We start from the raw sequence: 210,000 nt of genomic DNA on the forward strand, positions 1-210,000 counted from the left end.
TTTGCCGGGCTCTCCAAACATCAGGATAGCCATGAACATGGTGACCTTGCCGCCGGGGACGACCATGACGTTGTCAGGGGAGACGCTTGTACCGGTTTCCGCATGAAGGCTTGAGGCGATGATTTCGCGTAGTGGGAGAATACCTGTGGCGCCGGTGTAGCCGTGGTGTTCGTCGCGCAGGGCTTTGACGGCTGCTTCCACGATGTGTTCTGGAGTTTGGAAATCAGGCTGACCGATGCCGAGATTGATGATGTCGCGGCCTTGTTGGGCAAGCTCTGTTGCACGTGCCAAAACGGCGAATGCGTTTTCATCTCCGATGCGATCAAACGCTTCTACGGTTTTCAGCATGATGGTTGGCCTCCCAGTCCCCCAAAACAATCGGCTGGATGGTAGGGGATGGAAGCGATTGAATGCAAACAGAAAATAGTAGAGTGGGTTGAGCCGCTTGCGATTGCTTGTGCCCGCTTCGCTCATCAATGTTGGCTTCTTGCTTCTGTCAAATAACGGGCCTAGGATCTCCATGTATTTTGATTGGAGATTTTTATGAGTAGCCTTCGTGTGCCTGAGGCAATCAGGTCTATGGGTGTTTTCCAGTTTGTGACAAGAAGCCCAGCGCGCACATTTGTGACAATGGCGATCCTGATTTCGATTTATCTGTTTTTCTTCTCACCTTTGCTGAACAGCAGCATGCCCATTGCAATTAGCCTTGTGGTGTTTTTTATCGTCTTCTGCATTGTTTTCCTGCTTGTTCTGGAGCTTCGGTACAAGCTGGGGCTGTGATCCCCATCAAGAGGTATTGGCCAATTCCTGGGGGACAGGAACCCGGATATCAAACAATCAGCAGCTAGGGTCTTTTGCTGGCAGATCAACTGTCTATATTGAGGGCACGAAATTATCGTGCCAGCTGATTGCGAGCGCACGCCCATCCAAGGAGACGTAAATGTCCGAGGCTGCTGATAGCCGTATTCCTGTTACCGTGCTGACCGGGTATCTGGGCGCAGGTAAAACCACCTTGTTGAACCGTATTCTGAGCGAAAACCACGGCACGCGTTATGCTGTGATCGTCAATGAATTTGGTGAAATCGGTATCGACAATGACCTTCTCGTTGAGTCTGACGAGGAAGTCTATGAAATGAACAATGGCTGCATCTGCTGTACCGTTCGTGGCGATCTGATCCGTACCGTTGAAAACCTGATGAAGCGTAAGGGTGCGTTTGACGCGATCATCGTGGAGACCACTGGCGTGGCCGACCCAGCTCCTGTGGCGCAGACGTTCTTCATGGATGATGATGTGCGTGAAGCGGCGAAGCTGGATGCTGTGGTCGCTGTTGTTGATGCACGCCACGTTCAGCAGCGCCTGAAAGACACCAAGGAAGCTGAAGACCAGATCGCGTTTTCTGACGTGATTTTGCTGAACAAGACCGACCTTGTTTCTGCTGAGGAACTGGTTGGTGTTGAAGCGGCGATCCGCAAAATCAATCCATATGCGAAGATCCATCACACAGAGCGTTGCCAGATTGAGATCGGTGATGTTCTGGATCGTGGCGCATTCGAGCTAGACCGTATTCTGGATCTGGACCCAGAATTCCTGAAGAAGGCCGAGCATGCGCATGATCATGAGTGTGGTCCGGATTGCGATCACGATCATCACCATCATGGGCATGACCACGGCCACGCACATGATCACGACCATCCTGACCATGAATGCGGCCCGGACTGCGATCATGACCATGAAGACACGCACTCCGTGAAGTCCTTTTCCTTCACTGCTGGTGATCTGGAGCCGAAGGTGTTCTTTGACTGGATCAATCAGGTAACCCAGATTCAAGGTCCGAACATTCTGCGCATGAAAGGTATTCTGGCCTTTAAAGATGATCCGCAGCGTTATGTGGTGCAGGGCATCCATATGATTGTGGAAGGCAACCATCAGCGTGACTGGAAAGACGATGAGAAGCGTGAGAGCCGCATCGTGTTCATCGGTCGTGAGCTGGATGGTGCAGCGCTGAAGACTGCGTTTGAAGCTTGTGTTGCGGAGTAAGTTCTGGTGCCTGTAACTGCTCCTCTTGATACCGACGGTTATGTTGTTTCGGCAACCTTCCTCGGTGACGTAGCAGCCTTTGCCAGTGGCGAAGGTTCTGTCTTTTTTGCTGGTGGACCGGAGACGCAAACTCCGGTTCACAAAAACGGTTTGCTCTGTGCAACGCCTTCACTGGATGGCAAGTCTCTGATCACCGGTGGTGGTGATGGGAAGATCTGCAAGGTCAGTGCAGATGGCAGTGTTGAAGAGCTTGCTGAGCAGCCTCGCAAGTGGATCGACATCATTGCTGCTGGTCCGCAAGACAGTGTGGCGTTTGCCTCTGGTCGTACAGCTTGGGTTCGCCTGAAGACAGGTGAGATCAAAGAGTTTCAGCTGCCACGTGCGTTTGCAGGTTTGGCTTTTGCGCCAAAGGGTATGCGCCTTGCTGCATCGCGTTATGACGGGGTGACGCTGTTTTGGGTGAATGCTGCTGGTGATCCGCAGGAGCTGAGCTGGAAGGGGGCACATGGTCATGTGACTTACTCTCCAGATGGCAAGTACCTTGTGACCACCATGCAGGAGAACGCTCTGCACGGATGGCGCCTGGCGGATAGTCAGGACATGCGGATGACGGGCTATCCGGCCAAGGTGAAGTCTGTGAGCTGGTCTGCAAAGGGCAAGTATCTGGCGACATCCGGCGCGCAGGCTGCGATCCTGTGGCCATTCATGGGTAAGTCTGGTCCAATGGGACAGGCGCCTCTGGAGCTGGGTGTGCGTGGTGACAGTATGGTGACGACTGTTTGCTGCCATCCACAGGAAGAGATGCTGGCGATTGGCTATCAGGATGGCATGGTGATGGCTGTGCGGTTCTCTGACAATGCCGAGGTTCTGCTGCGCCGTCCGGGTGCTGGTCCTGTTTCTGCGCTTGCATGGGACAAGAAGGGCGACCGTCTGGCGTTTGGTACAGAAGAAGGTGCTGCTGGAGTGATCACTCTGCTGGATTAATTTGGGTGTGGGAGGTTTGCGATGATGTTTGCAAGAGTACTGACGCTTGGCGTTGCGCTTGTAAGCGGCACTGTGACCTCTCAGCTTCCTGAGTTTGCGCAGCAATACCGACAGCGCATGGGTGGTGCCATTGATGCGTTGGAGGAAGTGAAAGCCGATTTTGTTGCGGATGCAGCTGCCACCAACCGGAGCATTTCAGAAGCTCTGGCTCATATGGCGCAGAGCGCGGATGAGTTTGTGCAGTTGCGTGGAACAAGCATCGAACGATCTCTGGATCGGCTTGAGGTGTTGAAAGACCAGCAACTGGCGATGGCAACCGCCGCTGCATTTGAGCGTGTCTGGATCTTCATGAAGGAACCGGACACCAAACTTTCCAAAGCAACCTGGGAAGACTTTGAGCCAGCCGTGCCAGTGACCGTTGAAGGCGGTGTGTTGGCCGGGCTTGGCTTTGCCACGGGTTTGTTTATGTTGCGTCTGGCTGGACTTGGTGGGCGTATTCGCCGCCGCAGAAAGCGCCGTGAGAAGCAGCAGACTGAGGCTCGTTCGCTTTGATTTTGCGTGTCTCTGTTCGCAAACTGGTTTTGCGTTTCAAAGATATGCTGTGAGAGGTTTGACCGATGGATTCCATCACACGAATTAGATGTTTTTTGCAGGTGGTCGAAAGCGGTGGCTTTTCAGCAGCGGCGCGAGACATGGGGCGCTCCAAAGCCCTGATCTCCAAATATGTGAGCGAGCTGGAAGATGAGCTGGGTGTGCGCCTGCTTAACAGAACCACACGCCAGATTTCTCTGACGCAGGTTGGGGAAGCTTACTTCCGTGAAGCGGGTGAGTTGTTGCAGCGCTTTGATGATCTGAAAGACGCTGTGCAGCAGGATCACCGGGAGGTGCGCGGCAGGTTGCGGTTGAGTGCGCCACGGTCTTTCTCTGAAGCAACGCTGGGCAGGGTGCTGGCTTCCTTCCTGCAGGAGCATCCGCGGGTAGAGCTGGATATTGAGATGGAAGATCGCTTCGTCGACATTGTCGAGGAAGGGTATGACGTTGCCATCCGCGTGGCTGAGCTTGAAGATTCCAGCCTGATTGCCCGCAAGATCCGTGATGTGCGTGTGGTGGTTTGTGCTTCTCCTGCTTACTGGGAAGCGCATGGGATGCCGGAGAAGCCGGGTGATCTGGCCAACATGCCGTGCATCATTGATACCAACTACAAGCACAAGACCAACTGGATGTTCCTTGAGAACGGGGAGCGGTTTTCCGTTCCTGTCAAAGGCCCCATGCATGTGAATAGTGCGAAGACAGCCGTTGCAGCTGCCTTGGCCGGTCTGGGCGTTGTTCGGTTGCCGATCTTTTATGTGCTGGAAGAGTTGATGTCAGGTCAGTTGATACCGGCATTAGAAGACTGCGAAGTACCGGGGCCTGCAATGTATGCTGTTTACCCGCATCGCCGCCATCTTTCCGCGAAAGTGCGTGCGTTTGTTGACTACATGGTCAACTGGCATAAGCAACTGGAGCAGCATGGTGACTGCCCCAAGATGCTTGATGGGCCTGTTCCCAAAGAGGGCTGAGTTCGCTCTCTTAGTTAAGCCGGGTTGTGGTGGTGCTGGAAGCGCTCTTCTGCCAACTCATCGGCGATGATGTTGGTTGGGCGTTTCTCTGCGTCTGCTCTCTCGAAAATCTGAGTGAGCGTGTTGCCGATGGCGAACGTTTTCTGGCGGACGATTGTGTCTGATGCGCCAGGCTCTCCCAATGCAACGGAGATCACGCCGCCTGCGTTGATGGCGTAGTCCGGTGCGTAGAGGATGCCACGCTTCATGAGAGCTGCACCGTCTTCCGGAGTTTCCAGCTGGTTGTTTGCGGCGCCTGCGACGACAGCTGCTTTCAGCTGAGGAATGGTGTCAGCGTTCAAGCCACCACCCAGAGCACATGGAGCGAAGATGTCCGCTTCTACGAGGTGTGCGTCATCCGGAGATACGCTGGAAGCTCCGAGTTCTTCAATTGCGCGCTGAACAGCCGGGTCGTAGATGTCGGAGACGATAAGGCGTGCGCCTGCTTCGTGGAGCTGGCGGGCAACGTCATAGCCCACATGACCGAGGCCCTTCAGGGATACGGTGAGGCCGGTGAGATCTTCAGAACCGAACTTGTGTTTGGCAGCGGCTTGGATGCCGACGAAGGTGCCGAGTGCGGTGTAAGGAGACGGGTCACCGAAGCCGGTTGCCTCTGTACCGCGTGCGAACTGGGTCTGGCTGCCGATGATTTCCATATCGTCAGAGCTGATGCCCACGTCTTCTGCGGTGATGTAGCTGCCGGAAAGGCGGTTGATGTGCCTGCCGAATGCTCTGAGTAGCTCGGGGGTCTTGTCAGTGCGCGGGTTCGCGATGATGACTGACTTTCCTCCTCCCAAAGCAAGGTCAGCCAACGCGTTTTTGTAGGTCATGCCTTTGGAAAGGCGGAGAACATCAGTCAGTGCTTCATTTGCGCTTGCATAGTTCCACATGCGGCAGCCGCCCAGACCAGGACCGCGATTGGTGTTGTGAACCGCGATAATTGCTTTCAGCCCTGTTTCGTTGTCTGTTGCAAATACGATTTGCTCGTGGCCAGCGAACTCTGGATGATCCAATGGGGTCATGTAGGTATCGATCGTTATTTTATTATGCAATGGCACGTTCATTCAGCCCTCCCAAACGAAATTGAACAAGAAGCGTTGCGGGGATATTGGTTTATTCTTAAAGCAATATCCGGTTTATTTCGTAGGTGATGAGCATCAAATTCGGAAGAATTATCCGAATGGTTCTAAATTGCGGGAAAATCGTATCTCAGGATCTTCAATAATTGGGTCTTGAATTTGCCGTTATTTTATTACACTTGTCGTGTCGGGTTCTCATATATTGTTAAGGCGCCATGTCTGATAAGCTTCTACGGTTTTTGACCGCATTTTGCATGCTGTTGGTATTTCTGTTGCCTTCTCAACAGGTTGCCGCTCATCCGCACATGTTTGTGCAAGCGCGTGCCGAACTGGTTTTCGATGATGATGGGTATTTGACTCACATTCGGCACAAGTGGCTGTTCGATGATCTGTACACGGCTTATGCGGTGCAGGGGCTGGATGAGAACCAGAATGGATTTTTCGAAAAAGACGAATTAGCGGAACTGGCCAAGATCAATATTCAGGGTCTGGGCGAATACGGCTACTTCACCTTTGGCGATGACAGTCAAACGGAGATAGATTTTACCGAGCCGTTTGAGCCTTCCATGAAGATGATCAAGGTGGCTTTTGATGACTACTGGCTGATCAGTGATGAAGACAAAGCGGCGATTGCTGAAGATATTGCCAGCGGGCGCAGTCAGCCGGATACAAGCCCTGTTTCGCTGGTGGAGCTGAGCTTTACGCTTCCTTTGAAAAAGAAGGTCAAAGCGGATAAGCCGATTACGCTCGATGTGTATGACCCAACCTATTACATCGATTTCAAGTGGCCGAAGTCCGGTCTGGCTGTGACGCTGAGCAATGCTCCAGGCAAATGTTCTGTTGAGCTTGTGCACCCGCCGGAACTGGATGGGCAGATTGCTGCACAGTTGGCGACGATTGGTGCCGACCAGCGGAATGTGCCTGAGGAGCTGCAGAGTTATACGCAGGCGCTGGTCAATCAGGTGATTGTGTCCTGTGATGGCGCGGCTGTGGCTGCTGCCTCTGACGGTGGCAACACCAAGTTTATCTCTGAGATCACTCCTGAACCGGCTGAAAGTGCACCAGAGACCGCTGCGGACGCTGTTGCTGCGTTGGCGCAGGGCGGTGAGCCAATGGCTCTGTCGACTACTTCTGAGCGTCTGAGCGCTGATGAGGCTGCTGCTGAGGTGCGTGGTCCTGACATGAACATCTTCCAGCAGGGCATGGCGACCATCACTCGACTGCAGAATGAGTTCTATCTGAAGCTGACAAGTGCGCTCAGAAACTTCCGCAGCAATCCGTCTGCTGGCTGGCTGCTGATGTTGATCAGCTTTGCTTATGGTGTGTTCCATGCAGCAGGACCGGGTCACGGTAAGGCGGTTATCTCCTCTTATGTGATTGCGGATGAGCAGACCCTGAAGAAAGGGATCGCTCTGTCCTTCGCTTCTGCCTTTGCGCAGGCTGTAACTGCGATTGCTCTGGTTGGCGGGGCAGGGGTGCTGTTGCATCTGACGAGCACGGCGATCAACTCAACAGCGCGCTGGTTTGAGCTGGGGTCTTATGTGCTGGTCTTCCTGCTTGGTCTCTACCTTGTCTGGCAGCGTGTTCTGAAGCCTTGGTTTGGTAAGAAGCCGGCTTCCAGTTGTGGGCACTCGCATGATCACGACCACGGCCATGATAACCATGACCACGATCATCATCACGACCATGCGCACGAAGGTCATGGAGAGGTTTGCTCCAGTTGTGGGCACGCGCATGCACCAGACCCGAAACTGGTCCAAAACTCAACAATGACGCTGACCAGTATCTGGTCCATTATTCTGGCTGTTGGCCTGCGTCCATGTACCGGAGCGCTGATCGTTCTGGCCTTTGCCTTCTCGCAGGGCATGATCTGGGCTGGTGTGGCTTCTACGCTCGTGATGGCTCTTGGAACGGGGATTACCGTTTCCATTCTGGCGAGCCTTGCGGTGCTTTCCCGTGATGTTGCTCTGCGCATCTGGGGCGCTGATAGTCAGGCTGGCACGGTCATCCTGCGCGGCTTTGAAGTGGTTGGTGCGCTGACCATTCTGCTGATGGGAACGCTGATGCTGATTGCTGGCCTCAATGGTGGCGCAACGGCAGGTCTGTTCTAGAATAAGGCGATTTTTGGAAGAATCGCTCTCGAAATGCCCTTGAAAACTGCTTCGAGGCAATTTCGTAGCGAAGATTTCGAAGAAATTCGCGCTATCGTTAATGCGCGAAGGTGTGAATTTTTACACCTTCGCGATCTACCTAAATCTCACTCTTCGATCCTCTAGCTTTTCTTAGCTGTCTTTGTTCCACAAAAAGAGGCTGGGCAGAGCCTGATTCCGTGGTTTTGACGTGTGGTGATGAGTTTGGGTGGTTCAGTGTAGATTTTGCGCATTCTAAAGATTAGTTTCATCTAAATTATTGTATTTTAAAGCATCTGCAGGCTGGCTTGCTAAAATGCCCAGAAAAACTGCAGGAAATTCATTGTTGAGAATTAGGTCAAGTCCACTGACTTATTAACATTGAAATAAAAGGCTATGAATTTCGAATTACGAGGTCGATTATTAGTCCTTTAGGGCGGGATTTCCTAAAAATGTTTCGATAGTTACGTTGCGGTTGGTTTCGGTTGAAAACGTATTGATGAGGTACGCTCAGTTGATCCAAGAATAATTAATTTGTCCAATACGATGCAGATTTCCTTGTATTTTCACGTAGTTTTAGGGTTATAAGAAGTTGGTCATGTTGTCGCAGAGATCTCAGAGGACGAGTTTCGTTTCTGCGGAGGCATAAAGAGATTTGATTTAAGAAGCTCTTGGGAGGAGTTTTTATGGACCGCCGTAGTTTTCTGAAAAATGCTGGTTTGGCAGGCGCAACCGCTGGCGCAGCTACTCTTGCAGCTCCTGCGCTCGCATCTGGCAAGCGCGAACTGAAAATGGTCACCACCTGGCCAAAGAACTTCCCGGGTCTTGGTACCGGCGCACAGCGCATCGCTGACCGCATCACTGCTGCAAGTGAAGGTCAGCTGACTGTTAAGCTGTTCGCTGCTGGTGAACTTGTTCCTGCATTTGAGAGCTTCGATGCTGTTTCCAACGGTACAGCTGACATGTACCACGCTGCTGACTACTACTGGCTCGGCAAGCACAAAGCATTCGGCTTCTTCACTGCAGTTCCAATGGGTATGACTGCTGCTGAGCTGGAAGCATGGATGCACTTCGGTGGCGGTCAGGAGCTCTGGGATGAGCTGGCTGGTCAGTTCAACGTTAAGTCCTTCCTGGCAGGTAACACCGGTCTTCAGGCAGGTGGCTGGTTCAACAAAGAGATCAACTCTCTTGAAGACCTCAAAGGCCTGAAAATGCGTATGCCTGGTCTGGGTGGTGAAGTTCTTCGCCGTCTTGGTGCATCTGCTGTTGCACTGCCTGGTTCCGAAATCTTCCCAGCACTGCAGTCTGGCGCGATCGACGCGACCGAGTGGGTTGGTGCATGGAACGACATGGCATTCGGCTTCTACAAAGTTGCTAAGTACTACTACACCAAAGGCTTCCATGAGCCAGGTGCTGGTCTGTCCTTCGGCATGAACAAAGGTGTTTGGGAAAGCTTCACACCTGGTCAGCAGGAGCTGATCCGTTCTGCATGTATGGCAGAGAACAACTACATGTTCGCTGAGTACAACCACAACAACGGTGCTGCTCTGGAAACTCTCCTGACCAAGCACAACGTTCAGGTTCGTGACTTCTCCGACGACGTGTTCGATGCAATCGGTCGTAAAGCTGAAGAAGTTGTTGCGGAAGTGGCTGAAACAGATGACATCTCCAAGCGCATCTACGAAAGCTACGTTAAGTCTCGTAAGGAAACCTCTGCATGGTCCAGCCTTGCTGAGCGTAACTACCTGACTGCTCGCGATCGTATCCTGGGCTAATTTTTCTTAATGCTGCACGAGCTCTCCGCAATCCTTGCGGGGAGCTTTTCTTTCAAAAATTCTATCCTGGCCTTTGGGGCCCAATAATAATCCTAGAGGCTTGGTTTAGACCAAGACGAAGAGGCGGGCATGCGCGCCCTAATGAACCTGATTACCTCAGTCAATGGCGGCATCGGCAAGACCTGCGCCTGGCTGTCTCTGGGCATTGTGCTTGTCCAGTTTACAGTGGTGGTGATGAGATACGTTTTTGGTATCGGCTCCATCTGGATGCAAGAATCCATCACCTACATGCACGGTTTCCTATTCATGTTGGCTGCTGCTTATACGCTTAGCGTTGATGGGCACGTGCGCGTTGATATCTTCTATCGAGATGCTCGCCCACGCATCAAAGCAGTGATTGATCTGATCGGTTCGGTCTTCTTCCTGCTGCCGATGTGTGCAGTGATTGTCTACTGGTCATGGGGGTATGTGGCCAGCTCATGGGCAATCTGGGAAGGCTCTCAGGAAGCCTCCGGTATTCAGGGGCGTTATCTTCTGAAGAGTGCGATCATCGCCTTTGCCGTTCTCGTCTCCCTACAGGGTGTTGCTATTATTATTCGAAGTGTTCTTGCCCTTGGTGGTGACAAGAAGGCGCTCGACTCATTCCGTCAGATTCAGGAGTAAACGGAGATGGATGGATTTCTTCATACTCTTGATATTTTGATGTTTGCGGTTGCCTGTATTTGTTTGCTTGCGGGCTTCCCTGTTGCATTTACGCTTGCTGGTGTCGCACTTATCTTCGCTCTGATCGCGTCGTTCTTTGGCGGTAGCGTGACACTTGGTGCGATCCCAAGCCGAATTTTCGGCACCATGTCCAACGAGACCTTGATTGCCGTTCCACTCTTCATCTTTATGGGTGTGATGCTGGAACGCTCCAAAGTGGCTGAAGAGCTGCTGGAGACCATGGGTCGTCTGTTCGGTCGTATGCCGGGTGGTCTGGGCATCTCCGTGACAATCGTGGGTGCGCTGCTTGCCGCTTCTACCGGTATCGTGGGCGCGACTGTTGTGACCATGGGTCTGCTTTCTCTGCCAACAATGCTGCGTAACGGCTACAGCCCGCGCATCGCATGTGGTTCGATTGCTGCATCCGGTACACTGGGACAGATCATCCCACCATCTATCGTGCTTGTGTTCCTGGCTGACCAGCTGTCTAACGGCTATCAGATCGCACAGCGTGAGATGGGCAACTTTGCTCCGGAACCATTCTCTGTTGGTGACCTGTTCGCAGGTGCGCTTATTCCTGGCATGGTGTTGGTTGGTCTGTATCTCTGCTACCAGCTGTTTGTTGCGTTTACGCAGCCGCATAAGTCTCCACCAATGCGTGATGATGGAACTGACGGACCAACTCTCAGTCAGGTTCTTCATGCTCTTGTTCCGCCAATTGCGCTTATTATTGCGGTGCTTGGCTCTATTTTGGCTGGTATTGCAACCCCAACTGAAGCAGCTGCTGTAGGTGCTGTTGGTGCGTTGTTGCTGGCTGGTTATCGCATGAACGAAGAGAAGCCTTGGCCGGTTTATCTGGCGGTTCTTTCTCTGATCGTGATGCTGGGTCTGACAAGCTTCATGGATCTGCGTGTTGCGCGTAACGAGATCCCAACTGGCGATATGGTTGGTATTTGGGTTGCGAGCGCTGCTTGTGCGATTCTTGCTTACGGCCTTTTGGTTTCGCTGTACCGCGTGATGGCGAAAAAGGTTCTGGTTCCAGTGATGCAGTCCACCACACAGATTACCTGTATGGTGTTCGTGATCCTGATCGGTGCAACCTTCTTCTCCCTGATCTTCCGTGATCTGGGTGGTGAAGAGCTGGTGAAGGAAGCGCTGACTGGTCTACCGGGTGGTGCACTGGGCGCTATCATCGCTGTTATGCTGGTGATGTTCGTCCTCGGCTTCTTCCTGGACTTCCTGGAAATCGTGTTCGTTGTGGTTCCACTCGTTGCGCCAATTCTGCTGCAGCTTGAGATGCCTAACGGTGAACCGATGCACCCTGCATGGCTTGGTGTGATGATGGCTGTGAACCTGCAGACATCGTTCCTGACGCCGCCGTTCGGCTTTGCGCTGTTCTATCTGCGTGGCGTGGCTCCACCGTCCGTGAAGACCACGGATATCTACTTCGGTATCATCCCGTTTGTGCTCATCCAGATCCTGATGCTGGTGATCCTGTGGTACCTGCCAGAACTTGCAACCTGGCTGCCTAAAGTTATCTACGGCTGATAGTAGTAATAGATTAGTATATGTAAGGGGCGCGAGTATTCGTGCCCCTTTTTTGTTGCAGTGCGGATAACCAAAAGTAGTGATTCTTTTTTGACTTAGCCCAATGTTCTACAAAAAGGAATTGAAACTTAATCGAAAGTATTGGCTATTGATTTACCTAGCGTATTTCGCTTATGCGTGACCAATATATTGCATGTATACCTTAGTATAGATATTTTCTAATGTAACTCGTTGAAATATCACAGTTTTGCATTGCACAAGTGCCGCAGGTTGCAATGCGCAACGAATAAAACCAATTAAAAAAGTTTTCGTATCTTGCTAAGACTTAGCTCAGGGAGGAACTCGCAGGTGGAGGACTTGCGAGGCGGGGCTATTAGTCTTTCGTATTTCCTCAGAGTAAACAGGCAGACCAAAGGCACAAGTGTGTGGCCTTTGGCGAGAGGTGATTCAAAGATGCAGGTGCCTCCGTCAGCGGGTATGGATACATTTCCGCAGTTGCTTATTCGGAATGCGCGGGATTGGGGGGATCGCCCCGCGTATCGCGAGAAGGACCTCGGGATCTGGCAGAGCTGGACCTGGCTTGAAGTCCTTGAGGAAGTTCGCAAGCTCTCATTGGGGCTGAAAAGCCTTGGATGTAAAGAGGGCGACAAAGTTGCGGTGATTGGTGCAAACCGTCCGCATCTTTATTGGGTTTTTGCAGCAGTGCAGGCGTTGGGTGGTATTCCGATCCCAGTTTATGCCGACTCCGTGGCTGAAGAGATTGCTTATGTTCTCGGTCACGCTGAAGTGCGTTTTGCAGTTGCTGAAGATCAGGAGCAGGTTGATAAGCTGATCGATATGTCCGAGAAGCTGCCGCTGCTCGAGCACATCATTTACGAAGATCCAAAGGGTCTTCGCGATTACGATCACACTCGCCTGCACCGTTACAAGACAGTTCAGGATGCTGGTCAGGCTCTGCTCGACAATGACGAGAAGCTGGCTGAGGAGTGGTTTGAAGCGGTTAAAGGTGGCAAGCGTGAAGACGTTGCCGTGATCCTTTACACCTCTGGTACGACTGGTCGTCCTAAAGGTGTGATGCTGACCTTCAATAACCTGATGGTTTCCGTTCAGAACGCGAACAAATTCGACAATCTGGATGAGAATGCAGACACCGTTGCTTACCTGCCTATGGCATGGGTTGGTGACCACGTGTTCTCGTATGCCCAGTGTATTACGGCTGGTTACTGCGTGAACTGTCCTGAAGGTCCTGAAACAGTTTCCATCGACCGTAAGGAAATTGCTCCGACCTACATGTTCGCACCGCCGCGCGTGTTTGAGGGTATGCTGACACACATCATGGTTCGCATGGAAGATGCGGGCACGATGAAGAAGAAGCTGTTCGACTACTTCCTTGACTACGCGAACAAGGTTGGCGAGCGCATTCTGAACGGTGAGAGTGTCTCTCTGTTCGAGCGCATGAAGTATGCTGTTGGTGAGTTCTGCGTTTATGGACCTTTGAAGAACGAGATGGGTTTCTCCCGCGTTCGTGTTGCTTACACCGCTGGTGAAGCGATTGGTCCTGAGATCTTCAAGTTCTACCGTTCCATCGGTCTGAACCTGAAGCAGCTTTATGGTCAGACGGAATCTTCCGTGTTCATCACCTCGCAGCCTGACGGTCAGATTTATGCTGATACCGTTGGTGTGCCTATGCAGGATGTTGAGGTGCGGATCGCTGATAGTGGTGAGGTCATGTACCGTTCACCAGGCGCGTTCCTTGGCTATTACAAGAACGATGACGCGACCAAAGACACCAAGACCGAAGACGGCTGGGTGCACACTGGTGATGCGGGCATGTTCCTTGAGAATGGCCACCTGAAGATCATCGACCGTGCGAAGGACGTAGGCAAGCTGAACGACGGTTCCATGTTCGCGCCGAAGTACATCGAGAACAAGCTGAAGTTCTTCCCGAACATCAAAGAGGCTGTGACCTTTGGCAATGAGCGGGATTACGTTTGTGCCTTCGTGAACATCGATCTTGTTGCGGTTGGTAACTGGGCGGAGCGTAACAACATTGCTTACGCGTCCTATCAGGAACTGGCGGCGCATCCTGAGGTTTACAAGACCATTCAGAGCCATGTGGATCAGGTGAACAAGGATCTTGCCGAAGAACCAATGATGGCTGGTGCTCAGATCAAGCGCTTCCTGGTTCTGCATAAGGAACTGGATCCGGATGATGGCGAACTGACACGTACTCAGAAGGTCCGTCGTAACTTTGTTGCTGACCGTTATGCGCCGCTGATTGAAGCGTTCTATGCCGGTGAGACCTCCAAACATGTGGTGACTGAAGTGACCTTCGAAGATGGTCGTCAGGGTACGATCGAAGCCACCGTCGAGATCCGTGACATGGAAACTTATAATAGTAAGGCAATGTCCGCGATTGGGGAGGCGGCAGAATGACTGTAATGGATCCAACGCTCGAAGAGGTCAAAAGAAAGGCCGAGGAGCGCGAGGTTCTGCTGGATCTTGAGAACGTTTCTCTCTCCTTTGGCGGTGTTAAAGCAATCACGAATATCTCCTTCAACATCAAGAAGGGGGAAATTCGCGCAATCATTGGTCCTAACGGCGCGGGCAAGACGTCCATGCTCAACGTGATCAATGGTTTCTATCAGCCACAGGAAGGTGTGATCACCTTCAATGGCGAAAAGCGTAAGTCCATGAAGCCGCACCTTGCGGTTAGTCAGGGCATCGCTCGAACCTTCCAGAACGTTGCTTTGTTTAAGGGCATGTCCACGCTGGATAACATCATGGCCGGACGTGCAACGCGGATGAAGCAGAACATGTTCTGGCAGATGCTCTACTGGGGCCCTGCGCAGCGGGAAGAAATTGAGCACCGTAAGAAGGTCGAGGAAATCATCGACTTTCTCGAAATCCAGCATATCCGTCGCACACCTGTGGGGACGCTTCCATACGGCTTGCAAAAGCGCGTTGAGCTTGCCCGTGCGTTGGCGATGGAGCCTGAACTGCTGCTGCTCGATGAGCCGATGGCAGGGATGAACCTGGAAGAGAAAGAGGACATGAGCCGCTTCATTCTGGATGTGAATGATCAGCTCGGCACCACGATTGCTCTGATTGAGCATGACATGGGTGTTGTGATGGACCTTTCCGACCGTGTCGTTGTTCTGGACTATGGCCGCAAGATTGCTGATGGCGTGCCGGATGAAGTGCAGAGCAACCAGGAAGTTATTGATGCCTATCTTGGCGTGTCACACTAGGGGGCTCTCGTGGAAACGCTTTACACTGTTTTAATCGACCCGTTTGTTCAGATGGTCGAAGTCCCGGACTTCTTTCTGCAGGTGTTGTGGGAAGGCCTTGTTTCAGGTGTCCTTTACTCTCTGATCGCGCTTGGCTTTGTTCTTATCTTTAAGTCCTCGCGTATCTTCAACTTTGCGCAGGGCATCATGGTGGTGTTTGCGGCGCTGTCACTTGTCGGCCTGCATTCCTTCCTCGTGCCTTATGTTGGCAATGAGTTTGTTGCTGCGGCGATCGCGATGCCGCTCACTCTGGGCATCATGTATGCGCTTGCAATGGGCGTTGAGCGTATGGTGCTGCGTCCGCTTGTTGGTCAGCCAGACATCATCCTGTTCATGGCGACGATCGGTATCACCATGTTCCTCATCGGCTTTGGTGAGTTCGTGTTTGGTGGTGAGAACAAGGTGATGATCACCGAAGCTCTCGGCATTCCAACCGGTGCTATCGAGTTTGAACCGTTCGGCGGCTTCCTGCTTATGGAAGAGAAAGATGTGTTCGCGGTTGTTATGGCGATCATTCTGGTGATCAGCCTGCTGGTGTTCCTGAACAAGTCTGCGATGGGCCGCGCGATCCGTGCGCTGGGTGATGATCACACAGCAGCTCTGTCCGTGGGCATTTCCCTGAGCACGATCTGGGTTCTGGTGTGGTTCATTGCCGGTGTGATTGCTCTTGCGACAGGTATTGTCTGGGGCGCTCGTGCAGGTGTGTCCTTCGCGCTTGAAGTGATTGCCTACAAAGCGCTGCCGGTGCTGATGCTTGGTGGTCTGGAGTCTGTCTCCGGTGCGATCATCGGCGGTATCGCTATCGGTCTTCTTGAAAAAGTCTTTGAAATCTACTGGGGCCAGCCTCTGTTCGGTGGCAACACTGAAACCTGGTTCGCCTTCATCTTTGCTTTGATTGTTCTGCTGTTCCGTCCGCAAGGGCTGTTCGGTGAGAAAATCATCGAGCGCGTGTAAGGGAGGCCTGGCGTGTTTTACAGAACTTCTGGTCAGTTCAAAACAAGTTACGAAAGCGATCAGGCGCTCTTCCCAATCAAACAGGATATGGTCCTGCTGGTTGTGATCCTTGCCACCATGTATGTGATCTTTCCGATGTTCGCATCGGAGTTCACCTACAAGGCTCTGCTGGTGCCGGTGCTGATTTACTCCCTTGCTTCGCTCGGGCTGAATATTCTGACGGGGTATGCAGGACAGCTGTCGCTGGGTACCGCGGGCTTCATGGGTGTTGGTGCCTATGCCTGCTACAAGATCACCACGATCTTCCCTGAAATGAACATTGTAATTGCTCTGTTCCTTTCCGGCTTCTTCTCAGCAGCTGTTGGTGTGGCGTTTGGTTTGCCGTCGCTGCGTATTAAGGGCTTCTACCTCGCGATTGCGACGCTTGCTTCGCAGTTCTTCCTGGTGTGGCTCTTTGAGAAGTGGGCGTGGCTTTACAACTACAACGCATCCGGCGCGATTGAAGTGCGCACCATGGACATCTTCGGTCTTGTTGTGACCGGGCCAAATGCGTCGCCGATGGTTCAGTACTACTTCGTTCTTGGCATCGTTTCTGTGGTGACCTTTGCCATGATCAACCTGACACGTGGCCGTTACGGTCGTACCTGGAAGGCTGTTCGTGACATGGACATTGCTGCGGAACTGGTGGGCATCAACCTGATGCGTGCGAAGCTTTCTGCCTTCGCTGTGAGCTCCTACATCGTTGGTATTGCCGGCGCACTGATGGTGTTCTTCTGGAAAGGTGCTGCTGAGCCGAACCTCTTTGATATTCCAATGAGTTTCCAGATCGTCTTTATCGCGATCATCGGTGGTCTTGGCAGTGTGATGGGCAACTTCCTGGGTGCGATCCTGATTGTGGCGCTGCCAGTTGTGCTGAACCTGTTGCCTGAAATTCTCGGAATTAGCATCGGGTCTGCCACCATGGAACACGTCAACGTTATGGTGGTTGGTTCCCTCATCATCATGTTCTTGATTGTCGAGCCTCACGGTCTTGCGCGGTTCTGGGCGCTTATTCGTGAAAAGCTCATCATTTGGCCATTCCCTCACTAATAAAGAACTGCGTTTTAGCAGCTGGGGAATAGAGGAAGTGGCCCGCGGCATTAGCCGCAAACGCGGAGGAAAATATGAAACACTTTACGAATTTCGGTAAGGCTGTTGCAGCAGGTGCTCTTGCAGTCGCTATGAGCACAGCTGCGATGGCAGCGGATGGTCTTAACTTTCCTAACCTGACATATCGTACAGGCCCATTTGCGGGCACTGGTACTCCGATCATGAACGGTCAGCGTGACTACATGCTTATGCTGAACGAGCGTGATGGCGGTATCGGCGGTGTGCCAATCGACTACATTGAGTGTGAAACCGGCTACAACACCAACAAAGGCGTTGAGTGTTACGAGAAGACAAAGGGAGATGCTCTCGTAACTCAGCCATGGTCCACCGGTATCACTCTGCAGGTTATGCCACGCACCAATGTTGATCGTATTCCAATTCTGGCACCGGGCTATGGTTTCTCGCCAATGTCAGACGGTAATACATTCGCTTGGGCGTTTAACCCACCAGTGTCTTACTGGGACGGCGCGTACATGATCCTCGACTACATTGCTGGTGGTGATATGTCTTCGCTGAAGGGTAAGAAGATTGTTCTTCTTCACCTTGACCACCCGTTTGGTAAAGAGCCAATTCCGCTTCTGGAAAAGCTTGCTGAAATGCATGACTTCAAGCTGGTTCCGATCCCTGTTGGTCTGAAAGAAATGCAGAACCAGTCTGCTCAGTGGCTGCAGATCCGTCGTGAGCGTCCAGACAACGTCGTTATGTGGGGTTGGGGTGCTATGAACGCCGGTGCGATCACCGAAGCGGTTAAGACCCGTTACCCAATGGAAAACTTCATCGGTATCTGGTGGTCCGGCTCTGATGCTGACCTGCAGAACGTTGGTGCAAAAGCAAAGGGCTACAAGTCTGTCAGCTTCAACGCTCCAGGCAACTTCCCAGTGCTTGATGATATCCGTACGCATGTTGTTTCCAAAGGCAACTCAGAGATCAAATCTGAAGCTGACATGGACACCATCTTCTATCAGCGCGGTATCATCATCTCCATGATCCTGGCGGAAGCAGCGAAAACTGCTCAGGACAATTTTGGTGAGAAGAACATCAATGCAGAACAGCTGCGTTGGGGGCTTGAGAACCTGGACATCACTGAAGCTCGCCTTGAAGAGCTGGGTATGAAGGGCATGACACCACCACTGAAGATGGCTTGTGACAACCACACTGGTCACTCTGGTGCATGGATGCTTGAGTGGAACGGCGAAGAGTTCGTACAGGCAAGTGACCTGCTGACTCCAAACCGTGAGCTGATCAAGCCGCTTGAGTTGGAAAAAGCTGCTGACTACGCGAAGAACAACGCTCCATGGCCAGGTCGTGGCGACCTCGCTTGTAACTAAGCATTGTTTGTTTTGGTCGGGCGCATTGGTGCCCGACCAACTCTACCCAAGTCAAATAATCGGAATGTTCGCAGGCTAAGGCTGATCTCATGAACGCAATTGCAGAACAGACATCAAATTCCAAGGCACCAGCCGCTAACCTGCAGGTTGCCGAAGACATTTTGTCTATTAACAACATCGAAGTCATCTACGACCACGTGGTGCTGGTTCTCAAAGGGGTGTCTTTGACCGTGCCTAGAGGTGGTATTGTTGCTCTGCTGGGTGCGAACGGTGCCGGTAAGACAACGACCCTGAAAGCTATTTCCAACCTGCTGCAGGCAGAGCGTGGAGAAGTGACAAAGGGCAACATTGAATTTCAAGGAAAGCAGGTTCAGGCGCTTTCTCCGAACGAACTGGTGCGCCGCGGCTGTATTCAGGTGATGGAAGGCCGTCGTTGTTTTGGCCACCTTTCCATTGAAGATAACCTGATGACCGGTGCTTACACCCGTACAGATGGCAATGCTGAGATCAAGCGCGATCTGGAGATGGTGTACGACTATTTCCCGCGTCTGCGTGAGCGTCGTGGTTCTCAGGCGGGTTACACCTCAGGTGGTGAGCAGCAGATGTGTGCGGTGGGCCGTGCCCTGATGAGCCGCCCTGACATGATCCTGCTGGATGAGCCAAGCATGGGTCTTGCGCCGCAGTTGCAGGAAGAGATCTTCGAGATCGTGAAGAAGCTGAACAAGAACGAAGGCGTTTCATTCCTGCTGGCTGAGCAGAACACCAACGTTGCGCTGAAGTATGCGACCTACGGGTACATCATGGAAGCAGGCCGTATCGTGCTGGATGGTGATGCTGAGTCTCTGCGTGAAAACGAAGACGTGAAAGAGTTCTATCTTGGTGTTGGCGGCGAGGGACGTAAGTCGTTCCGTGATGGCAAGCACTATAAGCGTCGTAAGCGCTGGTTGGCATAATCTGCGCCAATTGAGAGGATAACCCCAAAAAGATGGGGGTGAACTGTCACAGGAAGTCAATGTATCTGGTTTTGAATAATCTGCATGCTGCTTATTGCTGCAAAAGGTATTTTGGAGGACCACATGCATTTTCTTTCTAAGGTCATTGTCGGGGCTGCGCTTTTGGGCGTGGCCTCAGTTGTGCCGGCTTCCTCTCAAGTGAAACTGGATGGTTATTTCCTCGCTGAAGAAGCCTGTCCGGCGTTCAAGTCTTTTCGGAAGCAGACCAATCCGGGCAGCGTCCATGTGGAATGGATGCGGGCTTATGAGCTGCTTGGAAAGAACAAAGCGCAGGCTTCGCATTACTTTATCCGAATGAATGGTGTGAACCCGGCAGAGCGCTGGGTGGATGCTTCCTGCGGTCTTCATCTGGTTGAGGCTGAGGGCAGTGGGCAGACGGCTGGCAATGGTTCCGGTGGATCGGCTGGATCAAAGGTGGTTCGTCCTGCTGTGAAAGGCCCATCGGCTGATGCGGAGTTTTTGCTGGCGGCGAGCTGGCAACCGGCCTTTTGCCAAACTCACCAAGAGATCCCCGAGTGTTCTTCTCAGGTGGAAGGGCGGTTTGATGCGAGCCACTTTGCGTTGCATGGTTTGTGGCCTCAGCCGCGTGGGAATTTCTGGTGCGGCGTGACACGTGCAGAGAAACGTCTTGCTGAAGAACGCTCTACACGCGGGCAGCTGCCTCCTGTTGAGTTGGAAGAGGCAACACGGGAAGAGCTGGATAAGGTGATGCCGGGTGCTCAATCCCATTTGGACCGTTATGAATGGGTGAAGCACGGCACTTGTTACAGTGACAGCGCTGAAGAGTATTACGCGGAATCTCTTGATCTTATGGAGCAATTGAACGGCTCAGCTGTCCGTGATCTGTTTGCTTCCAATATTGGTGAGGTTCTGACGACTGCGCAGGTTCGTGCGGCGTTTGATGAGTCTTTTGGGGCCGGTGCGGGGAACCGTGTTGAGGTGCGTTGTAAGGGTGGTTTGATCACTGAGCTCTTTATCAATCTGAAGGGTCAGATTGAGCCAGATACCCCAATGAGTGAGTTACTGCTGGCGGCGAAGCCAGTGCAATCTGATTGTCAGGGCCGGGTTGATCCAGTCGGGTTCAACTGAGGCCTCTATTCGTATGATTTGCAGGAGGCTTTGCCTTCTGCCCAAGAGAAGTTTGAGGCCATGGGAGGGCTTCTATGGGAACCGAATATTTTGACGAGTTGGAAATCCGTTCGCCAGAGGAGCGTGAAGCTGATCTGATGGCGCGTCTGCCGGGCCAGATTGCCATGGCGAAGGCTGAGGCTTCTGGTTGGGCAAAGCATCTGGCTGATATTGATCCTGCTGAGATCACAAGCCGTGAAGCTCTGGCCAAGTTGCCTGTGCTGCGTAAGTCAGACTTGCTTGCAGCACAAGCAGAGGAGCCACCGCTGGGCGGCTTTGCTGCGGGTGACTTCTCTACCTACAAGCGCATCTTCATGTCTCCGGGCCCAATCTGGGAGCCGCAGGGGCCAGAGGCTGATCCTTGGAAGTCTGCGCGTGCGTTCCATGCGACAGGTATTCGTCCGGGTGACATCGTTCACAATGCGTTGTCCTATCATATGACGCCGGGTGGGTTCATTCTGGATCAGGGCGCGCGCGCTTATGGTTGCGTTGTCTTCCCAGCTGGTATCGGTAATACGGATATGCAGGTTTCTGCGATCTCCAGCCTGCGCCCGACGGCATATGCCGGTACGCCGGATTACCTGAAGGTTATTCTGGATCGCGCTGCTGAGATGGGTGCAGATGTCAGCTCAATCACTCGCGGTCTTGTTTCCGGTGGAGCGCTCTATCCGAGCTTGCGTGAGGAATACGCAAATCGCGGTGTGAAGGTGTTGCAGGCCTATGCGACGGCTGACCTTGGTATCGTGGCTTATGAGAGTGAAGCCATGGAAGGCATGATCGCCAACGAAGATTTCATCATCGAAATCGTTCGTCCGGGGACTGGTGAGCCTGTTGCACCGGGTGAGGTTGGCGAGTTGGTGGTAACCACATTCTCACCGACCTATCCGCTCATTCGCTTTGCTACAGGTGACCTTTCTGCCGTGATGCCGGGTATCTCACCTTGTGGCCGTACCAACATGCGTCTGAAGGGCTGGATGGGCCGTGCTGACCAGCGCACCAAGGTGAAGGGCATGTTTGTTGACCCTGCTCAGATCGAACGTCTGCGCAAACAGGCTGGCGATGATATTGGACGTGCGCGTCTTTCCGTGGTTCGTCAGGGAGAGCAGGATCACATGATCCTGAAGGTGGAGACGGAAGCGGCAAGCGATGACTTTATCGCTGCGCTGAAGAAGTCCCTGAAAGAACACACTGGTCTGAATGGTGATGTGGAACTGGTGGCGCCAGACACACTGCCGAACGATGGCAAGGTGATCTCTGATGAGCGTGAAGTGACTGCATAAACGCCGTTGAACCTAATCGATTTTTGAGGTGCCAGCCTGCACATGTAGGCTGGCATTTTTCTATTCTGGGTAGTTTCACCGTATTATTCAGAAAATCGTTGGGTTTGACCTTGGCGCGGGCAACGGGAAACTCTATTTAGCAAAGGGATTGGATCTGATGCGCATAGGGGTCTCATGAACCAGAGCACAAGCGGCAACGCCACAACGCCGGGAAATCACCCTCCGGTCTCATTCGGGAAAGTGGGTGTTCTTCTCGTAAATCTCGGGACACCTGATGGGACCGATTATTGGTCCATGCGCCGCTATCTGGCGGAGTTCCTCTCAGATCGACGGGTTATCGAATGGTCACGCTTCCTATGGCTACCAATTCTCCACGGTATCGTTTTGAGTAAGCGCCCGCAGAAGTCCGGTGCAGCTTACAAAGAGATCTGGAACAACGAGCTTGATGAGAGCCCGCTGCGTACCATCACACGAAGCCAGTCAGATAAGCTGAGCGAGGTTCTTGCTGATCTGGGCGAGAACGTGGTTGTTGACTGGGCAATGCGTTATGGCAACCCATCCATCGCGAGCCGTCTTGATGCGCTGAAGGCAAAAGGGTGCGATCGTATCCTCGTCTTCCCACTGTATCCGCAGTACTCGGCCTCTACGACTGCTACTGTGAATGATGAAGTGTTCCGCGCCTTGTTGAAGATGCGCTGGCAGCCGACCATTCGCATTGTGCCGCCTTATCATGATGATGAGACCTACATCGACTCATTGGCGACTTCGATCAAGAACAAGCTGAGTGAGCTGGATGAAGAGCCGGAAGTGGTCCTGGCGTCCTTCCACGGTATTCCGCAGAGCTATTTCGACAAGGGCGACCCTTATCACTGCCATTGTCAGAAAACGACTCGGCTGATGCGTGAGAAGCTGGGTTGGGATGACAAGAAGCTACAGATCACATTCCAGTCGCGTTTCGGGCCGGAAGAATGGCTGCAGCCTTATACGGACAAGACTGTCGAGAAGCTGGCAAAAGAAGGCGTAAAGCGGATTGCCGTTTTGAATCCGGGGTTTGTGGCAGACTGTCTTGAAACCCTGGAAGAGATCGCCGGTGAAGCCGCGGAGATCTTTGAGGAGCATGGCGGGGAGCAGTTTACGCATATCCCATGCCTCAACGATGCACCGGAAGGTATGGCTGTGCTGGAGAACGTGGTGCGCCGCGAGCTTCAGGGCTGGATCTAGGAATTTAAGTTTTAGTTTACTATGTGAAGAAGAGCACTCGTTTCTTTTGGGAAGCGGTGCTCTTTGGCATTTATTTGAGCAGTTTTCTCTGGTCTTAATGGGACAAAGCTAGGATAGTTTAGGCAAATTACTCCAAAGGACTAATAGATATGGATATTTTGACAGGTAGTTCGATTACCGTCCTCATACTGGTCGCTGTGATCATTTTTGTTGTATTTGCTGGCGCGAAAATGGTCCCTCAGGGTTACAACTATACGGTTGAGCGCTTTGGTAAGTACCGGAAAACATTGCATCCGGGTCTGAACATCATCATCCCGTTTATTGATCAGATCGGTCATCGCGTGAACATGATGGAGCAGGTGCTTGAAGTTCCGGCTCAGGAAGTTATCACCAAAGACAACGCTACTGTGACCGGTAATGGCGTGGCCTTCTATCAGGTCCTGAATGCGTCTCAGGCTTCCTACGAAGTGCAGGGCCTTCAGAATGCTATCCTGAACCTGACCATGACCAACATCCGTAGTGTTATGGGTTCCATGGTGCTCGATGAGTTGCTTTCTAACCGTGATGAGATCAACTCCCGCTTGCTTCGCGTGGTTGATGCGGCCTGTGAGCCTTGGGGCGTGAAGATTACCCGTATTGAAATAAAAGACATAAACCCGCCGGATGATCTGGTGGATGCGATGGCCCGCCAGATGAAAGCGGAACGTGAGAAGCGTGCGGCAATTCTGGAAGCTGAGGGTGACCGTCAGTCTGAAATTGCGAAGGCAGAAGGTGTTAAGCAGTCCCTGATCCTGGAAGCGGAAGGCCGTAAGGAAGCTGCGTTCAGAGATGCGGAAGCACGTGAGCGTATGGCTGCAGCTGAAGCGAAGGCGACCGAAGTTGTATCCAAGGCGATTGCTGAGGGTGATATGGGCGCGATCAACTACTTTGTTGCCAACAAGTATGTTGAAGCGTTTGGCGAGCTTGCTAAATCTCCAAACCAGAAAACACTCATTCTGCCAATGGAAGCGACTGGCATGATTGGCAGCCTTGCTGGCATTGCTGAGATTGGTAAGGAAGCGCTGAAAGAGTCGCAGCAGCGTAGCTCCAGCCGTATCCCAAATACAGGTAGTTCAGAGGGCTAATCACCATGCTTATTGAGCTGTTCCAAAACAGTATTGAACCCTGGGTCTGGTTTGCGTCCGGGCTGCTTCTTGTAGGGCTGGAGTTGGCTGTGCCGGGCTCTTTCTTGATCTGGTTTGGGGCAGCGGCTCTCGTTGTTGGGGCTGTTGTCGCGTACTTTGATATCGACTGGCGCTGGCAGCTGGTGCTGTGGGGTGTGCTTTCCCTCGGTTTCCTTCTTGTTGGACGACGTCTGACCTCGAGAAATAACGATGGTGAGGGAGACCCCTATCTCAATAAGCGAGGTAGCCGGTATCAAGGGCGTGTGTTCGTGTTGAAGAAAGCACTGGCCCACGGCAAGGGTACGCTTGAAATTGGCGATTCTGTCTGGCGTGTGAACGGTCCGGATCTACCAGCAGGTGCGCATGTGAAGGTTGTTGGCCAGGAAGGCACCACGCTGATCGTGGAAGCTGCACCTGAAAGTGATGCAGCCTGATCCTTACTGATATGGATTGAAATCTGGTGGCAGCGGAGGTTCTTCTGCCATCAGCAAAATAGAGATGCGGCGGTTCGCTGCAAGATACGGGTCATTCGGGAAGAGAGGCTCCGTATCAGCTTTTCCCACCACAGAATGAATATTGTTGGACGGAAGGCCGTACTCGGAGAGGATCTGGCGGGCGGTGTTGGCACGATCTGCTGAAAGCTCCCAACCGGTTTCACTCGGTGAGGTGATCAGCTGCCCCGTGGTGGTATGGCCTGTGATACGGACACGGTTTGGCAGTTTGGCCAGAACAGGTGCCATTTTAGCTAGCAGGCGTCTAGTGATCTCATAGGGATACTTGGACCCCTCCGGATACATGGAGCGGCCTTCCTGATCGACGATCAGGATGTTGAGACCTTCATCAGTTTCTTCAAGAATGATGTTGTTTGAGATCTCGGTGATCTCTGGCATTTCCTGAAATGCCTGGCGCAGGGAAACCGCCGCCGTTGCAAACTGACGTGGCTTTTCGATATCAGCTTTCTTGGTGGTATGGGTGTTTGCTTCTGGGCCTTGCTTGCGTTTTTCAGGGTGGCTTTCTGTTGCAAAGTCGGCGTCGGTGATCTGCTTTTCGTAGGTGATGTCTTTCATGAAGTCACGCAGAGGCACGCCTTCAATTTCCAGAACACCAGCGCGTTTCGTCACCTGCTTAATGCCGAATGCGTCTTTGATGGAGCCAGCAACAACCTGAAGCTTCTGTTTATCCTGTACCGAGAATGAGATGATCAGAACGAAGAAACACACGAGCAGGGACATCAAGTCCGCAAAGGTCACCATCCATCCCGGAGCGCCTGCGGGTGCTTGTTTTTTTCTGCCTGCCATGGTGTTCCCCCCTTACCGGAGCGCTTAAGCCGCTGCTTCAATCATGTCGCTGCGCCCCTTCTCAGGGATGTACGCCAGCAGCATTTCGCGGATGAGGGATGGGCTTTTGCTCTCACGGATCTGTAGCACGCCATCGATCACGAGTGTCTGGTTGAGTTCTTCCTGCTCAAACTTGGAATCAAGTTTGTCAGCAACCGGAATACACACCACGTTTGCGATGAGAGAGCCGTAAAGCGTCGTCAGAAGTGCAATCGCCATGGACGGGCCGATGGTCGATGGATCATCCATGGTCGCAAGCATCTGCACCAGACCGACAAGCGTTCCGATCATGCCGAAGGCCGGGGCGGAATCACCGAGCGCGCGATACACACGTGCGCCTTCGTTCAGGCGGGTCAGGTAGAGGTCGCGTTCTTTCTCCATGGAATCGCGAATGAGATTGTAGTCGTAGCCATCAGCTACATACTGCATGCCTTTTGCGAGGGTTGGCTCTTCAATCTCAACGTTTTCGAGACCGAGTGGGCCTTCCTTACGAGCGGTTTCTGCGAGATGAGCGATGTTCTCAACCAACTCACGTGGCTCGATCTTCTTGTGGGTGAAGGCGAGTTTTGCGCCCATACCAAAGGCACTCAGCAATCCATTTAAGGGAAACCTGACAAGCGTGGCTGCAAGTCCGCCGCCGACAACAATCAGAATGGAAGGAAGGTCAACGAACTGGCTGAAGCTTCCGCCCAGAAAAATAGCTATCAGCACGGTTACGCAAGCAGCAATAACGCCGATGATCGTGGCTAGATCCATTTAGCTTACCCGAATGCACGCCTTTGATGAGGCAATTTAACTAGTATTAATTTGGGGTATTATGGCTAACCAAATCCTAATAAATGGGAAAAATCCGTTTGGGCAGAATAACGGATGTATTTCGGTGAGTGATGGCAGGAATCAAAAATGCCCGTAGATGAGGTCATCCCGGGCATTTGTCTGTTTCATTCGTGCCAGCGTTTAGGCCGCACCGATCTTCAGAAGATCCAGTGTACGGATGATTCCAACCGGCTTGCCATCTTCCACGATGAACAGCGAGCTGATTTTCAGAGAGTTCATCATCTCAAGAGCAGAAGGTGCCAGCAGAGTTTCCTCGATGGTCTTCGGATTATGGGTCATCACATCTTCGACGGCCTTTTCAAGGAAGTCCGGGCTGATGTGGCGGCGCAAATCACCATCGGTGATGATGCCGATCAGCTTGCCAGCTGCATCTGTAATGCCAAGAACACCAAAGCCCTTTTGCGTCATCAGGACGAGGGCTTCCTTCATAAGCATGCCAGACTGAGCCACAGGCAAATGATCGCCGGTGTGCATGATGTCTTTTACATGCATCAGGCTCGCACCAAGTTTGCCGCCCGGGTGATAGACCTTAAAGTCCTGAGCCGTGAAACCTTTTGCTTCCAGAAGAGCAATTGCCAGCGCGTCACCCAGTGCCAGCTGAATCAAGGTGCTGGATGTTGGTGCCAGACCGTGTGGGCAGGCTTCCGGAACCTGTGGCAGGGTCAGGCAGATGTCAGAGGAAGACCCAAGTGCGCTGGATGCGTTGCGTGTCAGTGCAATCAGCGGCACCTTAAAGCGACGCGTGAAGCCCAAAAGACTTGCAAGCTCCTGAGTCTCACCTGACCAGGACAATGCGATTACCACATCATCTTCGGTGATCATGCCCAGATCGCCGTGACTTGCTTCGCTTGCGTGTACGAAGAAGGCTGGCGTGCCGGTGGATGCGAGTGTTGCTGCCAGCTTGGTGCCAATAATGCCGCTCTTGCCGATGCCGGACACAATAACGCGGCCCTTGGAATGAGCGATGGTTTCTACCGCTTTGGTGAAAGGTTCTGCCAAACCGTTCGCCAAGCTCGCCTGAAGCGCGTCAAGCGCGGCAACTTCAGTTTCGATTGTCCTTGCAGCAGACTGGATCCACTCCTCTGCCGGGCGCAGTGGACGGTCTTCATGCGTTAGAAAAGATGGCATATGCATTGGGCATTACTTCTTAGCTTGGCTCTGATGAGCACTATGACGCTTTTGCAGCAAGATTCCTGCACTAGATAAGAGTGCATTGTGAACACTCTGGGGCAAGACTTGGTTTACCCTCTAGCAAATTTAAATTGAGAAAACAATCAAGGGTAGAGCGTCCTGTAGCAAGGAAACGTTAACCATGTTCGGCGAGTGTGGGGCTGGTTGAATTTCCTTCATTTGAAGGTGGATTGCTGGAATATTTTATGCGGTTGCGCCCTGAGGTTTTGAGAGCTCTTCGAGCCAGGTCATGTCTGACCTGTGTTTTGATGCTGGGCGCTTTTTCTCTCCAAGATGCAGTTGCACAAACCAGCAATTTTGAGTTCCGCGAAAGCCTGTCCTTTGAAGATGATCCGAGTTCTAGTTTTGAGCTTCCCTCTGAAACTGATGCTCAGCCATTTGAGCAGGAAGTCGAAGAAGGGCTCCAGCGGCCAAGCGCACGCCCTCCTGTTTCGACTGTTGGGCAGCAGCTGACCGGAACAAGCCGGAGCAGTCGGGCGCCCAAGTTTTCTGAAAGAGTGAAAGCCGTTTCGCGTTTGTCACGTCCTGTTGGTGGGGGCGGGATTGATGATGAAGGGGTCTTTGATGGAGAGACCGTTCAGGATCGGCCTGTTGGCATCCAACTGGATTCTCTGCGTTTAACACCTTCATTTGATGCTGGTTTGGGCTGGACTGACAATGCCGAGCAAGCAAATGGCGGTACGCCTGATGGGTTCTATGAGGTTGATGCTGCTGTTGGTGTGGTTTCTGACTGGGAGCGCCATGAGCTTGGTTTGGAACTGCGCGGCAGCCTGCGGGCTTTCTTTAATGAACCTGACAACAACCAGCCTGTCATCACCGGACGCGGTAATGTTCGGCTTGATCTGAGTGATCTGACAGTTGCTGATGTTGAGGGTGTTTACTCCTTCTCTCGCGAAGAGCGGTCTTCTGCTGAAAATGAAGCGACAACCGGACGGACCAACTCTGTTCAGGAGATCGGCGGGCGGTTTTCCTTAAGCCGGCAGGTTTCTGTTGTGCAGTTGCGTGGTGGCATTGGGGTCGACCGAACGGTTTATGGCGGGCAGATGAGCAGCTCACAGCCGCGCGATAACACGGTGTTTGATGCAACCCTGCGCACTTCGTTTGATAATGGCGCGACGTTTGAACCGTATCTGGAAGGTGGCTTTCTGGTTCGGAAATACGATGAAGATTGCAGCGGTGATCCATCCTGTTTTGACAGAACTTCGCGCGGATACCTTGCCAAGGTTGGTATGAGCATTGACCGCGGGCCGAAGCTGCGTGGTGAGTTTGGTGTTGGCTATCGGGCCGAGTATCTGGATGATGATCGGTTGGATGCACTGCAGGGCTTCATTTTTGATGGTGCCTTTGTTTGGTCCCCGACACGCCGTGATACTGTGACTGTCAGTGGCGCGACCAGCTTTGCTGGCACAAACATCAGCGGAGCATCAGGTTCCATCCTTTATGCGGGGGATGTGCGGTATGCGCATCAGTTCACGCAGGATCTGGTTGGAGATGTTCAGCTTGGCTACACCTACAGAACGTATCAAGGGGTGGATATTGTTGAGCAGGAAGGAACCGGGTCATTCGGTTTGGTGTGGGCGTTCTCCAAGGATGCAGCGTTGCTTTCCCGCTATACATTCCGTGCGTTTGAGAGTTCCACTGCTGGTAGCAATTACACCAGCAGCCTCATAGAAGCGGGCCTTCGGATAAGACGCTGATTTTATGCGTTATTTAGAGTGCGTTAATTTTCAACGGACGCATCTAGTAAGAATTGACAAGCTTAAAAAGGGGTTTTGATTAAAAACGGCCTTTTTTTTACCATGGTTGACAGTCATGGCAGTAATGCCTCCGAGGGCTAAGCAAAAAGACTGCGCGGCATGCGCTCAATAAACTCCCAATCGGGTGACTGGAGAAAGCTTCATGCGATTTTCTTCTTTGCCAGCTGTCCTGTGCGCTGGGTTTCTACTTTTCAGTAGCTCCTACGGCTTTGCTCAAGGGAGTGATTTTCAAAAATGGATTGCAGGCTTCAAGCGGACTGCGGTTGCGCAGGGCGTGAGCCCTCAGCTCTATGATCGTGTGTTTAAGGGCATGACTCCTGATCCGCGGATCAAGAAGAGTGCTGAGAACCAGCCTGAGTTTACCCGTGCAATCTGGCAGTATCTGGATAGCGCGGTCTCGCAGGATCGGGTGCTGCATGGCCGCCGGATGGTCGATGAGTGGGCTGGCTGGCTCGACAAGATCGAGAGCAAGTACGGCGTGAACCGCCATGTGGTGCTGGCGATCTGGGGCATGGAGAGCTCCTACGGGCGTATTCTCGACAACAAAGCGATTGTACGGTCTACACCACGGGCATTGGCGACACTGGCCTACAATGGTGGGCGTCGTGGGAAATATGCGCGCAAGCAGTTGGTTGCAGCGCTGAAGATTTTGCAGAACGGCGATGTTTCTCCGCAGCAGATGCAGGGTTCCTGGGCTGGTGCGATGGGGCATACACAGTTTATTCCGACCACCTACCAAGCCTATGCGGTTGATATTACAGGTGATGGCAAGCGCGATATCTGGAACAGCATTCCGGATGCGTTGGCGTCGACAGCGGCTTATCTCAACAAGATGGGCTGGCAGTCCGGCCAGACCTGGGGCTATGAAGTCACCTTGCCGAAGAACTTCAATTATCGCCTGAGCAACCAGCGCAAGCAGCAGTCGCTTGCGAGCTGGAGCAAGCTGGGTGTGAAGCGGGCGAGTGGTTCGGACTTCCCTCGAGGCGGAGACATGGCGCGGCTTTATACGCCTGCCGGGGCAAATGGCCCTGCGTTTCTGCTGCTCAAGAATTTTTACGTGATCAAACGCTACAACAACTCCAATGCCTATGCGCTTGGTGTTGGACATCTTTCTGATCGTTTGCTCGGGCTTTCCGGTTTTGTTGCGGACTGGCCGCGTGGAGATCGTCCTCTGACATTCAGTGAGAAGAAAGCACTACAGAAGCGTCTGAGTGAAATGGGGTATAAGCCGGGTGCCGTTGACGGTAAGATTGGCCAGAGGACTCGTCAGGCGATTCAGGCTTATCAAAAAGCCTCAGGACTTGTTCCAGATGGTCACGATTCAATAAAGCTTCTTAATAGGTTGCAAGGTAGAACATAATCGGGTTTCCTAATTGCAGGAAGCCAATGGTGGTGGTTGGTTCCTGCTGGAGACTCGCGGATATGCAACGATCCTTTTTGTCACTTGTGTTTGTAGCGCTGGTAAGCCTTTGCTTTGTCAGCGTTTCTGTTGTGCCTATAGACGTTGCAGCTCAGGTGCGCAGCAACAGTGCAAACGCGCCTAAGAAGGGCAACAAGTCGTTTTTCGGCTGGTTGTTCGGTGGCAGCAATAAGCGGATTGAGCAGGCGAATCCCTCCAAAAAGAAGCGCCGCAGAAGCAATACCCGCAAAAACCGTAGTGGTGGCGTTGCTGTCGTGAACGCGCCGAAGATCGTCGAGAAAGAGAAGAGCAAGGACGCAAAAGTTCTGCTGGTTGTTGGTGATGATCTGGCGATGGGGCTGGCGGACGGTCTGAAGGCTGTTTATGCCGAGACACCCTCCATCAAAGTGAAGAAGCTGGTTTATCCTCAAACCGGGCTGGTGGCGGTCAAAAAACCGGATTGGCCGGAAGATGTGGCTGCTTCGCTGAAGAATGAGGATGTTGGCCTTGTTGTTGTTGCCCTTGGTGCACGCGACAATCGGAATATCAGTGTTGTCGAGCAAGGGGTGATTGATGGTCAGCCCGCGACCTATGCTGAGGAGCTGCAGTTTCAGGGGGAGGAGTGGAAGAAGGAATATCGCTTCCGGACCGCCTCCCTGGTTGCAGCTATTCGCAATGAACAGTTGCCGCTGATCTGGGTTGGCCTTGCGCCTGCTGAGGAGTACCTGACGAGTGCGAACTTCAGCTATCTGAATGACTTGTTCAAAGAGCAAGTGGAACCGGCAGGTGGTATCTTCGTTGATATCTGGGCCGCTTTTCAGGATGACAATGGCGAGTACACCACGCATGGTCCGGATGTGACCGGTAAGAGCAGGCGTTTGCGCTCGAAAGACGGTGTCTACTTCACGTGGGCCGGGTATCGGAAAGTGGCCTACTTTGTTGAGCGTGAGATTGCCCGCATTTTTGGTAGTGCGACCGCCTTCATCTTTGAAGGTGTGAAAGATGATCCTAACTTCATTGTTCTGACAGGTCGTTTGACGTCCCCTGAAACCAAGCTGATCGGGCCGGATGACAAGGGCGGGAAAGCAGCGGCAGGGAGTGATCTGTTTAAGCTGACTGTATCTGGTGAAGCTTTGCCAGAAGTTTCCGGACGGGCTGATGATACGCGCTGGACCGGATTTTAATATCTGAAGTATTTTTTAGCGTGTAAGCGGTTAATATTAGAAGTCACTCAAGAAGAACTGCAAAAAATTAAATTTTATCGCTGTTTTTTTGAAAATACATGCAATTCACACCCTGCTGGTAGTGTTCTGTTTACATACATGGGTAACATTACTCACATTCAACTTATGGGTGAAGTGGGGCTTTTGATGGTTACCCAACCGCATGTTTTTAAGTTGTCGATGGTGGCGAAGTTTGTGTTGGTCGTGTTTATGGCCATGACAATCATGTCGCTCGGCACGCTATTTTCCTTCGTTACGATTTATAACGCGCTGACGTCTGCGTTGGGGGACGAGACGTTGAGATCTCAGCTTATGTCTGATCATGGGCAGAGTGCGCTGGAAACGCTGCTTGTCGACAATCTGATGTTCATCGTGATGGTCTGTGCGCCTGTTGGTGCGCTGTTCTTTGTTGTTGCGGTTGTGATTGCGCGGGGGATGCGAACGAATATGGCAGCGCTGCAAGGCGGGCTGGATGCGTTGGCGGATGGTGCTTTGGATACAGAGATCAAAGGCACTGAACGGGGTGATGAAATTGGTGCGATTGCACGCTCCATTGCTCAGTTCCGAGTTGCGCTGAAAAAGAAAGCTGAAGCGGATGCTGCTGCGAAGATGCAGCAGGAGCTGGAACTTGCGGATGCGCGCAAGGAAGCTTTAGCCAGTGTTGCGCGTGAGTTTGAAGCCTCCGTCGGCCATGTGGTGCATGATCTTCTGGAGATCAGCCAGGCTGTTGAGACGCGCTCCAGAGAGTTGGACGCAAGCGTTCAGGGCGCGCACAGTGCCATGGCGTCTTCCAGCGATGTGGCGCAGACCACGCAGACCTCGGTTGAAGAGCTAGTTGAAGCTGCGGAAGGCGTTTCACACTCCTCCGGTATGATTGGTGACAACACCACTCAGGCTGCCCAGTTTGCGCAGGATGCTGCGGAGCATGCACACAAGACCAACGAGATTGTGGGGCGCCTTGCAGAGAGCGGTAAAGCAATTGGCGAAGTGATTGAGTTGATCGACCAGATTGCTAATCAGACCAACCTGCTGGCTCTTAACGCGACGATTGAAGCGGCACGGGCAGGGGAGGCTGGCCGGGGTTTTGCCGTTGTGGCAAGTGAGGTGAAGAACCTTGCCGGACAGACGTCGAAAGCAACCGAAGAGATTTCAACTCAGGTTGAGTCGGTGCAGAAGGTGGCTGAGCAGGCGGTGACGGCTATTCGCTCCATTGGGGAGACCATTGAGCGGATCAACTCTCTCTCGACTGGCATCAATGAGGCGGTGAGTGAGCAGAGGCAGGCAACGGATGATATCTCCCGCAATCTGAACAGTGCGCACCAGAATGTTTCTCAGGTCGCCTCAAACATGCAGGATCTGGACAGCGAGTTCCAGGGCACCAAAGATGCCTCAAACGACCTGCATCAGGCCGCCGGCAAACTCGGCCTTCTCTCCGAAAACCTACGCTCCGAAGTCGCCAGCTTCCTGGAAAACGTGAAGGCTGCTTAAAGCTCTTTAAGCAGCCTCTGGGAGATGTGGGGGAGTGATAAAGTGTTGAGCTGAAAGCGGTTTAGTAGAGGATACGGGCGTTCGTTGTAACGCGAAAACTCAGCAAACTAAGAAGCCTTGCCAGCATCGGAGCCATTACCGGACATTAATAATTTCTACTTTGAGTTGATGTGGGCCGATGAGACCCTTGGCCAACATTTGAGTAAGATAATCATTCCGAACCATCATAGTAATAGCTTCACTAATCGCCACGATGTTTTCAACAAGTAGCTGCATGACCAAACCACGTAAGAACATAATGATGCTTATACCGAATAAGCAAATAGAACTACTTATCAATAGAATACTGATAATCGCATAGCTTGAAGGCGAAAGACTGCCTGCTATATGATCACTTTCTAATGAGCCATTTGCGTCTGGTGTTTTCCTGCATTGAATGACACATCTCTTTCAGTCAATTTTACCAATTCAATGACCTCCGAGTAGTGAGTGGCATTACTAGAAATTAGATTGCTGACCTGACGTAATACATCCAGCTTATCTTGTAATATTTGATATGCAGAGTGATCAAAAATTGGGCGGGCCTCAACATCTATCCACCAATTTTTTAACGCATAGCAAGCTTCACGAATATAGTCTAATCGAATGACGCGATTTCTTGTTAGCCTCATAATTCCTGAAAAAACATTAAGTTGATCACCAGGACGATGATACATAGCCTTCAAAATTGATATATAGATTTTGGCAATGTCTTCCTGTGTCTTTCGTAGCGAATTAAAATACTCTGAATTAAGTGTTTGGCCAGATATTTTGATTTCAATTCGCTCTATCGCATTAATTGCTAATTCAGCTTCTCTTTTCGCATCGCCTCTTAATTTAGCTACATCCATTAGTTTTTTGGATGCCAATAAAAAATGGTTTAAGACTTCATCTTTTCGAGAATGATGCGAATGTAGGCTTTGGGAATATTCAAGCAGTCCTTTCCAGTTCTCGGCACCTGCCTTTGCCGACAATAAGCTTGATTGTAATTCTGGGCGACTGCACGAAGCTTGTCGAGCGAAATCAAGAATTTCCTCTGCTTCTTTGTAACGAGGTGGAGTTGATTTTAAGTAAGTCACACCGAGAACGCATGCAACATCTCCATTTTTTGGATTAGCTTTGCGCAAATCCTTAGCGACCACGAGAGCCGAGTCGAAGTCATCTTCCTTCCAAAAGTCAACAATCTTTCGAATTTGAATGCCAATACTCCGCTCGTTATTTTTGTTCTCAGATCGTATCTTAGCACACGCTTTTTCCACGGACCTACCTCCATCCGTGATGTGCTTTTTCAATATGCTTGTGACGGAAATAAGCTCCTTTGAAGCAATAAGGATCGTATCTCCATAACGACTTTCATTTTTTGCAATTAGATGAAATACTTGTAACTCAGAAACTGCATCTCTCAATGTTTTACGGGCAACCTCAAGCACACTTTCGAGGTCTTCTAGCGTGGTTTCTCCTAGCAGTAAAACCGCATACAACGCTTGAGCCGCTCTTTGGTTTAGTCTCTCAAGTTCGCGCCTAAATGCGAACACACGAACGTCTTCACCGTCAGAACCCGACCAAGTAGTGCAAATATCTCTGATGTTTTCACCTAGACTGACTAACCGCATAAGTGAACCTGCAAACAATGGTGACCCCTGCGTAATCGCATGCATTTTTTTTATTTGTCTGTCGGTGACTTTTGGAAGTTCGAATTGATGGCTAAGGTTGTGAATGTGTTTAGAAAAAGCCTCTAGATCCAATCCTGTTATTTTGAGAACAGCTGTGGGTGACAACCCCTGATCTAGCCTAGAAGTCATTAAGAACCTGCTTGGTGCATGGTCTCTATCAACGGTACGAGCTGCAATCTGGGTTAGTTGGGCAGCACATTCACGTTGAATTTCAGGTGATAGACTGTCCAAGTCATCCACTATGATGAGTGATGGATGGTAAGCTAAAATGTCGACAAGTACCTCTGTTAGTTCATCTATGTCGGCATCATGTGGGATTGAGCTGTGCCCTGCTAAATAGATGATAAGCTGTACAAGAAGCTCTGCGAGGTCGGAAAAATCCGAACTACTGGTCTTAACTAGTTTCCCTTGTAGCGCAGAAAAAGTCGTTCGTTTGGCTGTGACCCAAATGACTTTTTCTAATTCGCTGAATCCAGACCTTATAACTTCTTCTGCAAAGGCGTAGGCAATAGTTGTTTTCCCGAGCCCACCAATGCCGGTCAAAAGCCTAGCAGGGCTCCGAGGATAACATAACCAATCACGTAATTTGATTAGTTCTTCATTTCTGCCGACAAACTCGATCAGATCACCGTCTTTGGGCGGGAGTTTTGCTGGGATCCTGTTCTTTTCTGGTTTAAACTCAGATGCAGATAGGCTTCTGTCAGAATACAAAAAACTCCAATCTTCGTGAGTAGCAGCTGCTGGCCTACATTCGTCAAGAACCCGAACGTACACCCCTTGAGAATATGTCTTTTTGCCGTTGCTATGCTTGGGGCCATCTTTCTTGAAGCAAGCTGGTTGCGAATTATTTGGACGTCTTGGAATGAAGAGTAAGCCTAGTGTATTATCTCCGAATGTAATTAATTCAAAAATACACTCAATTTGCACGCCGGTAGAGCTTTGGATCTTCTTATTCAGTTCGTCCGTGTCGACAATTGCATCGCATCCAATAATTCGATCTTTGCCTGAGTCTTTAACCCCAAAGAGAATATAACCGCCCCAAGCGTTGTAGAAGGAAATCGCATCTTTTGTAATTTCCGCGTATGCCGCCTTGTGAGCAATTTTTTCTTCCTTTGTAGGATTTTCGGATAGTTCAGAAATTTCGGCCTTGTAGTCCCAGAGACCAGATTCCGAATTATGAGGCTTTCCATCTGGAAGCAAGTTGGAAAGTACAGTTTCATTCACCACCCCCTTTTCAATCGCGTTCCTCAAATTGAGTTTTAAGTCGGAAAAACCATTTTGTCTCAATTTAATATCTCCGGGGCAGTTACTTAAAGTTGTATTTATTTAATTAGCGTCTTTTGGCTTTAACATCCAGTCTGTGATAACAATATTGTGGACGAAAGCCTTGAGCCGAAAGTAATTTATTCAAAAACTGCGCAATCTTTTGCCCAGTTAGGCTACTACTTTTAATCTGGAACTCTGTTTGACAAGGCAACAACCGGAAACCGCGGCGATGTCACGTTAGGGCTACCTAAGGACAGTTCAAATGGTGGGATTGGTCATTCAGCAACAAGTAGACTAAGTTCGACCTATGGTTGAAGTTACATGCCGGCCAGAAGTGACCAAATTTAGTTTGAATGGCAGCAATTGATCATAAACGACTTGCTCTCCCCGCGAAGACTATTGTCATCGCGTATGACTAGAATGGGCTCAACGTCACGGTTCCTAGTGTTGTTGATGCGCCATTGGGCATGACACTTTACTCCTTTCTCTAGGGGGAGAGTGATTGCTGAAGCGTAGAGAATATCCAAAAAACTTATCCCCCTTGCTTGAAAGTGGTCTCATACTCATTGCATGCCCACGTGACGGGCTGCTGGCGGGCCGTCCGTCGGTGTGTCGTGGGCTGGGTGGGGCTTTTGTGAGGGGTAACGCATCTTGCAGAGGTCCGGTGGCACCGATTTTCAGGCGTGACTGCATGGTCTGAGAGGAAGGGCCCAAGCCTGAAGGGCATCACGCAGTGGCATTTGCTGGTCAGAGCAGTGCATGTCAGGGGTAGCGGACCTGTTTGGATACGGAAACTTATCTGAGCAAAGCCGTTGTCTTTCCGGGAAACCGGCTATCGTGCCTTTCAGGATAAGAGGCGATGTTGGCCATACCAAAATGCCCGGGCAAGGCGCGTAGCCAATGCCGAAGACTCATATCTAACAAGTAGCGCAGGTGTTGCCTGCCGCCTTGCTCCTCCCGATCTTCGGGAAAACTGCTTCACCACTGCATGGATTGCCATGTGGTGCTGTTGGTGCTTGTAGAAGCAAGTCAGAGAACTCGTACATCATGCTATCAAAAAGCCCCGGGAAGCGGGGCTTTCCGGGGCTTTGTTGTTAAATTATCCGCTATGTTTAGCGTGGCAGGTTGGAAGACCCTGTCAGGAACTCATCGATGGACTTCGCTGCCTGACGGCCTTCGCGGATGGCCCAGACCACGAGAGACTGACCTTTGCGAACGTCACCAGCTGCGAAGACCTTTTTGATGGAGGTCTTGTAGTCTTCAGTGTTCGCCTTCACGTTGGTGCGTGGGTCCAGCTCCAGCTCGTCGCCAGCTTCCTTGATGTAGGTCTCCATGTTTGGACCGGAGAAGCCGATGGCTGCCAGCACGAGGTCTGCTTTCAGGATGAACTCGGTGCCTTCAATTGGAACACGCTTTTCATCCACGCGAGCACACTTAACGCCGGTTACAACGCCGTCTTCATCACCAACCACAGCCAGAGTAGCTGCGGAGAACTCACGCTCGGCCCCTTCTGCCTGAGAGGTAGACGTGCGGAACTTGGTTGGCCAGTACGGCCAGAACTGGTTCTTGTCTTCCTTCAGCGGAGGCATAGGACGGATGTCCATCTGGGTTACAGAGAGCGCGCCCTGACGGAAGGAGGTGCCCACACAGTCAGATGCGGTGTCACCGCCGCCAACAACAACAACGTGTTTGCCGCCTGCCCAGTATGGATCTTCCTCGGAAATGTCTTCCCCGCCTACGCGACGGTTCTGCTGTACGAGGAATGGCATTGCGTACATGGCCCCTTTGAGGTCCATGCCCGGGATGCCCGGATCACGCGGACGCTCAGCACCAGTGCACAGCAGTGTTGCATCGTGACGGGTGTAGATTTCCTCAAACTCTACATCCTTGCCGATTTCACAGCCGTAGTGGAAGGTGACGCCTTCTGCTTCCAGCTGCTCGACGCGGCGGTCGATGTAGTGCTTTTCCATCTTGAAGTCAGGAATACCGTAGCGCAGCAGACCGCCAGCCCGTGGCTCACGCTCGTAGATGTGCACGGTGTGACCTGCGCGTGCTAGCTGCTGAGCCGCTGCCAGACCTGCAGGGCCGGAGCCGATGACGGCTACGGTTTTACCGGTCTTGGTTGTTGCTGGCTCAGGTTTGATCCAGCCTTCTTTGAAGGCGCGGTCTACAATTGCCTGCTCAACGGTTTTGATCGCAACCGGAATGTCTTCCAGATTGAGCGTACATGCTTCCTCACATGGCGCAGGACAGATACGTCCTGTGAAATCCGGGAAGTTGTTGGTTGAATGCAGGTTGCGAGATGCTTCTTCCCAGTCGCCGGCAAACACCAGATCATTCCAGTCCGGAATCTGGTTGTTGACCGGACAGCCGGTTGGACCGTGACAGAAAGGAACACCACAATCCATACAACGCGCGGCCTGACGCTCTACGTCTGTTTGTGAGAGCGGAACCGTGAATTCACGGAAGTGGCGAATGCGATCTGATGCCGGCTGGTACTTCTGTTCCTGCCGGTCGATCTCCAAAAAGCCAGTTACCTTACCCATGTCTTCCCCTCTTATTCCGCAGCCGCGAGGCCCATACGCGCAGCTTTCATTTCCTGAAGCGCGCGACGGTATTCAACCGGCATAACTTTCACAAATTTCGGACGCCATTCTTCCCAGTTGGCAAGAATGTCTGCTGCCTTCGTGGACCCAGTATACTTCACGTGGTTTTCAAGAATGAGACGCAGACGTTCGTCGTCGTGACGTGTCATGTCAGCTGACAGGTCCACACGTCCTTTGTGCTCGATGTCGCCGCCATGGTGGTGCAGCTTTTCAAGCAGGTCGTCTTCTTCTTCCACTGGCTGGATTTCAACCATCGCCAGGTTACAGCGAGAGTTGAAGGATCCGTCTTCGTCCAGAACGTAGGCAACACCACCGGACATACCTGCTGCGAAGTTACGGCCCGTCTGGCCGATAACAACAACAACACCGCCGGTCATGTATTCACAGCCGTGATCGCCAACACCTTCGACAACAGCGGTTGCACCGGAGTTACGAACAGCAAAGCGCTCGCCTGCGACACCGCGGAAGTACACTTCACCGCTGGTTGCACCGTAAAGAACGGTGTTGCCGACGATGATGGAGTTTTCCGGCACGATGCGGGTGTTTGCCGGTGGGCGTACGATGATGCGGCCGCCTGCGAGGCCCTTACCAACGTAGTCGTTCGCGTCGCCTTCCAGATCGATGGTCACACCTTTGGCAACGAACGCGCCAAATGCCTGACCTGCAGTACCGGTCATGGCGATGTGAACGGTGTCGTCCTTGAGGCCTTTTGCGCCGTAGCGTTTTGCAATCTCACCGGAGAGCATTGCGCCAACGGAGCGGTCAACAGACTTGATTTGCGCAGGGAAGGAGACCTTCTCTTTGCTTTCAAGTGCTGGTGCTGCATTCCTGATGAGCTCGCGGTCAAGGATGTCATTGATCGGATGCTCTTGCAGCATGGACCAACGGCTTTCTTCCGGAGTTGCATCTGGGCGATAGAAGATCTTGGAGAAATCAAGACCCTGAGATTTCCAGTGGTTGATCGCAGACTCTTTGTCGAGCATGTCGGAGCGACCAATGATGTCGTCCAGCTTCTTGACGCCGAGCTCAGCCAGCAGGCCACGCAGCTCTTCTGCAACGTAGAAGAAGTAGTTGATGACGTGCTCAGGCGTGCCTTTAAAGCGCTTGCGCAGGACAGGATCCTGAGTTGCGATGCCAACCGGGCAGGTGTTCAGGTGACACTTACGCATCATCAAGCAACCTGCTGCAATCAGCGGTGCAGTTGAGAAGCCGTATTCGTCAGCACCCAGCAGAGCACCGATGAGAACATCACGGCCTGTACGCAGACCGCCGTCTACCTGCAGAGCAACACGGGAGCGCAGACCGTTGAGAACGAGGGTTTGCTGGGTTTCAGCAAGGCCCATTTCCCAAGGAGAACCAGCGTGCTTCAGAGAGGTGAGCGGAGATGCACCAGTACCACCATCAAAGCCGGAGACAGTGATGTGGTCTGCACGTGCTTTTGCAACACCTGCTGCAACTGTGCCAACGCCCACTTCTGACACCAACTTAACGGAGATGTCTGCAACTGGGTTCACGTTCTTCAGATCGTAGATCAGCTGTGCCAGATCTTCGATGGAGTAGATGTCGTGGTGTGGTGGCGGCGAAATCAGACCAACACCCGGGGTGGAGTGACGGGTTTTCGCGATCACTGCATCCACTTTGTGGCCTGGCAGCTGTCCGCCTTCACCCGGCTTTGCACCCTGTGCCACTTTAATCTGGATCATGTCGGAGTTGACCAGATATTCGGTGGTTACACCAAAGCGACCGGAAGCAACCTGCTTGATTGCTGAACGCATCGGGTTTGGAGATCCGTCCGGCAGCGGGTTGAAGCGTTCTGCTTCTTCACCACCTTCACCGGTGTTGGACTTGCCGCCGATTTTGTTCATGGCAATCGCAAGCGACGTATGCGCTTCGCGAGAGATGGAACCGAAGGACATCGCGCCGGTTGAGAAGCGCTTGACGATGTCTTCTGCGGATTCCACTTCGTCGATGTTGATCGGGCGACGACCCAGCTCTTCTGCGGATTTCACGCGGAACATGCCACGGATGGTGAAGCGACCAGAGGTCTCGTTCACTTCCTTCGCAAATTCCAGATACTTTTCTGGCAGGTTGTTGCGAACTGCATGCTGCAGAGTTGCGATGCTGTCTGGAGTCCACATGTGGCTTTCACCACGGGAGCGGTAAGCGTACTCACCGCCAACATCCAGAGAGCGGCGCAGGATTGGGATGTCCTCAAAGGCGTCATGATGGCGAACAACAGTTTCTGCAGCCACTTCACCCAGGCCGATGCCTTCGATGGTGGTTGCTGTGCCGAAGAAATATTTTTCGACGAACTGGGAGTTCAGGCCAACTGCATCAAAGATCTGCGCACCACAATAGGACTGGTAGGTGGAGATGCCCATCTTGGACATGACTTTGAGCATGCCTTTGTTGATGGCTTTGATGTAGCGGGAAACAACTTCGTGCTCATCCACTTCCTCAGGGAAGTAGCCCTCAGAGTGCATGGAGCGGATTGTTTCGAACGCGAGGTATGGGTTGATTGCCTCTGCACCGTAACCAGCCAGTACGCAGAAGTGATGTACTTCGCGTGCTTCACCGGTTTCAACCACGAGACCAACGGAGGTACGAAGACCTTTGCGGATCAGGTAGTTGTGGACTGCAGCGGTTGCCAGCAGTGCCGGAATTGCGATGCGGGCACGTGAGATTACGCGGTCAGACAGGATGATGATGTTGTAACCACCATGTACTGCTTTCTCAGCGCGTTCACACAGACGCTCCAGAGCCTCTTCCATACCTTCCGGACCTTTTTCGGCGGAGTAGGTGATGTCGAGGGTCTTGGTTTGGAACTGGTTGTCAGCGATATCACCGATCGCGCGGATCTTTTCCAGATCAGCGTTGGTGAGGATCGGCTGACGTACTTCCAGACGCTTGGAGGTCGAAAGGCCTTTCAGGTCAAACAGATTCGGGCGTGGGCCGATGAAGGACACGAGGCTCATGACCAGCTCTTCACGGATCGGATCGATCGGTGGGTTGGTCACCTGCGCGAAGTTCTGTTTGAAGTAGGTGTACAGCAGCTTGGACTTGTCAGAGAGTACAGACACAGGGGTGTCTGTGCCCATGGAGCCCAGTGCTTCCTGACCAACTGTCGCCATTGGCTGCATGAGAAGCTTGATGTCTTCCTGCGTGTAGCCAAATGCCTGCTGACGGTCGAGGAGAGTTTCACCAGCAACCGGTGCACGTTCACGCACAGGTGGGAGCTCTTCCAGAACCATCTGAGTGCGGTGTAGCCAGTCTTTGTATGGGTGTGCGGTCGAAAGCTGGCGCTTGATTTCCTCGTCGGAAATGATGCGGCCTTCTTCCAGGTCGATCAGCAGCATCTTGCCTGGCTGCAGACGCCATTTCTGAACGATCTTCTCTTCTGGAATGTCCAGAACGCCAACTTCGGAAGACATGATGACAAAGTCATCGTCGGTCACGATGTAGCGGGCAGGGCGCAGACCGTTACGATCCAGCGTTGCGCCGATCTGGCGACCGTCCGTGAACGCAACCGCTGCCGGACCATCCCACGGCTCCATGAGAGCTGCATGGTACTGGTAGAAGGAGCGACGGTTTTCGTCCATCAACGGGTTGCCGGCCCATGCTTCCGGGATCAGCATCATTGCTGCATGTGCGAGGGAATAACCGCCGGTGACGAGGAATTCCAATGCGTTGTCGAAACATGCAGTGTCAGACTGGCCTTCATAGGAAATTGGCCAGAGCTTGTTGATGTCATCGCCAAATGCCGGAGAAGACACAGATGCCTGACGGGCTGCCATCCAGTTTACGTTGCCGCGCAGGGTGTTGATTTCACCGTTGTGCGCAACCATGCGGTATGGGTGAGCCAGATCCCAGGATGGGAAGGTGTTGGTTGAGAAGCGCTGGTGGACCAATGCCAGGGCAGAGACATAGCGCTCATCACGCAGGTCATCGTAGTAGGCGCCAAGCTGGTAGGCGAGGAACATGCCTTTGTAGACGATGGTGCGGCTGGAGAAGGAGACGATGTAGAAGCCTTTATCTACGGCATCGCATTTCTCGCGCACAACGTTGGAGATGACTTTGCGCAGGATAAAGAGACGACGCTCCAGAACATCACCATCAGTATTGTCTGGTAGTGTTACAAACAACTGACGGGAGACCGGTTCAGTCGCAGCAATATCCGGTGCTTTGGACAAAGAAGAATTGTCGACTGGAACATCACGCCAGCCTAGAATCTCAAGTCCTTCTTCAGATACACATTCCGCAACGATGCTTTCGCACTGCTCGCAGAGCTTTTTATCTTGTGGAAGAAAGAGGAATGCTACGCCGTATTCGCCTGCTTCTGGCAGTTCGAAGCCGATCTTCGCGCATTCTTCTTTAAATAACTCGTGTGGGACCTGGGTCAGCATACCTGCACCGTCACCCATCAGAGGGTCAGCACCCACGGCGCCGCGGTGTGTCAGGTTTTCAACGATCTGAAGGCCGCTTTGTACCACATGGTGAGATTTTGCGCCTTTGAGGTTAGCTATAAAGCCGACACCACAGGCGTCGTGCTCCTTGGCTGGATTGTAAAGCCCCTCAGTGGCAGCAGTGCGGAGTTTTTCCGTAACGGTGCCAGTGGTGGTAGCACGGGTTTTCATAGTTTCCCCCCCACTCATATGCATCGTGTTTCCTCCTTTTTCTGCCATTTTTGGCCTCACTTTCGCTCATCTCAATGTGACCGGTTAACGTCACTTCCTCGTTCGGGTCGCGGGGATGTCTTCCTCGCGGCTCGTTCGAAGCCCCGGCACGGCTTGCCCCGGATCTGTCGAATGAAGCACGGCCTCTTTATATGTAGGGCCGCCCATTCGGAGTTTCCTCCGATCTATCTTACCCCTTTGGCGAGTGCATTGCGATATGTCCGCAGGGCACACATTTGGGGGAGAATGTCGCGGCGTTGGGAACGCGCCTACATTCTTCTCTTTAGCGTTGTGTGGATCTCTTAGGCGGATCGCTTGGAAGGTGTCTTCCAAATTGTCATCAACGCATGCGGGATAATAAGGACAGTACTCCTGTCCTTTTCCGCGTCGCGAACATGCCAGATTTCAGAGGGTAGAGCAAGAGTGTTTCAGAAAGACTTTATTTCTATTCTTTTAATTTTATTAGGCCGATTGTCGCATTGGCACCTAAAACTCAAGTTAGATGCAATAATATTTCAACTATTCACGAACCCGTGAGGAGGATGATCTCATTTTATTGGTTTAATCGCGCGAAAATAACATGTGTTTGATTTCCCATTGATCGAGTTTTTTGCAAGAACTGTGTTCAGAGGCGAACCAAACCTGTTGAACACATCGCCGAATTTCAATTGAGGAGTTTTGAAATGTCCAAAAAAACGTTGTCCGCTGCTGTACTCGCAACCGCTGTTACTGCTGCTGTAGCTGGTGCGAACATTACTGTTGCTGAAGCTGCTTCCAAAGAAAAATGTTACGGCGTTTCTCTTGCTGGTGAGAACGACTGTAAAGCTGGCGCAGGCACCACTTGTGCGGGTACTTCCACTGTAGACTATCAGGGCAATGCTTGGACACTCGTACCAGCTGGCACCTGTGAATCCATCGAAGTTCCAGGTGACCGTAAAGGTTCTCTGACTGAACTTTCCCGCGACCTGCCAAAATAATCGCTTTAAATTACAATATACTGCATGGCACCGGGGCGGGTTCTACCCCTCCGGTGTTTCTTTAAGAAGAAGTCATAATATAGAGAACGAGGTGCGATATGAGTGCGCAAAGGGTCAATGCAAAACTGCCTGCACGAGGTGGCGTCGGCTTAAAGGCTGATCACTACCGCACCATTCTCAATGAAAAACCTGATATGGGCTTCTTCGAAATCCACGCGGAAAACTACATGGGTGCTGGTGGTCCTCCACATGGTTACCTTGAAGCGATCCGCCGGGATTATCCTCTTTCCGTTCATGGTGTTGGCCTTTCCATTGGTGGTGCTGACCCTTTGAACAAAGATCACCTTGCTCGTGTGAAAGACGTTGTTGACCGTTATGATCCAGGTCTCTTCAGTGAGCATCTGGCATGGTCAACGCATGACACTGAGTACTTCAATGACCTTCTGCCGCTGCCATACACAGAAGTGACTTTGCAGCAGGTGGTTGATCATATCGATGAGGTGCAGACTTTTCTTGGTCGTCAGATGCTGCTTGAAAATCCAAGTGCGTATGTGATCTTCAAAGAAAGCACCTACGAAGAAACTGATTTTCTTCGTGAAATTGTGAAGCGGACCGGCTGCGGATTGCTGCTGGACGTGAACAATGTGTTTGTTTCTGCGACCAACTCCGGTGGTTCACCTGAGGACTATGTAGACCGGTTCCCGGTTGAACATGTTCAGGAAATCCATCTGGGTGGGCATGCGCCAGAAACAGACGAGCTGGGTTATCCTCTTCTTATCGATGCACACGACCGCAAGGTCGCTGATCCGGTCTGGGCTCTGTATGCCCGCACAATTGATCGGACTGGTCCTCAGTCAACATTGATCGAGTGGGACGCAAACATTCCGACCTGGGAAATTCTGGCTTACGAAGCCGAGCAGGCTGATGTGGTGATCCAATCCCACATTGAAGCACACGCAAAAGCTTCTGAAGAGCGGAGTGACCATGTCTCAGGCGCCTGATAACACGAAGGAAAAGATTGCCTTGAAAGGATTTGGCGTTCCTTTGCAAGACTTGCAGACGAATATGCAAGGCTTTGACATGTTTTCCGACGGGTTGATGAATCCAGCTGTTCCAATTCCCGACGGGGTTGTTGGGCGTGATGGTAATCCATCTGAGAAGCGTTATGGCGTTTATCGCAATAATGTGATGGCGAGCCTGATCGATGCAATGGCTGCCAACTTTCCTGCAGTGCATGAACTGGTTGGACGTGATTACTTTCGGGCACTCGCTGCAGAGTTTATTCGCAAAAGCCCGCCTGAGCAGCCTGTGCTCAGCGAGTTTGGTGGCAAGTTCTCCGAGTTCATTGGCGCGTTTCCTCCGTTGGCGGACTATCCGTATCTGAAGGATGTGGCGGAGATGGAATGGGCTTGGCTGCGTGTTTACCACGGTGCAGATGCGAGCCCTCTGGCGCCGGATGCATTGACCAAGATTGATCCAGCGAAACTAGGGGATGCGGTGTTTACGCCGATCCCTGCACACAAACTGATTTACTCCCGTTTTCCGCTGAGCGAGATCTGGAAGCAGAACCGTTCAGAGAACGTGGAGGGTGTTACTCCAGAAGCTGATCAAGCGATTTTGATTTGCCGTCCAGACATGGACGTGACACTGACCGGATTGGCTCAGGACGTAGCGGCATTCGCTGATTTGCTGTTCTTTGGCAAGACATTGGGAGAGGCCGCTGACGTGGTTTCGTCCTCTTTTAAACTCTTTGATCTGTCGCAGGCATTGGGCTGCCTGTTGAGCGCGCGCGTGTTCGCGAGCGTCCATATCAAAGCTTAGTAATGATTACGCGGGGCCGGGCGGTATGGCCCCCGAGTGGTGGGAAGCACCTGAGGAGGAATCCGATGAGAATGCTTGTAAATTTATATCAGGGCGTATTTGGCTGGCTGGAACGCGTTACTGAAGGTTGGTTCCTTGGTTTGTCTGCGCGGTTTCTGTTCGCTGGCGTCCTGTTCATGTACTTCTGGAACTCTGCACTGACCAAGTTGGGTGATGGTTTCTTCGGATTCCTGTCGCCATCAACGGGTGCTTATGCGCAGATTCTGCCGCATATCACTGAAGCGGCTGGTTATGACATCTCCCAGATCGCGTTCTTTCCGTATGGCTTGATCGTTCTGTTGGGAACATGGGGTGAAATCATCATCCCTGTGCTGATCGTCGTGGGTTTGTTCACCCGCGCTGCGAGCATCGGCTTCATTGGTTTTGTGGTTGTTATGTCCATCGTGGATGTGGTTGGTCACGGTGTAGATCTGCCGACTATTGGTGCGCTGTTCGATCGTCATCCATCTGCACTGATCTTCGACCAACGTGCTCTTTGGATCTTCCTGGCAACCGTGCTGGTGATCCGTGGTCCGGGCGTCTTCTCTCTGGATTGGGTGCTGGGCAAGTGGTTCGGCATTCACCATGAGACTGGTTTGTCTGATACCAAGAGCCACGCATAAAGTTCTGATTTACAGCCTTCCTCTCTTGTAGGCTTAAGTACAGATTATGGGCGCATCACTGTTGAGTTGATGCGCCCTTTTTTGTTTGCGTATAAGACTAGAGCCCACGCGACAAACATGAGGGAGGTGGCGTTGCAGATAATGTCTCTTAACGGTTGGGGCGGAACGCTTTACTCCGACCTGTTGCCTTATCTCTCGCAAGCCCTGCCTGATGTACTGTGTTTGCAGGAAGTAGTGCATACGCCCGAAAGTGACAAGGACTGGCTGGCTTATCGCGACGGTGATCATGTTTTGCCTCAACGCGCCAACTTCTTTCGAGATGTCTGCGAAGCTCTTCCTGAACATGTTGCTGTCTTTTGTCCTGCTGCTCAGGGTGTTCTGTGGGATGATGAAAAGTCAGTCCCTTCTCAATGGGGGCTGGCAACTTTTGTGCATCGTTCGTTTCCCATCATTGGGCAGGTCCAAGGGTTTGTGCATAAGGGCTATTCAGCGGATGGGTACGGGGAGCATCCACGATCCCGAAGTGCGCATGGGGTTCGCGTGTATGACTATGCCAGTGATCGCGTGGTGAGCATCACTCAGATGCATGGGCTGCGTGACTTAAATGGTAAGATGGATACGCCAGATCGTCTTGCGCAAGCTAAGAGGCTTCTCAAGATTTCGCAGGCTGTATCTGAACCAGAAGACCTGCGAGTGATTTGTGGTGACTTTAATGTGGAGCCTGACAGCGAAACAATCAGGTTGCTTGAAGCAGATGGTTTGGTTGAGTTGGTCAAGCACTATGGTTTCGAGACGACCCGGAACTCCTACTACAAGAAGCCGGGAAAGTTTGCTGATTACATGCTGATTGATCAGATCGAGCAGATTTCAACCTTTCAGGTGCTGCAAAAGCCTGAAGTCTCTGACCATTGTCCTCTTGTTTTGACACTGAACTCCGATGTGACTGAGGCAAAACAGCAACGCGCTCATTCTGATATTGAAGCGACTTAAGCTGCTTCTGGTGGAGAGCTTTGCCGTTTAGGTCAATAAATGGCTTGAGTTCCCTTGGTTTGTTGTTATTCAAATCCTATGATTTTTGCGAGTGACAACTGGGCAGGTGCGACGAGTGCAGTAATGACGGCACTCTCGAACCATACAAGCGGCTTTGCCACCGCTTATGGGGTTGATCCATTGAGCCGCTCTATTGAGCAGCAGTTCAATGATCTCTTTGAAAAAGAAGTGGCTGTGTTTCTGGTTTCAACCGGTACAGCAGCCAACTCTCTGGCGCTTGCGACTTATGCGAAGCCGGGTGGAGCAGTGTTCTGCCATGAGGATGCGCACATCAACGTGGATGAGTGTCATGCGCCGGAGTTCTTTACCGCTGGCAACAAGCTGATTGGTATTAGCGGTGAGCACGGCAAACTGACGCCAGATGCATTGCGGATTGCTATGGACAAAGTGCCGGACAACAATCCGATGCACGGACGTCCGGCAGCGGTTTCCATCTCACAAGTGACAGAGTTTGGAACTCTCTATCAGCTGGATGAGATTCAGGCGTTGGCTGACGTTGCTCATTCCCGCAATGTGCCTTTGCATATGGATGGTGCGCGGTTTGCGAATGCGTTAGTCTCTCTGGATGTTTCTCCAGCGGAGATGACATGGAAAGCCGGCGTGGATGTGCTGTCCTTTGGTGGAACCAAGAACGGCTGCTGGTGTGCGGAAGCTGTGGTCTTCTTCAATCCAGAAGATGCTGAAGGCTTTGAATATCTGCGTAAACGTGCTGCTCAGGTCTTCTCCAAGGCACGCTTCATCTCAGCGCAGTTTGAAGGTTACCTGAAAGACGATAGCTGGCTGGCGACGGCTCGTCATGCTAATGCGATGTGTACTCGGCTTGCTGATGGTATGCGTGACATTGAAGGTGTGCGTCTGCCAATCAAGCCTGAGGCAAATGAGCTGTTCCCAGTGTTCACCAAAGAACAAGCGGCCCGTTTGGAAGCTGCTGGCGCGAAGTTCTACGACATCCCGGCGGATTTCACTTCCGAAGACGAAGTGTTCCTCCGCCTGGTCACCTGCTTCGCCACAACGCCAGAAATGGTTGATGAGTTCCTGGCCCATCTGCGCGGCTAACAGTGGCAATATGCTTGCATTGCGGTTGCATCTTATGGTTGCGGTGTGGGTGGTTGAGACGTAGAATGCTGGCCTGCGGAGGGATATAAATCCGCAGACCAGCGGGGCACCTGCAAGGGTATAGCAAGGGTGTTAGAGGCTAACCCTCGCGGTGTCGGTCCAGTGGGTTCAAGGCACTGCCTTAAGCTTTGCACTCTACATATGTTTTTTTGCGTGTAACTTACCACTCAGCTTTTCTTAAGTGGCTGAGTGGGCATAGGAAACGCGGTTATTCCTGAAAATGATGCTGAGTTTGCGTGTGAAAGCGCAGAAGTATGCAGTGGTGAGCGCATAAAAGAACGCCCCGCTGGGGCAAGCGGGGCGTTAATTGTGTCTGGCCCTTTTTGGGGGGGGAGAGGCAGCCAGACAGATCCGCATGGGAAATGTGCGGAGGAGGAACCTGTTGATTTGAATGAGATTGGCTGACTGGAGGCGGGCCAGCCAATCTAAGAGAGACTGCGTACTTCTAAACTCGGTTTCTGCTTCAGAAACACGCCTTGGGTTATTCAGAATGTTACCAGGGTGGCCACTCGCGAGGGTGGGAGTTTGGGAGGAAGGTTCCTCGCGAGGGCTTTGCGGTTTGGGCTGCTTTAGTGAGCTACTGTTTCGCCTTCAATCTGTTTGTGTTCTTTCTTGTCACCAGATGTGATGTTGATTTTGCGCGGTTTCATTGCCTCAGGGATTTCTCTGATGAGGTCAATGTGGAGCAATCCGTGCTCCAGACTTGCGCCAATCACTTTCACATACTCAGCGATCTGGAAGCGGCGTTCAAAAGCGCGGGAGGCGATTCCGCGGTAGAGAACTTCTTTTTCATCGCTTTCAGGCTTTTTCTCGCCGGAAACAGTCAAGACATGTTCTTTAGCTTCAATGGTCAGTTCATCTTCCTTAAAACCGGCGACTGCCATGGAGATGCGGTAGGCGCTCTCTCCTGTGCGCTCAATGTTGTAAGGAGGATATGCTGATCCCTGCTGCTCCGTTCCTGAATCCAACATGGAGAAAAGACGGTCGAAACCAACTGTGGAACGGTAGAGGGGAGTAAGATCGAAATGACGCATTTTTAGTGTCCTCTTTTATGTGGCCAATCGGCCATCTGAGCAACGTTCACCATTCGCCGCAAAGCGCGCGGACGATGAAATTTTCCTTTTGCTTACAGTGCCTTCCCATCATTGGCGAAGGTTCTAAGCGGTGTCAGACCCACTCTGTGGCGCCTGTGATTTTGAGATGGGAACGGGCTGAATAAGTTTCAAGAGCTTTTTTTCAAAATAGGTGTTTTTGCTCGTTTGGAGCCCGGATTTTGCAGATTAACAGAACCTGAACGAGGGCTTCTGATCCCGTACATCTGGTGCTTGCTAGTGTCTTCTTGTGTTGAGGCAATCCCTACTGCCAACAAGGAGAAAACAGATGAATGCTTTGAAGAAAAAAGTTACCGGACTGGCCGCTGCAGCTGTTGTGGCTTTAGGAGTTTCTGGTGCGGTGGCTCCAGCAAATGCTGCAACCAAGTTTAGTTTTGATGGGCCAAATGTAAGCATTCAGGTGACGCAGGCTCATTATAAGAAGCAGCGTCACTGGGGGCATGGACAGCATCATGCGTTGAATAAGAAGCAGATCAAGCGTCGGCTGCGTTCCTGGGGCTATCGTAACTTCAAGAAAGTGAAGCGTAAGGGCGATGTTTACATCGTGAAAGCGAACTGGCAGGGCCATTATCCGGCACGTTTGGTTGTTGACGCTTACAGCGGCTGGATCCTGAAGTACCGCTACCTGGGGTACTAAGCGCGACTGCTGACCTTCTTAATCTGTTTATCCGTCTGACCTGCCTTTTTGCGATCAAGGCAGGTCTTTCGGCGTCTGGGCTTAATAAGCTGTTTCTTTCAGACGAGCTGGGTAAGCTTTGTCGTAGGCTGCGCCATCAAACTCAACCTTTGAGAGAGACTGTGCCATTTGCCCAGCAGATGGGATCGACTTGCGATCAACCTTTGCTTCTTCTGTCCAAAGGCCTGAACGGTAGATGGCTTTTTGACATTGGAAGTAGATGGTGTCGACGGTCACTGTGATGATGGACTTAGGTAATTTGCCTTCCATCATATGTGCTTCCAGACGAGCTGGATCCGTGGAGATGCTGGCCTTACCGTTAATTCTTACAGTTTCGCCAATACCTGGGATCATGAAAAGCAAGGAGACGCGTGGATCTCTTACGATGTTGCGCAGGCTGTCGATGCGGTTGTTGCCGCGGCGGTCCGCAAACTCGATGGTTTTTTCGTCGATGACCTTTACAAAACCAGCTGGGTCACCACGTGGAGAACAGTCTGTACCTTCTTCTGCAACAGTCGACAGTGCGAAGAAGGGAGACGCTTCGATAAATGTTTTATAATGCTCTGAAATGTAGCCAACCTCTTTGTCGATCGAGATTTGCTTGGGGCTGCCATAGAGCTCTTCGAGTTGTTCAATACTTGTGATTTCGTGGGAAACAGATTTCAGGTCTGCGTCTTGCATGAAAAATATCCTTAAGTCCGCGCACTGGAACTGAGAAAACTTCCAGAAATTGCGGTTGCGGCGGGTTACCCGGAGAGGCTATCAAATTGAGTGTGAGAGAACTAGAGGTTACGTGCTGATGCTGCTGGTCGATACGGATTTCAATCGTGTTCCTGAGGGGACCGAGTCTGGCTTTGTGCAGACGGAAGACAATGTGAAAATCCGTTGGGCACGCTGGGCTCCGACAGGGGCTCCCCTGAAGGGAACAGTGACCATTGTTCAGGGCCGGACCGAATTTATTGAGAAATACTTCGAGGTCGTTGAGGAGCTACGCGCACGTGGCTTTTATGTGGTGGCCTTTGATCTGCGCGGGCAGGGTGGTTCAGAGCGGTTGCTGAAGAATGAGCGACGTGGCCACGTTGAAAGCTTTGATGAATTTGCGCTGGATCTGCACGCTGTTCTCGACAATGTGTCTCTCTCTGATTGTCCCGGTCCACACTTCCTGCTTGGGCACTCGACAGGTGGGGCTGTGGTTATGCATGCGAACCGGCGTCTCAAAACAAAGATTGATCGTGCCGTTTTAACTGCACCACTTGTGGGCCTTGCGATGAGCGGACGGATTCGCAAGTTTGCAGGAGCTTTGGCGAAAAGCCTGGTCTGGGTCGGAATGGGGAACGCGTTTGTTCCGGGTGGCAACGACAAGATCCTCGTTGACTATGATGGCAATACGCTCACCTCCGATCCTGATCGGTTCAAGCGCATGAACGATATTCTTGAAGCTGCGCCGCAGTTGGGGCTTGGTTCTCCGACTGTGAGTTGGTTCCGTGCGATGGGTATGGCGACTGAGCGCTTTAAAGAGCCGGAATTTCAGATTGAGTTTGGTGTTCCGTCCTTGGTGATTGGTGCTGGACGGGATGAAATTGTTTCGACAGATGATGCCGAAGAGCTGTGCCGCTCGTGTCCTGGCATGAGCTTTCTGGAAATTCGAGGATCTCGCCATGAGATTTTAATGGAGCGAGATCCTTATCGTGAGCAGTTCTGGGCTGCGTTTGACGCGTTTATTCCCGGAAGTGCTGATTAGACAGCAACGCTTGCCAGTTTGGTGAGGAGTTCGTCGTGCAGGCGTTTGTCGCCTGTTGCGAGAACCTGACCGCCGTCTGCAGCATTGCCGCCTGTCCAGTTGGTGACGAAACCACCAGCGCCTTCGATGATCGGGATAAGAGCCAGAATATCGTAGGTGTTCATGCCTGTTTCGATGACTGCATCAAAGCCAGCTGCTGCCACCATAGCGTAGCCATAGCAATCCGTGCTGTAGCGGGTGAGGCGGGCTTCTGCGCAGATTGCATCCCAGACAGGGCGTTCAGTCTCCGTGAAGAGTGACGGTTCTGTGGTTGTGATGATTGCTTCTGACAGAGAGGCGCAGCTGCGTGTTTTCAGTGCTCGCTCGCCCAGAGGGCCGGTCATGAAGGCTTCTTCGCAATTGCCCCAGAAGCGTTCGCTGTTGTACGGCTGGCTCATAATGCCTTGAGATGCTTTGCCGTTGGTTCTGAGGCCAATCAGTGTGCCCCAGAGCGGTGTGCCACAGATGAAAGAGCGGGTGCCGTCGACAGGGTCAAGAACCCAGACGTTTTCTGCGTCGTCGCGGGTTCTGCCGTACTCCTCACCGATGATGCCATGATCTGGTCGTTCAGCTTCCAGAACAGCGCGGATTGCTTCTTCTGCTGAGCGATCAGCGATGGTGACCGGATCAAAACCTGCGTCCAGCTTGTTATCGACCTCATAGCCGCTGCGGAAATGCTGCATGGTTTTTGCGTCTGCAGCGTCAGCAAGTTTGTGAAGAAAAGCGTAATCAGGATTGGAAGAGGTCATATCAATTCATCCGGTAGGAGCAGTCAATTGCCTGCGCACCATAGTCAGGATTTTCAAAAGTGCAAATGCGTAGGACCAACAGACTCATTTTTAACGTGCTGGGAGCGTCTGCGACTTAGTGCTAGTGCACTGCATGAAACTCATACCAACGTCCATGATCCCTGAAAAATCAGGGTGTTGTCGCAAGGATACAAACTGGCCAATTCGTCTAGGAAAGGTGCGATTCCAGTGTTGAGTGCTTGACGTTTTTGCGATGCGGTGCGAGCCTTGTTGCAGCGCGACATTTGGAGTCTGCGCCGCCCTTCGCGAAAGGGTGTTTCCTCCCTAGACTAGAGGCCGCCTCCCGGATGAGCGCGGCCTTTTTTTTGTTAAGTTGTTAATGCTCCCCATCGTAGGAAGGTTGCAGGGCAGGGGAGGAAAAGGTGCCAAATTATTTTGAAAGTCCGTTTAAGGGCATTCCGCTTCAGGAGCAGGTGACCAATCCCAACATCATCGTTGGAAAGCATTCTTATTATTCCGGTTTTTATCACGCCCACAGTTTTGATGAGTGCGCGCGCTATCTGAGTGCTGAGGAGGATGAGCAAGACAAGCTCATCATCGGCTCGTATTGCTCAATTGGGTCTGGTGCGGTGTTCATGATGGCCGGGAACCAAGGCCATCGGGTAGAGTGGGCTTCGACATTCCCGTTCCATTATTTTGATGAACCTGCGTTTGAGGGGGCATTGGATGGCTATAAACCTTCAGGCTCAACGTGCATCGGCAATGATGTCTGGATTGGATCTGAGGCCATGATTATGCCGGGTGTGCAGATCGGAAATGGTGCCTTGATTGGCAGTCGTGCAGTGGTGACAAAGGATGTTCCTGCTTATGCGGTTGTTGCAGGCAATCCGGCCAAGGTTATCCGTTCCCGCTTTTCAGAGGAGCAGGTGCAGATGCTTCAGGAGATGAAGTGGTGGGACTGGAACGATGACACTTTGAAAGGGGCCATGCCGCTGCTGTGCTCTTCAGACATCGAGCGGCTTTACGATTATTGGCTTGGCTTTTAAGGGATGGGCTGCAGTTTATTCTGCAGCCAATGTTTCTCTGGTGAAGGTTTCTGTCACCATTTCCACCAGTGCAGTCAAAAACTCCATCAAGTCCTTACGCAGGTCATGGAACCCTGAGTGAGGTTGATGGGCGTGCTCATCCATATAGAGTGCGCGATTGATTTCGACTTGTAGGGCGTGAATGCCACGCTCAGGTCTGCCGTAGTTTTCAGTGATGTAGCCGCCAGCGTACGGGCGGTTGAGCGCTACGTTGTAGCCCATGTTTTGCAGCAGGCCGACTGCGCATGATGAGAGCCATGCGGAGCAACTGGTTCCAAAGCGATCTCCAATGACGAAATCGGCTTTGGGGTCGTGGTTTTTGTTGGAGTTGGCGGAGGGCATGGAATGGCAATCCACCAGGACTGCAAGGCCGAACTTGTCCTGCACGTTATTCAGGAGCCCGCGCAAGGTGTTGTGATAGGGCTTATAGACCCTTTCAATACGATCCAGACCTTCTTCTGCAGGAATGCGGGTGCGGTAGATCTCGCGGCGTTCGCCAACGATACGAGCGATGGTGCCGAGGCCGCCTGCAACGCGCAGAGAGCGCGAATTGATGTGCTTTGGGAGTTTGCCTTCGAACATCTTTGGATCGAGCTCATAGGCTTCTCTGTTTACGTCAATATACGCACGCGGGAAGTTTGCCTTGAGGACCGGAGCTCCGAGGTGCTCAACATCTTTGATAAGAAGATCAACAAAGGCGTCTTCGCTCTGGCGGATCTGTGTGGTGTCCAAACGAGAGGATTGCAGGAATGACGAAAGGTACGCCCGCCCGGAGTGGGGGCTGTTAAAGACAAAGGGGACAGAATGTTCATCTGGGGAGAGGACCTCAAAAGCGGGGACCTGATCTCCGGTGCCAAGCGTACTGCTGTAGTTCGCAATGGCTTTAATCTGATGATCTTCCAAAACTGTCACAGAGCTTACATTCCTTAATCGCCGCAATCCCGCCCAGTATAGAGGGAGATCGCTCCATGGGCCAGACATTACAAAGTCTGCTTATGAAATAGGCAAGAGATCTCAGAGATTTTACGCAGTTTGCGGGGGCGGTGTGGCTCTGGACCCTCAGTTAACGCAGAAGTCTCTTCAGAAGTGAACCTGTTTCATTTGTCCCTATTGTTTTGACAGGTATTCCCGAGTAGTTTCCTGAACCTAACAGCGTACGTTATTCGGAATCTGTCGGATTGCGAGGGGTGAGTGCGTCTGACATATTCTAATAATTTACGGGGCGGCTCTGAGAGGGGAACCTCGTCGCTGCACCTGGAGTTTTAAGGTTGTCGAACATGTCTCGAATTCTGCTCGCGGAAGACGATAATGACATGCGCCAGTTCTTGTCCAAGGCACTTGAGAAGGCTGGGCACACTGTTGTTTCCTTTGATAACGGAAAGAGCGCATACGAACGCATCTGTGAAGAGCCTTTTGCGCTTTTGCTGACAGACATTGTGATGCCCGAAATGGACGGGATTGAACTGGCTCGCAAAGCTACTCAGCTTGATCCGGATCTGAAGGTCATGTTCATCACTGGATTTGCTGCTGTTGCGCTTAATCCTGATTCCAAAGCGCCGCAGGATGCAAAGGTTCTTTCCAAGCCTTTTCACCTAAAGGATCTGGTGCGCGAAGTGGAAAAAATGCTCGTTTAGTCAGTTTTTAGGGGCGAATGTGGAAAGAGACAGCAAATTTCCAATTTTGGACTTGCACGTTCTCCAGATTCCTCTTATACGCCTCTCCACCGCAGCGTTGAAGCGCTGACGGACGAGCTTCTTTGAAAGTTTCGGGCGTGTAGCTCAGCGGGAGAGCACTACGTTGACATCGTAGGGGTCACAAGTTCGATCCTTGTCACGCCCACCATTTTTCGTCGGTTAACATCTTGGATGTATATCCGGCGGAGCGGGTCCTGATCTCAGGTCCAGCGCCGCTTCTTTAAGAATGCAGCGCGGCGAGATCAGAGGCTGTACACTGGAGGCGCTTAGCGCCTCTTTTCACTGGCGGATCGTGGTACTTCAGGATCCCTAAGTATTGTCCCTAACCGGGGGTAGGATAATGAAGATTAAGAACTCTCTTAAGGCACTCATGGGCCGCCATCGTGATAACCGCATGGTACGCCGCAAGGGTCGCGTTTACATCATCAACAAAAAGAACCCACGCTTTAAAGCACGTCAGGGTTAAGTTTGTTGCGCTGATTTGAAATAAAACAGCGCGAAAAACCCTTGGTTCTAAGAGTTGCAAGCCGCGTAGCAAAAGTGAGATGCTTTTGCTATGCGGTTTTTTTCGTTTGAACGCCCAAACAGCTTCGCTTCAGGAGCACTCAGGTTTCTGTTCAATAGACTTTCCGGATTTTCTGGAAGGGCCTCTTTCTCTCGACATTCTGACTGGTTAAGGCGCTCTGCCGTGGCAGGTAGTGCAGCAGCACTGGTATGTCTGTTGATCACTGGTGGTTCTGTGGCCTTTGAGCGTGATGGCTCTACAGGGCGCTCAGATCTGCAGGTGGTGCGCGGATTGCCAGATGGGCATCCAAAGCTCAACATGGGGCCGGATGCGGTTCTTGATGGGCCTGCTGGCGGGCCTGCTCAGATTGGGCGGTCGGCGCCTGGTCACGGACATTCTGCGCATTATACGCGTCAGCAATTGTTGGATGCGCTCTTTCTGGAGCTTAGGGATGCTGACACGTTGGGAGACGCTCAGGCGATTTCACGCCGCATCCATAGCCTTTTCATGCAGTCAGGGAGCCATACGCTGGATCTGCTCATGATGCGCTCTGCGCGGGCTATTGAGGGCAAGGAATACGGTTTGGCGTTGGATCTGCTGGATGCGGTGGTTCGTCTTGATCCCGGATATGTAGAGGGATGGAACCGACGGGCGACGGTGCATTTCCTGAAGGAAGATCTGGGACGTTCTCTTGCGGATATTGAACAGGTGCTGCGGATTGAGCCACGGCATTATCCGGCGCTCTCTGGCTTTGCCATGATCCTTAGAAAGACAGGTGAGAATGAGAAGGCGCTGGAGGTGTTCCAGCATGTGCTGAGCATCTATCCGTTGTTGGAGAATGCTCAGGACGCCGTTAAAAGCCTGCGTGAGGAACTGTGGGGGCAGTATCACTAGCAGGTGGGGTTTTAGCCCAGAATGCGATCAGCGGCTCTTGTGATGCCGTCTTTATATTCCGCGTAGCTTGAGACTGTGAGAGACAGCCCTTTGGCGAGGGTGAAGAGGATGAAAGCATCATCTTCCGCTTGATCTTTGGTGCGGTCGTCATAACTCTCAACAATGACATCAGCGATTTTGAGCATGACCTGGGGCATCAGGCCTTTGCCGACGGATGACATGACCTGCTCACCCATCTGAACCAGCTCAGCGCCATGTACAGAGTTTCGCATCAGGTCGACGTGCTGACCAATGATAGTGTCTAATGCGCTCAGGATGCGGGACTTAGTGTCATCTGACTTTTCTTCAAGGATTTCCAGTGCTTGAAGACCGATCTCTTCAGAGTATTCCTCGATTATGGTCTGGAACAGCTCTTCCTTACTTCCAAACTTTTTATAGAGCGATTGGCGTGAGAGGCCGACCGCGTTTGCAACGTCACCGACTGAAGTCTTCCGAAAGCCGTATTGAGCGAAAACACCCAGCGCCTTCTTTTTGTCAAAGTTTGTTTTCATGTTTACCTAGTTGACAATTATAGTTCATATTGTCAACTTTGTTATGCAGCAGAGTGAGTGCTGCGTATTGGAGAATGAAATGAGCACAGCGAACAAGAGCAGCGCAGTTTCCGATTGGACTGCGGACCAACTGCCTTCTCTTGAGGGTAAGACTTATATCATAACAGGCGGTAACTCCGGAATTGGGTTTGAGGCAGCAAGAATGCTCGCGGGAGCGGGCGGTGATGTAGTTATCGCCTGCCGGAATGCTGAAAAAGGTTCAGCTGCCCAACATGCGTTGCAAGCTCAAGCGAAAGGAAAAATTGATCTGGTTCAGTTGGATCTGAGTGATTTGGTGTCCGTTCGCTCTGCAGCAGAAATTGTTGCTTCAAGATACACCAAGATCGATGGGCTCATCAATAACGCTGGTATTATGCAAACGCCTGAGTTGAAGAGTGTTGATGGCTACGAGTTGCAGTTCGCGACCAATCATCTTGGCCATTTTCTCTGGTCCGGCTTGCTGAAGCTTAATGTTGAAGCTGCTCAGGGGCGGTTTGTTGTCGTTGCGAGCCTTGTTCACAAGATGGGCAAGATCAACTTCAACGATCTGATGATGCGTGAAACCTACGCGCCTATGAAAGCCTACTCGCAAAGCAAACTGGCGAATGTGATGTTTGGTTTGGAGCTTCAGCGGCGTCTGTCAGATGCGGGGAGTGCGTCTTTTGTCACGATGGGCCATCCGGGGTGGTCTGCCACCAATCTGCAGAGCACGGGGCCGACTGGTCTGATGAGCAAGACCTATAAATGGATGAACAAGCTGTTTGCTCAATCTGCTGAGAAAGGTGCGTTGCCGACTGTATTGGCAGCAGCTGGCGTAGAAGCTGAGCCGAATGGGTACTACGGCCCTACGAAGCGGATGGAGAGTGTTGGTCCTGTTGGCGTTGCACGCATCGCCAGCCATGCGTTGAACCCTGAAGTTGCGCGGCGACTATGGGATGAAAGTGAATGGCTCACTGATTTTAAGTGGGCGTTTTACTAATGGAAGTTGGCTAAGCCCTCATTAGGCTATCAGCGGTTTAATCGATTGAAAGAAAAAAGCCCGTGATACTGGATCACGGGCTTTTTCAGTAATGTTGGATGTGTTGGTTGACGGCTTATGCGTCTTCGGAACCAACGAACGCGACGCGCAGCATGTTTGTGGAACCTGGGGTGCCGAATGGAACACCAGCAGAAACCAGAACGCGCTGACCTGGCTTTGCAAAACCTTCGTTGTTTGCAAGGCAGCATGCGCGGTTGATGAGGTCTTCCTCAGTTGCTGCATCCTGGTTAGCCACACAGTGCAGACCCCAACCGATGGTCAGGCGGCGAACTGTAGACATTTCAGGAGAGAACGCGATGATTGGAGTTGCAGGACGCTCGCGGGAAGCGCGCAGTGCAGTTCCACCAGATGCGGTGTAGGTCACGATTGCAGCCAGATCCAGAGTTTCAGCGACCTGGTGAGCTGCTGCAGTGATTGCGTCAGCGCCGGTTGCTTCTGGTTCTGTACGCTGAGCGTGGATGATGGAACGGTAGTTCTCGTCCTGCTCAACTTCGGTCGCGATTTTGTCCATGGTCGCAACAGCTTCAAACGGGAAGTCACCAGCAGCAGATTCTGCGGAGAGCATTACTGCGTCTGCACCTTCAAACACTGCGTTTGCCACGTCAGAAACTTCTGCGCGGGTTGGCACTGGGGAGGTGATCATGCTTTCCAGCATCTGTGTTGCAACAACAACTGGCTTACCAGCTTTGCGGCATGCGCGGATCATGCGCTTCTGCAGGCCTGGAACCTTCTCGAGAGGCATTTCAACGCCAAGGTCACCACGAGCAACCATGATTGCGTCGGACAGCTCGATGATCTCGGAGAGACGGTCGATTGCTTGAGGCTTCTCGATTTTAGCCAGAACGCCAACGCGGCCCTGAGTGGTGTTGCGCACTTCGATGAGGTCTTCTGGGCGCTGTACGAAGGACAGTGCAATCCAGTCAACTTTTGCATCGAGAGCTGCCAGCAGGTCTGCGCGGTCTTTTTCGGTCAGGGCGCCAACTGGGATTTCTGTATCTGGAACAGAAACGCCTTTACGGTTGGAGATCTTGCCGCCCACTTCAACAGTGGTCACACAACGCTGCGGAGATGCTTCAGTCACGCGCAGGCAGATCTTGCCATCGTCTACGAGGAGACGGTGACCAACTTCGAGGCTGCCGAGAATTTCCGGGTGTGGGAGGTAAACGCGGGATGCGTCACCAGGGGTTTCGTTTGCGTCTACAACAAAGGTTGCGCCATTTTCGAGAACTGGCTTCGCATCATCTGCAAAAGTGCCAACACGCAGTTTAGGGCCCTGCAGGTCAGCGAGAATGCCGATTGGACGGCCTACTTCTGCTTCAACTTCGCGGATGCGACCAACCAGATTGTTGAGGACTTCGTGGGAGGAGTGGCTCATATTGATGCGGAAAACGTCCGCACCTGCCTGCCATAGCTTTTTGATTGCTTCTTTTTCGGAAGACGCCGGGCCGAGAGTTGCTAGAATTTTGACCCGTCTGTTACGCTTCATCGTCCACCTGTTCCTTGCTCTACCGGCTCCGTCAGCTGGACCGTCCAGCTGCTTTGCTCGCCTGTATCTATTTCAAAGAAACCTGTTCGCTCATAACCACGAGCGACACAGTCTTCTATACCGCGAATGGTGAACTTTTTTTGACGTACACACATATACGCCTTGCCATCCCATTCGCCATTTTGATCCGTTTGTACTGCGTACAAGTAATAGTAACGTGACGCCAAATCGCCGGACACCAACGTGTCACAGGCGTTTTTGTCGATGGTCCACCATCCTTCGGTGATCCAATCGGCGCCATCACGGTAGCCTATTGCGATGTTGACTGTGCTTTCGGTCTTATTACATGCGCGAAAGTCGGCTTTTGCAGAGGGGATCTGCTGAAAGCTCAGAACTCCAAAAGCAACACAGGCAAGAGCCAGTGAATTTTTCCGAAAACGGTTTGTTACAGCAGATGCGAAGTCGTTTCTGGATGTTCTCATAACAGTCATATGTACAGCTACAAACGGCAGTTTAATGCGTTCAGTTGATGCCCTTGTCAACGTGGTTCGGCCCATGGCCGATGCGTTTCAGAGCACGACTAAAGGGTAATACAGGTTGTTCTGAGTAAAGAACGTTGCCCCAGCTCACCATTGGCCACACAAAAACGGCAGGATGATGAATTGATGAAAACCCGACATGTCATGCTTTGGTTGCCCCGCCCTGACTCTGGATGAGTGTGGACGACCCCCGTCAACACTTGAAATATGATCCAAAAGTCGGATCTTACCTCTAGGAATCTAAGTATCTTTATTGGCCTGAGTTCTGCATGGAATCAAGAGGAAAGCCTAAAAAGCTTATCTCCTCCCACAGTTCCTCTTGCTTATTGCGAATATATTTAGAAAGAGAAGACAAAGAGATAAACGCCGTTTCGGACAAATGTCCGGTTTTTGTGGTCAGCTTTGAAGCATCGGTCCGGCCACCTACATGAAAATCCTTAGTGCTGCAGCAAGTTATTTCTTTGTAATGCGACACTTTGTCAGGAAAAGTTTCGTAGCGTTGTTCCATTGAATGGAAATGGAAAAGTTGTCATCTTAAATTTTCAAATGAACACTTCCGCTTAGAGATGAAGCACTCTGATATATTTAGGGTGTGAATTTGTCGCGCAGATTTATCTTTGGACAATTGTGAGTATGTTTTGATCTATGCAGCAGTGCGTACGTAACGGCACCTATCTTTACGGTAGGTGGAAGCCATTGAATGGATTGAGACTATCGGATCGGTGGTGTGAGTTGCAACGCTAAGATGAATTTTGTGACGAGTGTTGCCAGCTGATTGTGCATCAATTGAGGCGAGTGTTTTATATTCCCATTGAAACTTAGTTCTTCCCCCAGATCCTGTGAAGGTTGCTGAAAACACATCGTGAACGGTTGACCCGTCTGCTCAGTTCTGGCAGCAAGACAACAAGGTTAATGGTGTTTCGCACGAACGTAAGGTGGATTTCATATGTCAGATGCCGGTGGTGTAGCAGCAGATCAGCTGCGCGCATTTATTGAGCGTATTGAACGTCTTGAAGAAGAGAAAAAAGTTATCGCGGACGACATCAAGGATGTTTATGCGGAAGCTAAGGGCAACGGCTTTGACGTGAAGGTTATGCGCAAGATCGTTTCCTTGCGTAAGCGTAAGCCACATGAGCGTGAAGAAGAAGAGGCGATCCTCGACCTTTACCTGCATGCGCTTGGCATGGCTGGCCCTGTTGAGGTGGACGCGTAAGCGCTCATCCAGCAAATCGAGAATACTGAAAGAGGCTCCTTACTGCAGTGAGGGGCCTTTTTTGTTGGGAAACATAAACCGGTGCTCTGGAGGGAATGAGCTGAGCCTAGCTGTCTTTGAGATTGGTATAGAAAGCAGTTGTCGCGAGGCTGAGTGCTCTTGCGTTGAAAGGGCTAGGTTCTCAACTGGAAGCGGGGATGCTTACCGAGAAGAGACTTTGACTGAACCTGTGTAGATAGAGTCGAGCCATGCGATTGCTGAGCCGCGGTTGATGCGTTTGCGGATCGGGCGGTATGGCGTTTGGGCCAGAGCATCTTTCAGGACGGAGGTGACCGGTGACATCAGAACTGCCAGTTGGTTCTGGTCAGGATGTTCCATCGTGATGGTGCGGCGGTTTCTGGCGGTCCAGGTTGGGTCTAGCATCAGCACCGCATTTGCTTTTGGTGCAGAATGGAAACCTGTGAGCGGTGCTTTATGGACTGCTTTGGAGATCACAGTCTGCTGCGCCGGTTGTGGCTTTGGCGGCAAGAGGTTTGGCAAGCGCTGCTCAGCAAATGGTGCCTGAGCGGAGAGTGCGGACTTCTTGCTGAACTTGTTCTTAGCCTGCTCGTTTCCAGATGCCGGGGAGGCGTACGCGAGCTGTGAGTTCACGAGCGGGCGAAGGCTATCCGGTGTTTTTTCGCCAGTTGCTGCGATAATTGCCGCGATGCCGTCTTTTGGTGTTTCCACTTTTTGCGGAATAACTGGCGCGCGCTGAGGTGCAGCAGGGGTGGCCGCCGGCAAAGCGGCGACCTGAATGATTTGCTGTGGCTTGATGCGAGGGCGAGCGGAAGCGAACAGATTGAGGTTCTGCTCAGTTGCTTCAGGTGCTGCCTCGGTTTCAGCCTTAGGCTTGGCGTAGGGTGTGATCGACGCCAGAGCGAGTGGTGATGCTGCTCCCGGAACCGGGCTTGCTGCTGGCTGTGTTGCCAGCAGTGCCACTTTTGGCTGCGGAATTGCGTTGAACTCGTTTTCTACACGGCGGCTTGGATCAGGCTCACGCTCACGTGGTGTCTTGGTTGCCGGTGTAGGAGCTGGTTTGCTTGCTTCATTGCTGTCAGAGTTGCTGAACAGGCGAGAGAAGAAGCCGCCACCGCTGTTGGATGACGTTGCTCTGGCGCTTGCTTTAGAAGAAGAACTGGAGCGGCTTGCAACGCTTGTTGAGCGGCCTGAATCTCTGCGCTTCACTTCAGCAAGGGTCTGCTTGTAGCGTGCCAAAGGCTTGCCATCAGACGGCACGTGAATGGTATCGCCTTTTGGGAACACCTTGACCAGCTGAGAGCGTGTCATACGTGGCCAGTGACGCACGGAGCCAGTGTCCATGTGAACGAACGGTGTGTTTGAGCGTGGGTAGTACCCGACGCCGCCAACATGCTGACGCAAACCAAGGGCGCGCAGCTTTGCTGTGCTTACACCTGGAATGAAGAAGTCCATCGCGCGGCCTCTGGTGTGCTGGCTGTTTTTAGCCACACCGCTGGAGCGCTTGCGGAGCATATTGTTGGTTTTGGGAGAGCGGTATGCTGAGACCACATGGATGTACTTGCTTGTACCGGCCTTCTGGTAAACTTCCCAGATGAGGTCAAACAGTTCAGGATCCATTTTGGTTGGCTCATTCTGACGCCAATCCCGAAGGAAGTTGTTGAGCTTGCGAAGGCCTTCTTTGTCATAGCGGCCATTGCGCTTGAAGGTGATTTCCGCCCGCTCTTTTGTGTGGGTGAAGTACAGCTTTAGCGTGCGTGTACTCGCACTAGCCGAAGCAATTGAGGTGAGGAAGAACGCACAAAGAACAGCTGCGACCAGCATTGAAATGCCAGGCAGACGTTTACCAAAGTCCGAGCGCCCGAATGCAATCATGTCACGCAATTGAATCTCGCTTTCGCGTTATCGGCTAAAACCTTACCCCAGAGCCCCACCTCTTTCGTTCTAGTGCGGACAAGGTTAATGAGCCTTTACTTTAGTTACAATTAACGCGAACTAGTGACTTACCGGCAACAATCCAAGTTTTTTGCCAAAAACCGCTATTTACATGCGACAAATGCGCGCGAATCCGCACGCATAAGTCGTCATATCACTGTGGATACATGTGGATTGTGACAATTTTAAAGATTCAGAGCGTCGATCACAGCCTGATTGTGTCCGTAAATATCCGGACGTCTTTGTAGCTTTCCGGCCTCATCCACAAATGCAGTGAAGTAAGAGATGTGGACAGGGATATCTTTTTGCAGATTCACTTGTGTCTGCTTCTTACCTACGAGTGAGCGAATGTAATTGCCGGTGATGGTGTCTTGTGTTGCCATCAAAGCATCTGAGAACTCGAACGGGTTCTGCACACGCACACAGCCATGAGAGAAGGCGCGTTCGGAGCGGTTGAACAGCGACTTGGATGGTGTGTCGTGCAGGTATACGTTGTGTTTGTTCGGGAACATGAACTTGATTTTGCCAAGTGCATTGCCGCGGCCCGGACGCTGACGAATACGGATCTGCTTGAAGGTTACTGCATCCCAGTTCACACGGCGTGGATCAACGATCTTGCCGCCATATACGATCTCGTAGTTGCCCTTTTGCAGGTAGCTTTGCGGGTTGCTTGCGCGCAGTTCCGGCAGAAGCTCCTTGGATGCGATGGAATATGGGACGTTCCAGTATGGGTTCACGACCACATGCTGCATCTTGTCTGAGAATACCGGCGTCTTATTGGAGCGTTTGCCAACGACAACGCGGGTCTCATACAGAACGAAGCCTTCCATGTTCAGGCGAACCATGAACTCTGGAATATTGACGCGCAGGTGGGTTTCACCCAGATCCCGCGGCATCCAGCGCCAGCGCTCCATGTTGGCGATGACGTCCTTGATCGGGTCACCACTCACGCGGCCATTGAGGGCCAGCAGAGTGCGCGGGCCGACAGCGCCGTCTGGATGCAAACCGTTTGCAGCCTGGAATGCCTCAACGGCGTAGGCCAGATCCTGCGTGTAGACATTCATCTGGGATTCAACGGTTGGAACACTCAGGCGCTCACGCAGCAGAGCAACGCGGGAGCTTTTGCTGCCGACTTTCAGGAGCTTACCAGCTGGGATAACGACCTGCTTTTCAAGATCGCCATTGTGGGTCTGCTCGCGCAGTTCAGCGAGTTGTTTTTTCAGGGCTTTGTATTCAGCATGCGGTGGGTTGAATGCTGCCAAAACCTGTGCCGGAGCTGCCGAGCGCGCGACGGAGGTCAGCGCTTCAATCGGGTCCGGGCGTTCTGGGCGAAGGGTGATGTCCTCGGAAATCGCGTAGGGGCTGACGCGGCCAGCCTGTGCGTCCTCTGCGTATTTGAGGATGGAATGGGTCAGTTCCAGTTCAGCTGCAGCGATCTGGTCAGGTGTTGCTTTGCCATCTGCATTGAAGTCAGCTGCCGGAACCGGGTAGTCAGCGGTGTGCAGGCCTTCTTCATCAGCGGATTGCAGAGTTTCAATGGCGGACAGAGCGCCGGATGAGAGCTTGCCTTTGAGGATCCAGGCTGGCTGGAAGCTTCTGTTTTCGTAGAAGAGTTTTGCAGCAGCTGCCTCACGCTTTGCATGGAAGTTCTGGCGGCGATGCTTTTTGCTGAACGCCTTTTGAATTTCCTGCGCAACCGGATTTGACAGAGCAAGGTTTACTTGCTCGAGCTGCGCGTCAAAATTGTCAGGAATTGCGGCTTGCGCAGAGTACAAAGTTGATGAAAGCGCAAAAACTGCCCCTGCGAGCAATACTGATGTGCTCGTTCTACCAAACATTTATGACTACCCACCTGATAACTCTTTGATATTTCAAAGCAGAAGACGAATACCTTGAAATCTAAGAGTGTTGTTTTGCCCAAACTTATATTTATTACGCATATACACTAATGCGTTTTGAGATAGCACGTGTGCGTGATGTTTTAAATTCAAGGTTCAGTGATATGAACTTAAACCCACGGTTTTTTGCCACATATTGTGCTAGAAAATGCCTCAAAGTACGCTCAATCAAAATTGATAAGCGAACTTCGTTCTCCTGGCTTGCGCCACGCTTGCGACTTGCGCTTTAGTGCGCCGCTTTGTTTTCTGGAGTTTCTTCCAGACCGTATTCTTTCAGCTTGCGATAAAGCGTTGAGCGCCCGATGCCCAAACGCTTGGCGACCTCGGTCATGCGGCCTCCGTAATGGGATATGGCTGTCCGGATCATCTCTTCTTCGACGCCGGTCAGGGTGCGTACGTGGCCTTCGCCATCGAGTGAACGCATATATCCAAAGGGAGGTTGCTCCGCATCGAAGGCTGATACGGCTTCGACATGAAGAAATTGTTCGTCCTGCTGTTCCTCCCATTTACTCGCTACACTTAGGGATGAAGAATAGACGTCAGCTTGCGGCTCTTTTTTTCCAACAGACGGCGCTGCCGCGTAACTCATTGGCGTATCAGTCGCTTGAGCTATTTGCGGGAAGTCATCGCATGTCAGGCTTGGACCATCGCACAGGACAACGGCGCGGAATACTGCGTTTTCAAGCTGGCGAATGTTGCCAGGCCAGTCATAACTCTTAAGCATATTGACCGTGTCAGAAGTGATGCCCGTAACTTGAGGCTTGCTTTCTTCTGCAGCAAAACGCGCGAGGAAATGGCGTGTGAGCTCGGGAATATCCTCACTACGATCTCGCAGGGGAGGGATCCAGATTGGGAAGACGTTGAGGCGATAATACAAGTCTTCGCGGAACTTACCTTCCTTCACCTGATCGATCAGGCGGCGGTTGGTTGCGGAGATCAGGCGGAAATCCACTTTGACAGGCTTGCGGGCGCCAACTGGGTCCACTTCACCTTCCTGAAGAGCGCGAAGAAGTTTGACCTGTACTTCCAGAGGCAGTTCGCCGACCTCATCCAGAAACAGCGTGCCGCCGTTTGCTTCCTGAAATTTACCGATGTGCCTGTCTACAGCGCCAGTGAAAGCTCCTTTTTCGTGACCGAAGAGGATGGACTCCACCAGATGATCGGGAATGGCACCGCAGTTCACCGTAACAAACGGCTTGGACCTGCGCTCGCTGGAGCCCTGAATGGCACGTGCGATCAGCTCTTTACCGACACCGGACTCGCCTTCAATCAGGATCGGGATGTTGGAGGATGCTGCCCGTTCGCCCAGCCGCAGCACACGGTCCATTGGCTCTGACCGCGTGACGATGTTGTCAAAGGTGAGCGTGCCTTCTGAATGCTTGCGGATGCGGGTGAGTTCGCCTTCCAGCGTGGCGACTTTCAGCAGGTTGGTGATGGAAACCTGAAGACGTTCTGGACGGCTTGGTTTGACGACAAAATCCTGAGCGCCTGCCCGCATGGCCTCGATGACGGTTTCAATGCTGCCATTGGCGGTCTGCACGATGACCGGGACGGCGTTTTTGGCTTCCCGGGTTTCTTTAAGAACCTGAAATCCATCAACTTCCGGCATCATCAAATCCAGAATGACCAGATCGATTTCGGATTGGGCACTTCCTGTCAGGATTTCCAGCGCTTCACGGCCATCAACACAGCTTTTGGAGCGGTATCCGAACCGCTTCACTGCCTCTTCCAGCAGGCGGCGTTGGACCGGATCGTCATCTACGATCAAAATGCGCTGTGCCATGGGAAATCCCTTCAAATTGATTGGGCAGTAATGCATAGTGTGCCAATTCAGGTCATCCTGCACTCAATTTGGTAAACAAATTGCCCACTTCATTTTGGGGATCTTGTGAAAACACGCCATTGCATGTGCACGGATTGGACGCATATTTAAACAGTGTGCTACGGAACTTGTTCTGCGCACCTCAGATTTCTTTTTTGGTTACATGCCAACCCACAATCGGACGCTCAAATGACACTTAAGCACGCCACTCCTTTCCCTATCGCTTATCAAAGTGCTGAGGCTGCAATGACAGCCGGAAGCCTTGGTGACTTACCGGAGTGGGATCTTTCTGTATTTTACAGCTCTATCGAAGATCCTGCGATTGATCAGGATATGGAGCGTGCGAAAGAACTGGCAGAGCAATTCGAGGCAGATTGCAAAGGCAAACTTGCTGAGATCGCTGCTCGTTCCGGTGACGAGATGGCCGAGATCGTTCGCCGTTATGAAGAGCTGGAAGACCTGATGGGTCGCATTGGCTCTTATGCCGGCCTCTCTTATGCCGGTGACACCACCGATCCGGCGCGCCAGAAGTTTTACGGCGATGTGCAGGAAAAGCTGACAACCGCTAGCCTTCACATGCTGTTCTTCTCTCTGGAGATGAACAAGATTGATGAAGCGGTTCTGGAAGAGGCTCTGAAGTCAGAGAAACTGGCTTACTATCGCCCTTGGCTGGAAGACCTTCGCAAAGAGCGCCCTCATGAACGCAGTGAGGAAATTGAGCAGCTCTTCCATGAAAAGCATGTGACTGGTGCTGCTGCGTGGAACCGTTTGTTTGATGAGACCATTTCCGGGTCCCGTTATGAGATTGATGGCGAAGAGCTCTCCATTGAGCAGACGCTGAACCTGCTGCAGGGTGCTGATGCAGAGCTGCGTAAGAAGGCGGCTGGTGCACTTTCCAAAACCTTTGCCAAGAACCTGAGCATCTTTACGCTGATCACTAACACGCTGGCGAAGGATAAAGACACCTACGATCGCTGGCACAATTTTGAAGACATTGCTGACAGTCGTCACCTTTCCAACCGTGTTGAGCGGGAAGTGGTTGATGCGCTGGTGGATTCTGTTCGTGCTGCTTACCCGCGCCTGTCTCACCGCTACTATGCGATGAAAGCCAAGTGGCTTGGTGTTGAGAAGATGCACTTCTGGGATCGCAATGCGCCACTGCCGCAGGCGGATACTCGTGACATTCCGTGGGATGAGGCGAAGACCACTGTTCTGGACGCTTATTCCAAGTTCTCGCCAGAGCTTTCAAGCATTGCAGAAGAGTTCTTCGACAAAAACTGGATTGATGGCGCGGCTCGTCCGGGTAAGTCTCCGGGGGCGTTTTCTCATCCAACCGTTCCAAGTGCGCACCCGTTTGTGCTGATCAACTATCAGGGCAAAATTCGTGATGTGATGACCTTGGCGCACGAACTTGGCCATGGTGTGCACCAGGTACTGGCGGCTCCTAATGGTGCGTTGATGGCACCAACACCGCTGACGCTGGCTGAGACTGCTTCTGTGTTTGGCGAGATGCTGACCTTCAAGGATCTGCTTGCAAAAGCGGAAACGCCTGAAAAGCGTCAGATCATGCTGGCGGGTAAAGTGGAAGACATGCTGAACACGGTGGTTCGCCAGATCGCGTTCTACACGTTTGAGCGCCAGGTGCATGAGCTGCGTAAAGAAGGTGAGCTGACCTCTGAACAGATCTCGGCGATCTGGATGAGCGTTCAGGAAGAGAGCCTTGGCGAGGCGATTGACCTTGAGGGCGGCTATGAGAACTACTGGACGTACATCCCGCACTTCATCCATTCACCATTCTACGTTTACGCCTATGCCTTTGGTGATTGCCTCGTGAACTCGCTTTATGCGGTTTACGAAGAAGCAGAGGAAGGCTTCCAGCAGAAGTACTTCGACCTGCTGAAAGCAGGCGGTACCAAACACCACAGCGAACTTCTCGCCCCATTCGGCCTAGATGCCACCGACCCAGCCTTCTGGCAAAAAGGTCTGGCCGTGATCGAGCGGTTCATTGATGAACTGGAAGAGATGGATAAGGCGTAAGCCAAACCGAGTTGGATTTCTTCAGGAGGCGAGGGCAATTGCTCTCGCCTTTTTTGCGTATGCCCCTACGAGTTTTCCCACGCTTACTTAAGTTTTCAGTCAGATCTGAAGGGCGCTGGTCCTTGCTGTTTGGTTCTAGACTGATGCTCTAAATCGTATGAGCGGAGCGGGATCATGCGCAATCTTCTGGCGATGTTGGCTATGGCATTTACGATCAGTGCATGTGGGTCGTACAAGCCCACCAGCAATCAATCGCATTTAGCGGTGTTTCCGATAGACAAGACTAAGAATTATCTGATTTGGCGCTATGGAAGCGTTCAGCCAGATCTGTCTTCGATTTTCTGCAAGGTGAATGCTTCGGGTGCAATAGAAGATTGTGAAGACGAAGAAGAAAGCAATAAAAACAAGCTGACCTTCAAAGTGTTTGACGGGCTTTTGGGATCATATCGAGTGACTTTCAAGCACGATGACGACTACTTCCTGATGTCTTATTCGGAGCCTGCGCGGTCTGGCAAATATGCATTTGTTTCTGGAAAATCTGGGCAAGGAAGGCACACTTTCAAGATCGGTGATGCAACATTTGTAAGTGACTTCAAACCGGGAACGGTGACAGTTATTCCCTATGGATGGGAGCACCGGCGCAGTGAAGCAGATCTAAAACGTACCGTTGAAGCAAGTCTGAAACAGGCGTTCGGAGATCGGGCGAACATACTTACTGTGCGGGTTGCCCGTAAAGTTCCAATCGATTGCACCAAAGAAAGTCATGGTTTCTTGAAGGGGACAGAGACCAAGTGCAAGCTGAGATGAAATCTTCCCGTAGATAAATCGTTGCGATAGGAGCTCTCATGAGTGTCAAAAACATACTGTTGCTTTTATCGATGGTTGTTCCTCTAGGTGCATGTGGAGGCGGCCTTCAAACGACTAATGTGCCTTCAGAAACGGACCTCCAGACTTGGGAGGTTTTTGAAAAAGCCTGTATTTCTTCGAGCGCAAAAGCACGAGATAGATATCTTAAATCGGTGGGATGGAAAGTGGCTTCTTCTGCAAGTTATGACCTCCCATTGGTTTCGATCGCAGAGAGCCGAAATTTTGATAGAAAGACGACCAAGGCTTATCGCGCCCCAAACAATGATAGCGTGATTGTTCTGGGTGAGTACAAGTCACCGGATGCGACAGAAGCATCGCCTGCATGCTACCTGGCAACAAGCATGAAGTATGGATCTATCAGGTTCTTCGATGACAAAGTGAAGAGCTATGTCTTTGATGATTATACAAAAGATGCGGGTTCTTTCTCAAAGAATGTGAGGATTTCCGGAGGTGTGAACCGCACGAGTTGGATTAACGAAGTAGAGACTGACACTGGGAGTAAACGCTCGGTTGATGTGGCTGGTGTGAGCTTCATTTCTGGAGAGCACAGCAGATCAACACCTTCGCTAGTTCTACGAGTAAATAAGTAACTCATCACTTTTGAAAGCTGCTCGGCGAGAGATGTTTTCTCTCGCCTTTTACGCCTATTGTTGAATGTCTGCTCTGCCGCGGACGGCCATCATGGTGCCGGAGAGGGTGGCGACTTTTTTCTCGATGCCGTCTTTGATGGCGTAGGCTGCGGCGTTGACGAAGGTGATGGTGCGGCCGGGTTTTTCTACTTTCGCCCGGAACACGAAGTGTTCGCCCGCGGCTGGGTTCATCAGATTGGTTTTCAGCTCGATTGTGAGCACGGCGGCGTCTTCCTCCATAAGGGAGAAGGCAGCGTATCCGGCGGCGCTGTCCAAGGCCGTGGTTACGATGCCAGCGTGAAGGAAGCCGTGTTGCTGGGTGAAATCCTTGTTGTACGGCATGGTCAGCTCGACGATGCCTGGTTCCACTTTGGCGATCTCGATGCCAAGTGAAGTCATAGCTGGTTGGCGGGCAAAGCTGTCTCTTACTTTTTTCTCATAATCTGCAAAGCGCGGCGTGAATTCTGTCATGCTATCTGCGAGCATTCTTAATGTCCTATGGGTTTAATCTATTACTATGCCTAGTCTTAATGCCGGGCTTTCCTGATGGTCTTGAAGAAAACGGACAGAGTTGTCTTCTGACCAGACTTCTCTGAACTGTGCAGGGGAATGGCCGGTTTTCTCTCTGAAATCTCGGCTCATATGCGCCTGATCTGCGAAGGCATGTTCGTAGGCGATGTCGCTGAGCGATGAGTTGCTCTGTGAAATGTCTGATAGTGCGCTCTGAAATCGGTTGAGTGCTGCAAATGGTTTGGGTGAGATACCCATACGCGACTTGAACTGCCGGCGATGTGTGCGTGCTGACTGCGCAGTTACCAGCTGGTGTGAGTTCTCATCGCTCGGTGTGAGAGACATCAGGATTGTACAGGTTTCGATGAGAGCCTGATGGAAGCCTTCCAGCTCTCCAGAGTGTTGCTCACAGTGTGAATGGATTGCGTTGATCTTATCAAGTGCTGCCATGGGCGGCTGTTGGACCGCCAATGGTGGCAGTTGTTTGAACTTTACACCCCAAATCACACCGAAAATCTGGCGGGTCTTAGGAGATATTGTCGGCTTGGGCGGAACGTACTTGAGCTTTGGCGGACCTTCTGTTCGGTCGGTGGAGTACTCAAATCGCAGGGAGGCATAAGGAGAGGCGAAGTTTCCTTTGCTTTGTGCTGAGAGAGTGCCGTTATCGCGGAGATAGAATGTGCTTTCAATGAAATGGGTTTGCCAATCCGGAGCTTCGAACTCCAGATAGCAGGCTTTGGTATCGGCAAATTCAACTGAAGGAACAGTCACTCACGCACCTCATTGGATTTATGAGGGGAGTGTAGAGGGATTTGAGAGGCTTACTAAAGCTCAACGTTTGTCGTAGCTGGCAGGAGAGCTTTCTCTCCGGCTATCTATGCTGATCAATCAGAATTGGGTTTCCATCGGGATCAACCACCGTGAAGCTTGCTGGCCCTGAGGTGGTTTCGTCAGCTTCCGGTCCATGGATTTCGACGCCATCAGCTTTCAGACGCTTCTGAAGCTCTCTCACATCAATGAACTCATCCAGCGCCTGAGCTTCCTGATCCCAACCGGGATTGAAGGTGAGCATGTTCTTTTCAAACATCCCCTGAAACAGCCCGATGATCGTCGCGCCGTTCTTCATGATCGCCCAACCGTTCGAGCCATCGCAACTGGGATCGCAGGTGAAACCGAGCTTCTTGTAGAACGCGATTGATGCGTGGATATCTTTAACTGTGAGGCTGATTGAGAAAGCGCCCAATTGCATGTGATATCCCCCTCCAAGAACCACGATGAAATGTTCAGGTGAGATAGCATAGAGGAAGTTCTGCCGGGCTCAAACTGGATAGATTTTGCGATGTCCTTGTGGCGTGTTTGATTGAGAAAATTTTGATCAAAAACTGTAGGTTCTTTTTTCATGGAATGAAGAAATCTTCACGTACACATAGCAACGCAAAATTCTCCAAAAAAACGCGTTTTTTCGGTCTTCCTGCTGCTTTCTGGCATTGTTCTAGGAAGCCTGTGCTGCTACATCCTGCGACAGAATTGTAACGCATACGAGGACTGGCATGATCCCGCGCTATTCGCGTCCTGACATGGTCGCTATTTGGTCTCCTGAAACAAAGTTCCGCATCTGGTTTGAGATTGAAGCTCATGCTTGTGATGCTTTGGCAGAGCTGGGTGTGATCCCAAAAGAATCTGCTGCAAAGATCTGGGAGAAGGGTGGTCCGGCTACCTTCGACATTGCGCGGATTGATGAGATCGAGCGTGAAACCAAGCACGACGTGATTGCGTTCCTGACGCATCTTGCTGAGATCGTTGGTCCGGATGCGCGCTTCGTGCATCAGGGCATGACCTCTTCTGACGTTCTGGATACGTGCTTCAACGTTCAGCTGGTTCGCGCGGCGGATATTCTTCTGGCCGACATGGACAAGCTGCTGGCAGCTCTCAAGCGCCGCGCGTATGAGCACAAAGACACCGTAACTATCGGTCGTTCCCACGGAATTCATGCTGAGCCAGTGACCTTCGGTCTGAAGATGGCGCAGGCTTATGCTGAGTTTGATCGCTGTAAGAAGCGTTTGGAACTGGCGCGTGAAGAGATTGCGACCTGTGCGATTTCCGGTGCGGTTGGAACCTTCGCGAACATCGACCCTCGCGTTGAAGAGCACGTTGCTGAGAAGCTGGGTCTGGGTGCTGAGCCAGTTTCTACTCAGGTGATCCCACGTGACCGTCATGCTATGTTCTTCGCGGTTCTGGGTGTGATTGCGTCTTCTATCGAGCGTCTGGCGACTGAAGTTCGTCACCTGCAGCGTACCGAAGTTCTGGAAGCTGAGGAGTTCTTCTCCAAAGGCCAGAAGGGTTCTTCTGCGATGCCGCACAAGCGTAACCCAGTGCTGACCGAGAACCTAACCGGTCTGGCGCGTATGGTTCGCTCCTACGCGATGCCTGCAATGGAAAATGTTGCTCTGTGGCACGAGCGTGACATCTCTCATTCTTCCGTTGAGCGTATGATTGGTCCTGATGCGACTGTAACTCTGGACTTTGCGCTGGCTCGTCTGACCAACGTGATGGAAAATCTGGTGGTTTACCCTGAGCGCATGATGGGTAACATGGATCGTCTTGGTGGTCTGGTGCACTCTCAGCGTATTCTGCTTGCTCTGACACAGGCTGGCGCTTCTCGTGAAGACAGCTACCGTCTGGTTCAGCGCAATGCGATGAAGGTTTGGGACAGCTATCAGGTTTCCGGTAGCGCAGACGTGGACTTCCTGAGCGAGCTGCTGAACGATGAAGATGTTCGCAAGCACCTGTCTGAAGAGCAGATCCGCGAGCGCTTTGACCTTGGCTACCACACCAAGAACGTTGACGTGATCTTTAAGCGGGTGTTTGGCGAAGCCTAAGTTGCCCCGTTGATAGCAGTGGAGGGGAAGATGAAGCTTTATGGTCTGCGGATTTTCGTGAATGATATCGGAAAGGCCAAGGAGTTTTATGCTGAGACGCTGGGTCTTCCTCTCAGCTGGGATATGCCTGAGCTTGGCGCGTTTGGTGCCAAGCTCGACAACGCTGAGCTCATTATTGAGCAGGCGCATAATGAAGAAGACCGCGAGTATATTGGTCGCTTCCTTGGTGCTTCTTTGCAGGTGGACGATATTGTCGATACCTATGAACGCCTTTCAGAAAAGGGCGTTGCCTTTTCCAGCCCGCCTGAAAAGCAGGTTTGGGGCGGAGTTCTTGCACATTTTCATGATCCGTTTGGCAATGTTTTGACACTGCTGGGCGAACCTCGCTGACAACTTGGTCTGTTTAAGGTTTTAATCACGCCAGTGCTGGCAAAGCTTGCTGCCTGATGCAGTGGCTTGGCCAACCGTTTTGCCAATGTTGTTGTGCGTATTCTTTTTTCGCAAATGAGTTGCTCGTCTGGAATACGCTTTTGGAGTTTTTGCTATGAGATTTGCGGTTATCTCCGACATTCACGGTAACCTGCCTGCTCTGGAAGCTGTTCATCGTGACATCAAACGGAAGTCGCCGGATCTGGTGTTCAATCTGGGCGATTGTGTCTCCGGGCCGTTGTGGCCAGAAGAGACCGCTCAATATCTCATTGCTGAAAACTGGCTCACGGTGCGTGGCAATCATGACCGGCATCTGGTGGACCATGCCCAGTCCAACATGGGACCAAGCGATGCGCATGCCTACTCTCTGCTTTCTGATGAATCAAAGGCCTGGCTGAAGCAGTTGCCGACGCAGATGGAGCACGTGGAGAATGTGTTTTTGTGTCATGGCACGCCATCGGCGGATAATGTTTATCTGACTGAGGAGCTAAGTGGTGACCGTACTAAGCTTGCGTCTCCTGAGTACGTACTGGAGCATATTGGCAATGTGACTTCCCCGCTGATCGTGTGTGGGCACACCCATATTCCGCGGGTGGTTTGGCTGGAGACCACAGGTCAAATCGTTATGAATGCAGGCAGTGTGGGGCTCCCGGCATATGATGATGACAAGCCGCATTCGCACGTGATGGAAGTTGGAAGTCCGCATGCGCGGTATATGATTGTGACCCGTGTTGGCACGCGTTGGTCCTTTGAAGAGCGCATGGTGAACTATGATTGGGACCATGCGAGCAGAAAAGCTGCGCGTAATCAGCGTGGAGATTGGGCTGGAGCTTTGAAAACCGGCTATTTTCGTCCTATTAAGCTGCCAGACTTTTTAGCACGACCACGTATTGAGGAACCCTATGAAGATTTCTGAGGCGGACATTCTGATTGTCCCCGGCCTGCATGGCTCCGACGCAAATCACTGGCAAAGCCGCTGGCAGGCTAAATTCTCCACTGGTCGGCGCATTGAGCAGAAAGACTGGAGTAAGCCTGATCTTGAAGAGTGGGTGAACAATGTTGTGAAGGCGGTTGAGGAAGCGACACGTCCGGTGGTGCTTGTTGCACACTCCGCTGGTGTTGCGACCGTTGTTCATGCAGCCCCTCGCATCAAGAACTGGGTAAAAGGCGCTTATCTGGTTGCACCGGCAGATGTTGATGACAGCTCCTGTGTGCCAGCTGAACTGCACGACTTTGGTCCGTTCCCAACGTCTCCGTTGCCATTCCATGCGAAGGTTGTTGCCAGCCGGAATGATCCTTACTGCACCTATGAGCGTGCGGAGCAGCTTGCGAAGCTCTGGAACGCGCGTCTCCAGGATGCGGGTGAGAGTGGCCACATCAACTCTGAGAGCGGGCAGGGGCCATGGCCAGAAGGCATCATCTCCTTTGCGCATTTCATGAAAGAGCTCGGGTAATCCGTCTAGGTTGCTGAATGCCCTCCATCCGGTGCATGGTTTGCATGGGGAGGGCGTTTGATGTCGCGATTTGCTCATACACCTTATGATGGCTCCAAGAAGCCGTTTACCGTAGGGCTTGAACCACTTGATTTAAAAGAGTGGATTGAGCCCGATGAGTTTTTGATTGCGCATTTAGATGAAAAAGAGCGGCTCATAGCTGACCCAAGCGCGTTTGTGTTTGCTGCTGAGGCAAATACGGAAACAGCTCAGTGTGAGGTGGCTGAGTTGATCTCATCGCACTTGCTGGTTCAATTTCCAGAGCTTTATACGTGTGATGCTGATGGAGCTCTGGCTTTGCGGGGAAGTGACAAGAGTATCGAGCTCTCTGCTGGTGCTGAAGCCCCGCTTCTGTCGATCTCCCGATTGGTGCAGGAAGATCTGGTGCTGATGCGCAAAGGAGAGGACGGGTATCGGCTTGTGGCGGCGAGCCTGTGCTTTCCCTCCAGCTGGTCTTTGGCAGAGAAGTTCGGTGGTTCAATGACTGCCATCCATGAGGGTGTGCCGGACTTCAATGGCCACCGTATGGGACAGATGGTTCAGCGGATCTTTGAGCGGCTGGAAGCTGACAAGCCCGTCTGGCGCCTGAATTGGTCGCTCTATACGGATGGCGACCTGCATCATCCTGTTTCTCGTTTGCAACCTGAGGCCTTCTCTCAACCAGAGCAGACTCTTGAGCAGCTTTATGTGCGTGTTGAAAAGCAAACACTGCGACGGTTGCCAGAGAGTGGCGACATCCTCTTCACAATCCGTGTGCATCATGATCCCATCAAAAACTTGCTAGAACACCCTGATGGAGATCAGTTGGCGCAAGGCCTGAAAACCCAAGTTCTCGGGCTGACTGAGGATCAACTGGTTTACAAAGGTATCAGAGCGCATGCTCACGTAATCGGGCAAGCGCTTGATGCTGTTGTGAAAGAAACGGCTTAGATCGGTTCGGCTTCCGGCAAGTAATGGCTTGGAGTGTGGCCTGTTAGTTTTTTGAAGGCTTTGCTGAAATGGGCGTGGTCGAAGTAGCCGAGGGAATGAGCGAGGTCGGTCAGGCTCAGGTTCTGGCCTTGATTAATCGCGTCAACCGCAGCCAGCATACGGTATCGTTCAATCACCCACTTGGGGTTTACGCCAACGTGGCTTTGGAACAGACGCTGGATTGTTCTTGGTTGGGTGCCAGAGATCCTGGAAAGGTCTGTCAGGTTGTTGATCTCATCTGATTGAGCAATAAGCTCGACTAGTGCACGGGCATCTTTTGCTTTCGTTGTGAGCGGCTGTTGGAGCTTGAGCAAGTGCTCATCCATCTGTTGGGCAAAGGCCTTCGGGAGATTGGTTTCCCTTAGGTCTGAAATGAGTTGTTGCTCTGGAACTTTGAGGAACGGCTCAATACTCTCGTGGGTGTTGAGCAGCTGTGAAGGATTGTAGTGGAAGAAGTCTGCGAAGGCTCCAGGGCGAAATTTGACGCCAAAGACGCGGCCCGTCTGCTGCAGCGTATAATGAAAGACACCCGTGTTGATGCCAAAAACACCTGTTGTTTGGGTGGTGTCTATGACGATGTGTTGGGACGGGTGCGGAAGGTTGGCTTGCTCGTAAGGTGGCTTATCTCGCAGATCCCATGTGATCAGCCAGTAAAACTCGATCGCTTCCTGTAACGGTTCGGCAGGCTCGAGCCAGTCCAGATTGAAATGCTGGAGGCTGCATTGCTGGTTCAGTAGGCCGCTGATCTGGTTTGAGGTGTCATCCTGATTTGGCATGAGCATAAAAGATAGCAGCTGTCGCGCTTTTACAAGCCCTTCTCTTGGGAGCGCATTAGATCTTCAGTTCGTTCAATCGAGGAGTTGAAGATGGCAAAACTCAAGTGCACCTACAAAGTTGAAGAATGGCAAGAAGAGACTTCCGAGACACTTTCCAGTACGAGTAAGATTGCAGCTGTTCGTGCTTTTGGTCCCGTTGGAGGGAATATTGTTGGGCAGGTCAACACGTTTTATCAGTTGGCGTATGTGACTGAAAAGCTGGGCAATTACAACGGTTACACACAGGTGTCCGGTCGGTGCGGGCCGCGTGAAGGCACGTTTCTCGTTGAGGAGACAGGTGTTTTTGATGCTGAGGGTGTTCGGTCGGAAATGACTGTGGTGCCAGGTTCCGGGACCGGGGATTTTGAAGGCGTATCTGGGTCCGGCAAGTTTGTGACGTCTCATGGCAATGCGGTTGAGAGTGAGTTTGAGCTCGAGTTTGCAGAGAGGGGTGAGCAAGCCTGAACAAAGATGTGATTAGGTAAATCTCAAAAGTGCCCTTGGGTTCTCTGCGTTTTCTGCTAGGTTTTGCAGTGCACTATATATTGCATAAAGAGTGTGAGACGCAGGAACCCCATATGCCTTCATCTCGTGATCGCGAAGCAAACCGAATGACTGCCCGCATTGGCCGCTATGCCAAGGTTGGCGGCAATATGAGCGGCATTGCAGCCAAGCTTGCTGCTGGCAGGTTGTTCGGCTGGGATCAAGACCCCGCAAAGAATGCAGCTGCTATTGCCGAATCTCTCGGAGAACTCAAAGGGCCGCTGATGAAAGTGGCGCAGCTGCTTTCGACAATCCCTGATGCGGTGCCGCCAGAGTATGCAGCAGAGCTGGCTAGTTTGCAGGCGAATGCTCCGCCAATGGGCTGGGCATTCGTTAAGCGACGTATGCGCGCTGAGCTTGGGCCGGGGTGGCAAGGCAAATTCGATAAGTTTGAGAAGGAGCCAGCCGCTGCGGCTTCTCTTGGTCAGGTGCACCGCGCGTTTAATCAAGACGGATCGATGCTGGCGTGCAAGCTGCAATATCCTGATATGGATAGTGCGGTAGAGGCCGATTTGAACCAGTTTGATATGCTGCTGGCGTTGCACCGGCGGTTTCGGCCCGCGATTGAAACATCCGAGATTGCGAAGGAAGTCGGCGCCCGTCTGCGCGAAGAGCTGGATTATCGACGTGAAGCGCGACACTCGAAGCTTTATGCCAATGTGTTTGCAAAAGACGAGGAGATCCAGACCCCAGAGGTGGTTGAGGATCTTTCAACGCGACGTTTGCTTTCCATGAGCTGGTTAGAGGGGCGTCCACTGCTTGCATACAGGCAGGAGAAGCTGGAGGCCCGTAATAAGATCGCGCAGGTTATGTTCAAAGCTTGGTGGCACCCTTTTGCTCATTACGGAGTGATCCATGGAGATCCTCATCTTGGCAACTACACGATCTTTGAGGATGGCAAAGAGCCTGCGGGTGTGAACCTGCTGGATTATGGATGTGTGCGGATCTTTCCGCCTGACTTTGTTCAGGGGGTTGTGGATCTGTACCACGGGCTGCTTGAGGATGATCAGGCTCGGGTGGTTTCAGCCTATGAGACCTGGGGTTTTGAAGGGCTGACGAAGGAACTCATCGAGACGCTGAACATTTGGGCGAACTTCATTTTTGGTCCGTTGCTCAGTGACAGGACGCGTTCCATTGCGGATGGCGTGTCTCCAGCTACCTATGGCCGGAAAGAAGCGTTCCGGGTGCACCAGTCTTTGAAAGAGTTGGGTCCGGTGAAGATCCCCCGCTACTTCGTTTTCATGGATCGTGCTGCCATTGGGCTTGGGTCTGTGTTTCTGCATTTGCGTGCAGAGTTGAACTTTCACCAGTTGTTCAACGAGCAGATTGATGGGTTTGAGCGAGATGTGCTGAGGGCCCATCAAAAGCAGCAACTGGACTTATGTGGTTTGACTGCTGCTGATTGAGGCTCATACTCTGCCAGCTGGAATTATCCCCGACACCTAGGTTATTTCCTGAGCGGTTCTTAACGGAAGTTGCGTCACATGACATTGTGATGTTAAAGACTCGTATCAGGAAAACTACTTGTTTCGAGGGGGAATCATGGCTGACGGGAGCGCGTCTGTTATGGATTATGAGGAACACGAGAAGACCTACAAGAACTTCATCAACTTCTCAAAGGTTGGCGTTCTTGCAGTTCTTACGTTCGTATTGGTGATTGCAATGGTTGGATTTGGTGGTACTGCCGGGACGGTATGGGCAAGTATCATCACAGTCGCCAATGTGATTGCAGCAGGTGTTGGTATGGCATCTGGCGACAGAGCCCACGTTGTGCCGGGAATCGTCTTCCTGATTGCATGTGCGGTGACGGTTGCATTGACAATCTAGGAAACCTTCAGGTTTTAAACGGTTCTGAGGATCGCAGGAGCTGTGTGCTTCTGCGATTTTTCGTTTCAACCCCGAGATTCAGCGGAGGCGCTGCCCTTTTCTGATCATTATTGAAGGATAGGGCCTTAAGTAATAGTTGTTCTGAGTTCGGGTATCTTATGTCTACTGCGCAAACTGTTCGCGTACTCCTGCGCTGTTCTTTATTGCTTGCCATCTTCATTGTGGTCGCGATTGCTTCATCACCGTCTCACTCTGCCTCTTCGGATTTGGGTTTCTCTCAGATCCTGAAGGAAGAGAGTGTTGCTGTGCGTGGCAGCAATTATGAGATTTTGCCGCCCGTCCTTCGGAATGGGACGCTGCTTCAATACAGCCTTAGGGTTCAGGGTAAGACCTACAAAGTGCGCGGTACTGCGACGCTGAAAAAGCGGATTAATGAGCTTCAAGCTCTGCGCGGTATTGAGCAGATGGATACGGTTTCGCAGGCGGGTGAGGGCGTCGTAAGTGCTGTTGCCAAGCCACTGACCTTTCTAGGAAGCCTCGTCACCGATCCAAAAGAAACACTTAGCTCCACTGCTGATGGGGTTGGGTTGCTGCTGAATGGGACAGTTAACACAATTACCGGTAACTCTGGTGCGACTGCGCCTTCCAAAGGCGGAGCCAAGAAGACTTCTGCAGTTGAGAGTGTTGCGGCCGCTGTTGTTGGACGCGATAAAGCGCGCCGCTATATCGCCGTGGCTGCGAATGTTGACCCGTATACGACCTTTCCTCCGCTATCAGATGAGCTGGATAAAGCCGCTTGGGCTTATGCCACTTCTAATCGCCTGACCAATCTGGCGACTGTGTTTATTCCTGGTGGTGCTGGCACTGCTGTGAGTGGCGTGCTGGCAACGACGAACTTTAGTGAAGCGTTGAAGGCAAGCCCGACGGTTGCGGATGAGAAGATGCGTGAGATGCTGGGTGAGATGGCTGTTCCGCAGCGGACCACGCAGTCCTTCCTGAGTGCGACATCCATGACACGCGGTGAGAAGATTGTGTTTGTTGCGAGCCTGAATGCGTTGAAAGGTGTTCGTGGCAAAGCTGCGTTAATTGATCAGGCGAGCCGCCAAGGTTTATCTCAGGAGGCCGGTTATTATTATCTGATTGGCCTGATGATGATTGCGGACTACCACATTGATACGGAGCGTCTTGCTTCTGTCGAATTGGTTGAGGGCGTTGCAATCGGGACCACGCGTACAGGACGGAAAGTTGCGTTTGTAGCAGGTGACCGAATTGGATGGAGCGTCGATCAGTCCACCACCACGCTCAACATTGCCAGCCGTGTAAATCAGAGTAGCTCTGGGACTGGCGCAAGTGAGCTTCGCATGTTTGGACTGGTTCATCCGACGCTGAAGACAGAGCTTGGTGCTTTGAACTGGGTTATCCGCGAAAAAGCGCCGGTTGCGACCTTCAAGGAAATCGACGTAACCAGCTGATTGAAAAAGTGTTTGGGGTGAGCTCTGAAAGTGCCACCCCAAAACCCAAGGAGCAACATCCAAAATATCGGTGCTTATGGTGAGAGCGCGCTGGCTGGTGATTTGGCTGCGCATCACACCCTTTCATGATCGAGGTGGTCCATGAAAATTGCCGATATCCTTGAACAGGCTTCCATGCCGATTGCTTCTCCTGCTTATCCCAAGGGGCCTTACAGGTTTATCGACCGCGAGTTCTTTGTGGTCTCCTACGAGAGTGATCCCGACGCTATTCGAGAAGCCTTGCCAGAACCGCTGGAGCCGGATGGTTCCAACAAGGTGATGTTTGAGGTGATCCGCATGCCAGATTCTGCTGGCTTTGGGGATTATACTGAATCTGGCATCGTGATCCCTGCCAAGTTTGGCGACCATCCAGTCAATTTCACCCAGCAGATGTTTCTTGATGATACGCCGCCGATCTTTGGAGGGCGTGAGATTTGGGGATTTCCTAAGAAGCTGGGGCATCCGGAACTGAGCGTAACAGGGGCAACGCTAACCGGGCACCTGGAGTTTGATGGGGTAACAATCGCAATCGCGACGATGGGCTACAAGTATCAGCACCTTCTTTACGATGTTGAGCATGGCACGCAGTGTCATCCGGATGCGATCCTGAAGAAACTGCAGAAAACGCAGGTGAATCTGAAGCTTATTCCTGATGTTGATGGCTCATTGGCGATTGCTCAGCTGGTTGCCTATGAAGTCGCTGATGTGACTGTGAAGGGCGCCTGGTCTGGCCCTGCGAGCTTACAGCTGTTTCACCATGCCAATGCGCCGGTTGCTGACCTGCCTATGCGCAAGTCGCTGGGTGGAGTTCACTTTATCACCGATCTCACATTGCCGTATGGCCGGGTTATACACGATTACCTGAAGCCGTAGGAGGCTGGCGATGCTTGGGCTTCTGCAAAGCTGCTTCAGGATTATTGTCGGTCTGATGATGGTGGGTTTGTCGTTCTCTCAGGCTGCTGGCTTTGAGCTGAAACCCTATAAGGATGAACTCTTTGCTTATCCGCTTGTGTTGGAGCAGGGGCAGGGCGATGCGTTTTTGAGGCTCGATTACCAGATACAACGGGACTTGCGGGAGCGGGATGAAATTCCTGAGCGGCGCGTTGACGGACGGTATGTTTCCAGCAGACCGTCCTGGTATGTACGGGAACGTTCGGCAGTCTTAGCAGGCAGCAAGCGAAAGCACATTCGTGTTGGCTCTCCTGATGCCAAGACGAAACTGTTGGTGCTTTATCTGCATGGAAAGGGTGGTAACCGGAAACAGGGGAATGCGGACTGGACGTTTGGTGGGAACTTCAATCGCCTCAAGAACCTGATGGTGCGAAACGGCGGGGTTTATTTATCGCCTGACGTGAAGCTTGAAAGTCCGAGAGGCACGCAGGAAATTCGGGAGCTGATTGCGCAGTATCGAGAACTCGCCCCAAATGCTGCTGTGATTGTTGCCTGTGGCTCCATGGGGTCTCAGGTTTGTTATGGCTTGGCTAGTGACGCTGGTGTGGCAGGCCTTCTGTCTGGTTTGTTTTTCCTTGGAGGCGCTACAGATCGACGGCTTCTTTCAAGCGAAGCTTACAAGTCTGGTGTGCCTATCGTGTTTGGTCATGGGAGCGCAGATCGGGTGTATAGCTGGGAAAAGCAATATGCTTTGTTTCAGGCGCTTACATCCAAGACAAAGGGGTATCCGGTGCGGTTTCGTTTGTTCGAGACGGGCTCTCACGGCACGCCGATCCGCATGATTAATTGGCGGGATGAGATCAACTGGATGCTGGGGCACAGTCTGGGTTCAAGGTAATAAAAAAGGCCGGAAGCCCAGCCTTTGAAAACTCTATGTATGCAGCGCTTAGGCTTGCGGTACGCCAGAGGATACTGCCAGACGCTTGGCGCCTTCTTTCGCGATCTGGTTTGTCGAGGAAAGCTGCAATGCTCTGGTATAGGACTGACGTGCCTCAGTGATCTGGCCCAAAGCTTCTTCAGCGCGACCGCGGTTTGCCCATGCTGAAGCGGATTTTCCGTTCAGCGCGATTGCAGCGTTGAAGTCTTTCAAAGCGGATTTTGCATCACCGAGTGAAAGATAGGTTACACCGCGTGCGATCAGTGGTGAGTAAGCGCGTGAGTTCAGGCCGACTGCAGACGAGAAGTCATTCAGCGCGGCTTCTTGCAGGCCCTGCGCCTGATAGATGAGGCCGCGGTTGTGGTAGGCCTGTGCGTCACCAGCGTTCAGACGGATAACTTCGTTGTAGTCACGTAGGGCTGCCGTGTTCTGGCCGATGGAGCGGTACGTGTTGCCGCGTCCGTTGAGGGCCTTCACATAGTCTGGCTTGATGGACAGAGCTGCGCTGTAATCCTGAATAGCTTGGGAGGTGTTGCCTTTACGGCGTTCCACCAGTGCGCGGTTCGCATAAGCTTGATAGGAGTTAGGTCGCAGCTGCAGGGACTTGTTGAAGTCCTCAGTTGCCTGATCAAGGCGTCCTGCTTTTGCATAAGCGATGCCGCGCTTGTTGTAAGCGTCTGCATCGGTTGGGTTTGCGTCAACAACAGCGCTCAGACTATCAATGTTGGAGGAAGAGCCAACAGCTTTGTCGATAGGTACATTCTGATAAACAAGGCCGGAAGAGTTGGATTGGCACGCTGCAACGCCAAGCGCGAGCAGACACGCGCAGATGCCTTTAGCCAGTTTATTGTTCACGAGAATGTGCCCCATTCTTAAAGAGTCCTTGCAATGACACGGTAGCCTACACTTTAGTGTGGCAAAAAAAGGTCGAATGAACCAGCAGAAACAACAAACGGACCAACCGGCTTACCGGTTAGTCCGTTCTGAATTCAAGTTCCAAGACGGTCACAGGCTGTGTCAAACATTGTTGAACCTTAGCTGTGCGATGCCCCGGATATCGCCGAATTAACGACGGCCTTTGCCGAGCAGCAGGCCTTCACGCTGTGCGCGCTTACGTGCCAGCTTACGGGTGCGGCGGATAGCTTCAGCCTTTTCGCGAGCCTTCTTTTCAGATGGCTTTTCGTAGTGGCCACGAAGCTTCATTTCACGGAAGATGCCTTCACGCTGCATCTTTTTCTTAAGCGCTTTCAGCGCCTGATCGACGTTATTATCGCGAACGAGAACCTGCACGCGTTTATCCTTACCTTCGAGCATTCCGGATAAGATATCCAGAACGACATAAATGAAATGATTGATAGCGATGCTTAGCGCATATGCACGGGTCACAAGGACTTCGTCGCCGCTGATGCGTCGCTTCTTGACGGGGTAACTAGCAGACTGAGTGTGGGCTGTCTACCTCCTTACTTGAGAATCTATGTTAATTTATAGATGGGATAAGGGGGAATACCTCTTCCAGAGCAAGGCAATCGCAGCAGCAGTCGCACGTTTTCTTCAAGTTGGCGTATCGGTGGGTTCTTGCTTAAAGTAAAAGATAAGTAAAAATAGCTTTCAAAATCCATTATAACTTCATGGCTAAACTCTGATGCGCATAATGCAATCTTTGGTTGTGTATGGTTGAATCTCTCTTTTGGTGTCGAAAAAAGTCACAGGAGCTTTTCTGAACGGTGGAAATCGAGGTGGAGTTTTGAGTGGAATTTGCTTCAAACGCCGTTCGTCGTATTTGGAAATAGAGGATGAGTCGAGCGGGACATTTTGCTTCTGGCATGCTCACTTTAGATTCTCAGAAGGGTCACTGAGAAAACTCGTTACTCTAGTTATAGGGAAGGGGTTTATACGTGCAGGTGGATCATGCATAATCTAAAGACCTCATTTGGGTAATCGATCAGAAGAAAGAATAAAGTAATGTGCCGCTGGCTTGCGTACCGTGGAGCTCCCATTTTTATGGAAGAGCTGATTTCAATGCCCAACCACTCTCTGATTGCGCAGAGCCTGCATTGTGCGGAAGCCAAGGTGAACACCAATGGTGATGGTTTCGGAATTGGCTGGTATGGTCATAAACCTGAGCCGGGCCTTTATCGTGACACACAGCCAGCGTGGGGTGATGAGAATCTGCTGAGCATCACCAAGCAGCTGAAGTCCTCATTGTTCTTTGCGCATGTGCGCGCGTCTACTGGTACAGCAACCTCCCGATCCAACTGTCATCCGTTTGCCGTTGGCAAGTGGATGTTCATGCATAACGGACAGATCGGGGGGTATGACGACATCCGCCGGCAGATCGAAGGCATGATCAACGATGACTTTTATCGTTTTCGTCAAGGCACAACGGACAGTGAGGCTCTGTTTCTTGCGATGATGAGCCATGGTCTGGATGTTGATCCTGTGGGGGCTGTGCAACAGGTCCTGACGAAAACGCTTGAGATTATGCGTTGCAATGATGTCATTGCTCCATTGCGTGTAGCGATGGCCTTGACTGATGGCGAGCGTCTTTATGCGGTGCGTTGCTCCAGTGATAAGATCGTGCCAAGTCTCTATTATCGTTTGCATAACAGTAACTTGAGTGTCGTGTCTGAGCCTTTGGAAAAGGGCGGGCAAGGTTGGTACGAAGTGCCTTGCGGTCACATCATGATCTATGGCGGTGATAATGCGCCTTGCTTTATTCCTCTGGACATTCCCGAAGAGTTTTGCAAAGTAGCGTAATCGACTTTTTCACTAGCGGAATTGCTTAGGCAGGGAAGCGCTGGGAAATTGTCGGTCTGTTTCTATTATAGGAAGTTTCCTCCCAGCGAGGTGATGCGGTCAATTGCGGGTCGTGATCTCGTTTATGTTCTTGAGAGGCTCAAGTTCTGGAGGGGCTCCATGCCCTTTTCTTCAGGAGCTTATGATGACGCGGGTTGAAAGCACCAGCGTTGCCAAACCCACAGCCATGTCTGCATGGTGGGGGGAGTCCAATGCAACGCTTATTTTGGGATTGCCGTTGATCGGTGCGCAGCTGGCGCAGATGGCAATCAACGCCACCGATGCATTGATGATCGGTTGGCTTGGCGCAACAGAACTGGCCGCATCCGTGTTGGCCTTGCAGCTCTTCTTTCTGATCTGGCTGGCTGGACTTGGATTTGTTCAGGCCGTTATGCCATTGGCATCCAGAGCAGAAGGGAAAGGCGATATACGCAATGTGCGTCGTGCTTCGCGCATGGGGCTTTGGATCTCGCTGATCTACACGACCTTTGCGATGGTCGTGCTATGGAACGGCGAAAGTGTTCTGCTGGCGCTGGGACAGGATCCTGAGGTTTCTGCCATTGCTGCGGATTATCTGCGCATTGTGCAGTGGTCTATGTATCCGTCTCTTTTCGTGGCGGCTCTGCGTAGCTTCCTGACCAGTATTGAGCGCTCGCAGATCGTGTTGTGGGCGACTGTGGTGAGTGCAATCGTCAACGCTCTGCTCGATTACGTGCTGATCTTTGGTTACTTCGGGTTCCCTAAACTGGGGATTCTGGGGGCAGGTATTGCTTCTGTTGTGACCGCTTTGGCGTCCTGCGTGATCCTAGTGGCCTATGTGTTCTGGGAAGAGAAGTCCCGCAAGTACGAAGTGTTTGTGCGTTTCTGGCGTGCTGACTGGCCTGCGTTCTTTGAGATCCTTCGCCTTGGCTGGCCGATTTCCCTGATGCTGGTGGCTGAAGTTGGCTTGTTTGCTGCAGCAGCGCTGATGATGGGGTGGATTGGTACCCTGGAGCTGGCAGCGCACGGTATTGCGGTACAGCTTTCTGGTATCGCCTTCATGATCCCGCTTGGCTTTGCCAATGCTGCCGTTGTGCGTGTCGGTATCGCGTCTGGCCGTGGTGATGCAGATGGCATCACCCGTGCTGGCTGGGTGGCTTTGATCTGGTCTATTGTGATCGGCCTGCTCGGTGCGGTTCTGTTTGTCGCGATCCCGGATACGCTGATTTCGTTCTATCTGGACAGCAGCAATCCTGATGCAGCTGATGTGATCCGCCTTGGTGTGCCACTGGTGTTTATCGCTGCCGTTTATATGGTGGTTGATGGCATACAGGTGGTGGCTGGTGGTGTGCTGCGCGGCCTTTCCGACACGCGCATACCGATGGTGATTGCGGTGATTGGCTACTGGATTATCGGTGTGCCGCTCTCTTACGTCATGGCCTTTACGTTCAACTGGGGGCCGGAAGGGATCTGGGTTGGATTGGCGAGTGGTCTCTTTATCACCGGCATCCTGTTGTTGATCCGGTTCCAAAAGCGAGATCAGCTTGGTCTGGTGAGGCTGGGATAAGCTTTAAGATAAAAGAAAAGCCCCGAAGATGGATTGGTCTTCGGGGCTTTTTTGTTGGATGTCGTTGCTGACTATGACTTCGGAGAGAGGCGGTTGATGTGACCCATCTTGCGGCCTTCGCGTGTCTCTGCTTTGCCGTAAAGTGTCAGACGTGCATTGGGTTCCAGCAATGCGGCTTCCCACGTGTTCACGTCATCGCCGATCAGGTTTTCCATAATGACGTTGTGTGCACGGGTTGGAGTGCCTAGTGGCCAGCCTGCGACAGCGCGTACGTGTTGTTCAAATTGAGAAACTGGACAAGCGTCTTCGGTCCAGTGGCCGGAGTTGTGAACGCGAGGTGCGATCTCGTTGACCTTGAGTTCTGTCTTGTCACCGTCCTTCACCACGAAAAGCTCCACGCCCATCACGCCGACGTAATTCAGAGCAACTGCAATGCGGGTTGCCATGTCGATGGCTTCCTGCGCTGTTGCTTTGGGAATGTCTGCCGGGACACTGGAAGTCTTCAGGATGTGGTTCTTGTGGTAGTTGTCTGCCGGGTCGTAGCATTTCACGGTGCCGTCGACTCCGCGAGCGACGATGATGGAGACTTCCTTTTCGAACGGAACGATGCCTTCCAGAATAGCTGGTTGGTTGCCGAGCTTATCCATTGCGCCTTCGATGTCCTGAGGCGTACGGATCATGATCTGGCCTTTGCCATCATATCCAAACCGACGTGTTTTCAGGACGCCTTGGCCGCCCAGTTCCATGAGGGCTGCTTCCAGCTCTGCCTGATTGTCGACCTTGATGAAAGGGGCGACCTGTGTAGCAGCTTCTTCTGAGAGGAAGGTCTTCTCTTCGAGACGGTCCTGCGAAACTTTCAGTGCGAGTGGGCCTGGGCGGACCGGCACGAACTGTTCCAGAATGCGGGCAGTTTCGCCTGGTACGTTCTCGAACTCATATGTGACGACAGAAACGCTCTTTGCGAACTGTGTAAGTTCCTGTTCGTCTTCGTAGGCTGCAACGGTCTTTTCTGCGGAGACCTCAAAGGCCGGGCTGTTTTCATCCGGGCAATAGATATGGCACTTCAGGCCCATCCTGCTGGCAGCTTGAGCGATCATGCGACCAAGCTGACCTCCACCCAGAATACCAATCGTGTCACCAGGACATAGTGTGGAACCCATTTCGAAAACTTTCCAGAGTTAGGGGCCAGATGTTAGGGCAGTTAAAACAAATGAGGCGCCTGCAAATGGGCGCCTCTGAAACTCTTACTCTTCCGGATTGACTGGCTTTTCAGCGACAGCCTGGCTTTGCTTTTCGCGCCAGTCATCCAGATTGGCGGCGATCTCCGGATTGTTGAGCGCCAAAACGGCTGCTGCCATGAGTGCTGCGTTGACTGCACCGGCGCGGCCAATGGCCAATGTGCCAACCGGAATGCCTGCTGGCATCTGTACGATAGAGAGCAAGCTGTCCTGACCTTTCAGGGCGCGCGACTCAATCGGAACACCGAAGACTGGCAATGGAGTCATGGATGCCGCCATTCCTGGCAGGTGAGCTGCTCCACCGGCGCCAGCGATGACAACCTTGAAGCCATTCTCTTTTGCGGTTTTGGAGAATTCTACCAGACGGTCCGGAGTGCGGTGCGCGGAGACGATGCGAGCATCATAGGAAACTCCCAGTGCTTCTAGCGTGTCTGCGGCGTTTTTCATGGTTGGCCAATCGGATTGGCTTCCCATGATGATGGCGACTTCTGGCTGATCTGTGCGGTTCATAAAACGGGCACCCTCTGAGCGGCTGGGAAGAAAGCGCGGATTATAGAAATACCACGGCGTGTTTCAACCCAATTACTACAAGAAATGCCAATAATATACGAAGGTTAGAGCTCTGCCTCTAATTTAGGCAATAATGTCAGGTAAGAGCTGGGTTTCCAGTACCTGAATCTTATCTCTTAGCATGAGTTTTTTCTTTTTCAGGCGTTGCAGCTGAAGGACATCTGACCGTCCTGTTTCGATGAGTGCTTCAATGGAGTGATCCAGATCCCGATGTTCCTGCCTCAGCTCCGCCAGTTCGGAGCGAATGCTATCCTGATCAAGGTTGTCTTCCGTCATCGTTTTGTCCTCACATGACACGTATCGGTCTGTGTGCAACTCTACCCATCAGTGAATAAAATCTGGTGGGGCGCGTTGTCGCAACTCACCGCTCTGTAACAGTATACCGAATGTGTCGGCGCGATGAACATGAGTCTGACGATTTTTACAGGAAGTCGTGTCGCATGACGAATTTACGTAGCGTATGTATAGGGTTGAATACTTAGTGAGCTTCCCTTTTTGCTGGTGGTGGCAATCACTGAAATTTACTGGGTCATTTATAAGTTCCCTAAGTTTTTCATGAATTAACGATCTCGCGTTGTAGAGGCCGAAAAAAAACAGCTAATCATCGTTCGACAACTCATGAAAATGGTGCCATCATCCTCCTGTAACAGAGACAATGTAGGAGGATTAAAACCTATGTCCATCCGTGAGCATTTGACTGAGCTGGAACGCCGCCATGCTACTCTTGAGAAGGAGCTGGAAAGCGCCAAGCATCATCCATCAATGGATGAACTAGAGATTGGCAATCTCAAAAGGCAAAAGTTGAAGCTTAAGGATGAAATCTCGCGATTACGAGTGACGGGTTAGCTTCCTCTTCCAGAATTATCAGAGAATGCGCCGCTTTTAGCGGCGCATTTTTTGTTTGTGCTCAAGCCAGCGCTTTGGCTTGTTCCCGCAATACGAACTTCTGGATTTTGCCGGTAGACGTTTTTGGCAGATCGGTGAAGACAACTGTCCTTGGCGATTTGAAGCTGGCCAGGTGCTCTTTACAGTAGGCGACGATATCTGTTTCGGTCACGCTACTGTTTTCTTTCAGTTCAACAAACGCACAGGGTGTTTCGCCCCATTTATCATCCGGCCGAGCAACCACAGCTGCTGCGGAGATCTGGGGGTGTTTGTAAAGCACTTCCTCGATCTCGATGGATGAGATGTTCTCACCTCCTGAGATGATGATGTCTTTGGAGCGGTCTTTGAGCTGGACGTAACCATCCTCATGCTGAACGCCGAGGTCTCCTGAATGGAACCAGCCACCTGCAAATGCCTCTTGCGTTGCGGATGGATTTTTCAGGTAGCCCTTCATAACCACATTGCCTTTGAACATAACCTCACCGATGGTTTCTCCATCAGCTGGGACTGGCTGCATGGTTTTAGGATCCAGCACCGCGAGATCCTGAAGAGCGACGTAGTTGACGCCTTGCCTTGCTTTGAGGGCGACTTGTTCTGAGGTTGGTAGTTCATCCCAGTGTTCATGCCATTCATTCACGACTGCGGGCCCGTAGACTTCGGTCAGGCCATACAGGTGCGTGACGTTGAAGCCTTCCTCGGCCATTGCTGCGAGCACGGCCTCTGGTGGTGGCGCTGCTGCGGTAAAGAACTCGACTTCATGGGTGAATTTACGCTTCTGATCTTCTGGCGTGTTGAGTAGCGTGGACATGACGATTGGGGCGCCACATAGGTGCGTAACCTTTTCGTCTGCCAATGCGTTCCAAATCGGGCCTTGCCGGACTTGGCGGAGGCATACATGGGTTCCCGCAACAAGAGACAGCGACCATGGAAAACACCAGCCATTGCAGTGGAACATTGGGAGCGTCCAGAGATAGACAGGCTTTTTGCCCATGGCAGCTGTGATGATGTTTGCCTGCGCTAGAAGATAAGCACCGCGGTGATGATAAACGACGCCTTTCGGGTTGCCGGTCGTGCCAGAAGTGTAGTTGAGCGTGATGGCATCCCATTCATCTTTTGGGAGTTGCCACTGGAAATCTGTTGACCCGCTCGCGATCAGCTCTTCGTACTCCAGCTCTCCGATCACTGGTGCTGATTGAGGGAACTCTTTGTCGTCATAGAGCACAACGGTTGGCTTGACGGTTGCCAGCTCCAGAGCTTCGCTCATGACCTTTGAGAACTCGCGGTCAACAATAACCAGCTTGCTTTCTGCGTGATCCAGCTGGAATGCGATGATTGCTGCGTCCAGTCTGGTGTTGAGCGCGTGCAGCACTGCTCCGGCCATTGGCACACCGTAATGGGCTTCGAGCATGGGTGGCGTGTTGGTCAGCATTACTGACACGCAATCATTCTTCCCTATGCCGCGCTGAGACAGAGCGCTGGCAAGGCGGATGGAGCGTTCGTAAAACTCTCTGTAAGACCGGCGGATGCTGCCGTGGATGATTGCTGTGTGAGTTGGGAAAACTTTTGCAGCCCTTTCCAAAAAACTTAGTGGGCTGAGTGGTGTGTAGTTAGCGTCCGTTTTTGGGAGGTCTTTGTCGAAATACGATGTGTTTAATGGATGGTTTTTCATGAAATCCCCCAGGCATTCAAATTCCCGCACAAGGGAACAGGAAGATCCCTTGAAGTGATAATGAACTTTCCCAAGATGGTTACTGGCTCTGGTGAAGAGCTAGGAATTAAGAGTGTTACATATTTTGATATATCTGAGTATAGGCAGAGCGGGTAGCCCAGATGACCTAGATGTTAGTCTGATGGTGTTCTTGTCCTTAGACTTTCATCTATAAGTATTTTCTGGGTGTTTTGTGGAATGGTGTCGATATATTCGGTAAAATTGTATGCGCTGGTTGCAATAGTGTCGTTAACTTAACGGAAAAGGTGAAATCTTGTTGCCTTTTGGGGCAAGAAGAAAGCTCGCGACAATTTGCAACACCCCAGAAGTCTTCCCCGTTTGCCTTTCGATTTGTAATGTAGACCTGTCTGATAAAAGAATAAATTGCGATCCGTTTTCGGACGGTGAGCGATGAACAAGCAGGGCTCATATGACCGTAACGACACCAAATCGACAGGGGAAGATCGCCATATTCTTTGGCGTGGTTTTCTGCGCGATTACCGTGGTTCTTACGGGGTACATTTTCATGCTTGGGCCACACAGATCGCAGGATGCCCAGTGGTTTGTGCTGCTGGTGGCGTTCCCTGTTCTCATTCAGCTCTATCTCAACCGAGCCGTCATTCTCAATCACTTCCGCACCCATTGGTATCTTTGGGCTGTGTCTACTGCAGTGTGTCTGGTGCTTGGGCTGCAACTCAACTTCGCGCAGCTTAACTCGTCGAGTAGCATGGCAGATCAGTTGCGCACCTACTTTTTCTCGTGGGTAGAGGGTCAGCCTCCGAGCTCTGAGTTTGCGGGTGATCCGTCAGACACTTACAATGCAAAACAGGTTCGGTATCGCATCGTTTCTCCTGCTCGTGGCGATTTGGATCTCACGGATCCTTCCAGCTACTTTCACGAGAGAGTGCCTTGGAAAACCATGCCGGATGCGACCTTTGAGATGGATGGACCGATTGCGGCTATCCGGAGCGTGCTTTACCACGGCCTAGGTGAGCGCGACTAAACCGTCTGCAATCAGCTTCAGCGCTACGATGAAGACACCGAAATAGGTGATCTTATAGAACAGCTGTGGGCTGATAACCTTTGCGATTTTCACTCCCAGATACATGCTTATTGGTGCCAGAGGCAGAAGCACGGCTGAGACCGTGAGGTTGGTGGCGTCGAACTCACCCAACATTGTGTAGGGGATGAGCTTTATTGCGTTGATGACCGCAAAGAAGATGACTGCCGTGCCCGCGAACAGGATAGTTGGCAGTTTGAGGGGCAGGGCATAGATCTGGAATGGTGGGCCGCCAGCGTGGGAAACGAAGCTGGTGAAGCCGGCGATCGTACCCCAGAAAATACCCTTCGCCTTACTGGGTTTTGGGGCCTCTTTCTCCGCCTTGTCACCGATCCAGTACTTCATAACGAACGCCAGTGCTATGCCTCCAATCAGGAGTCTGATGATTGCCTCGCTGAAGTAAGCTGCTGTTGCCCATCCGATTGCAACGCCCAGGATGCCTGCGGGAATGGTGAGCTTGAGCACGGTGGTGTCGTAGGTTCTGCGATAAGCGTAGAGGCCCACCACATCCATCGCTACGAGAAGAGGAAGCAGGATTGCTGCTGCCTGAATAGGTGGGATGATCAGGCTGAGCATTGGTACGCCGAGGATTGCCACACCTCCGCCGAAGCCACCCTTTGAGATGCCCACGATGATGAGGGCGGGGATAGCGACAAGGTAAAACAGCGGATTGATGAGGATATCCTGCAACTGTAATGATCCTTTGTAAGAGGCACCTACAGTCTTTCTAAGAGAAAAGCAGATCTCTCAAAATTGAGAATTCTTTGCGTCACAGACCGCTGGCACCATCCCAGATCAGTTTCAGGGCGATGATGAACAAGCCTGCATAAGTGATTTTGTAAAACAGCTCTTTGTCGATGTGCCTGACGATCTTAATGCCTGCGATTGTTGCCAGAGGTGCTAATGGCAGCAAAATCAGCGAGGTGGAGATGTTCTTGGCATCAAACTGTCCAAGTGCGAAGTAGGGCAGAACCTTTGAAAAATTGACTGTGGCGAAGAAAATGACGGCGGTTCCTGCCATGACGGGCGGAGCCAGTCGCAGAGGCAGGACGTACATCTGAAACGGTGCGCCGCCAGCGTGCGCAATAAAGCTGGTTATGCCGGAGATCGTTCCCCAAATGCCGCCCAGGATGACATTGTGTGGTTTGGGCGCTTTGTTGGCTTTGTTGTTGAACCAGTAGTCCAACACGAAGATGAGTGCGATGACGCCAGTGACCAGCCGGATCAGTGTTTCGGAAATGTATGCTGCAGTGAAGTATCCGATCAGGGTGCCCAGGAGACCTGCCGGGATAAGAATAAGAAGTGTTTTGCGACAATAGATTGCACGGTAGGAGAATAATCCGACAGCATCCATGACCAGCAGGATGGGAAGGAGAATTCCTGCAGCTTGCACAGGTGGAATAGCAAGGGACATCATCGGCACACCCACGAGTGCAAGGCCTCCGCCGAATCCTCCTTTTGCCATGCCAACAATGAAAACAGCAGGTATTGCACAGAGGTAGAAGAAGGGATCGGTAATAGGCAGCATGAGTTACCACCCGCTATGATGCGGGCAAGTCCTTTTTTTATAAGAGGAAACTAAGAAATAGGTGGGTTGAAACTATGGGGTCATCTTTAGTTATAAGCCGATTTTCTAATATAGCAAAACTTGCCTTTGGGTCATTCAAGGCTCAGTCTTAGCCGAACCTGTGGACAGGTACTATGCAGGGGTGCATGGGAGGAGAGCAGCTATGACGAGCCGATACCACGACGTTTACAATGGATGGAAAGAAAACAAAGAAGCCTTCTGGGACGAAGCGGCTAAGGGCATTGATTGGTTCTCGCCCTATACAAAGACTTTTGATGCTTCGCAGGGCACCTATGGACGATGGTTTGTGGGTGGTGAGTGCAACACTTGCTACAACTGCGTTGACCGTCACGTAGAACATGGCCGTCCGGGACAGCCAGCAATCATTTACGACAGTGCAGTTACCGGTGAGAAGCGGACCTACACCTATCTTGAAGTGCAAGAGCAAGTGGGCGCTATGGCGGCTTTGCTGCGTGAGAAGGGTGTTGAGAAAGGCACGATGGTGCTGATCTACATGCCGATGATCCCGCAAGCGATGTTTGCCATGTTGGCGTGCGCACGCCTTGGCGCGATCCACTCCGTAGTGTTTGGCGGCTTTGCTGCGCAGGAGCTGGCGGTTCGTATTGAGGATTGTAAGCCTAAGGCGATCATCAGTGCTTCCTGCGGTATCGAGCCGGGCCGAGTGGTAGAATATAAACCGCTGCTCGACAAGGCAATTGAACTGTCCTCTCACAAACCAGATTTCTGCTTCATTCAGCAACGCGAGCAGCTTATCGCTCCACTGAATGAAGGACGTGATTATGATCTTGGCGTGCTGATGGAAGGCGCGGTGGCTGAAAAGATGACCACCGAGTGTGTTCCGGTTGCTGCGACAGATCCTCTTTATGTGCTTTACACTTCTGGAACCACCGGCCAGCCGAAGGGCGTGGTGCGTGACAACGGTGGTCACATGGTAGCGCTTAAGTGGTCCATGGAGAACCTTTACGGCATTGATCCGGGTGAGGTGTTTTGGGCGGCTTCTGATGTGGGCTGGGTCGTTGGGCACTCCTACATCGTTTATGCGCCGCTGCTTCATGGTGCTGCGACGGTTCTTTATGAAGGTAAGCCTGTTGGAACACCGGACGCTGGTGCGTTTTGGCGTGTGATTTCTGAACACTCTGTGGTGTCTCTGTTTACTGCGCCGACTGCGTTCCGTGCGATTAAGAAGGAAGATCCGGAAGGGACTGAGCTTGCCAAGTACAGCATTGCTGGGCTTCGTTCGCTGTTCCTTGCTGGTGAACGTGCTGATCCAGATACGATTTTATGGGCTGAGAACCTGCTGGGCGTGCCGGTGATTGACCATTGGTGGCAGACTGAAACCGGCTGGTGTATCGCGGGTAACCCACTTGGCCTTGGTAAACTGCCAATTAAGCTGGGCAGCTCCACCGTACCTATGCCAGGATATGACATGCGCGTGCTGGATGATGAAGGCAATGAGCTTGGTGTAGGCGAGCTGGGCAACATTGTTGTGAAGCTGCCAATGCCTCCCGGGGCGTTGCCGACACTATGGAATGCAGATGACCGCTTCAAAGATGCGTATCTTTCTGAGTTTCCAGGTTACTACAAAACGGCAGATGCAGGTTTGATGGATGATGATGGGTATCTCTTCATCATGGCCCGAACTGATGACATCATCAACGTTGCTGGGCACCGCCTGTCTACGGGTGGTATGGAAGAGGTTCTTTCTGAACATCCGGATGTAGCTGAATGTGCGGTGATTGGCATTGCGGACAACCTCAAAGGGCAACTGCCGTGTGGATTTGTTGTGCTGAAGAGCGGTGTCGAAAAGCCAACTGACATAATTGAAAAAGAGCTCATTGCTCTGGTCCGTGAAAAGGTTGGTCCTGTTGCTGCGTTTAAGTTGGCGATCACTGTTGAGCGCTTGCCGAAGACCCGTTCTGGCAAGATCCTTCGTGCAACTATGCGCAAGATTGCCGATGGTGAAGAGTTCAAAATGCCAGCAACCATTGATGACCCTGCAATTCTTGACGAGATTGCAGAAGCGATCTCTGTTCGTGGGGTGGCATCAGTCAGCTAAATTCAGAGGAGCTAAGGAGTTTTACTGGAGAAGTGCATCGACATGGCTGGCCTTAGAGATTAAGGTCGGCGAAATTTCGGCATTGCCAGAGGTATCTTCAAAGTGAAACTAGAGAAGAAAGTTGCGATTGTAACCGGTGGCGCTCAAGGCATCGGTTACGCTATTGCGCAGCGATTTTTGCAAGACGGCGCCAAAGTCATGCTCTCCGACTCGGATGAGCGTGCCGGGGAGGCAGCTCAGGAAGCTCTCTCCGAATTTGGGCACGTGGCGTTCTGCCATTGCGATGTCAGCGTTCGTCTTGATGTCCGCAACATGGTTGCGAACACTCTGGATGAGTTCGGCGACGTTGATGTGCTGGTCAACAATGCCGGCATTACAGCTGGCGGTGATTTTCTGGAACTTTCCGAGGAAGATTTTGATCGGGTGCTGCGCGTCAACCTGAAGGGTGCGTTCCTGTGCTCTCAGGCTGTTGCGCGTCATATGGTTGAGAAGGTTGAAGACGGTGGTTCTGCAGGTTCCATCATTAACATTAGCTCCGTCAACAGTGTGCTCGCTATTCCTGATCAGGTGCCTTACACGATCTCCAAAGGTGGTTTGAACCAGTTGACGCACGTTTCTGCTGTTGCGCTGGCGAAGTACGGCATTCGCGTGAATGGCATTGGTCCGGGCTCTATCGAGACCGAGATGCTTAAGAGCGTTGTTCAGGATGCGAGTAAGATGGAAACCGTGCTTTCTCGCACCCCGCTTGGTCGTCTGGGGCAGCCTGCAGAAGTAGCAAGCATTGCTGCTTTCCTTGCTTCTGATGATGCGAGCTATGTTTCCGGTCAGACTATCTATGCTGATGGTGCGCGCATGCCGCTGAACTATACGGTAGATGTGAGCGAGCCTGAGTAAGCCTTGCTGATTGCATTAAAAAAGCCGCGCTCTGAGTAGCGCGGCTTTTTTCGTTTTAACTGGCTTTTTCCTGCGCGTTCAGTGCTTCAGCACCGATTTCAAACTGCATTCTGGCGAGTTTGGCATACAGGCCTTTTTGAGCAACCAGTGTATCGTGCGTGCCTTCTTCGACGATCTTGCCACCATCCATCACTACGATGCGATCTGCTTTCAGCACGGTTGCAAGGCGGTGGGCGATGATCAGTGTCGTCCGGCCTTCCATAAGCTTGTCGAGGGCTTTTTGAACGATGGTCTCGCTCTCTGCATCCAATGCGCTGGTGGCTTCGTCGAGAAGCAGGACCGGGGCGTCTTTCAGGATTGCACGGGCAATGGCAATGCGCTGACGCTGCCCCCCTGAAAGGGTGACACCGCGCTCGCCAATGAGAGTGTCGTACCCGTCTTTCATGGTCGTGATGAAATCATCTGCCAGTGCAAACTTGGCAGCTTCGATGATCTGCTCGCGAGAGGCGCTTTCCTTGCCGAATGCAATGTTCTCAGCAATGGAGCTGCCGAAGATTGCTGTGTCCTGAGGGACCAGTGCGATGTGCTCGCGCAGGTCGCGTGGATCAGCTGCATCCAATTCGGTGCCATCCAGTGTGATTTTGCCTGAGACCGGATCGTAATAACGCATCAGGAGCTGGAACAAGGTGGACTTGCCTGCACCGCTTGGGCCAACGATAGCAACTGTCTCACCCTTCTTGACGGAAAGGTTTAAGCCTTCCAACACGCCTGCTTCCTTAGCTGTCGGGTAATGGAAGGCGACGTTGTTGAACTCCAGTTCGCCAATTGCAGGAGATGGTAGCGCGACTGGGTTGGCTGGTGCGTTGATATCTGAAGGGACATGCAGCAATCCGGTGATGCGATCTGCTGCACCGGCTGCTTTTGCCAGTTCGCCCCAGACCTGAGAGAGCTCGCTCATGGCGCCTGCTGCGATGATGGAATAGATGAGGAACTGGGTGAGCTGACCGCCAGACATGCGGCCATCGATGACGTCCAGTGCTCCGACCCACAGCACTGCGATGATGCTGGAGGAGATAATGAGAATGATGGTTCCGATCAGGAAGGCACGTGCACGCGTGGCGACGAGGGCGGCTTCGTAGGTAGTTTCGATATCGGCTTCAAACCGGTCAGATACGCTCTTCTCGTTGGTGAAGGCCTGAAGGGTGCGGATGGAGCCAAGTGCCTCTGTGGCGTACGCGATGGCGTTTGCGAGGGTGCTTTGTGCATGGCTGGTTCTGTTGCGTACAGCGCGGCCAAAGCCGAGGAGTGGTAACACGATCAGCGGAATAGCCAGCAGCACGAATAAGGAGAGGCGCGGGCTGGTGATGACCATCAAGGTGGTGGAGCCAGCAAACATCAGCAGGTGTCGCAGAGCAATGGAAGCGCTTGCGCCAAAGGCAGACTGAATGAGTGTGGTATCTGCTGTCAGACGTGAGATGATCTCACCGGACTTGGTTTTGTCGTAGAATGAGGGGGATAAATAGGTGAGATGGCGGAATACATCCGAGCGTAAGTCTGCAACGACTCGCTCGCCGATCATCATCACCATGTAGTAGCGCAGCGAGCTGGTGAGTGCGAGCAGGGCGATTACAAAGATGATCACGAGGAAATAATCGTCGATCAGATTTGGATTATCACCGGTGAAGCCATAATCAACCATATAGCGGACTGCAATGGGCAGGACCAAGGTAAGACCAGCAGCAGCCAGCAAAGCAAAAGTTGCCAGAACCAAGCGGGCCTTATGCCTTAAAAGATAAGGGAAAAGCGTTGCGAGTGGACGCAAGGTCTTTTCCCGATTGTTTGAGTCCCGCTGGCTCATGCCACCCCCGGATATCTGCGAAATCATCTAAGTTTATCTTATGATGCAGTAGATGTGTCCCGATAGTTTTAATTGCAAGCGCTTTCTCTGGATTTCTGCGGGCTGTACCCTCTTGTTTCCTCGGTTTGGATGGGTTATAGACCCCTTCACGATTATGCCGTGCTTGTGTGAGCGCGGCTTCTTTCTACCGATGCTTCAGGCCAGCCCAAAGCCCATCTTAGGATCGAGGCGGCCCGGCCGTTGCTGACAGGACAGTTTAGTCATGAAACAGGACATTCATCCAGATTACCACACCATCACTGTAAAGCTCGTTGATGGTTCCGAATTCACCACCCGTTCTACTTACGGTAAAGAAGGTGACACCCTGCAGCTCGACATCGATCCGAGCTCCCACCCAGCATGGACTGGTGGTGACCGTCAGCTCATGGACCGTGGTGGTCGCGTGTCCCGCTTCACCAACAAGTTTGGTGGCTTCCTGGGCAAATAATTGCTCTGAAGTTTGCGAAATTAAAAACCCGAAGCGTTTGCTTCGGGTTTTTTTGTGCGCGTTTGAGGAGTGCGCAGGGTTGCTGGCGGAGTTGGCCAACAAAGATTACTTGAAAGCGGCTGAGATTTGAGAGAGCTGGTCGCCGACCGGATTGGAACTGTTTGCTGCCTGCTCACGGAGCATCTCTTCCTTGAGCATGTTGTCGACGTGCTTGATGCGCCTTTGTAGCTTGAAGGATGTTTCGATCAGGCCGCGAAGTTGCTCTGGCAGGTCGTTCCAGGCGGGGTTCTGCATTTCTTTGGTTGCGTTGTCGACGCGGATCTTGTTCTTTTCGCTCTGGGCTTCAGCCTGAACAATCTCACCATCATTTACGGCGCGCTGCAGGAGGAGCCAGGAGGCGAGCTGCATCAGGCGAGTGGTGAGGCGCATGGACTCTGTGGCGTAGGCGAGGGAGGCGGCTGGACCGAGAGCTTTGCTCTGCTTTCTGCCTGGGCCATCCAGGTAAGAGGCTGTCTCTTCAATCAGTCCCATGCCTTCACGAAAAAGCTCCGTGAAGTTTTGAGATGTCATGAGGCGCTGTGCAAAGTTGAAGGTATTCTCCGGTCCTGTTTCAGTTCTGAATTCACCCATCTTAAAACCCCTCAATTAATGCGTTGCGTCTCTCTTGCCATCGTCCTTTGCATTCCCAGTCTGAAACAATTACGGCTCGAAAATTGAAGTGAGCCTTTTGAAAAGAATAAAACTGTCTCGAAATGGAGCAAGAGATCTTACTTCAATCTGAACGGAGCAAAGCCCGTGCCAACTCATGGTTGTGAATTGAGTGGTTAAGCCGGGTTTGGGTGTTGAACCGGCAGAAAAAAAGAGCCGCATCGGTGCGGCTCTGAGGTGTTTTAACAGGGAGGCGTCAAGCAGAGTGAACGTTCACTCTGGATCCAGATCAACTGGAATAACTAAGTTCTAATTTAAAATGGTTAACGATACGTAAATTGTAAGTATCCAATTTATATATTTGCGAATTGTAGCTTGCATTTATATGATTTTAGCCAAGTTGTTTGTTTTAAATGTTGTTTGATTACTTGAAGAAGCTTTCTGCGGATGCGTTGATTTCTGACTTTGTTTTGATCTCATTCTCGACGCGTTTGATCTCTTCCTTAAGTTGTTCAAGTCGCTCATTTAATTCGTGGATTGAAAGGTTGCTGAGCGGCTCTCCCACAACAATGCCAGAGGTTGTGGAGCGCGGTGTTTCGTCATCATCAAAAATTCCCATAGCGCTATGAACTCCTTATGTTGACCCTGAGCGCTGCTCCATTCCCAAAAATGAAGAAAACACCTTTGGTGGGGTAGACGGGCTCTTGTTGGGAACTATTCTTCACTTAATTGAGAAAGTGAGCAAGCGGCAGTTTTGGCGAGTGCGGAGAGTGGGGCAGCAGATGACAGTAGGGGGACATCCAGAAATGATGAAAGCCGTGGTGATGAACGGTGTTGGGGGCTCGGAAGTCCTTGAAATTGCAGAGGTTGAGGTTCCGAAGCCTGGTATTGGTGAGGTTCTGATCAAGGTTCATGCTGCTGGCGTCAATCGGCCGGATGTCATTCAGCGCAAAGGGGCATATCCGCCTCCTCCGGGTGCTTCGCCTCTACTCGGATTGGAAGTCTCCGGTGAAATTGTTGAGCTAGGAGAAGGGGTTGCCTCTCATAAAGTTGGTGAGCGTGTGTGCGCGCTGACACCGGGAGGGGGATATGCGGAGTATTGTGTGGCGCCTGCTGCGCATGTTCTGCATGTGCCGGCTGGGATGTCCATGGAAGAAGCGGCTGGCGTTCCTGAAACCTTCTTCACCGTGTGGTCGAATGTGTTTGATAGGCTGGGATTGCAGTCCGGGGAGAAGTTCCTCGTTCATGGTGGCTCATCCGGTATCGGAACGACCGCTATTCAGCTGGCAAAGGCCTTTGGGGCTGAGGTGTTCACCACTGTCGGCTCTGAGGAGAAGGCACAGGCCGTTCGGGAGCTTGGGGCGGACTATGTCATCAACTACCGGACAACCGACTTTGTAAAAGAGATCGGCAACATCACCAGCAAACAAGGTGTTGAGGTGATCCTTGATATGGTTGGTGGCGATTACGTGGAGAAGAATTGGATCGTGGCCGCCATTGAAGGGCGGATCTGCCAGATTGCGACGCTGCATGGGCCTTCGGAAAATGTCAACTTTAGCCGATTAATGATGAAGCGGCTGACACATACCGGTTCTACGCTTCGACCGCGGACCAACGAGTACAAAGGGCATATTGCTGAGGCTCTGCATGAGAAGGTCTGGCCGCTGCTGGAAAGTGCGAGGGTGAAGGTGGTTATGGATAAGGTCTTTGATATCAGCGATGTAAGGGCTGCCCATGACAGGATGGAAGGATCCAACCACATTGGAAAGATCATCCTGAAAGTTGCTTAGAGCATTCTGCCTGCATTCGCATTCACTCTTTATGCTCTAGCATGAGTTTGGGGAGCGAGTTCGGATCGTTTGACCCTGTTTAATCAGAGGGAATGCGCTTCAGGGAAAGTGCATAGGTGCCGCTTCAATTCGCACAGGTTTCCTAAAGAAGCTGGCGGCAAGTGTTGATCTGGTTTGCTTTTGGGGAAATGTGGGCGTATAGTGCGCTCAAGTTTCCCCAAAAACTCTTATGGAATTCGGCTTCGCCACCTTTGATTAGGCTGTGGAGCACACAGGAGGGATTTATACAATGTCCAACGCACCGCTTATGCCAAAGGCAACAGCCGTATGGTTGGTAGACAACACCGCTCTGGGCTTCGATCAGATTGCTGCGTTTTGTAAGCTGCATCCGTTGGAAGTGAAGGCGATCGCTGATGGTGAAGCTGCACAGGGCATCAAGGGTATGGACCCTGTTCTGACTGGCCAGCTGACCCGCGAAGAGATTGAAAAAGCTCAGAATAACCCGAGCTACCGCATGCAGGTGCAGGAGTCCAAGGTGCGCGTTCCTGAGAACAAGCGCAAGGGCCCTCGTTACACCCCGGTTTCTCGTCGTCAGGATCGTCCAAACGCAATTCTGTGGCTGGTTCGTTACCATCCTGAGCTGCTGGATGCGCAGATCATGCGTCTTGTTGGTACCACCAAGCCAACCATTGAAGCGATCCGCACCAGAACTCACTGGAACTCTGCGAACCTTGAGCCGATGGATCCGGTAACTCTGGGCCTGTGTTCCCAGATTGAGCTGGACATCGAAGTTGAGAAAGCTGCGAAGAACGCTCCTAAGCCTATGGAAGGTGAAGAGCCGCAGACCCTTATGCCTGTTGACGAAACAACAAGCGAAGACGCGATTGCAGCTGCGTTTGCGACCCCAGCACCGAAGACCCGTGAAGAAGAAGAGGAAGTGGATGCAGATGCTGTGTTCGCGAACTTCAAATCCATGGGTGAAGGTGATGAGGACGAAGACGAGCGCTAAGAACGCCATTAGAGCGAGTTCTTATCATTTGATTGAACCCAATCAAATGGAACGCGCTTTGAAGGGGCATAACTTTCAAAAAACTGCCCCGACTTTGTAGGATAACCTGAAAAGCCGCTGCCCACCCGGGCGCGGCTTTTTTGCTATTTGCGTCGCTATGCGCAGCTTTGCGTTATTCTGCGTTTTTTATGTTTTCGCTGCGTTGCTGTGTTTGTTGAATGAGTTAAATTTTTTGACAGGAATCTTTTCCTCGTTACAGCGTGTAGGTGTACTGTAACTCTTAAGGCTTCTTATCGATCAATAAATAGCATTGCTAGGTGGTGCTTTTTTCCTGCTGGTTTTCGGGATGTTTAGAGATGTTCATTCGTGTGTTCTTAGTGCTGGCTTTTGCTGCACTATTAGGTGTTTCTAGAGCTTCAGCCTTTGTGGGAGGAGGAGAGACACTCCTTATGGATTTGCCTGAAGGATATGAGGTTGTGAACATTGAGAACGTCGCGGGGCTCGAGATCATCTATATGTTTTCAGAGGATGAGGATCTCAGTGATTATCACGAGAGTTTGGAGCTGTTTAACTACCCGTTTGGCGGAGCGGAAATGTCAGAGTATGAAGCATTTTACGAGAAGTATGAGCACCCATTCTGTCAAGAAACCACGACCACCTTTGTTCGCAAAGGACGGGAAAACCAAGTCGAGTATGCACTCCTAAAAACCTCTTGTGTCGTTCCCCGGGCTGTGAGTGGGCTGACTGTTCTGACTAAACTTATTTTGGGTAATGCCAGAACATATGTTGTCTCCAAGACTTGGATGTATGAACCTGATAAAGCCGAGATGGAAACATGGACCAAATATCTAGATGGGGTTCATGTATGTGACACCCGAGTTGATAAGAGAGGGTGTATGTAAAACCAGTATAAGATTGGTGCTGTGTTAGGATGGTCTCTTAAGCGCAGTGTACGGTTCTCTTTGGCCTACATTTTTCTCAAGTAATATTTTCAAAGGTTTATGATGCGCGTCATCGGTTTGTTTTTATCGTTTTTCTTTCTGATCTTTGGAGAGGTAGTTCAAGCTCAAAGCATCATCGAGCTTTCGGAAAAAGGCGGATTGCACGCGGCCTATGTTGTTCCAACAGATGACTACGACCGGGTAGATGTGCAGTTGATCGTTCTTTCAGGAACGTTTGATGATCCTGAACCATCTGGCACTGCTCACCTGACAGAGCATCTGGCCGCTTTCTCGTCAGACGCCACAATTTTAAGAGAGCCCAGAGAACGTGATATTCATGCCTCGATCACGCCAGTGTCCACGGTTTACACAAATTCTGGTGTGCCTTCTGATGCAGAGCTGCTGTTGCGGTTGTCTCGAGCTGTGCTTGACACACCAAGTGTGCCAGCAGGTTTTGCTGAAAGTGAAATCGAAATTATTCGACGTGAAACATTGCTTCGTGAAAGGCAAATTCCTCGTCGCTGGTTGAGGCGAATTGCTCTTCAAAACCTGTATGGAACTTTGCGTGGACGTGCGAACAACACAGTTGATGATCTACCCAAGCTGAGTGTTGAAAAGGCCTATCAGTTCCATAAGGAGCATTATGCTCCTTCCAATGTAACCCTGATTGTGTCTGGCAAGATTGAGCCGGATACAGCTGCCGAGCTTGTTGCGCGTGTGTTTGGTGACACAGAGCCCTCTGCTGTTCCTGACAAACCTTGGCTAGATAAGAAACCTGATCCTACGCACAGATCTGTCGAATACATTGAATCGAACAAGCTGATGCGCGATGCGGTGCAATTCATTAAGTTCATAGAATTTGAAGGTGAGCAATCCAGCATAGATATGCAGGGTGAATTTTTCATCGCGAGCGATATTCTGATCAGTAGATTAGAAAATGCTCTTTATTTTGAAGACACTAGATTTTTTATAGATGACATAGATATGCATTTTGTAAGAAACGCAGATCTTGAGCTTTCTATAAATGTGCAGCTGATGCCCGACTTCAGCTTGGATGAGGCGCACAGCATTGTGAAAGAGACCATGGCCAGTTTGCTGGATGAGCCGATCAGCAGCCATGAAATTGATCAGGCGCGTAAGAAAGAAGTGACGAATGCTCTGTACGCCAAACACCGACCTGACTTATTTCTATCATTCCTGAATAACGTCGCTGCAGATGGATTCCCGCCTGTTAGCCCGTCAGTGTTCGCGGAGATGTTGGGCAATGTAACTGACCGAAATGTCATTAATTTCGTGAAAACGATTGTGAAACCGTCGGCTACGTCAGTCATTTTAGCCAAAAAAGTAGATTGAAATGCAGATATTTAAGCGCTCACTGATCACCTCTATTCTGGTGGTTCTTTGTCTAATTTCAGCACAGCGGGTACATGCAGAGCTCATTGCATCAAATGACAGGGCGAATTTCTCTTATCTTTCCCCCCTTCGTAACGGACTTTCGGCAATCACCTTAGTTTGGCCAATAGATCCTCCAACACAAAGCCGGGCAACTGCATTGTTGGCCGGACTCTCAAGTGTGATGATAGGAGGGACAACGAGCCGTTCTGCTTATGAAGTTGATACATTTCGGCGGACAAAAGGGTTTCAGCATAAGCTCAGTATAGATGGTCGAAATCTACTGCTCACAATATCTGCACCACCACAAGTTTTTCCGGAAGCACTTGAGTATCTGGAGGAGCTTTTACTTAAATCGGAGTACTCGAAAGGCTGGTATGAGAGGGAGTTTGAAAAGTTTAGCCTCAGAAACTCTAGCAAGACTGGAAGACCATCAGACGTCATAAATGAGATCTTTCATTTCCTTAGTTTCGGATCTGACGATGTGGCTAACGATGGAAGCGAGGGAGATATTCGTTTCGGTCAACCTAGTCAGGTCATCTTGAGGGGCGGGGATGAAGATGTTCAACGCCGTGTCGCGCAACTGTTAATGAAGCTTCCTACAAAGAAATGGGGGTTCCGTCTCACAGATTGGGCGTCTGCGCTGACTGGTGCAGAAGAGCAATCCTCTGCCTTGCCATCTGGAACCATTCATTTTGCGGATCCTGACTCCACTGAGATGTTAATCTTGCTTGTTAAAGCAGAAGAGTTTGAAGACGAAGTTGCCCAGATTGGTGCCAACCTGTTGGTGGACTATATTGGAGACAACTCGGGGTCCGAGATGTTTCGTATTATTCGACAGGAAATGCGAGCGGCTTATGAACCACGCTCAAACTTCATTGTTCTGGGAAAAAACAAGGCAATTATTTCTTTGAGTGCGACTGTTGAAGCGAAGAAGTGGCCCGAGATTTATGGCACCATGAAAGCGATTTATGAAAACACGCGTGCTGGAAAAGTAGATTTATCTGGATTGAAAGTACAGCATGATCGATTGAACAACACTTATGTTAGCCAGTTCTTTACGAGCCCTGTCTGGGGAGTGAAGCATTATCTTCATGAGTACCCTGATGGAGCGGAAGGCACTATAAACTTGCCACTTTTTATGGCGCTTGAAAATGCACTTCTCAATAAGATTGTTGCGAGTTCTGAAGAGTATCTGCCGCCCTTGGATGATTTTCTTCTTATTCTGATCGGTGGAGGAGACTCTCCATCAGAGAAGCTAAAATCAAAAGGTTACTGCGCGTTGCCGAAGAACACCTCACTTAGTTTCTGCCTTGATGCACTGTCGCAGGTTTCAAACTAAGGGGTTTGGCTGTTGTCATTTAGTTCACGTTTCAAATGACAATGATGAACTCAGATACAGTCGGCAGTCAGGTGTATCAGGACGCGTTGATTGTACCTAGATAGCTGATTTGAGTATGCCGTTGCTGGAACGATGGAAGATGCGAAAGTCAGATCAAAAAAAACAGGCGCTTGAGGTTCATGCTCAGGCGCCTGTTTTTGTGTCTGGTTTTATCAGCCTTTACCGCTGTGTGAGTTTTAGCTCGATGCGGCGGTTTTTGGCGTAGGCTTCGTCGGTGGTGCCTTCTTCGAGGGGTTGGAATTCGCCGAAGCCGGCGGCGACCAGGCGGTCGGGTTCTACGCCCTTGGAGATGAGGTATTTGACCACCGAGATGGCGCGGGCGGCTGAGAGTTCCCAGTTGTCGCGCAGGCGACCTGTGCCGGAGAGGGGACGGGCATCGGTGTGACCATCCACGCGCAGGACCCAGTTGATCTCATCGGGGATCTGGCCTTCCAGTTCCAGAATGGCGCTTGCGAGGATATCGAGCTGGTTTCTGCCTTGCGGGTTGACCTCTTCGTCACCGGAGGAGAACAGCACCTCGGACTGGAACACGAAGCGGTCGCCGACGACTTCGATATCGGAGCGCTGGGCGAGGATTTCGCGCAGGCGGCCAAAGAAGTCTGAGCGGTAGCGGGACAGTTCCTGTACGCGCTGGGCGAGGGCCACGTTGAGCCGCTTGCCAAGATCGGCAATGCGGGTCTGGCTTTCTCTGTCACGCTTTTCTGAGGCGTCCAGTGCGTCTTCCAGTACGGCAATCTGGCGGCGCAGGGCGCTGATCTGCTGGTTCAGCAGTTCTACCTGTGCCAGAGCCTTGGAGCTGATGTTCTGTTCGCCTTCCAGCTTGGCCTGAAGGGCAGCCAGCGCACCTCCTGCTTCGTCAATCTGGCCGGAACGCTCATTGAGCAGGCCCTGAAGACGATCCCGTTCTCCAGAGGCTTGTTCCAGACCCAGTTGCAGGGAAGAGATGGTGGATTCCAGATCTCCCACATTCGCCTTTTCCAGCGCCAGCAGCTCTGTGAGCTCTGCGATTTGCTGGTTGAGGCGATTGAGCACCTTATCCCGGCCAGACAGCTGCTGGCTGAGAAAGAACTGCGCAATCATGAAGATGGAGAGCAGGAAGATGAACACCAGCAGGAGCGCGGACATGGCATCCACGAAACCCGGCCAGTAATCCTCTGAGCTGCTTTGAGACCTGCGTGTGCGTACTCCTGCCATGCTTTATTCCTTCTCCCGCTCTACCTCTGCGGTGAGCGTTTTCAGGAACCGTTCGATACGGCGCTGCTGCATGGACTGGCCTTCGGCCCACTCGCGCATCATCTTCTGCTCAGAGCGTACATGCTGGACGAGGCCCTGAATGCCTTCTGCCAGTTTGCTCATGGCGGCGTTGGAGCCTTCATCCTGTGTGGTGCCTTTGGCTTCCATGGACTTGCGCAGCTTGTCCAGCGTGATGCGCAGGTCAGCGGCCATATCTGCCGTGGTGCCGTTGCCCAGCTCGTCCGGGTCGATGTCCGTCAGGGTGGAGAGCCAGTCTTCCAGCTCCTGATAGAAGCGGTTCTGTGCCTGTCCTGCCTGCAGGTCGAGGAAGCCGAGAACGAGGGAACCGGTCAGACCAAGGAGGGAGGAGGAGAACGCGATGCCGAGGCCGGTCATCTGTGCGGTGATGCCGGAGACCAGATCTTCAAAGAGCACGTTGGCATCGCCGCCTGCTGCGTTCAGCGTGCTGACGGTGGTTGCCACTGCGCCCACGGTTTGCATCAGGCCCCAGAAGGTGCCGACCAGACCGAGGAAGATGAGCAAGCGGGTGAGGTAGCGGGAAATCTCGCGGGATTCATCCAGGCGCATGCCGATGGAATCGAGCATGGAGCGCATGGTGGTTGGCGAGATGGTCATGTCGCCCGCTTTGTTGCCAAGCAGGGTTGCCATAGGTGCCAGAAGGATTGGGGGACGGCGGACCTCAAGGCGCGGATCGCCGAGGCGGAAGCCGTTGACCCAGGATACTTCCGGGAAAATGCGAAGAACCTGCCGGAATGACAGGAGAATACCCAGTGTCGCGACGCCTACGATCAGGCCGTTCAATGCCGGGTTTGCCATGAAGGCTTCCGTGATTTGTCCAATCAAGACAAAGGCGATGAAGCCTGCCAGGACCAGAAAAATAATCATGCGCCACAGATAAACCTGCGGGCTCGACAGACTGTAGGGATCGTAGTCGCGTGCCATTATCCTGCGTACATCTAAAGCAAAGCGGCTTCGTTTTGTCTGGTCAGACCAATCAAGCAGAACCCGCCTTAAAGTTAATGATGTCTTTAGATAACGCGATTTCCGGTTAATAGGAAACCGCAAATCGCCGCGATTGGGCAAGAAATGCGTAAGTTTTTAAATAAGTCGCATTTTCGCGCCCCTGATGCCGCGATTTGGACGGGATGTGGTCATGGTGGGGTGGGGCTAATTAGAAAACTGCGTCACTAAAAATCTAGGTAATTGGTCCTCTAGCTCCCGAATATCTGAAAATAGAATAATTCGTCTGCTTTGTAGATCGAATGGAATTTCTGACTGATGCGAGGCAACCAGTAATGTAGGTTTTCCTATTGCTTGGGCTATGCCCAACTCATAAAAAACATTTGGGTTTCTACTGCCAACATTTGCTATAATAAGACGAGCTTTTAGCATTTGTCTCAAAATATGTTTTAAAATATCGCCTTCAGCATGCTCTTCGTCGCCTCGAACTGCTTTTAGTCCTAGCGAGTGGCAAACTCTCTTGATTGCCAAATAGGTATCATTTTCGCTGCTATTAAATGGAGTTAGAACAAAAACCAAACTTGGATCGACTTCAAAGTCAATGTCTGCAAAAGCGAATTGATCCCAAAACCTATTGGATGATTTTGATGTACTAGTAAGTTTGTTGTTCTGTGCTGAAACTAACAAGTGGTTGACTTCAAGCCATCTATCTTCATTGGATGTCAGTTCCCTATTTAGTTGCGCAATCTTTGCTTCCAATGAATCTCGAACGTATGACAGTTCTGCTCTTCCAATCTCCTCACGGTAGCGAGACTCGCGCCGAGAGTTGATGATAAGTAAACCAATAGTCAGTGCGGTAAAAGCGCCCAAGAATACTCCTGAGAGAGCAATGAGTAACTGGTAGTCTATGCTCATTTGAGTTCTACCCCAATTTGAATTGTTATATAGATGATGAACAGGGAGATAGCGTAACTGATAAAGCTATGAAATCCTGCCCAAAAATTTTGTGCATTAAGCAACTGCGCTTCAGATCTTTTGCTAAAGTAAGTTACAAATATAGCTGCTAATACATAAATTAGTACTCCACCTAGCATAAGTTGGATATCTACTTCTTTTCTTGTTTGGTATAAAAAAGCAGCTAAGAAGGATATTGATAGGAATACTATATCTACTGGTAGTAAGCATCCAGCTTTTACAAAGTCAAAAAACTTAACTTCTTGGCCCACGAAAAGCTTGAAGCCGAAGTTTAGAAAAAGAACACTGCACGGAAAAATTAAATCGTATAGCATGCGGAATTTTACTTCCAATCGTAGCGAAAACTAGAAATGCTTATCACAATCTAGGAACACTGCAAATCATTTAGTATCTGTTGCTAGTTAGCTGAGTTCGTTAGCCTCTCTCTTCCTCCGATTTCCCGTTACGCACACTTGTTAGAAGTTGCAATTTGACAAGATGCGAGTTTCATTCCACATTCATTTGTGAGGCGTCGAAACCTCTAACAACGCGATACCCGCTCCCGTTAACTAGCGGATTTTTTGTGCCTATTTTATAGTGCGCAGACCATTTGCTATGAGCGGGAGGGCGGTGAATACAACACCTTCTTCGGGAGGGAATAAGCCCGCCTGTCGTTGTCAGGTTTCGAACCTCCCGCTCGCCAGCGGGCCGTCGAAAGCCCGTATGTCCAGCGGAACTTCAACAGCCAACAACGAGGGCTTTGAATATGGACGATCCCGCATGCGCCTGTGGCGCCACAAATACTCTTCAAAATGATATTGACGAAGTAACCATTGCTGTCTCGGACTTGCAGAACCTTGCGTATATTCAGCAGCTTTTGCTGAGCGAGCGGATGCAGGATTCGCGGGAGCGGGATGCTTTGTTCACTTTGCATTACGCCTTTCGTGACCGCCTGGAGGCCTTAGAAAAAGCCTGCGGAACTTTATCGAGGGTCGCTCATCCGCAGCCGATAAACCTGACAGTGGCTTCCTGATCTCATCACTGTGATCGGCACCTGAAGGGCGGTCTATGCTCGGGCGTGTCTTAATCCGAAAACCGGATTGGGCTTTTCGGCGATACATTCCAACACCCTTGTTCAGCCCTCAATGGGTGTCCTGCTGGTCTGCGGTTTTGTCATCCCCGCCGCAGGCCAGTGCTTTGGTGTGTTTGCATTGCAGGACATTGCAGATGATGAGTGTGCTTTCGGCAATGAAAAAAAGCGGATTGCCTGAAGCAACCCGCTTTTGAACTGAGGATCAATGCGATCAACTCTTAGAATGAGTAGCGCAGACCAACGTTGAACTGGTTCTGATGAGCAGTAACATCAACACCATTGGTCACTTTGGTTTTGAAGTTGTACTGGAATGAGTATTCGGCTAGCAGCTCAAGGTTCTCTGAGATTTCGTAGCCTACACCAGCACCCAACTTAGTAGAGAAGTGATTGGTTGTGTTCTTGAAGGAATCGACACCATCGTCAAAGTCGATTTTCATATGAGAAAGGCCAGCACCCAAACCGACGAAGGGAGTAAAGGCGGTCTCATTTTCGAAGTCGTAGTATGCGACTGCCAAAATGTCCCATACATCGATGTCTGTCGCGTTTTTGGAAAACGCAGCGTAACCGCCTTCTAGACCAATGCGGAAGTTGTTGTAAACGTATGCGCCAGCACCGATACGGCCGCTAAAACCTTCGTCCTTGAAGGTGTTGTCATCACCACCTTTTACATCTTCGGTGATGCTGCCCAAAGACAGGCCGCCTGTGCCCTGAACGTACCAGTCGTTTGCATTTGCAGATGTGATGGCGCCTGTAGAAATTGCAGCTGCTGCAAGAGCGATCAAGAGATTGTTTTTCATTTTAAAACTCATAGGAATGAAGAGAAAGCATGATTGATGCATATAATACGCAACTAAAAATAGAAATATATATAACTATAAAATCTATAGTAGTTGCATGATTGCTACATCTTCTTAGTGAGATGGCTAATCGTTATTCCTCGCGTGAGGCTGACTCAGAGGGGTTCAGCCCTTGATGGGTGTTCTGCTGGTCTGCGGTTTTGTCATCCCCGCCGCAGGCCAGTGCTTTGGTGTGTGTGGTGCGCATATCGGGAAAACTACGTAAATTTTGCGAGGCTTGACGTATACAAGAGGTGATTGGGGTTATATGTTAGGTAGTTCTAATTTTAACTAGTTTGAATCGCCATGAGTTCTTTAAAGCGCAAGTTTCAGACCGTTGATTTGATGAATGCGGGTGTTTTGACGCTGGAGAATGGCAGGGTTTCGGGTGTGAATGCGGTGGCGGGCCGTCTGCTGGAGCAGGGGGTGTTGCTGGCGCAGGTGGATCAGAGGCTGGCTCTGCTGGATAACAATCACGAGTTTGAGCAGGCGCTTGCACAGGCTCAGGCGGAGAATAAGTCCTGCGAGTTTTATCGGGCTCATGAGGGCAAGCATGGCGGCTTTCTGGTGCAGGTGCATTATGAAGCACCGCAACATCCAATGGCGCCGCATCTTCATCTGATCTGTATTTTTCAGCTGGGGCACAGCAATGGCTTGCCGGAGAACGTGTTTTCTTCGTTTTGTAGGTTGTTTGGGCTGAGCCCGGCAGAAGGGCGCGTGGTGCGGGCTATTCTGGAAGGGGTAGACGTGACCGAGTATGCGCTCGGAGCTGACATTCAACCGGATACGGCGCGCAAGCAGTTGAAGAGTGCGCAGGGCAAGCTGAAGATGAAGGATCAGAAGCAGCTTTTACGCTCTTACATGCAGTATGCGGCGGCACATCAGTTTATCGTGCAGATGTAAGGTCTTGCGCTATTTGTGCGTGGGGATGAAGTCGAAGAGTTCCCAGCCGTCTGTGGTGGCGGTGATGTACTGCATTTCGCTGCCTTCCAGCACGGCGCAGGTGAGCTGGCCGGAGGCATAGGCCTCGGTGTCTACATCCAGCCGGTTGGTGCGGCGGTCGATGTGTTCCACGGGAGTGTGGCCGTGGACGACGAAGAGGCCGAAGCTTTTCTCATAATTGAGGAAAGGGCCGCGGATCCACATGAGCTCATCTTCGCTTTGCTCTTCCAGTGCCACTTCGGGACGAATGCCAGCGTGGACGAACAGGTAGTCGCCGCGTTTGTAGTAGAGTTCCAATGATCTGAAGAAGGTTTCGTGCAGCTTGGAGAAGTTCTCTCTGAAGATGGTCTGCACACTTTCTGCGCCTGCGGAGCCCATCAGGTCGTGGTGGGAGAGGCCGTAGGACAGCAGGGTTTCCATGCCGCCCAGATCTTCCCAATGGTAGAGCGTGCCAGCGTCTTCCAGAAATTCCAGCAAGGATGCTTCGTGATTGCCTTTCAGGCAGATCTGGCGGGGCGTGCGGTGGTGGTTGTCGACGAGGAAATCGATGACACCCTGACTGTCCGGCCCACGGTCGATGTAATCGCCGAGGAAGACGGTTACGGGGTCGGCGATCGGGCGCTTTTGCAGGTCGCTCTCGATGGCTTTGCCCATGGTTTCCAGTAGGTCTAGCCTGCCGTGGATGTCACCGACTGCGTAAATGCGTGTCCCTTCCGGAAGTGTTGGATAGGGTTTTGGCATGGTTGTCCCGTTCCAAATAATGGTCTGTGTCGTGTCATTGGTGATGCCAATCTACTTTAAGAAAACAAATGAGGAGCAAACCCACAGCCTCAATTTGTTGGCTTTGCGGCTGTGGGCTGCTGGACGTGCCTTATAGGGGGAGGGAGATCAGGCACAGTCCGGTGAGGTAGAGGCCAAGGCCGAAGGACATGTGGGCGATGAAGCTTCTTATTCTAGCAATCTTCGGGGCAGGTGTTTTAGCGGCAGCGATGCCAAAGCCAAACGCGGGTTGCATGAGGAAGAAGGGAAAACCCAAGGAGAGGAAGCCGATGACAAGTGGCATCAGGATGGTTGGGTTTTGCAGCCAGTCTGGTCCGGTGACCGCCAGCATCAATAGCGCCAGCATGACACCGATGGCGTAGTGGGCGACCCAACCGATGGAATGTTCAAACGGCTGGGGCGGGCTCTGCATGATGGTTTGGTGTGCGTATTGTCCGCGCGGCATGCTGAGCATCCAGCGGCCCACAAGGCGGTAGTCCAAAGCTGGGATGGAGAAGAAGCGAAGCCGAACCCAGGCGACCAGATCCATGAAAATTGTTGCGCCAATGCCCAGGAGGAGAGCGTTGACCAGAAGACTTGTTGCGTGCACGTTTTTGCCTTTCCTTCTAGGAATTTAGCTAAAAGTGCCACTTCAAGTCGACTTGAGGTCAAGCAGTTTCTGTTTGGTTTTAATGAATAACTTTGCTCAGGCTAACAGGGGCGGAGTGCTTGCTGTTTTGACTTTTGAGTGTTTGTTCTGGCCATGAAAGATACAAGCTGGTCTGGGGCTAATGTTCTTCCGTTGGGTTATTATATTTCAACGATTCTATTTTTAGAGAAATAAAATATCAATTTCGTCGTTTGGTTGTGCTCTTCGATACACTTGGGGCTTTGTTGCTTCTCTACGCTCATGGTGTTCGCTTTTTGCTTCATGCAGTTTTGGGGAGAGCATAATGGGGCGATGTCAGGAGACGGAATTACTGGACCTATTTGAACGGCTTGCCGCACTGTTGCACTTGCCGGATCTGGCACCCAACAGAGCGGGGCAGGTCGCGCTTCATTCAGATGAGCACCATCTGACGACAATGATTTCGGCGCGCTATCAGGAGCGGCGTTATGAAGTGCAGCTTGAGGCTGATGTCTTTCCGGAAAATGGCCTTGAACTGCCACAACTGAAAAGCCTTTTGGCACGTGTTGGGCAACTTACATCTTTTGGCCTTATCCTAGATGCGCAGCAGCATTATGCGGTGCGCCAGCAACTCCTCTTACACATGAGCGATCCCGTTGAGCATCTGATGGAAGCTTTGAAGAGCTTTATTGGTGAAGCTTTGCAGCTGCGCCATTCGCTAAGTGATGCCGGAGGAGCAGAAAGCCAGTGGACCTCGGAGCATATATTGGTCTGAGTGGTTTGGGAGGAACGCCACCATGAGGAATACCGGAGTAACATCGCAAGTCAGCACACCCAGCTCTAACGTGACACCGCCTGTCGATCAGGCAGGAGGGCATACGGCTTCAAGGAGCGGGAGCACCCAATCGGCACGGATGCCCTATCGGTTGTCAGTGGTGCCGGTTGCAGACGGGCAGGAAAGACGGGTTCCTCAGCCACAGCGGGCCGTTTCCATGGCGAGTTTTCATCGGCGACCTGTTCCATCCTCTGACCTGTCCGGGCAAACAGCACAGTCAGAACGGAACGGGCCGCCTCTCTCCTCCATCGAGCGAGCGCTGCTGGACGCGCGCCTCAAGCTACAGCCTGTGCAGCGGGATGTTTTGGGCGGGGAGGCTCGGTTTGGAAATAAGACTGCCGGTGTTGGCAGTGAGCATCGGGTGTTTCAGGCTCTGCAGGCATTTGCAAAAGATCCGGGCTTGCTGACGAAAGAGCGCGCGGCTGATCTTCAGAAGCAGTTGGTGTCCGTCTCTTTTGCTGAGCCAGAACAGGAAACAACCAAGACGGCTTTGGTGGAGCATTTGAATGGGGTGGCTGGTGGTTCAGCAGCAGGTAATGATACGGTTGAGGTGCTTCGGCCAGTATTGGAGGACCTGGAAGGGCATCTGAAAGATCGTCAGCCAGCACTGGATCGGGCGCTGGGCGGTGGCCGGGCGCAGTCGTTGCTGCGGGCGGGGCAGGAAGAGTGGCATGGGGTCAGCACAGCTAAGCTTACTGAAACGGCTGGTGGGCAAGGGGGTGGCTATCATCCCACCCGCGTGACAGCACGCGGTGCAATTGCGGAAGGTGTGCAGACGGAAGGGCTGGTGCGCAATGGATTGGGTAAGTTTCCTCACAATGTGATGCCGTTGATTAATGCTGCGGTGAATGGACGAGAAGAGATCTTCCGGACTGAAGTGCCGATCACTGATGGTGTTGCTTATGGTCGCTTTGGGTTCACCAGTTTTTATTATGCGCTGGGCGCGATCCAAAGCCTGATTTCTGCGCGATCCGCTTACACAAGCATGAAGGCAGCGGACAACGCGCTTAATACGTATCGCACTGAAGCCAAGCAGTTTCTTGAGGCACAGAAAGACATTGCCGAGCTTGCAGCTTTGTCGCGCATGGTCAAGGATGTGCGGAAGGGTGATGGTTCTCCGCTGATATTGGTGGACACCTTGGCGCAAGCGGTTCAGGCGGGCAAAATCACGAAGCAGGGCCTTGGTGTTGCGCTGAATGGTTTGTTCCCTAACTTGTCCGCGTCTGCGAAGTCTGCCTTAGAAGCGTATGTCAGAGTGGAGAAGGGGGCTGCTGATGAGGTGGAGCGGCTGACTGTTCTGCGAAGTCAGGTGGCGCTGACTTATGGAGAAAGTTCTGCCAGTGAGGCTGCGCATCTGGAAGGGGCTCTAGATCATCTGGATGGTGCGCTGAAAGGGCGGATGAAGGCTGCGGACAAGGCCCATAAGGCGCTGACGGGTCTTGTTGCGAACTATGGCAAAAACGCCACTTTGGCGAAGGCCATGCGCAATGATTACAAGACCCAGATGCACGTCAACATTCTGTCCGCTGAGGTTTGGGGGCTTGCGATGGTCTCTGATGGCTTGGCTATTGCTGAAAGAGCGCTCTCTGCCAACGTTGAGGGCATCTCTCTGGTCACACAGGGGCTGGGTTATGCCGCTGGCACCGTTGGTGCAGGAGTGGGCGTTCTTGCTGTGGGGCTTTCTGCCTATGATGCCAGTGTCACAGCTATCCGTGCCTTCAAACATCACCAGACCGGCAAAAAAGCGCAGGCCTTACATCGGTTGTTCTCAGAGCGGCAAGAGGTTCCTGTTTCTGGATTGGAAGGATCGCGAAAAGTCTCTCGGGCGCGGGATGCTGAGCTGGCGATGATTACCAAGACGATTGCTGATAATCAGTCGCGTGCGCGGAACACCAAGATTGGGAAGGCGGTGCTTTCTGCCGTTGATGGGCTGGGCTTTGCTGCGCTCACGGTTTCCGGTGTAGCAGGGGTTGTGGCAGCTGCGACGGGTGGTGTGGTTGCTGCTGGTGTCGCTGCTGCGGCGTGGCCTGTTGGAGCGGCCATTGGCGGGGCGTTTGTGTTGGGAACTGTCACGATGGCATCCGCCCGGCTGATCAAGTGGGGCATTCATCACTATAAGAGCAAGCAGTTGCAAAAGGTGATTGCAGGTGATCCGCAGGCTATGCGCAAGTACGCGCGCAAGAATGGCATTGAAGTAGGTCAGGGGAACTCAGTGCGGCGGAGCACGGTGGAAGCTGAGATCAAGAAACACGCCATTGATGCTTTGACCAAGCACAGCACAAAGTTCGCGCTCAACCGGTTCCATCAGCGGCTGGTGACTGAGATCGCGCAGGTGGATATGGCGCATTGGGATCAATCCCCTGCCATCGCCGTGATGAAATGCTTCTTTGATGATGCCGCACAGATTCAGGCCATCGCGGGGTTGAGCACGGATGCCGCTGTGAAGGTGCTGGCGAAGAAGTTTCAGGTGCGGAGCTAGCAAAATAGTCTGGAGAAGCGGCCTGTTACTGTTCGCGGATGATTAGCCTGCGAGATCCTGCAAGGACTTACGGCTTAAATGTAACTTCTTTTTCATTCTATTTTTTTGAAGCAGCCTTGAGCTTCAGATATGGGGTCACACTGCCCGCCTCACTTCGTCTTCTTTGCGTGAATAGCAATAAGAAGAATGGAGAGTGTTATGTTTAAAATGCTTTTGAGTACGGGAGTGGTGTGTCTGGGGCTTACCTTGCCGGGATCTGCAATGGCACTACAGGCTTTGCAGGAGGCTTGTACTGAGGTGCCTCCCAATTTCAATGCCTATGTCGAAGTTTTGAATGAACCAGATGGCCGGGAACCTAATCTGATCGTAGGGTATGTTACTCTAAATAATGGAGAGGATACGGTCGACGTTTTCGGTCTGTGTGAACCGCATGTTGGTGACATTGTGTATTCCTGCACGGTTCAGGGAGAGGAACTTGGCGCGGAAACAACACATTTTCACTATCAGATACTGGATGTGAGAGACAGAGATGACCCGATGCGTACAAAGACAATCGAGTGTGAGTAGGGGCTTGCTGATCTGACGTTAGCAGGCTTTTCAAATAGAGCTATCGCACAACAAAAAAGGCAGCTTGCCGGAGTGGTCCGGGGCAAGCTGCCTTTTGGAATTCTTGGGCTTAAGCGCCGTCTGTCTTATGACTTGGCTTTTGCCAGCAGTTCACGCAGCTGAAGGTGGGTGAACTCGTTGCCTGCGATGATGGTGCGGGATTCGAACATGTTGTCCTTGCCGTTGGCATCGGACACGAAACCACCAGCTTCACGAACCAGCAGAACGCCTGCTGCCATGTCCCAAGGATGCAGACCGTTTTCCCAGAATGCATCGAGACGACCGGAAGCGACCCATGCCAGATCCAGTGCAGCTGCACCAGCGCGGCGGATGCCTGCGACTTCGCCCATCACGTGGCGGATTTCTTTCAGTGCGCGGCCATGGTCGCCAACACCGATGAATGGAATGCCGGTGCCGATCAGACAGTCGGTCATGTCTTTACGAGCAGCAACGCGGAGGCGGCGGTCGTTACAGAATGCGCCTGAGCCTTTTTCAGCGGTGTACAGCTCGTCCATGATCGGGTTGTAGATCACTGCCGCAACGATCTGACCTGCGCGTTCCAGAGCGATGGAAACACCAAAGATCGGAATACCGTGCAGGAAGTTTGTTGTGCCGTCGAGTGGGTCAATGATCCAGCGGTGCTGGCCATCAGTGCCTTCCACTTCGCCGGATTCTTCCATCAGCAGGCCGTAGGTTGGGCGTGCTTTCTGAAGTTCCTCACGAACGATTTTTTCTGCTCTGTGATCTGCCTGGGAGACAAAGTCACCTGGGCCCTTGCGGGATACTTGCAGGTTTTCAATTTCGCCGAAGTCCCGTGCCAGAGAGCGACCAGCTTTTGTCGCAGCCTGGACCATTACGTTGAGAAGGGCCGTACGTGCCATTTTATATTCACCGTTCCTGAATGGGTAATGAGGCAGCCGTATGCTGCCTCATCTTTATTGCTTTTAGATTATTTCTCTGCGCGACGAACGTATTCAACAGTGTCGGTGTCTACAACGATCTTCTCACCGGAGGTGATGAACGGAGGCACCATACAACGAACGCCGTTTTCCAGAACTGCTGGCTTGTAAGAGGAAGACTGGGTCTGGCCTTTTACAACTGCGTCAGCTTCAACGATTTCCAGAGTGACGTGGGTTGGAAGAGAAATGCCGATTGGCTTTTCTTCGTGCAGTTCAACAGTTACGGTCATGCCGTCCTGCAGGAATGCTGCGCGCTCACCAACGAATTCTTTCTGAAGTTCGAGCTGCTCGTAAGTTTCGTTATCCATGAATACCAGCATGTCGCCTTCTTCATAGAGGAACTGGTAGTCTTTCTGCTCAAGGCGAACACGCTCAACGGACTCAGTTGCGCGGAAGCGTTCGTTCAGCTTGCGACCGTCAAGCAGGTTCTTCATTTCTACCTGAGCAAATGCGCCGCCTTTACCTGGCTTCACGTGCTGAACTTTTACAACAGCCCAAAGTGTGTCCTGGTGCATAAGCACGTTGCCTGGCTTAATTTCGTTGCCATTGAGTTTCATAGAACTACCAATCAGTTTGATAATGTTACAGCCGGACGCGGATTGGCGCTGAGCCTAGGGTCGCAGCCTGTCTGGAGGTCTGTGCAACATAATTTCACGTGATTTTCAAGGAAAAAGAGCGGATGCTCGCCGTGAACCTGCATTCCGGTGCATATCCACAAGGTGAGTGCGGAAAAGCTCAGGGCTTTCTGTCGCTTCTGCGTCTGGTGGTTTGTGCAACAAAAATGACAGCAAGAACGAAAGTTGCCACCTTGCCGAGTGCTGCAACCTGGGTGGGGACGCCTATATCAAGCAGGCCAGTTGCGATCATTTCACCGAATGTCAGAAATGAAATGACACCAATGCCTAAGGCTAAAGCTAAGCGACTGATAAATACACTTATTTGCTTCATGGTATTGCTTTTTCGATTAAAGGACCAGAGTAATTTAATCGACTGACGTTGCGCGAAGCTGAGTGTGTTTAAGTTGATGTGGTGTTGGTCAGAGTTTACCTGATTTTTATACTTTATCTGATGATAATTTTACGCAAAAACGCATCGGTTTATCATCAAAAGAACTATAGTCAGATGTTATTGAGCTGACTGTAGTACTGGTGAGGCCCCGATTTTAATCCCGATTTCGGCTGCGCGCTTGCTGGCTTGCTCCTGCTGCTCCAGAGAGAGGGAGTTGGAGAGAGCTTCCAGATCGCTGTCGAGGATACCCTGACGACCAGCGTGGAACTGCCATGCAGATGCTTCGATCAGATCCACCGGGCGTCCGCGGCCATTGGCGTAGATGCGGGCGAGGCGGTTCATGGCGATCGGGTTGCCTTTGCTGGCAGCGCGCTCGAACCAATCTGCGGCTTCCGCCTCGTTTGGCACGACGCCATCGCCTTTAAACAGCAAGGTTGCGTAGTAGATCTGTGCTGGGACCAAGCCACGGCGGGCGGCGCGGCCCATCCAGAAAGCGGCGCGTAGTGGATCGCGGATCTCTTCCGGGCCGTCTTTCAGGTAGATGCCAAGCTCCAGCATTGCGTCTGCGTCACCGGTTTCAGAGGCGCGCTCCAGCAATGATTTGATTTGCTTGGGATCGTTTGGACGGACTTTGCCTTCCTGATGGAGGAGGGCGAGATTGTAGAGGGCTTCGGGGATGTTGGCAGCAGCAGCTTTTTCCAGCTGTTGGGCGGCCTTGTCCTTGTCAGCCTTTGTACCGGCACCGGCCAGATAGAGCAGGCCGAGGCGTAGGGCGGCTTGCGGGTCACCATCGTTGGAGGCGAGCTCATACCAGCTGGCGGCCAATGGCAGGTCCTGTGGGATGCCTCTGCCGGATTCATAAAGAACGCCGAGCAGGGTTTTAGAGCTGGTGATTCCAGCTTCGGCCTGACGGGTCGCCAGAGCCAGTGCTGTCAGATACCAACCGCGCTGAAACGCACCGTAGGCCGGATCGCCCTGAATAGTTTCCGGCGTTGGGGTGACCTGCGGGATGTAAGGGGCTCTTGAAACAGGGGAGGGTAGGAGTGGTGATCCGTTTGGATTGTACGGATCAACCGTTCTTGCGCCTTGAGGTGTGGTTCCACCGCTCGGGGTTGTTTGCGCAACAGCCATGCTCTGCCAGCCAAGCAGGCCGGTCATAGCTGCGACAGTTACGAGTTTGATAGAACCAGACAACTTCAAAAGATCAGTCCTCAACTTCCGCCAGTGTGTGTGTTGCGAGGATAGCGTTGGCCTGCTCAACAGCTGCTTTTGGCCCTTCAGGGTGATTCCAGACAGCTTCACGTACTGCTACGAATTCAGCGCCAGTTTGGGCCACGGTGTCAACTGAGGAAACTGAGGTGCCAGCCAAGACAACGCATGGCGTTTCGAACACTTCAGACCACCAGCTGCCGTAGTCCAGAGATTTGCGATGTGGCTCTTCTTCCTGCTTCAGAGAAAGCAGACCAAAGAACATGTAATCAACGCCCATGGATGCGATGACCATGGCGTCGTGACGTGTCTTAACACCCGCATGGCCGATGATGCGGTCTTCCGGGAAGGACTGCATAACGTCTTCCAGATCCTTGTCGGTTCCTGAAACGTGCAGGCCATCAGCGCCGGAGCGGCCCATGATCTGGGTGTTGTTTTCAATCAGAACAGCAACTTCGTTTGCCTGCGCCTGAGGAACAAGGCGCTTTGCAGCCGCCTGTAGTTCGCCTTCGTTTGCGTCCGGCATGGAGATCAGCAGGCTCGCAATGTCGCCACCTTCCAAAGCTTGCTTGAGTTGTCCTTCGAACTCGTGGAGGTCAAAGGTAGGTGGTGTGACAAGATACAGACGCGGATGCACTGAGTTTGCTCCTGATAAAATTCCGATAAATAGAGTTCTTGGCGGTAGTGTAGACTACGTCAAGCCTCTGGCCCATTCATTGGGATAAGTTCTAAACAGCGTCTTGCTCTCTTTTTCAAGAGGCTGTGTCAAATTCTAGGCAAAAGCGAGAATAAAACGAAAAGAGGGACCGAAAAGGCCCCTCAATCCAGAAAATTTCATCAATTTTCTTTGTTTTATGCTTCCAGAGCAACAACGCCTGGCAGTTCTTTGCCTTCCAGCCACTCAAGGAACGCGCCGCCAGCAGTAGAGATGTAAGAGAAATCTTCACTTGCTTTTGCGTGGTTCAGAGCTGCAACAGTGTCACCGCCACCAGCAACTGTTTTCAGCTTGCCTTCTTTGGTGCGTGCTGCTGCATGCTGAGCTGCTGCAACGGTTGCCTTGTCGAATGGCTCGATTTCGAATGCGCCGAGAGGGCCGTTCCAGACGAGGGTCTTCGCTTTGTCGATTTTTGCTTTCACAACTTCGATGGAAGCTGCGCCAACGTCGAGCATCATTGCGTCTGCTGGGATCGCGTCGAGAGCAACGGTTTCGTTCTTGGTGTTTGCTGCAAATTCCCATGCAACAACAGCGTCTGCTGGCAGTACGATTTCGCAGTTTGCTTTTTCAGCTGCTGTCATGATGCGGTTTGCTGTGTCAGCCAGATCGTGCTCGCATAGGGACTTACCAACGTTCACGCCTTTTGCCGCAAGGAAGGTGTTTGCCATGCCGCCGCCGATGACTAGGATGTCTACTTTAGACACGAGGTTTTCGAGCAGGTCGATCTTGGAGGACACTTTCGCGCCACCAACAACTGCCAGAACCGGACGCTCTGGAGTAGAAAGTGCGGAACCGAGAGCTTCCAGTTCAGCCTGCATGGTGCGGCCTGCGAATGCAGGAAGCAGCTTTGCGATGCCTTCGGTGGAGCCGTGTGCGCGGTGTGCAGCGGAGAATGCGTCGTTTACATAGAGGTCGCCGTTTGCAGCCAGTGCTTTTGCGAACTCTGGATCGTTCTTTTCTTCACCTGCGTAGAAGCGGGTGTTTTCCAGAAGCAGAACGTCGCCGTCAGCCATTGCGTCAACGGCAGCTTTTGCGACATCTCCGGTGCAGTCAGCTGCGAAAGCGACTGGTTTACCAAGCAGGTCTGCAACAGGGCCAGCAACAGGAGCAAGGCTCATCTCTGCAACCACTTTGCCTTTTGGACGGCCGAAGTGTGCGAGAAGGATGACTTTGCCGCCAGCCTCGGAGATTTCGCGGATGGTTGGCAGTACACGCTCGATACGGGTGGAATCGGTAACTTTGCCATCCTTCATAGGGACGTTGAGGTCTACGCGGACCAGAACACGTTTGCCGGAAAGCTGGGCATCGCTAAGAGTTTTGAAAGACATAAAAATCTCCGGAATTTCTGCCTGCGACCTTATACTGGTCGAATTCTTTACAGAAAGACTTTGCGGAGTTCGTGATCAAATCTATGGGAGTCTTCGCACTGAATGGTGCGGCTCAGGGATTGGATCACTCCGCACTGGTATATGTGAGAAAAAAGGGCCGCTTAAAGCGGCCCCTTTCAGATTAGATGAGCTTTGCCATCGCAACAGCGGTGTCCGCCATGCGGTTGGAGAAGCCCCACTCGTTGTCGTACCAGGTGAGGATACGAACCATTGTGCCTTCCATGACCTTGGTCTGGTCCATGTGGAAGATGGAGGAGTGTGGGTCGTGGTTGAAGTCGATGGAAACGTTTGGCACGTCGGTGTAACCAAGAACGCCTTTCAGTTCGCCTTCAGCCGCTGCTTTGATTGCTGCGTTGATTTCTTCAACGGAAGTTTCTTTCTTCGCGATGAAGGTCAGGTCAACAACAGAAACGTTTGGAGTAGGTACGCGGATTGCAACGCCGTCCAGTTTACCAGCCAGCTCAGGCAGAACTAGGCCAACAGCCTTAGCAGCACCTGTGGAGGTTGGGATCATGGAAAGAGCTGCTGCGCGGCCGCGGTACAGATCCTTGTGCATTGTGTCGAGAGTTGGCTGATCACCGGTGTAAGAGTGAACGGTGGTCATGAAGCCTTTTTCGATGCCAACCAGTTTGTCCAGAACGTAAGCTACTGGAGACAGACAGTTGGTGGTGCAAGATGCGTTGGAAACAACCAGATCTTCAGAAGTCAGGGTGTCGTGGTTTACGCCGTAAACGATTGTTTTGTCAGCGCCTGCTGCAGGAGCAGAAACCAGAACGCGCTTTGCGCCTGCTTCCAGGTGCAGAGCTGCTTTTTCTTTTGCGGTGAAGATGCCGGTGCATTCCATCGCAATGTCCACACCCATTTCACCCCAAGGCAATTCTTTAGGATCACGGATAGCGGTTACTTTGATTGGACCACGGCCACAATCGATGGTGTCGCCATCAACTGTTACTTTAGCTGGGAACTTGCCGTGTACGGAGTCAAACTGCAGCAGGTGTGCGTTAGTTTCAACTGGGCCGAGGTCGTTGATTGCTACAACTTCAATGTCGGTACGACCGGATTCGATGATTGCACGGAGAACATTACGACCAATGCGACCAAAGCCATTGATGGCTACCTTGACTGCCATTTAAGAACCTCTTTCGGTAGGGCGCTCAATAACGCCCGCGTTTTATATATTCTGCCAGCTCTTGCCGGCCGTCTTCTGAGAGGCTTCTGGCTGAGAGGAGCCAGAAGCTTCACTTGTAGTTAGCTTTAGGCGTTATCGCTATCGCCAAGGCGCTTTTCTGCCTCTTGGACCACTGCTCCCGCGGTGATCCCGAAATGCTCATAGAGCTCCTGGTAAGGGGCGGAGGCACCGAAACCTGACATGCCTACAAATCCACCATCAGAACCGACAAAGCGATCCCAACCCATACGAACGCCCGCTTCCACAGCGATCTTCACCGGACTACCACCAATGATGGCATTCTTGTATGCGTCAGATTGTTGCTCAAAGAGTTCGAAGCTAGGAACGGAGACCACACGGGTCGCAATACCCTTGCCGTCGAGCTCTTTTTTCGCTTCCACAGCGATCTCAACTTCGGAGCCGGTTGCGAACAGAGTAACGGTCGCTTCTTCTTCACAGTCAGCGATGATGTATGCGCCTTTGGCACACAGGTTTTCGCTTTCGTAGTGAGGACGAAGGGAAGGCAGGTTCTGACGGGTCAGAGCCAAAACGCTTGGGTTATCAGTGGCTTTCATTGCCAGCTGCCAGCATTCCAGGGTCTCTGTGATGTCCGCAGGACGGAAGAACAGCAGATCTGGAATACAACGTAGAGCCGCAAAGTGTTCCACAGGCTGGTGGGTTGGACCATCTTCACCCAGGCCCGATGGAGTCGTGGGTCATTACGTGAATGACGCGCTGCTTCATCAGAGCTGCCAGACGCAGAGACGGACGGCAGTAATCGGAGAAGATCAGGAAGCCACCAGAGTAGGGGATAACTCCGCCGTGCAGTGCCATACCGTTCATTGCTGCGGCCATTCCGTGCTCACGGATACCCCAGTGGATGAAACGACCGGAGAAATCGTCCGGCGTGATGGAAGGCGTATGCTCGGTGTTGGTGTTGTTGGAACCGGTCAGGTCAGCAGAGCCGCCGATGGTTTCCGGAACAGCACCGGTGATCACTTTCAGAACAGCCTGGGACGCCTTACGGGTCGCCATCTTTGGCTGAGTGTCTGCAAGTTCTTTCTTGTATGCGTCGATTGCTGCATCGAAGCCGGATGGCAGATCGCCACGGCAACGGCGCTCGAACTCGCCACGCTGCTCAGGGTTTGCTTCGTTGAAGCGCTGTTCCCACTCTTTACGAGCGTTGGCGGAACGCAGACCTGCGATGCGCCATGCATCGAGAACGTCGCTTGGTACTTCAAACGGCTCAGCGGACCAGCCAAGAGCTTCGCGGGTTGCTGCGATTTCTTCAGCGCCCAGAGGAGCACCGTGCACTTTGTTGGTGCCTGCGCGGTTTGGAGAACCGAAGCCGATTGTGGTCTTCGCAGCGATCATTGTTGGCTTGTCGCTGTTCTGAGCTTCTGTCAGAGCTGCTTCGATTGCCTCTGGATCGTGACCATCAATTGCGATGGTGTTCCAGCCGGATGCCTTGAAGCGTGCAATCTGGTCAGTGCTGTCAGCCAGGTCAACGGAACCGTCGATGGTGATGCCGTTGTCGTCCCAGATGAGGATCAGCTTGTTTAGCTTGAGGTGACCTGCCAGAGAGATTGCTTCCTGGGAGATACCTTCCATCAGACAGCCATCACCTGCGAGAACATAGGTGAAGTGGTTGACGAGGTCTTTGCCGAAGCGCTCTTCCTGCAGGCGCTCAGCGATTGCCATGCCTACTGCGTTTGCAAGACCCTGGCCGAGAGGACCAGTTGTGGTCTCGATGCCTGCGCCATGACCGTATTCCGGGTGGCCGCATGTGCGTGCGCCAAGCTGGCGGAACTGCTGAAGCTGTTCAATAGAGAAGTCTTCGTATCCCAGCAGATAGAGAGTGGAATACAGGAGCATAGATCCGTGCCCTGCGGAGAGCACGAAACGATCTCGGTCTGCCCATTTTGGGGAGTTAGGGTCAAATTTCAGAAATTTGGAAAACAGGACCGTTGCGATGTCGGCTGCACCCATTGGAAGTCCAGGGTGGCCTGATTTTGCTTTTTCAACGGCGTCCATTGAAAGAAAGCGTATCGCATTCGCCATGCGAGAGTGCTTTTCGAGATCGGTCATCTTATTCCCGCTGTCGACCCGGCCGGGCAGCCGGTTCTTTACCATTAGCTAGTGTAAATTCGACGACAGTTGCCATAGTCTTTGCCCCAGACTAATGCGAATTGGCAGTTGTCTACGAACGAATAACGGAAGGAGACATAGCAGGTCAGAGAGTTGAGTCAATGAAACTGAGCTATTCGGGCGATGTTTATTGCGTAAGTTGAGCGCTTTTGAATTTTGAATAACATTTGTCAACATAAGTTATGTTGCCAAGGGCTCTTAAATGAGTGAATTTGCTTAGCGTAAAATACGCGTGCATTAGATTTTTATAGAGGCGAAGCTTGTATTTTGTTCACTAATGTTGCGCGGAGTAAATTTCCGAGTCGAAGGCGATTGCAAGTTCTGTAATCACTGATAAATGAGATGGTTCTCGCTTATTCCTCAGATATGATGTGAATAAAGCTCGACGATTCCCTCGAGCTAATGGATAATTGTCTTCCGCTTCCCTAGACGGGAAAGGGTCGAGTTGCCATTTCTCGGGTGATCGATGTTTGGTGAGTACGGATACAGGTAGATGTCAGAGGTGAAGATGGATAGTGGGCAAGATCTGGATCAGGCGCTGGATCGTATTTCTGCCTCCATCACGAAGCTAGAAGGCGCGCTTCATCGCAGGACGTCCCGTGACAAGACCCTTGATGCGTTAGAGAACGACCTGCAAAGAATTGGCGAGGATCGCACGCAGTTGGCTGCAAAGCTGGATCAGGCCGAAGCGCGTGGTTCGCGGCTTGAAGATGTCAACAAAGATGTTTCCCGTCGCCTTGTTGCTGCCATGGAATCCATACGTACTGTTCTCGAAGGACAGGAGAGCTAAGATCAATGGCGCAAATTACAGTAACAATCAATGATCGCAGCTTTCGCATGGCGTGTGATGACGGTGAGGAAGAGCGTCTGCTCGGTCTTGCTCAGCGTTTTGACGACAGCATCAGTGGCCTGAGAGAGAACTTTGGCGAGATTGGTGACCAGCGTCTGACCGTGATGGCAGGCATTATGGTGACGGACCATCTGGCTGAAGTGGAGCGCAAGCTGAAAGCTGCGGAAGCGCGGATTGAAGAACTCGGCAAGGCAGAGGCGTCTGTTGAAGAGCGACTGGCTGCGCAGGAGCAGCGCTATCTGAGCCGTATCGAGGCACTTGAAGCGGAACATCGCGAGAAAGAAGCCAAGGTTGTCGCGCGCCTGCTGGAGAGCGCAGACAAGATTGAGCAGCTTGGTGCGGATCTGGACAATGAGCTGCGCGAAGAAGAAAGCGCAGCGTAATCCGGGCTGTTGATCGGCTAAGGGTAGATTTCACTTACACAGGTTTGAGATGAGAAAGCAGTTCTTGGAAGCGTCCAGGTAAGGTTGGGTCTGGCTTCCATTGAATGTCTTGCCCATCTCCTTTGCTTCTCGGCACGATATGAAAGTGCAGGTGAAATGCGTCTTGCTGTGCCTCAGCACCATTGCTGCTGATGATCTGGACATTGTTTATGCCAAGTTGCTCTTTGTAGACTAGGCATAACTTCCGAATGGCACGGGTCACCTCAACTAAATCATCTTCTTTGACATCAAAGATGTTGGTGGAGTGCTGTTTCGGTACCACTAAGGTGTGATAGGGCGCGATAGACCCCCGATCAAAGAAAGCTATGACGCTTTCATTCTCAAAAACAGTTGCATCCGGCTTCAACCGGCCTTCTGCAATTTCGCAAAACGTACATTGTGTCATGATCTCAAGATAACCAATGCGTGCATGCTTATCTACTGGATCTAATTTAGAGCATGGTGTTAGGCTGAGTTTGTGGCCTTAAACCTCTGGTCATATCTGGAATAAATGTGAGAGCAGGGTTTGAAAGGCTGGTAATTCCGGTCGCTCTGGCCTATATGAGCCTTTGCGTTGCTGCGCGGTTCGTCAGGAGACACATATCCCCGGGGCCTTACGCATTCCTTAGGGAGCTGTTCCTTCCCTCGCTCGTGGGCTTGGGGACACGGCGCCCACCTACATTGTAGGTTCTCCGGGATTGCACATTCTCCAACGGCTGTTGTGGCACGCCCTTCTCTTTTTCCTCTCTACAGCGTGATAGGCTCTTGCTTTGCGATTTTGCGCGGGCTGCACCATAATGCACACAAGTGGTTGTAAATGAGGTGCGTATTGACTTCCCAAGACATTGAGAATGATGAGCTCAAACTGGCCAAGCGTGCCGTGCGGAAAGCCGGACTTGCGGCGCGGGCCACGCTTTCTCCCGTTGAGCGGATTGAGCGGTCGCTGGCGCTTGTCGATTTTGTGGAAGAGCTTGGTGTTGAGCCGGGATCGGTGATTTCTGGGTTCTGGCCTATTCGGGATGAGGTTGATCCGCGTCCTTTGATGGACGCACTGGCAAAGGCTGGCAGTTCTCTTTGTCTTCCCGTTGTTATGGGTGATGATCTTGTCTTCCGCCGTCTTGAAAAGGGCGGGCCGCTGGAGCCTGCCGGGTTCGGCAGTATGGCGCCGGGACCAGAGGCGGAGGTTGTGCACCCTAATGTGGTGCTGGTTCCGCTGTCTGCTTTTGATCGGAACTGCAACCGGATCGGATATGGCAAAGGTTTTTACGACCGTGCATTGAGTGATTTGGAAAAACTTACCGATCTGACTGCGATTGGGGTTGCATTTGCTGTTCAAGAGGTAGAAGAGGTTCCGATGGAACCGCATGATCGTCAGCTGGATGGTATCCTGACAGATCGTGGGCTTCTTAAAGCAGGAGATTAAAGCAAGTTGCCTGTGGCTTCTGGCGTGTTCTTCTTAGGACGCGCGCGGTGGCCATCAGATCTGCTTTGGTCCAAAAAATGTGCGCGTATTCTTTCATTACATTACCTTAGTCGGGAATACGCTTGAAAGGTGTATAGATGCAGCTGCTGTTTCTTGGGGATCTGGTTGGGCGTGCTGGCCGCAATGCCGTGATTGATGAACTGCCCCAACTCGTGGAAGACAACCAACTGGACTTCGTCGTCGTAAATGGCGAGAACTCCGCAGCAGGCTTTGGTATCACCGAAGAAATTCTCCAGAACGTGCTGGATGCGGGTGCTGATGTTGTGACCACCGGCAACCACATCTGGGACCAGCGTGACACGCTTGTTTACATTGAGCGTCAGAACCAGCTGCTGCGCCCTGCGAACTATCCGGCAGGTACTCCGGGTAAAGGGGCCAACCTTTACCGCGCGAAGAATGGTGCTGATGTGCTGGTGGTGAACGTGATGGGTCGCGTTTACATGGATGCGCTGGACTGTCCGTTTGCTGCTATCGACAAAATTCTGGCTGATTGCCCGCTGGGCGCTGTGGCTGATGCGATCATCATTGATATGCACGCTGAAGCGACTTCCGAGAAGCAGGCGATGGGTCACTTCTGTGATGGTCGTGCTTCTCTGGTTGTTGGCACACACACGCACGTTCCAACTGCAGACCATCAGGTGCTTGTTGGCGGTACAGCGTATATGTCTGACGCTGGTATGTGCGGTGATTATGATTCCGTGCTGGGCATGGATAAGGAAGAGCCGGTCAACCGCTTCCTGCGCAAGATGAACGGTACTCGCTTTACGCCTGCGCTGGGTGAGGCAACCATTTGTGGCGTGGCGGTTGAGACGGATGACCGGACTGGCCTTGCTGTGAATGTTTCGCCGGTTCGTCTGGGTGGGCGTTTGTCGCAGATTATTCCGCCATTCTGGCCGAGTGCTGCAGACAGCTACGCTTAATCAAGCGACGAGCTTACACGGTGAATGATGAGGAAGAGTAAGTACGCGGCAAATCTCGCTGTTTCTTACTCTGGATTTTGTCGTGTAAGCGGCTTATAAGCTTTCATCAAATTTGCTCGACGTGACACGAATGCCGTGTCGGGGAGAGCGCTGTCCAAGCTATCAGCGGCTTGGTGAGCGCTCCTTTGAGCTACTAGTTTTATTCTAAACACAAGCCGGGAAGACCTATGGCCGGACATTCAAAATTCAAAAACATCATGCACCGCAAGGGACGTCAGGATGCTGTGCGTTCCAAGCTTTTCTCTCGCCTTTCTAAAGAGATTACCGTTGCTGCGAAGATGGGTGATCCTGACCCGGACAAGAACCCGCGCCTGCGCCTTGCTGTGCAGAACGCGAAGGGTCAGTCCATGCCGAAGGACAACATTGCCCGCGCGATTGCAAAGTCTCAGGGTGGAGAAGGTGCTGATTACACCGAGATCCGGTATGAGGGTTATGGTCCAGGCGGCACCGCGATTATTGTTGAAGTGCTGACTGACAACAAAAACCGCTCTGCTGCAAACGTACGCTCTTACTTCACCAAATACGGTGGTTCCATGGGTGAGACAGGTTCTGTTTCCTTCATGTTCGACCGCGTTGGTGAGCTGGTTTACAAGCCAGAAGCTGGCGATGCGGACACTGTGATGGAAGCTGGTATCGAAGCTGGTGCTGATGACGTTGAGAGCGATGATGAAGCTCACACCATCATTTGTGCGTTCGAAGACCTTTCCGAAGTTTCCAAAGCACTGGAAGCTGCGCTGGGCGAAGCTGAGTCTGTAAAGACCATCTGGAAGCCACAGAACCTGGTGGAAGTGAACGAAGAAAAAGCTGGCACCATCATGAAGCTGATGGACGCGCTGGAAGATGACGACGACGTGCAGAACGTCTTCTCCAACTTCGATATTCCAGAGGACGTTCTGGCAAAGCTGGGCTAATCCCACTTTCCAATTGAGTTTTCTAAAGGCGGTACGTTTTGCGTGCCGCCTTTTTTGTGTCTGCTAGATCGTGTTCGTCCGAATGCGTTTAATGACGTCTGAAGTGACGAAACAATGAATAGAAAAGAAATAAGATTGGAGCATAGATTAGGATTGTGAGCGGTACAAAGACTAGTACCAGTGAACTGGAATTCTTGATTGTTCCCAAAATGAACAGTGGGTAGTAAATGAAGTTCAGCCAAAAGTTATATAAGAAGCTGCGTAATGCAGGAACTGATACTTCTTGCCCGCATTCAACAAAACCAATCATTGCATTTGTCCAATAGCAAGACGTGCTTGTTTGAAGGGAAGCATCTCTAAAAGATGGAAGTTGCCAAGACAACAAAATGCTGCTGACTGTGAGAACCACGTATGCGATCGAAGCCCATGTTGCTAAATGGAATATCTTGTTTTTGATCATGCTTGCTCGATAAACCTTAGTAAAAACAATCTGCTAGAAACTAAAAGTGCGCTAACTTACATCTATCATAGTTCGATACTTGTATTTTCGCAGCCTAACTGGGCTCCCTTCCACCCCCTTACATTGATGATTGGCAGATGCTTGCCGCTGTGAAACCCTTTCTGGATCTGGGGTGGACTTGAGGCATGGTGGTGAGTGAGGAAAGTGATAAGGTTCGTGTGATTGAGCATGCCATTGGATCGGCGTGGCGGTTGCATTTGCTGGCGATTGGGTATGCAGCTCTGCTGGTAATTGGTGCGGTTCTGGAAACGCCCTCCGGTGTTTGGGAGGAACGGGCGCCGTTGGTGGCACGGGTCTACGAGTTCTGCGTTGTCAGTGCGCCTTATGTGCTGGCAGTGGCAGGGGTGCTTACAGCTCTTTATCTTCGGCAGGCGGTGAATATCGCGCGGGGAATGAAAGAGCGGTGCCTGATTGCGACGGCGGCTATTCTGACGATGCCGATCAATGGGTTTCACAAGGGGGAGTGGTGGGTGTCGCTGTGTTCGGTCACGGTGACCGTGTTCCCACCGTTGCTTTACATTTCCCTTGGATTGCTCGGCCAGCCCCTTTCCATCCTTGGGCTAGGGCTTTGCATAGGGGCTTATGTGTTTTGTCTTGTCCAAAGGCAGATGCTGCTCATCGCTCAAAACAGCAACTTCCTTCAGGACAGAATTTCCGAGCTTGTCAGCATGGCGCAGATCGTGACCGGGTCTGGCAAAAACGAGGATGCGCCCTGATAGATCAATCGTTGTCGACGATGGATTCCAGATGTTGCAGTGGCAGTGCACCGTTGGCCTTCAGCGTACGGATTGCGAAGTTGGAACGTACGTCTTCGACTCCATCCAGTGACATCAGGAAGTCTGAGAGGAAGACATCGTAGGCTTCCAGTGTTGGGACAACGATTTCAGCAAGAATATCGGACTGACCGGAGACCAGATGGCAGGAGACGACTTCTGGCTGAGAGGTGACGCGCTCAATGATGGACATGATCTGCGCTTTGCTCTGCTTGCCGACACGCATCTCCACAAACACGGTCATGCCGAGGCCAACTGTCTTGCGGTTTACGGAGGCCTGATAGCCGTTGATTACACCGCTATCCTCAAGGTTTTTGACGCGGCGCAGGCACGGGGAGGGTGACAGAGCAACTTTGCCTGCCAGTTCTACGTTGGTCAGGCGTCCGTCTTCCTGAAGGTTTTTCAGGATTTCGAGGTCAATCTTGTCGAGCGATGATTTTGGCATAAATCTGTATTTTTCGTCTGTTTCTAGGGATATTATTGCGGAAACTACGGCCTTTTGCCAAGTTTCGCAAGCTGTGCTGTTTGTTTGACGCTTCTTGCGGCTCTTTTTCAGTGCATGTGAACTAGTGGGTCATCTGAGAATTCCATCTAAAATAGGCATGCTTGTGATGGCAGCTCCTAAGATGAGTGTGTAAGCGAGCAGGCGATAAGACTTGCCGCTGGATTTGGAGAAACCTTTGGCTCCCAGATAGATGCTCAGGCCATAAGCCGGGCAGATCAGCAATGAGAGAAGCAGGAGTTCCTGTGTGATCAGGCCGTTCCACCAGAAGGCTGCGAAAGAACCGAAGCTGGTGAAAAAGAAATAGGTGATCAGATTGGCGCGTATAACGCTGACGGGCAGGGGGCCTGACATCCAGTAGGTGATGACCGGAGGGCCAGCCAGCTGTGTCATACCGCCGAGAAGACCAGAGACAGCACCAACGCCGAAGGAAGTACGTTTGTTCGGTGCCTTGGTGTAACGCCAGCCAGAGACCAGAACGGCGAGCAAAACGAGGACAACGCAGGACAGCACCCAGCGCAAAACGTAAGGGTCTGCATTGGTGAGTACCCAGGCGCCAATGGAAACGGTGACGACGGCTCCGCCTGCTGCGGGCAGAACGGTCCTCCAATCGCAGATTTTGGTGGCGGAGACGACCATGGGCAGAGAGATGGTTGCATCGACCAGAAGAAGTGAAGCTGCGGCCAGTTTCGGGTCCATAATGGCGGAGGCGATGGGCATGTAGATCATCGCTGCGCCGAAGCCTGCGAAGCCACGAGTCAACCCGGCGAGCGCTATGGTTGCGCACACCATCAAGAAGGCCGGGGATTCGAGTCCTGCGACGTCTGGGAGCATCTATGCCTCTGCTGAGAAGGTCGGTTTAAGGCTTCCTAGTTGTGCGGACTATAAATTACGAAGGCGCCTTCCTCCAATCAGGACGAATGGCCGAATTGTCGAGAATTTCTCAATTACCTTTGTCTGGGGCCTCTTATTCTCGCTTAAGCCTTGGGAACCTGCGGAAAAATAGTTGAGGCGGTTACAGCTACAGATCGTGGAAGAATGGCAGTGAAACGACTGCTGCAAGGAAGATGATGCCCTTAGCTGCCCATTTGAAATATGTCGGAGGGGCTTTATTGAAGGCTTTCGCACCAAACATCAGGCAGCCCAGATAGATGGGACCGGTGATGAGCAGGACAGGTATGAGCTCTTTCGTGAACAGGCCGTTATACGCATAAGAGGCATAGGCGGAGGCATCGGCAATCGCGATGAACACGATCATGTTGGCGCGGATGATGTTCTGCGGATGGGGCCCTGTTGCCCAGAGAGTGTAGATGGGAATGGAGGGCATCTGGCTGAAGCCGCCAAGCAGGCCTGATAGCGCCCCAACGCCGAGGTTTTGATTGCGGGAGGGTTCTTCTGAGTAGGTCCAGTTGGACATGAGCACTGCCAGAAGCGCGAAGACAACAATAGAGATGCCCCAATGCAAGACGATGGGCGGTGCGTTGGCGAGGATCCATGCTCCGACGGAGACGGCGAGGATTGCTCCGACTGCCGCTGGCAGGACGCTTTTCCATCGGCACAGCTTGGTTGCCGGGAAGATAAGAGGCAGGGCAATGAGGGTATCGAGGATAAGAAGTGTGGCTGCGGCGAGCTTTGGCCCGATGACCAGAGCGGCCAGAGGTATCCAGACCATGCCAGACCCAAAGCCTGCGAACCCGCGCATTAAACCTGCCAAAAGGATGGCCCCTGCGATCAGAGACAACTGTAAGGCTGAGTGTGCGTAGAGGGCTTCAATCATTGCGGGTCCTAAACAAGAACTCACGCAGGAACGCGTGGATTACTCCTGAAATTTTGCGGATTAAGCCTCTGGTTTTCGTTAGCGGCTAGCGTCTTCGGAGATTTTTCGTTACCGGTTTGTTCTATGGATCATTCAATTCGAATCATGGGTGTTGACCCTGGTCTCAGGAACACCGGTTGGGGCATTATTGATGCCAAAGGTAATCGCGTCAGCTTTATTGCCAGCGGCACGATACAATCCAACAACAAGTACTCTCTCGCTGAACGACTCAAGCAGCTGTACACTGGCTTGCAGGAAGTGATTGAACGTTATGGTCCGGCAGAAGCTGCTGTTGAGAATACGTTCGTGAACAAAGATGCAGGGGCGACCCTAAAACTGGGACAGGCGAGGGGCATCGCTCTGCTCGTGCCATCTCTGCACAATCTCGTGGTTTCAGAATACGCTCCTAACCTGGTGAAAAAGACCGTGGTTGGAACAGGGCATGCAGAAAAAGAACAAATCCGTATGATGGTGAAGGTGCTGATGCCGAAGGCGACGTTTAATTCGGACGACGCGGCAGATGCACTGGCGATTGCGATCTGCCATAGTCATCACAGGGGTAGTGTAACGGGCCGTCTGGCCGCAGCGGAGGCGCTTTTGAAATGATCGGGAAACTCAAGGGTGTCGTCGACAGCTACGGCGATGATTTCGTGCTGCTGGATGTGCAGGGCGTTTGCTATCAAGTGCATTGCCCTTCTCGCGTGCTGCAGCAGTTGCCGCGTGTGGGAGAAGCTGCTGTGCTGGCCATTGAGACCATGGTGCGCGAAGACATGATCAAGCTGTTTGGCTTTGCCGAGGACAGCGAGCGTGAATGGTTCCGCATTCTTATGACCGTTCAGGGTGTTGGTGCAAAGGTTGCGCTGGGCATTCTGGGCATCATGAAAGCCTCTGAAGTGGCGAACGCGATTGCGCTGGGCGATAAGACTGCGATTACGCGCGCACCGGGTGTTGGCAAGCGTGTGGCTGAGCGTATTGTGACCGAGCTGAAGGATAAGGCACCGGCCTTTGCTTCTGTTGAGGATGACACGATCGCGGTTTCCCAAAGTGTTGCAGAGAATGTGGCTTCTCGTCCGGTGGCGGATGCGGTGTCTGCGCTCTCCAACCTTGGTTACCAGCCTGCTCAGGCGTCTGCTGCTGTGGCAGCTGCTGTGAAAACAGCAGGTGAGGATGCGAGTGCTGAAAAACTTATTCGCCTTGGCCTTAAGGAACTTGCGTAATGATTGAGGGTGAGGATCGCCTTGTTACTCCGGAAATTCGGGGCGATGAAATCGACAGTGGTATGCGTCCGCAGACGCTGGATGACTTTACGGGTCAGGCGCAGGCGCGTGAGAACTTGAAAGTGTTCATTGGCGCGGCCAAGGCCCGCAATGAAGCGCTGGATCACGTGCTGTTTGTTGGGCCTCCTGGTCTTGGTAAGACCACACTAGCGCAGATTATGGCGCGTGAGCTTGGGGTGAACTTCCGTGCGACTTCTGGTCCTGTGATTGCGAAGGCTGGCGATCTTGCGGCTCTGCTGACCAATCTGGAAGACCGGGATGTTCTGTTCATTGATGAGATCCACCGTCTCAACCCAGCGGTTGAAGAGGTGCTGTATCCGGCGATGGAAGACTATCAGCTCGATCTGATCATCGGTGAGGGGCCTGCAGCTCGCTCTGTGAAGATTGATCTGGCGAAGTTTACGCTTGTTGCTGCAACAACTCGTATCGGATTGCTGACGACGCCGCTACGTGATCGTTTTGGTATTCCGGTTCGGTTGGAGTTCTATACGCCGCAAGAGCTGGAACTTATTGTGAAACGCGGTGCGCGCCTGCTCGGTATTGGCATGAGCGATGATGGTGCGACCGAGATCGCCAAGCGGTCTCGTGGAACACCACGTATTGCTGGCCGCTTGCTGCGCCGCGTGCGCGATTTTGCGATTGTGGCTGGTGATGCGGATATTGATGCGGGTCTTGCGGATCGTGCGTTACGTCAGCTGGAAGTGGACAGTGCTGGCTTTGACAGTCTGGACCGTCGCTATCTGAAGCAGATTGCCATGAACTTTGGTGGTGGCCCTGTTGGGATTGAGACGATTGCAGCTGCGCTTTCTGAGCCGCGGGATGCGATTGAGGAGATTGTGGAGCCGTATCTGATCCAGAATGGCTATCTTCAGCGTACGCCGCGAGGTCGAATTTTGACGCCGATCGCGTTCAAGCACCTTGGTTTGGCAGTGCCGGATAACCCAAATGCGCCTCAGATGGCCCTTTTTCAACATGATGAAGACTGATCTGCCGACATGAATGATAAAAAAACTGAGGCAAATTGGCCCGATCTGACAGGCCGTATTGAGGGCAATGAGCATATTTTGCCCGTGCGTGTGTATTACGAGGACACTGACTTTTCAGGGGTCGTCTATCATGCGGCCTATCTGAAGTTCATGGAGCGTGGCCGCACTGAGCTGCTGCGCATGCGCGGTGTGCATCATCATGAACTGGATTCAGGCATGCATGGGGAGCGTCTGGCCTTTGCTGTGCGCCACATGGATATTGATTTTCTCAAGCCTGCACGAATCGATGATGTGCTTGAAGTTCATACGGATATCAGTGAGGTGAGGGGTGTCCGTATGTTTATCAGCCAACGGGTTATGCGTGGTGACGAAGTTTTGATCAAAGCCAGCGTGACTGCTGTGGCTATCTCTGCGGATGGCAAACCACGTAGATTGCCCAAGGATCTGGTTGCCCAGATGAACGGCGAATAAGCGCGACAATCATCGTAAAAAATCACCAATATTCATTCAAAGTAAACGGGACTGGAAACCTTTTAATCCTTCAGTAACCTTAAACAGGTCTTTTCAATAATGCCTTCAATGCTGGCTGTAGTCGAAGTTTCGCCAAATTCGACAGGCAGGAAGGCTGCTAAATGTTTAATAGACTGGTTGTGTTCATGGCAGGGGTTCTACCGTGGGCCGGTCGTTGGGTTATCAGGGCAAGAGGTCCTTACTACATGAACTCTAAGGTGATGAAACTCGTTGTGGCCATGAGCGCAGCGCTGGCAAGCACTATGCCATTGGCGGCAATGGCCCAGGACGTGCAATCTGTTGAGCTGGGTGCAGCTCCGGGTTCCGGCTTGTCCTACATTTCGCTCTTCATGGAAGCGGACATCGTCGTCAAGATTGTAATGATCGGTCTGATCGCTGCTTCTGTCTGGAGCTGGGCGATTATCTTTGACAAGGTTGTTCTGTATGGTCGTTCCCGCCGCCAGATGAACCGTTTTGAGAACGTGTTCTGGTCCGGCCAGTCTCTCGAAGAACTTTATAAGTCTCTGTCCTCCCGCGCGAATAACGGGATGTCTGCGTTGTTTGTGGCTGCTATGCGTGAATGGAAGCGCTCCCACGAAGGGGATAAGCCTGCCATTGCCAGTCTGCAGCAGCGTATTGACCGCGTGATGGACCTGACGATTTCCCGCGAAGTTGAGCGTCTTGAAAAGCGCTTGTTGTTCCTTGCGACCATCGGCAGTGCGGCTCCGTTTGTGGGCCTGTTTGGTACGGTCTGGGGCATCATGAATGCGTTTACCTCCATCGCGGCTTCCAAGAACACCAACCTTGCTGTTGTGGCTCCGGGTATTGCAGAAGCGCTGTTTGCGACCGGTCTTGGCCTGATCGCAGCTATTCCGGCGGTTATTGCCTACAACAAGCTGCAGAGTGACAGCGGTAAGCTGGCTGCGCGTATGGAAGGTTTTGCAGACGAGTTTTCAGCCATTCTGTCCCGCCGTATTGATGAGCGAGCATAATCCATGGGTATGAGCACTGGAGCAGCTGGTGGTGGAGGTGGACGCGCTGGCGGCAGACGTGGTCGCCGCAGGCATTCCCATGCACCAATGAGCGAGATCAACGTAACGCCGATGGTGGACGTGATGCTGGTGTTGCTGATCATCTTTATGGTGGCAGCTCCGCTGTTGACCGTTGGCGTGCCGATCGATCTGCCCGAAACCCGGGCGAAGGCGATGGAAGGTGATACTGAGCCGATAGCGATCTCCGTTAAGTCTGACGGATCCGTGTTTATTCAGGACACAGAGATCCCGGTTGACGAGCTGATCGCGAAACTCGGTGCGATTGCCGAGAATGGTTACAACGAGCGCATCTATGTGCGCGGAGATCAGGATGCCGATTACGGTGTCATCATGAAGGTTATGGGCCGTATCAATGCTGCTGGCTACAAGCGCATCGGGCTCGTTACTCTAGAGGAGCAGGGTTAACCGGGAATGCGTGCAGGCCTTATCGCATCGCTAGTTGTTCACGTGGTCGTGCTTGTTGCCGGAGCGGTTTCGCTTAACTTCGGCAAAGAGCTTTCGACTGCCCCGGTGGATTCACTGCCCGTGGATCTTGTGCCTGTGAGCGAGCTGACCAAGCTGCAGCTGGGTACAAAGGAAGCGAAGGAAATCAAAGAGGCTGCGCTGCAGCCGACCAAGAAGCCTGCTGAAAAGCCTGAGCCGGAGAAGAAGACCGGTGAGGCTAAGAAAGAGGTGAAGAAGGTTCAGGAAGCGAAGAGGGAAGTGCAGCAGGCTGAAACACCGCCGCCGCCACCGGAACCTGCTGAACCAGAGCCTGCTCCAAAGGAAGTGCCAAAAGAGAAGGCGCCTGCGGAGACTGCAGAACTTGGTCCTGAAGTAGAAAAAACAGAAAAGCCGAAGCAGCTTGTAAAAGTCCGTCCACGTTCCAAGCCTAAGCCTCCTGCGCGCCCGAAAGCGCCGAAGAAGGAAAAGCCGAAGAAGAAGGAAGACTTCAACTCAAAGATGGCGGCTTTGCTGAACAAGACGAATGTGAAGTCGAGCGGGACTGCAAAGTCCGCAAAACCGGCTTCTCTTGGATCCGAACTGGGCCAGACCAATGTGAAGATGAGCCAGTCTGAGCTGGATGCGCTTCGTGGACAGGTTGCCCAGTGCTGGAACCCTCCTGTGGGTGCAGCTGGTGCTGAAGATCTGAACGTTCGCCTGCAATTCAACCTGAGCCGTACCGGTGAGGTTGAAGGGCAGATGCAGGTTCTGAATTCCAGCAATAACCCAACATTCAGAGCTGCAGCAAGCAGTGCAGAACGCGCGGTCTATCGCTGCGGTCCGTATTCTCTGCCAGCAGCTAAATATGATGCATGGAAAACCGTCATCTTGAATTTTGATCCTCGCGATATGCTTGGATACTAGGTATTGAGATTGAAAGGAGCTTAGGTCTATGTCCTTTGTGATGGGGCTTAACCCAATGCGTACAACAGGGATTAAGCAGCTGTGGCGTCGTGCATGCTGCTTTGTGGCTGCTGCTGTTGCTGTTGTTACCATCTCTCAACCTGCCTACGCCTTGATTGAACTGGATATTACTCAGGGCAACGTTGAACCTATGCCGATTGCAATCTCTCCCTTTGCAGGTTCCGGCTTGCAGGAAGACGTGGCAGGGCAGATTTCTCAAGTTGTTGCCGCTGATTTGCAGCGCTCGGGCTTGTTCCGCCCGATTGATCCGGCTGCCCATATTCAGCAGGAAATGAATGTAGGAACCATGCCGCGCTTTGGTGACTGGCGGACCATCGGGTCTCAGGCCTTGGTGACTGGTTCTATCGCGCAGCAGGCAAACGGTCAGATCCGTGCTGAGTTTCGTTTGTGGGATGTGTTTGCAGGTCAGCAGTTGATTGGCCAGCAGTTCTTCACCACACCAGAAAACTGGCGCCGTCTGGCGCACATCATCTCCGATGCGATCTACCAGCGTTTGACCGGTGAGAAAGGCTACTTCGATACCCGCGTCGTCTTCATTGACGAGAGCGGTCCGAAGGATGCGCGCCGGAAGCGTCTGGCGATTATGGATCAGGATGGCGCGAATGTGCGCTATCTGACACGCGGTGATGATCTGGTTCTAACCCCACGGTTCTCTCCTGTTTCTCAGGAAGTCACCTACATGTCTTATGTGGGCGGCAATCCGCAGGTCTATCTGTTCAACATCGAGACTGGTCAACGTGAGGTTCTTGGGAACTTCCCGGGTATGACCTTTGCGCCGCGCTTCTCACCTGATGGCCAGAAGGTCATCATGAGCTTGCAGCAGGGTAGCAATGCGAACCTTTATCTGATGGACTTACGCACTCGTCGGACAACTCGTTTGACCAATACAGCTGCGATTGATACCAGCCCGTCCTTCTCTCCAGACGGACGCCAGGTGGTGTTTGAAAGTGACCGTGGCGGCTCGCAGCAGCTGTATGTGATGAACTCCAACGGTAGCGGTGCTGAACGTATTTCCTTTGGTCCGGGCCAGTACTCTACGCCTGTGTGGTCTCCACGCGGTGATCTGATTGCCTTCACCAAGGTGCATCAGGGTCGCTTTATGATCGGTGTTATTCGTCCAGATGGTAAGGGTGAGCGTATTCTGACCGAGGGCTATCACAACGAAGGTCCGGCATGGTCTCCAAACGGGCGCGTGCTGACATTCTTCCGAGATACTGTGGGCGAGCAGGGCGGTCCTCAGGTCTGGACTGTTGATCTGACTGGTTACAATGAACAGCTGGTTCAGACACCAAACTTTGCATCAGATCCGGCGTGGTCTCCGCTGCTCGACTAATCGTGAAGCTGAGACCCCAATTTCTTGCGGGAATTTGGGGTCATTAGCACTTCATTAACCAATAAATTCAAGTTACCCTTAACCAAGTTGGTCTAGGGCTTTTTTAACCCTCGGGGTTTGAGGGACAGGAGATTCTATAAATGTCAAAGACGCTGTTCGCGCGCGGAGCGCGTTTCGCCGCTGTGGTGGCTGTGTGTCTCGTCGCAGCAGCTTGTTCGCAGACACGCCCTGAATTGACCAGTGGCAATAGTTCTGTTGCAGCTGGCTCTGGTCAGGACTTTGTTGTGAATGTTGGGGATCGTGTATTCTTCCTCAACAACCAGAGCTCCCTTGATGGTGCAGCTCGCGGAGTTCTGGACAAGCAGGCTCAGTGGCTGCAGCACTACAAGAACTACTCTATTACCATTGAAGGTCACGCTGATGAGCGCGGCACCCGTCAGTACAACATTGCACTGGGCGCGCGTCGTGCGGCTGCGGTTAGAGAATACCTTGTTGCTAAAGGCATTAGCCCATCCCGCATCAAGACAATCTCTTACGGTAAAGAGCGTCCGGTTGCGGTTTGTAACGCGGCTTCTTGCTGGAGCCAGAACCGTCGTGCTGTGACTGTTCTGAATGGTCAGTGATTGAGTTTGACCTGCTGAAATCTAAAAAGGGCTTCCCTGATTTGGGGGAGCCTTTTTTGTTGAAACTCCTGCAAACTTGTAGGAGAACGGAAATTGGCCGGGGAGAAGCCGCAAATAGGGGTGAAACACTGAGTGTATGCCCTATTTTCGTCTTTTCCTCTTGCCAAGAGATGAGAAATTCCGACCCGACCCCTGAAGGGTGTCTCAGGAGATAATTGATGGCTCTTTACCAACGTATTGCAACAAGCTTTGTTGTTCTTGCGCTTGCAACCTCTGTTAGTTTACCTGCGAATGCGCAGCTTTTCGGTTCGTCTAAAAATGATGAGACCGCTCAGAACACTGCCCGCCTTGGTCAACTTGAGGAGCAGGTTCGTCTGCTGACGGGTAAAGTTGAAGAGCTCAATCACAAGCTTCGTCTGACTGAAGATGCGCTCCGTCGTTCTCAAGAGGATGTTGAGTATCGTCTTCAGCAGCTGGAAAATCCGGGCCAGACACCACGGGTTGTTCAGCCTCCTGTTGTACAGGCACCAAGCACGACTGCGCCGGCAAACCGCACTCAGCAACTTTCTACGCTAAACACTCCTGCGCAGGGTACAAACAGTGGCCCGCTGGATCTTTCTCAGATTGCGCGTGGTAACAACGCAGCACCGACTGGGTCTACGACTGCACCAAGCTCTGGTTCTCTGCAGTTTTCTGGTAGTGTGAATGAGCTGCTGACTGGTGAGCCTCAGTCTGATTACAACGCAATTTACGGCCTGATGGTTGGTGGTAACTATCCGGCTGCGACAGAAGGCTTTGATACGTTTCTTGGTATGTACCCAGACCATGAGCTGACCGCGAATGCACAGCACTGGTTGGGTGAAAGCCTGCTGGCACAGCGCCAGTATGAGAATGCGGCACAAGCCTTCCTAAAAAGCTATACTGATTTTCCTGAGAGCGAACTTGCTCCTGAGAGCTTGCTGAAGTTAGGTACTGCGCTTACAGGTATGGGTAACGCGCCCGCTGCTTGTGAGACCTACGAGCAGCTTCTCGCCAACTTCCAGTTTGCAGCACCAGCTGTTTTGGAGCAGGCCAAGGTTCAACAAAAACGTGACAACTGCCTTTAATCAAGTTGCTCTCTTTTCTACCGAAGAGCTGGATGAGCTTTTCGGAGAGTATAAGTCTTTCCGCCGGATCGCCATTGGTGTGTCCGGCGGTGCTGATTCTATGGCCCTGCTTTATCTTTTGAAGCAGTGGACACAGGAGCTGGGTTTTGCAGCCCCTAAGCTTTATGCCTTCACAGTCAACCATGGTTTGCGCGCGGAAGCGGCAAGTGAAGCCGTTGGTGTTGCGCAGTACTGCACCCGCATTGAGGTGCCGCATGAAACGCTGCTGTGGGAGGGAGATAAGCCATCCTCCAACATTCAGTCAGCAGCTCGGGATGCGCGGCACAGGTTATTGCGACAGGCATCTGAGGATCATGGCTGTGACGCCCTGTTTCTGGCGCACCATCTTGAAGATCAAGCAGAAACGTTCCTGACGCGTCTTGCCCGGGGCAGCGGTGTTTACGGTCTTGCGTGCATTCGCAGAGATCGTGAGATGGATGGCTTTCACATCTGTCGTCCTTTGCTCAACATCAGTAAGGCTCGCCTGAAAGCTGTTTTACACTCAGCGCATGTGCCGTGGTTTGAAGATCCATCCAATGAAGATGAGCAGTTCACCCGGATAAAGTTCCGGCAGGCTCAAAGTGAGCTGGATGAACTTGGGCTGACTGCGACAAAGCTGTTTGATACGGCACGACGTATGGCGCGTGCTGCCGATGCGATTGATGTCTGGGTTGATGAGGTGGCTGAAAAGTCCTGCACGTTCCACAGTGCGGGTCCGGTGCGGTTTGACAGTTCCTGTCTGGAATACATTCCCGATGAGATTGGCCTGAGATTGGTTGGGCGGCTCGTCCGCTATATCTCAGGAGCGCCATACATGCCCCGGCTTGCTAAGCTTGAAGGGCTTTATGAGACGCTGAAATCAGAAGAAGGTGCCAGAGCAGCGACGCTGGGAGGTGTTCGGTTTGCACTGGCTAAGCCTCATGAAGATGGCATTTGGTTTTGCTTCAGAGAAGCGGGCAGGGCGGGCTTGCCCGAGGTTGAGGTGAAACCGGGAGATGAAGGAATTTGGGATGAGCGATGGCGCTATAAGGCAGCGCATTCCTCAGAAGGCTTCAGAATCACTTATGTTCAAAAAGAGCTTTGTGGAGACTTTGAGCTGGAAATTCCCGCAAACTGGCTGAAAACAGCATTTCTGACAGCTCCGCTTATTGTTTTTGCTGACGGGGTATCCTACATGCCTTGGAAGAAGATTGGTCAAACTTCTGCTGATGCAGAGGTGAGATCAAGGACCTACGGGATTTCGATGGTCCCAGTGAGCAGAACATTTTGAATAAATCTTGGTTTTGCTGGCGTTCTGTTAAATCTATGCATTTATGCTTTAGAGGAATGCAACTAGGACGCCGAGGCTGGTAAAGTCGGAATTAACGGATCTTCAATCCTGAATTATCAGGGGTAACCGGTAAAATTCCGTTGGCCTTAAGAAAACTGAGAAAGAATCTGTGTCATTCTCAGGAAAACATAGAAAGCCTGTTAGGGCTCGCTATGATCTTGACAGAGACACGTGCGAGGATCGCCGCCACCTTGCGGTAAAGGGATCGAAATGAACACCAATTTCCGGAATTTTGCCCTCTGGGTGATTATCGGTCTGTTGCTGATAGCGCTGTTCCAGCTCTTTCAGAATCCGACCTCACGAAGCAACACAAATGAAATTGCCTACTCTCAGTTCATTAATCAGGCTGAGCAGGGTGATATCCGTGAGGTTACGATTCAAGAGCAACAGATCACCGGCAAATACAGCAATGGCGGTACATTCCAGACCTATGCGCCTAGCGATGCCAAATATGTTGAAGTGTTGCAGAACAAAGGCGTTCTGATCAACGCGAAGCCTCCTTCCGAGAATTTCTCTTTGCTGGGTGCTCTCATTTCCTGGCTGCCAATGCTGCTGATCCTCGGTATCTGGATCTTCGTGATGCGCCAGATGCAGGGTTCCGGCGGTAAAGCGATGGGCTTTGGTAAGTCCAAAGCCAAGCTGCTGAACGAAGCTTCTGGCCGTGTGACCTTTGAAGATGTTGCAGGTATTGACGAAGCGAAAGAAGACCTTCAGGAGATTGTTGAGTTCCTGCGTGACCCGCAGAAATTCCAGCGTCTTGGTGGTCGTATTCCTCGTGGTGTGCTTCTCGTTGGCCCTCCAGGTACTGGTAAGACCCTGACTGCTCGTGCGGTGGCTGGTGAAGCGAACGTGCCGTTCTTCACCATTTCCGGTTCTGACTTCGTTGAAATGTTTGTTGGTGTTGGTGCTTCCCGTGTTCGTGACATGTTCGAGCAAGCGAAGAAGAACTCACCTTGCATCATCTTCATCGATGAGATCGACGCGGTTGGCCGTCACCGTGGTGCAGGCCTTGGCGGTGGTAACGATGAACGCGAACAGACCCTCAACCAGCTCCTCGTTGAGATGGATGGCTTTGAAGCTAATGAAGGTGTGATTATCATCGCGGCAACCAACCGTCCTGACGTTCTTGACCCTGCGCTTCTGCGTCCGGGCCGTTTCGACCGTCAGATCGTTGTGCCAAACCCAGATGTGATTGGCCGCGAAAAGATCCTCAAAGTGCACATGCGAAAAGTGCCTCTGGCTCCGGACGTTGACGTGCATACGCTCGCTCGTGGTACCCCGGGCTTCTCCGGTGCTGACCTGATGAACCTTGTGAACGAAGCTGCGCTTCTTGCAGCGCGCCGCTCCAAACGTCTGGTCACCATGGCTGAGTTTGAAGATGCAAAAGACAAGGTGATGATGGGTGCGGAGCGCCGTACGCTGGTCATGACCGAAGAAGAGAAGAAGCTGACTGCATACCACGAAGCCGGTCACGCGCTGGTCGCAATGCACATGCCTGCTTCTGATCCAGTCCACAAAGCGACGATCATTCCTCGTGGCCGTGCGCTGGGTATGGTGATGCGTCTGCCTGAGAAAGATCAGGTTTCTCTGACCCGTGCGAAGTGTAAAGCTGACCTGGCTGTTGCTATGGGTGGCCGCGTGGCTGAAGAGATGATCTTTGGTTATGAGAAGGTGACTTCTGGTGCTTCTGGCGATATCCAGATGGCGACCAAGCTTGCGAAAGCAATGGCAACTCAGTTCGGTATGTCCGATAAGCTTGGCCCGCTGCTTTACGGTGAGAACCAGGAAGAGGTCTTCCTAGGTCACTCCGTTGCAAAGAACCAGAATGTTTCTGATGAGACACAGATGCTGGTTGATGCGGAAGTGAAGAGCTTTGTTAATCAGGGCTACGAGACCGCAAACAAGCTGCTGCGTGAGCACGAAGATCAGCTTCACCTGATTGCTCAGGGCTTGCTGGAGTATGAAACTTTGTCCGGTGATGAAATCCGCAAGATGCTCGATGGTGAGCAGCCTGTGCGTGATACCGGTGATGACACACCATCCACTCCTCGCTCAACCGGTGTTCCAACCGCGGGTGCGAAGAAGCATGGTGGTGGTGAGTCTCCAGACGGACTTAACCCACAGCCTCAGAGCTAATACTCCGCCTTGCTAAAGGCGTTTAATAAAGTTGAAATGCCCGGCTATTAAGTCGGGCATTTGTTATTCAAGCTCAGGTGTTTGGTCTTAGTTTTGGTGATTGCTTAGCGCTGCAGCTGCGTCATTTTGCAGGTGTGCCGTAACAATTGGACATATCATTTGACAGGACCGCACAAGGGCAAGCGTGTATCACCGTTTCAACTAATTTTATCGAAAGCGGTGTGCTCCGCGTTGTGAGTTCAGGGAAACATTAAATGTCGCGAAAATACTTTGGCACTGATGGAATGCGCGGTACAGCGAACAAGTGGCCAATGACTGCTGAAGTTGCGCTGAAGGTTGGTATGGCTGCGGGCGAAGTGTTCCGCCGTGGCAAGTATCGCCATCGCGTGGTTATCGGCAAGGATACGCGTCTTTCCGGCTATATGTTTGAGAATGCTCTTGTTGCAGGCTTTACTGCGATGGGCATGGATGTGTTCGTGCTTGGCCCGATGCCAACACCAGCGGTGGCAATGCTGACGCGCTCTTTGCGTGCAGATATCGGCGTAATGATCTCTGCCAGCCACAATCCGTTTGAAGACAATGGCATCAAGTTCTTTGGTCCAGATGGTTTCAAGCTTTCTGACGAGGTGGAACTGCAGATCGAGCGGCTGATTGACAGTGATATGAGCCGGAACCTGCCAGCGCCAGAAACACTCGGTCGCGCAACTCGTATCGACAGCATGAAAGACCGTTACATCGAGTTCGCAAAGCGCACGTTGCCGCGTGACCTCAACCTGAACGGCATGCGTATCGTGATCGATTGTGCGAACGGTGCCGCTTACAAGGTTGCGCCAGAGATTCTCTGGGAGTTGGGTGCTGAAGTGTTCCCTCTGGGTGTTGATCCGGATGGCTTCAATATCAACAAAGACTGCGGTTCAACTGCTCCAGAAGCGCTTGCCAAGAAGGTGCATGAAGTTCGTGCAGATATCGGTATTGCGCTGGATGGTGATGCAGACCGCGTGATCATCGTGGATGAGAACAGTAAGGTTGTCGACGGTGATCAGCTGATGGCTGTCATCGCCGAATCCTGGAAAGCTGCTGGTCGTCTTTCTGCACCAGGCATAGTGGCGACCGTGATGTCCAACCTTGGTCTGGAGCGTTACCTGAAAGGTATTGGCCTTTCTCTGGAACGTACCAAGGTTGGCGACCGTTACGTTGTTGAACGGATGCGTGAAGGCGGCTTCAACGTCGGTGGCGAGCAGTCCGGTCATATCGTCATGTCTGACTTCGGTACCACAGGTGATGGCCTCGTTGCAGCGCTTCAGATTCTTGCCTGCGTGAAGAAGATGAACAAGCCGGTTTCAGAGGTCTGTAACCGATTCGTTCCTGTGCCTCAGATCCTTAAGAATGTACGCTATGGAAGTGGCAAGCCGCTTGAAGACAAGGCTGTGAAAGCGGTTATCAAGGCGGGTGAGGAGAAGCTTGGTAAACAGGGACGCCTCGTTATCCGTGCTTCCGGAACTGAGCCACTGATCCGTGTGATGGGCGAAGCGGATGACGCCAAGCTGCTGAATGAAGTGGTTGATAGCATTGTCGATGCCGTTAAGAAGGCAGCCGCTAGCTAACTGAAATAATTTAGTTTATCGGATTTAGAAGGCGAGTGCTGCGAGGTGCTCGCCTTTTTCGTTTTCATACTTGCGCTTCGCATAAGTAAATGGAAGTTAACGAATTGAAGTTTGCTTGGTGATGTAATGTTAGTTGTTTGTTAACGATAAATATTAGGGTTAAAAATACTGGTTAATTTATAGGTAATTCTTTCTCTGTAGAAAGTGCTTAGGTTTTATTCAAGGGCTATCGTCTTGCGTGACGGGTGCCGTTTGAGAGGACATAAGCATGAAGTATTTTAGTAATTTGCTGTCTTTGACCGCAGCTGCGCTGGTTACATCTAGTGTTGCTTATGCAGCCGATCTTCCAGCCCCTGTTTTCGTGGAAGAGCCGGAGCTCCCACAAATTCAAATCGGTGGTGGTTGGTATCTGCGTGGCGATATCGGCTACAAGGTCTATAAAGACCCCAAGGTAAACTTTGCGGATATCGAGTTTAGTAACGAAAAGTTAGATCCAACTGGCGTTGTTGGTGTTGGTGTTGGTTATCGCTTTAATGATTACATTCGTACTGATGTAACTCTGGACTATGAATGGGATTCAGATTTTGAAGCAAATGTTCCATGTCTTAGTGACTGTGTTGGTGTAACTACTGACTCCTTAGAGCGAGCGAAAATCGATGTTTGGACCATTTTATGGAATGGCTACGCTGATCTCGGTTACTTCAATGGCTTTACGCCTTATGTTGGGGCCGGTATCGGGGCATCGTATGTTCGAGTTAAAAACGTAAACTACTTCAACCCGAATGGTCGCGCTGGTAAGTACCCACATGGAAACAAGTGGAACCTTTCCTGGGCACTAATGGCCGGAACTGCCTATGACATTGATGAGAACTGGAGAATCGATGCAGGTTACCGTTATCTGCACATCGGAGAAGTTCAGACCAAGTCATTCGATAGTAATGGTCACATAACTGGCATCAAGTACGACAACCTGGCTGCACATGAAGTGCGTGTTGGTCTGCGCTATGAGTTTGGTGGCGGATCTGATGGTGGTTACGACGAGCCGATTGTTACGAAGTACTAGGTCGCAGGCTGGAGCGCCTCCAGCTTGATTGTTGACCGTAGTACTCAGGAGCCTGTCGCATGACAGGCTTTTTTTTTGTCCAAAATTTGGGAAATGAGCGTTCTTGAAATATTGGTTATCCACTGGGGTGCTGATGAAAATATATCTAATCGTACGCTGCGTTTAGTCGATTGAATGTTGCTCTGCAAAAAAACATTTGTTGACGAGATAAGTCGTTTCGCATAGACCCGTCGGTGGGACACCCCTCCCCAACGAGGGGCGCCTATCTGAAAGGGTAGTCAAAATGACGAATACGACAATGCCGGTCACAAAGCCGGCAAACCCGAACTTTTCTTCGGGTCCATGTGCCAAGCGTCCGGGCTGGACACCTGCTGTATTGACAGGTGCGCCTCTTGGCAGATCTCACCGTGCAAAAATTGGTAAGGCGAAGCTGAAAGAAGCTATCGAGCTGACTCGTGAAGTCCTTGAAGTGCCTGCTGATTACAAAATCGGAATTGTTCCTGCTTCTGATACTGGTGCCGTTGAAATGGCACTTTGGTCGCTGCTTGGTGCGCGCCCAGTAGACATGGTTGCCTGGGAAAGCTTTGGTTCCGGTTGGGTTTCCGATGTTATGAAGCAGCTCAAGCTTGCAGATGCGCGCAAGATTGAAGCCGGCTATGGCGAACTGCCAGATCTCACAGAGATTAACTTTGACCACGACGTGGTCTTCACCTGGAACGGCACCACCTCTGGTGTGCGTGTGCCGAATGGTGATTTCATTCCAGCAGACCGCAAGGGTCTGACCATCTGCGACGCGACCTCCGCTGCATTTGCGCAGGAGCTTGAGTTCGACAAGCTGGATGTTGTGACCTACTCTTGGCAGAAGGTGCTGGGCGGTGAAGCAGCTCACGGCATTCTGATCCTGTCACCGCGTGCTGTTGAGCGCCTTGAGAGCTATACGCCTGCATGGCCGATGCCAAAGATCTTCCGCCTGACCAAAGGTGGGAAACTGATCGACGGTATTTTTGAAGGTGCCACCATCAACACGCCGAGCATGCTTTGCGTTGAAGATTATCTGGATGCTTTGGGTTGGGCCAAAGAACTGGGTGGTCTGAAGGCTCTGGTTGCTCGCGCTGATGCGAACACCGCTGCGATCACCAACTGGGCTGAGAAAACCGATTGGGTTGATTTCCTCGCAGTTGATCCGGCAACCCGCTCAAACACTTCCGTTTGCCTGAAGATTGTTGATCCGGAAATCACAAAGCTTGATGACAAAGCGCAAGCTGCATTTGCGAAAGCGATTGTGAACCTGCTCGACAAGGAAGAAGTGGCATTTGACATTGGTGCTTACCGTGATGCGCCTTCCGGTCTTCGGATCTGGTGTGGTGCAACGGTTGAAACTGCCAATGTGGAAGCACTGCTGCCATGGTTGGACTACGCCTTCGCTGCTGAAAAAGCGAAGCTGGTTTCCGCTTAAAATCCTTATTTCTGAACGAGATAGTTCCGGTCGCTGATGGTGACCGGTTAACCTGACGCAAGAAGTGTATCTGTTTCCCGAAAAAAGAGATGGGAAGGTACCTTCGTTGACTTGAAAGGTTAGCCCGATGGCTCCTAAGGTTCTGATTTCCGACAAACTCTCTGAAAAAGCAGTCCAGATTTTTAAAGATCGTGGTTGTGACGTCGACTTCCTGCCAGACGTTGGCAAAGACAAAGAAAAGCTCACTGAGATTATCGGTCAATACGATGGGTTGGCGATCCGTTCCGCAACCAAAGCCACCGAGAAGATCATCAAAGCAGCGACCAATCTGAAGGTGATCGGTCGCGCTGGTATCGGTGTCGACAACGTTGATATTCCGGCAGCGACTGCCAAGGGTATCGTTGTCATGAACACTCCGTTCGGCAACGCGATTACGACTGCTGAACACGCTATTGCAATGATGTTTGCTGTGACCCGTCAGATCCCAGCTGCAGATGTTTCCACGCAGGCTGGCAAGTGGGAAAAGTCCCGCTTTATGGGTAACGAAGTCACCTCCAAGACGCTTGGTCTGGTTGGCTGCGGTAACATCGGTTCTATCGTTGCAGACCGTGCTATCGGTTTGAAAATGAAGGTGATTGCGTTCGATCCATTCCTCTCTCATGAGCGTGCGATTGATCTCGGTGTTGAGAAAGTTGAGCTGGAAGATCTCTTCAAGCGTGCAGACTTCATCACACTGCATACGCCTCTGACTGACCGTACCCGCAACATCATCGATGCAGCTGCGATCGACATGATGAAAGAGGGTGTTTACCTCATCAACTGTGCTCGTGGTGGTCTGGTTGATGAAGTTGCTCTGCGTGCTGCGCTGGATAGTGGTAAAGTTGCAGGTGCTGCGGTGGATGTGTTCACGGAAGAGCCAGCAAAAGAGAACGTTCTGTTTGGTGCGCCAAATCTGGTTTGTACACCTCACCTTGGTGCGTCCACTTCTGAAGCTCAGGAAAATGTTGCGCTTCAGGTGGCTGAACAGATGTCTGACTATCTGGTCAACGGTGCTGTTTCCAACGCACTGAACATGCCATCCATCACTGCTGAAGAAGCTCCACGCCTGGCGCCATTTGTTAAGCTTGCTGAACAACTTGGCTCCTTTGCTGGTCAGGCAACTGAGACAGGCATCAAGGCTGTTCGTATTGAGTACGAAGGTGATGTTGCTGAGATGAACGTGAAGGCGATGACCGCTGCTGCGCTCACTGGTGTTCTTCGCCCACTACTGCAGACCGTGAACATGGTTTCAGCGCCGGAAGTTGCGAAAGAGCGTGGCATCGTGATCGAAGATGTTCGCCGTGAGCAGCATGGCGCCTATGAAAACTACATCCGCCTGACCGTGATTACAGAGCGTCAGGAGCGTTCTGTTGCTGGTACAGTCTTCGGTGATCAGAAGCCACGTATCATCCAGATTAAAGGCATCAACATGGAAGCAGAGCTTGGCGAGAACATGCTCTATGTGACCAACCAGGATAAGCCTGGCTTTATTGGTCAGCTGGGTTCCATTCTTGGTGATGCGAAGATCAATATCGCGACGTTTAACCTTGGCCGTAAGGTTGAGGGTGAGGAAGCGATCTGTCTTGTTGAGATTGATGGTGAAATCGCTGAAGCGACTGTGAATGAGATTGCTGCGATTGAGCAGGTGAACCAGGCGAAACTGTTGCACTTCCCTCAACAGGGTTAAGCTATTTAGCTGGAATAGATTAGCAAAAGGCGGTCTTCGGGCCGCCTTTTCTTTTTCCGGTGGTCAGAGGCTCCGTGGAATTGCTTATCTGGGCGCTTGGGCTCATGATGCGGGCTGGTTCCATTGTTGAGTTGAAAGTTACCATGAATATTGATCTGCTGCGCCGCCTCTGCGAAACCCCGGGTGTTCCTGGGCATGAGCATCGAGTGCGCGACCTTATCCTGAAAGAAATTGAGGGCCTGTTTGATGATGTTCAAACGGATGCAATGGGCTCTCTGATCTGCCGACGTGATGCGCGTAAGCCTGCGAAGAAAGGCGAGAAGCCGAAGAAGGTCATGCTGCTCTGCCATATGGATGAGATCGGCTTCCTTGTTTCTCATATCACCGATAAAGGCTTCATTTATGTGCATCCGGTTGGCGGCTTTGATGCGCGTAACTTGTTCTCGCGCCGCGTGCTGGTTTCAACGGATGAAGGCGATCTGAAAGGGGTGATGAATGCGGCTGGCCGGCCTATTCATATTGCCTCTCCTGAAGAACGCAAAAAGACACCAGAAGTGACTGACTTTGTTATTGATCTTGGTCTTGGAGAGAAGACTAAAGAGGTGGTCAAAGTAGGTGACATGGTGACCCTCGATGAGCCGCTGATTGAGATTGGTGAGAAGGTGGTTTCCAAGGCGCTGGATAACCGTGTGGCATGCTGGCTTGGTATTGAGGCTTTGCGTGCGCTCGGTGATGCGAAGCATGTCTGCGAAATCTATGTTGCGTTCACCTGTCAGGAAGAAGTTGGTCTACGTGGTGCGAAGACCGCTGCTTATGCGATCCAGCCTGATATCGGGCTTGGTGTAGATATTACGTTGGCCTGTGATACGCCTGGTGTATCCGAACAGGATCGGACGACTGTACAGGGTGCCGGCTTTGGTCTTCATGTGAAAGACAGCTCCTTCATTGCTGATTTGCAGCTTGTGAAGGACATTGAGGAGTTGGCTAAAGAAGAAGAGATCCCATATCAGCGCACTATGTTGAGGATTGGTGGTCAGGATGGAGCGGCGGCCCAGCAGGCTGCAGCTGGCGCAAAAGCTGTCGGTATCGTGGTTGGAACGCGGTATGTGCACACTGTTACGGAGATGATCCATAAGAGTGATTTGCTGGCAGCGCGTGATATTCTCGCTGCCTATCTGAAGTGCAACTGATCTACTGCGCTTTCCTATAAAGAGACATCGCCTCCGGTTCGTCAGAGCCGGAGGCTTTTTGTTAGGCGGTGGCTTGTTGTTTGTTGGTCCAGCGGCTGGTGAGGCGGCCATCGATGAGCAGGAGCGCAATGAAGATTGCGGCCATGCCGAGCCAATGGTTTGGTTCCAGGCGTTCATTCAGGAAGATTGCGCCTAGGATGATCGCGCTGACCGGGATCAGCAGTGTGACGGATGCTGCGTTGGTGGCACCTGCCAGCTTGAAGAGCTGGAAGTACAGGATGTAGGCAAATGCTGTGCAAGCCAGAGCGAGGACCAGAACGCTTGACCATGTAAGAGCAGAAGCTGCCATAAGCTGCTGTGTTGGGGCCATATAGATGAGGGCCGGGATAAGCAGGATGGTTGAGGCGGTGAGTTGGCCTGTTGCCAAGGCTGCCGGGGGGAGCTTTTTGAGGCGCATGATTATGAAAGCTCCAAAGGCATAGGAGAGTGCGGCGCCCAAAACTGCGAGTTGGGGCAGAACCTGATTGCTGGCTCCGCTTAATGCATCGCTGCCCACCATGATTGCCACACCGATGATGCCGATGATTGCAGCGATCAGCTTGGTTACTGTCAGCTTCTCCTCATTGCTGAGTATCTGCATGATGATCATTGTGAAAATGGGTGTGAACGCATTGAGCACTGAGGCGAGTCCAGAAGCAATATATTGCTGGCCCCAGAAGATGAGTGAGAAGGGGACCACGTTGTTCATGAAACCGAGCAGAAGGAAACTACCGATCCACTTTGCTGTCAGAGGAATGGATTGACGGGTCACAAGAAGAAAGCACCACATGGCGGTCGCTGCGATGGCTACTCTCAGGAAAACCAGCGTGACGGGATCCAGCTCAGCCACTGCGATCTTGGCGAAAAAGAAAGCGCCTCCCCACAAGGTGCCCAATAAGAGGAGAATAGACCAGGCGAGCCAGTCAAGTTTTTGTGCGTTCATAAAGCGTATTCAACTTGGTGAAATTTCTTGCAGGAATTGCAAAAAATGTGGAATTGGAATTAGGACTAGTAATATCACTCGGTCTTACGGCTGTACCACCCGATTTGCGAGTAAAACAATCAACAGAGGTTCACTCTGATCGCAAAAATTACAGTCTTCAGCCTCATTTTGAAGGAAAAGGGCTCGTATTTAAGTGAGTGACAGATTATAAGGCGCTGTAACTGCGCCCCGGCTTTTACGCCGGGGTTTCTTATGTTGTCTCTCATGATTTGCATTCTGAGGTGACAAACCACTTTATACAGACAAGCAAATCATATGACGGCGTCTTTGAGACAAGACGCTGGCAGCCGCAGGAGGGCTGAAAAACCATGGCCAACGTTGTCGTAGTTGGGTCACAATGGGGTGACGAAGGTAAGGGTAAACTTGTCGACTGGCTCTCTGAGCAAGCCGATGTTGTTGTACGCTTCCAAGGCGGACACAATGCAGGTCATACGCTTGTTATTGACGGCACGAGCTACAAGCTGGCACTGCTGCCATCTGGTGTTGTTCGTGGCAAACTTTCCGTCATCGGCAATGGCGTTGTGATTGACCCTCATGCACTGGTCGCTGAAATTGAACGCCTTGAAGCTCAGGGTGTGAAAATCTCTCCGGAAATCCTGCGTGTTGCTGACAATGCTACTCTTATTCTGAGCCTGCACCGCGAGCTTGATGCTCTGCGTGAAGATGCAAGCCCAGCAGGCACCAAAATCGGCACCACCAAACGTGGTATCGGCCCTGCTTATGAAGATAAAGTCGGTCGTCGCGCAATCCGCGTGATGGATCTGGCAAACATGAGCACGCTGCCAGCGAAGATTGACCGTCTGCTGACACACCACAATGCAATTCTGCGTGGTCTGGGTCGCGATGAAATCTCTCCTGAAACCATCTATCAGGAGCTGGAAAGCGTTGCAGACAAGATCCTGCCTTACATGGATAAAGCATGGTACATGCTGGATAAAGCGCGCCGTGAAGGTAAGCGTTTGTTGTTTGAAGGTGCGCAGGGCGCACTGCTGGACAACGACCACGGCACTTATCCGTTTGTAACTTCATCCAATACAGTTGCAGGTCAGGCTGCTGCTGGTAGTGGTCTTGGTCCAAACTCCATCGATTACGTGCTTGGCATCACCAAAGCTTACACCACCCGCGTTGGTGAAGGCCCGTTCCCGACAGAACAGCAGAACGAAGTTGGTGAGTTCCTCGGCACCCGTGGTCATGAGTTCGGAACAAACACCGGTCGTCGTCGTCGCTGTGGCTGGTTTGATGCAGTGATTGTCCGTCAAACCGTTTGCACCAGCGGAATCAATGGGATTGCATTGACAAAGCTTGACGTTTTGGACGGACTGGATGAAATTAAGATTTGTGTTGGTTATGAGCTAGATGGTGAGCGAATCGATTACCTTCCGGCATCTCAAGGTGCTCAGGCGCGGGTTGTTCCCATTTATGAGACCCTGCCTGGTTGGAAGGAATCAACCAAAGGCGCGCGCACCTGGGCTGAATTACCTGCACAAGCTGTGAAATACGTTCGGCATGTTGAAGAGCTGATTGGTGCTCCGGTCGCTCTGTTATCAACAAGCCCAGAACGTGATGACACAATCCTGGTTCAGAATCCATTCCAGGATTAAGTCGTGAAGTGAAGCTCTGGGGGCAATGGGCAGTTAAATGGCGGACTACAATTCCGTTCTGAAAAAAGCGGTAGCTGGTTTACAAGAGAACACTGGTTCGGCACGGCGGGCAGTTTATCAACGCGCGCGAAATGCAATTGTAAAGCAACTTAAAAGTTACGACCCACCACTGTCTCCCTCCCAGATCACTGAGGAGCAGCTGAAGCTTGAAGAGGCCATTCGTAAGGTCGAAGCGGAAGCTGCTCGCGAGTCTCTCGGGTTGGGGCGGTCTAAAACCACCCCAGCTCCAAGTGCTCCGCAGCCGACAGCTCCTCCTGTTTCTGCGGCACCAACTCCTCCACCTGCTGACGACAAGCCAAAGGCTGACGCAAAGTCTGAAGAGCCTGCACGCGAAGAGCCAAAAGCACCTGCTGCCAAAGCGGATGTGTTTAAAGAAGCTGTTCGTGCAGCGCAGGATCTTGGCAATGCTGCTCACCAAGCCAATCAGATGGCGCGTGACCAGCTGCCTGAAGCTTCTAAAGAGCGCAAAGAGCCTGATCTTGGTTCCATGGGCGAGAGCGAGCCGAAAGAGCCTGCTGCTTCCTTGCCGACCAAAGGAGCTGTTGAGACCAGCGCTGAAGAGCGCGCCTGGGTTCCTGGCGAAGCTCGTCGCTCCAAGCTGGAGACCAAAGACAAGACCGCTCGCCGCGAGATTGACGAGCCTGCAAAGGTTAAGCCAAAGACAAGCCGTAAACCTGCTTCCTCCCGCAAGCCTGTGGTTGCACAGCGTGTAGGGGACGCGATTGAGCAGGAGGAAGGTCTGAAGCCTTCCAATACATCCGGCATTGTCGGCATGATTGTTATTATCCTGATCATTCTGGGTGTGACTGCAGGCGTTTACAGCCAGCGCGAGGCCATTCTCTCTTTGATCCTGCCAGCTGAAACCAGCGATACCGGAGAGCCAGAGAGCGCACCAACAGGTGAAGATGAACCACTTCGGGTTCAGCCTGAACGTGCGCCTAAGAAGAACACTGACCGTCTGTTGCCATCTGATGAAGGAGCTAAAGTTTCTCCAGATGCAACACCGGTGACGACAACCCGGATTACCCGGAACTCCTCCAGCGCCGCACCAACTGAAAGTGCACCTGCACCAACTGTTGTTCGCAGTGTCGATCCGGCACCTGCCACATCCTCTGATGACAGTTCTACTCCTCAGGTGCTGCCTGCCAAGGAGCCTGAGCCGCAGACAGCAGGTGTAGAGACGAACTCAGTTCCACCGGCAGAGACCATCGGCACCGAGTCCGAGATTTCTCCAGTGGCACAGCAGAGCATTCTTTATGAAGAAGCTTTGACACCGGGTGCAGCTGGTTCTGCTTCTCGTGGTAACGTGGTCTGGACGCTGGATGAGGTTAATGGAACCTCTGTCATCAAAGCTGTTGCGACGCTTCCATCCCGCAATCTCTCTGTCGAGATGACGCTGAAGCCGAACAGTGATCAGTCTCTGCCAGCAAGCCATCTGCTAGAGCTGAACTTCATCTTCCCGGAAGGGTTTGACGGCAAGGGTGTTGAGAAGGTGCCTGGCCTGATCCTGAAGAAGACTGAATCCGAAGCTGGTGATCCGCTTGATGGGGCTGCTGTGAAGGTTTCTGACACGCTCTTCTGGATTGCTCTTTCTGACAGCAATGAAGAGAAGGCAAAGAACCTGCAGCGTCTTGCTGAGCGTGAATGGATTGATGTTCCACTGCTGTACAACAGCGGTCGCCGCGCAATGCTGACCTTTGAAAAAGGGACAACTGGCAACAAGGTTGTCGCTCAGGCAATCAAGAGCTGGAAGTAATCTGTTTTCAGCAAGTTAGAGTGATTTTAGAAGGCCTTGGCTCTGTTGAAGCTGAGGCCTTTTTTCATGGCGTTGTCCCCTGGCCTCAGAAAATCTGCTTGCAAACTCCCGTAGAAACGCGCATGGTCCTGCCATTCCGAGGGGTGCTTTTCTTTCGAAAAGCTGAGATTGCGATGAGCTAAACCCTTTGAACCTGATCCGGGTAATGCCGGCGAAGGGACGGGACCTGAACCATTCTTCCCGGACCTCTATTTCTGCAGTTTGTAGTTGGAGATCCTGTGTCGAAAATTCCCAGAGAGCCAATCTGAGCTCCGTTCTTCCGCCTGTTTGTGATGCCCAATACCATTGTTGGGAAATAACATGCTGAAGCGAGCTTTAATACGAATTCTGCGAAGTCTTTTCGGGATTTTGCTGTTTGTCGCCATTTGGGCACTTGTGGTTTGGATTGGAGAGTTTCCTCCGTTTCTATTGCCAGGTCCGGCGGCGGTTTTTACCGCTTTTCTCAATCAAGGTGCTTTCTTGCTGCATCATGCAGGCATTACCGCCTATGAGACCGTTCTCGGTTTTCTCTTTGGCGTGAGTGCCGGGGCTTCGCTTGCAATACTGTTGTCGATGTCTCGCCGGGTGCGCCTGTTTCTGCTGCCTCCGATTGCAGCAACTCAATCTCTTCCTGTGTTTGCCATTGCGCCGCTTCTGGTGCTGTGGTTCGGCTTTGGGCTTGCTTCCAAGGTGGTGATGGCTGTGATTGTGATCTTCTTTTCCGTGACCTCAACGTTTTTTGACGGGTTACGGAGGACGGATCAGTCCTTGCTTGACCTTGGTAAGCTGCACGGTCTCAACCGCTGGCAAATGCTCCGTTACATCCGCATTCCTGCTGCGATGCCGTCTCTGGCATCAGGCATGCGGATTGCGGCGGTGTTCGCGCCGATTGGTGCGGTGGTTGGAGAATGGGTTGGTGCAAAGGGAGGGCTGGCTTTTATCATGTTGCAATCCAACGCACGCATGCAAACAGCGACCATGTTTGCAGCGCTGATCTTGCTTGCGGTGATGGTGTTGAGCCTGAGGGCAGTTGTTGAGTTCGCCACTTCTCGGATGATCTATTGGCAGAAAGAGATCTAGATCTCAGAGTATGAGGACGTAACCTTATGAAAAAACTAGGTATGCTGTTTGGCGCAGCGATGCTTGCGAGCACGCTTCAGGTGCAGGCTGCGGACAAGCTGACTGTGCTGCTCGATTGGTTTGCGAACCCGGACCATGCTCCGATTGTGGTTGCGAAGGCACGGGGCTTCTTCGAGAAGGAAGGGCTTGATGTTGAGCTGATTGAACCGGCTGATCCTTCCATGCCGCCAAAGCTGGTTGCAGCCGGGCAGGGGGATATTGCAATCTCCTATCAGCAGACGCTACATCCGCAGATCGATGAGGGTATGCCGCTGATGCGTATCGGCACGCTGGTCTCCACGCCACTGAACACGCTGATCGTGCTGGAAGATGGACCGATCAAGGAGATTGCAGACCTCAAGGGCAAGCGTATCGGCTACTCCACGTCCGGCTTTGAAAGCGCGATGCTGGGTAAGATGCTCTCCAATGCTGGCTTGAGTTCTGATGACGTTGAGCTGATCAACGTGAACTTTTCGCTCTCTCCTTCCTTGATGGCGGGACAGGTTGATGCGGTGATTGGTGGTTACCGTAACTTTGAGCTGAACCAGATGGAAATTGAAGGCGCGAAAGGTCGTGCGTTCTATCCGGAGGAGAATGGTGTGCCGGTTTATGATGAGCTGATCTACGTTGCTCACAAAGACAAGCTGGATGATCCACGCCTGAAGAAGTTCATCAGTGCGATTGAGGCGGCAACTGTTTATCTGCTGAACAACCCTCAAGACTCCTGGGAGAGCTTCCTTGAGGTCTACCCGAACCTTGATGATGAGCTGAACAAGCGCGCCTGGGCAGATACTCTGCCACGCTTTGCGAGCCGTCCGGCAGCTTTGGATATTGGCCGCTACGAGCGCTTTGCGAACTTCCTGATTGAGCAGGGGCTCATTAAAACAGCGCCTCCAGTGGAAACCTACGCGGTTGAACTGCGCTAACCGTTATAGGTCTAAACCAATTATTGAGCCTCCGAGTTTCGGGGGCTCTTTTTATTTGTAGGCCAAATGCCGTTATTGCGCTGCATCCTTCACCGCTTCGTGCTGCGCCAGATCACTGAGGATGTACTTCTCAAAAGCCGCATAGATGGCGTTGTACTCGCCGTCAGAGAGGGCTTTGCATTCGTCGAGCAGGGTGAGTGCTTTTTTCTTGTCGTTCTCCTCAAAGAGCGCGAAGACCATATTGCAATGGGTGTTTTTGAGTTTGAGGAAATTTTCCGAAAAAGCGAGGGATGGATCACCTAGTAACGCAAACGAACGCATTAAATAACGGCTGGTTTTGACAGGGATCGTCTCCAGCGTCGCGAGCTCTTGCATCTGGCCGCGGGTGGTCTCGCAGATGAGGAGACTGTGGCCTGCCTCCTTGCAGTGGCGGGCTAAATCATCAGCTAAATCAACGGGTTTGCCGAGTGGCGCATATCTGAAGTGGCGCCTTGTGCCGGTTTCTCCGAGCGTTGCCAGGCCTGTTGAGATGCCGATATCGAGCGTGACCGCGTGATCCGTCATATTTTTCTGGTTGAAGTTGAAGCGATCTTTGACATTAAAACGCTTCATCTGCTTCTGCATTTCAATCGCCGTCCGACATGCATGCGCTGCATGGAACGGATCATCCAAAGGGGCGTTCCAGTAGGCGCTTAGGCCCGAGGTATTCAGCGTATTTAATGTTCCATCGTGGATATGGACTTCATCCAAATGAGCGGTTTGGAAGCTGTTAGAGAAGCTTGCGAGATCCTGAGGGGAGAGACCTTCATAATATCGATGAAAGTGCCTCAGGCGGGTTGAGAGGCTCGTGATCTCACGTTGTTGACCTTCCAATGGCAGTTGCTCTGATTTTGTAAGCAACTTCTGCATCTGTTTGGGTGCAAGAATACCTGCAAATCGCTCAGTTGTTTTGCTGCGGTGGCTTTTGAAGGTCACTCTTCTGATAGTGCAGGAGAGTGCGAAAATCAGCAGAATGATGAGCGATGGAAAGAATGGCTCCAGCGCTATGTTGTTAAGAGCAAACTGGTGAAATGCGACGCCATTCATCGCCAGCACTGCGATGGCCGCTATGGTCAGGCTAAGCCAGAAGCCTTGTGTTGCAGAAGCGAGCACGACAGCGCCACCGAAAATGATTAGTGCCGCAATCTCAGTGTATTGGCTCCACTTGGGAGTTGTGATGAAATTGCTAGATTGCAGCGTCTGGAGTGCCTGCGCGTGTCGTTCTGACACTCTTGTTTGTGTGCCCAGAACAAAAGTGCTGTTTGGCGCTGGAGGCCAGAGTTTAGAGGAGACTTTGTCTTGTAAGATGTCGTTTGCAGCAAAGATATAGGTACCGGATGAACTGCTGTTGTAAATCAGCATCTCACCCTTTGAGGTGACGGGAACTTGGAGTTCTGCACTTTCTAACGAGGTGCCTTGCTCCATATGGATCAACCGAAAATCATCGATTTTAGCTGAATTTAAGAGCTTCCAGGCTTGCAGTGCGAGTGAGGGAGCCGGGTTGGTTTTTCTCTTAAACTGCAGCTTGTAGAGCAGGGCAGATGAGCCTTCTACATAGTGTTCGTCATCTTGGAAACCAACAGCTTCGGAGAACCTTATGTAATTGGAAAGTGGAGGTTTTTCTGCTGTTGCATCGATCAAAGGACTGTTGAGCAACACAGGGTAATGGGAGATGATGGTTTGCAGCAGAAGATCGTGGTTTGGGTATGTCGCCCGCAAGGATGGCTGCAAGGTATCATAGGTTCTGCTTCTCAGCGTTGGTGAAGCAGGATCAGCCTTTCTGAAGTCGGCATCGATGATTAGTAACTCAGGATTATACTCCCCCAGCTTTTGAAGGATTTGCGCCAGCTCGAGACGCTGATACACCGGCTCCTGCGTTTGCTGGGATGATTCTGGTGTCAAATGGATCGTGTAGACTGGCGGCGCCGATGCTGTGTTTGGCCAGGCCAATTGCAGCGCGTTTTGGCTGAGGTATCCGACGTTTTCCAATACCTGCGGGTATAGGATGCGGAGCAGTATAGCTATAGCTATGATTAAGCAGGATACGACCGCAGCGAGTGCGCGGTTGGTTTGCGACAGCCAGCCAGAGCCGAACATTGTATTTCCCCCCAAGAGGGGAAGCGACCCAACTCACATAAAATCCCCTCATCATTAACCTTAGGAGAGCACCTGGGGGACGACAAGCTTGGCTGTTTATTTAAAAGGATGTTCCTACAGATGATCTGTATTTTAAGTTAATTCAGCTCAAATTGTGTACATGTAAGCGTTACAATGCAGACAGCATCCATCGTGGCTGTGCAATCAGCGTCCATTTTCATCTGGCTGAGAAACGTACCCCCTGAGCGGGAGTACGTGTTATGCACTTGCGTGTTGGGCCGCCATTGCCATTGCGCTTTCCTGAACGGCCTTCTGGACCTTTTCAAAAGCACGCACTTCAATCTGGCGAACACGTTCGCGGCTGACACCAAACTCGGTGGAAAGCTCTTCCAGAGTGATTGGGTTCTCTGACAGACGACGGGCTTCAAAAATGCGAGTTTCACGTTCATTCAGAACGCTCATCGCATTTTTCAGCATATCGCGGCGCACGTCATACTCTTCCTGCTCAGCAAGCACAGCTTCCTGGCTTTCGGAGTCGTCAACGAGCCAATCCTGCCATTCGCTGGACTCACCTTCGCTGGAGCGCAGTGGTGCGTTCAGAGAAGAGTCGCCACCCAAACGGCGGTTCATGGAAACAACTTCGTTTTCCGTTACGCCGAGCGTTGTTGCAATCTGCTGGACCTGTTCCGGACGCAGATCACCGTCTTCAAATGCCTGAATTTTGCCTTTGACGCGGCGCAGGTTGAAGAATAGGCGTTTCTGGTTTGCAGTGGTGCCCATTTTAACCAGTGACCAAGTGCGCAAGATGTATTCCTGAATGGAGGCTTTGATCCACCACATCGCATAGGTTGCCAGTCGGAAGCCTTTGTCCGGCTCAAAACGTTTTACAGCCTGCATCAGGCCTACGTTACCTTCGGAGATGACTTCGCCCAGTGGCAAGCCATAGCCGCGATAACCCATTGCGATCTTTGCAACGAGGCGCAGGTGAGAATTTACAAGTTTTTCGGCAGCTTTAGGTTCATCGTGTTCCCGGTAGCGCTTGGCGAGCATGTACTCTTCCTGCGGCTGAAGCATCGGGAATTTTCTAATCTCATCTAAATAGCGGCTTAAGCCGCCTTCGCCACCCGTGAGGGCTGGTAGGTTACGGGCCATAAAGCACCCCTCCTTGCTTAGTGTTCCCGCCTGATCGAGGGATCAGGCTTTTCGGCAAACACACATTGGTGCCTCCAGATGAAGCGCACCTGAAGTTTCTATATGGGAACATTGTGGCCAAAACGCTACCAGATCGGCAATTTTTTTGGCCTAAATTTTTCGTAATGATTGAAGAATACCAGCAAAATCAGCGGGTAACTCCGATTCAAACTTCATGAATTCCTGCGTTCTTGGGTGCGCAAACGCCAAAAGTCCTGCATGAAGAGCTTGTCGTTTGAACTCCGCCAACTGGGTTTTCAGTGGTTCGTGGAATTTATTGTATTTAGTTCTGAACCCAGAACCGTAATCCATATCACCTATTAGCGGATTTCCGATGTGGGACATGTGTACGCGGATTTGGTGGGTGCGGCCTGTTTCAAGGCGACATTCAATGAGACTTGCGACGGCAGCTTCATCCTGCGGACCAAAACGCTCCTGAACCTGCCAATGGGTAATTGCATGGCGGCCACCTGTTTTCAGGACGGAGATCTTCTGGCGGTTTGCGGTGGAGCGGGCGAGGTTGGCGTCTACGGTGCCCTTTGCTGCAGTAGGTGCACCCCAAACAAGCGCCTTATATGCGCGTTCCAACGGACCGGTTCTGCCGTGGTCGGCAAACTGAGCTGCGAGGCCTTGGTGTGCCATGTCATTTTTAGCGATGACGAGCAGGCCTGTGGTGTCTTTATCAATGCGATGAACGATGCCAGGGCGCTTGACGCCGCCGATGCCGGAAAGGGAAGAGCCGCAATGGTGGATCAGTGCGTTGACTAGTGTGCCAGTAGGATTGCCGGCACCAGGATGCACGACAAGGCCTGCTGGTTTATCGATGACGATCAGGTCTTCGTCCTCATAAACGATCGTCAGAGGGATATCTTCAGGCTGTGGTTCAGCTGCTTCTGGCTCCGGGACAATAAGAGTGATTGTATCTCCGGCACAGACTCTATATTTAGGCTCCAACACCGTGCGTTGGCCAATTTGAACCTGACCAGCCCGGATCAAGGCTTGAAGTCGGTTGCGACTGAAGTCATCTATATGCGCAGCGAGCACAGCATCCAGACGGCGACCGGTGTCTTCCGGTTCTGGCGTGATGACTGTTGGTTGCTGCTCATTGGCAATTACAGAGTTTGTGAGTGGCTGGGTGCCCTCAGGAGATTTATCGTTCATGCGTGATCCTAATACTGACAGCGACGAGACTGTACAGGACGAACTTGATCCAGCAGCTTTGAGGCTTCAAGCGAAGCTCCGCCGCCTGTTGATGGGGTCAAGCCTTGTCATGGTGCTCGGCTTATTAGCTGTCTTTGCGGCCATCTTCTATAAGATTAACGCCAATAATTCCAATGTTAGCGCAGATAATATTGCTGCAACAATTGCGATTGGCGCTGAAGCACAGGTTATCTCCGTGACCCAGATGGACGGAAATCTGGTTGTGCTGGTGAAAGAAGGTGCGTCACAAGCACTTGTCTATATCGACCCTGTGACGGGCCGAAAAATCGCACGCACTGATTTTGTTGCGAGATAGGTGGATAAACCCCCTTTTCTTTTGAGGAGGGGGCTTGCCAAGCGGGGAATTAGCCAATATACCCCCGTCCATCGCGAGAGCGAAGCTTAGGCGCCCATCGTCTAGCGGTTAGGACGCCGCCCTTTCACGGCGGAAACAGGGGTTCGATTCCCCTTGGGCGTACCAAAAGCTTTATCAGCGATACCAAGCAGTTATCTGCTTGAAGACAAGACTTTGTAAAAGTCTTCTCACTATGTGAGCGCCCATCGTCTAGCGGTTAGGACGCCGCCCTTTCACGGCGGAAACAGGGGTTCGATTCCCCTTGGGCGTACCATAGTTGTCTTCGAATTACCGGGCAGTTATCTGCTCGAAGACAGAGCTTTTTAAAAGTTCTCTCACTCACGTGAGCGCCCATCGTCTAGCGGTTAGGACGCCGCCCTTTCACGGCGGAAACAGGGGTTCGATTCCCCTTGGGCGTACCACTACTTTTCTTCCCAATACATCGTTACTGAGATAGTAAGCAGCATTGAGCTCGCGTGCATTTTTGCTCAAGGCAAAGCGCATGTCAGCCATGGTATGTGGTGTTTGCTTGGATGTTGTTTGAGGATGGTTCCCCTAGATGGGGGGATGCAGCACTTCAAGGATAGACGTGTTTGCAGCAGGAAAGCCCAAAGGTGCGGTTTAGAACCAGCGACCGTTTAATCCTGCGCCGAGGTGGTGGTCTTCTTTATCGCCGTCAACTTCATTCCAGAGCTTTTCGTCACTCTGAGTTTCGTTGCTGACGGTCTTTGCCAGACTTTCACTGAGCTGAGCATTCATTTCTTTCAAGTCATCGATGTTGTCGAGAACTTCGATGCGGGCCTCAGCAGTCTGGAGTTTGCTTTTCAGTGCGGCTGGTTTCTTCGCAGAATACCGATTGGCACTGTGTTGCCGTTCCATTACGCGGGTCACAGTTCGTCCCTCTTAGATTTTCTAGCTGAACTTTGATAAGACAGTGTATTGATCCGCGTGAGCTTTAACGGACTTCTTTGGGCGGTATCATGACAAAGATGGAAAAAGTTGCAGCTTGTCCCCTTTTTGTGACGTATTAATACTAAGAGTAGGGGAGCAGAGGCAAGAGGACTTTTGTTTTGAACTCATCTAATAGTCGTCTGGATGCTTCTGTGCTTTTGGCTATAGTACTGTGAAACATCGCAGATTATAGACTGGTGGCAATGTACAAAAAAATTATCGGACTTGATTCATGATGCTGGTTTCGCGCCACAACTCTATTCTTGATATTGCCCGAGAGACCGGGAAGGTGGAAGTTGACGAACTCGCCACGCGCTTTTCTGTGTCTCCTCAGACAATCCGCAAAGACCTGAAAGAGTTGAGCGACCAAGGGCTGCTGACCCGCGTACATGGTGGGGCGCTGCTGGCGTTTGGCGTTGAGAACCTGGGCTATTCCGCACGTAAAGATCTGGCAGGCAAAGAGAAGGAAGCCATCGGGCAAGCCGCTGCTGACCTGATCCCAGATCGTGCATCGCTCTTTGTGAACATCGGGACGACCACTGAGGCAGTAGCGCGGGCTTTGATCCAGCGTACAGGCCTTATGATCATCACCAACAACCTCAATGTGGCGAGCACGTTACGACCATTCTCAGAGAATGAAGTGATCATCTCTGGCGGATTGGTGCGTGCAACAGATGGAGGCATTGTGGGTGAGGCTGCTGCGGACTTCATCAGGCAGTTTAAGGTTGACTACGCTGTGATTGGTGTGTCTGCGCTGGATCGTGATGGAGCGCTGTTGGACTACGATTACCGCGAAGTGCGGGTTGCTCAGGCGATTATTGAGAATGCGCGGCATGTTATTCTGGTCGCTGACCAGACCAAGTTCGAGCGGTCTGCTCCTGTACGGATTGGTCATATTGCGCAAGTGGATACGTTTGTGACGGATACGCTGGTCTCGCAGGATTACCGTCAATTGCTGGCGGATAATGAAGTGCGACTGGTGGAAGTGGCCGGTAAATCGCAACAGGATGCAAGTGGAGGCTCTAAGAGCCCGACAGAAGCCTGAACTGGCTAACGCAGCATTCTGATAGTGGATACGAAAAAGGCGCCGTTTGAGGCGCCTTTTGTTTGAGATGTGTGAAGCCGAAGGTTAGCCGCGGGAGCTGCTGGTCTTTCTTGCGTCTGCGATGCGTTCAGCAAGGTTCTTGTCTGGCTCTGGTGCAGGCGTTGCTTTGTCAGCTTTTGCCGCTGGAGCGCTCTTTGCTGCTGCAGGCTTACGGGTGCGTGGCTTTGTGGTTTTAGCCGGAGCACGTCTGGTGCGCGTGGTTTTGGGCTTTGTTGCCTCAGCCTTCGGTGTGCTTGCTGCGATTGTGCTGAGGTCTTTCAGGACCTCATCGTACTTTTCTGCAAGCGGAGGATTTTCTGCAATTGCCTTTGCTGTGATCTGGGCAGCAAGATCTTTCAGCTCATTGCGCAGATCAACGGCTTCCTCGATCTTGGAGGTGCTGTTGGCGCGTTCTTCGAGTTGCTTGGTCAGCTTCTCGATTGTTTTCTTTGCTTCTTCCAGATCGGTTTCGAGAGTTTTCATATGCTCAGGCGTTTTGATATTCGGATTTCTGGTGGTGCGCTTGGCAGCTTTTTCTTTGGCTGCCTTCTCTTGCTGAAGGGCGTGTTTCAGGTCATCACGCTCGCGTTCCAATGAGCTGTAGCGGCTTTTAAGTTTGGTGAAAGATTGTGAGGCCAGTTCCGCTGCCTCTGCCGGAGAGGTTGGCTGATGCTTGGTTTCTGCTTCTGCCGTCATCTCTGAAACCTGCTGAGAGATCTGAGTTGCGAGCTCTGCAAGCGGGTTGTCCATATCCTGAAGTTCTGAAGTGTCGATTGGGCCAACAGGCTTGGTCACACCTTCTTCGTCCTTCAGTTCAGCATCAAGCTCGCGGGTCTTTTCTGCGGCGGCCTGCTTGTTGAGCTGGATAATCTCAGCGGATGCCTTCTGGTCGGCTGTCTGTTCAGCACCTGCAGTTTCCAACTCTGCTTCTGGCTCCGTGGTGATGCGGTCATCAGCGGAGAAGGGAATTGGTTCAGATGGATTTCTACGACGCAGGAAGCGTGTTGCCTTCTGAGCCATGTTTTTGCGCTCGCGGGCGGACTTGAGTTGCACGACGCTCAGCTCTTCCTTCAGCTCAGCGAGTTGTGCCTCGGCAGTTGCGCGGGCGGATGCATTTTCAGCGAGCTTTTCTGTCATGCCTTCCAAGCGAACTTCCATCTGACGGATCGCGATGGCGTGCTGCGCGCGCAGCGCATCTTTTGCCATGGTGGCGCGGGCATAGCTTATCGGGTTGGACGTCTCAATCGCTTTGCGCGTGAGGCGTACAGCACGGCCCCAAATAAAGGGGAGGGCAGCGAGCGCTAGAATGCTCGCGAGGAAGAAACCCAGTGCAATGTATAGTGCAATTTCAATCACAAACTATGCCTGATCTGTTTAACGGGTGTGAGGGTCTGCAGCAGACTTAAGCGCATTCTCTCACACACTAACTTGCCAAAATATAACTAACGCAGGGTTAGTTATATCAGAAAGGATTCCATGTTGGCTTCCTAGTAAATTTCAAATAGCCCATGTTGAGGCCAAGGCGGGCACCAACGCCTGCACGAACCGGCACAACAAAGATGTCGTTGTTGGACAGAACCTGCATGCCGAAGCCGCCTACGAGGTAAGCGGAACCCTTTGCACCAACATAGCGGCGATAAATGGCATCGACACTTGGCAGATCGTAGACCAGCATCATCACGCGTGCGCCGTCGCCGCCAACGTCGAAGCCCAGGGATGGTCCCTGCCAGAAAATCTGGTGGTTGCCTGCGTTGCGGGTGTAAAGCGTGCCTTCACCATACGCAGCGCCTGCGAAGAAAGCAGCGGAGCCTTCCTGGCCCAGAATATAGCCGTTTGGCTCACCGTATTGCTGAACAGCACGTTCCACGACCTGTGCCAGACCGGTGGAGATGGAGCCAAAGAAGTCATGACCTGCGGAGAGGATGTCTTGCTCGTGGTAGCGTGACTGATCAACAGCCGCTTGTGCATATGAATGTGTGTTGAGCGCCAGCAGAGCGAAAATGGCGCAAAGGACGATTGCAGCTTTGTTGCGCAGATTGGCGAACAGGCTCGTCATCATGCCAACGTCTCCTTCCAAGAAACCCGAGAATTTGGATTGTTCAGAGCAAATCCAATGTTAAGGGCATAGTGCAACTTTTAGGTACAACAAGTTATAGTGCCTTACATCTACCTAGTGGTTAATCACGGTATAGCTGGGTAAATGATGTGCATCCCGTTGGCCAGGCGTCGCGAATTTTGTATCTCTGTCAAACTTGCCGGTTTAGTTAATGCAGGTGATTCGGACTCTGGATGGACATTCTCATGATTTCTGATGTTTTCTACAGAAAATTTGTGCGTACAGGCCGAATTGCGTGGTGCTCTCTCCTTTTTTTGTGTGCTGCCTCAGCATTCGCTTATGCGCAGGAACGGTTCACCTACACGCTGTCCATGTGCGATCCAGTGTCCTATCAGGTCTCGGAAACTCCGGAAAAGGGGCGTGAAGACCTGTCACTCTCATGGGGTGGTCGGGTTTGGGCGTTCGCCAATGAAGGTAACCGGGAAGCGTTCAAGCACGATCCAGAGGTCTATGCCCCATTATTTCAGGGATGCGATGCCCTCTCACTTGCGCAAGGCTACCGAGCTGAGGGATTGGCGAAAATCTACCTTGTCTATAACCAGCGGTTATTGCTGTTTCAGAGCCGTGAACACCGCGCTTTGTTTCTGACGGCGCCGGACATTTTGCTTGCAAAGGCACAAAGTCGTGCACGCGATGTAAAATGCGGTCCATATCAATGATGTCCAGCTTGGAATTAAACCAGCAGGCTTGTACCTTTTTCGCCACATCACGAATCAATCATAGGGCCAGTTGGCCAAAGTTCTGGAGCGGTTATGTCAGTATTTAAGGAATTGTCTTCTCTTGATCTTGCCGCACTCGTCGCAAGCCGTGTATGCCATGACATTATCTCACCTGTCGGGGCGATTACAAACGGTCTGGAAGTGCTGGATGAAGAAGGCAATGAGGACATGGCAGACTTTGCGATGGACCTTATTCGTAAATCAGCCCGCCAAGCTTCTGCAAAACTTCAGTTTGCGCGCCTCGCATTTGGTGCTGCCGGATCTGCCGGCGCTTCCATTGATCTGGGTGATGCGCAGGAAGTTGCTGTTGGATACATGAGCAATGAGAAGGCAAATCTTGAGTGGACCATGCCGCGTCTGCTGTTGCCTAAGAATCAGGTGAAGCTGATCCTGAACCTGCTTTTGCTCATGAATCAGTGTGTTCCACGGGGTGGTACCATTACCATCAGTATGGAAGGGGATGAGAGCGCTCCGAACTTTCTCCTTAAAGCTGAAGGTACGAATGCGCGAATCCCTCAGGTTGTAAGTGAGATTCTTTCCGGTCAGGAGCCTGAACGGGTAGATGCCCACACTGTTCAACCGATCTATGCGGTTTTGTTGGCAGGTGAAGCTGGCTTAAATATTGAGCTGGAGAAAGACGGTGACGCCGTCATATGCAAGGCAAATACTCAGGTTTCTGAGTCTGCCTGATCAACTGTCAAAAACAACCATTTATTGTAGGTTGGATGAATCTTACAATCTTTCAACCTATGTTAACCGTTTGGCTTAACACTCAACCTTAGTGAAATTTAGGAGTCTCGTTTTGAGGCTCCCCTAAGCATTGAGTGGGTGCGGGCCATGGACGATCTTCTCAGAGAGTTTCTCACTGAGACCAATGAAAGCCTGGATGTTGTAGACGTTGAGTTGGTGAAGTTTGAGCAAGAGCCAAACAACGCCACCATTCTGGATAACATTTTCAGGTTAGTGCATACAATCAAAGGCACTTGTGGGTTCTTGGGCCTGCCGCGTCTGGAAGCGATTGCTCATGCTGCTGAAACTCTTATGGGCAAGTTCCGCGATGGTGTTCCTGTAACACACGAAGCGGTTACGCTTGTTCTTGCTTCAATCGATCGCATTAAAGATATTCTTGCTGATCTTGAAGCTGCAAACGGTACTGAGCCTGAAGGTGCAGACCGTGATCTCATTGATGAGTTGGAACGACTTTCCCTAAGCGCTGACAACGATGATATGGCTGACGAAATGGCGGCAGCTATGGCAGAGGAAAAAGCTGCTGAAGAAGAAGTCGGCACCGATATCTATCAGGTTCTGGAGCGGCCATTGCGCCCTGGCGAAGTATCGCTGGATGAGTTGGAGCGCGCCTTCCAGGAAGCTGAAGTCGAAATCGAAATGCCTGATCCGGCTGAAGATGCAGAGGACGAAGCGGAAGCAATGGATGCCGCTCCTGAAGCTGCGCCTCAGGCAGAAGCTCCGGTTGCGAAGAAAGCTGAAGCTAAGCCGAAAAACCCAAGCGCAAAGGGTAAGGCTTCCAGTCAGGGTGTTTCTAATCAGTCCATTCGTGTGAATGTTGAGACACTTGAACACCTAATGACCATGGTGTCCGAGCTGGTGCTGACACGTAACCAGCTGCTGGAGATCGTTCGTCGTCATGAAGACAGCGAGTTCAAGGTTCCGCTACAGCGTCTGTCCAATGTAACCGGTGAGTTGCAGGAAGGGGTCATGAAGACCCGCATGCAGCCAATCGGCAACGCATGGCAGAAGCTTCCACGTATTGTTCGCGATCTTTCTCAGGAACTTGATAAGCCAATCGGTCTTGAGATGATTGGTGCGGAGACAGAACTTGATCGTCAGGTTCTGGAACTCATCAAAGATCCGCTGACCCACATGATCCGCAACTCTGCAGACCACGGTCTGGAAGAGCCTGCTGACCGTGTTGCTGCTGGTAAGCCAGAGAAGGGCAACATCACCCTTTCCGCTTATCACGAAGGCGGTCACATCATCATCGAAGTGAAGGATGATGGTCGTGGTCTGAACCTTGAGAAGATCAAGGAAAAAGCACTTAAAAACGGTGTGACCACCGAAGCCGAACTGGAAAAGATGGCAGATCAGCAGATCTACAAGTTCATCTTTGCAGCAGGCTTCTCGACAGCGACTAACGTGACCAGTGTTTCTGGTCGTGGCGTTGGTATGGACGTTGTGCGCAACAACGTTGAGCTGATCGGTGGTTCTATCGACCTTCGCTCCACTCCGGGCAAGGGTTCCAGCTTCATCATCAAGATCCCGCTGACGCTGGCGATTGTGTCTACACTGATCGTTGAGGCTGGTGGTGATCGCTACGCTATTCCGCAGCTCTCCGTTGTTGAACTGGTGCGTGTACAGTCCAACTCCGAGCACCGCATTGAACGCCTGAAGGATCGCCCGGTTCTGCGTCTGCGTAACAAGTTGCTGCCTCTGGTTCACATGTCTCAGCTGCTTGGTCAGACTGAGGAAGCTGATCTGGATGAAGATAACGGCTTCATTGTTGTTATGCAGGTTGGTAGCCAGACCTTCGGTGTTGTGGTGGACGGCGTGTTCCATACCGAAGAGATTGTTGTGAAGCCAATGTCTTCCATGCTGCGCAACATCAACATGTTCTCAGGCAACACCATCCTGGGTGATGGCTCTGTGATCATGATCATCGATCCGAACGGTGTTGCAAGCGCGATGGCAAGCCATGCTTCCGGTACGCTGACCGATACCTTCGAAGATGAGCAGGATAACGAGGAAGCTCGTGTGATTGATGCGGATGCTCCAATTTCACTGCTGCTGTTCCGTGCCGGTTCTGAAGAGCCTAAGGCTGTTCCGCTGTCACTGGTGACACGTCTTGAAGAGTTTGATGTCTCTAAGATCGAGCATTCCAATGGCCGTGATCTGGTTCAGTACCGTGGCTCTCTGATGCCGCTGGTTTATGTAAACGAAGGTGATCGTCATAAGCCTGAGGGTACTCAGCCGATGCTGGTGTTCTCCGACAATGGTCGTTCCATGGGTCTGGTTGTTGATCAGATTGTTGACATTGTTGAAGATCGGATGACCATTGAAGTGGTTTCCGAGCGTCAGGGTGTGCTTGGTTCTGCGATCATTCGTGAGCGTGCAACTGAAGTTATCGACCTTGGTTATTATCTGCCGCTGGCATTTGATGACTGGTTCATGCGCAAAGAGATCGACACAACCACCAAGGTGAGAAAGCTTCTCTTCCTTGATGACAGTGCGTTCTTCCGCAACATGCTGACACCGGTTCTGAAAGCGGCTGGTTATGATGTCACCGTTTGCTCCAGCGCTCAGAGCGCATACGAGCTGATGGAAAAAGGCACCGATTTTGCTGCGATCGTAACTGACATCGAAATGCCAGATATCAGCGGCTACGAGTTCTGTGAGAGCCTGCGTCGTGATACGCGCTTCCGCCATCTGCCGATCATCGCACTGTCTGCTGTTGTGACACCAGCTTCTATCGAAAAAGGCCGTCAGGCTGGCTTTGATGACTATGTCGCCAAGTTTGACCGTCCTGGTCTGCTGGCTGCGCTCAAAGATGTTTTGACCAGTGAAATGGGAGTTGCAGCATGACAACTCATAAACTCTCCGCCGTCGAAGACGAAGACAACCGTCAGGGCAGTGCCGATCACATCCAGTATGTGACTGTGGTGATTGGCAGCCAGCTGTTTGGTCTGCCTATCTCTCAGGTTCATGACGTGTTTGTTCCTGAAAAAGTTACACAGGTTCCGCTGGCACCGCCTGAAGTGGAAGGCGTGCTGAACCTGCGCGGGCGCATCGTGACTGCCATCAATATGCGTCGCAAGCTTCATCTCAAGCCAAATGATGCTGATCAGGGCATGATGGCTGTTGGTATTGAGTACAAAGGGGAGTCCTATGGCCTTGTTATTGATGCCGTAGGAGAGGTACTCAACTTGCCGAGAAATGAGATGGAAGCAAACCCATCCAACCTTGATTTCCGTTGGGCTGAGATTTCCGGCGGGGTTCATCGTCTGGACGGGCGACTGATGGTGGTACTGGATGTAGACCGTCTGTTGAGCTCCCTTATTGAACCTAAAGCTGCGTAAGCGCACCTTCGAAGCGAGAGAGCCGATTTAATGAAAAAGTGTCTGGTTGTTGACGATTCCAGCGTAATCCGCAAAGTGGCCCGCCGCATTCTGGAGGACATTGGATTTGAGATCACCGAGGCTGAGGACGGACAGAAGGCACTGGATGCTTGTAAAGCTTCAATGCCGGATGCGGTTCTGTTGGACTGGAATATGCCTGTAATGGACGGGCTGGAGTTTTTGGCCAAACTGCGTGAAGAAGATGGCGGTGAGGAGCCGGTTGTTGTGTTCTGTACGACAGAAAACGACGTTGCTCATATCACCAAAGCGATCCGCGCTGGTGCGAACGAATACATCATGAAACCGTTTGATCGGGAGATTCTTTCAGCGAAATTTCAGGAAGTTGGATTGGTCTAAGTAATGGATATGGGCCGGCTGGGCATGTATGCAAAAGTTGAGGAGCCAAAGACGGAGAGATCCGGTCATGCGGCACCTATCCGGGTCATGGTCGTAGACGATTCCGTTGTCATTCGTGGGTTGTTCAGCAGATGGATTGAGGCAGATCCTGAGCTGGAAGTTGTTGCAACTCACAGAAATGGTGAGCTGGCAGTAAAAGATATTGAACGCAGCAACCCGGACGTTGTTGTGCTCGACGTTGAAATGCCTGTGATGGATGGCCTGACAGCTCTTCCGAAGCTTCTAGAAAAGAAACGCGATCTCATCATCGTGATGGCTTCCACGCTGACGCGCCGGAACGCCGAAGTAAGTTTGAAGGCTCTTTCTCTTGGTGCCACTGACTATGTCGCCAAGCCGGAAACTACTGGCCAGACAGCCAGTGCTACCGAGTTTCAGAGAGAGCTGCTGGAGAAACTGCGCTTGCTTGGACGTGGGGGAAAACGTCTTAAGCGCACGACCATTAAACCAGCGGCTGAGCCTGTACGCAGAATGCGTGCGGAGATCGTCAATGATCCGCACAAACGACGGACTGAAACCTCTGTTGACCGGGCAGAGACGCGTGCAGCATTGCGCCGTCCGCGGACAATGGGGCTTCAATCAGCTGCAAAGCAAGAGATTACGCTACGGCCATATTCTTCGGTCGTGCCGAGAGCTCTTGTGATTGGTAGCTCCACGGGAGGGCCGCAGGCACTTCAGCGTGTGCTGACTGATGCACGCGATGGTTTGCTCAAGGTTCCTGTTGTGATCACGCAGCATATGCCGCGGACGTTCACGACAATTCTTGCGGAGCATTTGCATAAGCAACTTCAGCTTCCTTCAAAAGAAGCTGAGCACATGGATGTATTGAAACCTGGGCACGTGTACATCGCGCCAGGCGGAATTCATTTGAAAATCGGCAAGCAGAACGGGCAGGCGGTTTCGCTGCTTGAAGACGGAGCTCCCGTCAACTTCTGTAAGCCATCTGTGGATCCACTTTTTGAAAGTGCAGCCGAAGTATTCGGTACCGCGTGTTTGGCACTCGTTTTGACCGGCATGGGCAGTGATGGCGCAAATGGCGTCAATGTAATTGCCGGTAAGGGCGGAAGCGTCATAGCGCAGGATGAGGCCTCCAGTGTTGTCTGGGGAATGCCAGGAGCTGCTGCCCGTACAGGGAACTGCAGCGGCATCGTGCCTCTTGATCAGATTGGTGCACAAGTCAAGCGTATCTTAAAAGGAGCCGCGCGATGATGACTTCTGAATATGATTTCTTGAAGAAATTTTTGAAATCCCGTAGCGGCCTCGTTCTTTCCGATGAAAAGCAGTATCTGGTCGAAAGCCGACTGATGCCTGTAGCTCGTCGTCATAATCTCAATGGATTGAGTGAGCTTATTCTTGCGATCAGCAAGCCGGGCTCCATGTCCCTGCAGAATGACGTTGTTGAAGCGATGACGACGAACGAGTCATTCTTCTTCCGTGACAAGAGCCCTTTCGAGAACTTCCGGAATGTGATGCTTCCTCACTTGCTTGAGGCACGTAAGTCACGCCGGAGTGCGCGCATCTGGTGTGCGGCGGCTTCGACTGGTCAGGAGCCTTATTCCCTCAGCATGTATCTGAAAGAAGACAAGGCGAAGGTTGGTTCGTTCCGCTTTGAGATTCTGGGTACCGACATTTCGACCGAAGTGCTGGAGAAAGCTCGCACTGGCATTTACAGCCAGTTCGAAGTTCAGCGCGGTCTGCCTATTCAGATGCTGCTGAAGTACTTCTCTCAGCAGGGTGAACTTTGGCAGATGGCTCCGGAAATCCGGGCAATGGTGCAGTGGCGCAAGCTGAACCTGCTGGAGAACTTCAGCCATCTGGGTGAGTTTGATATCATCTTCTGTCGTAACGTGCTGATCTACTTCGACCAGCAGACCAAGATCGATGTGCTGAACCGCATCTATCGTCAGCTGCCGGATGATGGCTTCCTGGTGCTTGGTGCAGCGGAAACTGTTGTTGGTTTGACCGATGGCTTTGAGCCTTATCCGAACCTTCGCGGTGTATACCGCAAGAAGCAAGCTGCAAGCCGTCCGGCTGGTTCGACAAGCTTTACGCGGTCTACGGCAACTTCGCCTAGTACACCGGGTACGACCCGGCCAACTATTCAGGCTTTGGCGGGCGGGTCTCGCTTCTCAGCTTAAGATCAAGAATTGGGCCAGCGTGAAGCTGGCCTTTTTTATTTGCGCATCGCTTCATTCGCTCGCAATTCAAATTCAATATGAGCGAATTCCTCCAAAAGATCCTCAGAGTTTCCCGTTAGTTTGACGCCGCTGAATGCCTGTTATCCGGGCACCGGGCCGAGGGAGTTTGAGTGATGAGTTCTCGTGATTTCTTTAAGCTGAGCAGACGGTCTGCCCTTGCTTTAGGCGCTGGCGGTTTGCTTGCGACAGGAATGAGGAGTTTGGATGTGGCTGCGGAAATTCCGATTGAACGATCCAATCAACACGCCCCAGCCACCGAGTTTCAGCTCGGTGAGTTCAAAGTGTATGCGCTCTTGGACGGCACCTTTGTTGCGGAGCATCCGCAGGATACGTTTGGTATGGACCAGACGAGTGAGGTGTTTGACAAGGCCAGTCAGGACCACTTCATCTCCTCTACCAAGTTCAGAGGCTTTTTCACGCCGGTTCTGGTTAATACCGGCAATGGGCTGGTTCTGTTTGATACGGGAAGAGGTGTTCTTTCTCAGCCACAAAGCGGGAACTTGCTGAAAGCGCTTGCGACGGCGGGTATTCGTCCCGGTGATATCGATGTTGTGGTGCTGACGCACATGCATGCGGACCATACGGGCGGTCTGATGCAAAACGGCATTCCTACCTTTGCCAACGCGACGTATGTGACGAACCCGATTGAGTTCAACTACTGGGAAAAGCTTGGTCCTGCAGCGAACCAAAGTGCGCGGGTGTTTGCGGAGAATGTTCTGCCGATCAAAGATAAATTCGACTTCATCAATCCGGGTGATCAGGTGGTGCCCGGCATTACAGCAATTGAGGCATACGGCCATACGCCGGGGCATACGGTGTATTCGGTGGAAGCCAATGGGCGAAAGCTCATGCTGACTGCGGATACCGCGAACCACTTTGTTTGGTCCTTAGCCTATCCAGATTGGCGTGTTGTGTTTGATATCGACAAAGCACGGGCTGCAGAAACGCGCCGGCGCATCTTTGGGATGATTGCCGAGGAGCGCATTCCTTTCATCGGCTATCACATGCCTTTCCCTGCACTGGGGTTTGTTGAGGCTGTTGGAGACGGGTTCCGGTTCGTTCCTGGAACTTATCAATTGCAGCTTGGCAATGAGGATGAGCAGGACCGGCCTGAGTAATCTACTTGGGTTTCCTTTGATATGCTGAAACAGCTACACCGCAGAGCACCATGACGGTTGCCATGATGAAACGCAGGTCGATGGCTTCAGCGAGGAACACAATCCCACCAGCAGTGGCTATGATTGGTACGGTGAGCTGAGCAACGGCAGCCGTGCTTGTTTGAAGCTGCGGGATGATTGCATACCAGAGGGCATAGCCAAGACCTGAGGTGATGGCGCCGGAGATGACGGCTAAGACTACGCCTGCCAAGGTGATTTCACTGTTATCAGGAAACAGCAGAAGTGCCAAAGCAACCAAAGGGATGGCATAGAGGAAGTTCATTCCTGTGTCTTTCAGTGGGTTTGCTGCGCCTCTGCCGATGATGGAGTAAATGCCCCAGCCGACAGCAGCAATGGTCATGAGACCTGCTCCGAGTGGATTTATGCCTGCGTTTGCGGGGGAAAGCAGGTATACGAGGCCCGAAAACGCAAGGCCCGCGCCGATCCATTTCTGCAATCCCAGCTTTTCACGTTGAAGGAATGCGCCAGCGAACATGGTGATTTGCACCGCTCCAAAGAGCAGAAGTGCGCCGAAGCCGGCATCCAGAGAGATGTAGGCGTGTGAGAAGCCGAGAATATATGCGCAGAGTGCGAGCACTGCAGGATAGTTCGGCTTAGAGAACTGAAGTTTCTGGCTTCTGACGAAAATGAGGGCGAGAAGCAAAACGGCTCCGGCAATGACCCTGATGGTTGCGAATGCGGATGGTCCAATCTCACCATCTGCGAGTGCCAGTCGGTTCAAAACGGAATTGGCAGCAAAAGCGACCATGACAATAGATGTAAGAATAAAAAGCCTCATGGGCGCACAATGGCAAGAAAGCCTTATGATTGGCAAAACACTTAGGCGTTATTGGAGGTGTTTTCTCGATTAGCCTCCACGAGAAACGCAGAGGCTAACCGGTCGCTCATTTATGCGAACTCAGCTGCCCAGTCGAAATCAGCTGATGCTTCATAGGATTGAGGCCAGTGCTTGCACCATTCTCGTCCATGACACTGCTCTACCCGATCCGAGGCTGGGAAGTAGGGTTTGATGTCCAGCAGCGGTGTGCCTGGTTCTGCATCAATGTAAGGGACGGTGATGAGGCCGTGTTCTACATCGACATTCAGCAATGACACCGTTGAGAGGCCGATTGGGTTCGGACGGGCAGGGGATCTTGACGCGAACGTGCCGATCTCATGATTTGCCTTGGCGTATGGAGCTGGGAATTGCAGCGTATTCCGATCCTGCTCTGTGGCCGCCTGATCTGCCCACCACAGGATTAGGGCGTGGCTGAAGTCAGAGAGGTGCAGGAGAGCTGGTCTGTAATCTGACTGGATGTTGAGCTGGAACAGCCCATCGGTTGCTGTGATGGTCCCGATGGCTCTCAGGTCTGCAAAGGATTGCATCTTCGTATCCTCATATGTGTTTCGGAAGTCATCAAGCTTGATGAGGCTACCCTCTGCTTACTTTCACCAAAGTGCAAGCTTTAGCGGTTTTGAGGATGAAATGCGTTTTGTTGCAGTTGGTTAGGCGAGAATAAGAAAAGCCCTGCGTGGTGTTGACCAAGCAGGGCTTCTACTGAAACTCTTTGAAAGTTTGCTTTGGGAGAGCGGTGGGCTCTTAAGCTGCTTTCTCTTCTGGTTCGCGCAGCACGTAGCCGCGACCCCATACTGTTTCGATGTAGTTTTTGCCAGCGGTTGCAGAAGCGAGCTTCTTGCGGAGCTTACAAATGAACACATCGATGATCTTCAGCTCAGGCTCGTCCATGCCACCATAGAGGTGGTTGAGGAACATTTCCTTGGTGAGGGTGGTGCCCTTACGAAGGGAGAGAAGCTCGAGCATCTGGTATTCTTTACCAGTCAGATGTACGCGTTGACCTGCAACTTCAACAGTCTTCGTGTCGAGGTTTACGGTGAGGTCACCGGTAACAATCACGGACTGAGCATGACCTTTCGAACGACGTACAATTGCATGAATACGTGCAATCAGCTCATCCTTGTGGAATGGCTTTGTCATGTAATCGTCAGCGCCGAAACCAAGGCCACGGACCTTGTCTTCAATGCCAGCCAGACCGGACAGAATAAGAATAGGTGTCTTCACCTTGGATACGCGCAGTGTACGCAGTACCTCATAACCGGACATGTCCGGCAGGTTCAGATCCAGCATGATAATATCATAATCATACAGTTTGCCGAGGTCGATGCCTTCTTCGCCGAGATCTGTCGTGTAGACATTAAAGTTCTCGGATTTGAGCATCAGTTCAATGCTTTGTGCAGTAGCACTATCGTCCTCGATCAACAATACACGCATGTTAATCCCCTCGTGTTGCCTTTCCTGGGCAGTCGCGCCGGCCCAAAAACACAAACCGTTGCGAAGGAATACTATAAACCCGACTCAATTGAATGAGTTTATGGTTAACAGAACTCGAATCGCTACCGCAAGCGTTTTACTCTGACGTGGAACAGTTCTCTGGGTACAACCTAGAATTCAGGGGTGTAACCTTTCCTGTTCAACATTTTGAGACCGGTTGGCTTTCAATCGAATCAAGTGCTACTGAAAGCCATGTTTAGACGCTTCGTTTCCTTGAAAGGGCTATACGCCATTCAAAGTCTCCCCAATAACATTAAGCAGAAGCGTAAACGATCGGTTACCATCGACGAAAATGATTAATAGGGAATCTGTTTTGGACTCGCTTTTTGCAGAAATCGAATCATGCCTCCCAACCGAAATTTACGGGAGAGTAGAAGCAGTTAAGGGACTTCTGATCGAGGTCGCAGGCCCTGTTTACGCCATGAGCGTCGGGGCGCGTCTACTAATAGAAATAGGGGAGAACGCAGCGTCAATTCAAGCTGAAGTCGTCGGTTTTCGAGACGGAAGAGCGCTTTGTATGCCGTTTGGCGAGCTCGATGGTGTGCGTCATGGTAGCAAGGCGAAGCTGATTTCTCGCGAGAGTATCGTGCATCCATCGAGTGGTTGGCTGGGGCGTGTTGTTAACGCTTTGGGTGAGCCAATTGATGGAAAAGGACCGCTTCCATTCGGATCAATTCCGAGAAAATTGCGTGATTCACCACCTCCGGCTGCAGAAAGAGCGCGTGTTGGAGGCCCGATTGACCTGGGTGTGAGATCTCTTAACAGTTTTGTAACGTGTTGTCAGGGACAGCGCCTCGGTATTTTTGCCGGGTCTGGCGTGGGTAAATCTGTCCTTATGTCTATGCTTGCGCGCAATGCGGAAACCGAGGTGTCTGTCATTGGTCTGATTGGTGAACGTGGGCGTGAGGTTCAGGAGTTCATTGAGGACGATCTGGGCGAAGAAGGTTTGGCGAAGTCTGTTGTGGTGGTGGCAACCTCTGACGAGAGCGTCCTCATGCGCCGGGAAGCTGCCTACCTTACACTGACGCTCTCTGAGTACTTTCGTGATGAAGGCAAGAACGTTCTTTGTATGATGGACTCGGTGACACGCTTTGCTATGGCGCAGCGCGAGATTGGCCTTTCTGTTGGTGAGCCGCCGACATCTAAAGGTTATACGCCGACTGTTTTTACTGAACTGCCGAAGTTGCTGGAGCGTGCAGGGCCAGGTGCGGTGGGCAAAGGCTCAGTGACTGCACTCTTTACTGTGTTGGTTGAAGGCGACAACCATAATGAGCCTGTGGCGGATGCGGTGCGTGGTATCCTTGATGGGCACATTGTTATGGAGCGGCAAATTGCCGAACGTGGTCGCTACCCGGCCATTAACGTGCTAAAATCTGTCAGTCGAACTATGCCGCGTTGCGTGCCTGAAGAAGCCTTGCCGATTCTCCGGCGTGCCAAGCAGTTGATGTCTGCCTACGCGGATATGGAGGAACTGATCCGTCTGGGTGCGTATAAAGAAGGTGCTGACCCCCTCGTAGATGAAGCTATTGCTAAATATGACGCCCTCGAAGCGTATCTTGGGCAAATGAAGGGGGAAAAAACTACAATTGAAGAGGGATATTTCCAACTTGCTCACCTTTTGGAAATGACTCAGGCGTAAGCTCACTCTCCGGTAAAGGGAGTATTGCGTATGAAGAATCGTGAAGGCCTTTTGAAGCTGAAGAAGTTCAATGTTGATGAGAAACGCCGTCAGGTGACTCAGATTGAAACGATGTTGAGCGATTTTGATCGAATGGCTGAAGATCTGGAGAACCAGATTGTTCAGGAGCAAAAACGTGTTGGCATTGATGATGTCACTCATTTTGCTTATCCGACTTTCGCTCGTGCAGCTGCACAGCGCCGGGATAACCTGAAGCACTCAACGGAAGAGCTGAAGGCTCAGCTTGAGAAAGCTCAGGATGAATTGACGGAAGCTGTTTCCGAGTTGAAGAAGATCGAGTTGATGGACGAACGCGACCAGATGCGCCAGCGTGCGGCTATGGAAGCGATTGAACAAGACGGAATGGACGACATCGCCGGGCGGATGGCTCGTCGCTAATCTTCCCCGGGGCTGAGAGTTCGTGGTCATTCCGCATGAATGACCTGACATTCTTGCGACCCCAGACTGGTCTTACCTCTTCAATATCCTTTATTGATCGCACTGCGCCCGTTCGCGGTGCGATACCTCGTGGTTGCTTTCATTTCACCAATGTTTATCTATAGGCTGTTGCGCCGTGCCCCGGTTGCCGGGTCAAAGCACTATCCATTTTTCGGGAAGACGCTTCTGGAGCCTATATGCCTGTTTTACTTGGTTTCTTAATTCCAATTGCTGCGTTTTCGTTTGGCCTCGGCCTTACGCTTCCCTTATTGAGTATGGAGCGTCTCTACTTTTTACAGGACACACCTAGCCTGTTGCAGGTGATCAGCGGGCTTTATGAGGATGGTGAGGTTTCCATCGCTGGTCTTGTGTTTGTGTTCTCCGTCTTCCTGCCTGCTCTTAAAATTCTCGTTCTTGGTATCTCTGCTTTGCATCGGTCTTCCAGCAAGTGGCTCACCACGCTGAGTTATCTTGGTAAGTGGTCCATGATGGATGTGATGCTGGTGGCGCTGGTGATTTTTGCGGCCAAGACCAGTGGGCTCGCCAGCGCTCAGGTTTTGCCGGGGCTTTGGTTTTATGCCGGAGCTACGCTTTCAACGGCGGTTGCTGCATTTATGGTTGGGCGACGCGCCAAATAACCTCTGCATGCTTTGATCTGTCAAAAACCCTGTTTGCGCAGGGTTATTTTGTCGGTTTGTCTTCACCAGATCTTCTCGTTTATGGTGTAAAGCGGTAATGTTCGCTTGATTTTTGCACGTTTCCATTCTGGGTGATCCATGCTTTTCCGGTTTATTCTTGCAGCGTTTGCTGCAATCTTTCTTAGTTTTGCCAATGTCGCGCAGGCTCAAGATTCCTCAGCTTCGGCAGAGGGAGGGGCTGACGTTCAGCAGGCCAAGCAAGCCCTGATCAAGGTGCTTGAAGACCCGAAAGGTCGTGAAGCGCTCATCAAGATATTGCAGGAAGAACAAGCGAAAAGTGCTTCCGGATCTGAGGTGTCTGGCACACCGGTGAACCCGGAAGCGAAAGCAACGATTGCTGCGCAGATCGGGTCTTATGTGCAGGAAGGCGTTACAAGCTTTTATGATTTTGGCGCGCTCATTATCTCAGGTCTTTCTGGTTATGAAGACCTGATTGATGGGCAGTCGCAGGTGGATCATTCGCGGCTGTGGGATGGCATTTTCAGTATTATTCGCGTGTTACTGCCAGCCTATCTAGTGCTGATTATTTTACACCGTGCTTCAACGGCTTACATGCGTCGCCATGAGAAAGGACCGGATCGTCATTCGCTGTTTTTCCGCGTTGGTTTGCTGGCAATTACCTCGGTTTTTGATGCTGCGTTTGTGGGCATTGCGTCGGGTGTTGGTTATCTGTCTGCTTATATCTTCTCATCAGATCCGACGGTGCAGAGCATCAACAATGTTGAGCTGTTCGCTATCAATGCCTTCTTCCTGATTGAGATGTCACGTGTTGTGATCCGCTTTGTGTTTGCACCGCACCGCTCTGCTTTCCGACTACTGCCATTCTCTGATAGTGAAGCTGTTTACTGGGCACGCCATCTGATCCTGATTGTCGGTATTCTTGGTTTCGGTGTGCGTTTGGCTGTGCCAATGGTGGGCGTGAACTTCTCAGCTCAGTTGGCTGGCAGTGTGCGTGTCACAGTGGTGCTGCTCTGTATTGTCTATCTGACGACAATCATTTTGCGGTCCCGTTTGCGGGTGCGGGATGCTATTCGCGTCTATGCGGATAGCTTCAAAGGTTCCAACTTCTCGGTTCAGCTGTTTAAGGGGCTGGGTTTCGTCTGGCATCTGCTGGCGCTGCTATATGTGTTTGCGATCATGGTTGCGTGGTTGCGTACGCCGCTTGACGCGATCAACTACATTGCCCAAACCAGTGCGATTTCCTTGCTTGTTATCTTTATCGGGTTGGGTATCATGATCTTGCTGACGCGGGTTATCCGCAAAGGTGTCGATCTTCATGATGCGCTGGATCATGTTCTGCCGACATTTGAAGACAGGCTGAACTCGTTCCTTCCCGCTGTTTGTGCCGTGCTGCGGGTGATCGTTGGTATCTGCGTAGTTATTGGCGTTCTGGAAGTCTGGGGTGTTGGCAGTTTCTGGCAATGGATCTGGACGGGTGATGGTATTGCTTTTGCAAACGCTGTGATGTCCGCGGTCATTGTTATTCTTATCGGCTTTGCTCTGTGGCTGACGATCATGTCCTGGATCGACCTGCGTATTCTGGAGCGTGAAGGCAAGACTGTTTCCAGCCGCACCAAGACGCTGTTCCAGTTGTTCAGCAATGCACTTTCTATCCTGATGATCGTGATGTTTACGCTTCTGGCTTTGTCTGAGCTCGGCATTCAGATTGCGCCATTGATTGCAGGTGCTGGTGTTGTTGGTCTGGCGGTATCGTTCGGCTCGCAGAAGCTGGTGCAGGATGTGATTACCGGTGCCTTCATTCAGCTGGAAAACGCCATGAACGAAGGGGACTTCGTGGAGGTTGGCGGTATCAGTGGTACGGTTGAGCGCTTGAGCATTCGTAGTGTGAGACTGCGCGATCTGAATGGTACCTCTCACATTATTCCATTCTCTTCTGTGACCAGTGTTTCCAACTCCACGCGTGACTTTGCCTATGCTGTTTCCGTGATGGGTGTTGGGTATGACACCGACATTGAAGTGGCCAAGGAAGCCATGCACGAAGCGTTCCGCCGGTTGGAGGAAACGCCGCACAATGTTGCGATCCTTGGTGAGCTGGAGATGCATGGTGTGACTGCGTTTGGTGACTCGGCCATCAATATCCGCGCACGCATCAAGACCCTGCCGGGCAGCCAGTGGGCGATTGGCCGTGCTTATAATGAGTATCTGAAGGTCGTGTTTGATGAGCGCGGCATCGATATTCCGTTCCCGCAAGTCACCTACCATGTGGCCAGTGACAGCAGTCCGGAGGAGGTTCCTCAGGTTGAGCAGAAAAAGCCTGCTCCGGCCAAGGGACGTAGCTCCAAAGCTGGAGGGAGTGAAGGTGATAACACCTCCGAGGAGGATGGTCAGAGCTGATGTAACCCTAGGTGAATCAGTCTCCTGAAACCTGCTAGTTTCAGTTTCGTATGAAAAAAGCGCGCTCGTGTTCGAAACGAGCGCGCTTTTTTATTGTTGCCCAGTGTTAAACAAATTGACGAGAGAAATCGGGCAATCGAGCGATTTTTTCTCTTGCTTGTGGGAGTTTCGTTTTAATACATATATATGATAATAGGTTTCGTTGACTTTCGAAAATATTCGAATAGGTTCGGCGTAACGAATATGCGTGCTATCACGGATTCATTGGCGAGAACCGTGGAATTGAGGGGCCAACCATGAGTAAGAGCTATGATCTATTTGTCATAGGGGGCGGGATTAACGGCTGCGGTATTGCACGTGATGCCTCTGGTCGCGGGCTTTCAGTTTTTTTGGCGGAGAAAACTGACTTTGCAAGCGCGACCTCTTCGGCCTCTACCAAGCTGATCCACGGTGGATTGCGGTATCTGGAATATTATGAGTTCCGTTTGGTCCGTGAAGCGCTGAAGGAACGTGAAGTTCTGCTGAACATGGCGCCACACATTATCTGGCCTCTGCGCTTTATTCTTCCACACCACAAGGGCCTGCGTCCGGCATGGTTCCTGCGTCTTGGTCTGTTCATGTATGACCATCTGGGTGGTCGTAAGCTGTTGCCAGCCACAAAAACTGTGCCGCTTGATCGTGCGCCGTTCAATGATGGGCTGAAGTCTCTGTTCACACGCGGCTTCGAATACTCCGACTGCTGGGTGGATGATGCGCGCATGGTGGTGCTGAACGCGCGTGATGCTGCGGCTCGTGGTGCTGAGATCCGCCGCAACACGGAAGTTGTTCGTGCCTCTCGTACTGACAGCGGTTGGGAAGTTGAAATTCGCGATAGCGTGAGTGGCAAGAGCGAGCTGGTTCAGGCGAAGGCGCTGGTGAACGCGGCTGGTCCTTGGGTGTCCAACGTTCTGAAAGGTGCGATTGGGCTCAACAGTCAAGCGAATGTGCGTCTGGTGAAGGGCAGTCACATCATCGTGCCGAAGATGTTTGAGCATGACCGCAGCTTCATTTTCCAGAATGCGGATGGTCGTATCGTCTTTGCGATCCCTTATGAGAATGACTTCACGCTGATCGGCACCACGGACGTTGATTATCAGGATGATCCTGCCGGTGTTTCCTGCTCTGATGATGAGGTCGCTTATCTGTGCAGCGCCGTGAGCGAGTACTTCTCCAAAGAAGTGACGCCGGACATGGTTGTGCGTACGTACTCAGGTGTCCGCCCGCTTTATGACGATGGTGCAAGTGAAGCACGTGCTGCGACTCGTGATTACGTCCTGGAGATGGATGAAGGTGAGAACAAAGCGCCGCTGCTGAGCGTGTTTGGCGGCAAGATCACCACTTATCGCCGTCTTGCGGAACATGCGCTTGAGAAGCTGGCTGTTTATCTGCCGCAAGCTGCGAAGAAGAATGCATGGACGAAGGACAGCGTTCTGCCGGGTGGTGATTTTGAGCCGGGTGACTTTGGGGCCAAAGTTGCTGCGCTGAAATCAGCTTATCCGTTCCTTGAGCATGACCACGCTTATCGTCTGGTGCGCTCCTATGGTTCTGATGCCATGAGAATCCTTGGGTATGCGAAGACCACAGCTGAGCTGGGTGCACATATTGGTGGCGACCTTTATGCCTGCGAAGTGAACTGGCTGGTTGAGCAGGAGTGGGCTGTGACTGCGGAAGACATTCTGTGGCGGCGCTCCAAGCTGGGTCTGCATCTGCCGAAAGAGGCTGCCGGTGTGCTGGAGCATTATCTGGCGAGCTACTTTGAAGCGAACCGTATGGCGGGTTAAGTTACAAGGCTCTGTTTTTCTTTTTGTGCGTATTCTTATCCGAAAACCGGAACCACTTTTCGGGAATACGCTTTGTCAGAAAGGCAGAGCCTGTTTTATGTCATGGCGCCTTGTATGGGATGGTATACACAAAGGTTGGCCTTTATCTTGGTGTTTTGACCTTGGTATTTTGGTAAGTGACATTCTAGGTTCATCATCAGATTGTTTCGGCGTCTCAGAAAAGATACTGGCGCAAAATTGGATTTTTGAAGAGGGAAAACCTCTTCCGGGGAGGAATATATGACAGGGTGGGTGCTCTCCATTGATCAGGGGACGACGTCAACGCGTGCGATCGTTTTTAATGACAGCTTCGAAAGTGTGGGTGTTGGGCAGCGAGAGTTTCCGCAGCACTTTCCGCATGAAGGTTGGGTAGAGCACGATCCTGAAGACCTCTGGAACACGACTGTCGAGACCTGCCGCGAAGCACTGTCGGAAGCGGGCCTTGCTGCTGAAAAGATTATCGGCGTGGGCATCACCAACCAGCGTGAGACAACTCTGATCTGGGATCGCAAAACCGGTGAGCCGGTTTACAACGCGATTGTCTGGCAGGACCGCCGCACCTCTGCTTTCTGCAGCACGCTGAAAGCGGCTGGTCATGAGGAGATGTTCACCCGCAAGACTGGACTGCTGCTTGATCCATACTTCTCCGGCACTAAAGTGGCCTGGATTTTGGACAATGTAGAAGGTGTACGCGAGCGGGCGGAAGCTGGTGAGTTGGCGTTTGGTACCGTTGATACCTGGTTGATCTGGCGTTTGACCGGCGGGAAGTCTCATGTGACTGACGCGACCAATGCGTCCCGTACGCTTCTTTATAATATTGGTGAGAACCGCTGGGATGAAGAGCTGCTGGCGCTGCTGAACATTCCGATGAGCCTTCTACCAGACGTGAAAGACTGTGCGGATGAGTTCGGCACGATCACTGCGGATCTTCTGGGTGCTGAGCTGCCAATTTATGGTGTGGCTGGTGACCAGCAGGCGGCAACGGTTGGGCAAGCTTGCTTTAAGCAGGGCATGGTGAAGTCCACGTATGGCACCGGCTGCTTTGCATTGCTGAACACCGGCGAGGAGCTGGTTTACTCCAAGAACCGTCTGCTTTCCACGATTGCCTACCGTTTGAATGGCAAGACCACCTATGCGTTGGAAGGCTCTATCTTTATTGCGGGTGCTGCTGTGCAGTGGCTGCGGGATGGGCTGAAGATCATCGACAATGCGGCGCAGACACAGCTGATGGCTGAAAATGCAGATCCGGAAAGCCATGTTTATCTGGTTCCCGCGTTTGTTGGTCTGGGTGCTCCTTACTGGGATCCTGAAGCACGGGCGGCGATCTTCGGTATGACCCGTTCCACCGGTCAGGATGAAATTGCGCGGGCGGCACTGGAAAGCGTTGGCTACCAGACTGTTGATCTGATCAACTCCAAGTCCTCCGACATGGGCTCTCCGCTGAATGGCGACACCGTACTGCGCGTTGATGGCGGTATGGTTGCGTCTGACTGGACCATGCAGTTCCTTGCAGACATTCTTGGTCGTCCGGTGGACCGTCCTGTTGTTCAGGAAACCACTGCACTTGGTGTTGCATGGCTTGCGGGCATGAAGGCTGGCGTGTGGCCGAGCATGGAAGAGTTCTCTCAGCGTTGGCATCTGGACCGTCGTTTTGAGCCAAACATGGAAGCGGCTGAGCGAGAGAAGCGACTCTCCGGTTGGCATGATGCGGTCTCCCGCACACGATCTCAGGCTTCCTAAGTCTGTGTGAAATTGGCTGCGGAAGGTGCCGGATTGCCGGTTACACACTTTCCGCAGCGTCATTAACTCACTGAATTTATTGCTTTTCCACTGTGGTTCTGGATTAATTTGCTTTCAGATATATCACAGTATTGACCTTTGAGGGTTTGGGGGTCATATTGCCTGTAATATATCACAGGTGAGGATGATCAAAATGTGGACTGGTGTTTACCCGGCTGTCACAACTAAATTTACAGAGAACGATGAGCTTGATTTTGCAGAGATGGAGCGTTGCTTCCAGCTGCAGATGGAAGCCGGCTGCGACGGCATCATCGTATGCGGTTCTCTTGGTGAAGCCATGGCGCTGGAGCCAGAAGAGAAAATCGAAATTCTCAAGATTGCCAAGAAGGTATGTGGTTCCAAGCACGTCATCATGACTGTGTGCGAAAGCTCCACTCGCCGCGCTGAAAAAGCGGCAGCAGATGCAGCTGCAGCTGGGGCCAATGGCTTGATGGTTCTGCCGGGCGTTCCATACCGCTCTGCACCGCATGAGACTGTGGCTCACATTAAAGCCGTTGCCAAAGCTGGCGGCATTCCGGTGATGGTGTACAACAATCCGGTTGCTTACGGTGTTGATGTCACTCTGGACATGTTTGCTGAGCTGGCAGATGAGCCGCTCATCGTTGCAATGAAAGAATCCACCGACGACATTCGCCGCGCGACTGAAGTGATCAACCGTTTTGGTGACCGCTTCAAGGTGCTGACTGGCGTGGACAACCTTGCGCTTGAGAGCCTGATGATGGGTGTTGATGGCTGGGTTGCTGGTCTTGTTGTTGCCTTCCCACGTGAAACTGTTGCGATCTACCAGCTGGCAAAGGCTGGCCGCTATCAGGAAGCGCTTGAGATTTACCGTTGGTTCCGTCCGCTTCTCGATCTGGATGTGTCCACCAATCTAGTCCAAAATATCAAGTTGGCAGAGATGGTTGCGATCGGTTCTAATGACCGTGTCCGTGCGCCGCGTCTGGCATTGTCCGGTGCTGAGCGTGCACGCGTCATCAAGGTGGTGGAAGATGCTATTGCATGCCGCCCGGAACTGCCGGAGCTTAAAGAGCTATGCGACACATCCATGTAATCGGAGCCGGGGTTGTTGGATTGGCAACAGCCCTGCGCCTTCAGCAAGAAGGCCATAAGGTTGCTCTGATTGACCGCAATGGTCCGGGTGAAATGGCCAGCCGTGGAAACGCGGCTGGCATTGCATGGACTGATGTTGCGCCTTTGGCTTCTAAAGGAATTTGGCGGAAGATACCCGGTTGGTTGCTTGACCCACTGGGGCCGCTGGCTGTGCGCCCGGCATATGCGCTTAAAATTCTGCCATGGATGCTGCGGTTCTCGCGGGCATCTTTTCCTGACAAACTGAAACACAGTGTTCTTGGCAAAGCGGCCATCAACAAAGCGTCCCTTCCGGCGTGGGAGCGGCTGTGGCAGGCGTCCGGCACGCGGCATCACGTGTTCCTGAAGGGTTGTCTTGAGGTTTATACCGAGCAGAGCCAGATCGAAGGCGTTCGCGGCGAATGGCAGGAGCAACGGGAACACGGCATTGAAGTGCAGGAACTCACTGGAGATGAGATCCGGGAACTTGAACCTGACTTTGCCGGTAGCGTTGTTGGTGGAGCCTTAGTCCCGGGATGGATGAGTGTGGATGATCCGCATGCTCTATGCCTGAGCCTTGCGGAAGCGTTTGAGCGCAACGGTGGCAAGATCCTCAAGTCCTCGGTTTCTCATATTCAGCCGCAAGGGGATCATATCGTTCTGCATATAGACGGTGAGGAGCAAATCCTCAGCGATCATGTGGTGATTGCCTGTGGTGCGTGGTCCAAGACGCTGGCGGCCCAGTTGGGAGACAAGGTGCCGCTTGAGACGGAGCGGGGCTATAACACCACGTTCTCAGACCCCAATGTATCTCTGAAGCACGCGGTTATGGTGCCGGGGCTTGGGTTTGCGGTGACGCAGCTTTCTCACGGATTGCGTGTTGGTGGTGCGGTTGAGTTTGGCGGCCTTGAGCTGGATGCCAACTGGAAGCGTGCGGATGCGATGGCTGAAAAGGCGTCTCGTCTTCTACCGGGATTGAACCGTGACAACGGCATCCGGTGGATGGGGCATCGGCCTTCCATGCCGGATACTCTGCCGGTTATCGGACATTCGAAACACAGCGAACGCGTGACATATGCGTTTGGGCATGGTCACCATGGCCTTACACAGGCAGCAATTACGGCTGAACTGGTCAGTGACCTGATTTGCGGTGAAACACCAAAAATAGATTGCACACTTTACAGTGCTCAACGATTTTAAACTGGTCCTTCCGGGGAGATTAGAGGGCTCCATCGGTTGACCGTTGGCATCTTGCTGAGATGCCATGGAATGAGGGGAGGGGATCTTGGTCTCCAAGAGTTTTTTCTGTGTTGATGGGCATACCTGCGGCAACCCTGTGCGACTGGTTGCGGGCGGTGCTCCGGCTTTGCGCGGCAATGATATGCTGGAGCGGCGGGCGGATTTTCTCAAACGCTATGACTGGATCCGTACCGGCCTGATGTTTGAGCCGCGTGGGCATGACATGATGTCCGGCTCCATGCTTTTTCCTCCGACACGGCCTGACTGTGATGTGGCGGTACTGTTTATCGAGACATCCGGCTGCCTGCCCATGTGTGGGCACGGCACCATCGGCACCATCACCATGGCTTTGGAAGAAGGGCTGATTGAGCCTCGTGAACCGGGGAAGGTGTATCTGGATACGCCAGCCGGTTTGGTGGTTGCCGAGTATTTTGAGAAGGACGGATACGTTGAGAGTGTTCGCCTGACCAACGTGCCGAGCTATCTGGCAGAGACGGGCATGAGCGTTGATCTACCGGGTGTGGGTCAGATCAGCGTTGATGTGGCTTATGGCGGAAACTTCTATGCCATTGTTGAGGAACAGGAGAACTTCCCGGGCCTTGAGAATGTGAGCGTCTCACAGCTGCTGGACTGGAGCCCGCGTCTGCGCGCTGCGTTGAATGAGAAGTACTCTGTGACCCATGCAGAGGACGAACGTATTCACGGTATCAGCCACATTCAGTGGACTGGCAAACCGACCTCAGATGCTGCTGATCGGCGTAATGCGGTGTTTTATGGCGATAAGGCTTTGGATCGTAGCCCGTGTGGCACTGGCACCTCCGCTCGATTGGCACACCTTTACGCCAAAGGTGAGCTGAAGGTTGGCGACACCATGCGCCATGAATCCATCATCGGCTCTGTGTTCGTTGGCGGTGTGAAGGAAGCAGCCAAAGTGGGCGGGCATGACGGCATCATCCCAACCATCGAAGGCTGGGCCCGCAAGATAGGTTACAACACCCTCTTCCTCGACGATCGCGACCCCTACATGACTGGCTTCCAGCTGGCCGCTGAAGGTGTGAAGCACTTTCCGGATAAAGGGAGTTACGAAGGATAGCGTAGTAGAGTAGGCCACTTGAAAAGCATTGGTTTTTCAAGTGGCTGGAAGTATGGCTTGGCTAGACGTGCCACTCGGCGAGGCCGATGCGTTCTGAGCTGTCCACTCGCAATGTGATCGGCTGGCTGTCTTTGTCATGCATTAAGACAGTATCTGCGCCCACACATTCGGTGAGCATGATAACGATGTTGCCGCGTGACAGGCTGTCCGTGTGGATCGTGTCCCCAGGCAGCATTATGGCTTTGCCCTCTGGGACTTTGATGTTTGCCATGGCGAACTGGTTTTCCGAGACCTGCTTGCCGACAGTAATGATGATCTCGTCCTGATCTGAAGACGGCATAAAGATATGAGGAAACTCATGTCTTTCCACGAAGAAACCATTGGCCTCCTGCAAGGAGTATTCATGGTTTGCGGGCGTGATTTTGTATTCGACGACGTTCAGATCACATTTGTCGAACTTGACCGGGACGGTCTCACCTTCACCGAATACTTTTACGCCAAATGCGCGGGTCACATCCTCAAAGGCTGGCGACAGCTCCGTAACCATCGGAATTTCAAGCAAAACCTCCGAGCAGGAAAGACAGCCTGATGCGCCGAAGACATTGCCGGGGGCTACAATGTTAATTGTATGGGCATCATGCCAGGTTCCCTCGATGACAGAATATGCACTCTGAGGGATGCTGGACAATGGGACATCGGATTTCGCTACACTGCGATGGGTTCCCTCGGTGGTTTGGGAGGGAGAGGCCGGAGAAATATGGGGTGCGTTGCGTGTGATAACCACATCGCTGCCGGGCGGTACAATGTTGTGAAGCGCATTCGTTGTTACAGCGACTTCGTTGTTGACCACACGGTGTATAGAGACCGCCTTTAAGGCGTTTTCTGACTTTTGATTTGCAAGGTCGCTGTTGTACTTAACGGTGATGCCAAGGTTGTTGAGGTGCCTTTCGCTGTAAGAAGGAAGCTTGGCATCTGCCTTTACAGCTGCTGGCGTTGTTGTGGTCGGATGAAGGCTTTCCGGCACCTGAGGTGTCGAAGTTGCAGATGTTACTGGCATTTAGGTTCCCTCCTGAAAAATGCACAATAAATCAGCTCAGTAGCGGGTAAGGCGCTGCTGAGTGTTCTAACTTGATTGAGAACTGGACTGGCTGCGTGGTGCTCTATGAGGCAGGCCGTGGCTGGATCAACTTCGGTTGGTTTTCCGAAGTTGATCCATAATCAGGTCAGGCTGAGAGGGCCTGCAGCTGGGCCTCGAAGTCTGCACGTTCTTCCGGAGTGAAGCCACGCAGGTGGTTGCCATCGGTGCGCTGGGCGATCACCTGGGCGACGAACTCGTTAGCCTTGTCTGCCGGGATGTCCGGGTAGTTCTGTGCAACGTAGAGCGCGATGGTCTGCTGGTCTTCGTTGAAGTTGATGCCACCCGGTGTGGTGATCTGCTGTGGTTTGAAGCTCTCGGTCTGCGCCGCAATGTTCAGCTGAGCACCGCCGATCAGACGTGGATCCGCCACGGTTGCTGGCTGTGTGCGGCTCAGGCCCTGTGCCAGCAGTTCAGAAACGCGGACCGGCTTTGCACCAGCGGTCAGATCGTTTGCTGCCTTGGTGCGCAGGTCGAAGGTGTGCAGCAGCTCGTTGACGTCGCTTAAGGACTGGTTGGCGTCATTGGCTTTGAGCGCGGACAGCAAGGCAGCCTTCTGGCTGTCATAGTCGCCCGGTTGTTGCAGGCCGGAGTTTGGCTTCAGCAGTTGCTCGAAAGGTTTGTTGTCCAGCAGGGCCGGGAAGTGCTGGGTTGCCAGCTCGCGGAACTGTGGGGTGCTTTCCAGAGTGTTGCTCAGCTGCTCGGTGAAGTCGGCATCGAGGTAGTTGTGCTGCACGCCGCGGCTGGACTGCATGGCGGCTGCGCCCACCACTTCCAGACCTTCTGTTTTGGTGGTGCCTGCTACTTCCAGACCAACCACATGCTGCCACGCGCCCCCGGAGGACAGGTCACTGAAGCGCTGGTTGACGTCGTAGACAGGCTGCAGCTGGGAGGCCAGTTCTTTTTCCAGAATAGGTACTTGCTTGGCTGCGCCATCGACCACTTCTGCTCTGCTGGTGCCACCGCCGCGCTGGCCGACAGCGTAGACGAGGAAGTCCGCCTCGAAGTTACCGCCATCGGTGCTGATGGTCAGTGGACGGTTTTCACCTGCGGAGACACTGTTGATGTTCTGATAGCGGAACACGGTGCCGCCGTCTGAGCGGTCCTTGCCAGCTTCCGGTGCGGTGAAGGTGGAATCGATGCCAACAGAACGTACATCCCATGTGAGAGCGACGCCCGGCTTCTGACTTGGCTTCATCATCCAGAAGATGTTTTCTTTATCAACGCCGCGGGTTGCCAGTTCCATGATGGCATCGGTGCCTGCATTCGGACCCATAACGGCGACAACTTTTCCGGTCAGATCTCGAGTGCCAGCCTCAAAGCGCTGGAACTGGTCCAGATCCAGACAGTTGGCTGCATTCGGGTGGCCTGACTTTCTGAAGTCAGAGACTTCCTGCGGCACGTGGTGGTACTCGTAGTCGGAGCGCTCAATGCCAGCACCTGTTGCGAGGACGACCTTTTTGGCGAGAAGCGGTTCGCTGTTTGCGTCTGTCTTGACTTTGTAAAGGCCGGTTTCGCTGTCGCGGCTGATCTGGCGCACTTCCGCATCAAGGATATTGCCGCCGGAGACCTGATTGATACGCTGGGCGTTGAGCTCGGACCATGCTTTACGATCGACCGGATCAAGGCAGGAGGAGGCGATCGGATCATCGCCCGGGTTCACCAGCTGCTGCGCCTGGTTGATGCACTGGGTGTAGTGGCCTTTTTCATAACCGCGCGCACCTGCCCATGGATCATCCTTGCCCACGACCAGCACGTTTTGCTGGTTGGCGCTGTCGGCCACGATGGAGCAATCACAGCGCTTGAGGCTGGTGAGGTAAGCAGCGGCGGATGTTCCACGACCTACGCAGATGAGGTCATACAGAGCTTTGTCCGCACCGGAGTTGCCTTGAGTGGTCGCGAGCTGGTCTTTCACCGCGCTCTGGGTTTCAGCTGTCTTTTGCTGGTGTGCCTGCAAAGCCGGATTGGTGGTGGTGGATGCCTGGGTACCTGTCGTTTCTGCCTGAGAAGGAATGCTGGCTGGCGTGATGACTGGTGCTGTGGATGTGGTGTCTGTGATGGTCATGGGGAGCTCTCTGTGTATGTGGGGATCAGACTTTCAGGGAGTTTTCAGGCAGTTCTGTCGGCAGGTCCTGCATGGTGATCTGGCCGGACTTCAGAAGCTCACTCCAGCCTTGTGCGCGTTGGGCGAACTCGGTGAGGGCTGTGAAGAGATCACGGCGGTCCAGTCCATTGACCGGGATGTCCCAGAGCAGGGTGAGAGTTTTGTCTGTGTCTGCCAGCATGGCAAAGCGCAGGCTGCCTGTACCAGCCCATGACTGATTGACCTTGAGAAGATATGCCAGCAATTCGGCTGGATCAGCCTCTGGGAGAGGAGCGAGTTCTGCGCTGATGGCGAGGGCGTGTCGGTCTTCTTCAAGAGTGGCGATCACATCCAGACCCGTTGTGAACTGGAAGAGCCAGCTGTCTCGGTTTGGATCTGCAAAGGTAGACGCGTCCACGAGCAGATCGCTGACTTCCGTGATGAGCTTTGAGACTTCGTTGTGACTGACCATTGTTTCCGCCCTGTGTTTTCCTGAGGATGTTTGCTCAGGAGCATTGATTGCCGCCGTCCACGGCGTTGTTCCTGCGAAAACAATAGGGGGAGGTGAGCTACGCAATTGTGCTGATCAGCATAGCTCACGGATGTTTGAACCAATGTATGTTGGTTCTCTGATTTTCAGGGCTCTGCCTGAGGACTCAGAGCAAGGCGTTTGTGAGTGCCTGTTGAACTGCGCTGATGGTTTCCTGCACGGACTTAGGGGGCAGGTTGTCGTAGGTGTGTACTGCGTAGATTGGGGTTGGTGCAGGATCCGCCAGACCCGCAAGTGCCATCAGGCTGCCTGACTTGAGGTCCTGCGCAATGCCGATATCCGGCAGCAGTGCGATGCCGAGGCCATTACGGGCAAAAGCTGCGATGGCCTCAATGGTGTTGGCTTTGACCGTAGAGCGGAAGCTGAGGTCAACAAGGTCACCATTCAGCTTGGTTGGCAGTTGGTGTTTGACCACCGCGGGCTCTCTTGTATGGGCGATGTAAGGCAGAGACTGCACCCATTCCCAATAGGCTAGGGTGTCTGCTTCGGGTGCTTTCGCTAGCAGATCTGGTGAAGCGCACAGGATATCGTGCAGTGTGCCAATGCGGCGGGCCTGAAGAGTGCTGTCCGGTAACTGGCCTACACTGATAGCCACATCGATGCCTTCCGAGTTCAGATTCAACCGTTTGTCTTCCGCAATCACAGAAGGCTGTAGTGCTGGGAATTTTTGCGTCATGCTGGCAAGTGCGGGCGCGACAATGGGTGCGATGAGCGCGTGTGGGGCTGTGATGGTGAGTGGGCCAGATGGTGTAGCCCCGAAGCTTTCCATCTCCGTTTCTGCCTGTTGGGAGAGAGCCAGAATTTCCTTACAGCGCTGATAGTATCGCTCTCCCGCTGGTGTCAGTGACAGATGGCGTGTGGTGCGGATGGCAAGTTTCACATCAAGCTGCTCTTCCAGTCGCTTCAGGTTTTGGCTGACTGCCGACTTGGCGATGTTCAGCTCCTCCGATGCCCGGGTGATAGAACCGGTTTCGACAACGGTGACGAATGAAAGCGGAAGGGCCGAGAGCATTACTGTTCTCCAAATGTGAATAGTGATTTCCAGAATAGTCTGTTTTTCAAACAATGAAAATGAACCAAAAGAAGCTCATCAACATCGCATCTACATGGAGACCACGTGATGACCTTCCTTAAATCTATCGCTCTTGCTGCAACCGTCGCAGTTGGATTGAGCGGACAGGCTCTGGCTGATGAAGCTGGAAAACTGGCAGAAGGGGAATACAAGCTCAGCACTGCTGTCGCCACCGCAAGCCGTGCCTGGCGTGATGCGTTCAACGCTGGTGATGCGAAGGCTGCTGCAGCTCTTTACGAAGAAGATGCTGTGATGGTGGTGAAGCCATTTGGTACCTTTAAAGGCCGCGCACAGATTGAAGCGTTCTGGACCGACATCATCTCCAAAGGTTTTGATGATGTGGTTTACAGCGATACCGTGACCACTGTTCTGGACCAGACGTCTGCGCGTGTTGCAGCAAACTGGAAGATGAACAACGCCCATGGCATCATCACCAATGAGCATTGGGTTCTGCAACCGGATGGCCGTGCGCTTCTGCGTGAGGACCACTTCGAAATCGCGCAATAAAGAAACAGAAGCCCAACACCCTGAAACAAGGACACTTCCCATGGCAAAGCTCGATACTCTTCGTTTGCGTGTTCGTGATGCGGCAGCGCTGAAGCGGTTTTACTGCGATGTTCTGGGCATGTCTGATCAGGGTGATGGGCGTATTGGCTATACGCCGGAGCAAGTTGCGCTCCGGTTTGAAGAGGTGGGCGGAGCGTATCGCCCTCAGCCCACCGATCTTTACTGGAAGATTGCAATCTCAGTGCCCAACATTGAGCTGGCTTGTGCGCAGTTGCGGGCACACGGTGTGCCGGTGACAGAGCCACAGCAGTTTCGGGATGTGGGATACCTTGCCAAGTTCACTGACCCGGAAGGGTTCACCATCGAGCTGATTGATCATCACTTCCAAGGCGAGCGTCCTGAGGAGGAGCATGATCAGACCTTGCTGGGCGGTGGCCCGCACATTTCTCTAGTGACCTTGCGCTGTGCGGATATCTCCGCAATTGAATCAGACCTTCTCAACGGAGGTATGGCGCCGCTTTCCGTCCAGCCCGTCGAGCCTTATGGCTTTACGCTCTACTTCTACGCCTTCACTTCTGAGCAGCCTCCCAACACCGACCTCACCGCTGTTGAGAACCGCTGCTGGACCTATCAGCGCCCTTATACAGTGCTGGAAATCCAGCATGTCTCAGCGATGCAGGAAGAGACACAGCCAGACGCAGATGCCTCCGGTTACGAAGGCCTGACGGTTTCTGGCGCTTCTATGGCTTTAAACCGTCTGCGGATAGGATCTCAGTAGTTAGCTGACCTTCAACCAACGGAATGCGCGGTTCAGATAGGCAGCGCCATCTGAAGTTATCGGATTGCCATGGGCGATCACGACAGCTTTAGAAGGCCAGTTGAGCACTTTTCTGAGGGCTTCGCGGGCGGTTGCCTTGTCTCGAAACGCAACGCGGAATTTGCGGGGGACGCTTGGGGTGGGTTCCGTCATCAGGTCCAGCCGAGCGATGAGGGCGCGCCAGCCTTTGAACCATCCTTTTGGAAACTGCTGCAGCAGGTCCGTGAACAGAGTGGTTCCACTGGCTTTGTGAAAGAACACCACCTCAGTGGTGATGGAGTTGCCACCGACCACGCACTGCTCAATCTCATCCTGCCAACCTGCCGGGGCTTCATCGCTTAAGGTTGAAGCAAAAGAGAGATCTGGCCGCTTTTCTGCCAGACCGGGAGCTGCATGGAGTTTGGCCTCCGGGTAGGCCTGCGTCCATTCCGTGAGGAAGCTGTCGTGCAGGTGGTTGGGGGCGATGATGTGGCGAACAGGGCCAAGGGCATCAATCTCGCTTTTCAGATCTTCCGTCAAAGCGATCGGAGACCAGATGAAGAGCCCACCATCTTGCAAGCGGATGACCGCCATGCGGGTTGAATACTGAAAGCCGAGAGCAGCTGTGATGACTGGTCCATTTGCCAGCCATAATTCCGGAGCGAATGAGAGCAGTGATGACATGACATTCCCCAATGTGGATGTCTGGCGTGTGGAGCAAGACGCCGTATGGTCACTACACTAGGGTATCTGGCTGATGTGTGAAACATTCAATTTCCGCCAAATTTTCGGCTGTTTCGGTCAGGCCGGCAGCTTACCAAGCGCGTTTCTGGCTCTTTAGCAAAATTGAATAAAGTATAGGTGTAATGCCCTATAATATATCCACAGTCACAAATACGCGGTTTGGCAGCAAAACGTTTACTTATATCTCACGATAAACTAAGCGAGGCTTTGTAAGGCTTCCTGTCTTATTAGGAATTGTCGCGTATGCCTCTTATACATCGCATGACAATTGCCAGTAGACCACACTGATTTACTTCTTGAAGGACGCTAAGACTATGTCTTGGGAAATGCTCTTCACCTTCTTCGTACTTTTTGCAGCTGTCATTTTGTTTGTCACCGACAAGCTGAGGTTGGATCTTGTTGCGATCATGGTCATGCTGGCCCTGGGGCTTTCCGGCATTTTGACACCTTCTGAGATGCTCTCAGGATTTGGATCGACGGTGGTTATTCTGATTGCCGGGCTGTTCATCGTGGGGGAAGCGCTGGCGCAGACGGGGATCTCCTACGCAGTTGGCGACAAGATTGTGCAGGTGGCTGGTGATCAGGAATGGAAGCTGATTGTTCTGCTGATGCTGACGGTTGCGGCGCTTGCTTCTGTCATGAGCGTGACCGGGGCAGGGGCGATCTTCATTCCCGTGGCGATCCGGCTTGCCAGCCGCTCCAACCTTTCTCCCTCCCGATTGTTGATGCCGCTGGCTTATGGTGCGTTGATCGGAGGGATGCTGACCCTGATTGGTACGCCGCCCAACCTGATTGCCAATGCACAGCTGCAAAATGCTGGGATGGAGCCGTTCAACTTCTTCATCTTCACGCCGATCGGGCTGGTGATCCTGATTGTGGCCGTGGTCTATATGCTGGTGTATGGGCGGCTGTTCTTGCGCGGCCAGCAGCGGCCTCAGGGTGCGACAGAGCAAGGGCGGCGGACGCTGCAGGGATTTCTGGAAGCCTATGATATTGAAGACAAGATCGTTCGCCTGCGGGTGAGTGAGGAGTCTGAGCTGGTTGGCCAGACTGTTGTGAGTGCGAAGCTGCGCCGCCGGATTGGGCTGACGCTGTTCGGGCTGGAATATACCTCTTCCACGACCAAGCGACTGAAGGTGACCTCCACGCAGACAAACCGGGCCTTCAAGGCAGGGGACATTGTGTTTGGCGTGATGCAGGAGCCGATCAGCGCGGATGTGTTTGCCTGCATCGGGCTGGAGCTGTTGCCGATGGGTGAGGAAGGGCATCACCTTTCCGCCCGCGAGCTGGGCATGGCAGATCTGATTGTTGCGCCGGATTCCAAGCTGATTGGCCGCAAGATCAGCGGTGCGGGATTTCGGACCAACCACAGTCTGAGCGTTGTGGGGCTTATCCGCAAAGGAGAGGCGCTGCATGGGAACTTTGGGAATATTGAGCTGAAGTTTGGAGACCAGTTGCTTGTGGTGGGGGACTGGGAAAACATCGGCAAGCTGCAAACGGCGCGTGAGAACTTTTTGCTGCTGGCGTTTCCTGAAGAGATCAAGAACTATCTGCCGCGTCGCCGGTTGGCTCCGGTTGCGCTGGGCATTTTGATGCTGATGCTTATGCTGATCATCTTCCGCGTGGTGCCGAGTGTGACGGCGGTGGTTCTGGCGGCGACTGCTATGGTGTGTGCTGGCTGTGTGTCCGTCAACCGGGCGTACTCGTCCATAAACTGGCCCAGTCTGGTGCTGATTGCGGGGATGATCCCCATGGCGACGGCGCTGGAGAAGACGGGCGGGTTGCTGCTGATCGTGGATCAGATCATCGCGCTTTATGGAGACAGCTCTCCGTACATCATGCTGATGTCGCTGTTTTTGCTGACCTCTGTTTTCAGCCAGTTTACGTCGAACACGGCGACAGCGGTGCTGATTGCGCCGGTGGCGTTTGAGGTGGCCTCGATCATGGGTGTGCAGCCGGAGCCATTTTTGATGAGTGTGGCGATTGCGGCGTCCACGGCGTTTTGTACGCCCGTGGCCTCGCCGATCAACACACTGGTCATGGGGCCGGGGAACTATCGCTTCAAGGATTACGTGGTGATTGGGGTGCCACTGCAGATCATGGCATTGGCGATTGCAACTTTGCTTATTCCGATGTTCCTGCCGTTTTATTGATCAGCTGAGGTTCAAGATCCAGTCTTCGTACTGTCGACCCTGCTGGCTCTGCGTGCGTGCGGCGGTGGCGATGTCGTCCAGGCGGGCGCGGACGTCGCGGGGGGAGAAGCCGAAATTGTGTTTGAACATGCGGCTGAAGCTGCTCTCATTGGTAAAGCCGAAATCCAAAGCCACCTGATAGGTTGCTCTGTGGGTGTTGCGCGGGTCCATTAGGGCGCGCAGCACGGCCTTCATGCGTCTGTCGCGGATGTATTTGCTGACACCGCCATAGGGCAGAAACAGCTCATACAGTTTGCTGCGCGAGACGTTGACGGCGCCGGTGAGAAGGTCTGGCGAGAGGTTCGGGTTGGTGAGGTTGGCTTCTATGATACGGCGAGCGCGGGTCATCAGGGCCAGATTGACGCCATCGCGGCCAGCCTCGCTGTCATGGGGAACGCCGTTCAGGCAGGCGGCGATCAGGCCCATGGTTGCGGGCACCACTTGCTGAGCTTGCTGCATATCCAGTTTGTTGCTTTGGCCGCTGATGGACGAGATGTGCTCGCGCAGGATCTGGTTCAGCGGGTGGGCTGCGGGCAGGGTTTTCAGATTGCAGTCGTCCGGGCCTTGCAGCAGAGGGGCGAGCTGTTCGCGGGCGATGAGGATGGAGCGGTTGCTGTAGCTGCGTGAGAAAGAGCCGCCTTCCTGCGAGAAATCCAGAAAGATGGTGTCGCCCTTGCCCAGAGTGACGCTTCTGTCGCCTGCATAGAACTCGGCCTCGCCTTCATCATGAACCATCAGCAGGTAGTGATCCACGCCGTCTTTGGCCATGGCAGCGTTGGTGCGGTTGGCGATGTGGGCCTGTGCGGTGACCTGGGAGAGCATGATGGAGCCGAACAGGACGGATTTGACTTCGCCGAAGAAGTCGAGCTGATCATCACCGCTGTGGAGCTCTGCCTCGCACAGGCAGGCCAGACTTTCCCGCCAGACAGCGAACCTGTCTTTTTGTCTGATGGACTCCAGAGAAAATGAGTTTCTCGGAAGACGAGAAATAGTTTCTCCCTGTATGACCTCGCTCACCGGCCTCGCTCCCGTCTCCTGAATGCCTCTACCCTACATCTTATGTGATATATTTAACAGTAATACAACTGATGGGTGAGCTGACGTCGCGGGTGTAATTCTCAGTGTTGGGCGTGGTGTGCTGGTGCTTCACAGCAGTTGCTGGCGGTTGGGTTTTACCACTTGCAATCGGTGTTGGACCGGGAACAGGTTTGCTATCTGCACGCTCGATATTTTGGAATAGTGCGATGGGTTGGGGAACTCTAGAGTTGCAATGTCAACTCAAACGCACATGAGCAATGCGGTGGTGGGATGTTTTATCTTGGATTTAAAGGCAGGTTGGGCAGAGCGAAGTTCTGGTTGCTGAGTTTGTCATGGACTGGTTTGCTTTTGTCTACTCTTTTGTATGTGGTCCATCCGCTCGAAGTTGGTTCTGACACTGTTAAGTTTTCACTCGTGGCTCTTTTGTTTGCGGCCTTCTACTATGTCCAGCTCTCGTTGTTGGTCAGGCGCTTGCACGATATTGGCAAGTCTGGCTGGTGGTATGTTCCATACTTTTTCATTCCCACAACCTACCTCCGCTTTTTCAATCAAAACCCAGAATATGAAGCCCCACTTATTGTCACTATTCTGATTGTTTTACTGGCTATCTTTGGCATGCTGAACGCCGGTTTTGCTGCGGGGACCAAGGGGCCGAACAGGTATGATGCGGAGCTGACCCCGGTAGCTGCGTGAGTTGGGATGTTTTTGTCAGAGTGTGAGGATCTTCTTTAGGGGGAGTGATGCGCTGTAGGGTACTGGTATCCGGCCAGGTGAGGACATCATCAGATCGAATACTTCATCCAGATCCTGAGCTTTGGAAAGGTTTTCCTGAGGCGGGGTTACAATCTGGATGATCAGGCGATCCTCTTTGTTGGGATCTTCGATGGTTACATTGCGCCAAGCGTAAGCGGTCGATTTCTCGACAACAAAGACGTAGTAAGAATCCCAGTTGGCATCCAGTGTGACGAGTGCGAGACCGGCTTTGTCAAATATGGGCGCATAGTGGGCGAGATTGACTGGAAAGGCGGTATGTTCTGAAGCGAACTCCATCTCATGCTGCATTAGCAAATCCATGTCAGGTCTTTCAGATATACCATGTGCCTTCAGCATATCGTCAAACTCCGGGCCGATATCTTCGCTGTTATCCTTCCAATCGAAGTAGGCATGCTCTGGATGAGTGTAGGCAAAAAATTCAATAAGATACCAAGCGAGGGTGACACTCTTATCATCTAGTTCGATATCAAATTCGTCGCCAGCTGCTTTAAAAATTGCATCTGAGTTCTTCTCACTAACACCCGCCTCGATCGCTCTTGCGACCTGTATTGCTCTTGAATCATTGTTGGTTAGCATACGAACCAGACGAACTCTTTCCGCATCAAATACGCCCTGCCGGATCGCGTAAAAAGCCGCAAATGCAACGGCCAGTACCAGCAGTGTTATGAAAATGACTTTCATGTCTTCAAATATCCCATGCAAGAAACCCTGAGCTTTGAAATTTGCAGCTCATGATTGTTTTAATCTTGTAATTGCAATTTAAGGCAGAGTAATTTTGCAGTGTTGCCTGTAACTTAAGTGAGAAGCTTGGGCTTGAGTTTTTGTCTGCTAATGTTCTTTGGTGGGGTGAGCTGTGTCTGATAATGAAAACAAAGCATTTTGGATTGAGAACCATGACCTTTTGAACCGACATGAGGATGCTCAGTTCCTTAAAGCTTATCTTCTTCAGCAGCCTGAAAAGCAAAAGAAGTTAGGACATGTCGGCTCCTACGTCCTCAACGTGAATGCCGAATGGGGGTACGGAAAAACCTTCTTTCTTAAGACCTTTGCTAAACAGCTAGCTGATGATGATTACCTTGTAGCAGAGGTCAATGCTTGGGAAGATGATCACTCCGAAGATCCGCTGCTCACTGTACTATCTGCTATCAATAAAACTATTGAAGAAAATAAAAGCGAAAAACAAGAAGCTCAAGAAATCTTCAAAAAATCATCTCGCCAGATTGGGAAAACTCTACTTTCAATTGGCAAAGGGATAGCTTTGCATCAGGGCCGTAGATACCTAGGTGAGCACTTGGATGAGGCATTCGCTCTTCTGAAAGGAGATATAGAACAAGAGGAGGAAGGTGCGGATAAGTCAGATACTACTAGTGTCGTTCAAAAAGAGACGGAAAAAGTCCTCTCTGAAAAATATGAGGCGATAACAAAAAGCATTTTAGCTGGCTTTGAGAATGACAAGCAAACGATCGCAACCTTCAAAAAAGGACTGACCTCTGTCCTTGAGCACGGTATAGACGAGAAGAAGAAAACCCCGCTCTTTGTATTTATTGATGAGCTGGACCGGTGCCGCCCACTTTATGCAATTGAGCTTCTGGAGAGAGTAAAACATCTCTTTGACATACCTAATGTCATTTTTGTCTTAGCTACAGATACAGGTCAGTTGGCCTGTTCCATTAAGGCCGTGTACGGCCATGAGTTCGATGCAGAACGATACCTAAAGCGTTTCTTTAATCGTACATACAGCTTTGCAGATCCCTCTATCGAGAACTTTATCCGCTATCAGTTAGAGCGTAGAGGCTTAGACTTAAAAGAGTGTACTTGCCCTCCGGTGCAAATTGATGCTCAGGCATCGGATCTAGACCTGAAAGTGCTCAGTCTCGCTTCGATCTGCAAAAGCTACAATCTTAAACTTCGAGATATTGAGCAATGCATTGAAATTTTGGAAGGTTTTTTATCTGGGTGGCCTTACAAAAATTTGAATATCAATATCCAGCTAGCCGTTGTATTTTCTCAAATCATTGCATTTCATGAGTTAAACAGTGAAGCGTCGGTTCAAGATGCAATTGATCTAAATGCAAAACTCAGAGAGGAAAAAAAATCAAAAGGCTATCTTGAGTTTCAGGGGCGTTTTGTGAACTCGCCTAGTGGAGCAGCTTCTATATTAAATATCAGTTTAGATCAGTATCTTGGAAACTGTCAGCAGATAATGAATGATATTTCAAAAGTTGAACAGAACAGTAACAATAGAAATTGGACAGGTGCAATCAATCGCTCCTTTATGGGTGAACACCAAGCTCGATATAGGAACGCTAGACTAACTGGCGCATTGAGTTCTGTGATGGTTGAATACTCTCGTCTCATTGCTCAAGCAGGCCGATTATCAGCAGAAGTTGTCAAGTCTGATGAGGTCCCCGAACAAGAGTAAGTGCTCGGCTTCTTCTTGTCCTGCATATTTCCTCATTTACTACTACGTTTGCATCCCCCAAACCCCGCCTTTTAATGGTCTGTCTCATTCTCATGTAATGTCTTCCTGTTAGAGGTACGGCGCGTCTGCGTTTGTTGTTGTCTAAAAGGAACCCCTGCTGATGATCGATATGATTATCGTGGCTGGCTATTTGGTTGGCATTCTTGTGGTGGGGCTTTGGGGTGGCCGGATACAGCGGGGGCTGAAGGATTATGCGACGGCTGGGCGGGAGTTTGGGTCTCTTGTTATCTTCGCCACCATGTCTGCCTCCTTTATTGGCGGGGGCTTTTCTACCGGCAATGCAGAAAAAGTGTTTCTTTATGGTGTTGCCAACATTGTGGCGCTGTGGGGCTTCAGCTGCAAAGAGATCGCCGTTGCCACGCTGATTGCACCCAAGATGAAGGCTTTTCCCGATGCGGTTTCTGTTGGTGATGTGATGGGCCAGGCCTATGGCAAGCTGGCGCGCATTGTCACCGGTGTTTGCGGTTTGGCGCTGTGCTGCGGCATCGTGGGGGCTCAAGTTGGCGCGATTGGCGTTATCTTCAATGTGTTTTTTGGGCTGGACCGGTTTTGGGGGATCGGGATCGGCTGCGGTATCGTTATTCTTTATACGACGCTGGGCGGTATGCGGGCGGTGGTTTACACCGATGTGGTGCAGTTCGTTATTCTGGCGATTGGGATGCCGCTGGTTCTGGGCTTCGGCATTTATCAGATTGGCGGCATTGATGCTTTGTTTGCGGCGGTGCCGCCGGACCACCTTTCTCTGCCCGGACCGGACTTTGGCTGGATGGGGCTGATCGGGCTTATTCTAGTCTTTATGTTTGGCGAGACGCTTGTGCCTCCTTATATGCAGCGGTTGCTGGCGGGGAAGACGGCAAGCGCTGCGGCGCGGGGTACGCTTTATTCCGGGCTGTTCTCTTTTCTGTTCTTCGCGATCACCGGGGCGATTGGTTTGGTGGCCTTTGCGCTGGACCCGGATCTGAACCCCAACAACGCCATGAGCTTTGTGATTGTGAGTGTTATGCCGCCGGTGCTGAAGGGCTTGGTGTTTTCCGGTGTGATTGCGATTGTGATGTCTTCTGCTGACTCTTATCTCAACTCGGCCAGTATTGCGTTTGTGAATGATGTTTGGCGGCCTTTGCAGCGCAAAGAGATGAGTGAAGAGAACCTTCTCTTTATAGCCAAGCTGGTGACGCTGGTTGTGGGGCTGCTTTCTATTGTGTTTGCCGTCTCTATAGAGAGCATTCTGGATATTCTGATTTACGCCTACAATTATTGGGCGCCGATTGTGCTGGTTCCGCTGGTTGCGGCGATCTATGGCATTCGCCGTGGGACGACCGCGTTTCTGGCCGGGGCGCTCACCGGTGTTGTGGCCACTGTGGTTTGGCAGAGCGGGTTGAACTCGCCGTTTGATCTGCCGGGACTGGTGATTGGCGTGCTTGCCAATCTGGTGGTGTTCCTCTGCGTGCCGCGCTCGCCCATCTATATACATGACTGATTGTGGGCCTGCCGGGTGCGGCGGCGCTCAAGACATTTTGAAGTTTCGTGGCTTGCAGTGTGGCAGGGGGGCGATAGCCTCACCTTCACTTATAAGCGGCCTGCTGTTCTGCCGGGCCGGTTTCATTTTTGGTAGGCATCGTTCTGGCCGGGGTCGGCTTTGGGAGAGATGCTGAACAGATGGAGATTTTGATGCGTGCTTTACTCTCAGGTGTTTTTGTCGCGATGCTGGCCACTCAAGCTGTGGCGGGTGATGCCAGTGTGGTGGCCGCAAAGGTGACGCCGCAGGCTGACGGCACCTACCGGTTTGATGTCACCGTGCGCCACGGGGATGAAGGGTGGGATCATTACGCCGATGCGTGGGAAGTGCTTTCTGAAGATGGCAAGGTGCTGGCGGTGCGCACACTGGCCCATCCGCATGTGAATGAGCAGCCGTTTACGCGCTCGCTGAGCGGGGTGCAGGTTCCGGCGGGGATGGACCGCGTTGTCATTCGCGCCAGAGACAGCGTTCATGGGTATGGCGGTGAGACGGTGACGGTGGATCTGCCGGACCGTTGATTTCGGATTGCGGTTGCTTTTGGTGTTGCGGTGCTGGCTGACTGCCAGAAC

190 protein-coding genes, 4 tRNA genes, 1 other RNA gene, 1 pseudogene and 1 riboswitch are annotated in these 210,000 nt (G+C 52.1%); of the genes and pseudogenes, 128 read left to right on the plus strand and 68 right to left on the minus strand.

Annotated features, from left to right (window positions below; all coding sequences use genetic code 11):
• A partial coding sequence (locus tag PJE062_RS26160; protein ID WP_037037739.1) for an aminotransferase class I/II-fold pyridoxal phosphate-dependent enzyme occupies nucleotides 1-348 on the minus strand: 348 nt, incomplete at its 3' end.
• A 195-nt stretch (nucleotides 349-543) separates the two neighbouring features.
• Here PJE062_RS26160 and PJE062_RS19580 point away from each other — a divergent pair.
• The 5 genes from PJE062_RS19580 to PJE062_RS19600 all read left to right on the plus strand — a co-directional run bounded on the left by PJE062_RS19580 (nucleotide 544) and on the right by PJE062_RS19600 (nucleotide 4,581).
• The gene (locus PJE062_RS19580; protein WP_157039257.1) at nucleotides 544-780 is read left to right on the plus strand and encodes a hypothetical protein; all 237 of its coding nucleotides are present in this window, start codon (nucleotides 544-546) and stop codon (nucleotides 778-780) included.
• A 160-nt stretch (nucleotides 781-940) separates the two neighbouring features.
• On the plus strand, nucleotides 941-2,038 hold the full coding sequence (locus tag PJE062_RS19585; protein ID WP_008551310.1) for a GTP-binding protein: 1,098 nt from the start codon (nucleotides 941-943) through the stop codon (nucleotides 2,036-2,038).
• A 6-nt stretch (nucleotides 2,039-2,044) separates the two neighbouring features.
• Entirely contained in the window at nucleotides 2,045-3,022 is a 978-nt protein-coding gene (locus PJE062_RS19590; RefSeq protein ID WP_008551307.1) for a WD40 repeat domain-containing protein, read from the plus strand.
• Between the two features lie 21 nt (nucleotides 3,023-3,043).
• Entirely contained in the window at nucleotides 3,044-3,574 is a 531-nt protein-coding gene (locus PJE062_RS19595) for a DUF2937 family protein (RefSeq protein ID WP_008551708.1), read from the plus strand.
• Nucleotides 3,575-3,639: 65 nt separating this feature from the next.
• Nucleotides 3,640-4,581, plus strand: coding sequence for a LysR family transcriptional regulator (locus tag PJE062_RS19600; protein WP_008551573.1), 942 nt, complete (start codon nucleotides 3,640-3,642; stop codon nucleotides 4,579-4,581).
• A 14-nt stretch (nucleotides 4,582-4,595) separates the two neighbouring features.
• On the opposite strand, the gene PJE062_RS19605 is transcribed toward PJE062_RS19600, so the two are convergent.
• Complete coding sequence (locus tag PJE062_RS19605; RefSeq protein ID WP_008551660.1) at nucleotides 4,596-5,684, minus strand: Glu/Leu/Phe/Val dehydrogenase; 1,089 nt, start codon at nucleotides 5,682-5,684, stop codon at nucleotides 4,596-4,598.
• 230 nt (nucleotides 5,685-5,914) lie between these two features.
• Between PJE062_RS19605 and PJE062_RS19610 the strand changes: the two genes are divergently transcribed.
• The 15 genes from PJE062_RS19610 (at nucleotide 5,915) to PJE062_RS19680 (ending at nucleotide 24,813) form a co-directional block, all read left to right on the plus strand.
• Nucleotides 5,915-7,810 carry a DUF1007 family protein gene (locus PJE062_RS19610; RefSeq protein WP_008551710.1) on the plus strand — a complete coding sequence of 632 codons (1,896 nt, stop codon included), beginning with the start codon at nucleotides 5,915-5,917 and terminating at the stop codon, nucleotides 7,808-7,810.
• A 704-nt stretch (nucleotides 7,811-8,514) separates the two neighbouring features.
• Nucleotides 8,515-9,603, plus strand: coding sequence for a TRAP transporter substrate-binding protein (locus PJE062_RS19615; protein WP_008551339.1), 1,089 nt, complete (start codon nucleotides 8,515-8,517; stop codon nucleotides 9,601-9,603).
• A gap of 129 nt (nucleotides 9,604-9,732) precedes the next feature.
• Complete coding sequence (locus PJE062_RS19620; RefSeq protein ID WP_008551693.1) at nucleotides 9,733-10,266, plus strand: TRAP transporter small permease subunit; 534 nt, start codon at nucleotides 9,733-9,735, stop codon at nucleotides 10,264-10,266.
• 6 nt (nucleotides 10,267-10,272) lie between these two features.
• The gene (locus tag PJE062_RS19625; RefSeq protein ID WP_008551314.1) at nucleotides 10,273-11,853 is read left to right on the plus strand and encodes a TRAP transporter large permease subunit; all 1,581 of its coding nucleotides are present in this window, start codon (nucleotides 10,273-10,275) and stop codon (nucleotides 11,851-11,853) included.
• 453 nt (nucleotides 11,854-12,306) lie between these two features.
• Nucleotides 12,307-14,289 (plus strand): long-chain fatty acid--CoA ligase, encoded by a 1,983-nt coding sequence (locus PJE062_RS19630; protein WP_008551451.1) that lies wholly within the window; start codon nucleotides 12,307-12,309, stop codon nucleotides 14,287-14,289.
• Nucleotides 14,290-14,294: 5 nt separating this feature from the next.
• Entirely contained in the window at nucleotides 14,295-15,104 is an 810-nt protein-coding gene (locus PJE062_RS19635; protein WP_037037744.1) for an ABC transporter ATP-binding protein, read from the plus strand.
• Between the two features lie 9 nt (nucleotides 15,105-15,113).
• Complete coding sequence (locus PJE062_RS19640; RefSeq protein WP_008551597.1) at nucleotides 15,114-16,097, plus strand: branched-chain amino acid ABC transporter permease; 984 nt, start codon at nucleotides 15,114-15,116, stop codon at nucleotides 16,095-16,097.
• A gap of 12 nt (nucleotides 16,098-16,109) precedes the next feature.
• Nucleotides 16,110-17,186 carry a branched-chain amino acid ABC transporter permease gene (locus PJE062_RS19645; RefSeq protein WP_008551299.1) on the plus strand — a complete coding sequence of 359 codons (1,077 nt, stop codon included), beginning with the start codon at nucleotides 16,110-16,112 and terminating at the stop codon, nucleotides 17,184-17,186.
• 74 nt (nucleotides 17,187-17,260) lie between these two features.
• On the plus strand, nucleotides 17,261-18,574 hold the full coding sequence (locus tag PJE062_RS19650; RefSeq protein WP_008551648.1) for an ABC transporter substrate-binding protein: 1,314 nt from the start codon (nucleotides 17,261-17,263) through the stop codon (nucleotides 18,572-18,574).
• An 89-nt stretch (nucleotides 18,575-18,663) separates the two neighbouring features.
• Nucleotides 18,664-19,527 (plus strand): ABC transporter ATP-binding protein, encoded by an 864-nt coding sequence (locus PJE062_RS19655; protein WP_008551673.1) that lies wholly within the window; start codon nucleotides 18,664-18,666, stop codon nucleotides 19,525-19,527.
• 123 nt (nucleotides 19,528-19,650) lie between these two features.
• On the plus strand, nucleotides 19,651-20,676 hold the full coding sequence (locus PJE062_RS19660) for a ribonuclease T2 (protein WP_208982398.1): 1,026 nt from the start codon (nucleotides 19,651-19,653) through the stop codon (nucleotides 20,674-20,676).
• Between the two features lie 74 nt (nucleotides 20,677-20,750).
• Nucleotides 20,751-21,995 (plus strand): phenylacetate--CoA ligase family protein, encoded by a 1,245-nt coding sequence (locus PJE062_RS19665; protein WP_008551399.1) that lies wholly within the window; start codon nucleotides 20,751-20,753, stop codon nucleotides 21,993-21,995.
• A gap of 174 nt (nucleotides 21,996-22,169) precedes the next feature.
• The gene (hemH, locus tag PJE062_RS19670; protein WP_008551459.1) at nucleotides 22,170-23,216 is read left to right on the plus strand and encodes a ferrochelatase; all 1,047 of its coding nucleotides are present in this window, start codon (nucleotides 22,170-22,172) and stop codon (nucleotides 23,214-23,216) included.
• 149 nt (nucleotides 23,217-23,365) lie between these two features.
• Nucleotides 23,366-24,340: an SPFH domain-containing protein gene (locus PJE062_RS19675; protein WP_008551413.1), complete on the plus strand. Its 975-nt coding sequence runs from the start codon at nucleotides 23,366-23,368 to the stop codon at nucleotides 24,338-24,340.
• A gap of 5 nt (nucleotides 24,341-24,345) precedes the next feature.
• Nucleotides 24,346-24,813 carry an NfeD family protein gene (locus tag PJE062_RS19680; RefSeq protein WP_008551319.1) on the plus strand — a complete coding sequence of 156 codons (468 nt, stop codon included), beginning with the start codon at nucleotides 24,346-24,348 and terminating at the stop codon, nucleotides 24,811-24,813.
• A gap of 3 nt (nucleotides 24,814-24,816) precedes the next feature.
• On the opposite strand, the gene PJE062_RS19685 is transcribed toward PJE062_RS19680, so the two are convergent.
• From PJE062_RS19685 to PJE062_RS19695, 3 genes are all read right to left on the minus strand, one after another.
• Nucleotides 24,817-25,677 (minus strand): flagellar motor protein MotB, encoded by an 861-nt coding sequence (locus PJE062_RS19685; RefSeq protein WP_008551683.1) that lies wholly within the window; start codon nucleotides 25,675-25,677, stop codon nucleotides 24,817-24,819.
• A gap of 24 nt (nucleotides 25,678-25,701) precedes the next feature.
• Complete coding sequence (locus PJE062_RS19690; RefSeq protein WP_008551696.1) at nucleotides 25,702-26,472, minus strand: motility protein A; 771 nt, start codon at nucleotides 26,470-26,472, stop codon at nucleotides 25,702-25,704.
• A 201-nt stretch (nucleotides 26,473-26,673) separates the two neighbouring features.
• The gene (locus tag PJE062_RS19695) at nucleotides 26,674-27,687 is read right to left on the minus strand and encodes an SIS domain-containing protein (protein ID WP_008551468.1); all 1,014 of its coding nucleotides are present in this window, start codon (nucleotides 27,685-27,687) and stop codon (nucleotides 26,674-26,676) included.
• 305 nt (nucleotides 27,688-27,992) lie between these two features.
• Here PJE062_RS19695 and PJE062_RS19700 point away from each other — a divergent pair, with 305 nt between their 5' ends.
• The 4 genes from PJE062_RS19700 (at nucleotide 27,993) to PJE062_RS19715 (ending at nucleotide 33,611) form a co-directional block, all read left to right on the plus strand.
• Complete coding sequence (locus PJE062_RS19700) at nucleotides 27,993-29,441, plus strand: outer membrane beta-barrel protein (RefSeq protein ID WP_208982399.1); 1,449 nt, start codon at nucleotides 27,993-27,995, stop codon at nucleotides 29,439-29,441.
• Between the two features lie 202 nt (nucleotides 29,442-29,643).
• Complete coding sequence (locus tag PJE062_RS19705) at nucleotides 29,644-30,861, plus strand: lytic murein transglycosylase (RefSeq protein WP_008551443.1); 1,218 nt, start codon at nucleotides 29,644-29,646, stop codon at nucleotides 30,859-30,861.
• A gap of 62 nt (nucleotides 30,862-30,923) precedes the next feature.
• Nucleotides 30,924-32,084, plus strand: a complete 1,161-nt coding sequence (locus PJE062_RS19710; RefSeq protein ID WP_208982400.1) for a DUF459 domain-containing protein — start codon at nucleotides 30,924-30,926, stop codon at nucleotides 32,082-32,084.
• 186 nt (nucleotides 32,085-32,270) lie between these two features.
• Nucleotides 32,271-33,611 (plus strand): methyl-accepting chemotaxis protein, encoded by a 1,341-nt coding sequence (locus PJE062_RS19715; RefSeq protein WP_208982401.1) that lies wholly within the window; start codon nucleotides 32,271-32,273, stop codon nucleotides 33,609-33,611.
• Nucleotides 33,612-34,009: 398 nt separating this feature from the next.
• Here the strand turns inward: PJE062_RS19715 and PJE062_RS19720 are convergent, their stop codons facing one another.
• The 3 genes from PJE062_RS19720 to gltB form a co-directional block, all read right to left on the minus strand.
• Nucleotides 34,010-36,610, minus strand: a complete 2,601-nt coding sequence (locus tag PJE062_RS19720) for an RNA-binding domain-containing protein (RefSeq protein WP_008551712.1) — start codon at nucleotides 36,608-36,610, stop codon at nucleotides 34,010-34,012.
• A 1,091-nt stretch (nucleotides 36,611-37,701) separates the two neighbouring features.
• Nucleotides 37,702-39,135 carry a glutamate synthase subunit beta gene (locus PJE062_RS19725; RefSeq protein WP_008551603.1) on the minus strand — a complete coding sequence of 478 codons (1,434 nt, stop codon included), beginning with the start codon at nucleotides 39,133-39,135 and terminating at the stop codon, nucleotides 37,702-37,704.
• Nucleotides 39,136-39,146: 11 nt separating this feature from the next.
• Nucleotides 39,147-43,829 (minus strand): glutamate synthase large subunit, encoded by a 4,683-nt coding sequence (gene gltB / locus PJE062_RS19730; protein WP_050773958.1) that lies wholly within the window; start codon nucleotides 43,827-43,829, stop codon nucleotides 39,147-39,149.
• Nucleotides 43,830-44,551: 722 nt separating this feature from the next.
• On the opposite strand from gltB, the gene PJE062_RS19735 reads away from it, so the two are divergent.
• The 6 genes from PJE062_RS19735 to PJE062_RS19760 all read left to right on the plus strand — a co-directional run bounded on the left by PJE062_RS19735 (nucleotide 44,552) and on the right by PJE062_RS19760 (nucleotide 49,434).
• Nucleotides 44,552-44,845 carry a DUF2282 domain-containing protein gene (locus PJE062_RS19735; protein WP_008551278.1) on the plus strand — a complete coding sequence of 98 codons (294 nt, stop codon included), beginning with the start codon at nucleotides 44,552-44,554 and terminating at the stop codon, nucleotides 44,843-44,845.
• 98 nt (nucleotides 44,846-44,943) lie between these two features.
• Nucleotides 44,944-45,846 carry a DUF692 domain-containing protein gene (locus tag PJE062_RS19740; RefSeq protein WP_008551471.1) on the plus strand — a complete coding sequence of 301 codons (903 nt, stop codon included), beginning with the start codon at nucleotides 44,944-44,946 and terminating at the stop codon, nucleotides 45,844-45,846.
• Nucleotides 45,830-46,666, plus strand: coding sequence for a DNA-binding domain-containing protein (locus PJE062_RS19745; RefSeq protein ID WP_008551277.1), 837 nt, complete (start codon nucleotides 45,830-45,832; stop codon nucleotides 46,664-46,666). Before PJE062_RS19740 ends, PJE062_RS19745 begins: the two co-directional genes overlap by 17 nt.
• A 71-nt stretch (nucleotides 46,667-46,737) precedes the next feature.
• Nucleotides 46,738-47,328 carry a DoxX family protein gene (locus tag PJE062_RS19750; protein ID WP_008551366.1) on the plus strand — a complete coding sequence of 197 codons (591 nt, stop codon included), beginning with the start codon at nucleotides 46,738-46,740 and terminating at the stop codon, nucleotides 47,326-47,328.
• A 141-nt stretch (nucleotides 47,329-47,469) separates the two neighbouring features.
• Complete coding sequence (locus tag PJE062_RS19755) at nucleotides 47,470-48,318, plus strand: endonuclease/exonuclease/phosphatase family protein (protein WP_008551521.1); 849 nt, start codon at nucleotides 47,470-47,472, stop codon at nucleotides 48,316-48,318.
• 78 nt (nucleotides 48,319-48,396) lie between these two features.
• Nucleotides 48,397-49,434, plus strand: a complete 1,038-nt coding sequence (locus PJE062_RS19760) for a low specificity L-threonine aldolase (RefSeq protein ID WP_008551445.1) — start codon at nucleotides 48,397-48,399, stop codon at nucleotides 49,432-49,434.
• Nucleotides 49,435-50,063: 629 nt separating this feature from the next.
• On the opposite strand, the gene PJE062_RS19765 is transcribed toward PJE062_RS19760, so the two are convergent.
• Entirely contained in the window at nucleotides 50,064-50,528 is a 465-nt protein-coding gene (locus PJE062_RS19765) for an Hsp20 family protein (protein ID WP_008551438.1), read from the minus strand.
• 346 nt (nucleotides 50,529-50,874) lie between these two features.
• Here PJE062_RS19765 and PJE062_RS19770 point away from each other — a divergent pair, with 346 nt between their 5' ends.
• Nucleotides 50,875-51,243: a hypothetical protein gene (locus PJE062_RS19770; protein WP_008551457.1), complete on the plus strand. Its 369-nt coding sequence runs from the start codon at nucleotides 50,875-50,877 to the stop codon at nucleotides 51,241-51,243.
• Nucleotides 51,244-51,324: 81 nt separating this feature from the next.
• Here the strand turns inward: PJE062_RS19770 and PJE062_RS19775 are convergent, their stop codons facing one another.
• Nucleotides 51,325-51,963, minus strand: a complete 639-nt coding sequence (locus PJE062_RS19775; RefSeq protein ID WP_008551676.1) for a pyridoxamine 5'-phosphate oxidase family protein — start codon at nucleotides 51,961-51,963, stop codon at nucleotides 51,325-51,327.
• A gap of 118 nt (nucleotides 51,964-52,081) precedes the next feature.
• Between PJE062_RS19775 and PJE062_RS19780 the strand changes: the two genes are divergently transcribed.
• A complete protein-coding gene (locus PJE062_RS19780; protein ID WP_008551647.1) occupies nucleotides 52,082-53,023 on the plus strand; it encodes an alpha/beta fold hydrolase in 942 nt (313 codons plus the stop codon).
• Here the strand turns inward: PJE062_RS19780 and hisN are convergent.
• Nucleotides 53,020-53,811, minus strand: coding sequence for a histidinol-phosphatase (gene hisN / locus PJE062_RS19785; RefSeq protein ID WP_008551716.1), 792 nt, complete (start codon nucleotides 53,809-53,811; stop codon nucleotides 53,020-53,022). The genes PJE062_RS19780 and hisN overlap by 4 nt on opposite strands.
• 422 nt (nucleotides 53,812-54,233) lie before the next feature.
• Between hisN and catB the strand changes: the two genes are divergently transcribed.
• Nucleotides 54,234-54,857 carry a type B chloramphenicol O-acetyltransferase gene (catB, locus tag PJE062_RS19790; RefSeq protein ID WP_008551572.1) on the plus strand — a complete coding sequence of 208 codons (624 nt, stop codon included), beginning with the start codon at nucleotides 54,234-54,236 and terminating at the stop codon, nucleotides 54,855-54,857.
• Nucleotides 54,858-54,872: 15 nt separating this feature from the next.
• Here catB and PJE062_RS19795 read toward each other — a convergent pair whose 3' ends face one another.
• Nucleotides 54,873-55,775 carry an N-formylglutamate amidohydrolase gene (locus PJE062_RS19795; protein WP_083417428.1) on the minus strand — a complete coding sequence of 301 codons (903 nt, stop codon included), beginning with the start codon at nucleotides 55,773-55,775 and terminating at the stop codon, nucleotides 54,873-54,875.
• 398 nt (nucleotides 55,776-56,173) lie between these two features.
• Between PJE062_RS19795 and cpdR the strand changes: the two genes are divergently transcribed.
• The 4 genes from cpdR to PJE062_RS19815 all read left to right on the plus strand — a co-directional run bounded on the left by cpdR (nucleotide 56,174) and on the right by PJE062_RS19815 (nucleotide 57,989).
• Entirely contained in the window at nucleotides 56,174-56,530 is a 357-nt protein-coding gene (cpdR, locus tag PJE062_RS19800; protein ID WP_008551455.1) for a cell cycle two-component system response regulator CpdR, read from the plus strand.
• A 133-nt stretch (nucleotides 56,531-56,663) separates the two neighbouring features.
• Nucleotides 56,664-56,738, plus strand: a tRNA-Val gene (locus PJE062_RS19805).
• Nucleotides 56,739-56,930: 192 nt separating this feature from the next.
• Entirely contained in the window at nucleotides 56,931-57,056 is a 126-nt protein-coding gene (gene ykgO / locus PJE062_RS19810) for a type B 50S ribosomal protein L36 (protein WP_008551489.1), read from the plus strand.
• A 222-nt stretch (nucleotides 57,057-57,278) separates the two neighbouring features.
• Nucleotides 57,279-57,989, plus strand: a complete 711-nt coding sequence (locus tag PJE062_RS19815; protein WP_008551612.1) for a tetratricopeptide repeat protein — start codon at nucleotides 57,279-57,281, stop codon at nucleotides 57,987-57,989.
• An 11-nt stretch (nucleotides 57,990-58,000) separates the two neighbouring features.
• Here PJE062_RS19815 and PJE062_RS19820 read toward each other — a convergent pair whose 3' ends face one another.
• Nucleotides 58,001-58,540: a TetR/AcrR family transcriptional regulator gene (locus tag PJE062_RS19820; RefSeq protein ID WP_008551317.1), complete on the minus strand. Its 540-nt coding sequence runs from the start codon at nucleotides 58,538-58,540 to the stop codon at nucleotides 58,001-58,003.
• Nucleotides 58,541-58,619: 79 nt separating this feature from the next.
• On the opposite strand from PJE062_RS19820, the gene PJE062_RS19825 reads away from it, so the two are divergent.
• The gene (locus PJE062_RS19825) at nucleotides 58,620-59,558 is read left to right on the plus strand and encodes an oxidoreductase (RefSeq protein WP_208982405.1); all 939 of its coding nucleotides are present in this window, start codon (nucleotides 58,620-58,622) and stop codon (nucleotides 59,556-59,558) included.
• Nucleotides 59,559-59,673: 115 nt separating this feature from the next.
• Here PJE062_RS19825 and pyk read toward each other — a convergent pair whose 3' ends face one another.
• Nucleotides 59,674-61,104 (minus strand): pyruvate kinase, encoded by a 1,431-nt coding sequence (gene pyk, locus PJE062_RS19830; protein ID WP_008551633.1) that lies wholly within the window; start codon nucleotides 61,102-61,104, stop codon nucleotides 59,674-59,676.
• Entirely contained in the window at nucleotides 61,101-61,595 is a 495-nt protein-coding gene (locus PJE062_RS19835) for a DUF1036 domain-containing protein (RefSeq protein ID WP_037037809.1), read from the minus strand. The genes pyk and PJE062_RS19835 overlap by 4 nt, the downstream gene beginning before the upstream one ends.
• A 994-nt stretch (nucleotides 61,596-62,589) precedes the next feature.
• On the opposite strand from PJE062_RS19835, the gene PJE062_RS19845 reads away from it, so the two are divergent.
• Complete coding sequence (locus PJE062_RS19845; protein ID WP_008551513.1) at nucleotides 62,590-62,856, plus strand: DUF2312 domain-containing protein; 267 nt, start codon at nucleotides 62,590-62,592, stop codon at nucleotides 62,854-62,856.
• A gap of 201 nt (nucleotides 62,857-63,057) precedes the next feature.
• On the opposite strand, the gene PJE062_RS19850 is transcribed toward PJE062_RS19845, so the two are convergent.
• The 3 genes from PJE062_RS19850 to PJE062_RS19860 all read right to left on the minus strand — a co-directional run bounded on the left by PJE062_RS19850 (nucleotide 63,058) and on the right by PJE062_RS19860 (nucleotide 68,490).
• On the minus strand, nucleotides 63,058-64,749 hold the full coding sequence (locus PJE062_RS19850; protein WP_008551331.1) for a DUF882 domain-containing protein: 1,692 nt from the start codon (nucleotides 64,747-64,749) through the stop codon (nucleotides 63,058-63,060).
• Nucleotides 64,750-64,994: 245 nt separating this feature from the next.
• Nucleotides 64,995-66,647: a murein L,D-transpeptidase gene (locus PJE062_RS19855; protein ID WP_008551365.1), complete on the minus strand. Its 1,653-nt coding sequence runs from the start codon at nucleotides 66,645-66,647 to the stop codon at nucleotides 64,995-64,997.
• 286 nt (nucleotides 66,648-66,933) lie between these two features.
• Entirely contained in the window at nucleotides 66,934-68,490 is a 1,557-nt protein-coding gene (locus PJE062_RS19860) for a sigma-54 dependent transcriptional regulator (RefSeq protein WP_008551667.1), read from the minus strand.
• Nucleotides 68,491-68,718: 228 nt separating this feature from the next.
• Between PJE062_RS19860 and PJE062_RS19865 the strand changes: the two genes are divergently transcribed.
• From PJE062_RS19865 to PJE062_RS19875, 3 genes are all read left to right on the plus strand, one after another.
• Complete coding sequence (locus PJE062_RS19865; RefSeq protein WP_037037754.1) at nucleotides 68,719-70,566, plus strand: M3 family oligoendopeptidase; 1,848 nt, start codon at nucleotides 68,719-68,721, stop codon at nucleotides 70,564-70,566.
• Nucleotides 70,567-70,740: 174 nt separating this feature from the next.
• Entirely contained in the window at nucleotides 70,741-71,373 is a 633-nt protein-coding gene (locus tag PJE062_RS19870; protein ID WP_008551329.1) for a hypothetical protein, read from the plus strand.
• Between the two features lie 38 nt (nucleotides 71,374-71,411).
• Nucleotides 71,412-72,023: a hypothetical protein gene (locus tag PJE062_RS19875; RefSeq protein WP_157039261.1), complete on the plus strand. Its 612-nt coding sequence runs from the start codon at nucleotides 71,412-71,414 to the stop codon at nucleotides 72,021-72,023.
• 54 nt (nucleotides 72,024-72,077) lie between these two features.
• Here PJE062_RS19875 and PJE062_RS19880 read toward each other — a convergent pair whose 3' ends face one another.
• From PJE062_RS19880 to PJE062_RS19890, 3 genes are all read right to left on the minus strand, one after another.
• On the minus strand, nucleotides 72,078-72,548 hold the full coding sequence (locus tag PJE062_RS19880) for a PaaI family thioesterase (protein ID WP_157039262.1): 471 nt from the start codon (nucleotides 72,546-72,548) through the stop codon (nucleotides 72,078-72,080).
• 18 nt (nucleotides 72,549-72,566) lie between these two features.
• The gene (locus PJE062_RS19885) at nucleotides 72,567-73,343 is read right to left on the minus strand and encodes a helix-turn-helix transcriptional regulator (RefSeq protein ID WP_008551404.1); all 777 of its coding nucleotides are present in this window, start codon (nucleotides 73,341-73,343) and stop codon (nucleotides 72,567-72,569) included.
• A gap of 100 nt (nucleotides 73,344-73,443) precedes the next feature.
• Nucleotides 73,444-73,821 (minus strand): VOC family protein, encoded by a 378-nt coding sequence (locus PJE062_RS19890; protein WP_008551519.1) that lies wholly within the window; start codon nucleotides 73,819-73,821, stop codon nucleotides 73,444-73,446.
• A 301-nt stretch (nucleotides 73,822-74,122) separates the two neighbouring features.
• On the opposite strand from PJE062_RS19890, the gene purB reads away from it, so the two are divergent.
• From purB to PJE062_RS19915, 5 genes are all read left to right on the plus strand, one after another.
• Nucleotides 74,123-75,451: an adenylosuccinate lyase gene (gene purB, locus PJE062_RS19895; protein WP_008551578.1), complete on the plus strand. Its 1,329-nt coding sequence runs from the start codon at nucleotides 74,123-74,125 to the stop codon at nucleotides 75,449-75,451.
• Nucleotides 75,452-75,481: 30 nt separating this feature from the next.
• Entirely contained in the window at nucleotides 75,482-75,841 is a 360-nt protein-coding gene (locus PJE062_RS19900) for a VOC family protein (protein ID WP_008551442.1), read from the plus strand.
• A 154-nt stretch (nucleotides 75,842-75,995) separates the two neighbouring features.
• Nucleotides 75,996-76,796, plus strand: a complete 801-nt coding sequence (locus PJE062_RS19905) for a metallophosphoesterase (protein ID WP_008551496.1) — start codon at nucleotides 75,996-75,998, stop codon at nucleotides 76,794-76,796.
• Nucleotides 76,783-77,334, plus strand: a complete 552-nt coding sequence (locus tag PJE062_RS19910; protein WP_008551663.1) for an alpha/beta hydrolase — start codon at nucleotides 76,783-76,785, stop codon at nucleotides 77,332-77,334. Before PJE062_RS19905 ends, PJE062_RS19910 begins: the two co-directional genes overlap by 14 nt.
• Nucleotides 77,335-77,394: 60 nt before the next feature.
• Nucleotides 77,395-78,303, plus strand: coding sequence for a DUF3445 domain-containing protein (locus PJE062_RS19915; RefSeq protein WP_008551546.1), 909 nt, complete (start codon nucleotides 77,395-77,397; stop codon nucleotides 78,301-78,303).
• On the opposite strand, the gene PJE062_RS19920 is transcribed toward PJE062_RS19915, so the two are convergent.
• A complete protein-coding gene (locus tag PJE062_RS19920; protein ID WP_008551449.1) occupies nucleotides 78,300-79,124 on the minus strand; it encodes an AraC family transcriptional regulator in 825 nt (274 codons plus the stop codon). The two genes, PJE062_RS19915 and PJE062_RS19920, sit on opposite strands and share 4 nt — an antisense overlap.
• An 84-nt stretch (nucleotides 79,125-79,208) precedes the next feature.
• Between PJE062_RS19920 and PJE062_RS19925 the strand changes: the two genes are divergently transcribed.
• The 6 genes from PJE062_RS19925 to PJE062_RS19950 all read left to right on the plus strand — a co-directional run bounded on the left by PJE062_RS19925 (nucleotide 79,209) and on the right by PJE062_RS19950 (nucleotide 84,827).
• Nucleotides 79,209-79,622, plus strand: a complete 414-nt coding sequence (locus tag PJE062_RS19925; protein WP_008551555.1) for a DUF3224 domain-containing protein — start codon at nucleotides 79,209-79,211, stop codon at nucleotides 79,620-79,622.
• Between the two features lie 113 nt (nucleotides 79,623-79,735).
• Nucleotides 79,736-81,106, plus strand: coding sequence for an AarF/ABC1/UbiB kinase family protein (locus PJE062_RS19930; RefSeq protein WP_008551487.1), 1,371 nt, complete (start codon nucleotides 79,736-79,738; stop codon nucleotides 81,104-81,106).
• 136 nt (nucleotides 81,107-81,242) lie between these two features.
• Nucleotides 81,243-81,527 (plus strand): aa3-type cytochrome c oxidase subunit IV, encoded by a 285-nt coding sequence (locus PJE062_RS19935; protein WP_208609234.1) that lies wholly within the window; start codon nucleotides 81,243-81,245, stop codon nucleotides 81,525-81,527.
• Nucleotides 81,528-81,685: 158 nt separating this feature from the next.
• Nucleotides 81,686-82,999 (plus strand): hypothetical protein, encoded by a 1,314-nt coding sequence (locus tag PJE062_RS19940; RefSeq protein WP_008551728.1) that lies wholly within the window; start codon nucleotides 81,686-81,688, stop codon nucleotides 82,997-82,999.
• 141 nt (nucleotides 83,000-83,140) lie between these two features.
• Nucleotides 83,141-83,911, plus strand: coding sequence for an acetoacetate decarboxylase (locus PJE062_RS19945; RefSeq protein ID WP_008551730.1), 771 nt, complete (start codon nucleotides 83,141-83,143; stop codon nucleotides 83,909-83,911).
• A 10-nt stretch (nucleotides 83,912-83,921) separates the two neighbouring features.
• Complete coding sequence (locus PJE062_RS19950; protein WP_008551706.1) at nucleotides 83,922-84,827, plus strand: phospholipase; 906 nt, start codon at nucleotides 83,922-83,924, stop codon at nucleotides 84,825-84,827.
• A 48-nt stretch (nucleotides 84,828-84,875) separates the two neighbouring features.
• On the opposite strand, the gene PJE062_RS19955 is transcribed toward PJE062_RS19950, so the two are convergent.
• Both PJE062_RS19955 and rpsU read right to left on the minus strand, forming a co-directional pair.
• Nucleotides 84,876-85,721 (minus strand): tetratricopeptide repeat protein, encoded by an 846-nt coding sequence (locus PJE062_RS19955; RefSeq protein ID WP_208982407.1) that lies wholly within the window; start codon nucleotides 85,719-85,721, stop codon nucleotides 84,876-84,878.
• A 210-nt stretch (nucleotides 85,722-85,931) separates the two neighbouring features.
• The gene (gene rpsU / locus PJE062_RS19960; RefSeq protein WP_235861627.1) at nucleotides 85,932-86,180 is read right to left on the minus strand and encodes a 30S ribosomal protein S21; all 249 of its coding nucleotides are present in this window, start codon (nucleotides 86,178-86,180) and stop codon (nucleotides 85,932-85,934) included.
• A 687-nt stretch (nucleotides 86,181-86,867) separates the two neighbouring features.
• On the opposite strand from rpsU, the gene PJE062_RS19965 reads away from it, so the two are divergent.
• Complete coding sequence (locus PJE062_RS19965) at nucleotides 86,868-87,623, plus strand: class II glutamine amidotransferase (protein ID WP_008551266.1); 756 nt, start codon at nucleotides 86,868-86,870, stop codon at nucleotides 87,621-87,623.
• Nucleotides 87,624-87,807: 184 nt separating this feature from the next.
• Nucleotides 87,808-89,208, plus strand: a complete 1,401-nt coding sequence (locus tag PJE062_RS19970) for an MATE family efflux transporter (protein ID WP_008551396.1) — start codon at nucleotides 87,808-87,810, stop codon at nucleotides 89,206-89,208.
• Nucleotides 89,209-89,279: 71 nt separating this feature from the next.
• Here PJE062_RS19970 and PJE062_RS19975 read toward each other — a convergent pair whose 3' ends face one another.
• The 3 genes from PJE062_RS19975 to PJE062_RS19985 all read right to left on the minus strand — a co-directional run bounded on the left by PJE062_RS19975 (nucleotide 89,280) and on the right by PJE062_RS19985 (nucleotide 91,292).
• On the minus strand, nucleotides 89,280-90,368 hold the full coding sequence (locus tag PJE062_RS19975) for a 5-(carboxyamino)imidazole ribonucleotide synthase (RefSeq protein WP_008551702.1): 1,089 nt from the start codon (nucleotides 90,366-90,368) through the stop codon (nucleotides 89,280-89,282).
• A gap of 84 nt (nucleotides 90,369-90,452) precedes the next feature.
• The gene (purE, locus tag PJE062_RS19980; RefSeq protein WP_008551529.1) at nucleotides 90,453-90,956 is read right to left on the minus strand and encodes a 5-(carboxyamino)imidazole ribonucleotide mutase; all 504 of its coding nucleotides are present in this window, start codon (nucleotides 90,954-90,956) and stop codon (nucleotides 90,453-90,455) included.
• A gap of 123 nt (nucleotides 90,957-91,079) precedes the next feature.
• Nucleotides 91,080-91,292, minus strand: coding sequence for a YdcH family protein (locus PJE062_RS19985; RefSeq protein WP_008551464.1), 213 nt, complete (start codon nucleotides 91,290-91,292; stop codon nucleotides 91,080-91,082).
• A gap of 399 nt (nucleotides 91,293-91,691) precedes the next feature.
• Between PJE062_RS19985 and PJE062_RS26165 the strand changes: the two genes are divergently transcribed.
• A complete protein-coding gene (locus tag PJE062_RS26165) occupies nucleotides 91,692-91,862 on the plus strand; it encodes a YdcH family protein (RefSeq protein ID WP_008551400.1) in 171 nt (56 codons plus the stop codon).
• A 61-nt stretch (nucleotides 91,863-91,923) separates the two neighbouring features.
• Here PJE062_RS26165 and PJE062_RS19990 read toward each other — a convergent pair whose 3' ends face one another.
• A complete protein-coding gene (locus tag PJE062_RS19990; RefSeq protein WP_008551588.1) occupies nucleotides 91,924-93,570 on the minus strand; it encodes an acyl-CoA synthetase in 1,647 nt (548 codons plus the stop codon).
• 469 nt (nucleotides 93,571-94,039) lie between these two features.
• Between PJE062_RS19990 and PJE062_RS19995 the strand changes: the two genes are divergently transcribed.
• Entirely contained in the window at nucleotides 94,040-94,612 is a 573-nt protein-coding gene (locus PJE062_RS19995; RefSeq protein WP_037037760.1) for a hypothetical protein, read from the plus strand.
• On the opposite strand, the gene PJE062_RS20000 is transcribed toward PJE062_RS19995, so the two are convergent.
• Nucleotides 94,595-95,359, minus strand: a complete 765-nt coding sequence (locus PJE062_RS20000) for a sulfite exporter TauE/SafE family protein (protein WP_008551490.1) — start codon at nucleotides 95,357-95,359, stop codon at nucleotides 94,595-94,597. The genes PJE062_RS19995 and PJE062_RS20000 overlap by 18 nt on opposite strands.
• Nucleotides 95,360-95,438: 79 nt before the next feature.
• Nucleotides 95,439-96,197, minus strand: coding sequence for a sulfite exporter TauE/SafE family protein (locus tag PJE062_RS20005; RefSeq protein WP_008551587.1), 759 nt, complete (start codon nucleotides 96,195-96,197; stop codon nucleotides 95,439-95,441).
• Nucleotides 96,198-96,399: 202 nt separating this feature from the next.
• Here PJE062_RS20005 and PJE062_RS20010 point away from each other — a divergent pair, with 202 nt between their 5' ends.
• The gene (locus tag PJE062_RS20010) at nucleotides 96,400-98,313 is read left to right on the plus strand and encodes a propionyl-CoA synthetase (protein ID WP_008551726.1); all 1,914 of its coding nucleotides are present in this window, start codon (nucleotides 96,400-96,402) and stop codon (nucleotides 98,311-98,313) included.
• Nucleotides 98,314-98,415: 102 nt separating this feature from the next.
• Nucleotides 98,416-99,207, plus strand: coding sequence for an SDR family NAD(P)-dependent oxidoreductase (locus PJE062_RS20015; protein WP_008551498.1), 792 nt, complete (start codon nucleotides 98,416-98,418; stop codon nucleotides 99,205-99,207).
• A 55-nt stretch (nucleotides 99,208-99,262) separates the two neighbouring features.
• On the opposite strand, the gene PJE062_RS20020 is transcribed toward PJE062_RS20015, so the two are convergent.
• Complete coding sequence (locus tag PJE062_RS20020) at nucleotides 99,263-101,065, minus strand: ABC transporter transmembrane domain-containing protein (RefSeq protein ID WP_208982409.1); 1,803 nt, start codon at nucleotides 101,063-101,065, stop codon at nucleotides 99,263-99,265.
• Nucleotides 101,066-101,327: 262 nt separating this feature from the next.
• Here PJE062_RS20020 and rpmE point away from each other — a divergent pair, with 262 nt between their 5' ends.
• Nucleotides 101,328-101,552 carry a 50S ribosomal protein L31 gene (gene rpmE, locus PJE062_RS20025; protein WP_008551475.1) on the plus strand — a complete coding sequence of 75 codons (225 nt, stop codon included), beginning with the start codon at nucleotides 101,328-101,330 and terminating at the stop codon, nucleotides 101,550-101,552.
• 105 nt (nucleotides 101,553-101,657) lie between these two features.
• On the opposite strand, the gene PJE062_RS20030 is transcribed toward rpmE, so the two are convergent.
• A complete protein-coding gene (locus tag PJE062_RS20030) occupies nucleotides 101,658-102,182 on the minus strand; it encodes a DUF1465 family protein (RefSeq protein WP_008551548.1) in 525 nt (174 codons plus the stop codon).
• A 442-nt stretch (nucleotides 102,183-102,624) separates the two neighbouring features.
• A complete protein-coding gene (locus PJE062_RS20035; RefSeq protein ID WP_008551714.1) occupies nucleotides 102,625-102,819 on the minus strand; it encodes a DUF1192 domain-containing protein in 195 nt (64 codons plus the stop codon).
• Between the two features lie 163 nt (nucleotides 102,820-102,982).
• On the opposite strand from PJE062_RS20035, the gene PJE062_RS20040 reads away from it, so the two are divergent.
• From PJE062_RS20040 to PJE062_RS26765, 5 genes are all read left to right on the plus strand, one after another.
• Entirely contained in the window at nucleotides 102,983-103,990 is a 1,008-nt protein-coding gene (locus tag PJE062_RS20040) for an NAD(P)H-quinone oxidoreductase (RefSeq protein ID WP_008551297.1), read from the plus strand.
• Nucleotides 103,991-104,279: 289 nt separating this feature from the next.
• Nucleotides 104,280-104,999, plus strand: a complete 720-nt coding sequence (locus PJE062_RS20045) for a DUF1013 domain-containing protein (RefSeq protein ID WP_008551584.1) — start codon at nucleotides 104,280-104,282, stop codon at nucleotides 104,997-104,999.
• Between the two features lie 356 nt (nucleotides 105,000-105,355).
• Nucleotides 105,356-105,901, plus strand: coding sequence for a hypothetical protein (locus PJE062_RS20050; RefSeq protein WP_008551465.1), 546 nt, complete (start codon nucleotides 105,356-105,358; stop codon nucleotides 105,899-105,901).
• A gap of 102 nt (nucleotides 105,902-106,003) precedes the next feature.
• Nucleotides 106,004-107,293: a pitrilysin family protein gene (locus tag PJE062_RS20055; protein ID WP_008551262.1), complete on the plus strand. Its 1,290-nt coding sequence runs from the start codon at nucleotides 106,004-106,006 to the stop codon at nucleotides 107,291-107,293.
• 1 nt (nucleotide 107,294) lies between these two features.
• The gene (locus tag PJE062_RS26765) at nucleotides 107,295-108,674 is read left to right on the plus strand and encodes a hypothetical protein (RefSeq protein WP_208982410.1); all 1,380 of its coding nucleotides are present in this window, start codon (nucleotides 107,295-107,297) and stop codon (nucleotides 108,672-108,674) included.
• 219 nt (nucleotides 108,675-108,893) lie between these two features.
• Here PJE062_RS26765 and PJE062_RS20065 read toward each other — a convergent pair whose 3' ends face one another.
• From PJE062_RS20065 to PJE062_RS20080, 4 genes are all read right to left on the minus strand, one after another.
• Nucleotides 108,894-109,928, minus strand: coding sequence for a peptidoglycan -binding protein (locus PJE062_RS20065; protein WP_008551564.1), 1,035 nt, complete (start codon nucleotides 109,926-109,928; stop codon nucleotides 108,894-108,896).
• 3 nt (nucleotides 109,929-109,931) lie between these two features.
• Nucleotides 109,932-110,930, minus strand: a complete 999-nt coding sequence (locus PJE062_RS20070) for a flagellar motor protein MotA (protein WP_008551440.1) — start codon at nucleotides 110,928-110,930, stop codon at nucleotides 109,932-109,934.
• Nucleotides 110,931-111,155: 225 nt separating this feature from the next.
• Nucleotides 111,156-111,863 (minus strand): hypothetical protein, encoded by a 708-nt coding sequence (locus tag PJE062_RS25845; RefSeq protein ID WP_050773960.1) that lies wholly within the window; start codon nucleotides 111,861-111,863, stop codon nucleotides 111,156-111,158.
• Nucleotides 111,860-112,174 (minus strand): hypothetical protein, encoded by a 315-nt coding sequence (locus tag PJE062_RS20080; protein WP_157039264.1) that lies wholly within the window; start codon nucleotides 112,172-112,174, stop codon nucleotides 111,860-111,862. Before PJE062_RS20080 ends, PJE062_RS25845 begins: the two co-directional genes overlap by 4 nt.
• Nucleotides 112,175-112,668: 494 nt before the next feature.
• Here PJE062_RS20080 and PJE062_RS20085 point away from each other — a divergent pair, with 494 nt between their 5' ends.
• Nucleotides 112,669-112,935: a hypothetical protein gene (locus PJE062_RS20085; protein ID WP_008551485.1), complete on the plus strand. Its 267-nt coding sequence runs from the start codon at nucleotides 112,669-112,671 to the stop codon at nucleotides 112,933-112,935.
• Between the two features lie 278 nt (nucleotides 112,936-113,213).
• On the opposite strand, the gene PJE062_RS20090 is transcribed toward PJE062_RS20085, so the two are convergent.
• Nucleotides 113,214-113,792: an outer membrane protein gene (locus tag PJE062_RS20090; RefSeq protein ID WP_008551280.1), complete on the minus strand. Its 579-nt coding sequence runs from the start codon at nucleotides 113,790-113,792 to the stop codon at nucleotides 113,214-113,216.
• Between the two features lie 345 nt (nucleotides 113,793-114,137).
• Here PJE062_RS20090 and PJE062_RS20095 point away from each other — a divergent pair, with 345 nt between their 5' ends.
• Nucleotides 114,138-114,734 carry a helix-turn-helix transcriptional regulator gene (locus tag PJE062_RS20095; RefSeq protein WP_008551740.1) on the plus strand — a complete coding sequence of 199 codons (597 nt, stop codon included), beginning with the start codon at nucleotides 114,138-114,140 and terminating at the stop codon, nucleotides 114,732-114,734.
• 9 nt (nucleotides 114,735-114,743) lie between these two features.
• Here PJE062_RS20095 and PJE062_RS20100 read toward each other — a convergent pair whose 3' ends face one another.
• Nucleotides 114,744-115,514 carry a metallophosphoesterase gene (locus PJE062_RS20100; protein WP_008551381.1) on the minus strand — a complete coding sequence of 257 codons (771 nt, stop codon included), beginning with the start codon at nucleotides 115,512-115,514 and terminating at the stop codon, nucleotides 114,744-114,746.
• Between the two features lie 130 nt (nucleotides 115,515-115,644).
• Nucleotides 115,645-116,142, minus strand: a complete 498-nt coding sequence (locus tag PJE062_RS20105; protein WP_008551288.1) for a DUF2938 domain-containing protein — start codon at nucleotides 116,140-116,142, stop codon at nucleotides 115,645-115,647.
• A gap of 343 nt (nucleotides 116,143-116,485) precedes the next feature.
• Between PJE062_RS20105 and PJE062_RS20110 the strand changes: the two genes are divergently transcribed.
• The 3 genes from PJE062_RS20110 (at nucleotide 116,486) to PJE062_RS20120 (ending at nucleotide 120,041) form a co-directional block, all read left to right on the plus strand.
• Complete coding sequence (locus tag PJE062_RS20110) at nucleotides 116,486-116,935, plus strand: hypothetical protein (RefSeq protein ID WP_008551273.1); 450 nt, start codon at nucleotides 116,486-116,488, stop codon at nucleotides 116,933-116,935.
• Between the two features lie 22 nt (nucleotides 116,936-116,957).
• Complete coding sequence (locus PJE062_RS20115) at nucleotides 116,958-119,474, plus strand: hypothetical protein (protein ID WP_208982411.1); 2,517 nt, start codon at nucleotides 116,958-116,960, stop codon at nucleotides 119,472-119,474.
• Nucleotides 119,475-119,672: 198 nt separating this feature from the next.
• Entirely contained in the window at nucleotides 119,673-120,041 is a 369-nt protein-coding gene (locus PJE062_RS20120) for a hypothetical protein (RefSeq protein ID WP_037037765.1), read from the plus strand.
• A gap of 125 nt (nucleotides 120,042-120,166) precedes the next feature.
• Here PJE062_RS20120 and PJE062_RS20125 read toward each other — a convergent pair whose 3' ends face one another.
• Both PJE062_RS20125 and efp read right to left on the minus strand, forming a co-directional pair.
• Nucleotides 120,167-120,961, minus strand: a complete 795-nt coding sequence (locus tag PJE062_RS20125) for an inositol monophosphatase family protein (RefSeq protein WP_008551559.1) — start codon at nucleotides 120,959-120,961, stop codon at nucleotides 120,167-120,169.
• Nucleotides 120,962-121,029: 68 nt separating this feature from the next.
• Nucleotides 121,030-121,596 carry an elongation factor P gene (gene efp / locus PJE062_RS20130; RefSeq protein ID WP_008551541.1) on the minus strand — a complete coding sequence of 189 codons (567 nt, stop codon included), beginning with the start codon at nucleotides 121,594-121,596 and terminating at the stop codon, nucleotides 121,030-121,032.
• 98 nt (nucleotides 121,597-121,694) lie between these two features.
• Here efp and PJE062_RS26590 point away from each other — a divergent pair, with 98 nt between their 5' ends.
• Nucleotides 121,695-122,033: a hypothetical protein gene (locus PJE062_RS26590; protein WP_193384382.1), complete on the plus strand. Its 339-nt coding sequence runs from the start codon at nucleotides 121,695-121,697 to the stop codon at nucleotides 122,031-122,033.
• 131 nt (nucleotides 122,034-122,164) lie between these two features.
• Here the strand turns inward: PJE062_RS26590 and PJE062_RS20140 are convergent, their stop codons facing one another.
• The 5 genes and pseudogenes from PJE062_RS20140 to tkt form a co-directional block, all read right to left on the minus strand.
• Nucleotides 122,165-123,247, minus strand: coding sequence for a tetratricopeptide repeat protein (locus PJE062_RS20140; RefSeq protein WP_008551621.1), 1,083 nt, complete (start codon nucleotides 123,245-123,247; stop codon nucleotides 122,165-122,167).
• Nucleotides 123,248-123,251: 4 nt separating this feature from the next.
• Entirely contained in the window at nucleotides 123,252-123,893 is a 642-nt protein-coding gene (locus tag PJE062_RS20145) for a thiamine phosphate synthase (protein ID WP_008551717.1), read from the minus strand.
• Nucleotides 123,894-124,108: 215 nt separating this feature from the next.
• Nucleotides 124,109-125,299: a phosphoglycerate kinase gene (gene pgk / locus PJE062_RS20150; protein ID WP_008551615.1), complete on the minus strand. Its 1,191-nt coding sequence runs from the start codon at nucleotides 125,297-125,299 to the stop codon at nucleotides 124,109-124,111.
• Between the two features lie 181 nt (nucleotides 125,300-125,480).
• On the minus strand, nucleotides 125,481-126,488 hold the full coding sequence (gene gap / locus PJE062_RS20155) for a type I glyceraldehyde-3-phosphate dehydrogenase (RefSeq protein WP_008551525.1): 1,008 nt from the start codon (nucleotides 126,486-126,488) through the stop codon (nucleotides 125,481-125,483).
• 125 nt (nucleotides 126,489-126,613) lie between these two features.
• Nucleotides 126,614-128,615 (minus strand): annotated as a pseudogene (gene tkt / locus PJE062_RS20160) (transketolase).
• 553 nt (nucleotides 128,616-129,168) lie between these two features.
• On the opposite strand from tkt, the gene PJE062_RS20165 reads away from it, so the two are divergent.
• The gene (locus PJE062_RS20165) at nucleotides 129,169-129,465 is read left to right on the plus strand and encodes a DUF4164 domain-containing protein (protein WP_014286950.1); all 297 of its coding nucleotides are present in this window, start codon (nucleotides 129,169-129,171) and stop codon (nucleotides 129,463-129,465) included.
• Between the two features lie 5 nt (nucleotides 129,466-129,470).
• On the plus strand, nucleotides 129,471-129,908 hold the full coding sequence (gene zapA, locus PJE062_RS20170) for a cell division protein ZapA (protein WP_008551373.1): 438 nt from the start codon (nucleotides 129,471-129,473) through the stop codon (nucleotides 129,906-129,908).
• 34 nt (nucleotides 129,909-129,942) lie between these two features.
• Here the strand turns inward: zapA and PJE062_RS20175 are convergent, their stop codons facing one another.
• Nucleotides 129,943-130,353 carry an HIT family protein gene (locus tag PJE062_RS20175; RefSeq protein WP_037037768.1) on the minus strand — a complete coding sequence of 137 codons (411 nt, stop codon included), beginning with the start codon at nucleotides 130,351-130,353 and terminating at the stop codon, nucleotides 129,943-129,945.
• A gap of 165 nt (nucleotides 130,354-130,518) precedes the next feature.
• Between PJE062_RS20175 and ssrS the strand changes: the two genes are divergently transcribed.
• The 5 genes from ssrS to PJE062_RS20195 all read left to right on the plus strand — a co-directional run bounded on the left by ssrS (nucleotide 130,519) and on the right by PJE062_RS20195 (nucleotide 134,557).
• Nucleotides 130,519-130,678: non-coding RNA, 6S RNA (ssrS, locus tag PJE062_RS26170), on the plus strand.
• Between the two features lie 98 nt (nucleotides 130,679-130,776).
• On the plus strand, nucleotides 130,777-131,370 hold the full coding sequence (locus PJE062_RS20180; protein WP_008551265.1) for a 5-formyltetrahydrofolate cyclo-ligase: 594 nt from the start codon (nucleotides 130,777-130,779) through the stop codon (nucleotides 131,368-131,370).
• A gap of 137 nt (nucleotides 131,371-131,507) precedes the next feature.
• Entirely contained in the window at nucleotides 131,508-132,350 is an 843-nt protein-coding gene (locus tag PJE062_RS20185) for a TIGR00282 family metallophosphoesterase (RefSeq protein ID WP_008551388.1), read from the plus strand.
• A 227-nt stretch (nucleotides 132,351-132,577) separates the two neighbouring features.
• A complete protein-coding gene (locus PJE062_RS20190) occupies nucleotides 132,578-133,321 on the plus strand; it encodes a YebC/PmpR family DNA-binding transcriptional regulator (RefSeq protein ID WP_008551665.1) in 744 nt (247 codons plus the stop codon).
• 645 nt (nucleotides 133,322-133,966) lie between these two features.
• Complete coding sequence (locus PJE062_RS20195) at nucleotides 133,967-134,557, plus strand: hypothetical protein (RefSeq protein ID WP_371256376.1); 591 nt, start codon at nucleotides 133,967-133,969, stop codon at nucleotides 134,555-134,557.
• A 4-nt stretch (nucleotides 134,558-134,561) separates the two neighbouring features.
• On the opposite strand, the gene PJE062_RS20200 is transcribed toward PJE062_RS20195, so the two are convergent.
• From PJE062_RS20200 to PJE062_RS20210, 3 genes are all read right to left on the minus strand, one after another.
• Nucleotides 134,562-135,059, minus strand: coding sequence for an Lrp/AsnC family transcriptional regulator (locus tag PJE062_RS20200; RefSeq protein WP_008551677.1), 498 nt, complete (start codon nucleotides 135,057-135,059; stop codon nucleotides 134,562-134,564).
• A gap of 129 nt (nucleotides 135,060-135,188) precedes the next feature.
• Entirely contained in the window at nucleotides 135,189-135,950 is a 762-nt protein-coding gene (locus tag PJE062_RS20205) for a sulfite exporter TauE/SafE family protein (RefSeq protein WP_208982413.1), read from the minus strand.
• Between the two features lie 187 nt (nucleotides 135,951-136,137).
• The gene (locus tag PJE062_RS20210; RefSeq protein WP_008551590.1) at nucleotides 136,138-136,893 is read right to left on the minus strand and encodes a sulfite exporter TauE/SafE family protein; all 756 of its coding nucleotides are present in this window, start codon (nucleotides 136,891-136,893) and stop codon (nucleotides 136,138-136,140) included.
• A gap of 123 nt (nucleotides 136,894-137,016) precedes the next feature.
• On the opposite strand from PJE062_RS20210, the gene ruvC reads away from it, so the two are divergent.
• From ruvC to PJE062_RS20295, 17 genes are all read left to right on the plus strand, one after another.
• Nucleotides 137,017-137,538, plus strand: coding sequence for a crossover junction endodeoxyribonuclease RuvC (gene ruvC / locus PJE062_RS20215; protein ID WP_037037770.1), 522 nt, complete (start codon nucleotides 137,017-137,019; stop codon nucleotides 137,536-137,538).
• Nucleotides 137,535-138,149, plus strand: a complete 615-nt coding sequence (gene ruvA, locus PJE062_RS20220; protein WP_008551589.1) for a Holliday junction branch migration protein RuvA — start codon at nucleotides 137,535-137,537, stop codon at nucleotides 138,147-138,149. The genes ruvC and ruvA overlap by 4 nt, the downstream gene beginning before the upstream one ends.
• Nucleotides 138,149-139,195: a Holliday junction branch migration DNA helicase RuvB gene (gene ruvB, locus PJE062_RS20225; RefSeq protein WP_008551483.1), complete on the plus strand. Its 1,047-nt coding sequence runs from the start codon at nucleotides 138,149-138,151 to the stop codon at nucleotides 139,193-139,195. Before ruvA ends, ruvB begins: the two co-directional genes overlap by 1 nt.
• A gap of 9 nt (nucleotides 139,196-139,204) precedes the next feature.
• On the plus strand, nucleotides 139,205-139,666 hold the full coding sequence (ybgC, locus tag PJE062_RS20230; RefSeq protein ID WP_008551637.1) for a tol-pal system-associated acyl-CoA thioesterase: 462 nt from the start codon (nucleotides 139,205-139,207) through the stop codon (nucleotides 139,664-139,666).
• A gap of 302 nt (nucleotides 139,667-139,968) precedes the next feature.
• Nucleotides 139,969-140,697: a protein TolQ gene (tolQ, locus tag PJE062_RS20235; RefSeq protein WP_164845287.1), complete on the plus strand. Its 729-nt coding sequence runs from the start codon at nucleotides 139,969-139,971 to the stop codon at nucleotides 140,695-140,697.
• 3 nt (nucleotides 140,698-140,700) lie between these two features.
• Nucleotides 140,701-141,162: a protein TolR gene (gene tolR / locus PJE062_RS20240; protein WP_008551287.1), complete on the plus strand. Its 462-nt coding sequence runs from the start codon at nucleotides 140,701-140,703 to the stop codon at nucleotides 141,160-141,162.
• Between the two features lie 6 nt (nucleotides 141,163-141,168).
• Complete coding sequence (locus PJE062_RS20245; protein WP_008551269.1) at nucleotides 141,169-142,104, plus strand: hypothetical protein; 936 nt, start codon at nucleotides 141,169-141,171, stop codon at nucleotides 142,102-142,104.
• Nucleotides 142,105-142,159: 55 nt separating this feature from the next.
• Nucleotides 142,160-143,497 carry a Tol-Pal system beta propeller repeat protein TolB gene (tolB, locus tag PJE062_RS20250; RefSeq protein WP_371256379.1) on the plus strand — a complete coding sequence of 446 codons (1,338 nt, stop codon included), beginning with the start codon at nucleotides 142,160-142,162 and terminating at the stop codon, nucleotides 143,495-143,497.
• Nucleotides 143,498-143,637: 140 nt separating this feature from the next.
• The gene (pal, locus tag PJE062_RS20255; RefSeq protein ID WP_008551510.1) at nucleotides 143,638-144,120 is read left to right on the plus strand and encodes a peptidoglycan-associated lipoprotein Pal; all 483 of its coding nucleotides are present in this window, start codon (nucleotides 143,638-143,640) and stop codon (nucleotides 144,118-144,120) included.
• 218 nt (nucleotides 144,121-144,338) lie between these two features.
• Nucleotides 144,339-145,226, plus strand: coding sequence for a tol-pal system protein YbgF (ybgF, locus tag PJE062_RS20260; RefSeq protein ID WP_008551550.1), 888 nt, complete (start codon nucleotides 144,339-144,341; stop codon nucleotides 145,224-145,226).
• A complete protein-coding gene (tilS, locus tag PJE062_RS20265) occupies nucleotides 145,210-146,535 on the plus strand; it encodes a tRNA lysidine(34) synthetase TilS (RefSeq protein WP_008551689.1) in 1,326 nt (441 codons plus the stop codon). Before ybgF ends, tilS begins: the two co-directional genes overlap by 17 nt.
• 270 nt (nucleotides 146,536-146,805) lie before the next feature.
• Entirely contained in the window at nucleotides 146,806-148,731 is a 1,926-nt protein-coding gene (gene ftsH / locus PJE062_RS20270; protein WP_008551351.1) for an ATP-dependent zinc metalloprotease FtsH, read from the plus strand.
• A 254-nt stretch (nucleotides 148,732-148,985) separates the two neighbouring features.
• Entirely contained in the window at nucleotides 148,986-150,335 is a 1,350-nt protein-coding gene (glmM, locus tag PJE062_RS20275) for a phosphoglucosamine mutase (RefSeq protein ID WP_008551501.1), read from the plus strand.
• Between the two features lie 286 nt (nucleotides 150,336-150,621).
• Nucleotides 150,622-151,398: an outer membrane protein gene (locus PJE062_RS20280; protein WP_157039266.1), complete on the plus strand. Its 777-nt coding sequence runs from the start codon at nucleotides 150,622-150,624 to the stop codon at nucleotides 151,396-151,398.
• A gap of 283 nt (nucleotides 151,399-151,681) precedes the next feature.
• The gene (locus PJE062_RS20285; protein ID WP_008551271.1) at nucleotides 151,682-152,854 is read left to right on the plus strand and encodes a phosphoserine transaminase; all 1,173 of its coding nucleotides are present in this window, start codon (nucleotides 151,682-151,684) and stop codon (nucleotides 152,852-152,854) included.
• A 127-nt stretch (nucleotides 152,855-152,981) separates the two neighbouring features.
• Nucleotides 152,982-154,580 (plus strand): phosphoglycerate dehydrogenase, encoded by a 1,599-nt coding sequence (serA, locus tag PJE062_RS20290; RefSeq protein WP_008551386.1) that lies wholly within the window; start codon nucleotides 152,982-152,984, stop codon nucleotides 154,578-154,580.
• Nucleotides 154,581-154,723: 143 nt separating this feature from the next.
• Nucleotides 154,724-155,770, plus strand: a complete 1,047-nt coding sequence (locus tag PJE062_RS20295) for a M42 family metallopeptidase (RefSeq protein WP_037037823.1) — start codon at nucleotides 154,724-154,726, stop codon at nucleotides 155,768-155,770.
• A 61-nt stretch (nucleotides 155,771-155,831) separates the two neighbouring features.
• Here the strand turns inward: PJE062_RS20295 and PJE062_RS20300 are convergent, their stop codons facing one another.
• Complete coding sequence (locus PJE062_RS20300; protein WP_037037772.1) at nucleotides 155,832-156,752, minus strand: DMT family transporter; 921 nt, start codon at nucleotides 156,750-156,752, stop codon at nucleotides 155,832-155,834.
• Between the two features lie 368 nt (nucleotides 156,753-157,120).
• On the opposite strand from PJE062_RS20300, the gene PJE062_RS20305 reads away from it, so the two are divergent.
• The 4 genes from PJE062_RS20305 to PJE062_RS20320 all read left to right on the plus strand — a co-directional run bounded on the left by PJE062_RS20305 (nucleotide 157,121) and on the right by PJE062_RS20320 (nucleotide 162,313).
• Nucleotides 157,121-158,413 (plus strand): adenylosuccinate synthase, encoded by a 1,293-nt coding sequence (locus PJE062_RS20305; RefSeq protein ID WP_008551258.1) that lies wholly within the window; start codon nucleotides 157,121-157,123, stop codon nucleotides 158,411-158,413.
• Between the two features lie 37 nt (nucleotides 158,414-158,450).
• On the plus strand, nucleotides 158,451-160,229 hold the full coding sequence (locus PJE062_RS20310) for a hypothetical protein (RefSeq protein WP_008551547.1): 1,779 nt from the start codon (nucleotides 158,451-158,453) through the stop codon (nucleotides 160,227-160,229).
• A gap of 129 nt (nucleotides 160,230-160,358) precedes the next feature.
• A riboswitch (TPP riboswitch) is annotated at nucleotides 160,359-160,466 on the plus strand.
• A gap of 282 nt (nucleotides 160,467-160,748) precedes the next feature.
• Nucleotides 160,749-161,348, plus strand: coding sequence for an ABC transporter permease (locus tag PJE062_RS20315; RefSeq protein ID WP_247643140.1), 600 nt, complete (start codon nucleotides 160,749-160,751; stop codon nucleotides 161,346-161,348).
• A 26-nt stretch (nucleotides 161,349-161,374) separates the two neighbouring features.
• Entirely contained in the window at nucleotides 161,375-162,313 is a 939-nt protein-coding gene (locus PJE062_RS20320; protein ID WP_008551316.1) for an ABC transporter substrate-binding protein, read from the plus strand.
• A 72-nt stretch (nucleotides 162,314-162,385) separates the two neighbouring features.
• On the opposite strand, the gene PJE062_RS20325 is transcribed toward PJE062_RS20320, so the two are convergent.
• The 3 genes from PJE062_RS20325 to PJE062_RS20335 all read right to left on the minus strand — a co-directional run bounded on the left by PJE062_RS20325 (nucleotide 162,386) and on the right by PJE062_RS20335 (nucleotide 166,801).
• Nucleotides 162,386-164,449 carry an adenylate/guanylate cyclase domain-containing protein gene (locus PJE062_RS20325; RefSeq protein WP_008551368.1) on the minus strand — a complete coding sequence of 688 codons (2,064 nt, stop codon included), beginning with the start codon at nucleotides 164,447-164,449 and terminating at the stop codon, nucleotides 162,386-162,388.
• 258 nt (nucleotides 164,450-164,707) lie between these two features.
• A complete protein-coding gene (gene rpoH / locus PJE062_RS20330) occupies nucleotides 164,708-165,601 on the minus strand; it encodes an RNA polymerase sigma factor RpoH (RefSeq protein WP_008551469.1) in 894 nt (297 codons plus the stop codon).
• A 150-nt stretch (nucleotides 165,602-165,751) separates the two neighbouring features.
• A complete protein-coding gene (locus tag PJE062_RS20335) occupies nucleotides 165,752-166,801 on the minus strand; it encodes an RluA family pseudouridine synthase (RefSeq protein WP_008551481.1) in 1,050 nt (349 codons plus the stop codon).
• Here PJE062_RS20335 and PJE062_RS20340 point away from each other — a divergent pair.
• The 4 genes from PJE062_RS20340 to PJE062_RS20355 all read left to right on the plus strand — a co-directional run bounded on the left by PJE062_RS20340 (nucleotide 166,800) and on the right by PJE062_RS20355 (nucleotide 167,617).
• Entirely contained in the window at nucleotides 166,800-167,156 is a 357-nt protein-coding gene (locus PJE062_RS20340) for a DUF6476 family protein (RefSeq protein WP_008551336.1), read from the plus strand. The two genes, PJE062_RS20335 and PJE062_RS20340, sit on opposite strands and share 2 nt — an antisense overlap.
• Before the next feature lie 90 nt (nucleotides 167,157-167,246).
• Nucleotides 167,247-167,321, plus strand: a tRNA-Glu gene (locus tag PJE062_RS20345).
• Between the two features lie 73 nt (nucleotides 167,322-167,394).
• Nucleotides 167,395-167,469: transfer RNA gene (locus tag PJE062_RS20350), tRNA-Glu, on the plus strand.
• A 73-nt stretch (nucleotides 167,470-167,542) separates the two neighbouring features.
• A tRNA-Glu gene (locus PJE062_RS20355) sits at nucleotides 167,543-167,617 on the plus strand.
• Nucleotides 167,618-167,816: 199 nt separating this feature from the next.
• Here PJE062_RS20355 and PJE062_RS20360 read toward each other — a convergent pair.
• A complete protein-coding gene (locus PJE062_RS20360; RefSeq protein WP_008551731.1) occupies nucleotides 167,817-168,086 on the minus strand; it encodes a hypothetical protein in 270 nt (89 codons plus the stop codon).
• Between the two features lie 292 nt (nucleotides 168,087-168,378).
• On the opposite strand from PJE062_RS20360, the gene PJE062_RS20365 reads away from it, so the two are divergent.
• Nucleotides 168,379-169,191: a DeoR/GlpR family DNA-binding transcription regulator gene (locus PJE062_RS20365; RefSeq protein ID WP_014286925.1), complete on the plus strand. Its 813-nt coding sequence runs from the start codon at nucleotides 168,379-168,381 to the stop codon at nucleotides 169,189-169,191.
• A gap of 84 nt (nucleotides 169,192-169,275) precedes the next feature.
• Here the strand turns inward: PJE062_RS20365 and PJE062_RS20370 are convergent, their stop codons facing one another.
• Both PJE062_RS20370 and PJE062_RS20375 read right to left on the minus strand, forming a co-directional pair.
• Nucleotides 169,276-170,586 (minus strand): hypothetical protein, encoded by a 1,311-nt coding sequence (locus PJE062_RS20370; RefSeq protein WP_008551470.1) that lies wholly within the window; start codon nucleotides 170,584-170,586, stop codon nucleotides 169,276-169,278.
• Nucleotides 170,587-170,692: 106 nt separating this feature from the next.
• A complete protein-coding gene (locus PJE062_RS20375) occupies nucleotides 170,693-171,286 on the minus strand; it encodes a DUF1134 domain-containing protein (RefSeq protein WP_037037827.1) in 594 nt (197 codons plus the stop codon).
• Between the two features lie 245 nt (nucleotides 171,287-171,531).
• Here PJE062_RS20375 and PJE062_RS20380 point away from each other — a divergent pair, with 245 nt between their 5' ends.
• From PJE062_RS20380 to PJE062_RS20415, 8 genes are all read left to right on the plus strand, one after another.
• Nucleotides 171,532-172,005 carry a hypothetical protein gene (locus tag PJE062_RS20380; protein ID WP_008551722.1) on the plus strand — a complete coding sequence of 158 codons (474 nt, stop codon included), beginning with the start codon at nucleotides 171,532-171,534 and terminating at the stop codon, nucleotides 172,003-172,005.
• A gap of 93 nt (nucleotides 172,006-172,098) precedes the next feature.
• A complete protein-coding gene (gene chpT / locus PJE062_RS20385) occupies nucleotides 172,099-172,755 on the plus strand; it encodes a histidine phosphotransferase ChpT (RefSeq protein ID WP_008551467.1) in 657 nt (218 codons plus the stop codon).
• 147 nt (nucleotides 172,756-172,902) lie between these two features.
• Nucleotides 172,903-175,662 carry a hybrid sensor histidine kinase/response regulator gene (locus PJE062_RS20390; RefSeq protein ID WP_008551308.1) on the plus strand — a complete coding sequence of 920 codons (2,760 nt, stop codon included), beginning with the start codon at nucleotides 172,903-172,905 and terminating at the stop codon, nucleotides 175,660-175,662.
• Nucleotides 175,659-176,156, plus strand: a complete 498-nt coding sequence (locus PJE062_RS20395; protein ID WP_008551425.1) for a chemotaxis protein CheW — start codon at nucleotides 175,659-175,661, stop codon at nucleotides 176,154-176,156. The genes PJE062_RS20390 and PJE062_RS20395 overlap by 4 nt, the downstream gene beginning before the upstream one ends.
• A 30-nt stretch (nucleotides 176,157-176,186) precedes the next feature.
• Nucleotides 176,187-176,552, plus strand: a complete 366-nt coding sequence (locus PJE062_RS20400; protein WP_008551604.1) for a PleD family two-component system response regulator — start codon at nucleotides 176,187-176,189, stop codon at nucleotides 176,550-176,552.
• Between the two features lie 3 nt (nucleotides 176,553-176,555).
• Nucleotides 176,556-177,818, plus strand: a complete 1,263-nt coding sequence (locus PJE062_RS20405) for a chemotaxis response regulator protein-glutamate methylesterase (protein ID WP_008551507.1) — start codon at nucleotides 176,556-176,558, stop codon at nucleotides 177,816-177,818.
• A complete protein-coding gene (locus PJE062_RS20410; protein WP_008551369.1) occupies nucleotides 177,815-178,747 on the plus strand; it encodes a protein-glutamate O-methyltransferase CheR in 933 nt (310 codons plus the stop codon). The genes PJE062_RS20405 and PJE062_RS20410 overlap by 4 nt, the downstream gene beginning before the upstream one ends.
• A 173-nt stretch (nucleotides 178,748-178,920) precedes the next feature.
• On the plus strand, nucleotides 178,921-179,925 hold the full coding sequence (locus PJE062_RS20415; RefSeq protein WP_008551692.1) for an MBL fold metallo-hydrolase: 1,005 nt from the start codon (nucleotides 178,921-178,923) through the stop codon (nucleotides 179,923-179,925).
• A 1-nt stretch (nucleotide 179,926) separates the two neighbouring features.
• On the opposite strand, the gene PJE062_RS20420 is transcribed toward PJE062_RS20415, so the two are convergent.
• The 3 genes from PJE062_RS20420 to ctrA form a co-directional block, all read right to left on the minus strand.
• Nucleotides 179,927-180,763, minus strand: coding sequence for a DMT family transporter (locus PJE062_RS20420; protein WP_037037775.1), 837 nt, complete (start codon nucleotides 180,761-180,763; stop codon nucleotides 179,927-179,929).
• Between the two features lie 110 nt (nucleotides 180,764-180,873).
• Nucleotides 180,874-181,350, minus strand: a complete 477-nt coding sequence (locus tag PJE062_RS20425; protein WP_008551600.1) for an SAM-dependent methyltransferase — start codon at nucleotides 181,348-181,350, stop codon at nucleotides 180,874-180,876.
• A gap of 214 nt (nucleotides 181,351-181,564) precedes the next feature.
• Complete coding sequence (gene ctrA / locus PJE062_RS20430) at nucleotides 181,565-182,254, minus strand: response regulator transcription factor CtrA (protein ID WP_008551652.1); 690 nt, start codon at nucleotides 182,252-182,254, stop codon at nucleotides 181,565-181,567.
• A gap of 373 nt (nucleotides 182,255-182,627) precedes the next feature.
• On the opposite strand from ctrA, the gene fliI reads away from it, so the two are divergent.
• From fliI to PJE062_RS20475, 9 genes are all read left to right on the plus strand, one after another.
• Complete coding sequence (fliI, locus tag PJE062_RS20435; protein WP_050773963.1) at nucleotides 182,628-183,953, plus strand: flagellar protein export ATPase FliI; 1,326 nt, start codon at nucleotides 182,628-182,630, stop codon at nucleotides 183,951-183,953.
• Nucleotides 183,954-183,983: 30 nt separating this feature from the next.
• On the plus strand, nucleotides 183,984-184,391 hold the full coding sequence (fliJ, locus tag PJE062_RS20440; RefSeq protein ID WP_008551685.1) for a flagellar export protein FliJ: 408 nt from the start codon (nucleotides 183,984-183,986) through the stop codon (nucleotides 184,389-184,391).
• A gap of 236 nt (nucleotides 184,392-184,627) precedes the next feature.
• The gene (locus tag PJE062_RS20445; protein WP_008551729.1) at nucleotides 184,628-185,068 is read left to right on the plus strand and encodes a paraquat-inducible protein A; all 441 of its coding nucleotides are present in this window, start codon (nucleotides 184,628-184,630) and stop codon (nucleotides 185,066-185,068) included.
• Between the two features lie 138 nt (nucleotides 185,069-185,206).
• Nucleotides 185,207-187,483 (plus strand): mechanosensitive ion channel domain-containing protein, encoded by a 2,277-nt coding sequence (locus PJE062_RS20450; protein ID WP_008551290.1) that lies wholly within the window; start codon nucleotides 185,207-185,209, stop codon nucleotides 187,481-187,483.
• A 296-nt stretch (nucleotides 187,484-187,779) separates the two neighbouring features.
• Complete coding sequence (gene glpD / locus PJE062_RS20455) at nucleotides 187,780-189,303, plus strand: glycerol-3-phosphate dehydrogenase (protein WP_008551634.1); 1,524 nt, start codon at nucleotides 187,780-187,782, stop codon at nucleotides 189,301-189,303.
• Nucleotides 189,304-189,582: 279 nt separating this feature from the next.
• Nucleotides 189,583-191,082: a glycerol kinase GlpK gene (gene glpK, locus PJE062_RS20460; RefSeq protein ID WP_008551623.1), complete on the plus strand. Its 1,500-nt coding sequence runs from the start codon at nucleotides 189,583-189,585 to the stop codon at nucleotides 191,080-191,082.
• A 193-nt stretch (nucleotides 191,083-191,275) separates the two neighbouring features.
• Nucleotides 191,276-192,193 carry a dihydrodipicolinate synthase family protein gene (locus PJE062_RS20465; RefSeq protein WP_008551608.1) on the plus strand — a complete coding sequence of 306 codons (918 nt, stop codon included), beginning with the start codon at nucleotides 191,276-191,278 and terminating at the stop codon, nucleotides 192,191-192,193.
• Nucleotides 192,175-193,410 carry an FAD-binding oxidoreductase gene (locus PJE062_RS20470; protein WP_008551577.1) on the plus strand — a complete coding sequence of 412 codons (1,236 nt, stop codon included), beginning with the start codon at nucleotides 192,175-192,177 and terminating at the stop codon, nucleotides 193,408-193,410. Before PJE062_RS20465 ends, PJE062_RS20470 begins: the two co-directional genes overlap by 19 nt.
• Nucleotides 193,411-193,495: 85 nt before the next feature.
• Entirely contained in the window at nucleotides 193,496-194,542 is a 1,047-nt protein-coding gene (locus PJE062_RS20475) for a 4-hydroxyproline epimerase (protein ID WP_008551655.1), read from the plus strand.
• 61 nt (nucleotides 194,543-194,603) lie between these two features.
• Here the strand turns inward: PJE062_RS20475 and PJE062_RS20480 are convergent, their stop codons facing one another.
• The 4 genes from PJE062_RS20480 to PJE062_RS20495 form a co-directional block, all read right to left on the minus strand.
• Entirely contained in the window at nucleotides 194,604-195,599 is a 996-nt protein-coding gene (locus PJE062_RS20480; protein WP_008551630.1) for a hypothetical protein, read from the minus strand.
• Nucleotides 195,600-195,765: 166 nt separating this feature from the next.
• Nucleotides 195,766-197,742, minus strand: coding sequence for a type III effector (locus PJE062_RS20485; protein ID WP_008551553.1), 1,977 nt, complete (start codon nucleotides 197,740-197,742; stop codon nucleotides 195,766-195,768).
• 25 nt (nucleotides 197,743-197,767) lie between these two features.
• On the minus strand, nucleotides 197,768-198,232 hold the full coding sequence (locus PJE062_RS20490) for a type III secretion system chaperone (RefSeq protein ID WP_008551632.1): 465 nt from the start codon (nucleotides 198,230-198,232) through the stop codon (nucleotides 197,768-197,770).
• Between the two features lie 184 nt (nucleotides 198,233-198,416).
• Nucleotides 198,417-199,322, minus strand: coding sequence for a LysR family transcriptional regulator (locus PJE062_RS20495; protein ID WP_008551330.1), 906 nt, complete (start codon nucleotides 199,320-199,322; stop codon nucleotides 198,417-198,419).
• Between the two features lie 108 nt (nucleotides 199,323-199,430).
• Between PJE062_RS20495 and PJE062_RS20500 the strand changes: the two genes are divergently transcribed.
• Both PJE062_RS20500 and PJE062_RS20505 read left to right on the plus strand, forming a co-directional pair.
• Complete coding sequence (locus PJE062_RS20500; protein ID WP_008551323.1) at nucleotides 199,431-199,889, plus strand: SgcJ/EcaC family oxidoreductase; 459 nt, start codon at nucleotides 199,431-199,433, stop codon at nucleotides 199,887-199,889.
• A gap of 40 nt (nucleotides 199,890-199,929) precedes the next feature.
• A complete protein-coding gene (locus PJE062_RS20505; RefSeq protein ID WP_008551260.1) occupies nucleotides 199,930-200,667 on the plus strand; it encodes a VOC family protein in 738 nt (245 codons plus the stop codon).
• Here the strand turns inward: PJE062_RS20505 and PJE062_RS20510 are convergent, their stop codons facing one another.
• Nucleotides 200,668-201,369, minus strand: coding sequence for a DUF4336 domain-containing protein (locus tag PJE062_RS20510; RefSeq protein WP_037037776.1), 702 nt, complete (start codon nucleotides 201,367-201,369; stop codon nucleotides 200,668-200,670).
• Nucleotides 201,370-201,743: 374 nt separating this feature from the next.
• On the opposite strand from PJE062_RS20510, the gene PJE062_RS20515 reads away from it, so the two are divergent.
• Complete coding sequence (locus tag PJE062_RS20515; RefSeq protein WP_008551410.1) at nucleotides 201,744-203,582, plus strand: SLC13 family permease; 1,839 nt, start codon at nucleotides 201,744-201,746, stop codon at nucleotides 203,580-203,582.
• Here PJE062_RS20515 and PJE062_RS20520 read toward each other — a convergent pair whose 3' ends face one another.
• Complete coding sequence (locus PJE062_RS20520; protein WP_037037777.1) at nucleotides 203,583-204,638, minus strand: helix-turn-helix domain-containing protein; 1,056 nt, start codon at nucleotides 204,636-204,638, stop codon at nucleotides 203,583-203,585.
• Between the two features lie 291 nt (nucleotides 204,639-204,929).
• Here PJE062_RS20520 and PJE062_RS20525 point away from each other — a divergent pair, with 291 nt between their 5' ends.
• Nucleotides 204,930-205,352, plus strand: a complete 423-nt coding sequence (locus PJE062_RS20525; RefSeq protein ID WP_008551602.1) for a DUF805 domain-containing protein — start codon at nucleotides 204,930-204,932, stop codon at nucleotides 205,350-205,352.
• A 15-nt stretch (nucleotides 205,353-205,367) separates the two neighbouring features.
• Here PJE062_RS20525 and PJE062_RS20530 read toward each other — a convergent pair whose 3' ends face one another.
• Nucleotides 205,368-206,114 (minus strand): hypothetical protein, encoded by a 747-nt coding sequence (locus tag PJE062_RS20530; protein ID WP_008551544.1) that lies wholly within the window; start codon nucleotides 206,112-206,114, stop codon nucleotides 205,368-205,370.
• Between the two features lie 172 nt (nucleotides 206,115-206,286).
• Here PJE062_RS20530 and PJE062_RS25850 point away from each other — a divergent pair, with 172 nt between their 5' ends.
• From PJE062_RS25850 to PJE062_RS20545, 3 genes are all read left to right on the plus strand, one after another.
• Entirely contained in the window at nucleotides 206,287-207,855 is a 1,569-nt protein-coding gene (locus PJE062_RS25850; protein ID WP_008551643.1) for a P-loop NTPase fold protein, read from the plus strand.
• 160 nt (nucleotides 207,856-208,015) lie between these two features.
• Entirely contained in the window at nucleotides 208,016-209,392 is a 1,377-nt protein-coding gene (locus PJE062_RS20540) for a sodium:solute symporter (protein WP_008551561.1), read from the plus strand.
• 179 nt (nucleotides 209,393-209,571) lie between these two features.
• Nucleotides 209,572-209,949: a hypothetical protein gene (locus tag PJE062_RS20545; protein WP_008551286.1), complete on the plus strand. Its 378-nt coding sequence runs from the start codon at nucleotides 209,572-209,574 to the stop codon at nucleotides 209,947-209,949.
• Nucleotides 209,950-210,000: the final 51 nt, after the last annotated feature.

Source organism: Pseudovibrio sp. JE062 (assembly GCF_000156235.1).
Lineage (GTDB): Bacteria > Pseudomonadota > Alphaproteobacteria > Rhizobiales > Stappiaceae > Pseudovibrio.

What these genes read in the sequence shown, in the direction of transcription:
- PJE062_RS19580 (WP_157039257.1), top strand. Translation starts at nt 544, where the DNA reads ATGAGTAGCCTTCGTGTGCCTGAGGCAATCAGGTCTATGGGTGTTTTC.
- PJE062_RS19585 (WP_008551310.1), top strand. Translation starts at nt 941, where the DNA reads ATGTCCGAGGCTGCTGATAGCCGTATTCCTGTTACCGTGCTGACCGGG.
- PJE062_RS19595 (WP_008551708.1), top strand. Translation starts at nt 3,044, where the DNA reads ATGATGTTTGCAAGAGTACTGACGCTTGGCGTTGCGCTTGTAAGCGGC.
- PJE062_RS19600 (WP_008551573.1), top strand. Translation starts at nt 3,640, where the DNA reads ATGGATTCCATCACACGAATTAGATGTTTTTTGCAGGTGGTCGAAAGC.
- PJE062_RS19605 (WP_008551660.1), bottom strand. Translation starts at nt 5,684, where the DNA reads ATGAACGTGCCATTGCATAATAAAATAACGATCGATACCTACATGACC.
- PJE062_RS19610 (WP_008551710.1), top strand. Translation starts at nt 5,915, where the DNA reads ATGTCTGATAAGCTTCTACGGTTTTTGACCGCATTTTGCATGCTGTTG.
- PJE062_RS19615 (WP_008551339.1), top strand. Translation starts at nt 8,515, where the DNA reads ATGGACCGCCGTAGTTTTCTGAAAAATGCTGGTTTGGCAGGCGCAACC.
- PJE062_RS19620 (WP_008551693.1), top strand. Translation starts at nt 9,733, where the DNA reads ATGCGCGCCCTAATGAACCTGATTACCTCAGTCAATGGCGGCATCGGC.
- PJE062_RS19625 (WP_008551314.1), top strand. Translation starts at nt 10,273, where the DNA reads ATGGATGGATTTCTTCATACTCTTGATATTTTGATGTTTGCGGTTGCC.
- PJE062_RS19630 (WP_008551451.1), top strand. Translation starts at nt 12,307, where the DNA reads ATGCAGGTGCCTCCGTCAGCGGGTATGGATACATTTCCGCAGTTGCTT.
- PJE062_RS19635 (WP_037037744.1), top strand. Translation starts at nt 14,295, where the DNA reads ATGGATCCAACGCTCGAAGAGGTCAAAAGAAAGGCCGAGGAGCGCGAG.
- PJE062_RS19650 (WP_008551648.1), top strand. Translation starts at nt 17,261, where the DNA reads ATGAAACACTTTACGAATTTCGGTAAGGCTGTTGCAGCAGGTGCTCTT.
- PJE062_RS19655 (WP_008551673.1), top strand. Translation starts at nt 18,664, where the DNA reads ATGAACGCAATTGCAGAACAGACATCAAATTCCAAGGCACCAGCCGCT.
- PJE062_RS19660 (WP_208982398.1), top strand. Translation starts at nt 19,651, where the DNA reads ATGCATTTTCTTTCTAAGGTCATTGTCGGGGCTGCGCTTTTGGGCGTG.
- PJE062_RS19665 (WP_008551399.1), top strand. Translation starts at nt 20,751, where the DNA reads ATGGGAACCGAATATTTTGACGAGTTGGAAATCCGTTCGCCAGAGGAG.
- hemH (WP_008551459.1), top strand. Translation starts at nt 22,170, where the DNA reads ATGAACCAGAGCACAAGCGGCAACGCCACAACGCCGGGAAATCACCCT.
- PJE062_RS19675 (WP_008551413.1), top strand. Translation starts at nt 23,366, where the DNA reads ATGGATATTTTGACAGGTAGTTCGATTACCGTCCTCATACTGGTCGCT.
- PJE062_RS19680 (WP_008551319.1), top strand. Translation starts at nt 24,346, where the DNA reads ATGCTTATTGAGCTGTTCCAAAACAGTATTGAACCCTGGGTCTGGTTT.
- PJE062_RS19685 (WP_008551683.1), bottom strand. Translation starts at nt 25,677, where the DNA reads ATGGCAGGCAGAAAAAAACAAGCACCCGCAGGCGCTCCGGGATGGATG.
- PJE062_RS19690 (WP_008551696.1), bottom strand. Translation starts at nt 26,472, where the DNA reads ATGGATCTAGCCACGATCATCGGCGTTATTGCTGCTTGCGTAACCGTG.
- PJE062_RS19695 (WP_008551468.1), bottom strand. Translation starts at nt 27,687, where the DNA reads ATGCATATGCCATCTTTTCTAACGCATGAAGACCGTCCACTGCGCCCG.
- PJE062_RS19700 (WP_208982399.1), top strand. Translation starts at nt 27,993, where the DNA reads ATGCTGGGCGCTTTTTCTCTCCAAGATGCAGTTGCACAAACCAGCAAT.
- PJE062_RS19705 (WP_008551443.1), top strand. Translation starts at nt 29,644, where the DNA reads ATGCGATTTTCTTCTTTGCCAGCTGTCCTGTGCGCTGGGTTTCTACTT.
- PJE062_RS19710 (WP_208982400.1), top strand. Translation starts at nt 30,924, where the DNA reads ATGCAACGATCCTTTTTGTCACTTGTGTTTGTAGCGCTGGTAAGCCTT.
- PJE062_RS19715 (WP_208982401.1), top strand. Translation starts at nt 32,271, where the DNA reads ATGGTTACCCAACCGCATGTTTTTAAGTTGTCGATGGTGGCGAAGTTT.
- PJE062_RS19725 (WP_008551603.1), bottom strand. Translation starts at nt 39,135, where the DNA reads ATGGGTAAGGTAACTGGCTTTTTGGAGATCGACCGGCAGGAACAGAAG.
- gltB (WP_050773958.1), bottom strand. Translation starts at nt 43,829, where the DNA reads ATGAAAACCCGTGCTACCACCACTGGCACCGTTACGGAAAAACTCCGC.
- PJE062_RS19735 (WP_008551278.1), top strand. Translation starts at nt 44,552, where the DNA reads ATGTCCAAAAAAACGTTGTCCGCTGCTGTACTCGCAACCGCTGTTACT.
- PJE062_RS19740 (WP_008551471.1), top strand. Translation starts at nt 44,944, where the DNA reads ATGAGTGCGCAAAGGGTCAATGCAAAACTGCCTGCACGAGGTGGCGTC.
- PJE062_RS19745 (WP_008551277.1), top strand. Translation starts at nt 45,830, where the DNA reads ATGTCTCAGGCGCCTGATAACACGAAGGAAAAGATTGCCTTGAAAGGA.
- PJE062_RS19750 (WP_008551366.1), top strand. Translation starts at nt 46,738, where the DNA reads ATGCTTGTAAATTTATATCAGGGCGTATTTGGCTGGCTGGAACGCGTT.
- PJE062_RS19755 (WP_008551521.1), top strand. Translation starts at nt 47,470, where the DNA reads ATGTCTCTTAACGGTTGGGGCGGAACGCTTTACTCCGACCTGTTGCCT.
- PJE062_RS19760 (WP_008551445.1), top strand. Translation starts at nt 48,397, where the DNA reads ATGATTTTTGCGAGTGACAACTGGGCAGGTGCGACGAGTGCAGTAATG.
- PJE062_RS19765 (WP_008551438.1), bottom strand. Translation starts at nt 50,528, where the DNA reads ATGCGTCATTTCGATCTTACTCCCCTCTACCGTTCCACAGTTGGTTTC.
- PJE062_RS19770 (WP_008551457.1), top strand. Translation starts at nt 50,875, where the DNA reads ATGAATGCTTTGAAGAAAAAAGTTACCGGACTGGCCGCTGCAGCTGTT.
- PJE062_RS19775 (WP_008551676.1), bottom strand. Translation starts at nt 51,963, where the DNA reads ATGCAAGACGCAGACCTGAAATCTGTTTCCCACGAAATCACAAGTATT.
- PJE062_RS19780 (WP_008551647.1), top strand. Translation starts at nt 52,082, where the DNA reads ATGCTGCTGGTCGATACGGATTTCAATCGTGTTCCTGAGGGGACCGAG.
- hisN (WP_008551716.1), bottom strand. Translation starts at nt 53,811, where the DNA reads ATGACCTCTTCCAATCCTGATTACGCTTTTCTTCACAAACTTGCTGAC.
- cpdR (WP_008551455.1), top strand. Translation starts at nt 56,174, where the DNA reads ATGTCTCGAATTCTGCTCGCGGAAGACGATAATGACATGCGCCAGTTC.
- ykgO (WP_008551489.1), top strand. Translation starts at nt 56,931, where the DNA reads ATGAAGATTAAGAACTCTCTTAAGGCACTCATGGGCCGCCATCGTGAT.
- PJE062_RS19820 (WP_008551317.1), bottom strand. Translation starts at nt 58,540, where the DNA reads ATGAAAACAAACTTTGACAAAAAGAAGGCGCTGGGTGTTTTCGCTCAA.
- PJE062_RS19825 (WP_208982405.1), top strand. Translation starts at nt 58,620, where the DNA reads ATGAGCACAGCGAACAAGAGCAGCGCAGTTTCCGATTGGACTGCGGAC.
- pyk (WP_008551633.1), bottom strand. Translation starts at nt 61,104, where the DNA reads ATGAAGCGTAACAGACGGGTCAAAATTCTAGCAACTCTCGGCCCGGCG.
- PJE062_RS19835 (WP_037037809.1), bottom strand. Translation starts at nt 61,595, where the DNA reads ATGACTGTTATGAGAACATCCAGAAACGACTTCGCATCTGCTGTAACA.
- PJE062_RS19845 (WP_008551513.1), top strand. Translation starts at nt 62,590, where the DNA reads ATGTCAGATGCCGGTGGTGTAGCAGCAGATCAGCTGCGCGCATTTATT.
- PJE062_RS19850 (WP_008551331.1), bottom strand. Translation starts at nt 64,749, where the DNA reads ATGATTGCATTCGGGCGCTCGGACTTTGGTAAACGTCTGCCTGGCATT.
- PJE062_RS19855 (WP_008551365.1), bottom strand. Translation starts at nt 66,647, where the DNA reads ATGTTTGGTAGAACGAGCACATCAGTATTGCTCGCAGGGGCAGTTTTT.
- PJE062_RS19860 (WP_008551667.1), bottom strand. Translation starts at nt 68,490, where the DNA reads ATGGCACAGCGCATTTTGATCGTAGATGACGATCCGGTCCAACGCCGC.
- PJE062_RS19865 (WP_037037754.1), top strand. Translation starts at nt 68,719, where the DNA reads ATGACACTTAAGCACGCCACTCCTTTCCCTATCGCTTATCAAAGTGCT.
- PJE062_RS19870 (WP_008551329.1), top strand. Translation starts at nt 70,741, where the DNA reads ATGCGCAATCTTCTGGCGATGTTGGCTATGGCATTTACGATCAGTGCA.
- PJE062_RS19875 (WP_157039261.1), top strand. Translation starts at nt 71,412, where the DNA reads ATGAGTGTCAAAAACATACTGTTGCTTTTATCGATGGTTGTTCCTCTA.
- PJE062_RS19880 (WP_157039262.1), bottom strand. Translation starts at nt 72,548, where the DNA reads ATGCTCGCAGATAGCATGACAGAATTCACGCCGCGCTTTGCAGATTAT.
- PJE062_RS19890 (WP_008551519.1), bottom strand. Translation starts at nt 73,821, where the DNA reads ATGCAATTGGGCGCTTTCTCAATCAGCCTCACAGTTAAAGATATCCAC.
- purB (WP_008551578.1), top strand. Translation starts at nt 74,123, where the DNA reads ATGATCCCGCGCTATTCGCGTCCTGACATGGTCGCTATTTGGTCTCCT.
- PJE062_RS19900 (WP_008551442.1), top strand. Translation starts at nt 75,482, where the DNA reads ATGAAGCTTTATGGTCTGCGGATTTTCGTGAATGATATCGGAAAGGCC.
- PJE062_RS19905 (WP_008551496.1), top strand. Translation starts at nt 75,996, where the DNA reads ATGAGATTTGCGGTTATCTCCGACATTCACGGTAACCTGCCTGCTCTG.
- PJE062_RS19910 (WP_008551663.1), top strand. Translation starts at nt 76,783, where the DNA reads ATGAAGATTTCTGAGGCGGACATTCTGATTGTCCCCGGCCTGCATGGC.
- PJE062_RS19915 (WP_008551546.1), top strand. Translation starts at nt 77,395, where the DNA reads ATGTCGCGATTTGCTCATACACCTTATGATGGCTCCAAGAAGCCGTTT.
- PJE062_RS19920 (WP_008551449.1), bottom strand. Translation starts at nt 79,124, where the DNA reads ATGCTCATGCCAAATCAGGATGACACCTCAAACCAGATCAGCGGCCTA.
- PJE062_RS19925 (WP_008551555.1), top strand. Translation starts at nt 79,209, where the DNA reads ATGGCAAAACTCAAGTGCACCTACAAAGTTGAAGAATGGCAAGAAGAG.
- PJE062_RS19930 (WP_008551487.1), top strand. Translation starts at nt 79,736, where the DNA reads ATGCCTTCATCTCGTGATCGCGAAGCAAACCGAATGACTGCCCGCATT.
- PJE062_RS19935 (WP_208609234.1), top strand. Translation starts at nt 81,243, where the DNA reads ATGGCTGACGGGAGCGCGTCTGTTATGGATTATGAGGAACACGAGAAG.
- PJE062_RS19940 (WP_008551728.1), top strand. Translation starts at nt 81,686, where the DNA reads ATGTCTACTGCGCAAACTGTTCGCGTACTCCTGCGCTGTTCTTTATTG.
- PJE062_RS19945 (WP_008551730.1), top strand. Translation starts at nt 83,141, where the DNA reads ATGAAAATTGCCGATATCCTTGAACAGGCTTCCATGCCGATTGCTTCT.
- PJE062_RS19950 (WP_008551706.1), top strand. Translation starts at nt 83,922, where the DNA reads ATGCTTGGGCTTCTGCAAAGCTGCTTCAGGATTATTGTCGGTCTGATG.
- rpsU (WP_235861627.1), bottom strand. Translation starts at nt 86,180, where the DNA reads ATGCTCGAAGGTAAGGATAAACGCGTGCAGGTTCTCGTTCGCGATAAT.
- PJE062_RS19965 (WP_008551266.1), top strand. Translation starts at nt 86,868, where the DNA reads ATGGAAGAGCTGATTTCAATGCCCAACCACTCTCTGATTGCGCAGAGC.
- PJE062_RS19970 (WP_008551396.1), top strand. Translation starts at nt 87,808, where the DNA reads ATGACGCGGGTTGAAAGCACCAGCGTTGCCAAACCCACAGCCATGTCT.
- PJE062_RS19975 (WP_008551702.1), bottom strand. Translation starts at nt 90,368, where the DNA reads ATGGGTTCCACACTATGTCCTGGTGACACGATTGGTATTCTGGGTGGA.
- purE (WP_008551529.1), bottom strand. Translation starts at nt 90,956, where the DNA reads ATGAACCGCACAGATCAGCCAGAAGTCGCCATCATCATGGGAAGCCAA.
- PJE062_RS19985 (WP_008551464.1), bottom strand. Translation starts at nt 91,292, where the DNA reads ATGACGGAAGACAACCTTGATCAGGATAGCATTCGCTCCGAACTGGCG.
- PJE062_RS26165 (WP_008551400.1), top strand. Translation starts at nt 91,692, where the DNA reads ATGTCCATCCGTGAGCATTTGACTGAGCTGGAACGCCGCCATGCTACT.
- PJE062_RS19990 (WP_008551588.1), bottom strand. Translation starts at nt 93,570, where the DNA reads ATGAAAAACCATCCATTAAACACATCGTATTTCGACAAAGACCTCCCA.
- PJE062_RS19995 (WP_037037760.1), top strand. Translation starts at nt 94,040, where the DNA reads ATGACCGTAACGACACCAAATCGACAGGGGAAGATCGCCATATTCTTT.
- PJE062_RS20005 (WP_008551587.1), bottom strand. Translation starts at nt 96,197, where the DNA reads ATGCTGCCTATTACCGATCCCTTCTTCTACCTCTGTGCAATACCTGCT.
- PJE062_RS20010 (WP_008551726.1), top strand. Translation starts at nt 96,400, where the DNA reads ATGACGAGCCGATACCACGACGTTTACAATGGATGGAAAGAAAACAAA.
- PJE062_RS20020 (WP_208982409.1), bottom strand. Translation starts at nt 101,065, where the DNA reads ATGAGCCAGCGGGACTCAAACAATCGGGAAAAGACCTTGCGTCCACTC.
- rpmE (WP_008551475.1), top strand. Translation starts at nt 101,328, where the DNA reads ATGAAACAGGACATTCATCCAGATTACCACACCATCACTGTAAAGCTC.
- PJE062_RS20030 (WP_008551548.1), bottom strand. Translation starts at nt 102,182, where the DNA reads ATGGGTGAATTCAGAACTGAAACAGGACCGGAGAATACCTTCAACTTT.
- PJE062_RS20035 (WP_008551714.1), bottom strand. Translation starts at nt 102,819, where the DNA reads ATGGGAATTTTTGATGATGACGAAACACCGCGCTCCACAACCTCTGGC.
- PJE062_RS20040 (WP_008551297.1), top strand. Translation starts at nt 102,983, where the DNA reads ATGACAGTAGGGGGACATCCAGAAATGATGAAAGCCGTGGTGATGAAC.
- PJE062_RS20045 (WP_008551584.1), top strand. Translation starts at nt 104,280, where the DNA reads ATGTCCAACGCACCGCTTATGCCAAAGGCAACAGCCGTATGGTTGGTA.
- PJE062_RS20050 (WP_008551465.1), top strand. Translation starts at nt 105,356, where the DNA reads ATGTTCATTCGTGTGTTCTTAGTGCTGGCTTTTGCTGCACTATTAGGT.
- PJE062_RS20055 (WP_008551262.1), top strand. Translation starts at nt 106,004, where the DNA reads ATGCGCGTCATCGGTTTGTTTTTATCGTTTTTCTTTCTGATCTTTGGA.
- PJE062_RS26765 (WP_208982410.1), top strand. Translation starts at nt 107,295, where the DNA reads ATGCAGATATTTAAGCGCTCACTGATCACCTCTATTCTGGTGGTTCTT.
- PJE062_RS20065 (WP_008551564.1), bottom strand. Translation starts at nt 109,928, where the DNA reads ATGGCAGGAGTACGCACACGCAGGTCTCAAAGCAGCTCAGAGGATTAC.
- PJE062_RS20070 (WP_008551440.1), bottom strand. Translation starts at nt 110,930, where the DNA reads ATGGCACGCGACTACGATCCCTACAGTCTGTCGAGCCCGCAGGTTTAT.
- PJE062_RS25845 (WP_050773960.1), bottom strand. Translation starts at nt 111,863, where the DNA reads ATGAGCATAGACTACCAGTTACTCATTGCTCTCTCAGGAGTATTCTTG.
- PJE062_RS20085 (WP_008551485.1), top strand. Translation starts at nt 112,669, where the DNA reads ATGGACGATCCCGCATGCGCCTGTGGCGCCACAAATACTCTTCAAAAT.
- PJE062_RS20090 (WP_008551280.1), bottom strand. Translation starts at nt 113,792, where the DNA reads ATGAAAAACAATCTCTTGATCGCTCTTGCAGCAGCTGCAATTTCTACA.
- PJE062_RS20095 (WP_008551740.1), top strand. Translation starts at nt 114,138, where the DNA reads ATGAGTTCTTTAAAGCGCAAGTTTCAGACCGTTGATTTGATGAATGCG.
- PJE062_RS20100 (WP_008551381.1), bottom strand. Translation starts at nt 115,514, where the DNA reads ATGCCAAAACCCTATCCAACACTTCCGGAAGGGACACGCATTTACGCA.
- PJE062_RS20110 (WP_008551273.1), top strand. Translation starts at nt 116,486, where the DNA reads ATGGGGCGATGTCAGGAGACGGAATTACTGGACCTATTTGAACGGCTT.
- PJE062_RS20115 (WP_208982411.1), top strand. Translation starts at nt 116,958, where the DNA reads ATGAGGAATACCGGAGTAACATCGCAAGTCAGCACACCCAGCTCTAAC.
- PJE062_RS20120 (WP_037037765.1), top strand. Translation starts at nt 119,673, where the DNA reads ATGTTTAAAATGCTTTTGAGTACGGGAGTGGTGTGTCTGGGGCTTACC.
- PJE062_RS20125 (WP_008551559.1), bottom strand. Translation starts at nt 120,961, where the DNA reads ATGGCACGTACGGCCCTTCTCAACGTAATGGTCCAGGCTGCGACAAAA.
- efp (WP_008551541.1), bottom strand. Translation starts at nt 121,596, where the DNA reads ATGAAACTCAATGGCAACGAAATTAAGCCAGGCAACGTGCTTATGCAC.
- pgk (WP_008551615.1), bottom strand. Translation starts at nt 125,299, where the DNA reads ATGTCTTTCAAAACTCTTAGCGATGCCCAGCTTTCCGGCAAACGTGTT.
- gap (WP_008551525.1), bottom strand. Translation starts at nt 126,488, where the DNA reads ATGGCAGTCAAGGTAGCCATCAATGGCTTTGGTCGCATTGGTCGTAAT.
- PJE062_RS20165 (WP_014286950.1), top strand. Translation starts at nt 129,169, where the DNA reads ATGTCAGAGGTGAAGATGGATAGTGGGCAAGATCTGGATCAGGCGCTG.
- zapA (WP_008551373.1), top strand. Translation starts at nt 129,471, where the DNA reads ATGGCGCAAATTACAGTAACAATCAATGATCGCAGCTTTCGCATGGCG.
- PJE062_RS20175 (WP_037037768.1), bottom strand. Translation starts at nt 130,353, where the DNA reads ATGACACAATGTACGTTTTGCGAAATTGCAGAAGGCCGGTTGAAGCCG.
- PJE062_RS20185 (WP_008551388.1), top strand. Translation starts at nt 131,508, where the DNA reads ATGCAGCTGCTGTTTCTTGGGGATCTGGTTGGGCGTGCTGGCCGCAAT.
- PJE062_RS20190 (WP_008551665.1), top strand. Translation starts at nt 132,578, where the DNA reads ATGGCCGGACATTCAAAATTCAAAAACATCATGCACCGCAAGGGACGT.
- PJE062_RS20195 (WP_371256376.1), top strand. Translation starts at nt 133,967, where the DNA reads ATGGTGGTGAGTGAGGAAAGTGATAAGGTTCGTGTGATTGAGCATGCC.
- PJE062_RS20200 (WP_008551677.1), bottom strand. Translation starts at nt 135,059, where the DNA reads ATGCCAAAATCATCGCTCGACAAGATTGACCTCGAAATCCTGAAAAAC.
- PJE062_RS20205 (WP_208982413.1), bottom strand. Translation starts at nt 135,950, where the DNA reads ATGCTCCCAGACGTCGCAGGACTCGAATCCCCGGCCTTCTTGATGGTG.
- PJE062_RS20210 (WP_008551590.1), bottom strand. Translation starts at nt 136,893, where the DNA reads ATGATTGAAGCCCTCTACGCACACTCAGCCTTACAGTTGTCTCTGATC.
- ruvC (WP_037037770.1), top strand. Translation starts at nt 137,017, where the DNA reads ATGGATCATTCAATTCGAATCATGGGTGTTGACCCTGGTCTCAGGAAC.
- ruvA (WP_008551589.1), top strand. Translation starts at nt 137,535, where the DNA reads ATGATCGGGAAACTCAAGGGTGTCGTCGACAGCTACGGCGATGATTTC.
- ruvB (WP_008551483.1), top strand. Translation starts at nt 138,149, where the DNA reads ATGATTGAGGGTGAGGATCGCCTTGTTACTCCGGAAATTCGGGGCGAT.
- ybgC (WP_008551637.1), top strand. Translation starts at nt 139,205, where the DNA reads ATGAATGATAAAAAAACTGAGGCAAATTGGCCCGATCTGACAGGCCGT.
- tolQ (WP_164845287.1), top strand. Translation starts at nt 139,969, where the DNA reads ATGCCATTGGCGGCAATGGCCCAGGACGTGCAATCTGTTGAGCTGGGT.
- tolR (WP_008551287.1), top strand. Translation starts at nt 140,701, where the DNA reads ATGGGTATGAGCACTGGAGCAGCTGGTGGTGGAGGTGGACGCGCTGGC.
- PJE062_RS20245 (WP_008551269.1), top strand. Translation starts at nt 141,169, where the DNA reads ATGCGTGCAGGCCTTATCGCATCGCTAGTTGTTCACGTGGTCGTGCTT.
- tolB (WP_371256379.1), top strand. Translation starts at nt 142,160, where the DNA reads ATGCGTACAACAGGGATTAAGCAGCTGTGGCGTCGTGCATGCTGCTTT.
- pal (WP_008551510.1), top strand. Translation starts at nt 143,638, where the DNA reads ATGTCAAAGACGCTGTTCGCGCGCGGAGCGCGTTTCGCCGCTGTGGTG.
- ybgF (WP_008551550.1), top strand. Translation starts at nt 144,339, where the DNA reads ATGGCTCTTTACCAACGTATTGCAACAAGCTTTGTTGTTCTTGCGCTT.
- ftsH (WP_008551351.1), top strand. Translation starts at nt 146,806, where the DNA reads ATGAACACCAATTTCCGGAATTTTGCCCTCTGGGTGATTATCGGTCTG.
- glmM (WP_008551501.1), top strand. Translation starts at nt 148,986, where the DNA reads ATGTCGCGAAAATACTTTGGCACTGATGGAATGCGCGGTACAGCGAAC.
- PJE062_RS20285 (WP_008551271.1), top strand. Translation starts at nt 151,682, where the DNA reads ATGACGAATACGACAATGCCGGTCACAAAGCCGGCAAACCCGAACTTT.
- serA (WP_008551386.1), top strand. Translation starts at nt 152,982, where the DNA reads ATGGCTCCTAAGGTTCTGATTTCCGACAAACTCTCTGAAAAAGCAGTC.
- PJE062_RS20295 (WP_037037823.1), top strand. Translation starts at nt 154,724, where the DNA reads ATGAATATTGATCTGCTGCGCCGCCTCTGCGAAACCCCGGGTGTTCCT.
- PJE062_RS20300 (WP_037037772.1), bottom strand. Translation starts at nt 156,752, where the DNA reads ATGAACGCACAAAAACTTGACTGGCTCGCCTGGTCTATTCTCCTCTTA.
- PJE062_RS20305 (WP_008551258.1), top strand. Translation starts at nt 157,121, where the DNA reads ATGGCCAACGTTGTCGTAGTTGGGTCACAATGGGGTGACGAAGGTAAG.
- PJE062_RS20310 (WP_008551547.1), top strand. Translation starts at nt 158,451, where the DNA reads ATGGCGGACTACAATTCCGTTCTGAAAAAAGCGGTAGCTGGTTTACAA.
- PJE062_RS20320 (WP_008551316.1), top strand. Translation starts at nt 161,375, where the DNA reads ATGAAAAAACTAGGTATGCTGTTTGGCGCAGCGATGCTTGCGAGCACG.
- PJE062_RS20325 (WP_008551368.1), bottom strand. Translation starts at nt 164,449, where the DNA reads ATGTTCGGCTCTGGCTGGCTGTCGCAAACCAACCGCGCACTCGCTGCG.
- rpoH (WP_008551469.1), bottom strand. Translation starts at nt 165,601, where the DNA reads ATGGCCCGTAACCTACCAGCCCTCACGGGTGGCGAAGGCGGCTTAAGC.
- PJE062_RS20340 (WP_008551336.1), top strand. Translation starts at nt 166,800, where the DNA reads ATGCGTGATCCTAATACTGACAGCGACGAGACTGTACAGGACGAACTT.
- PJE062_RS20335 (WP_008551481.1), bottom strand. Translation starts at nt 166,801, where the DNA reads ATGAACGATAAATCTCCTGAGGGCACCCAGCCACTCACAAACTCTGTA.
- PJE062_RS20365 (WP_014286925.1), top strand. Translation starts at nt 168,379, where the DNA reads ATGATGCTGGTTTCGCGCCACAACTCTATTCTTGATATTGCCCGAGAG.
- PJE062_RS20375 (WP_037037827.1), bottom strand. Translation starts at nt 171,286, where the DNA reads ATGACGAGCCTGTTCGCCAATCTGCGCAACAAAGCTGCAATCGTCCTT.
- PJE062_RS20380 (WP_008551722.1), top strand. Translation starts at nt 171,532, where the DNA reads ATGATTTCTGATGTTTTCTACAGAAAATTTGTGCGTACAGGCCGAATT.
- chpT (WP_008551467.1), top strand. Translation starts at nt 172,099, where the DNA reads ATGTCAGTATTTAAGGAATTGTCTTCTCTTGATCTTGCCGCACTCGTC.
- PJE062_RS20390 (WP_008551308.1), top strand. Translation starts at nt 172,903, where the DNA reads ATGGACGATCTTCTCAGAGAGTTTCTCACTGAGACCAATGAAAGCCTG.
- PJE062_RS20395 (WP_008551425.1), top strand. Translation starts at nt 175,659, where the DNA reads ATGACAACTCATAAACTCTCCGCCGTCGAAGACGAAGACAACCGTCAG.
- PJE062_RS20400 (WP_008551604.1), top strand. Translation starts at nt 176,187, where the DNA reads ATGAAAAAGTGTCTGGTTGTTGACGATTCCAGCGTAATCCGCAAAGTG.
- PJE062_RS20405 (WP_008551507.1), top strand. Translation starts at nt 176,556, where the DNA reads ATGGATATGGGCCGGCTGGGCATGTATGCAAAAGTTGAGGAGCCAAAG.
- PJE062_RS20410 (WP_008551369.1), top strand. Translation starts at nt 177,815, where the DNA reads ATGATGACTTCTGAATATGATTTCTTGAAGAAATTTTTGAAATCCCGT.
- PJE062_RS20415 (WP_008551692.1), top strand. Translation starts at nt 178,921, where the DNA reads ATGAGTTCTCGTGATTTCTTTAAGCTGAGCAGACGGTCTGCCCTTGCT.
- PJE062_RS20420 (WP_037037775.1), bottom strand. Translation starts at nt 180,763, where the DNA reads ATGAGGCTTTTTATTCTTACATCTATTGTCATGGTCGCTTTTGCTGCC.
- PJE062_RS20425 (WP_008551600.1), bottom strand. Translation starts at nt 181,350, where the DNA reads ATGCAATCCTTTGCAGACCTGAGAGCCATCGGGACCATCACAGCAACC.
- ctrA (WP_008551652.1), bottom strand. Translation starts at nt 182,254, where the DNA reads ATGCGTGTATTGTTGATCGAGGACGATAGTGCTACTGCACAAAGCATT.
- fliJ (WP_008551685.1), top strand. Translation starts at nt 183,984, where the DNA reads ATGAAGAATCGTGAAGGCCTTTTGAAGCTGAAGAAGTTCAATGTTGAT.
- PJE062_RS20445 (WP_008551729.1), top strand. Translation starts at nt 184,628, where the DNA reads ATGCCTGTTTTACTTGGTTTCTTAATTCCAATTGCTGCGTTTTCGTTT.
- PJE062_RS20450 (WP_008551290.1), top strand. Translation starts at nt 185,207, where the DNA reads ATGCTTTTCCGGTTTATTCTTGCAGCGTTTGCTGCAATCTTTCTTAGT.
- glpD (WP_008551634.1), top strand. Translation starts at nt 187,780, where the DNA reads ATGAGTAAGAGCTATGATCTATTTGTCATAGGGGGCGGGATTAACGGC.
- glpK (WP_008551623.1), top strand. Translation starts at nt 189,583, where the DNA reads ATGACAGGGTGGGTGCTCTCCATTGATCAGGGGACGACGTCAACGCGT.
- PJE062_RS20465 (WP_008551608.1), top strand. Translation starts at nt 191,276, where the DNA reads ATGTGGACTGGTGTTTACCCGGCTGTCACAACTAAATTTACAGAGAAC.
- PJE062_RS20470 (WP_008551577.1), top strand. Translation starts at nt 192,175, where the DNA reads ATGCGACACATCCATGTAATCGGAGCCGGGGTTGTTGGATTGGCAACA.
- PJE062_RS20480 (WP_008551630.1), bottom strand. Translation starts at nt 195,599, where the DNA reads ATGCCAGTAACATCTGCAACTTCGACACCTCAGGTGCCGGAAAGCCTT.
- PJE062_RS20485 (WP_008551553.1), bottom strand. Translation starts at nt 197,742, where the DNA reads ATGACCATCACAGACACCACATCCACAGCACCAGTCATCACGCCAGCC.
- PJE062_RS20490 (WP_008551632.1), bottom strand. Translation starts at nt 198,232, where the DNA reads ATGGTCAGTCACAACGAAGTCTCAAAGCTCATCACGGAAGTCAGCGAT.
- PJE062_RS20495 (WP_008551330.1), bottom strand. Translation starts at nt 199,322, where the DNA reads ATGCTCTCGGCCCTTCCGCTTTCATTCGTCACCGTTGTCGAAACCGGT.
- PJE062_RS20500 (WP_008551323.1), top strand. Translation starts at nt 199,431, where the DNA reads ATGACCTTCCTTAAATCTATCGCTCTTGCTGCAACCGTCGCAGTTGGA.
- PJE062_RS20505 (WP_008551260.1), top strand. Translation starts at nt 199,930, where the DNA reads ATGGCAAAGCTCGATACTCTTCGTTTGCGTGTTCGTGATGCGGCAGCG.
- PJE062_RS20510 (WP_037037776.1), bottom strand. Translation starts at nt 201,369, where the DNA reads ATGTCATCACTGCTCTCATTCGCTCCGGAATTATGGCTGGCAAATGGA.
- PJE062_RS20515 (WP_008551410.1), top strand. Translation starts at nt 201,744, where the DNA reads ATGTCTTGGGAAATGCTCTTCACCTTCTTCGTACTTTTTGCAGCTGTC.
- PJE062_RS20525 (WP_008551602.1), top strand. Translation starts at nt 204,930, where the DNA reads ATGTTTTATCTTGGATTTAAAGGCAGGTTGGGCAGAGCGAAGTTCTGG.
- PJE062_RS20530 (WP_008551544.1), bottom strand. Translation starts at nt 206,114, where the DNA reads ATGAAAGTCATTTTCATAACACTGCTGGTACTGGCCGTTGCATTTGCG.
- PJE062_RS20540 (WP_008551561.1), top strand. Translation starts at nt 208,016, where the DNA reads ATGATCGATATGATTATCGTGGCTGGCTATTTGGTTGGCATTCTTGTG.
- PJE062_RS20545 (WP_008551286.1), top strand. Translation starts at nt 209,572, where the DNA reads ATGGAGATTTTGATGCGTGCTTTACTCTCAGGTGTTTTTGTCGCGATG.